Origin of the sequence: Nocardia sp. NPDC101769, assembly GCF_044766925.1 — a bacterium.
GTDB lineage: Bacteria > Actinomycetota > Actinomycetes > Mycobacteriales > Mycobacteriaceae > Nocardia.
In genome coordinates this window covers 1-161,801 of record NZ_JBIWMX010000022.1, presented here as the reverse complement: position 1 = coordinate 161,801, position 161,801 = coordinate 1, and the positions used below count along the sequence as shown (strand labels likewise).

General features: G+C 68.5%; 144 protein-coding genes, 1 tRNA gene and 1 pseudogene. 61 read left to right on the top strand and 85 right to left on the bottom strand.

Features of this window, described 5'->3' with window-relative positions; all coding sequences use genetic code 11:
- The first annotated feature begins 131 nt into the window (after positions 1-131).
- A protein-coding gene (locus tag ACIRRA_RS29880) for an IS3 family transposase (protein ID WP_402774865.1) occupies positions 132-1,276 on the top strand; the annotation gives its coding sequence in 2 pieces (ribosomal slippage) (positions 132-408 and positions 408-1,276; 1,146 coding nt in all).
- Between the two features lie 42 nt (positions 1,277-1,318).
- Here the strand turns inward: ACIRRA_RS29880 and ACIRRA_RS29875 are convergent.
- The 3 genes from ACIRRA_RS29875 to ACIRRA_RS29865 all read right to left on the bottom strand — a co-directional run bounded on the left by ACIRRA_RS29875 (position 1,319) and on the right by ACIRRA_RS29865 (position 3,770).
- The gene (locus ACIRRA_RS29875; RefSeq protein WP_402774862.1) at positions 1,319-1,681 is read right to left on the bottom strand and encodes a hypothetical protein; all 363 of its coding nucleotides are present in this window, start codon (positions 1,679-1,681) and stop codon (positions 1,319-1,321) included.
- 1,070 nt (positions 1,682-2,751) lie between these two features.
- Positions 2,752-2,931 carry a hypothetical protein gene (locus tag ACIRRA_RS29870; RefSeq protein ID WP_402774859.1) on the bottom strand — a complete coding sequence of 60 codons (180 nt, stop codon included), beginning with the start codon at positions 2,929-2,931 and terminating at the stop codon, positions 2,752-2,754.
- 80 nt (positions 2,932-3,011) lie between these two features.
- Positions 3,012-3,770, bottom strand: a complete 759-nt coding sequence (locus ACIRRA_RS29865; protein ID WP_402774856.1) for a hypothetical protein — start codon at positions 3,768-3,770, stop codon at positions 3,012-3,014.
- 1,009 nt (positions 3,771-4,779) lie between these two features.
- Between ACIRRA_RS29865 and ACIRRA_RS29860 the strand changes: the two genes are divergently transcribed.
- Positions 4,780-4,974, top strand: a complete 195-nt coding sequence (locus ACIRRA_RS29860; protein WP_402774853.1) for a hypothetical protein — start codon at positions 4,780-4,782, stop codon at positions 4,972-4,974.
- Between the two features lie 159 nt (positions 4,975-5,133).
- Here the strand turns inward: ACIRRA_RS29860 and ACIRRA_RS29855 are convergent, their stop codons facing one another.
- The 6 genes from ACIRRA_RS29855 to ACIRRA_RS29830 all read right to left on the bottom strand — a co-directional run bounded on the left by ACIRRA_RS29855 (position 5,134) and on the right by ACIRRA_RS29830 (position 11,185).
- A complete protein-coding gene (locus ACIRRA_RS29855) occupies positions 5,134-5,712 on the bottom strand; it encodes an RBBP9/YdeN family alpha/beta hydrolase (protein ID WP_402774851.1) in 579 nt (192 codons plus the stop codon).
- A gap of 44 nt (positions 5,713-5,756) precedes the next feature.
- Positions 5,757-6,581: an SDR family NAD(P)-dependent oxidoreductase gene (locus ACIRRA_RS29850; protein ID WP_402774848.1), complete on the bottom strand. Its 825-nt coding sequence runs from the start codon at positions 6,579-6,581 to the stop codon at positions 5,757-5,759.
- A 64-nt stretch (positions 6,582-6,645) separates the two neighbouring features.
- Positions 6,646-8,205, bottom strand: a complete 1,560-nt coding sequence (locus ACIRRA_RS29845) for a long-chain fatty acid--CoA ligase (RefSeq protein ID WP_402774845.1) — start codon at positions 8,203-8,205, stop codon at positions 6,646-6,648.
- A gap of 48 nt (positions 8,206-8,253) precedes the next feature.
- The gene (locus ACIRRA_RS29840) at positions 8,254-9,603 is read right to left on the bottom strand and encodes an MFS transporter (RefSeq protein ID WP_402774842.1); all 1,350 of its coding nucleotides are present in this window, start codon (positions 9,601-9,603) and stop codon (positions 8,254-8,256) included.
- Between the two features lie 124 nt (positions 9,604-9,727).
- On the bottom strand, positions 9,728-10,777 hold the full coding sequence (locus ACIRRA_RS29835) for a 3-keto-5-aminohexanoate cleavage protein (protein ID WP_402774840.1): 1,050 nt from the start codon (positions 10,775-10,777) through the stop codon (positions 9,728-9,730).
- 33 nt (positions 10,778-10,810) lie between these two features.
- Positions 10,811-11,185 (bottom strand): carboxymuconolactone decarboxylase family protein, encoded by a 375-nt coding sequence (locus tag ACIRRA_RS29830; RefSeq protein WP_402774838.1) that lies wholly within the window; start codon positions 11,183-11,185, stop codon positions 10,811-10,813.
- 171 nt (positions 11,186-11,356) lie between these two features.
- Between ACIRRA_RS29830 and ACIRRA_RS29825 the strand changes: the two genes are divergently transcribed.
- Both ACIRRA_RS29825 and ACIRRA_RS29820 read left to right on the top strand, forming a co-directional pair.
- Positions 11,357-12,370, top strand: a complete 1,014-nt coding sequence (locus ACIRRA_RS29825) for an AraC family transcriptional regulator (protein WP_402774835.1) — start codon at positions 11,357-11,359, stop codon at positions 12,368-12,370.
- A gap of 207 nt (positions 12,371-12,577) precedes the next feature.
- Positions 12,578-12,967, top strand: coding sequence for an alpha/beta hydrolase (locus ACIRRA_RS29820; RefSeq protein WP_402774832.1), 390 nt, complete (start codon positions 12,578-12,580; stop codon positions 12,965-12,967).
- On the opposite strand, the gene dnaB is transcribed toward ACIRRA_RS29820, so the two are convergent.
- The 5 genes from dnaB to rpsF form a co-directional block, all read right to left on the bottom strand.
- On the bottom strand, positions 12,964-15,606 hold the full coding sequence (dnaB, locus tag ACIRRA_RS29815; RefSeq protein ID WP_402774828.1) for a replicative DNA helicase: 2,643 nt from the start codon (positions 15,604-15,606) through the stop codon (positions 12,964-12,966). The two genes, ACIRRA_RS29820 and dnaB, sit on opposite strands and share 4 nt — an antisense overlap.
- Before the next feature lie 627 nt (positions 15,607-16,233).
- Positions 16,234-16,689 (bottom strand): 50S ribosomal protein L9, encoded by a 456-nt coding sequence (gene rplI, locus ACIRRA_RS29810; RefSeq protein WP_354841000.1) that lies wholly within the window; start codon positions 16,687-16,689, stop codon positions 16,234-16,236.
- A gap of 17 nt (positions 16,690-16,706) precedes the next feature.
- Positions 16,707-16,976, bottom strand: coding sequence for a 30S ribosomal protein S18 (rpsR, locus tag ACIRRA_RS29805; RefSeq protein WP_040814320.1), 270 nt, complete (start codon positions 16,974-16,976; stop codon positions 16,707-16,709).
- Positions 16,977-17,040: 64 nt separating this feature from the next.
- Positions 17,041-17,592, bottom strand: coding sequence for a single-stranded DNA-binding protein (locus tag ACIRRA_RS29800; protein WP_356996014.1), 552 nt, complete (start codon positions 17,590-17,592; stop codon positions 17,041-17,043).
- A gap of 134 nt (positions 17,593-17,726) precedes the next feature.
- Positions 17,727-18,017, bottom strand: a complete 291-nt coding sequence (rpsF, locus tag ACIRRA_RS29795; RefSeq protein ID WP_083869414.1) for a 30S ribosomal protein S6 — start codon at positions 18,015-18,017, stop codon at positions 17,727-17,729.
- A 246-nt stretch (positions 18,018-18,263) separates the two neighbouring features.
- Here rpsF and ACIRRA_RS29790 point away from each other — a divergent pair, with 246 nt between their 5' ends.
- Entirely contained in the window at positions 18,264-19,676 is a 1,413-nt protein-coding gene (locus ACIRRA_RS29790) for a glycosyltransferase family 87 protein (RefSeq protein ID WP_402774822.1), read from the top strand.
- Here ACIRRA_RS29790 and ACIRRA_RS29785 read toward each other — a convergent pair.
- Positions 19,578-20,138 carry a CGNR zinc finger domain-containing protein gene (locus ACIRRA_RS29785; protein ID WP_402774819.1) on the bottom strand — a complete coding sequence of 187 codons (561 nt, stop codon included), beginning with the start codon at positions 20,136-20,138 and terminating at the stop codon, positions 19,578-19,580. The two genes, ACIRRA_RS29790 and ACIRRA_RS29785, sit on opposite strands and share 99 nt — an antisense overlap.
- An 84-nt stretch (positions 20,139-20,222) precedes the next feature.
- Here ACIRRA_RS29785 and ACIRRA_RS29780 point away from each other — a divergent pair, with 84 nt between their 5' ends.
- Positions 20,223-21,149, top strand: coding sequence for a DMT family transporter (locus tag ACIRRA_RS29780; RefSeq protein WP_402774816.1), 927 nt, complete (start codon positions 20,223-20,225; stop codon positions 21,147-21,149).
- Positions 21,150-21,251: 102 nt separating this feature from the next.
- Positions 21,252-22,214, top strand: a complete 963-nt coding sequence (locus tag ACIRRA_RS29775; protein WP_402774813.1) for a DUF389 domain-containing protein — start codon at positions 21,252-21,254, stop codon at positions 22,212-22,214.
- Between the two features lie 66 nt (positions 22,215-22,280).
- Here the strand turns inward: ACIRRA_RS29775 and ACIRRA_RS29770 are convergent, their stop codons facing one another.
- Positions 22,281-23,405, bottom strand: coding sequence for a DUF475 domain-containing protein (locus tag ACIRRA_RS29770; RefSeq protein WP_402774810.1), 1,125 nt, complete (start codon positions 23,403-23,405; stop codon positions 22,281-22,283).
- Between the two features lie 138 nt (positions 23,406-23,543).
- Positions 23,544-24,119, bottom strand: a complete 576-nt coding sequence (locus ACIRRA_RS29765) for a TerD family protein (RefSeq protein WP_402774808.1) — start codon at positions 24,117-24,119, stop codon at positions 23,544-23,546.
- Between the two features lie 213 nt (positions 24,120-24,332).
- On the opposite strand from ACIRRA_RS29765, the gene ACIRRA_RS29760 reads away from it, so the two are divergent.
- The 4 genes from ACIRRA_RS29760 to ACIRRA_RS29745 are packed head-to-tail and all read left to right on the top strand — an operon-like array spanning position 24,333 to position 30,059.
- On the top strand, positions 24,333-25,535 hold the full coding sequence (locus ACIRRA_RS29760) for a hypothetical protein (protein ID WP_402774805.1): 1,203 nt from the start codon (positions 24,333-24,335) through the stop codon (positions 25,533-25,535).
- A 40-nt stretch (positions 25,536-25,575) separates the two neighbouring features.
- Positions 25,576-26,787, top strand: coding sequence for an HpcH/HpaI aldolase/citrate lyase family protein (locus ACIRRA_RS29755; RefSeq protein WP_402774903.1), 1,212 nt, complete (start codon positions 25,576-25,578; stop codon positions 26,785-26,787).
- Positions 26,784-29,237, top strand: a complete 2,454-nt coding sequence (locus ACIRRA_RS29750; protein WP_402774802.1) for a phosphoribosyltransferase — start codon at positions 26,784-26,786, stop codon at positions 29,235-29,237. Before ACIRRA_RS29755 ends, ACIRRA_RS29750 begins: the two co-directional genes overlap by 4 nt.
- A gap of 18 nt (positions 29,238-29,255) precedes the next feature.
- Positions 29,256-30,059: an HAD family hydrolase gene (locus tag ACIRRA_RS29745; protein WP_402774901.1), complete on the top strand. Its 804-nt coding sequence runs from the start codon at positions 29,256-29,258 to the stop codon at positions 30,057-30,059.
- Here the strand turns inward: ACIRRA_RS29745 and ACIRRA_RS29740 are convergent, their stop codons facing one another.
- The 5 genes from ACIRRA_RS29740 to ACIRRA_RS29720 form a co-directional block, all read right to left on the bottom strand.
- Positions 30,060-30,818 carry an isocitrate lyase/phosphoenolpyruvate mutase family protein gene (locus ACIRRA_RS29740; RefSeq protein ID WP_402774898.1) on the bottom strand — a complete coding sequence of 253 codons (759 nt, stop codon included), beginning with the start codon at positions 30,816-30,818 and terminating at the stop codon, positions 30,060-30,062.
- A complete protein-coding gene (locus ACIRRA_RS29735; protein ID WP_402774799.1) occupies positions 30,799-31,545 on the bottom strand; it encodes an HPr family phosphocarrier protein in 747 nt (248 codons plus the stop codon). Before ACIRRA_RS29735 ends, ACIRRA_RS29740 begins: the two co-directional genes overlap by 20 nt.
- Positions 31,542-32,159, bottom strand: a complete 618-nt coding sequence (gene dhaL / locus ACIRRA_RS29730) for a dihydroxyacetone kinase subunit DhaL (protein ID WP_402774896.1) — start codon at positions 32,157-32,159, stop codon at positions 31,542-31,544. Before dhaL ends, ACIRRA_RS29735 begins: the two co-directional genes overlap by 4 nt.
- The gene (dhaK, locus tag ACIRRA_RS29725; protein ID WP_402774796.1) at positions 32,159-33,160 is read right to left on the bottom strand and encodes a dihydroxyacetone kinase subunit DhaK; all 1,002 of its coding nucleotides are present in this window, start codon (positions 33,158-33,160) and stop codon (positions 32,159-32,161) included. The genes dhaL and dhaK overlap by 1 nt, the downstream gene beginning before the upstream one ends.
- A gap of 80 nt (positions 33,161-33,240) precedes the next feature.
- The gene (locus tag ACIRRA_RS29720; protein WP_402774793.1) at positions 33,241-33,981 is read right to left on the bottom strand and encodes a hypothetical protein; all 741 of its coding nucleotides are present in this window, start codon (positions 33,979-33,981) and stop codon (positions 33,241-33,243) included.
- A gap of 119 nt (positions 33,982-34,100) precedes the next feature.
- Here ACIRRA_RS29720 and ACIRRA_RS29715 point away from each other — a divergent pair, with 119 nt between their 5' ends.
- On the top strand, positions 34,101-35,639 hold the full coding sequence (locus ACIRRA_RS29715; protein WP_402774791.1) for a TerD family protein: 1,539 nt from the start codon (positions 34,101-34,103) through the stop codon (positions 35,637-35,639).
- Here the strand turns inward: ACIRRA_RS29715 and ACIRRA_RS29710 are convergent.
- The 3 genes from ACIRRA_RS29710 to ACIRRA_RS29700 all read right to left on the bottom strand — a co-directional run bounded on the left by ACIRRA_RS29710 (position 35,636) and on the right by ACIRRA_RS29700 (position 40,732).
- Positions 35,636-37,249 carry a glycosyltransferase family 87 protein gene (locus tag ACIRRA_RS29710; RefSeq protein ID WP_402774894.1) on the bottom strand — a complete coding sequence of 538 codons (1,614 nt, stop codon included), beginning with the start codon at positions 37,247-37,249 and terminating at the stop codon, positions 35,636-35,638. The genes ACIRRA_RS29715 and ACIRRA_RS29710 overlap by 4 nt on opposite strands.
- A gap of 93 nt (positions 37,250-37,342) precedes the next feature.
- Positions 37,343-39,538: a transglycosylase domain-containing protein gene (locus ACIRRA_RS29705; protein WP_402774891.1), complete on the bottom strand. Its 2,196-nt coding sequence runs from the start codon at positions 39,536-39,538 to the stop codon at positions 37,343-37,345.
- A gap of 780 nt (positions 39,539-40,318) precedes the next feature.
- Complete coding sequence (locus ACIRRA_RS29700) at positions 40,319-40,732, bottom strand: DUF5318 domain-containing protein (RefSeq protein WP_402774789.1); 414 nt, start codon at positions 40,730-40,732, stop codon at positions 40,319-40,321.
- 278 nt (positions 40,733-41,010) lie between these two features.
- Between ACIRRA_RS29700 and ACIRRA_RS29695 the strand changes: the two genes are divergently transcribed.
- The gene (locus ACIRRA_RS29695) at positions 41,011-41,568 is read left to right on the top strand and encodes a PadR family transcriptional regulator (protein ID WP_040862623.1); all 558 of its coding nucleotides are present in this window, start codon (positions 41,011-41,013) and stop codon (positions 41,566-41,568) included.
- The gene (locus ACIRRA_RS29690; RefSeq protein ID WP_364609404.1) at positions 41,561-42,658 is read left to right on the top strand and encodes an inositol-3-phosphate synthase; all 1,098 of its coding nucleotides are present in this window, start codon (positions 41,561-41,563) and stop codon (positions 42,656-42,658) included. Before ACIRRA_RS29695 ends, ACIRRA_RS29690 begins: the two co-directional genes overlap by 8 nt.
- A 60-nt stretch (positions 42,659-42,718) precedes the next feature.
- Here ACIRRA_RS29690 and ACIRRA_RS29685 read toward each other — a convergent pair whose 3' ends face one another.
- The 6 genes from ACIRRA_RS29685 to ACIRRA_RS29660 form a co-directional block, all read right to left on the bottom strand.
- Positions 42,719-43,144: a GyrI-like domain-containing protein gene (locus tag ACIRRA_RS29685; RefSeq protein WP_402774786.1), complete on the bottom strand. Its 426-nt coding sequence runs from the start codon at positions 43,142-43,144 to the stop codon at positions 42,719-42,721.
- A 7-nt stretch (positions 43,145-43,151) separates the two neighbouring features.
- A complete protein-coding gene (locus ACIRRA_RS29680; RefSeq protein ID WP_402774887.1) occupies positions 43,152-43,754 on the bottom strand; it encodes a GyrI-like domain-containing protein in 603 nt (200 codons plus the stop codon).
- A 189-nt stretch (positions 43,755-43,943) separates the two neighbouring features.
- On the bottom strand, positions 43,944-46,316 hold the full coding sequence (locus ACIRRA_RS29675; RefSeq protein ID WP_402774783.1) for a transglycosylase domain-containing protein: 2,373 nt from the start codon (positions 46,314-46,316) through the stop codon (positions 43,944-43,946).
- Between the two features lie 136 nt (positions 46,317-46,452).
- A complete protein-coding gene (locus tag ACIRRA_RS29670) occupies positions 46,453-47,352 on the bottom strand; it encodes a carbohydrate ABC transporter permease (protein ID WP_402774780.1) in 900 nt (299 codons plus the stop codon).
- Positions 47,352-48,326, bottom strand: a complete 975-nt coding sequence (locus tag ACIRRA_RS29665) for a sugar ABC transporter permease (RefSeq protein WP_356995997.1) — start codon at positions 48,324-48,326, stop codon at positions 47,352-47,354. The genes ACIRRA_RS29670 and ACIRRA_RS29665 overlap by 1 nt, the downstream gene beginning before the upstream one ends.
- A gap of 124 nt (positions 48,327-48,450) precedes the next feature.
- Entirely contained in the window at positions 48,451-49,755 is a 1,305-nt protein-coding gene (locus tag ACIRRA_RS29660; protein WP_402774776.1) for an ABC transporter substrate-binding protein, read from the bottom strand.
- A gap of 251 nt (positions 49,756-50,006) precedes the next feature.
- Between ACIRRA_RS29660 and ACIRRA_RS29655 the strand changes: the two genes are divergently transcribed.
- On the top strand, positions 50,007-50,846 hold the full coding sequence (locus ACIRRA_RS29655; RefSeq protein WP_402774773.1) for a DUF2786 domain-containing protein: 840 nt from the start codon (positions 50,007-50,009) through the stop codon (positions 50,844-50,846).
- 11 nt (positions 50,847-50,857) lie between these two features.
- Entirely contained in the window at positions 50,858-51,370 is a 513-nt protein-coding gene (locus ACIRRA_RS29650; protein WP_402774770.1) for a TIGR04338 family metallohydrolase, read from the top strand.
- On the opposite strand, the gene ACIRRA_RS29645 is transcribed toward ACIRRA_RS29650, so the two are convergent.
- Positions 51,371-52,354, bottom strand: coding sequence for an o-succinylbenzoate synthase (locus ACIRRA_RS29645; protein WP_402774767.1), 984 nt, complete (start codon positions 52,352-52,354; stop codon positions 51,371-51,373).
- Positions 52,355-53,068: 714 nt separating this feature from the next.
- Between ACIRRA_RS29645 and ACIRRA_RS29640 the strand changes: the two genes are divergently transcribed.
- Positions 53,069-53,590 carry a hypothetical protein gene (locus ACIRRA_RS29640; RefSeq protein WP_402774764.1) on the top strand — a complete coding sequence of 174 codons (522 nt, stop codon included), beginning with the start codon at positions 53,069-53,071 and terminating at the stop codon, positions 53,588-53,590.
- Between the two features lie 387 nt (positions 53,591-53,977).
- Here the strand turns inward: ACIRRA_RS29640 and ACIRRA_RS29635 are convergent, their stop codons facing one another.
- On the bottom strand, positions 53,978-55,147 hold the full coding sequence (locus tag ACIRRA_RS29635; RefSeq protein WP_402774762.1) for a thiolase family protein: 1,170 nt from the start codon (positions 55,145-55,147) through the stop codon (positions 53,978-53,980).
- 123 nt (positions 55,148-55,270) lie between these two features.
- Here ACIRRA_RS29635 and ACIRRA_RS29630 point away from each other — a divergent pair, with 123 nt between their 5' ends.
- A complete protein-coding gene (locus ACIRRA_RS29630) occupies positions 55,271-55,771 on the top strand; it encodes a winged helix-turn-helix transcriptional regulator (protein ID WP_402774759.1) in 501 nt (166 codons plus the stop codon).
- A 10-nt stretch (positions 55,772-55,781) separates the two neighbouring features.
- Here the strand turns inward: ACIRRA_RS29630 and ACIRRA_RS29625 are convergent, their stop codons facing one another.
- Positions 55,782-56,852 carry an ABC transporter ATP-binding protein gene (locus ACIRRA_RS29625; RefSeq protein WP_402774757.1) on the bottom strand — a complete coding sequence of 357 codons (1,071 nt, stop codon included), beginning with the start codon at positions 56,850-56,852 and terminating at the stop codon, positions 55,782-55,784.
- A gap of 118 nt (positions 56,853-56,970) precedes the next feature.
- Here ACIRRA_RS29625 and ACIRRA_RS29620 point away from each other — a divergent pair, with 118 nt between their 5' ends.
- The 3 genes from ACIRRA_RS29620 (at position 56,971) to ACIRRA_RS29610 (ending at position 60,379) form a co-directional block, all read left to right on the top strand.
- Positions 56,971-57,747, top strand: coding sequence for an LLM class F420-dependent oxidoreductase (locus ACIRRA_RS29620; protein WP_402774754.1), 777 nt, complete (start codon positions 56,971-56,973; stop codon positions 57,745-57,747).
- Between the two features lie 83 nt (positions 57,748-57,830).
- On the top strand, positions 57,831-59,657 hold the full coding sequence (locus ACIRRA_RS29615) for an ABC transporter substrate-binding protein/permease (protein WP_402774752.1): 1,827 nt from the start codon (positions 57,831-57,833) through the stop codon (positions 59,655-59,657).
- Positions 59,654-60,379 carry an amino acid ABC transporter ATP-binding protein gene (locus ACIRRA_RS29610; RefSeq protein WP_402774749.1) on the top strand — a complete coding sequence of 242 codons (726 nt, stop codon included), beginning with the start codon at positions 59,654-59,656 and terminating at the stop codon, positions 60,377-60,379. Before ACIRRA_RS29615 ends, ACIRRA_RS29610 begins: the two co-directional genes overlap by 4 nt.
- A 16-nt stretch (positions 60,380-60,395) precedes the next feature.
- Here the strand turns inward: ACIRRA_RS29610 and ACIRRA_RS29605 are convergent, their stop codons facing one another.
- Both ACIRRA_RS29605 and ACIRRA_RS29600 read right to left on the bottom strand, forming a co-directional pair.
- Positions 60,396-61,136 carry a glycoside hydrolase family 25 protein gene (locus tag ACIRRA_RS29605; RefSeq protein ID WP_402774747.1) on the bottom strand — a complete coding sequence of 247 codons (741 nt, stop codon included), beginning with the start codon at positions 61,134-61,136 and terminating at the stop codon, positions 60,396-60,398.
- Between the two features lie 104 nt (positions 61,137-61,240).
- Positions 61,241-62,581 (bottom strand): MGH1-like glycoside hydrolase domain-containing protein, encoded by a 1,341-nt coding sequence (locus ACIRRA_RS29600; protein WP_402774744.1) that lies wholly within the window; start codon positions 62,579-62,581, stop codon positions 61,241-61,243.
- A 153-nt stretch (positions 62,582-62,734) separates the two neighbouring features.
- Here ACIRRA_RS29600 and ACIRRA_RS29595 point away from each other — a divergent pair, with 153 nt between their 5' ends.
- From ACIRRA_RS29595 to ACIRRA_RS29585, 3 genes are all read left to right on the top strand, one after another.
- A complete protein-coding gene (locus ACIRRA_RS29595; protein WP_402774741.1) occupies positions 62,735-63,439 on the top strand; it encodes an SDR family oxidoreductase in 705 nt (234 codons plus the stop codon).
- Positions 63,440-63,575: 136 nt separating this feature from the next.
- Positions 63,576-64,379, top strand: coding sequence for a polysaccharide deacetylase family protein (locus ACIRRA_RS29590; RefSeq protein ID WP_402774739.1), 804 nt, complete (start codon positions 63,576-63,578; stop codon positions 64,377-64,379).
- A gap of 57 nt (positions 64,380-64,436) precedes the next feature.
- Positions 64,437-65,231, top strand: coding sequence for a polysaccharide deacetylase family protein (locus ACIRRA_RS29585; RefSeq protein ID WP_402774736.1), 795 nt, complete (start codon positions 64,437-64,439; stop codon positions 65,229-65,231).
- Between the two features lie 62 nt (positions 65,232-65,293).
- Here the strand turns inward: ACIRRA_RS29585 and leuS are convergent, their stop codons facing one another.
- Entirely contained in the window at positions 65,294-68,167 is a 2,874-nt protein-coding gene (leuS, locus tag ACIRRA_RS29580; RefSeq protein ID WP_402774885.1) for a leucine--tRNA ligase, read from the bottom strand.
- A 170-nt stretch (positions 68,168-68,337) separates the two neighbouring features.
- Here leuS and ACIRRA_RS29575 point away from each other — a divergent pair, with 170 nt between their 5' ends.
- Entirely contained in the window at positions 68,338-68,742 is a 405-nt protein-coding gene (locus tag ACIRRA_RS29575) for an SdpI family protein (protein ID WP_402774734.1), read from the top strand.
- 3 nt (positions 68,743-68,745) lie between these two features.
- On the opposite strand, the gene ACIRRA_RS29570 is transcribed toward ACIRRA_RS29575, so the two are convergent.
- Genes ACIRRA_RS29570 through ACIRRA_RS29550 form a run of 5 tightly spaced genes read right to left on the bottom strand, consistent with a single transcriptional unit; the run spans position 68,746 to position 71,828 of the window.
- Positions 68,746-69,177 carry a GNAT family N-acetyltransferase gene (locus ACIRRA_RS29570; RefSeq protein WP_356995977.1) on the bottom strand — a complete coding sequence of 144 codons (432 nt, stop codon included), beginning with the start codon at positions 69,175-69,177 and terminating at the stop codon, positions 68,746-68,748.
- A 27-nt stretch (positions 69,178-69,204) separates the two neighbouring features.
- On the bottom strand, positions 69,205-69,615 hold the full coding sequence (locus ACIRRA_RS29565; RefSeq protein ID WP_402774731.1) for a hypothetical protein: 411 nt from the start codon (positions 69,613-69,615) through the stop codon (positions 69,205-69,207).
- A 7-nt stretch (positions 69,616-69,622) separates the two neighbouring features.
- On the bottom strand, positions 69,623-69,973 hold the full coding sequence (locus tag ACIRRA_RS29560) for a hypothetical protein (protein ID WP_402774729.1): 351 nt from the start codon (positions 69,971-69,973) through the stop codon (positions 69,623-69,625).
- Positions 69,970-70,878 carry a DUF692 domain-containing protein gene (locus tag ACIRRA_RS29555; RefSeq protein WP_402774726.1) on the bottom strand — a complete coding sequence of 303 codons (909 nt, stop codon included), beginning with the start codon at positions 70,876-70,878 and terminating at the stop codon, positions 69,970-69,972. The genes ACIRRA_RS29560 and ACIRRA_RS29555 overlap by 4 nt, the downstream gene beginning before the upstream one ends.
- Positions 70,875-71,828, bottom strand: coding sequence for a TIGR04222 domain-containing membrane protein (locus tag ACIRRA_RS29550; RefSeq protein WP_402774723.1), 954 nt, complete (start codon positions 71,826-71,828; stop codon positions 70,875-70,877). The genes ACIRRA_RS29555 and ACIRRA_RS29550 overlap by 4 nt, the downstream gene beginning before the upstream one ends.
- Before the next feature lie 104 nt (positions 71,829-71,932).
- Here ACIRRA_RS29550 and ACIRRA_RS29545 point away from each other — a divergent pair, with 104 nt between their 5' ends.
- Positions 71,933-72,901 carry a bile acid:sodium symporter family protein gene (locus ACIRRA_RS29545; protein ID WP_402774720.1) on the top strand — a complete coding sequence of 323 codons (969 nt, stop codon included), beginning with the start codon at positions 71,933-71,935 and terminating at the stop codon, positions 72,899-72,901.
- On the opposite strand, the gene ACIRRA_RS29540 is transcribed toward ACIRRA_RS29545, so the two are convergent.
- Genes ACIRRA_RS29540 through ACIRRA_RS29525 form a run of 4 tightly spaced genes read right to left on the bottom strand, consistent with a single transcriptional unit; the run spans position 72,855 to position 77,489 of the window.
- Positions 72,855-74,054, bottom strand: a complete 1,200-nt coding sequence (locus ACIRRA_RS29540) for an aminotransferase class I/II-fold pyridoxal phosphate-dependent enzyme (RefSeq protein ID WP_402774718.1) — start codon at positions 74,052-74,054, stop codon at positions 72,855-72,857. The genes ACIRRA_RS29545 and ACIRRA_RS29540 overlap by 47 nt on opposite strands.
- The gene (locus ACIRRA_RS29535; RefSeq protein WP_402774882.1) at positions 74,051-75,094 is read right to left on the bottom strand and encodes a 3-oxoacyl-ACP synthase III family protein; all 1,044 of its coding nucleotides are present in this window, start codon (positions 75,092-75,094) and stop codon (positions 74,051-74,053) included. The genes ACIRRA_RS29540 and ACIRRA_RS29535 overlap by 4 nt, the downstream gene beginning before the upstream one ends.
- Before the next feature lie 10 nt (positions 75,095-75,104).
- On the bottom strand, positions 75,105-75,782 hold the full coding sequence (locus ACIRRA_RS29530; RefSeq protein WP_402774716.1) for an SRPBCC family protein: 678 nt from the start codon (positions 75,780-75,782) through the stop codon (positions 75,105-75,107).
- Between the two features lie 3 nt (positions 75,783-75,785).
- On the bottom strand, positions 75,786-77,489 hold the full coding sequence (locus ACIRRA_RS29525; protein WP_402774713.1) for a thiamine pyrophosphate-binding protein: 1,704 nt from the start codon (positions 77,487-77,489) through the stop codon (positions 75,786-75,788).
- 138 nt (positions 77,490-77,627) lie between these two features.
- On the opposite strand from ACIRRA_RS29525, the gene ACIRRA_RS29520 reads away from it, so the two are divergent.
- From ACIRRA_RS29520 to ACIRRA_RS29510, 3 genes are all read left to right on the top strand, one after another.
- The gene (locus ACIRRA_RS29520; RefSeq protein ID WP_402774710.1) at positions 77,628-78,131 is read left to right on the top strand and encodes an EXLDI protein; all 504 of its coding nucleotides are present in this window, start codon (positions 77,628-77,630) and stop codon (positions 78,129-78,131) included.
- A 118-nt stretch (positions 78,132-78,249) separates the two neighbouring features.
- Positions 78,250-79,209 (top strand): ATP-binding cassette domain-containing protein, encoded by a 960-nt coding sequence (locus ACIRRA_RS29515; RefSeq protein WP_402774707.1) that lies wholly within the window; start codon positions 78,250-78,252, stop codon positions 79,207-79,209.
- Complete coding sequence (locus ACIRRA_RS29510; protein ID WP_402774705.1) at positions 79,206-80,030, top strand: ABC transporter permease; 825 nt, start codon at positions 79,206-79,208, stop codon at positions 80,028-80,030. Before ACIRRA_RS29515 ends, ACIRRA_RS29510 begins: the two co-directional genes overlap by 4 nt.
- A gap of 56 nt (positions 80,031-80,086) precedes the next feature.
- On the opposite strand, the gene ACIRRA_RS29505 is transcribed toward ACIRRA_RS29510, so the two are convergent.
- The 3 genes from ACIRRA_RS29505 to ACIRRA_RS29495 form a co-directional block, all read right to left on the bottom strand.
- The gene (locus tag ACIRRA_RS29505; protein ID WP_402774702.1) at positions 80,087-80,803 is read right to left on the bottom strand and encodes a zf-HC2 domain-containing protein; all 717 of its coding nucleotides are present in this window, start codon (positions 80,801-80,803) and stop codon (positions 80,087-80,089) included.
- Positions 80,800-81,306 carry a sigma-70 family RNA polymerase sigma factor gene (locus ACIRRA_RS29500; protein WP_402774699.1) on the bottom strand — a complete coding sequence of 169 codons (507 nt, stop codon included), beginning with the start codon at positions 81,304-81,306 and terminating at the stop codon, positions 80,800-80,802. Before ACIRRA_RS29500 ends, ACIRRA_RS29505 begins: the two co-directional genes overlap by 4 nt.
- A gap of 173 nt (positions 81,307-81,479) precedes the next feature.
- Positions 81,480-82,094, bottom strand: coding sequence for a YqgE/AlgH family protein (locus tag ACIRRA_RS29495; RefSeq protein WP_356995964.1), 615 nt, complete (start codon positions 82,092-82,094; stop codon positions 81,480-81,482).
- 125 nt (positions 82,095-82,219) lie between these two features.
- Between ACIRRA_RS29495 and ACIRRA_RS29490 the strand changes: the two genes are divergently transcribed.
- Positions 82,220-82,981 (top strand): lysophospholipid acyltransferase family protein, encoded by a 762-nt coding sequence (locus ACIRRA_RS29490; protein WP_402774696.1) that lies wholly within the window; start codon positions 82,220-82,222, stop codon positions 82,979-82,981.
- Positions 82,982-83,013: 32 nt separating this feature from the next.
- On the opposite strand, the gene ACIRRA_RS29485 is transcribed toward ACIRRA_RS29490, so the two are convergent.
- Positions 83,014-83,337, bottom strand: a complete 324-nt coding sequence (locus tag ACIRRA_RS29485; RefSeq protein ID WP_402774693.1) for a GNAT family N-acetyltransferase — start codon at positions 83,335-83,337, stop codon at positions 83,014-83,016.
- 98 nt (positions 83,338-83,435) lie between these two features.
- Between ACIRRA_RS29485 and ACIRRA_RS29480 the strand changes: the two genes are divergently transcribed.
- The gene (locus tag ACIRRA_RS29480; RefSeq protein ID WP_402774690.1) at positions 83,436-84,551 is read left to right on the top strand and encodes a glycerate kinase; all 1,116 of its coding nucleotides are present in this window, start codon (positions 83,436-83,438) and stop codon (positions 84,549-84,551) included.
- Here ACIRRA_RS29480 and ACIRRA_RS29475 read toward each other — a convergent pair.
- Entirely contained in the window at positions 84,548-84,904 is a 357-nt protein-coding gene (locus ACIRRA_RS29475) for a winged helix-turn-helix transcriptional regulator (protein ID WP_379384231.1), read from the bottom strand. The two genes, ACIRRA_RS29480 and ACIRRA_RS29475, sit on opposite strands and share 4 nt — an antisense overlap.
- 138 nt (positions 84,905-85,042) lie before the next feature.
- Between ACIRRA_RS29475 and ACIRRA_RS29470 the strand changes: the two genes are divergently transcribed.
- A complete protein-coding gene (locus tag ACIRRA_RS29470) occupies positions 85,043-85,924 on the top strand; it encodes an NAD(P)-dependent oxidoreductase (protein WP_402774686.1) in 882 nt (293 codons plus the stop codon).
- Between the two features lie 279 nt (positions 85,925-86,203).
- Here the strand turns inward: ACIRRA_RS29470 and aroQ are convergent, their stop codons facing one another.
- Together aroQ and ACIRRA_RS29460 are read right to left on the bottom strand one after the other, a co-directional pair.
- The gene (gene aroQ, locus ACIRRA_RS29465) at positions 86,204-86,662 is read right to left on the bottom strand and encodes a type II 3-dehydroquinate dehydratase (RefSeq protein WP_402774683.1); all 459 of its coding nucleotides are present in this window, start codon (positions 86,660-86,662) and stop codon (positions 86,204-86,206) included.
- A gap of 12 nt (positions 86,663-86,674) precedes the next feature.
- Positions 86,675-87,280 (bottom strand): hypothetical protein, encoded by a 606-nt coding sequence (locus ACIRRA_RS29460; RefSeq protein ID WP_402774680.1) that lies wholly within the window; start codon positions 87,278-87,280, stop codon positions 86,675-86,677.
- A 461-nt stretch (positions 87,281-87,741) separates the two neighbouring features.
- On the opposite strand from ACIRRA_RS29460, the gene ACIRRA_RS29455 reads away from it, so the two are divergent.
- The gene (locus tag ACIRRA_RS29455; protein WP_402774677.1) at positions 87,742-89,295 is read left to right on the top strand and encodes an NTF2-like N-terminal transpeptidase domain-containing protein; all 1,554 of its coding nucleotides are present in this window, start codon (positions 87,742-87,744) and stop codon (positions 89,293-89,295) included.
- Between the two features lie 22 nt (positions 89,296-89,317).
- On the opposite strand, the gene ACIRRA_RS29450 is transcribed toward ACIRRA_RS29455, so the two are convergent.
- The 3 genes from ACIRRA_RS29450 to ACIRRA_RS29440 all read right to left on the bottom strand — a co-directional run bounded on the left by ACIRRA_RS29450 (position 89,318) and on the right by ACIRRA_RS29440 (position 92,448).
- Complete coding sequence (locus tag ACIRRA_RS29450) at positions 89,318-89,701, bottom strand: DUF3054 domain-containing protein (protein ID WP_402774675.1); 384 nt, start codon at positions 89,699-89,701, stop codon at positions 89,318-89,320.
- Positions 89,702-89,780: 79 nt separating this feature from the next.
- Positions 89,781-90,926: a YbhN family protein gene (locus ACIRRA_RS29445; protein ID WP_402774672.1), complete on the bottom strand. Its 1,146-nt coding sequence runs from the start codon at positions 90,924-90,926 to the stop codon at positions 89,781-89,783.
- A gap of 4 nt (positions 90,927-90,930) precedes the next feature.
- Positions 90,931-92,448 carry an adenylate/guanylate cyclase domain-containing protein gene (locus ACIRRA_RS29440; RefSeq protein ID WP_402774880.1) on the bottom strand — a complete coding sequence of 506 codons (1,518 nt, stop codon included), beginning with the start codon at positions 92,446-92,448 and terminating at the stop codon, positions 90,931-90,933.
- Between the two features lie 173 nt (positions 92,449-92,621).
- Here ACIRRA_RS29440 and ACIRRA_RS29435 point away from each other — a divergent pair, with 173 nt between their 5' ends.
- From ACIRRA_RS29435 to ACIRRA_RS29415, 5 genes are all read left to right on the top strand, one after another.
- Positions 92,622-93,818 (top strand): AI-2E family transporter, encoded by a 1,197-nt coding sequence (locus tag ACIRRA_RS29435; RefSeq protein WP_402774877.1) that lies wholly within the window; start codon positions 92,622-92,624, stop codon positions 93,816-93,818.
- Positions 93,815-95,005, top strand: a complete 1,191-nt coding sequence (gene macS, locus ACIRRA_RS29430) for a MacS family sensor histidine kinase (RefSeq protein WP_402774874.1) — start codon at positions 93,815-93,817, stop codon at positions 95,003-95,005. Before ACIRRA_RS29435 ends, macS begins: the two co-directional genes overlap by 4 nt.
- 60 nt (positions 95,006-95,065) lie before the next feature.
- Positions 95,066-95,728, top strand: coding sequence for a response regulator (locus tag ACIRRA_RS29425; RefSeq protein ID WP_402774669.1), 663 nt, complete (start codon positions 95,066-95,068; stop codon positions 95,726-95,728).
- Between the two features lie 159 nt (positions 95,729-95,887).
- A complete protein-coding gene (locus ACIRRA_RS29420; RefSeq protein WP_402774871.1) occupies positions 95,888-96,529 on the top strand; it encodes a DUF1707 domain-containing protein in 642 nt (213 codons plus the stop codon).
- 73 nt (positions 96,530-96,602) lie between these two features.
- Entirely contained in the window at positions 96,603-97,418 is an 816-nt protein-coding gene (locus ACIRRA_RS29415) for an alpha/beta fold hydrolase (RefSeq protein WP_402774667.1), read from the top strand.
- A gap of 251 nt (positions 97,419-97,669) precedes the next feature.
- Here ACIRRA_RS29415 and ACIRRA_RS29410 read toward each other — a convergent pair whose 3' ends face one another.
- Genes ACIRRA_RS29410 through ACIRRA_RS29395 form a run of 4 tightly spaced genes read right to left on the bottom strand, consistent with a single transcriptional unit; the run spans position 97,670 to position 104,028 of the window.
- On the bottom strand, positions 97,670-100,996 hold the full coding sequence (locus ACIRRA_RS29410; protein ID WP_402774664.1) for an MMPL family transporter: 3,327 nt from the start codon (positions 100,994-100,996) through the stop codon (positions 97,670-97,672).
- Positions 100,996-101,766, bottom strand: coding sequence for an NYN domain-containing protein (locus ACIRRA_RS29405; RefSeq protein ID WP_402774661.1), 771 nt, complete (start codon positions 101,764-101,766; stop codon positions 100,996-100,998). The genes ACIRRA_RS29410 and ACIRRA_RS29405 overlap by 1 nt, the downstream gene beginning before the upstream one ends.
- Entirely contained in the window at positions 101,763-102,596 is an 834-nt protein-coding gene (gene trmB / locus ACIRRA_RS29400; RefSeq protein WP_402774658.1) for a tRNA (guanosine(46)-N7)-methyltransferase TrmB, read from the bottom strand. The genes ACIRRA_RS29405 and trmB overlap by 4 nt, the downstream gene beginning before the upstream one ends.
- Before the next feature lie 58 nt (positions 102,597-102,654).
- Positions 102,655-104,028 (bottom strand): lipase family protein, encoded by a 1,374-nt coding sequence (locus ACIRRA_RS29395; protein WP_402774655.1) that lies wholly within the window; start codon positions 104,026-104,028, stop codon positions 102,655-102,657.
- 240 nt (positions 104,029-104,268) lie between these two features.
- On the opposite strand from ACIRRA_RS29395, the gene ACIRRA_RS29390 reads away from it, so the two are divergent.
- The 3 genes from ACIRRA_RS29390 to ACIRRA_RS29380 all read left to right on the top strand — a co-directional run bounded on the left by ACIRRA_RS29390 (position 104,269) and on the right by ACIRRA_RS29380 (position 108,694).
- Positions 104,269-104,937 (top strand): hypothetical protein, encoded by a 669-nt coding sequence (locus tag ACIRRA_RS29390; protein WP_402774652.1) that lies wholly within the window; start codon positions 104,269-104,271, stop codon positions 104,935-104,937.
- Positions 104,938-104,982: 45 nt separating this feature from the next.
- Positions 104,983-106,698, top strand: coding sequence for a hypothetical protein (locus ACIRRA_RS29385; RefSeq protein WP_402774649.1), 1,716 nt, complete (start codon positions 104,983-104,985; stop codon positions 106,696-106,698).
- Positions 106,699-106,867: 169 nt separating this feature from the next.
- Complete coding sequence (locus tag ACIRRA_RS29380) at positions 106,868-108,694, top strand: phosphoenolpyruvate carboxykinase (GTP) (RefSeq protein ID WP_402774646.1); 1,827 nt, start codon at positions 106,868-106,870, stop codon at positions 108,692-108,694.
- 215 nt (positions 108,695-108,909) lie between these two features.
- Here the strand turns inward: ACIRRA_RS29380 and ACIRRA_RS29375 are convergent, their stop codons facing one another.
- A complete protein-coding gene (locus ACIRRA_RS29375) occupies positions 108,910-110,340 on the bottom strand; it encodes an aldehyde dehydrogenase (RefSeq protein WP_402774644.1) in 1,431 nt (476 codons plus the stop codon).
- Between the two features lie 240 nt (positions 110,341-110,580).
- On the opposite strand from ACIRRA_RS29375, the gene ACIRRA_RS29370 reads away from it, so the two are divergent.
- Both ACIRRA_RS29370 and ACIRRA_RS29365 read left to right on the top strand, forming a co-directional pair.
- The gene (locus ACIRRA_RS29370) at positions 110,581-110,784 is read left to right on the top strand and encodes a hypothetical protein (RefSeq protein WP_402774641.1); all 204 of its coding nucleotides are present in this window, start codon (positions 110,581-110,583) and stop codon (positions 110,782-110,784) included.
- Between the two features lie 202 nt (positions 110,785-110,986).
- On the top strand, positions 110,987-111,289 hold the full coding sequence (locus ACIRRA_RS29365) for a hypothetical protein (RefSeq protein ID WP_402774638.1): 303 nt from the start codon (positions 110,987-110,989) through the stop codon (positions 111,287-111,289).
- Here ACIRRA_RS29365 and ACIRRA_RS29360 read toward each other — a convergent pair.
- Positions 111,251-112,078 (bottom strand): class I SAM-dependent methyltransferase, encoded by an 828-nt coding sequence (locus tag ACIRRA_RS29360; RefSeq protein ID WP_402774636.1) that lies wholly within the window; start codon positions 112,076-112,078, stop codon positions 111,251-111,253. The genes ACIRRA_RS29365 and ACIRRA_RS29360 overlap by 39 nt on opposite strands.
- 185 nt (positions 112,079-112,263) lie before the next feature.
- Between ACIRRA_RS29360 and ACIRRA_RS29355 the strand changes: the two genes are divergently transcribed.
- Positions 112,264-113,433, top strand: a complete 1,170-nt coding sequence (locus ACIRRA_RS29355; RefSeq protein ID WP_402774633.1) for a glycosyltransferase family 4 protein — start codon at positions 112,264-112,266, stop codon at positions 113,431-113,433.
- An 88-nt stretch (positions 113,434-113,521) separates the two neighbouring features.
- On the opposite strand, the gene ACIRRA_RS29350 is transcribed toward ACIRRA_RS29355, so the two are convergent.
- The 3 genes from ACIRRA_RS29350 to ACIRRA_RS29340 form a co-directional block, all read right to left on the bottom strand.
- Positions 113,522-115,720: a hypothetical protein gene (locus ACIRRA_RS29350; RefSeq protein ID WP_402774630.1), complete on the bottom strand. Its 2,199-nt coding sequence runs from the start codon at positions 115,718-115,720 to the stop codon at positions 113,522-113,524.
- A gap of 9 nt (positions 115,721-115,729) precedes the next feature.
- The gene (locus tag ACIRRA_RS29345) at positions 115,730-117,106 is read right to left on the bottom strand and encodes a polysaccharide biosynthesis protein (protein WP_402774628.1); all 1,377 of its coding nucleotides are present in this window, start codon (positions 117,104-117,106) and stop codon (positions 115,730-115,732) included.
- Positions 117,107-117,277: 171 nt separating this feature from the next.
- Positions 117,278-118,414, bottom strand: coding sequence for a DUF3068 domain-containing protein (locus ACIRRA_RS29340; protein WP_402774625.1), 1,137 nt, complete (start codon positions 118,412-118,414; stop codon positions 117,278-117,280).
- A 200-nt stretch (positions 118,415-118,614) separates the two neighbouring features.
- Between ACIRRA_RS29340 and ACIRRA_RS29335 the strand changes: the two genes are divergently transcribed.
- Positions 118,615-119,766, top strand: coding sequence for an acyltransferase family protein (locus ACIRRA_RS29335; RefSeq protein ID WP_402774622.1), 1,152 nt, complete (start codon positions 118,615-118,617; stop codon positions 119,764-119,766).
- 37 nt (positions 119,767-119,803) lie between these two features.
- Here ACIRRA_RS29335 and ACIRRA_RS29330 read toward each other — a convergent pair whose 3' ends face one another.
- From ACIRRA_RS29330 to ACIRRA_RS29315, 4 genes are all read right to left on the bottom strand, one after another.
- Positions 119,804-124,036 (bottom strand): alpha-(1->3)-arabinofuranosyltransferase family protein, encoded by a 4,233-nt coding sequence (locus ACIRRA_RS29330; RefSeq protein WP_402774619.1) that lies wholly within the window; start codon positions 124,034-124,036, stop codon positions 119,804-119,806.
- 46 nt (positions 124,037-124,082) lie between these two features.
- Positions 124,083-124,253, bottom strand: a complete 171-nt coding sequence (locus ACIRRA_RS29325; protein WP_402774616.1) for a DUF2613 domain-containing protein — start codon at positions 124,251-124,253, stop codon at positions 124,083-124,085.
- A gap of 200 nt (positions 124,254-124,453) precedes the next feature.
- Positions 124,454-125,566, bottom strand: coding sequence for an isochorismate synthase MenF (locus ACIRRA_RS29320; protein ID WP_402774614.1), 1,113 nt, complete (start codon positions 125,564-125,566; stop codon positions 124,454-124,456).
- Positions 125,567-125,734: 168 nt separating this feature from the next.
- Positions 125,735-126,223 (bottom strand): universal stress protein, encoded by a 489-nt coding sequence (locus ACIRRA_RS29315; protein ID WP_402774611.1) that lies wholly within the window; start codon positions 126,221-126,223, stop codon positions 125,735-125,737.
- A gap of 234 nt (positions 126,224-126,457) precedes the next feature.
- On the opposite strand from ACIRRA_RS29315, the gene ACIRRA_RS29310 reads away from it, so the two are divergent.
- Positions 126,458-126,898: a hypothetical protein gene (locus tag ACIRRA_RS29310; protein ID WP_402774609.1), complete on the top strand. Its 441-nt coding sequence runs from the start codon at positions 126,458-126,460 to the stop codon at positions 126,896-126,898.
- The gene (locus tag ACIRRA_RS29305; protein WP_402774606.1) at positions 126,895-128,229 is read left to right on the top strand and encodes an ADP-ribosylglycohydrolase family protein; all 1,335 of its coding nucleotides are present in this window, start codon (positions 126,895-126,897) and stop codon (positions 128,227-128,229) included. The genes ACIRRA_RS29310 and ACIRRA_RS29305 overlap by 4 nt, the downstream gene beginning before the upstream one ends.
- A 138-nt stretch (positions 128,230-128,367) precedes the next feature.
- Here ACIRRA_RS29305 and ACIRRA_RS29300 read toward each other — a convergent pair whose 3' ends face one another.
- On the bottom strand, positions 128,368-129,690 hold the full coding sequence (locus ACIRRA_RS29300) for an acetyl-CoA C-acetyltransferase (protein ID WP_356995929.1): 1,323 nt from the start codon (positions 129,688-129,690) through the stop codon (positions 128,368-128,370).
- A 205-nt stretch (positions 129,691-129,895) separates the two neighbouring features.
- Between ACIRRA_RS29300 and ACIRRA_RS29295 the strand changes: the two genes are divergently transcribed.
- Together ACIRRA_RS29295 and ACIRRA_RS29290 are read left to right on the top strand one after the other, a co-directional pair.
- Positions 129,896-131,254, top strand: coding sequence for a 3-oxoacyl-ACP reductase (locus ACIRRA_RS29295; protein ID WP_402774603.1), 1,359 nt, complete (start codon positions 129,896-129,898; stop codon positions 131,252-131,254).
- The gene (locus ACIRRA_RS29290) at positions 131,251-132,120 is read left to right on the top strand and encodes a MaoC/PaaZ C-terminal domain-containing protein (protein WP_402774601.1); all 870 of its coding nucleotides are present in this window, start codon (positions 131,251-131,253) and stop codon (positions 132,118-132,120) included. The genes ACIRRA_RS29295 and ACIRRA_RS29290 overlap by 4 nt, the downstream gene beginning before the upstream one ends.
- 203 nt (positions 132,121-132,323) lie before the next feature.
- Here the strand turns inward: ACIRRA_RS29290 and ACIRRA_RS29285 are convergent, their stop codons facing one another.
- From ACIRRA_RS29285 to ACIRRA_RS29260, 6 genes are all read right to left on the bottom strand, one after another.
- Positions 132,324-133,928 (bottom strand): FAD-dependent monooxygenase, encoded by a 1,605-nt coding sequence (locus ACIRRA_RS29285; RefSeq protein ID WP_402774598.1) that lies wholly within the window; start codon positions 133,926-133,928, stop codon positions 132,324-132,326.
- 93 nt (positions 133,929-134,021) lie between these two features.
- Complete coding sequence (locus tag ACIRRA_RS29280) at positions 134,022-135,578, bottom strand: DUF5685 family protein (RefSeq protein WP_402774596.1); 1,557 nt, start codon at positions 135,576-135,578, stop codon at positions 134,022-134,024.
- Positions 135,579-135,693: 115 nt separating this feature from the next.
- Entirely contained in the window at positions 135,694-136,302 is a 609-nt protein-coding gene (locus ACIRRA_RS29275) for a TetR/AcrR family transcriptional regulator (protein WP_356995924.1), read from the bottom strand.
- Positions 136,303-136,476: 174 nt separating this feature from the next.
- Positions 136,477-137,649: a glycoside hydrolase family 3 N-terminal domain-containing protein gene (locus ACIRRA_RS29270; RefSeq protein ID WP_402774593.1), complete on the bottom strand. Its 1,173-nt coding sequence runs from the start codon at positions 137,647-137,649 to the stop codon at positions 136,477-136,479.
- A 70-nt stretch (positions 137,650-137,719) separates the two neighbouring features.
- Complete coding sequence (gnd, locus tag ACIRRA_RS29265) at positions 137,720-138,748, bottom strand: phosphogluconate dehydrogenase (NAD(+)-dependent, decarboxylating) (RefSeq protein ID WP_402774591.1); 1,029 nt, start codon at positions 138,746-138,748, stop codon at positions 137,720-137,722.
- 689 nt (positions 138,749-139,437) lie between these two features.
- On the bottom strand, positions 139,438-141,264 hold the full coding sequence (locus tag ACIRRA_RS29260; RefSeq protein WP_402774868.1) for an acyl-CoA dehydrogenase: 1,827 nt from the start codon (positions 141,262-141,264) through the stop codon (positions 139,438-139,440).
- A gap of 298 nt (positions 141,265-141,562) precedes the next feature.
- On the opposite strand from ACIRRA_RS29260, the gene ACIRRA_RS29255 reads away from it, so the two are divergent.
- On the top strand, positions 141,563-142,168 hold the full coding sequence (locus ACIRRA_RS29255; protein ID WP_402774588.1) for an alpha/beta family hydrolase: 606 nt from the start codon (positions 141,563-141,565) through the stop codon (positions 142,166-142,168).
- 13 nt (positions 142,169-142,181) lie between these two features.
- Here ACIRRA_RS29255 and ACIRRA_RS29250 read toward each other — a convergent pair whose 3' ends face one another.
- Complete coding sequence (locus ACIRRA_RS29250; RefSeq protein WP_357011764.1) at positions 142,182-142,754, bottom strand: TetR/AcrR family transcriptional regulator; 573 nt, start codon at positions 142,752-142,754, stop codon at positions 142,182-142,184.
- Positions 142,755-142,830: 76 nt separating this feature from the next.
- On the opposite strand from ACIRRA_RS29250, the gene ACIRRA_RS29245 reads away from it, so the two are divergent.
- Entirely contained in the window at positions 142,831-143,721 is an 891-nt protein-coding gene (locus ACIRRA_RS29245) for an SDR family NAD(P)-dependent oxidoreductase (RefSeq protein ID WP_402774585.1), read from the top strand.
- Between the two features lie 12 nt (positions 143,722-143,733).
- On the opposite strand, the gene ACIRRA_RS29240 is transcribed toward ACIRRA_RS29245, so the two are convergent.
- The 4 genes from ACIRRA_RS29240 to ACIRRA_RS29225 form a co-directional block, all read right to left on the bottom strand.
- Positions 143,734-144,459 (bottom strand): class I SAM-dependent methyltransferase, encoded by a 726-nt coding sequence (locus ACIRRA_RS29240; RefSeq protein ID WP_402774583.1) that lies wholly within the window; start codon positions 144,457-144,459, stop codon positions 143,734-143,736.
- A 112-nt stretch (positions 144,460-144,571) separates the two neighbouring features.
- Positions 144,572-145,678: a DUF4185 domain-containing protein gene (locus ACIRRA_RS29235; RefSeq protein WP_402774581.1), complete on the bottom strand. Its 1,107-nt coding sequence runs from the start codon at positions 145,676-145,678 to the stop codon at positions 144,572-144,574.
- A gap of 156 nt (positions 145,679-145,834) precedes the next feature.
- Positions 145,835-146,593 (bottom strand): crotonase/enoyl-CoA hydratase family protein, encoded by a 759-nt coding sequence (locus tag ACIRRA_RS29230; protein WP_402774578.1) that lies wholly within the window; start codon positions 146,591-146,593, stop codon positions 145,835-145,837.
- A gap of 9 nt (positions 146,594-146,602) precedes the next feature.
- Positions 146,603-147,382: an alpha/beta fold hydrolase gene (locus ACIRRA_RS29225; RefSeq protein ID WP_402774576.1), complete on the bottom strand. Its 780-nt coding sequence runs from the start codon at positions 147,380-147,382 to the stop codon at positions 146,603-146,605.
- 102 nt (positions 147,383-147,484) lie between these two features.
- Here ACIRRA_RS29225 and ACIRRA_RS29220 point away from each other — a divergent pair, with 102 nt between their 5' ends.
- From ACIRRA_RS29220 to ACIRRA_RS29205, 4 genes are all read left to right on the top strand, one after another.
- Positions 147,485-147,709, top strand: coding sequence for a hypothetical protein (locus tag ACIRRA_RS29220; RefSeq protein ID WP_040862373.1), 225 nt, complete (start codon positions 147,485-147,487; stop codon positions 147,707-147,709).
- Positions 147,696-147,992 (top strand): hypothetical protein, encoded by a 297-nt coding sequence (locus tag ACIRRA_RS29215; RefSeq protein ID WP_357011754.1) that lies wholly within the window; start codon positions 147,696-147,698, stop codon positions 147,990-147,992. Before ACIRRA_RS29220 ends, ACIRRA_RS29215 begins: the two co-directional genes overlap by 14 nt.
- Before the next feature lie 50 nt (positions 147,993-148,042).
- Positions 148,043-148,375 carry a hypothetical protein gene (locus tag ACIRRA_RS29210; protein WP_402774572.1) on the top strand — a complete coding sequence of 111 codons (333 nt, stop codon included), beginning with the start codon at positions 148,043-148,045 and terminating at the stop codon, positions 148,373-148,375.
- 138 nt (positions 148,376-148,513) lie between these two features.
- Positions 148,514-148,936 (top strand): hypothetical protein, encoded by a 423-nt coding sequence (locus ACIRRA_RS29205; RefSeq protein WP_402774569.1) that lies wholly within the window; start codon positions 148,514-148,516, stop codon positions 148,934-148,936.
- Positions 148,937-149,010: 74 nt separating this feature from the next.
- On the opposite strand, the gene ACIRRA_RS29200 is transcribed toward ACIRRA_RS29205, so the two are convergent.
- Positions 149,011-149,084, bottom strand: a tRNA-Gly gene (locus ACIRRA_RS29200).
- 301 nt (positions 149,085-149,385) lie between these two features.
- Between ACIRRA_RS29200 and ctaD the strand changes: the two genes are divergently transcribed.
- The 3 genes from ctaD to ACIRRA_RS29185 all read left to right on the top strand — a co-directional run bounded on the left by ctaD (position 149,386) and on the right by ACIRRA_RS29185 (position 153,374).
- A complete protein-coding gene (gene ctaD / locus ACIRRA_RS29195; RefSeq protein ID WP_402774566.1) occupies positions 149,386-151,140 on the top strand; it encodes a cytochrome c oxidase subunit I in 1,755 nt (584 codons plus the stop codon).
- A 60-nt stretch (positions 151,141-151,200) separates the two neighbouring features.
- On the top strand, positions 151,201-151,773 hold the full coding sequence (dcd, locus tag ACIRRA_RS29190; protein WP_379404272.1) for a dCTP deaminase: 573 nt from the start codon (positions 151,201-151,203) through the stop codon (positions 151,771-151,773).
- 155 nt (positions 151,774-151,928) lie between these two features.
- Entirely contained in the window at positions 151,929-153,374 is a 1,446-nt protein-coding gene (locus ACIRRA_RS29185) for an Hsp70 family protein (RefSeq protein WP_402774562.1), read from the top strand.
- A 167-nt stretch (positions 153,375-153,541) separates the two neighbouring features.
- On the opposite strand, the gene ACIRRA_RS29180 is transcribed toward ACIRRA_RS29185, so the two are convergent.
- The gene (locus tag ACIRRA_RS29180; RefSeq protein WP_402774560.1) at positions 153,542-153,991 is read right to left on the bottom strand and encodes a hypothetical protein; all 450 of its coding nucleotides are present in this window, start codon (positions 153,989-153,991) and stop codon (positions 153,542-153,544) included.
- Positions 153,992-154,247: 256 nt separating this feature from the next.
- On the opposite strand from ACIRRA_RS29180, the gene ACIRRA_RS29175 reads away from it, so the two are divergent.
- From ACIRRA_RS29175 to ACIRRA_RS29165, 3 genes and pseudogenes are all read left to right on the top strand, one after another.
- A complete protein-coding gene (locus ACIRRA_RS29175) occupies positions 154,248-155,609 on the top strand; it encodes an XRE family transcriptional regulator (RefSeq protein WP_402774558.1) in 1,362 nt (453 codons plus the stop codon).
- Between the two features lie 188 nt (positions 155,610-155,797).
- Entirely contained in the window at positions 155,798-157,048 is a 1,251-nt protein-coding gene (locus tag ACIRRA_RS29170; protein WP_402774555.1) for a pyridoxal phosphate-dependent aminotransferase, read from the top strand.
- Positions 157,049-157,612: 564 nt separating this feature from the next.
- Positions 157,613-158,914: pseudogene (locus tag ACIRRA_RS29165) on the top strand (YibE/F family protein); the annotation flags it as partial.
- A gap of 558 nt (positions 158,915-159,472) precedes the next feature.
- Here ACIRRA_RS29165 and ACIRRA_RS29160 read toward each other — a convergent pair.
- Positions 159,473-160,234: a copper homeostasis protein CutC gene (locus ACIRRA_RS29160; RefSeq protein ID WP_402774552.1), complete on the bottom strand. Its 762-nt coding sequence runs from the start codon at positions 160,232-160,234 to the stop codon at positions 159,473-159,475.
- 205 nt (positions 160,235-160,439) lie between these two features.
- A partial coding sequence (locus tag ACIRRA_RS29155; protein ID WP_402774549.1) for a (Fe-S)-binding protein occupies positions 160,440-161,801 on the bottom strand: 1,362 nt, incomplete at its 5' end.

Genomic DNA, 161,801 nt, shown 5'->3' with positions numbered 1-161,801 from the left:
GGCACTATTGCGTGACGGACGGCACTTCACTGAGCAGCCTCCGAGGGCTGTCCCGGCGACAGCTGCGGCTTGACATCCTCATTGAGACTCCTGTTTGGCCTGGTGAGGGCCGAGAAGGGACACTGATCGACATGGCAGGACGCAAGCGGCATTCCGCGGAGGACATCGTGCGGAAGCTGCGCCGTGCCGACGAGCTGACCGCCGCCGGGAAGACAGGCGAGGAAGCCGCCGCCGAGATCGGCGTGTCGGCGGCCACGTTGTACAACTGGCGCCGCCAGTACGGCGGCGTTGACACCGACGCGGCCAAGGAGCTCAAAGAGCTGCGTGAGCAGAACGCCCGCCTGAAGCGGCTGCTCGCGGACGCCGAGCTGGAAAAGGACGCGCTGCGGGAGATCGCTCGGGGAAAATTCTGAGCCCAGCGGCCAAGCGCCGCGCCGTGGACATGCTGCGCGAATGCAAGAGCATGTCAGAACGGTTGGCATGCAAGGTTGTTGGGCTGGCGCGGTCAACCTATCGGCGGCTGCCGATCAAGGACACCACGACCGATCCGGATGCCGCTTTGCGGGCCTGGCTGCGCTCGTACGCGGTCAAAAATCCCCGGCACGGATTCCGGCGAGCCTGGGCTGCCCTGCGGTTCGATGAAGGCTCAGGGGCCAACATCAAGAAGGTCCATCGGCTCTGGCGCGAGGAGGGCCTGCAGGTCCGGCAACACCATCCCCGCAAACGGGCCGGGGTTTCCTCGATCCCACCCGTGGAGGCCGATGCCCCGAAAGTGGTGTGGGCGTTGGATTTCCAGTTCGACTCCACCACCGACGGTCGGGCGGTGAAGATCGCCTCGATGATCGACGAACACACCCGCGAATCCCTGTTGCACGTGGTGGAACGCTCGATCACCGCCGAGCGGCTCGTCGCCGAGCTGGAGAAAGTGTTCATCGCGACCGGCGGCCCGCCGAGGGTACTGCGGATGGACAACGGTCCGGAAATGATTTCGGCTGCCCTGCAACGATTTTGCGCGGACCGGGTCGGGATCTCCTACATTCCACCGGGCACGCCCTGGAACAACGGGTTCGTCGAATCATTCAACCGCCGGTTGCGGACCGAGTGCCTCAACCGCAACCACTGGACCAGCCTGCTCGAAGCGCGGGTGGTGATCGGCGATTTCAAGGCCGACCACAATCGGCGGCACCGGCATTCGGCGCTGGGCTACCTGACACCGGCCGAGTATTCTGCGGCCTGCACCCACACCCACCACCCAGTGGCCTGCGGGACCAACTGAACACGGAACGAAATCACCTGGCTCTACTCCCGGATGGTCTCGTCATCGGGGACCGCTCAGACGAGCGAGTGCCCCGAATCCCACCATGTCGATTGATGCGTTGAATACCGGATCCCAGTCATCGAGGCTCGCTTCGTCGGGCAGATCTGTTGTCAGCTGGCCGACGATGTCAGACCTGATACTGGCGTGACCCGAGAACCGCACACCGCCAGCAAGTTGCTTGCCGGGCACGACGTTCACCTTGATCTGAGCGAGCAGATTGGGCACTTCGACAACAGGACGCACGAAACTTGACAGCGTCGGCTCCTCGGCCGATTCGTCTCGGCGGAACCCGAACGGCGCAAGCGCGATACCCACGGCATCGCCGATCAGCGGGCTCAAACGCTCGATCTTCTTGACACCCACCCCGTCGTACTCCTTCGTCACGCTCAAACTCGCAGGCCTCAACCTACAGAAGCTGCACAACATGCCGCCTACTGAGTGCTGGAATGCACTCGCTCATCGGCATGAGCGGATGTTGGAGCACGCGAGATTCCGCTCGCCGGTCGAGGCCACGATCGCCAACCCCCACCCCCCAAGGTAGCCGAGCAAACTGCACTGGCAGAAACGTGCCATCGAGCAAGATCGATTGACAACGAGCAAGATCGACTGGCACAGGACAGCGGGGGTGTGACCGACGCCAGCAAACAGTCGAACGACCTCTGTGGGGTCTCAAAATTCATGGCCAACGCCGAAGCTCCGACCTACAGCTTTGGAAGTTGTCTCACAACATGGCCATTGCGATCTGTCTCAAAAAGATGGCCATTCTTTCAGGCTTGGCAGTAGCGCGCTGATCTGCCGATTGCAGGTGTCGCACATCCGGCCCAAACTGCGCTTCCTGCAGTGGACTTGGACCCCCGAGTTTTCGTCACGTGATGAAAGTGGTGAGGCTCCGTTGGACTCGCGAAACAGTGCCTGCTTGCTGGGCTTGGCCGCAGCATTTCCCGAGGTGTTTCTCTGTCCATTTAAGCCTGCGCACCAGCACTTTTCGGCAGATCCGGTGTGACCGGGCCGGAACGGCAGCTGCGGCAGGGCGGCGGCCAGGGGCTGCTTGTGATCGGCGGCGGTACTGGCGCCGGCGTTCCATGGACGCAACCTGAGACCATCTGCGTAGCCCGCTGAGAGCGATCGAATGTACTTGTCCCCCTTCGAGATCCGGTATATAGCGCTGGTCACGGGGATGACTGGTCATTTATGCGAGACCCGAATTCGTCGGTCCCCCTCGGCAGGGATCAACAGTTTCGACGAGGCCGAGGGGCGGTTTGAGTTCGATGTTCCCGCCGGTGTTCGAGGCGCCGGGCAGGGCGGGAGTGCCCTGGATGCATGCGCTGCGAGCTGCTGAGCGGGACGGCCCTGCTCGACCGCGCAGCTTCCAACCGAATGATGTCAGCGCAGCACCCGCTATCGCTTGTCCTGCTCTCGTGCCGACGATCGTCTCATGGCGGCGTACTCTCCTGGGGCGCCGCTGATCTCGTGATTGTGGGTTCGGCCCGGTGCTGCCCGGCCACGCGGTTGCCGGGCAGCACCAGACCAGGTTGCCCGATGTCCCGGGTCGGCGGCAGCGTGCCGTGGGCCAGGTATTTCGGGCCGCCGGCGTTGGGCATGAGGGTGATCATCCCAACGCCTCGGTCTGTCTTATCGTGACGGGCCGTTCCCGGTGATCGACACGGAGATCCTCGATGCGTGTGAGTGGTTCCTATTTCGCGGGTGCCGCGGGGGCGAGGGGATCTTTGCAAGCGGGGACGTCGGGCGGGCAGGGAGTGAGGATGGTGGAGAAGTATTGGAAGGCGGCGAACAGGGTGATGGGTCCGCCCGCGAAGATGAGGCCGGCCATCGAGCCGACCGCGCCGAGGGTGGCAGCGCCGAGGACACAGCCTGCGATGGTGGCGCCGACGAAGGGCGCCAGCAAGACGATGACCGGGCTGCTCAGCACGGCGCCGGCTGCGCCGCCGACCAGACAGCCGATTCCGCCGCCGAGTACCGCGCCGAGAATGGCGCTCACGCCGGCGCCGATCGTGACTCGCTGGGCGAAGGTGCCGAGGGCTTGTGCGTCGCGCGGGTTGACTGATTCGGCGATCTGCGCGGCTTTGTCGACGGGGATGATCTGGTCGCGGCTGACGGCCTGGACCGGCCGGGGGTTGTCTTTCGACGGCGTCAGGGTGGCTGTGGTGCCGTCGATGTGCGCGTCGATGGGGTGAGCGGTGTTGTCCATCTGGTAGGTGAGCGGGATGGCGGCGACTGGCTGCTCGTTGTGGTCGGTGAGGACCAGTTGGTCGTCGATGATTTTCAGCTTGCCGTCGGTGGTGGTGAGGACGGCGGAACCGCCGTCGCGGTGCACCTCGTAGTGCACAGCGTCTTGTGGTTGGTCGCCGGGTTGGGGTGCGGCATTCGCGGTGGCGGTGGTGATAGCGATGGCTGTTGCCGCGAGGATTGCGGTCGCAGCGGTTTTCCTCATCTTCATGGTGTTCCTCAACTTCATCGGTGAGATCGGCACAGCCCCGTCCGGGACTGTGCTCTCAGGGAGGTGGAGCATCGGGTAGGCCGTTGTCGGCGTAATCCGGTTAAACGGGGGTTTCGAAATCCGGGGCGTGCTGCTACAGAAAACACGCGCGCCTGCCTCGGGCGCAGTGTCGGATAGCGCTGTTGGGGCGCAAGATCTGACCGGCGAAGTCGCGTGTTGCGGCGTGCGATGTCGGCCGGTGTCGAGGGTTTGAAACCGGCGTTGTTGACCACGATGTGCCCGGTGCCGAACCGATCGGCAGCTCGTCTGGCACCCAATCCACCGCGACCCGATCGGAGACGTCGCGGTGCACCATCAGACAGGCCCGGCCCAGCTTGTCGTCCTGGATATTGCACACGATGACTCCTGCGCCGGCGGGCGCCATCGTCTTGCCGGGTCCCTGACCGGTGCCGGTGAGGACGGCGGTCTTGTCGGGCGATGTCATGGTGATCTCCTCACGTATGTTGTGCTGTCGGCATGGTCGCCAGGCACCACGCGGTGTGTGGCTTCAGAGTTGGACGCGGAGTCAGCCGTTCGAGGATCTTGCTGGCCGCGGTAATCGGCAGTGTGATAGTCGTTGGCTAGCGACGTGATGCAGGACACGATAAGGCAGGAAAACGATTCAGATCTTGACAATCCGGGTCGGATTTTTGACTTTCCGGGACAGAAGGTGGCGAGCATGCTGATGGTCCCCGGGCGGCGTCGTGGTCGTCGAGGAGCCTTCCGAACAGCTTGTGGGCGACGGCATCGGAGAGGATGCGGGGTTCAACAGGGGCGTGGGATGGGCGGCGCTTGTTCATGATTCGAGCTCGTCGGTGGTGCTAGGTGCCGGCGTGGTGGCATCGCCGGACGCGATGGTTCCGGCGCCATCTCCAACATGTTCGTGTCGCGTTCGGATCGAAACTCATCCGTATGCCACGCTCAAATCCTCACGCCGCTCGGCGGATTCACAGATCGGCCGGTCATGGTGCACCGCAGCATCATCGACAGCGTCGATCGTGCGGTCGCACACCTCGTCGAACACCACCGCGGCACTTTTCCGGCCTGGCTGGCCTCGGTCCAGGTAGTGGTACCGCCGGTTTCGGACGCCCAGGAAGCCGCCACCGATCAGCTCCTCGAACGCTGCCTGAGCGCACAGGTGGTCGACACCGAAGCATGAAGCCTCGGCGAGGGTACGCGAAACCCGGCTGGCGCCATGACAGTTCGTTCTCGGCCAGGCTGAAGCAGCCAACGCGGACAGCGTGATGTGACGAAGGCTCGCCGTTGTGGCGTTTCCGGTGCCGACAGCTTCGGGTAGGCCGTCTTCGGGGGTGTCCGATTACATGTCGGCGGTGGCGGTGAGTTCGTGGAGTAGTTGTTCGGCCCGAGGCCATGGCCCGTAACCGGCGGCAGGGTCGAGGTGTCCGACGGGGCCGAGGTCGACCAGGCGGCTGCCCCAGGCTTCGGCCAGGCCAGCGACGCGGCGGCGAGCGGCGAGCGGGTCGTTGCTGCTGGCGGCGAGGATGCTCGGGAACGGCAACTGCCGGCGTGGGATCGGGTTCCAACCATGGCGGGTGAACTCGTCGGGGCTCGGGCAGCCGTCCGGCAGCGGGGTTTCGAAGTCCGGTGGTGTGACCAGCAGGGCTGCGTCGATGTCGCGGGTGGGGTGCTGGGCCCAGTGCACGGCGGTGAGCACACCGGCGCTGTGCGCGACCAGCACGACCGGCTGCGGTATCTCCCGCAGGGTGGTCTCCAGTGCGGTAACCCAGGCGTCGCGGTTCAGTCGCGCGTCGCCCGGTGGCCGGCGCACGGTGCGGGTGCCGGGAAGTGTTGCGGCGAGCTGGTTCTGCCAGTGGTCGTCGCCATGATCGCCGAGGCCGGGGACGATCACGACGACCGGTGCGGTGGTGTGCTTCATGGTGCTGCTCCAGGGAACTTGCGGGCTTGCTGGCGGGCGCGGTGTCAGATGACAGCTCCGCCGTTGGGGCTGATGATCTGACCGGTGAGATAGTGGTCGTCGCCGGCGAGGTACACGGCGAGGGAGGCGTACTCCTCGGGGGTGCCCAGGCGGCCGACGGGGATCATCTGGTAGAGGCTGTTCTTCTGTTCGGGGGTGGCGTTATCGAGGTATTCCTGGAACGGCGGGGTCAGCACACCGCCGCAGGCGATGGCGTTGACCAGGATGTTCGCTCCGGCGACGTCGAGCGCGACGGTTTTGGTGAGGCTGGCCACGGCGGCCTTGGCGGCCGAGTAACCGGGGCTGTGCGCGCTGGCGGCGGAGATACCGGCGATGGAGCTGATATTGACGATGCGGCCGTGGCGCTGTGGTTCCATGTAGCGCAGCGCGGCGCGGGTGCAGTAGAACACGCCGTGGACGTTGACATCCCACCATTTGAGCCAGTCCTCGTCGGTGAGGCTGCTGGTGATGCCGAGCGAGCGGCGTCCGATGGGAGTGGTCAGGTAGGCGTAGTGCAGGTTGCGGCGCTCGGTGTCCTCGGGTGAGGACGGCACGATGGCGGCATTGTTGACCAGGATGTGCACTGTGCCGAACCAGTCGGCGGCCTCGGCGAACATCTGGTCCACCGCGACCCGATCGGAGACATCGCAGCGCACAGGCAGACAGGCCCGGCCCAGCGTATGGATCTCCTCGGTGAGATCGGCCAGCTTGTCGTCCTGGATGTCGCAGGCGACGATGTCGGCCCCGGCGCGGGCCAGTGCCAGCGCGATCGCCTTGCCCAATCCCTGGCCGGCACCGGTGATGACGGCGGTCTTGTCGGACAACGTCATGGTGATCTCCTCGGGTGTTGTTGCTGTCGGCACCGCCGCCGGACGCCGCGTGGTGGATGCGGGTTCAGTTGTGGGTGCGGAGTTCGCGTTTGAGGATCTTGCCGGTGGCGGTCATCGGCAGCGTCTGGACGAATTCGATGTGGCGGGGGTATTTGTAGGCGGCCATCTGGTCTTTGGCCCAGGCGATGAGGGCGTCTTCGGTCGGCTCGGCGCCGGGGGCGGGGATGATGTAGGCCTTGATTTCCTCGCCGTGGCTCTCGTGCGGGATGCCGACGACCGCGGCCAGGGACACCGCCTGGTGGGTCATGAGGACTTCTTCGATCTCGCGGGGATAGACGTTGAGGCCGCCGCGCACGATCAGGTCCTTGGCACGATCGACGATGTGGTAGCAGCCGTCGGAGTCGCGGCGGGCCAGATCGCCGGTGCGGAACCAGCCGTCCCGCATGACTTCGGCGGTGGCGTCGGGCCGCTTGTAGTAGCCCTTCATGACGTTGTGGCCGCGTACGGCGATCTCGCCGACGACATGGCTGCCGGTGAGGGTGTTCCAGTCCTCGTCGACCAGCCGGGCCTGCACTCCCCACACCGGTGTCCCGATCGAGCCGGGGCGCGGACCGTGCTCGAGGCTGCCGAACAAGGCCATCGGGGCGGTTTCCGAGAGGCCGTAGCCCTCCATGATGTCGATGCCGAACTGCTGGCGGAATCGGGTGAGGATCTCCACCGGTAATGCGGCGCCGCCGGAGAGGGCCAGCCGCATGTGCCCGGCAATGGCGTCGATGTCGATGGTTCCGGTGTCGCCGAGGGCGTTGAGCAGGCCCCAGTACATGGTGGGAACGCCGGCGAACACGGTGATCTGCTCGGTCCGCATCAGCGCCAGCGCGGCGGCGGCGTCGAAACGAGGGTGTAGTACCAGGGTTGCGGCGACGGAGAATCCGGCGTTCATATTCACTGTCTGACCGAAGGTGTGGAACAGCGGTAGTACCACCAGATGCCGGTCGTGCCGGGTCGGGTGGCTGTCGAACTGCCGGTTCGCGGTGAACGCGTTGAGCAGCATGTTGGCGTGGGTCAGTTCGGCGCCCTTGGGTTTGCCGGTGGTGCCCGAGGTGTAGAGGATCACCGCGGTATCGGTCGCTTCCCGGACTCGGGTGGCGAACTCGGTGGGCTGGGAATCCAATTGCGCTGCCAGGCCGTCGGCGGTGCCGTCGTGGCGGGGGGCGGGGGTGTCGATGCGGAACAGGTGTTGGCATCCGGGTGTCTGGTCGAAGCCGGCCCGGCCGTAGTCGCCGATCGGCAGGTCGGCAGTGCCGTCGTGGCAGAAGTAGGCTTTGGCGTCGGAATCGTCGAGGTGGTAGGCGATTTCGCGGTCCTTGAGCAGGATGTTGAGCGGGACCACGACCGCGCCTGCTTTGAGGATGCCGTAGTAGATGATCGGAAACCACGGCAGGTTGGGACACGACAGCGCGACCTTGTCACCGGGCTCGATGCCACGGGCGACCAGCAGGTTGGCGACCTGGTTGGCTACGGCGTCCACCTGGGCGTAGGTGAGGCGATCACCGGCGGCGACGACCGCGTCGCGATCGGGGTGGTTGCGAGCTGAATCTTCCAGCAGCACAGACAGATTGAGCATGACAGACCTTTGACTGGAGTCGTGGACGGTGACCAGGCGGCCGGACGGTTACGAGTCGGCGGGCTGGACCGGTCGAGCCGATGGCGAGACCGTCTGCGACCGAGCCGGTCCGCGCAGGCCGGCGGGGTGGGCGCGTCTACCGAGGACCGCGACGGCGAGGACGCCGAGGTAGGCCAGTGGCACCAGTCGTAGTGCGGTGGGCAGCCCGTAGTGGTCGGCGAGGACGCCGACGACCAGCGGACCGGCCGCCAAACCGAAAACGTTGTTGAACAACACGGCCGTTCCGAACGCGGTAGCACGCAGACTCGGATGAGTGAGATTGATGACCAACGAGGAGATCGCACCAGTGGAACCGGCGCAGAACAGCGCCCCGATACCGAGCGCGATCCGCTGCGCCGGTCCGATGGGCAGACTGAAAGCGACCATGAGCACGACGAGCGATATCACGCAATACACCGCCACGATGCTCCATAGGCGAGCAGGTTCGGCGCGGGCGACCCGGTCGGCGATCATGCCGCAGCCGATCATGCCGACGCCGATCAACAGCGCATACACCGCAGCGGTGAGACCGGCGCGATCGGGGGCCATCCCGTAGGAGCGGTTGAAGAAGCTGGGCAGCCAGGCCATCAGCACCGCCGACACGAACAGCTGCAGTCCCCCGGCCAGATAGACGCACCACACCGACACCGTGGCGAACAGGCTCGACAACGGCGCCCGCACGCCTGGCGCAGAGTCCTGCTGCGTAGTGGTGTCATCAGCGATGTGATGGCGTTGCAGGGCGCGTTCGGTCACGAGCAGCCGGAACGCCGCCACCAGCAGCAGACCGAAGACCGCCATCGCGACGAAGGTCCAGCGCCATCCGATGTGGCGGGCGATCACCCCGCCCAGTGCGATTCCGAGGACCGAGCCGAAGGAACCACCGGCGAGGAATGCCCCGCTGACCGTGGCCCGCAGCCGCGGGGCGAAGACGCTGACCACCACGGCAGCGCCGACGCTGCCATAGGCGGCCTCACCGACCCCGAGCAGGAAACGAGCGCCCAGCATCTGGCCGAAGTTGCCGGCGCATGCGCACAGCACGGTGGCGACACTCCAGAAGGTCGCCATGATCAACAAGCTGCGCACCCGTCCCCAGCGGTCGGCCAGCAGCGACAGCGGCACCGTGCCCAACGCAACCATCAACGCGACCACGCTGGTGAGCGCGCCCAGCTGCGAATCCGACAGTCCCCATTGCGTTTTCAAGTAAGGGAACACGGCCGGGAGGACCTGCCGGGACATGTAGTCCGACAGCAGCAGCCCGAAGGTCAGAGCGAACACGACCCACGGAAAGATCCGCGAGCGGCGACGTGTGGCATTCGATACACCCGCGGTGGGGTCTGCGGGCGTGGTGTGAAGATCCATGGCGCTTCCTCGAGCCTGGCGGAACTGTGCAGTGACCGGGTAAGCGCGGCCGGTCTACCAGTGAAGGGAAAAGAAGGCAGCGCGCGGCGCACCGCGCTCTACAGCCGCACGCTGCCCGGGGGAATCAGGCGTGGTGGAGGAAGCCGAGCTGGCCCGGCTTGCGGTTGGGCGGGTATCCGATCTTGGCCAGCGCGTCGTCGGTGTCGGTGTAGACCTCGTCGAACAGGTAGATGTCGCGCGCCTCCTTGCAGGAGGCGACATCGCGGCCGAGTTCGTCGGCGATGCGGACCATCTGCTCGACCTGTTCGACCGAGGTGCGTCGCTCGCCCTTGCGGCCCCACAGGTTGTCCTCGATGCCGACTCGGACGTGCTGGCCCAGCGCGATCGCGATGGTGCACATCGGGGTGACATTGCGCATGATCGTTTCGATGGTCAGCACCGCGCCGTCCGGGGTGCGGCGGATGAACTCGAGCAGGTCGGCCGGATGCAGGCCCGCCGCGCCGCCGCCGATGGCAACGTAATTCAGCACCAGCGGGCCGGTGTAGTGGCCCTTGCGGATCAACCGTTCGACGGTCTCGAGCTGATGCACCGAGCCGAGCATGAAATGCGGCTGGATGCCGGCGGCGGTCAGCCGACGCAGATGCTCGAGGTAGAACTCCGGCCCGGCCTCGACCACCATGTCGCGATAGGCCTTCTGCAGCACCGGGTTCTGCAGCGAGGTGCCCGCGACGTCGTCATCGGTCAGCAACTCCATGACGTTCATCTGGCTGGTGTTGATGGCGATGGTGACCTGATCCGGTTTCGGATCCAGCTCGGCCAGCAGGTGGCGGGTGTCGTAATCCAGCCACTTCGCCTGATCGCCGCCCTCCGGCGGAGCGAACGAAATCGAACCGCCGACCTGGAGGATCATCTCCGGCACCGCCTCACGCAGGCGGCCCAGCATCTCGTTGAACAGCTCGAGCCGCTTCGACCCGTGACCGTCGGCTTCACGCACGTGGACGTGCAGCACCTGTGCGCCCGCGTTGTAGCAGTCCACCGCCTTCTGGATCTGCTCGTCCATCGTCACCGGAATGTCGTCGGAATCTCCGGGCAGGAATTCCGGGCCGTACGGCGCTACCTGGATGACCAGTTTCTCCTGGTTCTCCGGTAGTAGCGAATCGTCGAGATAATGCATGATCGGGTCCTTTCAGTTGGTTTCGTTCGGAAATCAGTTGGTTTGTTCGGATCGGTCTTCGCTGCGGTCTCGCGACCGGCGCTCGAATGCTTCGAGCTCCTCGGCCAGGATCGGCGCGCCGATGTTGCAGGCGTGGATGCCGAGCACACTGACCATTTCCAGGACGGTGAGAATCTCCTGGCGAGTAACACCGAGCTCGAGCGCGGCCCGGATGTGCCGGCGTACCCCCGGGGAGTACATGTGGGTGCACGCGGCATCGATGGCGATGCTGAGCAGTTCGACGAACTGCGGGGTGAATACTCCCCGCCGGATCGGAGTGGACCCCATCGTCATGAACTGCTCGGTCCACTCCGGGTCCCACTCATACAGGTTGTCCCACAGCGGATTCCAGGTACCGCTGGCACGCATGTGATCGACGACCGGCGTGGACGGCCTCGGTGGCGAGATAGTCAAAGCAACTCCTGCGGTGCACCGCCGCTCCTTACGGCGTGATGCAGGACACGCTATCGCCGAGAAGGCATAGGAACTTGACTTAAGGGGTCATATGTTTGATTATTTGGGACAGGAGGTATCGCCAGAATGCTGATGGTGCGTAGCGCCGTGTTGGACGGTTATGTGGACCTGGCCCTGTCACTCGGACTCAACCCGCAACCACTCATGCGCACCATCGGGATCGATCCCGCCGCAGTCGCCAATACCGCCGGCTGGGTCTCGGCCGAGGCCATCAACCGGCTACTGGAACTATCGGCCGCCGAAACCACATGCGAAGACTTCGGGCTCAGACTGGCCGCCGCGCGCAGCATAAGAACCCTGGGTCCGCTCGGCCTGGTCGCCCGGGAAGAACCCGATGTCCGCAGCGCGCTCGAAGTCCTGCTGCGCCACGGCAACCTGCACAACGAAGCCCTCCATACCCGCTTGACCGAGGTCAACGGCCTGGCCACGATACGCGTACTCCCAGCACCGGGCGCCACTTTCGGACGGCAGGCGGTCGATCTGTCGGTCGCCGCGACCTGCCGGATCCTGCGCGATCTCCTGCACGAGGACTGGAACCCCGTCACGGTGTGCTTCACTCACCCGGCCCCCGCAGACGTCGACATCTACCATCGGATGCTCGGCGACACCATCGATTTCGGCTGCGAATACGATGGCATCGTCTTCTACGCCCGCGACCTCGACGCCACCAACCCCCTGGCCGACCCGCTCCTGCGCCCCTACACCCGCCAATATCTGCAATCGCTTGCCATCGCGGGCGACACGACAGCCGATCAGGTGCGACTCGTGATCGAATCCTTGCTGCCGACTCGACGGTGCTCGGCAGACCAGGTCGCCCGCAGCCTGGGCATGGACCGCCGCACCCTGCACCGGCATCTCGCCCGAACCGGCGAAACTTTCTCCTCGATCCTGGAGACCGTCCGGATCGAGCTGGCGCAACGATACGTCGCGCGACAAGATCGGACCATGAGCGAAATCGCCGCCGATCTGGGATTCTCCGAACTCAGCGCCTTCTCGCGATGGTTCCACACCCAATTCGGCTGCGCCCCCACCAAGTGGGACACACACGCCGTTCGTGCAGTGAACCAGACGCGACGGTAACCAGAGTCGTTGCGCACGCAGCTACCACGTCCGTCCGTGCTCCCTGCCCTCGCCCATGGCTGATCCCTGCCGTAATCCATTGGACTGCAACAGATTAGAGGCGCATACCGAATGCAGGGTGGTGGTAAAGATGGTGCCACTGGTACATGAAGACTGATCAGGGGCACTTTTTTCAACTCGGGGCGATCTCCGGCCCTGGCATCAGATGTGAGACCGTATCTTGCTCGGCATGACGGGGGCACCGTCTCGACCATCCTCGACGAGGTCGTGCTGGTCGCCCACAGCGCGGGTTTTCTCACCCTCGTGCACTGGGCGCAGCAACCCAGCCGCCCGATTCGCGCCGCAATGCTCGTCACACCACCGAATTTCGAAAACCCGCCCGCAGAGAATCCGCGGATCCGGCAGCTCGCCTGGTCGGCCCGGCGCGCCATGCGCAGGCCACCGCACCCGACGCGGGAGCGTCTCGTTAGGCGGGACGCGACCCCCTGGCGCAGCGGCGGAGTGGAATCTGTCTCAAAATGGTGGCCAATTGGCCATCGAGTGGCCAATCATTTTGAGATTTGGCCACGCATTTTGAGACCCTACACGGGTGGCTAGCCTCGGGCCATATCGACGAAGCGGCTCAAATGCAGCTGGTGCGCAACGGTAATCGTTGCGGTAGGGCCGTTTCGGTGTTTGCCGAGAATGAGATCCGCTTCACCGCCGCGAGGGTCATCGCGTTCGAATGCATCGGGGCGATGCAACAAGATAACCATATCCGCGTCCTGTTCCAGCGAGCCCGATTCGCGAAGGTCGGAGACCATGGGGCGCTTATCGGTTCGCTGTTCCGGACCACGGTTCAGCTGTGAAATCGCGATGACCGGAACTTCGAGTTCCTTGGCCAGCAGTTTGAGGCTTCGCGAGAATTCCGAGACTTCTTGCTGGCGGGATTCGACCTTCTTGCCGGAGGTCATCAGCTGAAGGTAGTCCACCACCACAAGGCGTAGGTCGTGGCGTTGTTTGAGCCGTCGGGCTTTTGCCCGAATTTCCATCATCGTCAGGTTCGGCGAATCATCGACGAACAGTGGCGCTTCGCTGATCTCGCTCATGCGGCGGGCGAGTTTGGTCCAGTCGTCGTCGCTCATGCGGCCCGAACGCATATCGCCCAGTTTGATTTTCGCTTCCGCGGATAGGAGGCGCATGACGATTTCCGTGCGGCTCATTTCCAGGGAGAAGATGACGCTGGCCAGACCATGCTTGATGGAGCAGCTGCGCATGAAATCCATTCCCAGCGTGGAATTGTGGGTGGGGATCATGGAGCGGCCGGCAAGGTACAGATGGTCGGAGTTCGCCACTTCTACGCAGCGGACCGGGACCGATGGGATCGGGCGGACGTCGACGATGAAGCGGGAGCCGCAACGGGCCGTGTCGGTCGCGCCGCGACGCAGCTTGTGCAGCAGCTCTTTCCGGCTCAGCCCGAAGACCTCGTCCTCGGTGGCGAAGGTCAGCGTGTAAGCGGTCGAGGTCGCCTCGGTGCGGCCTCGGACTCGCTTGGTCGACAGTTGGCAGCGGTAGCCGAGGCTCACGATCAGCTCTTCGGTGTCCCGGGCCAGCTGCGGGTTGGTCACCGAGAACTGGACAGACCCGCCATTGGTGACGTTGCCGTCGGTATCGAGCAAGCCGGCCAGCAGGGCCCGTCGTTGTGCCTCGGAAGCGCGTAGGTAGTCGAGGGGGATGTGCTTGTCGCCGAGCACACCGAGGGCGCGCAGGCGAGCCTGCACACTGCCGATCGCATTACGGCAGGACGGGCACAGGCGGAGCCCGATGGACGGGCCGCCACATTGCGGGCAGGTCGGGGCGGGTACCGGATCCGAGACGAAACGAGCCTTGCCGCCGCACGATCGGCCGCACGTGCGGACTTCGCTGGTGAACGGAATGAACTCCGCACCGCAGACAATGCAATCACGCGGCTCGATCGGTGCATCCTCGGGCAGCCGCAGGCTGTATCGCAGCGGCGCGGAATCCGAGTGCGTCGCAAGGATTCCCTCGTTCTCGATCCGATGAATGATCTCGGGATCAGCCGTGGTCAGCTGTGCACACGCAGAACTGCCGTCGCCGAGCCATGCGCCCAGCGTGTACGGGGGTACGAGCAACTCGCGCCCGGGTAATTGCAGTGCCTCGGTGTTCACCACGGAGTGGTTGAGCCGTCGATCCGCGGTCGCGCAGCGCACGGTGGCCGCGATTTCGGCGGTCGTACGGATCTCGGCGAAAGTCTTCTGGTTCCGGTACCGGTTCTGGCCGGTGGCGGCTTGCTGCGCAGACCGGCGCGAGGAGCGGGTCTCGGTGAGCCATTGATGCTGTTCGTCGGCGACTATCACTGTGCCGTCCGAGAATTCGACCTCGTAGCAGGGTCGGCCGGCCATCACCTCGGTGGCGGCCACGATCCGTGTGGCCCGGCCCTGAGCATCGAGCAATTCGTCGCCAACCCGGACCTCACCCATGGTGGTCCAGCCGTCCGGCGTGGGCAGCGGAGTATCGAGAGCAAGTGCCTTTCCGACACCGGGTCGGGCCGCGACGATGATCATCTGGCCTGGGTGGAGGCCGTTGGTGATTTCGTCGAGTTCGGTGAAACCTGTTGGGACGCCGAGGGAGATGCCGCCCCGGGAGGCGATGGAGTCGAGTTCGTCCATCGTGGGCTGGAGGATGTCGGTGAGGGGGGCGAAGTCTTCGCTGGAGCGGCGTTCGGTGACGTCGTAGAGCTCGGCCTGGGCGCGGTCGACGACCTCGGCCACGTCCTGGCCGTCGGCGCCGGCGTAGCCGTACTGGACGATTCGGGTGCCCGCCTCCACCAAGCGGCGCAGGATCGCCTTCTCCGCAACGATTTCGGCGTAGTAGCCGGCATTGGCCGCGGTGGGGACCGTTTGGGTCAGCGTGACGAGATACGGGGCTCCGCCGATGCGCTTGAGCTCGCCTCGGCGGTCGAGGGTGGCCGCCACCGTCACCGGGTCGGCCGGTTCGCCGCGGCCGTAGAGGTCGAGGATGGCGTCGTAGACGGCCGCGTGGGCGGGGCGGTAGAAGTCGCCGGGGCGGATGACCTCCACGACATCGGCGATGGCGTCCTTGGACAGCAGCATGCCGCCCAGGACGGATTGCTCGGCGGCCATGTCGTGGGGTGGCTGACGGCCGAAATCCTCGCCGGGGGCGTCGGGATAGTCGGGCCCGTGATCGTCGTGGCCGCGATCGTCGATGACTGCCATGGGCTCGACCGTCCTCTCTCCTCGCGCCCGGAACGAGTCCATGACCGTTGTACGCCTGCGCACCGACAGGTTCGGTCCACCACGCGGCGCCGCCACGCCGAGTTGTACAGGCGCGGTGGCAAACCCGTGGTGGTGGGCGCTGGATACACGGAGTCGTGTCGTCCGGGCAGTGGTCACGACATCGAATGCGAACCTAGGCGACCGGACGGTGACCCGCCAAACCGAGCTGTGTACACACCTGTGGACAACGTGGGTATTGTTCACCAACTGTTGTGCACCCCCTGTGGAAAACTTGGGGACAACAGTCGATGTGGTCAATCAATGCGCTGGTAGTGGCCGAATTCGCATTGTGTGTAATTGTGGATCAATTCGGTGCGGCGTGTCGCTGGACGGTAACGTCCGGGCGTGTTGGGTGAACGAACGATCTCACGTCTGTGACCTGTCGCACAACGAGAATGGTTGGTTTGCTGGGCAATCCACAACTCGGGCGAACACCGCGAATTCTGCATACCGACACCTCGCCCCGGTACACCTGACACGCAATAAGCAAATATTCGGCAAACAGAAGAATCGAACAAAGAAAATCGGAGGCCGCCCCACAGCTGAGGCGACCTCCGACAAACCGAATTACTCGGCGGCAGTGACCTGCAGGTCGACCTTGGCGATCACATCCGGGTGCAGGTGCACCACGACACCGTGCTTACCGGTGCTCTTGATGTGGGCCTTCGGCAGCTCGATGCTGCGCTTGTCGACGACCGGGCCACCGGCGGCCTTGATGGCCGCGGCGACATCGGCGGCGGTGACCGAACCGAAGAGCTTGCCGGTGCCGGCGGTCTTGACCGCGAGCGACACGCCGGTCAGGCCCTCGATGGCCTGCTTCAGCTCGTTGGCGTGGTCCAGGTCGCGCACGCGGCGGGCATCCTGCGCCCGGCGAATGCCCTCGACCTGCTTCTGCGCGCCACGGGTGGCGACAATCGCCAGGCCGCGCGGCAGCAGGAAGTTGCGGCCGTAGCCGTCCTTGACCTCCACGGTGTCGCCGGGCGCACCGAGGTTGTCGACATCAGCGGTGAGGATGAGCTTCATTGCTGTGTCTTCCTTTCTCAGCGGGCGGTGGACACGTAAGGCAGCAGAGCGACCTCACGCGAGTTCTTCACGGCGACAGCGATATCGCGCTGGTGCTGTACGCAGTTGCCGGTCACCCGGCGAGCGCGGATCTTGCCACGATCGGACACGTACTTGCGCAGCAGCGCGGTGTCCTTGTAGTCGATCTTGGCGCCGGCCGTGTTGTTCTTCTTGCCAGCCTTGTCTTCCTTGCAGAAGGTGCAAGCCTTCTTCTTCAGCACCTTTTCGCGTGCCGGTGCTTTGGCCATGGTCTTTCAACTCCGTAATTTCGGGAACCCAGCCGTCGGGGCGGATTCCGGGGAAAGCCGTTGTCTAGAACGGCGGTTCGTCGTCCATCGCGCCGCCCCCGAAGGAGCCGGCCGCGGGGGCACTGCCCCATGGGTCGTCGCCGGCGCTCTGGCCGCCACGACCCCCACCACTGCCACCACCGGAGAAGCCGCCGCCTTGCTGGCCGCCGCCCTGTCCGCCACCGCCGAAGCCGCCGCCACCACCGCCACGGGTGGTCTTGTTGACTTTCGCGGTCGCGTACCGCAGGGAGGGACCCACCTCGTCGACCTCGAGTTCGACGACCGTGCGCTTCTCACCCTCGCGGGTTTCGTAGGAGCGCTGCTTGAGCCGTCCGCTCACGATCACTCGCGAGCCACGGGTCAGACTCTCGGCCACATTCTCCGCAGCTTCACGCCAGATGTTGCAGCGCAGGAAAAGCGCTTCGCCGTCTTTCCATTCATTGGTATTACGGTCGAACACACGGGGAGTCGACGCGACGGTGAAGTTCGCGACGGCCGCTCCCGCGGGCGTGAATCGAAGCTCGGGGTCAGCCGTCAGATTGCCGATGACGGTGATGACCGTGTCGCCTTGGGCCATGGTTCCTCCTGCTTTCCGGTGCAGTCCGCAATGCGCTCGCCCGTGCACGCCCGATCGTGGGCTCGGTGCACGGTTTGCCAGTCAGCCTAGAGATAGGCACCGACGGTTACGAGCGACGTTGCGGGAGGACTGGACTACTTCTTGTCGAGGCGCAGCACCTTGGTGCGCAGCACCGACTCGTTCAGGCCCAGCTGGCGATCGAGTTCGCTGACGGTCTCGGACTTGGCGGTCAGCGTGACGACCGCGTAGATGCCCTCGGCCTGCTTGGCGATCTCGTAGGCGAGACGACGGCGGCCCCAGATGTCGACGTTGTCGACCTTGCCGCCCTCGGCACCGACAACACCCAACATGTTGTTCAGGTTCGGGCCGACGGTGCGCTCGTCCATTTGCGGATCGAGAATAACCATCACTTCATAATGACGCACGGACCTCATCACCTCCTGTGGACTGTGAACGGCCCACGGACTGTCCGTGGGCAGGAGGGTTCGTTGCGTCAGCAACCCGACAAGGCTACATGAGGGAACGTGGCGCCCCGCGCCGGGGTATCGAGGCTCTCGCTCGCGTGTTCACGCCGGTGGCGGCCGGGCGATAGATAGGCATGGCGTGCGAAATCGGGCCGATCCCGAGCTTGAACACGCGGACACGCCGAAGAGAGACCTATGGTGGTGCGCATGCCGAACCGACCCGTCGCCAGCGCAGCGGTCGCTCGCCGCGAGGCGGGCCGGTCGATGATCGCGGTCACGTCGACGCTGGTGTGCGGGATCACCTTGCTGATCGCGTATGTGAACAAGGCGCGGTGTGCCGGCGGGCCGTTCGAGGAGTCGGGTCGCAGCGCCATTTTCGATGCCATCAAGGACTCGAATGTCTGCTATTCCGATATTCAGTACCTATGGCTGGGCCGTGGCATCGATGAGCATGTCTTTCCGTATATAACCGGCGGCATCACACCCGATGGCCAGTTGACCGGCGGCGCGGTCGAGTATCCGGTGCTGAGCGGTCTGCTCATGTGGATCGGCGGCATCGGCGCGCACACCGATGCGGATTTCCTGCTGCACTCGGCGCTGTTGCTGGCTCCGTTCGCGCTGCTCACCGCATATCTGCTGGCCCGGATGGCGGGTCCGGCGGCGCTGCTGTGGGCGGCCGGTCCGCCCCTGGTGCTCTACGCCTTCCACAATTGGGAACTGCCGGTGGTGGCCACCGCGGTGGCCGCGTTCTATGTGATGACCGTGCTGACGCGATATTCCCTGCGGGACCGGGCGATAGCCGCGGCGGTATTCCTGGCGATCGGCTTCTGTTTCAAGCTGTATCCCGGAATCTTCGTGCTGCCCTTGCTGATCTACGTGCTGCTCGGTGAAAACCCGCTGCGGAAGCGGCGATTCGATGTGCGCGGTGCGCTCATGGTGGCCGGTACCGCTGTCGGCACGGTGGTCGCGATCAATCTGCCGTTCGCGCTGGCGGGTTATGACGGCTGGCGTGCATCGATCACCTTCCAGCAGTTACGTCAGGCCGATATCACCACGAATTCCATCTGGTACTGGGGTTTACGTCCGTTGTTCGCCCAGACCAGCGAGGGCGAGTCGACGTTCCAGGGCGTGGTGTCGGCGGCCTCGCCGCTGCTGGTGCTGGCGTCCTTCGTGCTGGCCTGCTGGCTGGGCTGGCGACGGTATCAGCTGGCGGGGGTGTATCCGTGGATCGGTGTCAGCGGCGCCATGCTCTGTGGATTCCTCTTGTTCCACAAGGTGCATTCGCCGCAGTACACGCTGTGGCTGATCCCGTTCCTGGTGCTGCTGGAGGTGCCGTGGAGTCTGACCGTCACCTACCTGATGGCGGATGCCTGCATCGGGATCGGCGTCTTCCGCTACTTCTATGCTCTGGGTGCCGGCCATGCTGCCGGATTCGAGCAGAACATCGTGCAGATCGGGGTGTGGGGCCGGGCCGCGCTGCTGGTGGTGTTCTTCTTCCTGTTCGTGACGGCGCGGGCGCGGTCAGCCGGCCGGCTCGGTGTTCCGGGCGCGGAACGCCTTGCTCTTGGCCCGGTTTCCGCAGACGGCCATATCGCACCAGCGGCGCGAACCGCCGCGTGAGGTGTCGATATAGAGGCGGGTGCAGGCGTCTCGCCCGCATTCCTTGATGCGGTCCCGGTCGGGGCTGCCGAGCAGTTCGATGGCGGAGCGTGCGACGGCCGCGAGCGCGGAATCGAGTGTCCCGCTGCGGTGCACGCTGCCGTCGGCGCGCAGGGTGAGCTCGGGCGGGCTGTCGTGAGCGTGCCGGTTGACGAGTCGCCGGTCGGCATCGGCGGCGGGTTCGCCGTCGAGGGTGGCCAGCATCAGCCGCCAGGTGGCCTCGCGTAGTTTCACGGCCCGGGTGAGGGCGCCGGTGCAGTCCGGCTCGGTGTCGAGGATGCCTGCCGCCGTTATCCATTCGGCGAGTTCGTCGTCGCTGGTGAGCAGGTCGATGAAGGTGGTGCGTCGTTCCTGAGCCGTACCGATGAAGTTCAGCGCGAGATTGCCGCTGATGAACAGGTGCGGGTCGGCGAAGGTGGACATGTCTTCATGGTAACCCCCTTGACAGGTTATGCAAGGAGGTGTCACGGTATAACCACCTGAACCGGTTAGCGGCGTGGAGGAATCATGGACAACCGGCTTTTCGAAGTGGCGGGCCCGCCGGCCCTCATCCTCATGTGGAGCAGCGCCTTCATCGCCGGCATCATCGGGGTGGGCGCGGCGCCGCCCATGCTGGTGCTGTTCGCCCGCTTCGGCATCGCCGGCCTGCTGCTCATCGCGTATGCCCTACTGGCGCGGGCGGTCTGGCCGCGCGGCAAGGTCCTCGCGCACACGCTGGTGGCGGGCCTGCTCATGCAGATGGTGCAGTTCGGGGCCTTCTACACCGCCATGCACGAGCACGTCACCGCCGCCGTCATCTCCCTGGTGCAGGGTCTGAGCCCGGTGGTGATCGCCGTATTCGCCGGTGGCCTGGGCGAATCCGTGAGCGCCCGGCAGTGGCTGGGCTTCGGGGTCGGCGGTCTGGGTGTGGGCCTGGCGGTGGTCGATCAGTCCAGCTTCTCGCTGGTGGGCCTGCTGCTGTGCGTGGTCGGCCTGCTCGGCCTCAGCCTCGGCACCGTGTACCAGAAGCGCTTCACCCCCGCGATCGATCCGCGGGCCGGCACTGCCCTGCACGTGGCGGTCAGCGCGCCCTTCGCGGGCGCAATGGCCGTGGCGGGCGGCGACTTCCACATCGCGGACCCGGCTCGCTTCGCCGGATCCATGGTCTGGATGGTGCTGGTGAATTCCATGGGTGCGTTCCTGTTGCTGAACACCATGCTGCAGCGCTGGGACACCACCCGTGTCGGCCGCTTCTTCTTCGCCATCCCGGCGGTGACCGCGGTGATGGCCTGGCTGGTCATCGATCAGCCGTTGCGCCCATTGACGGTTGCGGGCCTGGGCGTGGGACTGATCGGCATGGTCCTGGCCTCCCGTCGCGCCGCGCCGAATTCCACCCCGGCCGAGCCCGAGGCTGCCCGCCGACGCTTCTCGCTGCCGCAGCCCGCGCGGGTGTGATCGCCGCGACCGGCCGGGGTGTCATGGCGCGAATTCCATGACACCCCGGCGGTTTCGCGTTTCCGGTACCTGCCCGCCCCCTCCGCGCGGCAGACTGTGCGCATGCTGCACCTGCGGATACTCTCCCCCACCGCCATGACCGGCGAGGTCCTCGAGGTCCTCGAGACCGATGACGCGGTGACCGGGCTGGTCGCCTTCCGTGGTGTGGCGCTGCGCCCGCCCGGCGACCTGATCACCGCGCAGATCGCCCGCGAGGCCGCCAACGACCTGGTGCAGAAGCTGCGCGATCTGCGGGTGCACCAGGAGGGCAGTATCGAGATCGAGCAGGTGGGAACCTGGTTGTCGCGCAGCGGCTTCGAGGCCGAGGTGCGCATGCCGGGCAGCAGTGCCGACGCGGTGGTGTGGGCGGAGGTGGCGCAGCGGGCGTACGACGACACCGAGCTGAACTGGACCTATCTCAGCTTCCTCACGATGGCCACCGTCATCGCCGGCATCGCCATCATCACCGACTCGCAGATCCTGACCGTCGGCGCGATGGTGCTCGGCCCCGAGTTCGGCCCCATCGCCGCGCTCGGGGTCGCGCTGGTGCGTCGGCGTTTCGTACTGCTGGGGCTGGCCCTGCGCACCTTGGTGATCGGTTTCGTGGCGGCCATCGGCATCACCATCCTGCTGGCGCTCGTCGCCCGCGCGCTGGGCTGGCTCACGCTGGCCCAGGTGACCGGTCCCCGTCCGGCCACCGGTTTCATCTACACGCCCGACAAGTGGTCGTTCATCATCGCGGTGGTGGCCGGTGCGGCGGGGGTACTGTCCATCACCTCCGCGAAGTCGGTGGGCCTGGCGGGTGTGTTCATCTCGGTGACCACGGTGCCCGCGGCGGGCAATATCGCCCTCGGCGTGGCTGTCGCCGACGGCGGGACGGTGTGGGGCAGTACGGCGCAGCTGCTGGTGAACATCGCCGGGATGGCGTTCGCGGGCTGGCTGACCCTGGCGTTGCAGCAGCAGCTGTGGTCACGCGTCTCGGTGCGGCGCGCCAAGCACATGTCCGCGCCGCGCCGCATGCTGTGAATCCCTCCTCGTGACCGGAAAGCCCGCCACACGCTCTGGTGTGGCGGGCTTTCCGGTTTCGGTGGATCAGCCGACGGTGGTGGGGTTCGCCAGGCCCGCGGGTTCATCGTCGTCCTCGTCGGACTCGGCCGTCTCACGCCGGTTGCGGGTCACGCTGGTGATGAACGCCGCTCCGATGAAGGCCACGCCGACCAGGCCGCTGATCACCTCGTTGACGTGGACGCCGATGGTGATGAGCAGGATGATCGCCAGCGCGCCGATGGCCCAGAACGCGCCGTGCTCGAGGTACACGTATTCCGAGAGTGTGCCCTTGCGCACCAGGTAGACGGTGATGGATCGGACGAACATGGCGCCGATCAGGCCCAGGCCCAGAGCGATCAGGATCGGGTCGGAGGTGATGGCGAAAGCGCCGATCACGCCGTCGAAGGAGAACGAGGCGTCGAGCACTTCCAGATACAGGAACAGGAAGAACCCCGCCTTGCCGGTCGCCTTGACGATGGCCGAGGGTCCGGCGGCGGTCTGTTCGTCGGCGTGTTCCTCGGCATGGAACAGGGAGCCGAGCCCGTCGACCAGGATGTAGGTCATCACGCCGAGGATGCCGGCCAGTAGCACGGTGGACCGGTCGTCGTCGGCCGCGATGAATTCCGCCGCGATGACAATGGCGCCCAGGCTGAGCACCACCGCGAGCATGTCGAGTTTGCCGAGCTTGACCAGCGGGCGTTCGATCCAGCCCAGCCAGGTGACCTCGCGCTCCTCGAGGATGAAGTCGAAGAACAGCAACAGCAGGAACGCGCCGCCGAAGGCCGCGATCTGCGGGTGCGCGTCGGTGAGCAGCTTCTCGTAGGAGGGGCTGCCGTCGGCGAAGGTGAGCGCTCCGTCGGCGGGCGGGTTCATGGCCAGATCGAAGGTGCGAACCGGGTTGAGGCCCGCGGTGATCCACACGATGGCCAGCGGAAACACCAGGCGCATACCGAAAACCGCGATGACGACGCCGACGGTGAGGAAGATCCGCTGCCAGAACTCGCTCATCCCCTGCAGAACGCTGGCGTTGATCACAGCGTTGTCGAAGGACAGCGAGACCTCGAGGACGCCGAGGATGGCACACAGCAGCAGTGCCGTGGGACCGCCGTATACCAGGGCCGCGAGCAGCGACAGTGCGGTGACGATGATGGACAGGCCGAATATTCGCACCGCAGCTGGCCTTTCGTTGTGCCGGGTTCGGGGACTGGAGCGGGCGGGCACACGAAGAGGGCTCGTGCGACCGAGCCCTCTTCGGGTCGCTACCTATTCGATTCAGACATCGACTTCGATTCAGACATCGACTTCGATTCAGACATTGACGCCGAAGTCGCGAGCGATGCCCGCGAGGCCGGACGCGTAGCCCTGGCCGATCGCGCGGAACTTCCACTCACCATTGTTGCGGTAGAGCTCGCCGAACACCATGGCGGTCTCGGTGGACGCGTCCTCGGAGAGGTCGTAACGGGCCAGCTCGGCGCCGTTCGCGCGGTCCACGACCCGGATGTAGGCATTGCGGACCTGGCCGAAGCTATGGCCGCGCGAGTCGGCGTCGTAGATCGACACCGGGAAGAAGATGGACTCGATGGCCGGCGGGGTGTTCGCCAGGTCGATATTGATGACCTCGTCGTCGCCCTCGCCCTCACCGGTCAGGTTGTCGCCGGTGTGCACGATGGTGCCCTCCGGGGACTGCAGGTTGTTGAAGAACACGAAGTGCTTGTCCGACAGCGCCTTCTTCTCCGCGCCGGTCGCGATGGCGCTGGCGTCCAGGTCGAAGTCGGTGCCGGTGGTGGTCCGGACGTCCCAGCCGAGGCCGACGGCCACCTGGGCCAGGTTCGGAGCCTGCTTGGTCAGTGAAACGTTGCCGCCCTTGGACAAACTGACACCCATTGCGGGAATCCTTCCGTTGTAAAGCGTTTGAAGCGTTTCTTGGCCAACCGTGTGTCCTGCTTGTCGGTTTCGCCGCCTCGACAGTAATGGTTTTCCCAAGTCTTGGGTAGGGAATCGTCAACTCTACCACTCGGAAGCAACTATCAGATGACAGGTTTCCACAACGCGTCGTCGTTGTCGCCCCAACGACCGGGTTCTCCTACCATCGGGGGCGTGGCAGGCCGTCGACGCGGATGGTTCCGGGCACCCCGGAACAACGAATGGGTGCAGCAGGCCCGGCAGGTACTGACGACCGCATTCCTGGATATGGACCAGCGGCAGACCATTGCCGAGGCCGCCGTCGCCGCCTCGGCCGCGCTGTTCCCCGCGCGCGGCATGGCCGCGCGCTGGGAACCGGTGCGCGCCGGCTGCTATGACGCCTCCGGCGCCTACCTCGCCCTCAACGACCGCCTGGAACAGGCCGAACGCGAGGACGGCGGCCCCGTCACCCAGCCCGAGATCGACACCGTCATCCGGAGACTCGCCGACGCCGCGCGCGGGGTCGACGAGTTCTACCGGGGCGATCAGCCCCACCTCGAGCACGCGGTCGCGGTGTACGGCTCGGTGCCGCAACTGGTTTCGCAGGTGCATGCGCGGGCGGCACAGCTGCGGCAGGCCGCCGACGCCTCAGCCCACGCCGCCTACCCCTCGATCCGGCAATGCGCGGCAGCCGTGGATGAGGGGGTGCTCACGCTCGAGGCCGCGGTCGCGACCGGCACCGGCGGCGCCACCCGCGACGCCGCCACCCGGCTCGAGACGCTGAACCGCGACCTGTCCACCGCCCTGGAAGCCGCACCCGGCAAACAGCATTCGGCCACCACCGCCCTCGCCTCCGCCGCCACCCGGCTCGACGCCGCCCGCAACCGCCTGGACCGCATCGCTCCGGCCATGTCGGCGCTGCTGCGGGAATTCGCGGCTGCGTCGTCGAACGATTTGGCCAACAATGAGCGACAAGCCCGGGAGGCCGTCGCGGCCGCCGACGCGGATCTGGCCCGCGCCCGGGCCGCCCTGGCCAATCACAACCCGGAGGATGCGCTCGACCTGACCACCGCCGCCCGCACCCACCTCGCCACCGCCGAGGAGCGCGCCGAGACCGTGACCGATCGGCTCGCCCTGCTGCGCGCGGTCCGCGACCAGCCGGCCGAGCGCGCCAAGGCCGTCCGTTTCACACTGCGCGACGCGCAGATGCTCGCGGTCGACAAAGGCGTGGTCCCGCAATGGGGTTCGGTGCTCGACGCCCAGGCCGAACGCCTGGATCGCGCGAGCGCGGGCCTGACCGGACGTCACCCCGACTACTGGGCCTACGTGTCCGAACTCGACGCCATCTCCGCGTTCGTCGCCGGAGTGGTCGAGCGCATGCGAAATACCGACAGATAGACCGAAAGTCAGCAGGAGGACGACCGCGACGATGACCGCGATGATCACCAGCGATCCGGATGTCGCGCCGGTCTCCCTGCGGAAACGCTTCCCGCTGCGGCATTTCCGGCAGGTGCCGGGCCCGGAGCTGCGGCGGCTGTTCCACCGGCTGCCCGAACCCTTCGGCGGCTCCGTCGACCGCCACCTGCTGGCCATGGCGCTGGGCGCGACCCTGTACGTGCCCGCCACGCGGCCCGATCTGACCGCCACCATCCTGCGCCGCGCCGAACGCGGCGTGTGCTCGATGGTCATCGACCTCGAGGACGCGGTCGCCGACCACGCCGTCGAAGCCGGGAAATGGCAGGCCGCCCGGACCGTCGACGAACTGGCCGACAGCGGCGAGGCCTACCCGCTGCTGTTCGTGCGGGTCCGCGACCCGCACAGCATCGGCGAGATCGCCGACCGGATCGGGCCCGGGGCGGCGGCGCTCACCGGCTTCGTGCTGCCCAAATTCGACAGCTCCTGCGCGGCCGACTATCTGCACGAGCTGGGCCTGGCCGCACAGCGCATGGGCCGCACGGTCTTCGGTATGCCGGTGCTGGAATCCCCCGCCCTGGTGCACCGCGAGACCCGCGACCGTGAACTCCGTCGCATCGGCGCGCTACTCGCCGAGCACCGCGAACGGATTCTCGCGGTGCGGATCGGGGCCACGGACATGTGCTCCACCTTCGGGATTCGCCGCGACCGCGACCTCACCATCTACGACGTGCGCGTGGTCGCCGACGTCATCGCCGACATCGTCAACTACCTGGGTCGCACCGACGGCACCGGCTTCACCATCACCGGACCGGTCTGGGAGTACTTCGCCGACCACGCCCGCATGCTCCGGCCACTGCTGCGCACCTCGCCCTTCCCCGAGGTGGACGCCGTCCCCTTCCGGCAGTCGCTGGACAGCCGCGATATGGACGGGTTGCTGCGGGAGATCACCCTGGATCGCGCAAACGGGATCCAGGGCAAGACCGTCATCCACCCCTCCCACGTGGCCGTCGTGCACGCCCTCTCGATCGTCACCCACGAGGAATACGCCGACGCCGTCGACATCCTGAGCACCGCCGCGGGCGGCGTCGCCGCCTCCGAATACCGCAACAAGATGAACGAAATGCGCCCGCATCGCAGCTGGGCGCATCAGATCATGCTGCGCGCCAATGTCTTCGGCGTCGCCAATCAAGGAGTCTCCTTCGTGGACCTGCTCGTGGCCCTGGTCGAATCGTGACCGTGGACCCCGCTCTGCCGTGGGCCACCCGGCACCTCGGCCTCGCCCTCCGCCACACCGATTCGGCACTGCCGGAACCCGATTGGCGCATCGACACGCTCGTCGAACCCGGCCTGCGTCGCAACCCCCGCCGCGCCCACCTGCTGGTCTCCACCGTGCTGGGGAAGCACCTCCCCACCGACCCGCATCGCGTCCTCGACGCGGGCAACCGCCTCGGTGACCTGGTGCGCGAGCTGCTCACGGGAGATGGTGCGCTGCAGCCGAATCGGCCGGTCACCGCCGCGGTGGTGCTGGGCTTCGCCGAAACCGCGACCGGACTCGGCCACACCGTGGCGGCCCGCCTCGGCGCGCGGTGCTACCTGCACTCCACGCGCCGCGACGTGCCCACCGCCGAGACCCTTGCCGGTTTCGAGGAGGGCCACTCGCACGCCACCTCGCACCTGCTGCAGCCGATGCCCGCCTCGATATTCCACAACGACCTGCCCATGGTGCTGGTCGACGACGAGATCTCCACCGGTGCAACCGCTCTGGACGCCATCCGGGCCCTGCACACGCACACTCCCCGCAGCCACTACATCTTGGCGTCGCTGGTGGACATGCGCACGAAGGCCGACCGCCGCGCCTTCGAAACGGCGGCCGCCGAACTCGGCGCCCGCATCGACACCGTCTGTCTGGCCAGCGGCAGCACCCGCCTGCCGGCGGGCCTGATCGATGCCGTCACCGCGCTGCCCGAGCCCGTACTCAACCCGATCTCCGATCGCACCGGCGCCTGCCTGCGCGTCGAACTGCCCTGGCCGCAGCAGGTTCCCGAGGGCGGCCGCCACGGCTTCCTCGACTCGGATGCCATGCCCTTCGACGCGGCGCTCACCCACGCGGTGGCCGAGCTGACCCATGCTCTCGCGACAATGACCGAGGAGATGGACCCTCGGCGCCCGGTGATCGTCATCGCCCACGAGGAACTCATGTACCTGCCGCTGCGTATCGCCGCGGCCCTGGCAGACAGCGGAATCCCCACCCGATACCAGACCACGACGCGCTCCCCCGCCTACGTCCTGGACGAGGCCGGCTACCCGCTGCGCCGCGGATTCCGTTTCACCGCACCCGAACTCGGCGAGGAGAGTCCGCGCTTCCTCTACAACGCGCGCTGGCCGGGCACCCGGACCGCGGCCGACCCGATCCTGCTCGTCATCATCGACTGCCCTGCGGACACCGAAAACCTCACGGCTGCAGGTGGACTCGTCGACATCCTGACCGCGTCGGGTGCAGACGTGCTGCTGGCCGTGCTCCCCGACGCGGACCCACGTGCCCTCGCTGCCGCCCGCTCGAGCCGCGCGCACGAGCTGCCGGAACCGTTGTGTGGGCCGGAGTTCGGGTCGTATGCGCGGGATGAGGTGGCGTGGTTGTTGACCGATCTGTCCGGGGTGGCGCTGGAAGCCGATGTGGCGGAGCGGGAACGGCGGATTCAGGCCGGGGTGGCGCATTACGCGGAATCGCTGCCGGTGGAGTATCAGCCGGACGCGGTGTATCGGGAGTTGTTCGAGCGGGTGCTGGCGGAGAGTGCCGAGCGGCTGGCGCTGGCGGTTGCGACCGTGTCGGAGTTGGTGATCAGCGAGCGGGGTCGCGACGTGGTGCTGGTGTCGCTGGCTCGGGCGGGGACGCCGGTGGGGGTGCTGATGCGGCGCTGGCTGGGGAGCCGGGGGATCGAGGTTCCGCACTACGCGGTGTCCATCGTGCGCGATCGGGGGATCGACGCGATGGCGCTGAATTATCTTGCACGGCACCATGATCCGGCGCAGATCGTGTTCGTGGACGGATGGACCGGCAAAGGCGCGATCACCCGGGAACTGACCGCCGCGCTGGATGCCCATCATGCGACGGGCGGGGCGCGATTCGACCCCGATCTCGCGGTGCTCGCCGATCCGGGCAGCTGCGTGCGGACGTACGGCACCCGCGACGACTTCCTGATCGCCTCGGCCTGCCTGAATTCCACTGTGTCGGGACTTGTTTCGCGCACGGTGCTCAATGCCGGCCTGATCGGGCCGGGACAGTTCCACGGGGCCAAGTTCTATCGCGAGCTCGCGGGCCAGGATGTGTCCGGTCATCTCCTCGACACTGTCAGCGTCTGTTTCGACCGGGTGCGGACGCTGGTGGACGCGCGGGTACGCGACCTGCGAGCCGCCGACCGGAGCCCGACCTGGGCGGGCTGGGAGTCGGTGGAGCGGGTGCGGGCGGCATACGGGATCTCCAGTGTGAATTTCGTGAAACCCGGTGTGGGAGAGACGTCCCGGGTGTTGTTGCGCCGGGTGCCGTGGCGGGTGCTGGTGCGGGATCCGCACGCGGCGGAACACGCCCATATCCGCCTGCTCGCCGCGGCACGCGGCGTGCCGGTCGAGACGGTGCCGGATTTGGCGTATGCCTGTATGGGCTTGATCAAGGAAGCGAAGGGGTAGCCGGTGCGGCAGCACGGGATGATGGTGGCGACGGATCTGGATCGCACGGTGATCTACACGCGGGCGGCCTTCGGGCACGCGGAACCGGACACGGTGTGTGTGGAACACCATGAGGGACAGCCGCTGTCGTACATGACGGTCGTCGCGGCGCAGCGGCTGAGCACGCTGGCGTCGGCGGCGGCCGTGGTTCCGGTCACCACCCGCACCATCGAGCAGTACCACCGGGTCCGGCTGCCCGGCGGGCCCCTGCCCTACGCGGTCACCAGCAATGGCGGCACCATCCTGCGTAACGGGCTCCCCGACCGGCGCTGGCGTTCCGCATTGGACGCGCGGATGCGCGCCGAATGCGCCACCCTGGTCGAGGTGCGCACCGAATTGCGTGCGCGCGTGGACGAATCCTTCGCGCTGCGCCTGCGCGAGGCCGACGACCTTTTCTGCTACCTGGTGGTGGACCCGCAGCGGGTGCCCGCCGGTTTCCTCGCCGACTGGGACGCCTGGTGCCGCCCGCGCGGCTGGACCGTCTCCCAGCAGGGCCGCAAGATCTACACCATGCCCGCGCCGGTCTGTAAGAGCCGCGCGGTGCAGGAGGTGCGCCGCCGCCTGCTCGACGCCGGCGAACTGCATCCCGAGTCGCGCCTGCTGGCCGCGGGCGACGGTGCGCTCGATGCCGAGATGCTGCGCACCGCCGACGTCGCCATCCGGCCCCGCCACGGCGAACTGGAACAGCGGAACTGGAACCATCCGCGCGTGGCCGTCACCGCCGCGTCTGGCATCCGCGCCGCGGAGGAGATCCTCGACTACTTCCTGCGGGTCCGGTCCTGATCAGCGCCAGGCGGCCAGCAGGGTGTTCGCCGCCTCGGTGAGGGCGCGCTGCAGGAACGGGCCGAAACTGACCCGCGCCACGCCGAGTTCGGCGAAGTAGGCGGGCGAACCCTGATCGGGAAGGCCGATGGCATTCACCGGCAGCGGCAGCTCGGCGGTCAGCGTGCGCTGTACATCCGGCTCGTGCCGGCCCACCGGGTACAGCACGTCCGCGCCCGCCTCGGCGGCCAGTCGCAGCCGGGTGAGCGCGCTCTCCAGCCGCTCCTCCGGGGCGCCGGTGTCGGGGCGCAGGAACACGTCGGTGCGGGCATTGATCACCACGTGCACGCCGGTGGCGTCCGCGGCGGCGCGCAGCTCGGCGACCAGGTCGGCATGCTCCTGCGGGGTGCGCAGCCGCCCGCCCTCGCTGTGCACGGAGTCCTCGAGATTGAAGCCGATCGCGCCCGCCTCGAGCAGGCCCTCGATGATCCGGGAAGGCTTCTCGGCGTAGCCGGACTCCAGGTCGACCGACACCGGAATGTCCACGGTGGCGGTGATCTCCCGCACCCGGCCCAGCACCTCGGCGAAGGTCATGCCCTCCTGGTCGGGCTTGCCCATGGAATCGGCGAGCGGGTGGCTACCGATGGTGAGCGCCCCGAATCCGGCGTCCTGCACCAGCTTCGCGGACCAGGAATCCCAGACCGTCGGCAGGATCACCGGATTGCCGGGCTGGTGCAGGGACAGGAACGTCGTGGCTTTGTCAGCGAGGCTGGTCATGATCTCGATTCTCGGCCACGGCGCGAACTTTGGCGACTGCCCGCGCCGCATCGGGTCCGGTTGCGCTGACTTCCAGCCGCTGGCCGGGGAGCACGCCGAGGGTGAGCACCCGGGCCAGGCTGTCGCCCGGGACCGGGCCGGCGCCGGTGGTGGCATTTCGTAGGGCCACCACCGCCTCGACATCGCGCAGCGCCGAGACCAGCTCGGCGGCCGGGCGGGCGTGCAGGCCGTGCTCGTTCGTCACCTCGATGATCTCGGTGATCGCCGAATCATCCACAGGCCGCACAGCTGTGGATGATCGTGGATCGCCGGCCGGACCTGCGCCGGCGGAGTCGCCGAGCTGCGCGCGTTTGGCGGCCAGGGCGTTTCCGGCCTCCCGCGCGACCGCGTCCAGATCGGCGCCACCACCGGCCGCCGCCAGCGCCGACACCAGGCCCTCGATTAGCGGACCGGCCGAAAGCCGCACGGCGACAGGCGATTCGAGCAGGTCCAGCGCGGTCTCGGCGGACAGCACCGCGCTGCCCAGATCCATCAGAACCACGACGCCGTCCCCGGAATCCGCGGCGGTGATCGCCTCGGCGACGGCGACGGCGTCCGTACCCAGTTCGGTGCCGGACAGTCCCGCCGCGATCCGGACGGCCACACCCTGATCGGGCAGCAGTCCGGCGGCCAGCGCCACCGCCGCCTCGGCCAGCGCCCGGCTGTGCGAGACCACCACCAGGCCGATCATCGCAGCGCCCGTGCGGCCGCCCGGACCAGCAGGGCCGCACTGGTGGCACCCGGATCCTGGTGTCCCGCACTGCGTTCACCCAGATACGAGGCCCGCCCCTTGCGCGCGACCAGCGGCGTGGTGGCGTCCCGCCCGGCCTCCGCGGCGGTCGCCGCGGCCTCGAGAGCCTGCTGCGCCGACCCGTCACCCGCCACCTGCTCGTCGAGGGCGTCCGCCGCGGGTCCCAGCGCGTCCACCATGGTCTTGTCGCCGAGCTCGGCCTTGCCGCGCGCGATCACACCATCCAGCCCGGCCCGGAACGCGCGCGCGAAATCGGCTATATCGGAACCACTTTCGATCGCCGCGGCGAAGCGCAGGAAGAACGTCCCGAACAGGGGACCGCTGGCACCGCCGATGGTGCGGATCAACACCAAGGCGGTCTGCTTGCAGACCTCCCCGGGGCTCCCCGGAGTCGAATCATCCAGCGCCGCAACGGCGGCCGCCATGCCACGCTGCATATTCGTGCCGTGATCGGCGTCGCCTATCGCCGCGTCCAGCGCGGTCAGCTCGGTGGCGTTCTCGTCCACCAGCGCCGCGAAATCGCGCACCCACGCGGCCGCGTCCACCGCCGCCATCAGATTCCCCAGCGCAGCGCCGGAGTCCGCACGGGCGCGTCCCACAGCGCCGTCAGTTCCTCGTCGAGCCTGGTCAGCGTGATCGAGCAGCCCGCCATTTCGAGCGAGGTGATGTACGGGCCGACCAACGAGCGCTCGACGTGGATCCCGTGCCCGCGCAGGATCTGCGACACCTCGTCGAACATCACATACAGCTCGATGAGCGGCGTGCCGCCCATCCCGTTGAGGAAGCACAGCACCCGATCACCCTGCGCGAAGGGCAGATCCGCGAGGATCGGCTCCAGCAGCATCTGCGCCACATCCCGCGCCGGGGCCAGCGGCACCCGCACCCGGCCGGGCTCGCCGTGGATGCCGATGCCGATCTCCATCTCGTACTCGCCCAGCTCGAAGGTCGGATGCCCGACCGCCGGGACCGTGCACGAGGTCAGCGCCATACCCATGCTGCGCGACCGCGCGTTCACCGCCTCCGCGATGCGCGCCACCTCCGCCAGCGGCCGGCCCTGTTCGGCGGCCGCGCCCGCCATCTTCTCCAGGATCACCGTCGCACCCACCCCGCGCCGGCCGGCGGTGTACAGGCTGTCCTGCACGGCCACATCGTCGTTCACCACCACCGACCGCACCTCGGTACCGGTCTCGGCGGCCGCCAGCTCGGCGGCCATCTCGAAGTTCATGACGTCGCCGGTGTAGTTCTTCACGATGTGCAGCACGCCCGCACCGGCGTCCACCGCGGCGGTAGCGGCCTGAATCTGATCGGGCACCGGCGAGGTGAAGATCTCCCCCGGACAGGCCGCGTCCAGCATGCCGAGCCCGACGAATCCGCCGTGCAGCGGCTCATGGCCGGAGCCGCCGCCCGAGACCAGGCCCACCTTGCCCGGAACCGGCGCGCCTCCGCGCACCACGATCCGCTGTTCGACATCAACCCGCAGTTCGGGATGCGCCGCGGCCAATCCGGCCAGCGCGGCAGCCACCACCTCGGCCGGATCATTGATGAGCTTCTTCACCGAATTCTCCCCTCGGAAGGCCGGTTCGGTCCCTGCGAGCCAGACTCGCACCGCCGGTGCGGCTTTGGTGGCGATTCCGGCTAGTGCTGTGGTTCGGAGGGCTCCTCCAGCGTGCGAGCCAGCTCGATATCGGTGACCAACTGCACCATCAAATCCCGCAATTCGCAGTCGGGCAGATGCTCGGCCGCGAACGCGAACGGCTCGGACACGTCCAGCCCGCCCCGGGTGGCGGCCAGGATCACCCACGGAATCCCCACCTCGGCCACCCCGAGCCGCTCCCGGATCAGGTCGGTGGTGTCGTCCACCAGTCCGGCCCGGGCGGCCACTGCGGCCGTCATCTCCTCGTCCAATTCGGCGCGGCGGCGCTCCAGCAGCCCGGCATCGGCGCCCGCCTCCTGCACGGGCGTGGTGCGCACCGACCCGTCCTCGTACACCTGGAAGCCCTCGTTCACACAGATGGTGCCCAACTTCACCTCGGCCTCGGCCAGTTCGGGCAGGCTGCGCAGGCAATCCAGCACCGCGTCCAGGGCCGCCACCAGGCGGTCGCGAATATCGCGGCGGCGCACCAGCTCCCGATCGGCGTCCTCGCGCTCGGACAGCACCTGCTCGACCGCGCGGCCGATCTGAAAGGCCATGGCTGTGGATTCGGGGGCCCAGCCGCCGCTGGGGGCGTACTCGCCACGTTTGGGGGTGATGGTGTCCAGGAAGGCGTTCACGGCATCGAGCAGGTCGCGCAGCTGGTCTCGGGACACGGCGGGATGCCGGAAGGCTCGCAGATACTGTTCGTGCGCTTCCGCGGGATCGACCTCACCGTCGCTCACCCAGCCGATACTGCCACGCCGTCCGGGCATCCCCGGACACCACCGCAACCACGGCCCCGGTCCGTGTCGCCGCGTTCTCGTAGAGTGGCAACGACAGCACCGACAACGAAGGGTCGATCTTGTCCGCAGTTTTGGTGAAGGGCCAGAACGGCCCTCTGAGCGTCCATGATCTGGTGATCAGCGTGCAGGTGGCCGCACCGGCCGACCTGTCCGCACTGCTGGTCACCACCGCGGGCACGGTGCGCTCCGACGCCGATTTCGTGTTCTTCAACCAACCCTCCGGGCCCGGTGTGACCCTGCGGCCGGGCACACCCGGTCAGCCCGCCGTCCTGGCCGTGTCGCTGGACGCGATTCCCGCCGATATCGAACAGCTTCGGGCCGTCATCACCCTCGACGACGCCAACGCCAGCTTCGGCCGGCTGCCCGCTCCGGTCGCGCAGGTGCACGACGTGGCCGGAAACGTGTTGTACGAGTACCGGATCGAGGACCTCAGCACCGAATCCATCGTCATCGCACTGGAGTTGTACCGCCGCCAGGGCGGATGGAAGGCCCGCGCCGTCGGACAGGGTTACGCGGGCGGATTCGCCGCGCTGGTCACCGACCACGGCGTCCAGGTGAACGAGTCCCCGCAATCCGCCGCGCACTCCCCGGCCCCGCCGCCCGCACCCGCCCCGGAGCAATTCGCGCCCGCGCCGCAGCAATTCACTTCCCCGCCACAGCAATTCACGTCCCCGCCACAGCAATTCGCGCCCGCGCCCGAACAATTCGCGCCCGCGCCGAGCGGATACCCGGCCCCCGCGCCCACCGGTAACTACGCGCCGACCGGCGGTTATCCGCCGCCCACACCGGGACAGGGTTATCCACAGCCCGCCGAGCAGTACCCGCCGGTCCCGGGCTTCCCGCCGCCCCCGCAATACGTGCCCACCGGCGGCTACCCGCCGCCGATGGGCACGGGGTATCCGCCTCCGGGACAGTCATATCCGCCGCCGCCCACCTACCAGCAGCCCGTCGGCGGCTATCCCCCGCTCTCCGGCGGTTACCCGCCGCCGGCCCGGGATGACCGCGATCTGCCGGTCGGTCACGCCGTCAGCCTGGTCAAGGGTCAGCGCATCAACCTGCGCAAAGAAGGCGGCAGCGCACTGGATTACGTGAAGATGGGCCTGGGCTGGGATCCGGTCAAGCGCGGCGGCATCTTCGGCAACAAGTCCGTCGACGTGGACCTCGACGCCTCGGTGGTGCTCTTCGCCGATCACAGCCCCGCCGATGTCGTCTACTACGGCAGCCTCAACTCCGAGGACGGGGCCATCCGCCACCAGGGCGACAACCTGACCGGCGAGGGCGAGGGCGACGACGAGGAGATCATGGTCGATCTCTCCCGCATCCCGGCTCACGTCACCACGCTGCTGTTCATCGTGACCTCCTACAAGGGCCACACGTTCGAGCAGATCGCCAACGCCTACTGCCGCCTGGTCGACAGCGCCACCAATGCCGAACTCGCCCGCTTCACCCTCGCGGGCGGCATGTCCTTCACCGGCATGGCAATGGCGAAGGTGTACCGCCCGGCCCCGGGCGCGGACTGGAAGCTCGAGGCCATCGGCGAGGGACTCCAGGCCAAGCACCCCGGCGAGGCGGTGCCGCAGCTGGCCCGCTTCCTCTAGGGCACCGGCGTCGGTTGCCTGGGCCGCAGCAACGGCGGCAACCAGGCATTCAGGGGATCGGGGGCGCGGTCGACGATGCCGCCCCCCGGATCGTCGGCGCCGTCGCGGCGCACCGGATCCTCACCCGGACGGTAGATCTGCCGGATCACCAGGACGCACAACGCGATCACCGCCAGATCGCGCAGCACCACCGTGCCGGTGAACCACTGCTCGGGCAGGCCCTTGTGGTCCTGGCCCAGGTAATAGAACATGCGCGGCACCCAGACCAGGGCGTCGATCGTCATCCACGCCAACAGGATTCGCCGCTGCGGCAGCGCCAGCACCGCCAGCGGCACCAGCCACAGCGAATACTGCGGGCTCCACACCTTGTTGGTCAGCAGGAATGCCGCCACCACCAGGAACACCAACTGCGCCAGGCGCGGCCGGCGCGCCGCGGTCAGGCCGATCCAGCCGATGCCCGCGCAGGCCGCCAGGAACAGCAGCAGCGACACCGCGTTCAGCACAGTGGGCGCCTGCTGCGCGGTCAGTACCCCGTCGAAGCCGGTCCAGCCGGTGAACGAGGTGATCACGTTGTAGACCGAATCCGGGTCGGCGTGCCGTTCGGTATTGAGCCGGAAGAACTCCCACCAGCCGTTCGGATACAGCGCCGCGATGGGGGCGTTCACCGCCAGCCAGGTAATGGCCGCCGCCGCGATGGCCCCGCCCGCCGCGCGCAGCGGCCGGATGCCGCCCCACGCCGCCTCGTCCTCACCGAGGCGTTCGGCGCGGGCGCACAGGATCAGGATCGGCCCCAGCAACAGCAGCGGATACAACTTCGCCGCCCCGCCCAGGCCCAGCAGAATGCCCGCCAGCACCGGCCGCCGCCGCGCCCAGGCCAGCAGCCCGCCCGCCGCGAAAGCCGTTGCCAGCGTGTCGAAATTGGTGAACGCATGCACCAGCACCAGCGGCGACAACGCGATCAGCGCGGCATCCCAGACCCGGCGCCCGGCCGTCAATGCCGTCGCCCAGATGGTCACCAGCCAGGCCAGCGACAGCCCGATGGCCACCACATTGAAGTAGATGACCACCTCGAGCGCCTTGTGTCCCGGCAACGGGGACAGCTTCCACGCCTTGGCGATTCCCATGGACACGTACTGGTACAGCCCCGACAGCACCGGATACTCCATGTACCGGACCTGCGGGCGGCCGTCGGGGAACTCCACCCACTGCTTCTTGTACGGGAAGGCGCCCTCGTTGAGATGCTCGGCCCCGTACAGCGGCACGGTGTCGGAGTAGCACATGGCGATGTACTGGCGGCCGTTGTTCCAATCCAGGCCCATGACGCCGTTGGCGTCGGGCCGCTGCTGGATGCAGCCCGCCTTGCCGAACCAGCTGAACGCCAGGAACAGCACCGCGAACGCCATCAGCACCCGCATAGGGGTCCAGAAACGCACCCGGCCGATCACCGCGTGGTCGCCGACCGGCCCGCCGATCAGATCGCAGAGCTGCGCGGTCAGCGTATCGGTGCGACTGGGCTTGTCCCGGTCGTCGGCCGACCGCAGATCGGCCGCCAGCGGCTCCGGCGACTCGTATACCACCGGCGTATCGCGCTGTGCGCCAGCATCTTCCACTCCAGCTGCCTCCCCCGGCTTCAGCGCGTCACCGGCCGGCGCGCCCGAGGCGCCCGGCCGGTGCACCAGTTCCTGCTCGATCACGGCAGCAGGCTACCGAGTCTGCTGCCGTCCGTTGCCGTTGCCGTTCCCATTGCCGTTTCCATAGCCGCCGTTCGGTGCGGTCGTCGGTGTCGAACCGTCGGCCGGCGCCACCGGCTGACCCGGCAGCGGACCGGTCCCATTGCCATTCCCGTTCCCGTTGCCATTGCCCGGATCCTGCGTCTCCGGCTGAGATTGCCGCTGGTTCTGCGGGTTCGGCGCCAGCCCCGGAACCGGAATCGACCACGGCAGACCCGGAATCGGCATCTGGCTGGTGGTGATCACCGGCGGCGCCACCGGCTGCTCGGTGGTCGAGGGCGCGGTGTACGGTGCCGACCACGACGGCACACCGGCCTGACCGCCGATCACGCCCGGCTTCGGGAAGTTCTCGTTGGGCGTGCCCTTCAGGGCGCCGTCCATCGTGTCCTTCCAGATGTCGGCCGGCAGACCCGAGCCGTAGATCATGCCGCCGCTGGCATTGCGCAGCGCGTCACCCTGGTCGGTACCCACCCAGACCGCGGTCGACAGCGACGGGGTGAAGCCCACCATCCAGGCGTCGCGGTTCTCGTTGCTGCCGTCCTTCTGGTTGGTGCCGGTCTTGGTGGCCGAGAGGCGGCCACCGGCGAGCTGGTGATTGCGCGACCACGCCGCGATGGGCTTCATCGCGTCGGTCACGTTGTCCGCCACCGACGCCGAGACCCGCTGCTCACCCGCGGTCTCACCGCGATCCAGCAGCACGGTGCCATCGGAGGCGACGACCTTCTGCACGAAGTGCGGCGCGTGATACATGCCCGAGGCGGCCAGGGTCGCGTACGCGGAGGCCATGTCCAGCGTGCGCACCCGGTACTGGCCCAGCACGATGCCGTTGTTGGGCGGGCTGCCGTCCGGCTCGACCAGCGTCTTGCCCACGCCCGGAATGGTGTCCGGGATACCGAGCTTGTGCGCCATGTCGGCGATCTTCTGCGGGCCGTTGCCCTGCATGTCCAGCTCCATGCGGTAGAAGCTGGTGTTCAGCGAGCGCTTGAGTGCCTCGGCGATGGTGCACATACCGCACTGCTCGCCCTCGACATTGGTGATCGTGATGCCGTGCACGGTGACCGGCGAGGAGTCGTACAGCGTCGAGAGCGGCTTGCCCATCTCCAGGTTCTCGGCCAGACCGAACACCTTGAACGAAGAGCCCGGCGGCAGACCCTGATTCGCGTAGTCCAGGCCCTGGCCGTCGGAGCCGCCATAGTAGGCGCGCACCGCACCGGTCTTGGGATCCACCGACGACAGCGCGGCGCGCAGCTTGTCGGGTTCGCCGTCCATCACCTTGGTGACCGCGTCCACCGCCGCCTGCTGCGCCTTGGAATCGATGGTCGTGGTGATCTGCAGGCCCTCGGTGTTCAGATCGTGCTCGGTGATGCCGGCGGCCTCGAGCTCCTTGAGCACCTGGGTCTTGATCAGGCCCTCCGGACCGGAGTCCAGCGTCTTGTCGTGCTGGGCCTGCGCTGCCGGAATCACGGTGGGGTACTGCATGTTCGCGCGGTCCGTCGCGGGCAGGTTGCCGCCGTCGACCATGCCGTCGAGCACATACTTCCAGCGTGCCTGCGCCCCTTGCGGATTCTTCTCCGGATCCAGGTTCGACGGTTGCTGAATGGTCGCTGCGAGCACCGCGCCCTCGGCCACCGACAGGTCCTGGACCTTCTTGTCGAAGTACGCCTTGGACGCCGCGTCGATACCGTAGGCGCCGCGGCCGAAGTAGATGGTGTTCAGGTACGCGGCCAGGATCTGGTCCTTGGACCACTGCTTGGCCATCTTGGCCGAGATCACCAGCTCGCGCAGCTTACGGGTCAGCGAGTGCTCGTTACCGACCATCGCGTTCTTCACGTACTGCTGGGTAATCGTCGAACCACCGCCGGCGTCCGTATTGCCGGTGAGCTGACCGACGAACGCGCGGCCGAAGCCTTGGATGGAGAAGCCCGGGTTGGTGTAGAAGGAGCGGTCCTCCGCGGCGATCACGGCATTGCGCACGTGCGGCGGAATCTGGTCGATCGTCACATCGGTGCGGTTGCCCTCCGGCGGAATGACTTTCGCCAGCACCGAACTGCCGTCGTTCATGAAGATGGTGGCTACCTGATTGTTCTTCAGGTCGCCGGGCTGCGGCACGTTCACCGTCGAATACGCGTACAGGAACACCGAACTCGCCAGCCCGAGCACCAGCGCCATGCCGATGTAGACCAGGCGCCGGGCCAGCCGCCAATACGAGGTCTTGCGGGGCGAGCCCTTGCCGCCCTGGCCGCCGCCTCCGCCGGAGCCGCCACCGGGCCGCCGCGGCGGCGGCCCCGAGGGCGTGCCGCTCTGCGCGCGCCGGGCCGCGGGCTGCGCGCCCGACGGCGGACGGGTGCGGTCCTCGGCCGGGCGCGGCCGGGTGCCGGTGCCCGTGCGCACCGCACGATCGTCGATCCGCTGGGTGCGGTCGGAGGTGGCCGCTCGTGAGTTGTGATTCGGAACCGCCTGGCGCGCTCCGGTATTCACCTTCTCGTTCGGGCCGGAATTGACGGAATTGGGAAACTTGCGTGTCGCATCCGGATTGCCGGGACGCTGGGGCGGCGGCCCGGGACGCCGCGGCGGCTGACCGCCCTGCGGCGCGGGTCCGCGCTGCGGCTGCCCGTTGGGGCCGCGCGGCGGCATGCCGCCGGGACCGCCCACGGGTCCGCGCTGCGGGCCACCATTCCCCGGCGCGGGACGCCCCGCGGGCTGGCGTGCGCCAGGCGGCGGTCCTGCCGGTCTCGCTCCACCTCCCTGCGCTTGCGGCGGGTAGCCGCCGGGGCCGGGTTGCGAACCGCCACGGGGGCGGCCGCCGTGCGGTCCGTCGTCATAGGGCGATGTCACAGCCTGGCTCTCCAATAGTTAGTTCGATACGGTCCGGGTGGCTCGATGCGGTCACGTGTGCACCGCGGCGGGCGGGCAGGCTCCTGCCCGCTGTTCAGCAGTCGACGTGGCCTCTCACTCGGCGGCCGTGCGCCGGGCGCCGGTGCGCCGGCGGCCTGTCGGCGCCGGGGCCAGCCCCAGCACATAGGACTGCACCAGATGGTTCCAACTACAGGTCCGGCACACCTCGACCACATGCACCGAGAACTCTTCCCGAGTCTCGGCCAACCGGACCAGTTCCTCCGGCGTGCGGGCGGAGCCCGCCACGGGACCGAGCCCGTCGCCGTAGACCCACGATACGAGAGTCAGCTGCTCTTTCCTGCAGATGGGGCACGTGACCTCGCTCCCCCGCCCGTGGAACTTCGCCGCACGCAATAGGTACGGATTCGCATCGCACACTTCGGCGACGTCCACCCGGCCCGCGTAGACGTCGGCCAGCAGGGACCGGCGCCGGAGCGCATAGTCCACTACCTGCCGCTGTATTCGCACGGGACCCAGAGTACTTGCGGGGCCCCGGAGCCCGCACGCGCTGTTCCGCCTCCCCGGAACTTTTGCGGGCGGCCGGGAGCCGTCGGCACTGGTCACCCGTGCCGGCGGTTGGGTGCCAACCCGATCTCGGGGGTGCCCGGTGAGTTACCTCAATCGGGCGGAGATCAGTCGTCCCGTTCGGATACGCGGCATGGCGGGTGCAAAATATATCGGCGCGATATAGTTTGGAACTGCATCCATCGGTTAGGTCTGAACACAACAGTCAGGAGGTGAAGCCCGTGCTCGAGTTGGCAATCCTCGGGCTGCTCCTCGAATCACCGATGCACGGCTACGAGTTGCGCAAGCGGCTCACCGGTCTGCTGGGCCCGTTCCGGGCCTTCTCCTACGGGTCGCTGTATCCAACCCTGCGGCGCATGCAGTCCGACGGCCTCATCGCGGAGGAGAGTCCGCAGGGCTTGGCAACACGCCGTGCGCGGCGGGTCTACAACCTGACCGACACCGGGCGGGAGCGGTTCGCCGAACTGCTCGCCGACACCGGACCACAGAACTACACCGACGACGGCTTCGGCGTTCATCTGGCCTTCTTCGGCCGCACCCCCGCGGAAGCGCGGATGCGAATCCTGGAGGGGCGGCGGAGGCAGGTCGAGGAGCGCCGAGAAGGACTGCGGGAAGCGATAAAACGCGCCAGCGGGCAACTGGACCGCTATACCCGCCAGCTCCATCAACTAGGTCTCGAATCAAGCGAGCGCGAAGTGCGCTGGCTCAACGAGTTGATTGCTGCGGAGCAATCGACGAAGGCGGCACCACAGAAAGAGGGAAATATCGGCCATGAGTGAGATCAACACCGAAGTTCGGGTGGCCATCGTCGGCGTGGGTAACTGCGCATCTTCCCTGGTTCAGGGCGTGCAGTACTACAAGGACGCGGACGAGAATTCGACCGTTCCCGGGCTCATGCATGTGAAGTTCGGTCCCTACCACGTCCGCGATGTGAAGTTCGTCGCCGCGTTCGATGTCGACGCCAAGAAGGTCGGCTTCGACCTGTCCGACGCGATCTTCGCCAGCGAGAACAACACCATCAAGATCTCCGACGTGCCGCCGTCGGGCATCACCGTGCAGCGCGGTCCGACGCTGGACGGCATCGGCAAGTACTACGCGCAGACCATCGAGCTGTCCGAGGCCGAGCCGGTCGACGTCGTCAAGACGCTGAAGGATGCCAAGGTCGACGTCCTCGTCTCCTACCTCCCGGTCGGTTCTGAAGAGGCCGACAAGTTCTACGCCCAGTGCGCCATCGACGCGGGTGTGGCCTTCGTCAACGCGCTGCCGGTGTTCATCGCCTCCGACCCGGAGTGGGCCCAGAAGTTCGTCGACGCCGGTGTGCCGATCGTCGGTGACGACATCAAGTCCCAGGTCGGCGCGACCATCACCCACCGCGTGATGGCCAAGCTGTTCGAGGACCGCGGCGTCGTGCTGGACCGCACCTACCAGCTCAATGTCGGCGGCAACATGGACTTCAAGAACATGCTCGAGCGCGAGCGGCTGGAGTCGAAGAAGGTCTCCAAGACCCAGGCCGTGACCTCCAACCTCGAGGGCCCGCTCTCGGGCAAGGTGTACGACCGCAACGTGCACATCGGCCCGTCGGACTACGTCGAGTGGCTCGACGACCGCAAGTGGGCCTACGTCCGGCTCGAGGGCCGCGCCTTCGGTGACGTGCCGCTGAACCTGGAGTACAAGCTCGAGGTGTGGGACTCGCCGAACTCGGCCGGCATCATCATCGACGCCGTGCGCGCGGCCAAGATCGCCCGCGACCGCGGCATCGGCGGCCCGGTCCTCCCGGCGTCGGCCTACCTGATGAAGTCCCCGCCGAAGCAGCTCGCCGACGACGTCGCCCGGGCCCAGCTCGAGGCGTTCATCATCGGGGCCGAGTAGGAACCCCGGAACGGGAAGGGCGGCATCGCGAATCGCGATGCCGCCCTTCGTCGTTCGATGTCAGTCGAGGGAGACGTAGACCTCGACCGAGGTGGGGCCGGTGTAGCGCTCGATCTCCGCGGTGTGGGAGCGGGTGATGGTGCCCGCGTTCTCGGCCTTGGCGACCTTGGCCCACGCGGTGCGCAGCAGGTCGTAAGGCTTGTCGGAGACAACGAATTTCGCGTAGCGGCCCGCCGGGATGCGGGTCATCACATCGCCGGTGTCGAGGTCGGCCATGCTCGAAAGCTCGTATCCCAGAACGGCTACCGCGTGGTCGTTCTGGCCGATGTAGGCCGCGACGCGTTCGACGCTCTTCTCGCGGGCCAGGTAGCGGTCCCAGGTGAAGTTGACCAGGTCCAGGTCGCGGGCGGTGACCTCGCGGCCCGCCAGCGGAATGGTCAGCCCGCCGACCAGGAACTCATCGAGGGTGACGATTTCGAAGTCCACAGCTCCCCTACTCCTTCGCGCTCGTATCCAGCGCGACGAAAACCTCCACCGTCCGGTTGTCCGGATAGTGCTCGAAATCCCCGGTGTAGGCGCGCACCAGGGTGCCGGCCGCCTCGAGGTCCCAGACCGTGCGCCAGATCGACACGATGATGTCGCCGAGATTGTCGCCAGTGCGATTGAAGCGGGCGAATTTTCCGGCCGGGATACGGGCGAGTACATCGCCGGGCAATAGGTCGTCCGCCTTGTTGCATTCGTAGCCCACGATATGTGTCAGATACGAACCGATCTCGGGTGCGTGATCCACATAGGCGGTCGCCGGCGGGCCGGGCAGATCGCGTGCCAGATTACGTTTCCAGGCCTCCTCGACCTTCGCGCGGCGCGGCCCTTCGACCGCGAGTGCCGGACTGCGTAGCACCGTTCCGGCTACCAGCGTTTCGTGGCGTTCAACGACATTGAATTCCACCGGCGTCGCCCCTATGTCTCGTGCTGTCTCCGACCCCACCCTGCTCCCAACCCGCATCCTGCCACCGGCATTCGGAGTCGCTGAATCCGGTGGCGGCTTCCACAATATCCGCGGCTGCGCGGCGATGGGTAAGGAGGCGCGAAACATGATCAACGGGAAGCACACGACCTCGTCCCGGTGCCCCGGCGGCGTATGCCAGGGGTGCAATTTATTTCGTGACGGTCGGGGTAACTCGTTCGGGACGTCCGAGATGGGTTCGGCTCTCAACCGCCGACAGGCGTGCCCGATGTCGACGGATGTCAATTGTGCGCTGAAATCTCGGGGAGGCCGGGGAGGCTAGCCCGGGACGGGGACGCTGAGGCCGGGGAAGATTTCCACCTGTTTGGGGGTGGGGGCTGGGGGGATGACGAGGACCGGTTCTTGTGGGGCGGACGGGGTGGGTGGGTTGAGGATGTCGTAATTGCCGTTCCCGGGGGGTGTTCCGGAGGTTGGGTCGGGGGGCTGGTTGGGGATCAGGTTGGCGGTGGGAGTGGGGTTGGGGAATTGGTCGATGGGGGTGCCGTCGAGGGCGGCGTCCATGGCTTGTTTCCACAGGTCGGCGGGCAGGCCGGCGCCGTAGATGGGGGCGCCGCGGGCGGTGCGGATGGGCTGGGACTGTTCGGTTCCCATCCAGACGGCGGTGGAGAGGGTGGGGGTGTAGCCGACCATCCAGGCGTCCTTGTTCTGGCCGGTGTCGCCGAGCTGGGTGGTGCCGGTCTTGGCGGCCGAGGGGCGGCCGCCGGACAGGGCGTGGCCGTTGGAGTAGGCGGCGATGGGGAGCATGGCCTGGGTCACGGTGTCGGCGATCGAGGCCTGGATGCGCTGTTCGGGTCTTTGCGGGTCGGCGCCGCGGTCGAGGAGCACGCGGCCGTCGCCGGTCACGACCTTCTGGACGAAATAGGGGGCGCGGTAGGTGCCGGAGGCGGCGAGGGTGGCGTAGGCCGAGGCCATGTCGATGGGGCGTACCGAGTAGGCGCCCAGCACGATGGCGGGCAGTGGCGGGCCGCCGCCGTCCTCGGTGAGCGTCTTGCCGGGCACGCCCGGGATCTGGTCGGGGATGCCGGCCTGATGCGCTGCGTTCGCAATGGCTTTCGGGCCCTCGAACAGGGACTGGGCCAGCCGGTAGAAGCTGGTGTTGAGGGAGCGCTCGAACGCCTCGCCGAGCGAGCAGATGCCGCAGGACTCGCCGCCCACGTTCTGGATCTTCTCCCCATTGACGGTCAGGGGCGCGCTGTCTAGCCGGTACGACAGCGAAATGCCCTGCTCGAGCGCGGCCAGCACGGCGAAAGTCTTGAAGGCCGAACCGGTTTGCAGCGGGGCCTGCGCGAAATCGAAGCCGATGCCGTCGGGCCCGCCGTAGTAGGCGCGCACCGCCCCCGAGCGCGGGTCGATCGACACCACGGCGGTGCGCAGTTCGCCCGGCTGCCCGCCCAGTACATTGCCGACCGCGTTCAGCGTGGCCTGCTGTGCCTTGGCATCGATGGTCGTGATGATCTGCAGCGCACCGGTATTCAGCTCGTGGTCGCTGATGCCGGAGGCGCGCAGTTCGCGCAGGACCTGCGCGCGGATCAGCCCCTCGGGGCCGCGCGTGTCGTCCACCCGGGCGACCGGGACGATGGCCGGAAACTGGGTGGCGGCGCGGTCATTTCGATTCAGCACACCCATCTCGACCATGCCGTCGAGGACGTATCCCCAGCGGGTGCGCAGCTGGTCGAGGTGGTTCTCCGGGTCCAGGAACGAGGGGGTGCGGATCACCGAGGCCAGGACCGCGCCCTCGGCCAGGGTCAGTTCGGGTGCGGGTTTGCCGAAGTACGCCTCGGCCGCGGCCGAGATGCCGTAGGCGCCGCGACCGTAGTAGATGGTGTTGAGGTAGGCCGCGAGGATGTCGTCCTTGCTCCATTCGCGGGCCATCTTCGCGGAGATGATGAGTTCGCGCGTCTTACGGCTCAGCGTGCGTTCCGAGCTCAGGAAGGCGTTCTTCACATACTGCTGGGTAATGGTGGAGCCGCCGCCCGCGTCGTCGCGGCCGAGCAGGTTGTCGCGGGCCGCGCGCAGGAACGCGGAGGTGGAGAAGCCCGGATTGCGGTAGAAGTTGCGGTCCTCGGCCGACAGCACGGCCTGGCGCACCGGCAGGGGTACGTCGGTCAGCGGCACCAGCATCCGATTGCCTTTCGGCGGAACGACCTTCGCGATCACGGTGGTGCCGTCGGAGCTGAGGATGGTGGCGATCTGGTTGGTCTGCACCGCATTCGGGTCCGGGATCTCGGCGCTCCAGTAGGCGATGCCCAGCAGGGTGGTCGGCATGATCACCAGGACCAGGAACAGTGCCAGCAGCAGCCGCCCGATGCGTTGCCCGCGGGTGCGGCGCGGTTTCGGCGCGGGTTCGGGCTGGTCGGGCCCCCGGGGTGGTTTCGGGCGGCGCCGGGGCCGGCTGTGCGCGTGGTGACGCTGTCGATGCGCGGCCGCTGTGGCCAGCTCGTTCCACCCGGCGGTGTCGGCCGATGACGCCCCGGTGGTGCCGGTCGATGACGCCCCGGTGGTGCCGGTCGATGACGCTCCGGTGGTGCCGGTCGATAGCGCCCCGGCGGTGCCGGTCGATAGCGCCCCGGCGGTGCCGGTCGATAGCGCGGATTTCCCACGCCGCCTGCTGCGGGACGAGCTCACGAGCATCTCCTTCCGGAGCGTCGACAAAGCTTTCGAGGCGGCCGCGACCACCCCGCGCGGCGGGACCAATGCTAATCGACGCGCCCGGACGGACCGGGTACGTGGTTCGGGGACAACGGCCCCGAACCACGTACCCGAGCACTCAGCTCTTGACGCCGCCGGCGGTGAGTCCGGAGATGATGCGGCGCTGGAACAGCAGCACCATGATGACCAGCGGGATGGTGACGATGGTGCCCGCGGCCATGATCGCGGTGTACGGCGGCACCAGCGGATCGTTGCCGGAGAAGCGGGCGATCGCCTTGGTCACGGGTTCGGTCTTGTCGCTGGAGAGCAGCGAGGCCAGCAGGTACTCGTTGACCGCGGCGATGAACGCCAGGATCGCGGTGGTGAACACCGCCGGCGCGGCCAGCGGCAGCATGATCAGCCGGAACGCCTGGAAGCGGGACGCGCCGTCGATGCGGGCGGCCTCCTCCAATTCCCATGGCAGTTCGGCGAAGAACGAGGCCAGGATGTACACCGTCATGGGCAGCACGAACGAGATGTTCGGGATGATCATGGCCTGGTACTGACCGATCCAGCCGATATTGGTGAACAGCTGGAACAGCGGTGTCACCAGCACGACGGCCGGGAACATGGAGGCCGAGAGGACCAGCCCGGACACCAGGTACTTGCCCTTGAAGGTCAGTCGCGCCAGCGCGTAGGCCGCCATCACGCCGAGGATCAGCGCGGCCGCCGTGGTGGCGCTGCCGATGATCACGCTGTTGACCAAGGCCCGGCCGAAGTTGTTGCCGCGGCTGGTGTCGAAGGCGTTGCGGAAGTTCTCGAGGGTGACGTGGGTGGGCCACGGGGTGTTGTCGAAGGTGTAGGCCGGATCGCGCAGGGCGGTGACGACCATCCAGTAGAAGGGGCCGAGCCCCCACACCAGCACGATCAGCGCGCCCACGTACACGCGCCCGGAGGCCAGTCTCCTTGTCCACGAAACCGATTGCCGGATCGGCTTTTTCGGCTCGGCCACGACATCCTTGGTGAATTCGATGCTCATCAGTGCGCCTCCCGCTGCTCTTCCTGGGTGCGAACGGCGTTCGCCCCCAGCACCTTCACCAAGAAGAACGCGACGGTGAAGATGAGCAGGAAGGTGATGACCGACAGTGCGGAGGCGCTGTTGGGCAGCGATTTCGATTCCGTCACCAGCATCGAGACGGTGCGGGTGGCGGCCAGGTTCCGCGTCATGATGGCGGGCAGGTCGTACAGGCGCAGCGCGTCCATCGTGCGGAACAGGATCGCCACCAGCAGAGCGGGTTTCAGCAGCGGCAGCGTGATGTTGACGAAGCGCTGCCAGGCGGACGCGCCGTCGACCCGGGCGGCCTCGTAGACGTCCTCCGGGATCACCTGCAGGCCGGCCAGAATCAGCAACGCCATGAACGGGGTGGTCTTCCACACGTCGGCGATGATCACCGCGAAGCGGGCGGGCCAGGCATCGGCGGTCCACAGGATATGGGTGCCGAGCACCCGGTTCACCACGCCGTTGTACTGGAACATGAACTCCCACAACCGCGCTGTGACCGCGGTCGGGATGGCCCAGGGGATCAGCACGGCGGCGCGCAGTAGCGCGCGGCCCTTGAAGGTCTTGCCCATGATGACCGCCATGCCCAGGCCGATGGTGGTCTCGAGCGCCACCGTGACCACGGTGAACAGCAGCGTGACCCCGACGGCGGCCCAGAACTGGGAGCCGGTGTTGCCGGGCGGGCAGGACACGGTCTCGCCGAGCGAGTTGGTGCACTGCTGCAGCAGCCAGTGGCTGTAGTTGCCGAATCCGGCGCTTCCGCCTTCGACGAACATGCCGGTCGACTTGTCCAGGCCCGCGTCCTTCTGGAAGGACATCCATACTGCCCGGCCCACCGGATACCCGATGACAACCGTCAGTGCGAGCAGCACCGGCGTGACGAACATCCACGCTCGAGCCGAAACCCCGAGGGCTGCCCCGCGGCGTTTCGGTCGTGGCTGTCCGTTTCGCATTGTTTGTTCCGTCAGGTCGGGCGGCGGCGCGACATCGGTCGCTCCCGAAGGACGTGACACCTTTTCTTCTCTCCTACGGGGCTACGCGATGGATCGTGGTGCGCGCATCGGGTGTGAGCGCGGCTCAGGATCCGGCGGTTTCGATGCCCTTCTGCATGGCATCGATCGCGGCGTCGACAGATTCCGTTCCGGTGATCGCAGCATAGGCGTTGTCCTGGATGGCCTTCGACACCGCCGGGTAGAAGGGGGTCACCGGCCGCGGCACCGCGGAGGCGATGGAGTCCTTCAGCGCGGACAGGTACGGCATCTTGGCGATCAGGGCCGGATCGTCGTACACGGAGGCCCGCACCGGCGGCAGCGCGCCGGCGGCCACGATGTGCTGGGCGTCCTCGCTGATCAGGAAGCGCAGGAAGTCCAGCGCGGTCGCCTTGTTCTTGGAGAAGGCGCTGATGGCGGCGTTGTAGCCACCGAGGGTGGACGCGCCGATGCCGTCCTTGCCGGGCAGCGGGGCGACCGCGAACTTGTCCTTGACCGCGGAGGCGTCGGAGCCCGCCTCACCGAAGGAGGACGGCCAGCCGCGCATGAACATGACCTTGCCGGAGACGAAGGCGTTCTGCGACTCCGGCTCCTTGAAGGTGATGACTTCCTTCGGCATGTCGCCGTTCTTGTAGGCGTCGACCAGGGTCTGCAGGCCCTGCTTGGCCTGCGGGCTGTTCACGGTCGGCGTCTTGCCGTCGGAGCCGACGAAGCTGCCGCCGAAGGCGTTGATGACCTCGGCGGCGTTCACGGTCAGGCCCTCGTACTGCGCGAACTGTCCTGCGTAGCAGCCGATTCCGGCGTCCTTGGCCTTCGGGCAGTCGGCCAGCAGCTCGGTCCAGGTCTTGGGCGGCTCGGGCACCAGGTCCTTGCGGTAGAACAGCAGGCCGCCGTTGGTGTTGCGCGGCGCCGCGTACAGGGTGCCGTTGTAGGTCGCCGAGGCCACCGGGGGCGAGAGCAGCGTGGAGGTGTCGATGGCGAAGGAGTCCTTCAGCGGCTGGATCCAGCCCTTGGCGGCGAACTCCGCGGTCCACGGCACGTCGAGTGCGACCACGTCGTAGTCGGATTCCTTGGCGCGCAGGTGCTGCACCAGGTCGTCGTACTGCTGGGAGGCGTCGTTGGACTGCTCCTTGAAGGTCACCTTCTCGTCCGGGTGCGCGGCGTTCCAGCGCTCGATGAGCTGCTTGACGGCGCCGGTCTCGGTGGTGTCCTTGCCCTCGACATAGGTGATCGGCCCACGGCCGGTGAGGTTTTCGGCGGTGGAGTTGCTACCGCCGTTGCTGCTGGAGCAGCCGCTGGCGAATGTCGCCGTCAGCAATGCCGCCGAGGTCACAGCCAGCACGGCACGTGGAACCAGCGTCGATCGTAGGGACGACACCTTCTTCAAAGCCATCGCGGATACTCCAGGGTCGATGAGTGACCAGTGGCACACTCAGCCGGGGGTGCACAAGGCAAGATACATGGTGCCGCCATCGTCCGCCCGAGCTACCTTGTTGATCACCCAATGGTTCGCGGCCGTCTCGATTCTGGACCGCGGCTCGATAGACCTCCGCCTTGGAGCGGGGGAGCGAAGCGGAGGAGCGGAGGAGGGAAGAATCGAGACCTCAGGGCCGCGAACCCCGCCCGGAGCGAAGCGGAGGGCCAATGAACACAGACAAGATGCTCACCCGGATCGGGGGACTGCTGCGGCAGGCCGAATCGACCGACAACGAGCACGAGGCCGAAGCCTTCCTGGCCGCCGCGCAGCGGCTCGCGACCAGCTCGTCGGTGGATCTGGCGGTGGCGCGGGCACATATCGCGAATCGGGAGCGGCGGCCCACGCCGGCGCAGCGGGTGATTCCGATCGGTGAGGCCGGAAAGCGCGGGCTGCGAACCTATGTGCAGTTGTTCGTGGCCGTCGCCGCGGCCAATGATGTGCGCTGCGACGTGGCCCGGTCGTCGACGACGGTGTACGCCTACGGATTCGACACCGATATCGACACCTGCGAGGCGCTCTACACCAGCTTGCTGATCCAGATGGTGCGTGCGTCCGACCAGTACATCAAGTCGGGTGCGTACCGCTCGGCCACCACCGAGAAGGTCGTGATCGAGCGCCGGTACGGCCGCACGTTCCACCGGCCGGTGGAGGTGCCGGTGGCCGCGGTGACCGCGCGCCTGAATTTCCAGATGGCCTTCGCCGCCCGCATCGGCCGCCGCCTCACCGAGGTCAAGGCGGATGTGGAGAGCGAGGCGGTGCGGGCCGACGCCGCCGGATCCGTGCCCACCGGAACGGCGCTCGCCCTGCGCAACAAGGAGCTCGCGCTCACCGACTTCTACACCCGGACCTCCGAGGCGCGCGGTACCTGGCGGGGACCGCAGGCCTCCGCCGGATACTCGGCGGCCGCGCGGCGGGCCGGTGACCGGGCGGGTAAGGCCGCGCGGCTGGGTGATTCGCCGGAGCTGGGCGGCGTGCGAGGGCAGCTGCCCCGCGGCACGGGCGAATAGCGAACGCGCGCATGGCCGTCCGCGATGCGCAGCGGTCCCGGGTGTACGATGCCGAGGGCCTGGTGCGCGGAATGTTCGATCGCGCCGACGAATTCGGGGCGCGGACCGTCGAAGTGCACGGGTCGCATCTCACGCTGCCGATCGAGCGGCGTTTCGCATCGGTGGAATCGGTGCAGGCGTACGTGGATCGGGTGCTCGCGCTGAACTGGGTATGCGCCCGGTGGGACCGGGCGGCGCGGCCGGTCACGGTGCGAGCGCGCGCCGGGGCGAAGGCGGCGCACTACGAGACGGCCGGGTCGGTGCTCGCGGTGCCGCTGCACGCCCATGGAACCGCCTGGGCCCTGCGCGAATTGGTGATCCTGCACGAACTCGCCCACCACCTCGAGCCGGAGCGCACCGAGGCCGCGCCGCACGGGCCCGAATTCTGCGGTCGCTACCTCGAGTTGGCCGACGGCGTCATCGGGCCGGAGGCCGCGCTGCTGCTGCGCACCACCATGTACTCGTGCGGCGTGCGAATTGCCTGATCAGGGCAGGAGTTTCCGGACCCGGGCCAGGCGCTGCCGCCACCAGTCGGTCCGTTCCGGGTCGGGGTGCCGGTAGCGGTCGAGCAGGTCCTGGTCGGGTGCCGGCGCGGTGCGCGGGACGGGCAGGTAGCCGTCCACCGGGCGCTGCGGCTCGGTCACCACATCGCCGGTGAGCAGGGACAGGGTGTCGAGGCCGCAGGCGAAGTCGAGGTGGGGGAGGGCGCCGGCGAGGGCGACCTGGGCGGCCAGGCCGACACTGGTTTCCAGGGCGGAGGACACCAGGCAGGGGAGTCCGGCGGCCGCGGCGACCTCCAGCGCGCGCCGAACCCCGCCCAGCGGGGTGCATTTCAGGACCGCGACGTCGGCCGCACCCGCCACCGCCACCCGCAGCGGGTCCTCGGCGCGGCGAATGGATTCGTCGGCGGCGATGCGCACGTCCACCCGCCTGCGGACGGCGGCCAGCTCCTCGACGGTCCGGCAGGGCTGCTCGACGTACTCCAAACCGCCTGCGGCACGGTCGATCAGGCGGATCCGGTCGACCGCGGTGTCCACATCCCAGACCGCATTGGCGTCCACGCGCACGGCGCCCTCCGGGCCCAGTGCGTCGCGAACCGCCGCCACCCGCTCCAGATCCTCGGCCAGGGAATCCGGATGGTCGGCGACCTTCACCTTGGCGGTGCGGCAGCCCGACCCGGTCACGATCTCCCGCGCTCGTTCCGGGCCGACTGCGGGCACGATGCAGTTCACCGGAATCCGATCCCGGACCGGTTCCGGCCACCCGGCCGCGGCCTGTTCGACCGCCGTGGCCAGCCAGGCCGCCGCCTCGCGGTCCTCGTACTCGGGGAAGGCGCAGAACTCACCCCAGCCGGCGGGACCGGGAATCAGCATGCCCTCGCGAACGGTGATCCCGCGGAACCGGGTTCGCATGGGAATCGCGTAGACCACCGCCGACTCGAAATCCACCGCATCGCCGCTGTCGCTCATCCACCGCACCCTACTCACCGCCTTGGGCCGGTAAGAGGTGGCGGCGCGGCCCGGACCCGGCGACAATGCCGAATGAAGCCGATCCCGGCTCCATAGACCTGCGCCTCGGGGGAGACCGCAAACATGAACCCGCCCAACGAGCCTCGCCGTCCGGCCCGCGACGATCACCCCCCGTCCGATCCCGGCTTCTCCCCGGCTCCGCCGCGCGCGCCAGGCCAACCGCACGCGCCCGCCCCGCCCGGGGGATCCCGGAATCCAGCGGGTCCGGGATCGCCGCAGCGCCCCGGACGTCCGCAACCACCCGCACCGGGCCCGCGGTCCCGGGAACCGATCGATGCTGCGGGACCGACCCTGCCCGGCAGGGGTCGCCAGGGTCCGCCGCCACCGCCGGCTCCACCGCCGCCGCCCGCCGGTGTGCCGCGGCCCGGCGCGATGGATCCGGCCGGACCGACCGTGCCCAAGGGCGGGCGGCAGAGCCCGCCGCCGCCGGTGCCGCCCCGGGCTCCCGGGAATGCCGGTGCCCCGCCGCGGCCGAGCGGACCGGTCGGTTCGCCGCAGGATCCACGTCCGCACCCGGTGCCGGGCGGCGCACCTCGATCAGCCGGTCCCGGCCATCCGGGGCAGGGACCCGTGAGCTCCCCTGGGCCGCAGCAGCATTCCTCTCGCCCGCCGATCGGGAACTATTCGCCGCCGGGCGGAGCGGTCCCGCCGCCCATGGGTACCGAGATGCTGCCGGAGCCGTGGGCTTCGGGTCCGCAGTACGTGGTCGGAGGCGGGTCCGGGCAGGCGCCGGAAGAGGCCGATCGGACCATGCCCGCCACACCGCCCCGGGCGGAGACCGCCGCGGCGGTGCTGCCCGGGGCCGCGCCGGAGCGTAAGCCGCTGCGCCGCAGGGACATTCTGATCTCGGCGGTGCTGTATCTGGCCGGGGTCGCCATGGCCTTCGGCTGGGGTTACGACCTGTTCGCGAAGCTGTTCGACCTGATCCACAATCGCTGCACCGCGAAGAAGGACTTCTCGGTGCAGTGCGTGGTGATCCGGCCGCCCGCATCGGCGCTGTGGGGCCTGCTGATCGGTGGCGGGGGCATGTTCCTGGCCCTGGTCGGCGCGCTGGTGCTGGCCTCGGTGGCGGCCATGACGGGCCGCCGGGGTTGGATCTGGACCGCGATCGCGCTGCCCGTGATTCTCCTCGCGGGCGGTGCGGGCCACATCCTGGTGGCCACCGCCGTCAACTGATCTCCACCGCTGCGGCGGCGTGCCCGGCTTCCTGGAAGGGTGGCCGGGTGGCGGCCGCCGATCACGGCCGCGGATTGCATTGTCACCCTGCTGATCTACATCGCAGCATGTGGTTCGGCCTGGGTGCCGGCGGGTTTCGTGCCCGAGTACCGCGCGCTCGCGGGCCCGGGCGATGACATCCGTTTTCTCTCCCTGGCTTTCGCCGTGGCCTGGCTGGGCATCGGCCTGACCCTGCTGCTGGTGCCGCTGTGGACCCCGCGTGCTGTCCGGCTGCGACAGCGTGCCTGGTCCACAGCCCTGGTGGCCTTTCCGCCGCTGGCCGATTCGTGGGTGCTCGGCCTGCTGGCGGCTGTCGTGGCGGTCTCCTGCCAGGCCGCCCGGATCGGGTCAGAGGCGCTCGTAGATGGTGGCGTTGGCGAGACCGCCTGCCTCACACATGGTTTGCAGGCCGTAGCGGGCGCCGCGCTCGTGCATGGCGTGGACGAGGGTGGTGGCCAGCCGTGCGCCCGAGGCGCCCAGGGGGTGGCCCAGGGCGATGGCGCCGCCGTTCACATTGACCTTCGACAGGTCGGCCCCGGTCTCCTGCGCCCAGGCCAGGACCACCGAGGAGAAGGCCTCGTTCACCTCGAACAGGTCGATGTCGGAGAGTTCGAGCCCGGAGCGCTGTAGGACCTTCCGGGTCGCGGGGATGACAGCGGTGAGCATGAGCAGCGGGTCGTCGCCGGCGACGGAGAAGCTGTGCAGCCGGGCCAGCGGGCGCAGTCCGAGCTGGGCGGCGCGTTCACTGGTCATGATGAGGGTGGCGGCGCTGCCGTCGTTGATCTGACTGGCGTTGGCGGCGGTGATGTTCCAGCCGATCTGCGGGAAGCGGGCGGCCATCTCCTCGCTGTAGAAGGCGGGACGCAACCCGGCCAGCGCCTCCGGCGTGCTGCCGACGCGAATGCCCTCGTCGTGCGAGAGCCCGGCGTAGGGGGCGAGCTGGGCCTCGAACGAGCCGTTCTTGGTTGCGGCGGCGGCCTTCTCGTGGCTTGCGAGGGCGAACTCGTCGAGCTGGGTGCGGCTCAGGTCCCACTTGGCGGCGATGAGTTCGGCGCTGATGCCCTGCGGTACCAGGCCCTCCGGGTAGCGTTCGGCGAAGCCGACACCCGCGATGTCCTCGGCCCCGATCAGGTTGGCGCCCATGGGAACCCGGCTCATGGACTCCACGCCCGCGGCGACCACGATGTCGTAGGCCCCCGCGATCACGCCCTGGGCGGCGAAGTGGATGGCCTGCTGGCTGCTGCCGCACTGCCGGTCCACCGTGGTGGCCGGGACCGATTCGGGATAGCCGGCGGCCAGGGCCGCACGGCGGGTGAGGTTCGAGCCCTGTTCGCCGACCTGGGTTACCACGCCGCCGATCACATCGTCGATCAGGGCCGGATCGATCTCGGTGCGCCGCACCACCTCCCGCAGGCTGTGGGCGAGCAGATCGGCGGGGTGCTCACCGTGCAGGGCGCCGGTGGTCTTGCCCTTGCCGATGGGGGTGCGGACGGCTTCGACGATGACTGCGTCTCTCATGACGTTCCTTCCAGGCGCGCCGCCCCGGTTTCGAGTCCGACAACGGCGTCTGACTTGATCGCTCTAAAGTCAGGGTAGGAGCTGGCCATAGCGAAGGCAAGTCAGCGTTGTATGATGTGTGTCATGTCGGCAGTACTGGAGGGAAAACTCAGCGATCTGGGCTCGTGGAAGCCCGAGGCCTGTTCGATCGCGAAGGCGATGGACATCGTCGGGACCCGCTCGGCGATCCTCGTCCTGCGCGAGTCGTACTACGGCACGACGCGGTTCGACGGCTTCGCGGCGCGGATCGGCATCACCGACGCGGCGGCTTCCAGCGCGCTACGCAAACTGGTCGATGCGGGACTGCTGGAGAAGCGGCCCTACCAGGAAGAGGGCAAGCGCACCCGCAACGAATACGTGCTCACCCCGATGGGTCTGGACCTGCTGCCCGCGGTCGTCGCGCTGTGGCAGTGGGGTGACAAGTATCTGCAGGACGGCACCGCGCCGCTGGAGCGACTCGAGGATTCCACGGGCGAACCCGTGCGCGCGGAACTGCGCAGCGCCTCGGGAAACGAAGTCCCCCTGGAGAATCTGCGTATCCGGTTGAACGACGAATGGCGGCGGAAGAACCGCCGCCATTCGTGAGACCTGCCCGTCAGTGCAGCCGGCGTCCATCCTCGGGGTGGAAGAAGTACGTGTGGTCCGAGTCCGCGACCAGCGCGAGCTTGGTGCCCTTCGCGGGCGGGTTGCGCCAATCCGCGCGCGCCACAATGGTTTCCCCGTCACCGAGGGTGCGGCCGTAGATGTAGGCGTCGGAGCCCAGCTCCTCGACCACATCCACCTCCATGGCGATCCCGGCCTGGTCGCCGACCACGTCGAAGTGCTCGGGCCGGATGCCGACCACCACGCGCTCGCCGGTGGCCGCCGCCACCGAACGCGGCAACGGCAGCGGGCAGCCGCCCAGCGTGACCGAGCCATTGCCGACCGGCAGCGTGAACAGGTTCATGGCGGGCGATCCCATGAAGCCCGCGACGAACAGGTTGGCCGGGTCGCGGTACAGGTCGCGCGGGGAGGCGCACTGCTGCAGCAGCCCGTCCTTGAGCACCGCCACCCGGTCGCCCATGGTCATGGCCTCGACCTGGTCGTGGGTGACGTAGACGGTGGTGGTGCCGAGCCGGCGCTGCAGCTGGGCGATCTGGGTGCGGGTCTGCACGCGCAGCTTGGCGTCCAGGTTGGACAGCGGCTCGTCCATGAGGAAGACCTGCGGCTGGCGCACGATCGCACGGCCCATGGCCACGCGCTGGCGCTGACCGCCGGACAGAGCCTTGGGCTTGCGGTCCAGGTAGGGCTCCAGGTCGAGCAGCTTGGCGGCCTCGAGCACGCGCTGCTGACGCTCTTCCTTGGCGACCTTGGCCATCTTCAGCGCGAAGCCCATGTTCTCGGCGACGCTCATGTGTGGGTAGAGCGCGTAGTTCTGGAACACCATGGCAATATCGCGTTCCTTGGGCTCGGCGTGCGTGACGTCCTTGTCCCCGATCAGGATTCGGCCGTCGCTCACCTCCTCGAGCCCCGCGAGCATGCGCAGCGAGGTGGATTTGCCGCAGCCGGAGGGGCCGACGAGAACCAGGAATTCGCCGTCGGCGATCTCCAGGTTCAAAGCGTCGACGGCGGGATTGGCCGCGCCCGGGTAGAGCCGGGTGGCCTGGTCGAAAGTCACCGTTGCCACGTTTCACACTTCCCTTCACCGGCAGGAACGTGCCGGACGATCCGTAGTAGAGGGGTCGGCCCAGAGCGTAGCGGAGGGGCAGAATGGGGCGCAGTGATCACCGACGGAGGAGCACCTCATGACCCGACCGGTTCGTATCGGAGTTCAGTTGCAGCCCCAGCACGCGCCCAACTACGGATTGATCCGGGACGCGGTGCGGCGGTGTGAGGACATCGGCGTCGACATCGTCTTCAACTGGGACCACTTCTATCCGCTGTCCGGGGACCCGGAGGGCGCGCACTTCGAGTGCTGGACCATGCTGGGCGCGATCGCCGAGCAGACCGAGCGGGTGGAGCTCGGCGCGCTGGTCACCGGCGGTGGCTACCGGAATCCCGATCTGCTGGCCGATATGGCCCGCACCGTGGACCACATCAGCGACGGGCGCCTCATTCTCGGTATCGGCGCGGGCTGGTTCCAGAAGGACTACGACCAGTACGGCTACGAATTCGGCACCGCCGGAAGCCGGCTGGCGCTGCTGAAGGATTCCATGGCCCGCCTCACCGACCGGCTGGCCAAGCTGAATCCGCAGCCGGTGCGCGACATCCCCATCCTGATCGGCGGCGGCGGTGAGAAGAAGACGCTGCGGCTGGTCGCCCAGTACGGCGATATCTGGCACAGCTTCTCCGATATCGACGTGCTGCAGCGCAAGATCGGCATCCTGGGCGAACACTGCGCCGAGGTCGGCACCGACCCCGCCGCCATCGAGAAGTCCGTGGCCTGGCCGGGTCTGGATCAGGTGGAGAGCTACGCGAACGCGGGCGTGACGCTGTTCACGGTGGGCTCGGGCGGGCCGGACTACGACATGAGCCGGATCCAGGAGGCCGTGGCCTGGCGGGATGGCTTCAACCAGCGGTAGGGACGCGCCTGAACTGTGATTCCGCCGAATCAGGCCGAGGCTGACTCTGGCATGGCGGACCACCCCCACTAGGGTGGTCTGCCATGATTTCTTTGCGGCAGCGCCCAGGTCGTCCTCCGCGCTTGCCGGCATTGGCGGGAGTTGTGCTGGTCGGCCTGCTCGGGATCGCGACGCTCGGGGCGGGCAGCGCCGGTGCCGATTATCGCGATCTGTGCTCGCCGCCCGGCCAGGCCGCGACCAGCGCCGCACCGACCAATCTGGCGTCCGAACAGCAGAACGCGGGCGCGGACCGGTTCACCACGGCAACCACCGAGCCGCTGGCCAAGATCGATATCAGCAAGCTGGGCCTGCTCACGCCCGGCAAGCTCAGCGTCGGCACCCTCTCCGACGCGCCGCCGAGCATCTGCGTCAACTCCAAGGGCGTGTTCACCGGCTTCGACAACGAGCTGCTGAAGGCCATCGGCGCCAAGCTCGGCCTGCAGGTGGAGTTCACCGGCACCGAGTTCGCGGGCCTGCTGGCCCAGGTCGCCAACGGCCGCTTCGACATCGGCTCCTCCAGCATCACCACCACCGACGCGCGGCGGCAGCTGGTCGACTTCACCAATGGCTACGACTTCGGCTACTTCTCGCTGGTGGTGCCGAACGGCAGTGCCATCAGGGGATTCGCGGATCTGCGCCGGGGCAGTCGGGTCGGCGTCGTGCAGGGCACCGTGCAGGACGAGTACGTCATCAACGAACTGCACCTGGACCCGGTGAAGTTTCCCGACTACAACACCGCCTACGCGAATCTGAAGACCGGCCAGATCGACGCATGGGTCGCGCCGTCGCAGCAGGCCATCGGCGCCATCAAGCCGGGCGATCCGACCTCGATCGTGCAGAACACCTTCAGTGTCAACAACTTCACCGCCTGGGCGGTGCGCAAGGGCAATCAGCCGCTCACCGACGCGCTCGATGCCGGGCTGGATGCGGTCATCGCCGACGGCACCTACGCCAAGCTGTACGAGGACTGGGTGCCGCGCGAGTTGCCGCCGGGCTGGAAGCCGGGCTCCAAAGCCGTTGCGGCGCCGCAGCTGCCGGACTTCGCCAAGATCGCGGCCGAGAACGCCGGCAACCGGCCCGACAACAGCGCGGTGCAGCCGAAATCCACGCTGCGGCAGCTGAAGGACACCTTCTTCGACTGGTCGCTGTACCGCAAGGCATTCCCCGATCTGATCAAGACCGGTCTGCCCAATACCCTGATCCTGGCGCTGGTCTCGGGCCTGCTGGGCACCGTGCTCGGCATGCTGCTCGCGGTGGCGGGCATCTCCCGCACCCGCTGGTTGCGCTGGCCCGCACGGGTTTACACCGACATCTTCCGCGGCCTGCCGGCCGTGGTGATCATCCTGATCATCGGCCTGGGTGTGGGTCCGGTGGTCAAGAACGTCACCGGCAACAATCCCTACTGGCTGGGCGCGATCGCGCTGGCGCTGCTGGCCGCCGCCTACATCGGTGAGATCTTCCGCTCCGGCATCCAGTCGGTGGAAGCCGGACAGCTGGAGGCCGCCCGCGCCATCGGTTTCGGCTACCGGCACGCCATGACGCTGGTGGTGGTCCCGCAGGGCGTGCGCCGGGTGCTGCCAGCGCTGATGAACCAGTTCATCGCGCTCATCAAGGATTCCTCGCTGATCTACTTCCTGGGCCTGCTGGCCACCCAGCGCGAACTGTTCGCGGTGGGCCGGGATCTCAACGCGCAGACCGGGAATCTGTCGCCGCTGGTGGCGGCCGGCTTGATGTACCTGCTGCTGACCGTGCCGCTCACCCACCTGGTCAACTACATCGACAAGCGCATGCGCGACGGTCGTCCCCAGGGCGGCGGCGATCCCGCCGACCCGGTCGAACAGGCCGTCATCACGGAAGGGCGTGGAGCATGAGTGCCTCCCTCACCGGCACCGGCCTGCGATTGACGCTGGGCCGCAACGAGATTCTGCGCGGCGTGGACGTGCACGTGGACGCCGGCAAGACCACCACGGTGATCGGGCCGTCCGGCTCCGGCAAGTCCACGCTGCTGCGGGTGCTCAACCGGCTGCACGAGCCCGACTCCGGCGACATCCTGCTGAACGGCGCCTCGGTGCTGGGCGAGAACCCGGACCGGCTGCGGCAGCGGATCGGCCTGGTGTTCCAGCACTTCAACCTGTTCCCGCACATGACGGTCGCGGACAATATCGCGCTCGGCCCGCGCAAACTGCACGGCCTGTCCAAGGAGCAGGCGCGCACGCTGGCGGTGCAGCAGTTGGAGGCGGTCGGCCTGGCCGGCAAGGCGGATGTGCGCCCGGCCAACCTGTCCGGCGGTCAGCAGCAGCGGGTGGCCATCGCGCGGGCGCTGGCCATGAAGCCCGACATCATGTTCTTCGACGAGGCCACCTCGGCCCTGGATCCCGAACTGGTCAAGGGCGTGCTCGCGCTCATGTCCGAGCTCGCCGGGGGCGGGATGTCCATGATCGTGGTGACCCACGAGATGAGCTTCGCCCGTTCGGTTTCCGATCAGGTGGTGTTCATGGATCACGGTCAGGTGGTCGAAACCGGCAAGCCCGAGGCGCTTTTCGAGAACGCGGAAACCCCGCGGCTGCGCCAGTTCCTGTCGCAGGTGCTGTGAAGGACTCCCGGAGCGGCTAGCTGCTGCCGCGTCCACTCCCGCTGAAGGGCATATTGGCGTAGCGGGTGAAATCGCCCTGGGCGCCGCTGTAGACATTGAGGTCGACGCCCGCGCCGATGCCGGGGATGGAGCCGGAATCGGTGGTCTGCCAGAAGGACCAGGCGGGCCAGCCGCCGGGGACCTCGGGCTGGTCGTTGCCGCGGTAGTCGGCGATCCACAGCGGATAGGACGTGAACTGGTTGGTATCGGCCATGGCCGTCTGCCAGAAGCGCGGATAGGTGTAGATGATCGGGCGGCGGCCGGTCATGGCCTGCACGGTGTTGAGATAGCGGTGGGTCCAGTCGATGAGGGCGTCGGGCGGCAGCCCGCCGGAGTTCTCGAGATCCAGCACCGGCGGCAGGTCCAGCGGGCCGTTCTGGCCGAGCACCAGCGCCGAGTAGAAGGCGGCCTGCGGCTCGGGCGGCAGGTTGGGGCGCGCGAAATGGTATGTGCCGCGCGCGACTCCGGCCACCCGCATGGACATGCTGTCCTGCACGAAGAACGGGTTCACGTAGCTGAGGCCCTCGGTGGCCTTGAGCATGGCGAACTGGTATCCGGCCGCGCGCACGCCGAACCAGTTGATGCCCCCGCCGCCGGGGTGCTGATACGAGGCCACATCCGGGCCCTGAATATCGGCGGCGGCCACCCCGGCGGAGGTTGCCATCAGGATGCCTGCAGCCGCGACAGTGATCACTTTCTTCAGGCTTCGTCCGGTCATGGCCAAAAAGGCTAGGCCGACCGGCTGCTATAGCCGTGAAAGCAGGGCCGTTATGTGCGCCAATTGTTAGCTGTAGGTCGGTCGGTCCTGCCGCCCGCGGTCGGTCAGCCCAGCCAGTCCAGCACCGACGCGGCGGTCCAGGACTGCTGCATGCTGCCCAGCGGCTCGCCGGTGAAGGGCTCGTAGTACTCCGCGAAACTGCCGTCGCTGGCCTGTCGCAGCCCTTCGGCGCGCAGCATGAACGAGCGTTCCGCCCAGCCGCGGCGGGCGAAGACCCAGGAGAACAGCCAGCTGATCACCGGCCACACCGGGCCGCGCCAGTACTCGCGCGGGCGGAAGTCCTTGGACACCGGGGAGGTCGAGGGCGGCAGCGCGTAGCGCAGATCCGGATGCCCGCACCAGCGCGGGCCCTCGAACAGGCGCAGCAGCCGCCGTTCGGCATCGCGCGGCAGTCCGCCGCTGAGCAGCGGCGCGAAGAGGGCCAGGGTCTCGGTGTCGATCCACTGGTCCGCGCGCACATCGAAGTCGCGCGCCGCGCCGGTGCGGGCATCGGTGGTGGCGACCACGCCCGCGCGGAAGTAGTCGGCCCACTCGTAGAGCTCGCGTACATCCGCGTGCGGCTGCTTGTAGTCCTCGCCGATATTGGCCAGCACATCGCAGGCCAGCGCGAAGATTGCGGTCACGAACACGTCCTCGACCGCGAAGCTCATGGTCGAGGCCAGCTGGTAGTCGTCGTAGCCGGCCCGGCGCATCTGCTCGACCAGCCACAGGTAGCGGTCGTACTCGCGGTCCGAGGGCCGCTGTGTGGGATCGCCCACCACCTGGGTATCGGCGCGCTCGTAGGGCGGCAGGTCCGGACCGGGAATCACGTTCTCGTAGGCGCGATCCCAGCGCGGCGAATTGTCCATGCCGGATTCCCAGCCGTGGTACAGCGTGATCCGGCCGTGCTGCTTGGGGTCACGGGCGTAGGCCAGCCAGCGGTGCCAGCGCATGAGATCGGGCCAGCGCCGGTTCAGGAAGTCCTCGGCGACCGCGCGGGTGCTGCGGCCGTGCCGGCGCGAGTGATCCAGAATCCGTTGCACCGCAATGGCATGCACCGGCGGCTGGGTGATTCCCGAGGTGTCCGGGCCGTCGGGGGCGTCGGCGGCCAGGCGGCGGCATTCCCAGCGCGCCGGTCCGGGGAAGTAGCCGTCCACGCCATTGGCGAAGACGATGTGCGGGATCATCCCGTTGCGCCACTGCGCCGAGAGCAGGGTGTCGAGTTCGAGCGCGGCGCGCTCCACACTGAGCGGGGCCAGCCCGACCGCCACGAAGGCCGCGTCCCAGCTCCACATGTGCGGATACAGCTTGGGCGCGGCGCTGGTCATGGTGCCCAGGTCATTGCCGCGCAGCAGGTAGGCGGCGCGGGCCGCGAGCTGGGTAGGCGTGAATCCCGGGTGTGTCATCGCCCTATTCTGCGCCGCCACCCGCAGGTATGCGCGATGGGCGGGCGGGTCCTGATCGCCAGATTGCACTTCGGTCGCCTTCTTGTGGTCAGCTAGCGGTAGTGTGCCCGACCGGAGCATCGTGGGCCGAGGTCACGCGGTTACGGTCATCGCATGGCGAATTCCGCGAAATCCAGCACCGACCAGCCGACCGCGCTGATCACCGGAGCCAGCCGGGGGCTCGGCGCGGCCATTGCCCGCGAACTGGCGCCCACGCATCGGCTGCTGCTGGGTGCGCGCACGCCCCGGGCCCTGGAACCGATACTGCGTGAACTGCCCGGCAGCGCCGGATGGCCGGTGGATCTCACGGACTACGCCGCGGTAGCGCGCGCTGCAGCGGGCATCGAACGGCTGGATGTACTTGTGCACAATGCCGGAATCGCCGACCTGGGAACGATAGCCGATTCCTCGGTGACGCAGTGGCGGAATACGTTGGAAGCCAACCTGATCGCGGTCGCGGAGTTGACCAGGGTGTTGCTGCCCGCGCTGCGCGCCGCCAACGGCCATGTGGTGCTGATCAATTCGGGAGCCGGGCTGCGGGCCAATCCGGGCTGGGGCGTGTACGCGGCCAGCAAGTTCGGGCTGCGCGCCTTCGGCGACGCGCTGCGCCTGGAGGAGCCCGCACTGCGGGTGACCTCGGTGCATCCCGGGCGCATCGACACCGACATGCAGCGCGAGATCATCGCGGGGGAGCGGCGCGAGTATCAGCCGGGCGAATTCCTCAGGGCCGAAACGGTTGCCCGCGCCGTGCGGCAGGCTGTCGAGACCCCGCGTGACGCGCATCCCACCGAAATCGTGCTGCGCCCCATCCCACACTGAGAGCAGCCTTAAATTCTGTGCTGAATTTCGATCATTTCGCACAGAATTGGTGCTCAGTTCACGGCGCGTAGATATAACAGGTAGGCCCTGCGAGGGAGGCGAGGCGCAGAATACATCTTCGGAGCGAACGACAGAGATGGATAGACGACAGTTGCTCGTGATGCTCGCCGCGGGTACTGCGGCGGTGCTGACCGGCTGCTCCGCGGAGTCCGGCCCCTCCCACAAGGTGACGCCGCGCATCAGCGGACCTGCCGGAACATCGTCGGCGGGACCGACTCCGAAGGCGCTCGCCGCGCCGCCGGTCACGCAGAAATCCCGCATTCCCGCCGGGACGATTACCGGATTGCCCGGCACCGGCAACAATTTGGCACTCACCGTCGACGACGGGGCCGATCCGGATGTGGTCGGGGCGTATATCGAATTCGCCAAGGACACCGGGGCGCGGTTCACCTTCTTCGTCACCGCGAATTACGACTCCTGGACCACGCACCGCGCCGCTTTGCGACCGCTGGTGGAGGCCGGGCAGATCCAGCTGGGCAATCACACCTGGGACCACCCGGATCTCACCAAACTGTCCGCTACCGACGTGGCCTCGCAGCTCACCCGGGCAAAGACGTTCCTGCGCAATACCTTCGGCGTGGACGGGACGCCGTATTTCCGTCCCCCTTACGGCCGCCACAATGCTACGGTCGACAAGGTGGCAGCGGATCTCGGATACACCGTCCCCACCATGTGGTACGGCTCGCTGTCCGACTCCGGTGTCATTACCGAGGACTATCTGATCGAGTGTGCGCGAAAGTATTTCAATGCGCAGGCCATCGTCATCGGACATGCCAATCATCCCGCCGTGACGCACTGCTATGACCGTCTGGCCGAGATCATCCGGGAGCGCAACCTTTCCATGGTGACGCTCAACGATGTGCTTGTCTCGCCGACATAGCCGGTTTTCGCTGGGGGAGCGGAATTTTCAACCGTAGTGAATTGAATGAGGGTCGCAATGGACAGACGACGGCTGCTGACGATGCTGGCGGCGGGTACGGCCGCCACCCTGCTGGGCACGGGCGAATCGCGCGCCGACTTCCCCTTCGACACCGGATCCGCCGGCGGAACTATTCCCCAGCTGCCCGGGATGCCGCAGGTGACACCGGATTTCGGACCCAAAACGCCGATCGGCCCGGGCACCATCACCGCGCTGCCGGGCGACGGAAACCACATGGCGCTCACCATCGATGACGGCGCCAGCTCCGAAACCATCCGCGGCTTCATCGATTTCGCCCGGGATACCGGGGCCCGGCTCACCTTCTTCGTGACCGCCTACTATCCCGGCTGGCTCGACCACCGGGATGTGCTGCGCCCCCTGGTCGACTCGGGGCAGGTCCAGCTCGGCAACCACACCTGGGACCACCCGGACCTGACCAAGCTGTCCGGCGGCGCCATCGCCGACCAGCTCGGGCGCTGCAAGGACTTCCTCTGGAACCAGTACGGCACCGACGGCACGCCCTACTACCGCCCGCCCTACGGCCACCACAACGGCAGCGTCGACGCCGTCGCCGCCGACTGCGGCTACACCGTCCCGACCATGTGGTATGGCACTCTGAACGACACCAATCCGGTGATCAACGACGGCATGGTCCTCGATGCCGCGCGCCAGTGGTTCCGGGCGCAGTCCATCGTCATCGGCCACGCCAACCGGCCGACCGTCACCCACCTCTACGACCAGCTCACCGACATCATCCGGGAACGCAGCCTGCAGCTGGTCACCCTCAACGATGTCCTGATTCCGCCCCGGTAGAACTGTGCCGCAGCTGAATTCGGCCCGGTGCGCGGTGCGCACCGGGCCGAACGCCGGTCAACTCAGGCGACGATGTTCACCAGGCGGCCGGGCACCACGATGATCTTGCGAGGCGTCTTGCCGCCCAGCAGTTCCGCGATCTTCTCGTCCGCCAGCGCGGCGGCTTGGACCGCGGCCTGGTCGGCGTCGGCGGCGACGCTGACGCGGCTGCGGACCTTGCCGTTGACCTGGATCGGGTACTCGACCGAATCCGCCACCAGCAGTGCGGGATCCGCGACCGGGAAGGGGCCGTGGGCCAGGGCCGTGGTGTGGCCCAGACGCTCCCACAGCTCCTCGGCCACGTGCGGGGACATCGGGGCCAGCATCAGGACCAGGGGTTCCACCAGCGCACGGGGCGCGCCGTCGCCGTAGTTCTTGGTCAGGAAGTTGGTCAGCTCGATGAGCTTGGCGCCCGCGGTGTTGTCGCGCAGGTTGGCGTAGTCGTCGTCGACACCGGCGATGGTCTTGTGCAGCAGGCGCAGGGCCTCGGCCGACGGCTCGCCATCGGTGACCTTCACCGCGCCGGTCTCCTCGTCCACCACCAGTCGCCACACCCGCTGCAGGAAGCGGTGCGCGCCCACGACATCCTTGGTGGCCCAGGGCCGCGAGGTGTCCAGCGGGCCCATCGACATCTCGTAGAAGCGGAAGGTGTCGGCGCCGTACAGGTCGCACATCTCGTCGGGGGAGATGGCGTTCTTCAGCGACTTGCCGATCTTGCCGTACTCCTGGAAGACCTCCTCCTCCACGCCGGAGGCATTGGTCCAGAAGAACTTTCCGTCCCGCTCCACGATCTCCGCGGCCGGCACGTAGGCGCCGCGCGCGTCGGTGTAGGCGTAGTCCTGGATGTAGCCCTGGTTGAACAGGCGGCGGTACGGCTCGGAGCCGGACACGTCACCCAGGTCGAAGAGCACCTTCTGCCAGAAGCGCGCGTACAGCAGGTGCAGCACCGCGTGCTCCACGCCGCCGACGTACAGGTCCACGCCGCCCGGATCCTTCGGGCCGTGCTCGGCCGTGCGCGGGCCCAGCCAGTACTGCTCGTTCTCGGGGGCGCAGAAGGTTTCGGTATTGGTCGGGTCGGCGTAGCGCAGCTGGTACCAGGAGCTGCCCGCCCAGTTGGGCATGACATTGGTGTCGCGGCGGTACTTCTTGACGCCGTCGCCCAGGTCCAGTTCGACGTGCACCCAGTCGGTGGCCTTGGCCAGCGGCGGGGACGGCTCGGAGTCGGCGTCGTCCGCGTCGAAGGTGACCGGCGCGAAGTCGTCGATCTCCGGAAGACGCACCGGCAGCATGGATTCCGGCAGCGAGTGCGGCGCGCCGTCCTCGTCGTAGACGATCGGGAACGGCTCGCCCCAGTAGCGCTGACGCGCGAACAGCCAGTCGCGCAGCTTGTACTGGACGGTGCCCCTACCGTGGCCGCTGGCCTCCAGCTCGGCGATCACCCTGGCCTTGGCGGACTCGATGTCCATGCCGTCGATGTAGCCGGAGTTCACCATGACACCGTCACCGGCGTGGGCCGCCTCCGAGACATCACCGCCCGTGACGACCTCGATGATGGGCAGGCCGAAGGAGGTGGCGAACTCCCAGTCGCGCGGGTCGTGGCCGGGGACGGCCATGATCGCGCCGGTGCCGTAGCCGCTCAGCACATAGTCGGCGATGAATATCGGCACGCGTGCGCCGTTGACCGGGTTGGTGGCGTAGGAGCCCAGGAAGACGCCGGTCTTCTCCTTGTTCTCCTGCCGCTCCAGATCCGACTTGGCGGCAATCGACTTCCGGTAGGCCGCAACGGCTTCCGCGGGGGTGTCGGCGTTGCCGAGGGTCCAGCGCGCGTCGGTGCCGGAGGGCCAGGTGGCGGCGGTCAGCTTGTCGACCAGCTCGTGCTCGGGGGCCAGCACCACGTAGGTCGCTCCGAACAGAGTGTCGGGGCGGGTGGTGAAGACCTCGATCAGATCCGCGCCAGCCTCGAACTTGACCTGCGCGCCCCGCGAGCGGCCGATCCAGTTGCGCTGCATGGCCTTCACGTTCTCCGGCCAGTCCAGCCCGTCCAGGTCGTCGACCAGGCGATCGGAGTAGGCGGTGATGCGCATCATCCACTGCCACAGGCGCTTACGGAACACCGGGAAGTTGCCGCGCTCGGAGCGGCCGTCCGCGGTGACCTCCTCGTTGGACAGCACGGTGCCCAGGCCCGGGCACCAGTTGACCATCGAATTCGTCTGGTAGACCAGGCGATGGGAGTCGATGGCGGCATTGCGCTCGGACGGGGACAGCTCGTTCCAGGCGCGGCCCTCGACGGCTTCCCGCTTGCCGGCCTCGAATTCGGCGATCAGCTCCGCGATCGGGCGGGCCTTGCCCAGGCCCGTGTCGTACCAGGCGTTGTAGATGCGCAGGAAGATCCACTGCGTCCACCGGTAGTACTCGGGATCGGTGGTGGCGAAGGTGCGGCGGCGGTCGTGGCCCAGGCCCAGGCGGTCCAGCTGCCGCTGCATGGTGGCGATATTCGCCATGGTGGTGTCGCGCGGGTGCGCGCCGGTCTGCACCGCGTACTGCTCGGCGGGCAGGCCGAAGGCGTCATAACCCAGGGCGTGCAGCACATTCCGGCCGTGCATGCGGTGGTAGCGGGCGAAGACATCGGTGGCGATGTAGCCCAGTGGGTGACCGACGTGCAGGCCCGCTCCCGACGGGTAGGGGAACATGTCCTGGATGAACAGCTTGTCGGCCGGGGTCTCGCCCTGCAGCGGTCCGACCGGGTTGGGCGCGTAGAACGTGCCGCGTTCCTGCCAGTTGCCCTGCCACTTCTGTTCGATGCGGCCGGCGAGATCGGCGTTGTAGCGGTGTGCGGGAACGTCGCCGCCCCCACCCGCGGTCGCGGTGGGTGTTTCGGATGCACGGGTGTCCTGCACGGTCCTGCCTTCTTTGTCCAGCCAATCCCCGATAAGGTCGTTCACCAGGGTAAAACGTCGCCGTCCTGCATCCCAAAAAGGGTCCATGCAGCATCGATCGCTTCTGGGCAGTGCCGCGAACCCGCCGGAGCGAAGCGGAGGCAAATTGGACCCCGTGTAGCGTGAGCCGGGTGTTCGTCGTGGCGCTGATCCTCTTTGTCCTCGCGGCTGTGGCCGTGGTCACGGGCGTGCTCGGATTCACTGGGACGCTGCCGGGCAACCGGTATTTCGGGGTGCACTCCGAGGCCGCGGTGAAGACCGAGGAATCCTTCAAGCTGGCCAACCGGGTGGCCGCGCCGACCTCGGTCGTGGCGGGTCTGCTGCTCGCGGCCGCCGGTGCGGTCGCACTGGTCGCCGGTGGTATCGCGGCCCTGGTCGTGGCCGTGGTGGCTGTGGTCATCGCGGTGTTCACCCTCGGCGCCGGAGCGGCCGCCGCCGAGAAGGCGCTCGCCGCCGCGTTCCCGGAGGAGAAGGTCGGCGGCTGCGGCAGTGCCTGTGGCGCCTGCTCGTTGCGGGACGCCTGCGAGACCGCCTAGGTCTCAGTTCGCGAGCGACCTGCGCATCCAGATGTGCGGAATGCCCGCGTCCATGCCGATCTCGCCGTACGCCTCGTACCCGAGCTTCTCGTAGAAGCCCTGCGCGTGGGTCTGCGAATGGAGTTCGACCGCGCCCAGGCCGCGCTCGCGCACCCGCTCCTCGATGGCGCGCACCAGCGCCACGCCGAGCCCGGTGCCGCGCGTCTCCGCCAGCACCGCCAGCCGCCCGAGCACCCCGACACCGTCCCGTACGATCAGCCGCCCGGCCCCGGCCGGCCTGCCGTCCAGCCGCGCCAGGAAATGGTCGGCCGTCTCGTCGAGCTCGTCGATCTCGATGTCCGCGGGCACGCCCTGCTCGTCCACGAAGACCTTCATGCGCACCGCGTAGGCGTCCGCCAGTTCCTGCTCGGTGCCGACGGTGACGACTTCGATCATGTGCCCAGCTTGCCTCAATGATCCGGATCACTTGCCGAGGGGTTCGCCCGCGCACGCGGGCGGCGGGATGCTGCGAGCGAGCGGGCTCCCCTTCGGATTCACGTACAAGACGGTCAGTTTCACCGGTCGCGGGCCGCTGTTGCGGGCCAGGTGCGCGTGCCCGGGACCGCTCGGTTCCCGGAAGACCCGCCACGGCCGGATGGTGACCGGGGTGCAATCGGCTTTCGGATGATCCAGCGCACCGCCGGTGACCAGTACGAACAGGGTCCCGTCGTGGTAATGCCACCCGGACTGCCCACCGGGCGCGAGGACCGTCTGCCGCAGCACGAAATCCCAGCGCGCCAGCCCGAATCGAAGCAGGATCCGGCTGGCCGTCCGGGTCGCCGGGGCCGGATTAGGCCGATAGCCGTGCCGTGGATCGCGCGTGAGGAAGGCCACCCACGCATCATCGTCCGCGGCGGCCGGGCCACCGTGGCCGCCTGCCGGGTTTCGGCCGCGGATCGGGTAGTCCGAGGTCACGGGCGAAGGCCGCGGCGTCCTCGGTGGTGGTGGTCTTCGGCCGGGTGCGCGCCCAGTCCAGGTAGCGGGCCCGGAAGTCGGGTCCGGCGGCCTGTGCCAGGCGCGGGAAGCGCCGCGCCACCTCCTCGGCCCGCTTGTGCAGCAGGCCGTGCGCGGTGGCGGCGAGATCGTCCGCGTCGAAACCGGGCGGCGGCCGGTCACCGGCGACCAGCGCTCGCACCACGGCCGCCTGCTGCTCGGCGAGTGTCCCCGCCGTCCGGGGCGATTCGATGGTCACGCCGGGATCACCTCCGGGCGCAGGGTAATGGGCGGGCGGCCGGAGGCCGTGGCGATGGCGTTCAGTTCCGCGGTGAGTTCGGTTGCGGGCGGGTAGTTTCCGTCGCGTTCCAGCATGAGGGGGACGGCGTGGCCGGCCGTGAACTCGGCGACCAGGGCCAGCACCTCGGCGGGGACGGGGTGGACATGGGTGTCGATGTAGCGGCCGCCGGACTCGTGGCCGCCCGCGATATGGCAGTACGCCACCCGTTCGGCGGGCAGGCGCAACAGCTCCGTGAGCGGATCACGTGACGTATTGCGGGCATTGGCATAGACATTCGCGATATCGAGCAGGAGGTGGCACCCGGTACGCTCGACAAGCTCCTGGAGGAACTCCGCCTCGGTGTACTCGGCGTGCGGCCATTCGAACAGCGCCGCGATGTTCTCCACCGCCAGCGGCACATCCAGCTGACGGCTCGCGCGGAATATATTGCGCTCCAGGGCATCCAGCGCCTCGCGGGTGCGCGGCACCGGCAGCAGGTGCCCGGCCTCCAGGCCGCCCGCGCGCACGAAGGCGATGTGCTCGCTCACCAGCGGCGCACCCAGCGCCCGCGCGCAGTCGGCGAGATGCGAGACCCGCCGGTCGTCCACCGCTTCCGCACCGCCGAGCGACAGCGAAATACCGTGCGGCACAGCTGGAATGCCCCCGGCCACCAGCGCGGCCAGCTCCTCGGGCACGTCGACGCCGGGCTGGGAGCCGCGACCGCGCCGGAGGATCGTGCCGGCCCGGCCGCCGGAATCCCTGGGCGCCAGCGTTTCCGCGATAACCTCGCAGAATCCGATGCCCTCCAGCACGGCCACCAGACCGCAGATCTCGCGCCGCCAGCCGATGCCCAGCGATCCCTCGGGAAGTGGTGAACCGGTCATCCGCCGCAGCCTCCTCCGCAGCTGCTGCCGCAGCTGCTACTGCTGCCGCAACTACTGCCGCTGCTGCAACTGCTACTGCTACTGCTGCAAGTGCTTCCGCTGTCACTGCTGCTGCAGGAGCTGCCGTCACTACCGCCGCCACCACCGGTCACTACGTTGGCTGCGCCCGCGAGCGCCGGGTCGAGGGTCCACAACACCATCCCGCCATAGAGCGCCACGGCGAGCGCGGCACTGTCGGGTCCGTAGGCGGAATAGGCGGGAGAGTTGGCGGGCCGCAGATGCCGGTTGCCGGCCTGGGCGGCGGCGAGGGCGTCGCGGCCGCGCTGCGTCAGGCGCGGCGGCCGGCCCACCGCGAGGGTGAGGACCGCCAGCACGATCATGGCGAACACCAGGAAGCCGACCGCATGATGGGCGGCCGCGCCCGCGATCAGCCGGACCAGTCCGAGCGCGAGCAACCCGAAGAGTGGAAACCGCGCTGTCCGCAGGGCTTTTCGTTGCTTCTCGCCGAACAGATAGCCGCGCTCGGTGAGGTAGCCGCGCAGCGCCATCGACACCCCGGCGGTTCCGACGAGCATGCCGGGCATGCGCGCCTGCCGGGATCTGTCCAGGTGCGCGTACAGCGCGCGGGAGATCGGATCCAGGTGCTGCTCCTCGGCGGCGGTCAGCGGCCGGACCGGCATGCCGGTGGAGTCGATGATCTGATGGCCGCGCAATTGCGCCAACCCGGCCAGCACCGGACGCCGGTCGTCGACCAGCATGGCGGATTCGCTGGGGCGCAGCGGCCCGGCCGGTGGCCAAGCCGGGTCGACCGCCCGCATCACCGCCGCGCGCCGTGCGTAGGCGAATACGACCGCGGAAAGGCCGGCGAGGACATAGAACAGGAGGAAGGCCGGGCCGGATATCCCCCACGTATTGGTAGCGGCCGCAGCCGCGTCGGTCCGAAGGACCATGGCGATTCCACCTCGGGAGTCGTCGTGACTGTCGATTACCACCAGTATCGCGGCAGCGCGGGTGTTGTGTTATCCCAACGAAGCGAGGTGTTTAGCCTGTTTCGGTGCGATTTCTCAGCAAGTTCTATATAGACGGGTTCATCCTGTCGATCCTTGCGATGGTCGTCCTCGCCAGTATCTTCCCGGCTCGGGGCGAGGCGGCCGAGGTCGTGAGCTGGCTGACGAAGATCGCCATCGGATTCCTGTTCCTGCTCTACGGTGCGCGCCTGGCGCCGCGGGAGGCGATCGCGGGCCTCAAGCACTGGCGACTGCACCTGACCGTGCTGGTCTGCACATTCGTGCTCTTCCCCGTGATCGGCCTGGCCGCCCGGGTGCTGGTGCCGCATGTGCTGACCAGCGATCTCTACACCGGTGTGCTGTTCCTGTGCCTGGTGCCGTCCACGGTGCAGTCCTCGATCGCCTTCACCTCCATCGCCAAAGGCAACGTGGCGGGCGCGATCGTGAGCGCCACGGTGTCGAACCTGCTGGGCGTCTTCCTGACTCCCGCACTCGTGATCCTGCTCATGAACACCACCGGGCAGGCGAGCGTGGACCCGTCCGCGGTGGTGGACATCGTGCTGCAGCTACTGGTGCCGTTCTTCCTGGGCCAGTTGATCCGGCCGAAGGTCAAGGGTTTCCTGGCCCGCTACGCCGAGCCGACCAAGCTGGTGGATCGCGGGTCCATCCTGCTGGTGGTCTACAGCGCCTTCAGCGCGGGCATGGTCGAGGGTATCTGGCATGCCATGTCGCCGTGGCGGATTCTGCTGCTGGCCGTGGTGTGCTGCGCGATTCTGGCCATCGTGCTGGTCGCCACCGGATTCCTCGGCGAGGCGGTGCGATTCGATCGCGCCGACCGGATCGTGGTGGTGTTCTGCGGATCCAAGAAGAGCCTGGCCACCGGGCTGCCCATGGCGACGGTGCTGTTCGCGGGGCATTCGGTGGGACTGGTCGTGTTGCCGCTCATGATGTTCCACCAGATTCAGCTGATCACGTGTGCCGCCCTTGCGCAGCGGTGGGCTCGTAGCGCGCCGTGAGCGAGAGCAGCCGGCTGTCCTCGTGCCGCAGCGAACGGGTGCCCGCCGAGGGCCGGGCGGCCAGCGCGTGTAGCACGGCCCGGTCCGAACCCGGATCGCCCACCGCGATGCGGGCGCTGCCGTCCGGGTAGCGCTTGGCCACGATTCCGGCGCGCGCCAGCGCGGGCGCGATATCGCGGCCGGGCAGGTACAGGAAGTTGGCGCTGCTGCGCGGCACCCGGATGCCGCCGCGCCGCAGTTCGGCGCGCAACAGTTCGCGTTCGGTGGTGATGCGCAGAATCCGTTCGCCCAGTTCGGCTTCCGCGGTATAGGACGCGCGCACCGCGGCCACCGCGGTGGCGGGCACCCCGAAGGGCAGTTGCAGCCGATGCACCCGGTGCACCAGTCCCGCCGCGCCGAACGCGTAGCCGATGCGCAGCCCGGCCAGGCCGTAGGCCTTGGAGAAGGTGCGCAGCACCAGCACATTGGGGTGCCGGTCGATCAGCTCGACGGCGTCGAGAGTGTCATTCGCACCGAGGAATTCGACGTACGCCTCGTCCAGGATCACCGGCACTCGCGGTGGGACGGAATACAGGAACGCCTTCACTTCGCTGGCCGGGAGCACTGTTCCGGTCGGATTGTGCGGTCGGCACACCGCGATCAGCCCGGTGCGCTCGTTCACCGCGCGGGCCATGCCCCACAGGTCCTGGCGGCCGTGGCTGTCCAGCGGCACCGCCACCGGCCGCAGCCCGGTCATGGTCGCCATGATCGGGTAGCCGTCGAAGGTCGGTGTGGCGTAGATGAATTCGGCTCCGGCGCGGGGGAGGGTCTGCATGACCTGCATGGCCACCCCGGTCGCGCCGGAACCCACCACCACCTGGTCGGCCGAGACGCCGAGGTGATCGGCCATCAGCCGCGGCAGCCGCCGGGGCAGGAATTCCGGATACCGGTTCGCCTTGCCGAGGCAGTCGTCGAGCGCGGCGATGACCGAAGGCAGTGGCGGAAACGGGTTTTCGCTCAGGCTGAGGTCGTAGCGGATGGTGTCCGCGCCGTGCGGGTCGACGGTGGCGGAACAGCCCGCCAGCTCGGAACCTCGCAATCCCGTCGGCCAGGACACCGGCGCCACGATCCCCGCCGCGGGCCGCCTGCGCTCCCCCGCACCGGGGCGGGTCATCGAGCCGCGCCCCAGCGGACCGCCGCCGCTCCCGCGAAGTCCCCGGCGTGGGCGAACGCCGCCATCAGCACCACCGAGCCGTTGCGTAGCCGCCCGGCCCGGTTCTCGGCGTCCAGGGTCACGGGAATGCCCGCGGCGAACAGGTTTCCGCAGCTGTCGAAGGTGTCCGGGTGCCGTTCGGGCGGCAGTTCCATCGCCTCGTTCCAGTTGCGCAGGAACAGCCGGTTGGGCTGGTTCGTGACGAAGGTGTCGATATCGCGGGACTTCACCCCGATGCGTTTGCACACCGCGTGCGCCACCTCGGGCACCAGCCGATTGCCGCGCGTCATCACCTTGGCCACCTTGGATTCGGTGAAGGTGACGCAGCCCTGGCCCTCGCCCGGCTCCCAGTACTTGCGTTCGCCATTGGTGCTGAACTCCATGTCGCCCGCGAACTCCGGATAGGTGCGGCACTCGATATCGAGGATCGGCGCGGAGCTGTTCTTGACGAGGAGCCCGACCCCGCAGCCGTCGCCGGGAACGGGAGCCTGCGCGAGCCCGCGGATATCGGGCTGGGTGAACACCGGGCCCGCGCAGTTCTGAGTACAGGCGATGAGCGCGGTGCGCGCGTCGGTCGTCTGCAGGATCATGCGGGCCATCCACATCATGTGGACGAAGGCCGCGCAGCCGCCGTTGTGGATGTCGAACACCCAGCGCGGCTTCATATCCAGCCGTCGCGCCACCTCCGGCCCGGCGCCCAGCACCGGATTGTCGGGCAGCTGGGTATGGGTGAGCAGGATGTCGACATTCGAGATCTCCTGTGCCCCATGGCGTTCGATCAGCGGTGCGACGGCTCGCTCCACCATGTCCACGGCGGTCTCGTCGCGGCCGACGTGATGGCGGCCACTGGGAGCCCGGAACATGACGTTCTTGGCCATCCGGTCCGAGCGGGAGAACTGGGTGAAGTACTCGGTGCCGACCGGGTCGCCGGGCAGATAACCGGAGACATCGACCAGACTGACGGGCGGCGCCATCCGGAGGGCGGGGTCGGTGAAGTCCATGGCGCTCAACTCACTTCTTTCCCGAGGGGTTCCGCATCCAGTCGGGTTTGATGGGCAGGCCGTGCGAGGCGCGGTATTCCGCGATGGCCCTGAGGTTGTCGAGCTCCAATTGGTGCCCGGCGGAGAACATTTCCCAGAAGTCGCCCACCCACACCTTGCGCTTGTCGGGCGCGGTGTCCTTGTAGGGGTTCTTGTCGTAGAACGGGTGGTGGCAGTTCGTCCACAGCACCACCGAACCGGGTTTGTCGAACACCACCTGGGCGTCGATCACCCGCATCAGGTAGATCATCCACAGGTGGTCGCTCTGGTCCCAGGCGCAGTGGTAGTCCACGGTCATGGCGTCGGGATTGGCGACGGTGCGGGTGTAGATCCTGGTGCTGTCGCCCAGCCGGTCGTGCGACACCCACAGCCCGGGCTCCTCGGTCTCGGTGAATCCGCGCAGGCTGTAGGTCCACTCCTCCAGGCACCGGGTGTCGGCGAGGTACTCGTACAGCTCCCGCGGCGGCGCTGCGATGAACCCCTGGACCGGGCAGAAGTCGCCGAAGATCTGGTCGTGCGGATACACCGATCGCAGCATGTCCAGGATGATCGGGGTGGTGGCCTCGCGATCGGAGTTCTCGATGCGCAGCAGGCCGGGTACGTCGGCTTCCGGAATGTCACTGAGGGCGGGCAGGGCGCTGGTGGTCACGGGTTACCTCCCGGGTGGCGTCAGGAACGGTGTGAACGGCGGGATTTCGTCGGGATCGCAGTCGATCGCGACGAACGACGGTCCCGGGCGGTCGGCGCAGTGCCGCAGTGCTGCGGCCAGCTCGGCCCGGTTCTCCGGTGCGTGGGTGCACAGATCCGGGAACATGGCGGCCATCCCCGCGCCCGGATACGCGGGACGAAATCTGTTGAAGCTGTAGCGATCCCCGTAGTACAGCTGCTCGCGCGTGATGCACATGGCGTGTGCGTTGTTGTTGAGAACGATGAAGGTGATCGGCAGCCGGTGTTCGACCGCGGTGTGAATCTCCATGCCGTGCATGAAGAACGCGCCGTCGCCCGCGATGACGTAGGTGCGCCGCTGCCCGCCGTCCGGGCGGCGGTGCCGGGTGAAGGCCGACCCGATCCCGGCCCCGAAGGCATAGCCCATGCCGCCCATGCCGAGCGCCACCGTGAAGCGCCCGTGCCGTGGCAGCCGCAGGTGATGCACCACGGCCGCACCGGTATTGCCGGCGTCGGCGAAAACGTCCGAGCCCGGGGGCAGCGCGTCGTTGATGGTCTCCACCACCTCGCGATAGCGCAGCCCGGGACCGTCGGAGGGCGGCACGGGCAGCGGGGTCAGAGTGGGCTCGCCGGACGGGTACGGCCGCAGCGGGATGATCCGCGCGTCGGTTTCGCCGTCGTGGGAATCCAATTCGCCGATCAGTTCGGCGAGGGTCTTGGCCAGGTCGTTGCTGTGCGCGTGCCCGGCGGGCAGGAACGGCGGCAGCGCGCCGATTCCGGCCAGCGGCACCGCCGCGAGCGCGTCCTCCAGCCCGGCCCGGGCGGTGACCGGCATGCGGGTGCCGATCAGCAGGCACAGCTCCGCGCCGCGCAGGACGTCGAGCAGTTCGGGATTGCCCATGCTGCCCGCGACCCCGCAGTAGCCGGGGTCCGCGTGGTGGTAGACGTCCTTGGCGTCGGGTGCGACCCCGACGGCGGCGTCCACGGCGGCGGCGAAGGCGGCCAGTTCGCCGCGGGCGTCGTCGCGGGCCACCTGGTCCCCGGCGATGATGACGATCTTGCCGACCGCTCGGGCGCGGCGCACGGTGTGCAGCACCCGCCACAGGTTCCCGATGTCGCGGCGGTAGGCGCGCGCGGGCGGCACGAAATCCGGGGCGACCAGGTCGGCCTGCTGAATGTCCTTGGGCAGCAACAGCACCGCGGGCCCGCCCCGGCGGGCGGCGGAGACCGCGCGGGCGAGGTGAGCGGGCAGGTCGGCGGGGGCCTCGACGCGGGCGCAGTAGTGCGAGATCGGCGTGTAGAGCGCGACCGCGTCGAAGGCGCCGGCCTGCCCACTCGTGTCCTGGAACGCGCCCCTGCCCTCCAGGACGGTCGGGGGCTGGCCGATCAGTGCCAGCACCGGCACCCGGGAGGCGAACGATTCGGCCAGCCCGGCGACGAGGTTCACGGCGCCGCCGCCGGAGGTCGCGCACACGACACCGAGGCCGGAGGTCGAACGCGCATACCCGTCGGCCATGGTGGCCGCGCCGAACTCATGCTTGGCCACCACGGCGGTGATCAGATCCCGATGATCGAAAGCCGCGTCGTAGAGGTCTTCGATATTTGCTCCGTCGACGCCGAATATGTGCCCGACGCCCAGCGCCGATACCGCCTTGACCAGCTGGTCAGCGACCCGTGTGCCGCTATGCATGGGCGCGTCCTTTCCGGTGGCAGCCACCGGTGCCCGAGTGCCTTCAACCGGGATACGGATGCGAGTCGTCAGCGGTTCAATCTCCGCGTTTCGCGACAGGTCTTGCAGTGTATGTATACGTCTACGTATAGTTGGTGCATGCCGAACAAGACGATTTACGTATCCGATGATGACCTGAAGCTGTTTCAGCGCGCGCAGGAGCTGGTGGGGGGCAATCTGTCGGGCGCGATCGTGACGGCACTGCGGCGCTTCATCGAGCTCGAGGAGGGCCGGCAACAGGGCTACGACGAGGTGGTCCTGAAGGTGGGCAAGGACGGCACCCGGCAGGTCCGGTTCTCCGGCACCCTGCTCACCCACTGGCACCAGATGGCCAACGAGCGCATCGAGGACATCCGGGTGTACCGCACCCGCAAGGGCGCGTATGCGGTACACAGCCACTTCTCCAACTGGTCGGAGTTCCCGACCGACACCAATTGGCGCCAGTGGCGTCGCTTCCTCGGTCTGGGCGAACAGGATTGGGGCGATTTCACCCTCGAGGTCTACGACACCATCGAGGACCTGCAGGGCAAGATTCCCGATCGCCTCTACGCCCGCGTCGTGGACGCCACCGAGCACTCGCAGGTCGAGGACCTCGATATCTGATCGAAAAACCCGGCAGCACAACCGAATAGCTGAAACCAAAACACTTTGATCGCAAGCCTCGGCGGTCACGGCCTGGATGACGTATGCATTCATGCCTATCCATTGATGAGAGGGAGACATGTACAACGACCCTGCACAGGCGGCCATCGCGGTCACCGGCCTCTGCAAATCCTTCGGCGAGCACATCGTGCTCGACCGCATCGACTTCACCGTCCCGGAGGGCAGCGTCTTCTCGCTGCTCGGCCCCAATGGCGCGGGCAAGACCACCACGGTCGAGATCCTGTCCACCCTGAAACCCGCCGACGGCGGCGAGATCAGTGTCGGCGGTTTCGATCCCGCCACCCAGCCCGACGGCGTGCGCTCGATCATCGGGGTCACCGGCCAGTTCTCGGCCGTGGACGAACTCCTCACCGGCCGCGAGAATCTCATTCTCATGGGCGACCTGCACCACCTGCCGCGCACCGAAAGCCGCAGGCTGGCAGCGGAACTGCTGGCCATCTTCGATCTGGAGGAGGCCGCCGACAAGATCGCCTCGAGCTACTCCGGCGGCATGACCCGCCGCCTGGACCTGGCCATGACCCTGGTCGGCGATCCGCGCATCATCTTCCTCGACGAGCCCACCGTGGGTTTGGATCCGCGCAGCCGCCGCGGCATGTGGGACATCATCCGCGACCTCACCGCGCGGGGCGTCACCATCTTCCTCACCACCCAGTACCTGGAAGAGGCCGACCAGCTGGCCGACCGCATCGCGGTCCTGCACCGGGGGCAACTGGTCGCCCAGGGCACGGCCGATCAGCTCAAGCGCATGGTGCCCGGCGGCTACATCCGCCTGGACTTCGGCGAGCGCGCCGAATTCGAATCCGCCGCACGGCTTTTCGGTGACGCCGCGCAGGTCAACGGTGACCTCACGCTGGCCATTCCGAGCGACGGCGCGGTGCGCTCGGTCCGCGAGGTGATCGACCGCCTCGACGCGGCCCGGGTGGAACCCGCGGGCCTGTCCGTGCACACCCCCGACCTCGACGACGTCTTCCTGGCCCTCACCGGCGGCCACGCTCCGGAGAAGGAGACCTCCAAATGAAGATTGCATCGCGTAGCGATTCCATCAGGGGCGGCGGTGGGGTGACGGTCCGGCCGACTCTGACCATGTCGTTCGCCGACTCGAAGACCATGCTGCGCCGGAACCTGGTGCACGCCAAGCGGTATCCGGGCATGACCTTCTCCTTGATCATCATGCCGGTGTTCCTGCTGCTGCTGTTCAACTACGTGTTCGGCGGTGCGCTGAAATCGGCCACCGGCGGCCGGTACATCGACTACCTGACGCCCGGCATGATGCTCATCATCCCGGCGTACATGGTCGCGGGCGTCGCGGTCGGCATGGCCACCGATATGACCAAGGGCATCATCAATCGCTTTCGCACCATGCACTTCTCGCACGCCTCGGTACTCACCGGGCAGGTGGTCGGCACCCTGATCCAGGGCATGCTGGGCGTGGTCGCCATGACGCTGATGGCCGTGGCCATCGGCTTCCGGCCGCACGCCAACCTGGTGGAATGGCTGGCGGCCTTCGGCCTCATCGGCCTGACCGTCTTCGCGCTGAACTGGCTCGGCGTCGGCTTCGGCCTGATCGCCCAGACCCCGGAGAGCGCGTCCAACATGCCCATGCCGATTCTGTTCCTGCCCTTCCTGGGCAGCGGCCTGGTGCCGACGGACACCATGCCGGCGGGGGTGAAGCAGTTCGCCGAGTACCAGCCCTTCACCCCGATCACCGAGACCCTGCGCGGGCTGCTGATGGGCGGGCCGATCGGGCACAACGGCATCCTGGCCATCGGCTGGTGCGTGGTGATCGGCGTGTTCGGATATTTCTGGTCCACCACGACTTTCCGGCGCAAGACCCGGTAGTCACGACGGTGCCGGACGGCGCGCTCCCACCCGGGGCGCGTCGTTCGCGCGCGTGCTCAGATGCCGGCTGCCAGCAGGACTTTCCCGGACCCGTTGCGAATCTCGACCGTCTTCAACTGCTCCGGCGAGACCGAGGTGGTGCCGTCCGGAGTCAGCGTCTGCCCCGGCTTGACCGTCCACTCGGCGAGCTTGGACTGCACGCCGTCGTTGCGGGTCACCCACAGCGACAGCGTCCACACGTACTCCTCGTCCGAGGACGGGTACTGGCACCACATGTCGACCCGGGTCTGGCCGTTGATCGACATCACCTTGAAGGTGGCCTGGATCGGGGTGTCGGTCTGCGGCTTCAGCGGACCCTGCGCCACCACCTGCTGCACGAAGGTCGGGCCCTCGTGCTGGGCCACGGTGGCGGTCACCGGAATCGCGATGGTCACCGCCGCGGCCGCCGCCGCCACTGCTCCGCCGATCGCTTCCCATCGCCCCCGGCGCCGCCGTTTGGCGGCCCGCGCCGCCAGGGTCGGCAGCAGCCGCTCGGGCGGCGGCGGCACGGTGGAGGGCGGATCGTCTTGCGCCGCAACCGACAACGCGGTCTCGGCATCCACCAGGGCCAGCAGGCCGGGCAGACCGGCCAGTTTCGACACGGCCGCTCGGCAGGACTCGCATCCGGTCAGATGCTCCTCGTACTCGCGGCGGTCGTCCCGGGCGAGAGCGCCGAGCACATACGCGCCGTCCCAGGTGGTGTAGCCAGCGCACGGTTCACGGCCCTCGGTCATCTCGTCACCCCCATCTCCTGCAGCACCAATCGCAATGCCCGCATGCCGTAGTGCATCCGGGACTTGACCGTGCCCTCCGGGATCTCCAGCTCCTCCGCGATCTGATGCGTGGACAGGCCCCGGTAGTAGGCACGGACGATTACGTCGCGGTGATCCATGCTCAGCCGCGCCAGCGCATCCGCCACCAGCCACCCGTCCAGCGTCCGATCCGTCTTGTCCGCTTCGGGTACCTCCGGCGGATGATCGGTGCGGAATTCGCGCCTGCTGCGCGCGCTGCGATGCTCGTCCACGGCCAGGTTACGGGCGACCGTGAAGAGCCAGGCCCGCGCCGAACTGGTGGACTGGTCCAGCACATTGGGCCGCTGCCAGGCGCGCAACAGGGTCTCCTGCACGATGTCCTCGGCCCGGCCCGGATCCCCGACCAGCCCGTAGGTGTACCTCCACAGCGCCGCCGCGTGCTCGTCGTACAGCGCGCGGAGCAAGGCCGCCTGGTCCTCCGGCATCGCGCTAACCCGCCTCTCCGCGCCTTCTGCCGACAGCCGGGTGCCGAACCGGTCGCGCACCGGACCGGCGGTGTGGAGCTGGTGGAGTGGGCGTACCCGGTGAGTTACCCATAGATCACCAGATCAGTCGTCACGTTCCGGAGGGAGTACATACCCATACCGGATTCACGATCCTAGTTGCGTTCCAGTTCGATCGGGTGGGTGGCCAGCAGGGACAGCGGCAGCGGCTGGCGGCGCAGGACGTGGGCCCAGAGGTCGATGCGGCCTGCCAGCGGGTCGGTGGGCAGGGCGGATAGGACGATCCAATCGCCGCGATCCAGTTCACCTTCCAGCTGCCCGAAGGTCCAGCCGGCGTAGCCCGCGAAGACCCGGATGCCCTCCACCAGACCCTCGATGCGGTCCGGATCGGAATCCAGGTCCACCAGGACCACCCGGCCGTCCACCCGGCGTACGCCGGTCAGCCCGGCGATGGACGCACCCACCTTGATGGTGGCCAGGCACAGCGCCGCATCGCGTTTCACCGGGCCCCCGATGTAGAGCGCGCGGGGGCCGGCGGCCAGTTCGGACCAGTTGGGGAGTACGTCGTGCAGGGCGGTGTCGCTGGGCTTGTTGAGGACCACGCCCCAGGTGCCGCCGTCATTGTGTTCGAGGATGTAGACCACCGACCGTCGGAACGACGGCTCGGTCAGATCGGTCGCGGACACCAGCAGGGTCCCTGGTCGAACCACCTGGTCCTCATGCCGGAATTCGCGTCGAGAACGGTCACCGTGTTCCTCTGCGCGTGCCACTCAGCCATCATCGCACTGACACAGACCAATTGCGTTGCATAATTTGCCGCTTACCCATTTGTGCCGCTGCGGGCCGCGAAAATCTTGTCCCGCATACCTTGCGGTTGGTAGCTAGGGTGGGCGCTATGGAACGCCCCGAGGTCGTACTAGAGAACAGCGACGCGGTCTACGACTTCTACCGTGACCACCAGCAGAACCTGTTGAAGGCGCGGGCGGCCTACTGGCTGCTGAGTCGTCGCTATCGCCCCCGGGTGACCTACGCGGCCGGGGCGCGGGACCGGCTGCGGGAGTTCATCTCCCAGCGGCGACCGCTGCTCATCGCGGTGAACCACCTCTCCCAGCTGGATCCGTACACCGTCGCCGCCGCGGCCTGGCGCAGCGCGTTGCGGCCGGTCATCGGGCACACCCGGGTGCTGGCCAAGGACGAGCTGTTCACCGAGACCAAGCTGCGCGAGCGCATCGACATGATGGGCGGCATCCCGGTCTTCCGGGGCAAGGACCACGGCCTGCGCGCGGTGAACGCGGCCGGGCAGCGCATGATCGACATCTGCGCCGAGCGCATGGCGCGCGGTGACGGGGTGGCGGTGTTCCCGGAGGGCACCTGCAACGACGTGGACCCCACCCAGGTGCAGACGGTCGGAACCGGCATCGGGCACATCGCCTTCCGGGCCAGGAAGCTCGGGGCGGAACCGGTGCTGGTGAGCCTGGGTCTGAGTTACGGCCCGCGGCTGGATCCCGCGGTGGAACCCACCAAGGAGGAGGCACGCTCGGCCAGCTTCTACTTCGGCATGCCCGTGGCGGAGCTGCCCACCAAGCCCGCCGAGATCACGCGGGTGGTACGCGAAGAACTGCAGAACGCACTGGACGGCGCGGTCAAGGCGTACTGATCGTCGGTGCCCTCGAGGAGTGCCGACCGCGATCACTGCTGGGGCAGGCCGAGCCTTTCCCTCGACCACTTCGGCACCAAAGCCAGGTACTCGGGCCGGGATTCGACGAAGTGGTGCACCATCGGGCACAGCGGCAGGATCCCGAACCCGTCGTCGCGGGTCTGGTCCAGCGCGCCCTGCACGATCTTGCGCCCGTACCCCAGGCCCTCGAACTGCGGGTAGACCTCGGTGTGCACGAAGGCCCGCTCCTCGGCGGTGTCCTGATAGGCCACGACCCCGGCGAGGTATCCGTCGACGTACAGCTCGAACCGATCCAGTGCGGCGTTCTTGCGGACCTCGATCGACTCACTCGACATGGGTGCGACGTTAGTCGTCCCGTGACGGCTATTTGATCGTTTGACCGAATGGTGGCGTCCGGAGCGTCGCTTCCCACATCGGAGATCAAGATGTAGAGATGACGAACCCATCGCCGCGCCGGGTGCTGCTGGCCCCGGACAAGTTCAAGGGCTCACTGAGCGCCACGCAGGTGGCGGACGCGCTGGCCGGCGGGATCACCCGCGCCGCCCCCGGCGCCGCGGTACAGCGGACACCCATCGCCGACGGCGGGGACGGGACGGTCGACGCCTTCGTTGCGGCGGGTTGGGAGCGGGTGCGGGTCGAGAGCTACGGGCCGACGCTCGCGCCGGTGACCACCTCGTACGCGGTCCGCGGGCGGGTGGCCGTGGTGGAGCTGGCCGCGGTCAGCGGCCTCGCGAAACTCCCCGGCGGGCAGCCCGATCCACTGCACGCCAGCACCTACGGGGTGGGGGGCGTGATCGGGGACGCGCTCGATCGGGGAGCGCGCGACATCGTGCTCGGGCTGGGTGGGAGCGCCTCGACCGACGGCGGGGCGGGCCTGCTGCAGGCGCTCGGACTGCGCATCCTCGACGCCGACGGAAACGAATTGCCCTGCGGTGGAGCGGCACTCGCGCGTGCGGTGCGGGTGGATCGCGATGATCTGCACCCCGGGCTGGCCGATGCGACGGTCACGCTGGCCAGCGATGTGGACAATCCGCTGCTCGGCGCGGATGGCGCGGCCGCGATCTACGCGCCGCAGAAGGGCGCGGATCCCGGGCAGGTCGCCACTCTCGAAGCGGCGCTGAAGAATTGGGCTGCGGTGCTGGGTCCGGAATGGGTCGACAAACCGGGTGCGGGCGCGGCGGGCGGCACGGGCTTCGGGGCGCTGGCGGCGCTGGGCGCGCGGATGCGCTCGGGCATCGAGCTCGTCCTCGACCTGATCGATTTCCGGGCCCAGCTGGCGGACGCGGATCTGGTTGTCACCGGGGAAGGCTCGCTGGATACCCAGAGCCTGTCCGGCAAGGCCCCGATCGGGGTCTGCCGGGCGGCGCGGACGGCGGGCGTACCGGTGGTCGCCGTGGCGGGCCGGGTCCTACTCACCCCGGATCAGGTGCGGGAGGCCGGATTCGCCACCGCCTACGCGCTGTCCGAGCTGGAGCCCGATCCGGCCCGCAGCATGGCGAACGCCGCCGCCCTGCTGGAACGGATCGGGGAGCGGATCGCGGGGTCCTAGGTGGCCGGGGTGAGCGCGCGGCCGGGAATCCGATTCCGATTGCGGTCGCCCCACTCCTCCAGCGGCCGCAGCGCCGCGCTGAGTTCCCAGCCCAGCTCGGTGAGCGAATACTCCACGCGCGGAGGCACTTCCGGGTAGATCTCGCGGTGCACGATGCCACTGGCCTCCAGCTGCCGCAGGTTCTCCGCGAGCACCTTCTCGCTGACACCGGTCAGCAGCCGCCGGATCTGCCCGAACCGCTGCGGTCCCTCGGCCAGCACCCACATCAGGTGCATCTTCCATTTGCCGCCGACCGCCTCGATGGCCACGGACATGCCGCACACCTCGTGATCCGCGTCACCGCCGGTACTCATCGCGCCCTCCTGACCAGATTTCGAACCTTCGGGTAAGCAACCACACGCGCAGGTGCGGTCTTCCCGAGGCTACCGATCCCGGCCACCATCGATTCCGGCGCGCCAGTCCCGAACAGCCGAAATCGAAGGGGATACACCATGTCCGATCTGCGTCGATCCGTCACCGTCATCGGTCTGGGCCCGATGGGGCGGGCCATGGTCGCAGCGTTCCTGAAGGCCGGAGTCGAGGTCACGGTCTGGAACCGCAGTCCGGAGAAGGCCGACGCCATGGTCGAGCTCGGCGCCCGGCGGGCGGCCACGGTCGCCGAGGCGCTCGATGCCAATGCGGTGGCCGTGCTCAGCCTCACCCACTACGCCGCCATGTACGACGTGCTGGGTCCGGCTCCGGATCACCTGCGCGGCAAGGTGATCGCCAATCTCTCGTCGGATTCGCCCGAGCAGGCCCGAAAAGGTGCGGCGTGGTTGCGGCAGCACGGCGCCGAATTCCTTTCCGGCGGTGTGATGTCGGCGGGCGACAATATCGAACACCCGGCGTCCTACATTTTCTACAGCGGCCCGCGTGCGGTCTTCGACGCGCACGCCGAACTGCTGCGCCCGCTGAGCCCGCAGGAGTACCTGGGCTCGGATGACGGCCTGGCGCAGGTCTTCTACCAGGGCCTGCTCACCATCTTCCATCCCTGGCTGCTGGCCTTCGACCAGGCCACGGCCATGATCGCGCGCTCCGGGCACGACATCGCGCAGTTCGTGCCGTTCGCGGTGCGCTCCAGCGCCGCCTTCCCGTACTTCATGGAGCAGTTCTCGGTGGAGAACCAGAACGGCGGCTGGGCCGATGTGGCCGGACTTCGCATGATGGACGCGGGCGCGCAGCACATCATCGACGCCAGTGCGGAGGTCGGCGTGGACGCCGCCCTCTCGCACACGGCGCAGGCGTTCTGGCGCCGGGCCGTCGCCGCCAGCGCGGCGGCGGGCCGGGCGGTGTCGACTTTCGAACTCATGGGAGCGGGTTCCGAGAACGCCTGAGCCGCACGGGAATCAGGCGGTCTCCGAGCCGATGCGAGGGAAGGGCGTGGCGGAGAAGATGATCTCCACCGGCACCTCGAAATACTGCGCGGGCATATCTACTACATTTTGGGGTGGACAAGCTATTTCTCGTGCACGAAAACGGGCCCGGCTCCAAGCGAGCCGGGCCCTATGCGCGAGGCGACAACTGATTTCGTGAGATGCGGGTAACTCGCCGGGTACGTCCAGAATCGGTTCGGCTCCCAACCGCCGGCACGCGTGCCCAACGGTCAACGGCTCTCAGCCGGGCGCCGAAGTCTCGGGGAGGCGGATCAAGAATTCGATCGCGGCCGCGTAACCCTGGACGCCCATCCCCGCGATCACCGCGGTGGCGATGGGAGAGACGTAGGAGTGGTGCCGGAACTCCTCGCGGGCATGCACATTGCTGATGTGCACCTCCACGATCGGCACCTCCGGAATCACCAGCGCGTCGCGCAGCGCCACCGAGGTGTGGGTGAGCCCGCCCGGATTGATGACGATGCCCGCCTCCACCCCGCGCGCGGCGTGGATCCGGTCGATCAGCGCGCCTTCGTGATTGGACTGGAACGCCACGATCTCCCGGTCGAACCGCGCCGCGGTCTTGCGGCACAGTTCCACCACGTCGGCGAGGGTGTCGGACCCGTACACCTCGGGCTGGCGGGTGCCGAGCATGTTCAGGTTCGGGCCGTTGAGCACCAGGATCGGACCGGAAGCAGCCATGCGCCCACTGTATTAGAGGCCGCTCGGTCCCTCCGTGCGCAGGTCGTCGACTTTACGCATGGCCGTGCGTAATTCCGCGAGCCACTCCTCGGCGTGCTTGCCGGCCAGCTTGACCGTCCAGGCCAGCGCGTCGGAGCGGGAGCGGGCCACGCCGGCGTCGACGAGGGTGTCGAGCACCTTGCGCTCGGGCTGGCGCAACCGGGTCATGACCGGAACGGCCAGGTGGGTGAACATGATTCGCTCGCCGTCCACCAGCACGCCCCAGGCGACATTGCGGCCGTAGCGGACCTGGGCCTCCTGGGCGATCTGCATGCGGGCGGGGCGGGTGGTCTCCCGGAAGCGGGCGATGATGCCCTCGCGGGTGGCCTGCGGGACGGCGGCCGGTGCCGCGTCGCCGGCGGGAGCGTCGGCGTCCGGGGCGGGTTCGGCCGGGGGGAGGGGGAGTTCGCCGAGGACGACGATTTCGTCGCGATCGACTTCGAGGGTGGCGGGACCGGTGAACCAGTCGGCTGGCAATCTTCCGGCGAACCAGGCGGGGGCGTCCGAGGCGTCGGGAAGGTCGGCCTGCTGCCAGCCGCCGGTGCGCCCGAAACCGTGTCCACGATGTCCGTGTCTCATGTTGTTCACACTCACTTACTGCAAGGAGTTGTAATGCTGATTACAACGTTACGTCGTTTCAGCGTGAGTGGGTTCTGCTCTGGGAGAACGAGGTGCGGCGGCTTCGCCGAGGCGGGTGTGGAGCGCTGTCACCAGTGAGAACCGAACGGTCTGCCAAGTCTCGAATACGCCAGGGGCTGTAACCGACCGGTGATCATGTAAGTGGTCCCTGCTGACCGATTTCGGCACTATGGTGGTGCTCGATGCAAGTGCGCCTGGTGGGATGGTGAAGCCGCGGGCGTTCGCCGCGCGGTACCGTGGATCTGTTGCTGATGTGGCCAGAGTGAAGAGTGGGCGATATGGATGTGTGGGGATCCCGCCGCTTCCGGGTACGGGGTGCGATCGCACTCGCGGGTGTGGCAGCCGTCGCGATCGCGATGGGGTCATGTGGTTTTCGGGAGCGATCGACGGGTGCGGAGGCGGTGGTCGAACGGTTCACCACGCTGATCGACAAGAAGGACTATGACGGGGCGTCACGGCTGACTTCCTACCCGGCGGGTGCCTCGGCAACGCTCAAGCAAGTCTTCGAGGGGCTCGACCCGGGCAAGCCCGACTACCATGTGACCCAGTTCACCGGACTGAACGGTACGACCGGACTCTTCTCCATGACCGGCGCCTGGAACTTCGGCGACAAGCGGGACTGGAAATACGACCTGCAGGGCACCGTGCGCAAACTCAGTGTGGGCTGGCGCATCTCGTGGGATCCGGCCATGGTCATGCCGCAGCTGGACGCCAAGCGCAGCGCCAAGCTGGTGCGCACCTTCGCCACCCCCTCACCCCGGGTGAACGACATCGTCGGCCAGCCGCTCATGACCGAGCAGACCATCAATGTGGTCCAGCTGGACCCGGCCAAGATCACCGACCCGGTCGCCTCCACCAACGCGCTGGCCGCCGCCATCGCCCCGGTCGCGCCGCTCATCGACGGACCGTCGCTGATGCAGCAGCTCGCGGCCTCGCAGGGTAAACCCTTCGTCGCGGTCAACCTGCGCGACGGCGACTTCAATATCCTCGAGCCGCGCATGGCCCCGATCCCGGGTGTGGTGCTGCTGAAGCAGTCCAAACTCATCTCTGCGGACCGCCGGGTCTGGTCGCCCATGCTCGACGCGCTCACCAAGGTGTGGCAGGACGATCGCGACGCGCACTCCGGCTGGGGTGTGCAATTGTTCGAGCCCGACGGCAGTTTCGTCACCCAGTTGGCCGGCGAGCAGGGCCCGCCCGGACCCGATATTCCGGCGACCATGGATCAGCGCCTGCAGCGCGCCACCGAGGACGCCGTGGTGAGCACCGGCTCGCCCACCTCCATCGTGGCCATCCAGCCCTCCAGCGGGGCCCTGGTCGCGGTGGCGCAGAACAGTCAGGCCAGCGAGCGCGGCAATATCGCCTTCACCGGGCAGTACCCGGTCGGCGGCATGATCGAGCTGTTCAAGAACGTCGCCGCGGTGACCAAACACAAAGCGCCGCAGGATGTCTCGGTCGGTGACGCGGCGGACGCGGCCAGCCTGCTCGGCATCGGCATCGACTTCAAGGTGCCCGGCCTCGACGAGACCACCGGCCGGCTGCCCACCGGCAAGAACGCCGCCGAGAACGTGGGCCGCGGCAATGCCGCCGACTCGCTGCTGGCCAGCCCGTGGGGCATGGCCATCGCGGCGGCCGCCATCGCCAAGGGCCAGGTGCCCAAGCCGATGATCACCATCGGTCAGCCCGCCACCACCGAGGCCGACCTGGCCGCACTGCCCGGCGAGGCCACCGACCGGCTGCGCGGCATGCTGCGTGACGGGGTCGGCGCGCCGGAGATGGCCAGCCTCAACAGGTATCGCGATGTCCAGGCCTTCGGGGCCACCACCGGCAACAACGCCTGGCTCATCGCCACCATGGGAGATCTGGCCTTCGCCATCCACATCGACGATCCGGACAGCGGGGATCTCACCGCGCGGGTGGCGGCGCGCCTGCTGCAGTCGCTGGCCACGCCCGACTGACGAGAGTGCAGTACCTGCAACGTCAACGAGAGCGCAGCACCTGCACGGCGGCGCGCCAGCCGATCAGGAACAGGGCCAGGAAGGTCGCGGCCACCAGGAAGAAGCTGACGGCGAGGCCCTGATCGGATACGGCACGTAGCAGCATGCCGCCGACCAGGGTGCTCAGCCACACGATCACGCCGGTCGGCCACACCGCGCGGCCGTCGAAACGTCGTACCGCGCTCACGCCTTCCCGGCCCGCCGCCAGCGCCAGCGCGATCACCCAGCCCAGCAGCAACCCCGTACCGAACGGCCAGACGGTGCGCAGCAGCCCCGCGCCGATCGCTTCGTCGTGACTGCGCCGCCCGATCGCACAGAACACGACCACGAGGGCGACATCGACGACGAATGGCACGAGTTTCTTCACGCGGCACAGGGTATCGGGCGTCCCGGGAGCGCCTGTGCAGGGACACTCCACTCTGGCCGGTCACGCCGGACGGGATGGGTCAGGCCGACGCCGTGTCCGGATCGGCCGGCGGATTGGGCCGGCGCCGGTCGGTGACCAGCGAATTGCCGCGCTCCTCGAATTCCTTCTCGAGCTCGGCGTCATCGGCCTGCGGCTTGCGGTACAGGAAGAGGAAGACGATCCAGCCGACGATCGCAACCAGGATGAAGCTGATCAGTCGGTAGAGGAACGCCGCCGCCACGGCCTGCGCGGCCGGCAGCCCGGCCGCCGCGGTCAACGAGTAGATGAGGGTGGCGTCCACGTAGACGATGCCGCCCGGCGCCAAAGGAATGGTGCCCACGGCCTTTCCGGCCGCGAAGGCCAGCATGAGCCCGGCCCAGTGCGGATCCGCGCCCACCGCGTAGCAGGCGAAACCCAGGCAGGCCACATCGGCGAGCCGGTGCACGAGCGCCCACACCGCCACCCACGCGCCGTCCCGTTTGCCCAGATCCACCGACTCCAGCTGGGTCAGGATCTCGGCCACCTTCTCCATACCGGCGTCGGCAGGCTTGCGCCGAATCCGATTGACCAGGTGCAGGATTCGCTGCGCCAGCGCCTGCACCCCGCCGGGGTGGCGGGAGACGTAGTTGAAGGTCCAGATCAGCAGGGCGACGGTGCTCAGCGTCAGAATCACCTTGCCGGGGCCGACCCGGTCCCCGGACAGCACCGCGCCGAACAGGCCCAGCAGCGTCAGCCCGGCCGCCGCGATCACGCCCGACATCACCAGCTGCCATGACGCCACGATCGGGCTGGCGCCCCACCGCCGGGTCTGCCGGTAGGTGAAGGCGGCCGAGAACACCTGGCCCGCGGGCAGCGTCAGCGACATACCGGTGGAGCCGTACACCACCGACACCGATTTCCGCTGGCTCACCTCGACGCCGCCGGCGTGCAGCAGCTGTTTCTGGATGCGACCGAAGCCACTCATGGAAAACGCCGCCATGACGATGCAGGCGGCGACCCATCCCCAGTGGATTTCGGTGAGGTTCTTCCAGGATTCGTGCAGGCGCGGATATAGATATATGCCTTCGGAAATCAGCAACGCCGCCAGCGCGGCGCCGAGAACCCATTTGGCCCACCAGAACCTGCCACGGTGCGAGTCATCCGCGGGCGGCGCAGGATCGCCGGCCAGCTCACCATGGGCCGTCACGCCGTCAGCCTAACGAACTCGCCGCCGCCTCGTCTGCTTCAGCCGGGTCGGTGCTTTCCCTCGGCCAGGCCAACCGGGTTTTCCGGCGGCGCCCGCGCAGTTGCACCTCTTCGCCGGTCTGCCAATGCCGCTGCTCGTTCTCATCGGCGAAGAACAGTGCGCTCGACGAGGTCAGGACGCGTTCCGGGCGGTCCTTGGCGAGTTCGGTCAGCCGCGACGCCTCGTTCACCGGATCACCGATCACGGTGTATTCGAAACGATTTGCGCCGCCGATATTCCCGGCCACCGCCAGCCCCGCGGAGACACCGATTCCGATATCCAGCCCGGCCACCTCGCGCAGGGCTTCACGCAGCTCACGGGCCGCGGCGAGCGCCGCGGTCGGCGCGTCGGGGCGGTCCAGCGGAGCGCCGAAGATGGCCAGCGCGGCATCGCCCATGAATTTGTTGATGAGCCCGTGGTTGCGGTCGATGACATCCACCACCACGCGGAAGAACTCGTTGAGCAGACTGACCACTTCGGTCGGCGGGCGTTCCGCCGCGGTCGCGGTGGAACCGACCATATCCACGAACAACACCGCCACGAATCGGGTTTCACCACCGAGTTCCGTACCGTACTCGAGCGCCCGGCGCGCCACGTCCTCACCGACATGCTGACCGAACAATTCCTGCAGTTCCCGGCGTTTGGCGGCCTCACCCATCATTCGGTTGAAGCCAACCTGTAGCAGCCCGATTTCCGAACCGTCGAAAACTTCCACCCGGACATCCCGCGCACCCTCCTGCACGCGGTCGATGGCCTGGCTGAGCTGGCGAATCGGATCGGAAATGGAAGAGCCGGTGAGCATGGAAAGCGCCAGCGCCTGCATGATCACCACACCGCACAACAGCAGAATCGACACCGCCAGCGACTGCGCGGAAAACTGGACGCGAGAAGAAATCTGGGTGACGCACAGCAGCACGATGGCAATCGTCGGCGCGAAGGTGCCCATGCCCCAGGTCATCGCCATCCGGGTGCCGACGCCCGCGGTCAGGGTGTGGTCGAACGCCCCCGTGGTCAGCGCCTCGGCCGCGACCGGCCGCAGGATCCGCTCGCCCAGCATGTAGGTGAAGCCGAAAACGATGGTGGCGGCCATACATTCGGTGACGATCACCGCCGCGGCCAGCTCCGGGGTGCGCACGATGATGACCGAGGCCAGCACGCCACCGCCGATCAGCCACAGCACAAGATGCACGATGGCCTGCCGCAGCGGGGCGTGCAGCGCCGCCATCTGCTCCTGCCGCGACGGCGGCCCGCCGCGCATCTGCCACCGCATGACCGGCCGCAGCATGAGCGCCGACGCGGTCACGCTCAGGAACCCGCCGATCACGAAGACCAGGCCCGGGATCAGCAGCCCGGTCTGCCGGGTCGCACTGGTCCCGCCCTCCGGAACCGGCAGCCCGTATTGAATGAAGGCCCACACCAGGACAGCGCCGAAGGCGTTGGCCGCCAGCATCGAAGCCAAGTACAGCGGCCAGCGGGTATGCATGGTCTGTTTGACCGCTTCCAAGGGCGCTGACACGATCACCAATCTAGCGTTTAGATCGCCGGTACATGCCCGCGGAGGTTTCGGCCGTTAGGCTCGGCCTCGTGAGCGAGGTGCAGGCAGGGTCCAGCAGATCCGGCGAGTCCGGCGGGGTACGTCGGCGCGACACGGAGGCCGTGCACCCCATCGTGCGGCAGACCGCCGAGTGGTGCTGGCGGCTGCTGATCATCTTCGCGGCGGTGCTCGCGGTGGCCTACCTGGCGCGGCGGCTCTCGACGGTCACCATTCCGATTTCCATCGCGCTGCTGGGTGCGGCCCTGATGGCGCCGCTGGTCAATTGGATGCAGCGGTTCGGGGTGCCGCGGGCGATCGGGGTGTTCGTGGCGCTGGTGGGGGCGCTCGGTCTGCTCGCCGGAATCATGACCTTCGTCGTCGAGCAGTTCGTCTCGGGTGTGCCGCAGCTGTCGGACGAGTTCAAGACCTCCGTGCACCAGGTGCAGGACTGGCTGATCAACGGTCCGCTGCATCTGAGCAACGACCAGATCCGCAATGCGGGCGACACCATCGTCAAAACCGTCGAGTCGAACAAGGACGCGCTGACCAACGGGGCGCTCACCACCGCCACGGTCATCGGTGAATTCTTCACCGGCACGTTCCTGACCCTGTTCATCCTCATCTTCTTCCTCTATGGCGGCGACCAGATCTGGGAGTTCGTGACCCGCATCGTCCCGACCCGGCACCGGGCCAAGGTGCGTCAGGCCGGGCGACTGGGCTTCGGCACGCTGACCGGCTTCGTCCGGGCCACCGTCATGGTGGCGGCGGTGGACGCCATCGGTATCGGCGCGGGCCTGGCCATTCTCAATGTGCCGCTGGCGCTTCCGCTGGCCTCGCTGGTCTTCATCGGCGCGTTCATCCCGATCGTGGGTTCGTTCATCGCCGGTTCGGTGGCGGTCTTCATCGCGCTCATGACCAAGGGCATCGTCACCGCGCTCATCGTGCTGGGCATCACGGTGGCGGTCATGCAGCTGGAAGGCCATGTGCTGCAACCGCTGCTGATGGGGCGCGCGGTCCGTATCCATCCGCTGGCCGTGGTGCTCGCCATCGCGGCGGGCGTGGTGCTGGCGGGTCTGGCGGGCGGTCTGCTCGCGGTGCCCTTCGTGGCGGTGCTCAACACCGCCCTGCGCTCGCTGCTGGCCGATTCGCCCGACGAGCTCTACCAGGACCTGCACACCGGCGACCCGAGCAAACCCATGTTCAGTGCCGAACCCGACACCCCCGACCCGGACCGCTACAAGGTGCCGGTACCCGTGGCCGAGGACGACCACCAGACGCACCCGAAGCCCGCGGGCGGCAGTGGGGACGCCGGGGACTGACGGTGACGCGGGGGACCGAGGAGCCCGATCCGGTCTGGGCGGCCACCGCGCCGCTGTGGCGGGCGGTGCAGGCGTTCCGGCTGGTCACCCTGCTGTACGCGGTGGGCCAGCAGATCGCCTCGGTGTCGTACTACGGCAATCAGCGGCTGAGCTGGGCGCTGATCGCCGTGATGGCGGTGTGGTCGGGGATCTCGGCGGTGCTGTTGTCGCAGTGGCGGATCCGGCACGAGCCCCGGGTGCGCAGGGCCGTGGTGGTCGGCGACCATGTGGTGGTCATCGCCCTGATCTTCGCTACCCGGCTGGTCGCGCCGTACGACTGGTATCACCACCATCAGACCCTGCCCACCACGCTCTGGGCCGCCAATGCCGTTGTCTCCGCGGCGATTCTGTGGGGACCGTTCGGCGGTGTCTGCTCGGGTCTGCTCATCTCCGCCGCCGTCATCACCGCGCGGGCGCAATGGGACTTCGACGTGTGGCGCGATGCGACGCTGCCCGTTCTGATCTCGGTGGGTCTCGCGCTGGGCCTGGCCTCCGATACCGCCCACCGCGCACACGCGCAGTTGCAGCGCGCCGTCCGGCTCACCGCCGCAGCCCGGGAACGCGAACGCCTGGCCCGCGAGGTGCACGACGGAGTCCTGCAGGTACTCAGTTATATCAAGCGCCGGGGCAATGAAATCGGCGGCCTGACAGCCGAACTGGCGCAGCGCGCGGGCGAGCAGGAGGTGGCGCTGCGGGTGCTCATCTCCGAACAGGGCGATCGCACCGACGCCGGGGGCGCGGAGGAGGATCTGCGGCCGCTGCTCACCGCCCAGGCCACCCCGTCCGTCTTGGTGTCCACCCCGGGCCATCCGGTGCGGCTGGGCCACCGGTCGGCCCGCGAGGTCGCCGCCGCCGTGGCCGCGGCCCTCGCCAATGTGGTCCAGCACGCCGGTCCGGGCGCGAAAGCGTATGTGCTGCTGGAGGATATCGGCGACGAGCTCGTCGTGAGCGTGCGCGACGACGGCCCCGGCATTCCGCCGGGCCGGCTCGCCGAGGCCGAAGGGCAAGGGCGCATGGGTGTTTCGCGTTCCATCGTCGGACGCATCGCCGCCCTGGGCGGCACGGCGCAGCTGCTGTTCGAGCCGGCGCCCGCGGACGGTGAGGGCGCGGAATGGGAGTTCCGCGTGCCTCTGGAGCCGCGGCACTGAGGGCCCTCGATCGGTGACACCGAGCACCCTCGAACGGCCACAATGGGATCGGAGGTGGACATGACCGACTCGGATGCCGGAATCACGGTGATGGTGGTGGACGACCACCCCATCTGGCGGGACGGGGTCGCCCGCGACCTGGCCGAGGCCGGATTCGACGTGGTCGCCACCGCCGACGGCGTGCGCGCCGCCGGGGCCCGTGCGAGCGCCGTGCAACCGGCGGTCGTGCTCATGGACATGCAGCTCCCCGACGGCAACGGCGCCGACGCCACCGCCGAGGTGCTGCGGGTCTCCCCGCGCACCCGGGTTCTCGTGCTGTCGGCCTCCGCCGAACGCGACGACGTGCTCGACGCCATCAAGGCCGGCGCCACCGGTTACCTGGTCAAGAGCGCCTCGGCCACCGAACTGCTGGACGCCGTCCGCGCCACCGCGGCGGGACAGGCCGTTTTCACCCCGGGTCTGGCCGGTCTGGTGCTGGGTGAGTTCCGCCGGATCGCCAGCACTCCCGCCGAACGCGACGAGCCACACCGCCCCGCCCTCACCGACCGCGAGACCGAGGTGCTGCGCATGGTGGCGAAGGGCTTGTCCGCCAAGCAGATCGCCACCCGGCTCGGGCTCAGTCACCGCACCGTGGAGAACCACGTGCAGTCCACGCTGCGCAAGCTGCAGCTCGGCAATCGCGTCGAGCTGACCCGCTACGCCATCGAGCAGGGCCTCGAGTAGATCGTTGGGAAGGGATTCGAGTAATCGGATCGCCAACAGGGCCTCGAGTAGGGGGCGGTTTCAGGGATTGCCCTGATGCGGTGGCGGCCCCGCGCTGGTTAGCCTCGAAGCATGGGAGGTCCTGAAGCGGTTTCCGCGATCGTGACCGGCAACGCCGTGATCGGCGACCGGGATCTACGGGTATCTGATGTCGAACGCGAACATGTCGGCCGGCTGCTGCAGCGCGCGGTCGGGCTGGGCATGCTGTCGCTGGGGGAATTCACCGAGCGCATGGACACCGCGCTCGCGGCCAAGACCCGCGGCGAACTCAATGCGGTGCTGATCGATCTGCCGGGCGTCCGGCTGGTCGGGCAGCCCGCCAGCGCCGGGCAGCACTTCGTGCAGCCGCCGCCCCGGTACGCGACCGCGCACCGGATGCCACCGGCCGCGCCCTCCAATGTGATTCGCGGACGGCTGTCGAGCGTGGAGCGTAAGGGCGCCTGGCACGTGCCGCCGGCGCTGGCGATCCACAGCATGCTGGGCAGCGTGCGCCTGGACTTCACCCAGGCCGTCATGTCCACCCAGGTGGTGGAGATCCACGTGAACGACACCTGCAGTTCGATCGAGTTGATCGTGCCGGCCGAGGCCACCGTGGACCTCAGCGGCATCGACCTGATCGGCTCCAGCGCCAACACCAAGGTGCGCACCGGCCCGCCCATCGGGCCGCTGCACCTGGTCGTGCACGGCACGCTGCGGTTCAGCTCCGTCACCGCCAAGCACCCGTTCGGCACCAACTGGAAGCGGCTCCTCAACGGGGCGTGACCGTCGGCCCGAGGCCCCGGCGTCGCGGAATCGGGCGCGGCGGCAGGCGGATCCGGGCGGTAGGGTCACGCACATGGTGGATGGCGTCCCGGCCCCGGAGGCAGTGCATCGATCCGGCAGCGGCGAGCCGCTGCTCCTGCTGCACGGTGTCCTGCTCACCTGGCAGTCCTGGGGAGCGGTGCTCGACGAGTTGTCCGCCGGTCATGCCGTGCTCGCCCCCACCCTCCCGGGCCACTGGGGCGGACCCGAGGCCGGCCGGCCCGCCACCGTGTCCGCCCTGGCCGACCACTGCGAACGCCTGCTCGACGAATCCGGTTGGGACACCGCACATATCGCGGGCAATTCGCTGGGCGGCTGGATCGCGCTGGAACTCGCCGCCCGCGGCCGCGCCCGATCCTGCACCGCCATCGCCCCCGCGGGCCTGTGGCGCACGCCTGCCGCCGCCGACTCGCTGCTGCGCAAGTTCCGGGCCTTCGGCCCGCTCATCGGCCTGGGGCCCGACCGCCAGCCGAGCATGCCCTCGCTGCTGCGCAGCCTGCTGCTCCCGCTGCTCGCCGATCGTCCCGCCATGGTGCCGAATCCGCTGGCCAAGGCCATGACCGCGGCCATCACCGAATGCGCCATCGCCGACGACCTGGCCGAAGATCCGGATCTCCCAACGGGTTTCACCCGGCTGAGCGAACTGGACGTGCCGACCACCATCCTGCTGCCCGAGCGTGACCGCGTGCTCCCGCCCCACGTCTACGCCCCGCTGACCTCCACATCCGCCGTCGAGGTGCGTCCCCTGCCCGGCCTGGGCCACGTACCCATGCTCGAGGCCCCGGACCTGATCACCGCCGAGATCCGCGCCACCATCGCCCGCGCCGGGGCCCCCGCCCGCCGCGCCTGACCCGGAGCCGGGGCCGCTCGCATCGATCCGGGTGGCCCGCATCGAATCGGGCGGTAATGGCCCGCCGCGCGGGTGTTTCTACTCATGTGAGCAGCGGGTGTCCTGCTGCTCGTGGTGGGGACCCGCTGCGCACGGGCGTTCGGCGATATGGACTCCGGCGCGCGCTCCGCACAGCGCGGAAAGGTCCGTGTAGAGCGCGAAACACGAAGGCCCGGCCGATGATTCGGCCGGGCCCTGCTGATGTCCGGATATCAGTCGTGGTTCTGGCGGCGGAGCAGTTCGTTGACGCTCACCGTGTGTCCGTCGCTGCCCCGATGCTTGGCGTCCTCGTCCGGGTTCTCGGCGGGCGGGCGACGCCGTGAGGAGCGCAGATCCGACATCCACTGCTCGATGCTGCTGCGGCCGGGGCCGTCCTGCGGCGCATCCTGCGCGGCGTGGTGGGTCGGATGCTGTTCCTCGGCAGCGGTTTCCGCGAGCTGTTCGGTGGGCGCGCTCTGGTCCGGCTCCGGCGGGTGCGGCTGGTACAGCTGCGCCCGGGTGGCCGGATGCGGCGGGATCTTCGGCGTCGAGGGCGGCAGCACTCGTTCCGAACCGACCACCGGTGCGGGCGGCTGTGAATCCGCGGGCGCGGCGGGCGCTCCCGGCTGAGAGATCGACGGCATCGGGTTCACCGGAGCGACTGGCGGGGCCACGGGGGGCGGCGGAGCCGCGAGGCCCCCGTCCTGACCGCGGGCCGCGCTGTCGGCGACCGGCTCGGGCGCACGCTGCGGCAGCCCGCCACCGGCATTCGTGGATCCCCGTGCCGGAGAGGCGAAGTCGCCGATGGGGTGCGGGGCCATCGGGCCGCGGGCCGCGCCCGGACCGGTGGGGTTGGCGCCCAGACCGGTGCGGCCGGAACCGAGATCGGTGGTCGGCGCGTCCTCTGCGGCCGTGCTGATGCGCCGGGGGGCGATCGGCGGGGTGACTTCCGCCGGTGTGGCGGTACCGATTTCGCTGACCGGCGGCGCGGGCGGCTCGGGGGCCGGCTCACCGATGCCGACGGGCTTGGCGAAGGCCGGCGCCGCTGTGGTCGACGGGGTGACGCCGCGGCCGGGACGCATGGCGGCGGACGGGAATCCGGGCGCGCGGCGCTCGGTCTCCGGGGCCGGGGCGGCCGCGGCGCTGTCGGCGGGCGGCGTGGGCTCCGGGAGCTGCGGGGACTCGGTGTGCTGGGCGGGCTGGACGGGCTCGGCTCGCTCGACCTTGTCGATGCGCTGGGTCGGGGCCTCGCTGTCCGCGTCGACGGTGCGCGCCGGGCGCGGCTTGCGCGCCCGCGCCGGGGCGGCCGTGCCGTCGGACAGGATCGGGATCTGCATGGTGACCGGGTCGGTGATCGGGGTGGTCTTCACCAGGTCGACCACCTCGCCGCCGCCGGGTCGCTCATCGTCGAGGATGGGTTCGCCCAGGCCGATCTTCTGCTGGATCTTCTTCATCCACTTGGGTGCCCACCAGCAGTCGTCGCCGAGCAGCTTCATGGTGGCCGGAACCAACAGCATGCGCAGCACGGTCGCATCGATGAACAGCGCCGCCACCATGCCGTAGGCGATGTACTGCATCATCACCAGGTCTGAGAACGCGAACGCGCCCGTGACCACCAGCAGGATGAGGGCGGCGGCGGTGATGAGGCGTCCCGTTTGTGCGGTTCCTGCGCGCACTGCCTCGGTCGTGCTCGCACCTTGGGCGCGCGCTTCGACCATGCGGGACAAGAGGAATACCTCGTAGTCCACGGATAGGCCGTAAATGACCGAGATGATCAGTACCAGGACCGGCGACATGATCGGCTGTGGCGTGAAGTTCAGCAGTCCGGAGCCGTGACCGTCGATGAAGATCCAGGTCAGAATGCCGAGTGTGGAGCCGAGCCCGAGCGCGCTCATGAGCGCGGCCTTGATGGGCAGCACCACCGAGCCGAAGGTGAGGAACATCAGCAGGCCGGTCACGAAGACCACGAGAACGATCATCAGCGGCATGCGATCGACCAGGGTGTCGATGCTGTCCTGCATCATGACCGGGGTGCCGGTCACCATGACCTGGGCATCGTCGGGGACATCCATGGACCGCAGGTCCTCGATGGTGTCCTTGATGTCCGCGCCCTTCTCCACCGGCCGCGAGGTCGTCCACACATTGGAGCCGTTCGGCGGCGTCTGCGGGAGCTGGAAGGTGGTTTTGGGCTGGAGCCCCCTGGCCTGATTTGCCTCGTTGAGGATGGTGCCGATGGACTTCGGATTGTCGGTGATGATGGTCAGCTGGACCGGATCAGCCTTGCGCAGCGGGAAGGTCTCGTCGAAGTGCTGCTGCGCGAGCCGGGTCGGGTTGTCCGGGGGCAGATAGGTTTCGCTGATCCCGCCGAACTGCAGGTTCTTCACCGGGATGATGAGCAGCAGTAGGCCGATGGTGAGTGGAATCGCAACCTTGAGCGGGTGCTTCATCACCCACGCGGTGAGCCGGCCCCAGAAGCCGTGCTCGATCTCGTCGGCGGTCTTGTTCCTCCGGAACCACTTGAGCCCCAGGGCATCCACGCGCGGGCCCAGGATACTGAGCAGAGCGGGCAGCACGGTCAGCGCCGACGTCGCCGCCAGAGCTACGGCCGCGATCGTGCCGTAGGCGACCGATTTCAGGAAGCCCTGCGGGAAGAGCAGCATGCCCGCGGCCGCGCCGATGATCATGGTCGCGGAGAAGGTGACCGTGCGGCCGGCAGTCATGATCGAGCGCCGGACCGCGGCCTTGGTGTCGTAGCCCTCGGCCAGTTCCTCTCGGAAGCGACTAACGATGAACAGGCCGTAGTCGATCGCCAGACCGAGGCCGATCATCGTAACCACGCCGCCGACAAAGGAATTCACCTCGGTGAATTTGGTCAGCGCCATGATCATGCCATTGGCCGCAATGATGGTCAGACCACCAATGATCAGCGGCAGCGCGGCGGCGACGACACCGCCGAAGATGAAGAACAGCAGGATCGCGACGGCCGGAAGCGCGAGCACCTCCATACGCCGCTGGTCGCTGGCCATGGTGTCCTGCAAGGTGCCGGCGACCGGCTGCAGACCCGCAACCTCGACCTTGACGTCCGGAATATAGAAGGCGTCCTTCACCTTCCGGTAGTTCCGCACCATGTCGGTGTCGTTGTCGCCCTTGATGGCGATGGAGGCGAAGGCGTGCTTGCGGTCCTGGCTGGCGGCCTGCGCCAGCTGCTGACCGGTGGTGGTCTTCCAGGGTGAGCCGTTGACCTGACTGATCTCCGGGTACTTCACCGGCAGGTTGTTCAGGTTGTCGATGATCTTCTGATTCCACGCGGGATCATCGATCGTGCCGCCGTCCGGGGCGGTGTACAGCACTACCACGTCGCTGGTGTGATCGCGCCCGTACACCTGGTCCTTCAGGACAGCGGCCTGAGAGGACTGGGAGGTCGGGTCGAACCATCCGCTGGAGCTGAGATGGTCCTCCAGCCCGAATCCGAAGGCTCCGAGCGAGAGCATTGCGGCCACGACGACACCCAGAACGGTGTAGCGCAGCTTGTAGACCAGGTCGCCCCAGCGGGTGAACACTAAGCGACTCCTTGAGCGGGGCGGGAGGTGAGCAGGGCCGACAGCGGCCGGAACGGCTGCAGCCACGCACCCTCGTCGGGCAGCGAGTCGAGGCTGACCCGGGGCAGCGGTTCACGGAACACGCCCGGTATGTCCTCGAGGTCGATGAACTCGAGAATATCCGACGTGACCGCCCAACTCGCGTGCTCGCGGAAACCCAGCACCTGAACTGGCACGCCGGAGCCGGCGATCTCCTCGAGCGGGGCGCGGAACGCCTGCCCGTCGGCGGAGGCCACCATGATCCCGGCCAGACCCGCGCCGCGCCGGCGCAGCTCGATGTGGGAGAGCATGTCGCTGTCCACATCGGAGTCTTCGTCGATCTTGGGTTTGGCGAAGACGGCATAGCCGACATTGCGCAGCGCCTCGACCCAGGGGCGCACCACATCGGCGGTGCCGGGGGCGATATTGGTGAAGACCGTGGCCTCGGGTTCGACCCGGGTGGTGCTACCCACCGACAGTTCCGCGGTGCGTGCCAGCAGCCAGCGGCCCAGCGCGTCGAAGCGCGGGCGATAGGCGGCGGTCGGGCGTCCGCCGAGGATGGCGCCCAGGCCCATGTCGAGGTTCGGAGCATCCCAGACCAGCAGGACGCGGCGCACATCGGTGGCGGTGCCGCCCAGGGCGACCCCGGCATTGCCGTGGAGCCCTGTGGTGCCCGATAATTCGGTCGAATCGCCACCGCGCATCATTCCGGCAACTTCCGACACCCCGTGGGCCATCTCACTGACGCTCATGATTCGATCTTCCCCCAGATGAACTCGGTGATGGCGCTACCCGCGCGGAGTCCTTTGCTTTCGAACTTGGTAATCGGGCGTTCGAAACCAATCGGTGCTTTATTTCGGTAGGCCTCGGGATCCCCTCCGGTCGGCTCGTTCATGCCGATGAGCTGGGGTTCCGCATTTCCGTACAGGCCGATCCACTCGGCGTAGTCCGCATGGTCGGTCGCCACATGCAACACGCCACCCGGAATCAGCCGACTTGCGATGAGTGTGAAGGTTTCCGGCTGCAACAGCCGCCGCTTGTGGTGCCGTGCCTTCGGCCACGGGTCCGGGAAGAACACGCGAACCCCGGTCAGCGATTCGGGAGCAATCATATTTTCCAGGACATCCACGGCATCGCCGCGCAGCAGCCGGAGGTTGTCGATGCCCTCGCGCTCGACGCGCTGCACCAGCTGGGCCAGGCCCGGTTTGTAAACCTCGATGCCGATCAGATTGAACTGCGGCTCGGCCTGCGCCATGGCCGCGGTGGCGGTGCCGGTGCCACAGCCGATCTCGATGATCAGCGGCGCCGAGCGCCCGAACCAGGCGTCGGCGTCCAGCTTTTCGTCGGAGATGTCCTTGCCGATCACCGGCCACACCCGATCCCAGGCGTCCTGGCGCGCGGGGGATACCGCGCCGCGGCGGGCGCGGAAGCTGGTGACCCGGGGGTAGAGGCGGTTGCCCGCTGGCCGATCCGGCTGGCCGATCCCGGCTTCCGAGTGATCGGCGTCACCGTTGGGCTGGGCGGGCCGCGGCCCGGGAACTGGCTCGGCAGTGTGGTTCGCGGCGTCGTTCACGGCGTCCATTGTCCAGTATTGGGTAGTTCGCGCAGCAATCGACCACGGTTGCCGCGACCGCGATCACTCAGGCTGCCAGGCCCGAGACCTCGCCGGACGCCGGTGCGGCGGCCGGGCGCAGGGGCAGTCCGAGGGTGACTCGCATTGCGGTAGTTGCCATTTCCACCATGCTGCGCCAGTGTGCCGGGGACAGCGCGACCGACCAGACGGTCTTGGTTGTGGGTTCGGTAAGAGTCTTCCCGGCCAGCCGATCGGCCAGCCAGTCCAGGCTCATCGGGGTCGCCAGCGGCAGCAGTGAGAAATGCTCGCTGAGGCGATCGCGGACATACCAGACCGCCGCGCCGCCGGCCCGGTACCGCTCGACCTGACCGTCGATGCCCGCCGCGTCGATGACCTGATCGTGCACCGGCTGCACCACCAGCACCGGGCACGCGGGCGCGCGATTGCCCAGGCGCAGCTCGTCGAACATGTCCTCGAGGTCCGGCAGGATCTCCGCCAGCGGCCGCCGCAGATAGTCGTCCATACGGCGGCCCACCAGCAGCGGCAGCACCGCGATCGGGCCCAGGGAACGGGCGCGGTCCAGCAGGCGACGGCCCTCGGGGGTGAAGTCGCGGCGTACCACCTCGGCCAGCGCCGGGTAGACCTGCTGCAGTGCGGCGATCACGATCGCCGGAAAGCCCGCGAACAGGCCGCCGTTCAGGTTCAGGAACACGTGGCGGGGATCACCGACCGGCGCGCCCAGCACCGCCCCGGCGATATTCAGCTCCGGCGCGTACTCGGGAGCCATCTCCACCAGCCACGAACTGGCCATGCCGCCACCGGAATAGCCCCACACGGCCACCCTGGTGTCCGCGCGCAGACCCAGCGGCGCGAAACGCAGTGCGGCGCGGACCCCGTCGAGACCGCGGTAGCCGGGTTCGCGCGCCACGCCGAAATTCCCCTGCGGCCCTTCATGATCGGCGATGCTGACCGCCCACCCGCGGCGCAGCGCGTTCGCGACCAGCAGCCATTCGAGCTGGGTGATGGAGCCGGGGGACAGGGCGCCGCGCCGCAGCGCATAGGACGGGGCGCAGCGGTCCGTCACGGCGTCCATGGCCGTCTGGAAGGCCAGCAGCGGGCGTTCCGCGTCCGGTTCGGCGCCCTCGGGCAGCAGCACGGTGGTGACCGCGACTTCGGGCCGGCCGTGCAGATCCTGGCTGCGATACAGCAGCTGCCAGGCCGTCACGTGTTGCGGCACCAGGCCGAACAGGGCGATGTCGACCGGGCGGCTGCGCAGGATCGTGCCCGCCGCGTGGCGGGCGAACCCGCGTGGCGGATGGAAGAAGGGGTCCCGGCCCGGCGGCAGCGGGCGGCTGCTCGGCTGCCCGGCCGGCGCCGGTCGTACTGTCCCTTGCGGCCCCGGTGTTCCGGATGATCCGATGACGTCCGCATTGACGGTCATCGCCACCTCCCCTCGTCGCGCCCGGCCGTGGACCGAGAGGGATCGCCGCAGCCGTGCATCGGCCCTGATGCCGACAGAATCGCCAGAGTAGGGCAATCCCAGGTGTCTGTGAAGAGCGGTTGCGCCGAATTGTGCGGGCGCACAGAAGGACCCGGATCGGTCTGCTTCCTCACCGCCTGACCTGCGCGTTCGTGATCCGAAATGCCCACGCGCCCAGGGGCTTCCGGTTATGCTGCCCGGGTGCCGGTCGGGCGATCTCCGCGCATCCAGGTGACGGGCCGGGCCCGTGCGGGCAAAACCGCGCTGCGACATGCGTTGTCGCTGCTCACCGCCGAAGAAACCCGGCCGGTCGACCGGCCCGGGCAACCGGACCCCGCATTCGATGCCGATCTCGTCCTCTATGTTCTCCCCGGCCTCGCCGACCACGCCGACCGCCGCCTGCTGGCCACCGTCCACCCGGACCGCACCCTTGTGGTCCTCAACAAGGCCGATGCCATCGGCGCCCGCTGGCCCGACGCCGCCGCGGCGGCCGACGACCTCACCGCCGAATTCGGTCTGCTCGTCTTCCCGGTCGTCGCGTCCCTCGCCGCCCACACCCGCTCGGGCACCCTCACCGACGCCGACCTCCGCACCCTCCACCGCCATCGCGACCGCCCCGACCCGGCCCTCACCCTCTCGCACGACCTCTTCACGGCTCCCGACCTCGCCCCCGACCCGGAATCCCGCCAAGCCCTCCTCGACCGCTGGGACCTCTTCGGCGTCTCCTGCGCCCTCGCAGCTCTCCGCCGCCACCCCACCCTGCCCCCGCAGCTCCTGCTGCAAATCCTCCACTGCGCCAGCGGAATAGACCCCCTCCACCACGAGCTGCACCGCCGCTACGAGGCCGTCGCCGCCGTCTTCGGCGATTGATTCGCCTCGGGCCAAGCCGAATACGCCGCCGGATACGAATCAGCGGTGTTGATCCCCGAACCTCGCCCCGCTGACCCGCCGCCGTTGCACGGGCTCGAACTTCCGCCGTTGCATCGGCCGACCCCGGCCGATCCGGACCGGTCCGCCCGGGGCAGTGCACCCGCCGCCGAACCTCCCGCATCGCCGGTCGAGCTGTCCGCGGCGGTGGAAGCCGTTGTCATGCGCTGGAATCCGCACGGTCTGGCGCTGCTGCGGGCGATTGCCCCGGAGCCGCGCGGCGAAGCCACGGCGATCGCGCTCATCAGTGGCGACTGGTTGCACGCGGCGGCATTGCGGGTCGAGTTGGCTCGGTTCCAGCCGCGTATCGACCTCATCGTCGTCACGGAGGCCGGGGTCGACACCGAGGACGCCGATCCGGCGTCCGCGACCGGCGCCGGACTCGGGTCGCGCCCGCGTCCGGTGGCGCTCGTCGTGCTCGACTCCGGGGCGCTGATCGGCGGCGAGATGCTGGCGCGGGTGCGGGCGCTGCGGGCGGACGGGACGCGGATCGTGTTCGCGCTGGACGGGATTCACGCGCATCGGGAGTGGCGGGAGGTGCGGAAGCTGGATGTGGAGCTGCTGGCGGAGGCCGGTGGCGAGAGCAGGGCGGAGATCGTGCCGGTGTCGGCGCGGATGGCGGCGGTGGCGCGGGCGGCGGAGGATCCGGCGCTGCTGGATCGGTCGGGGGTGGGGTTGTTGCACGCCAGGCTGGTGGCGGCGGCCGGGGCGGGGGCGGTGGGGGATCAGGTGGCGATCGTGCGGGAGCGGGTGGTGGCCGAGACGCGGCGGCGAATCCGGGCGCAGGTCGGGAAGCTGCGGGACGGCGGGGATGTGGCGGGGCTGCGGGAGGAGCGGGCGCGGCTGCTGGCGGTGAGCGACGGCGGGCGGGGTTCGGCCATGACGATTGTGCGGAATCGGCTGCAGTTGGCGCGAGTGGATCTATTGCACGAGGTCGGAGCCAGAATCCGGGCGCTGCACGGAGAGCTGCGGGCCGAAATCGAACGCCTGCCGCGCAGCGCACACGCCGAATTTCCGCGGCATGTGAGCGATTCTGTGGAAAAACTCACACGGGAGATGGATCGCTCGATTCGCTCCCGGATCGCCGAATTGTGCCGTCAGGTCGAAGAATCCGTCTCGGAGGAATGGCATATATCTTTTCCGGCGCCCGCGGAACGGGTGTCGAGGGCGGTTCCCGCGCCGGGCCCGCGGCTGCGGGGCGTGGAGGACCACCTGGTGATCGCGCTCGGCGCCTCGGCGGGCTTCGGACTGGGCCGGCTGGTGGTGGCTCCGCTGGCCCTGCTGCAGGCCTTCGACTTCGCGATCGTGCCGGTCAGTCTGCTCCTCGGTGCCACCGCCGCGGGCTGGGTGGTGCGTGCCCGCCGGCACCTCGCCGATGGCGCTCACCTGCGGCAATGGGTGGCGGACACGCTGGTCGACGCCCGTGCGCAGCTGGAACAGCGGGTAGCCACGGCCCTGGTCGACGCCGAGGAACGGCTCACCGACGAGGTGCTCGGCAGTGCCACCGCGCGGATGGTGGAAACCGATCTGCGGGTCGGTGAATTGGAGGCGCAATTGCGGCAGGCGGCGCAACGGCGCCCCGCTTTACTGCTGGCATGCGACCGTGACCTGGCCACTCTCGAATTCACTCAGCGGCTGGTCGGAGGTTTCGACCCGGTACCGAGTGGACAACCCGATTCCGTACACCCCGATATATGGCGTTAACCTCTATGGCAGGAACCAGGGCATCCGTTGCGTTCTTGTACGCGCGTCCAGCCGGTACGGGCAAGCGGCGAGACCAGCGGGAGCCCTGCCGCAATTGGTGGCACTCGGTGTCGCGAGCCGTGGTCCTCGGCTCGATGACCTCGGGGCCGCCCATCTCAGGAGAGTTTTCATGACCTCAGCGACCATTCCTGGTCTTCACGATGGCACCGCGCCCACCGAGCACAAGGAACTGCTTGCCTGGGTACAGGAGGTCGCAGAACTCACCCAGCCCGACCGCGTGGTCTGGTCGGACGGTTCCGACGAGGAGTGGGACGCTCTCACCACCAAGCTGGTCGAGGCGGGCACCTTCAAGAAGCTGAACGAGAGCAAGAAGCCCAACTCGTTCCTCGCCCTCTCCGACCCCTCCGACGTCGCCCGCGTCGAGTCCCGCACCTACATCTGCTCGAAGACCGAGGCCGACGCCGGTCCGACCAACAACTGGGTCGACCCGGCCGAGATGCGCGCCACCATGACCGAGCTGTACCGCGGCTCCATGAAGGGCCGCACCATGTACGTGGTGCCCTTCTGCATGGGCCCGCTGGGCGCCGAGGACCCGAAGCTGGGCGTCGAGATCACCGACTCCGAGTACGTCGTGGTGTCGATGCGCGTGATGACCCGCGCCGGCAAGGCCGCCCTGGAGAAGCTCGGCGCCGACCGGCCGTTCGTGAAGGCGCTGCACTCGCTGGGCGCTCCGCTGGCCGAGGGCCAGGCCGACGTGCCGTGGCCGTGCAACGACACCAAGTACATCACCCACTTCCCCGAGGACCGCGAAATCTGGTCCTACGGTTCGGGTTACGGCGGCAACGCGCTGCTGGGCAAGAAGTGCTACTCGCTGCGCATCGCCTCGGCCATGGCGCACGACGAGGGCTGGCTGGCCGAGCACATGCTCATCCTCAAGCTGATCTCGCCGGAGAACAAGGCGTACTACGTGGCCGCCGCGTTCCCGTCGGCCTGCGGTAAGACCAACCTCGCCATGATCCAGCCGACCGTTCCGGGCTGGCGCGCCGAGACCCTCGGCGACGACATCGCGTGGATGCGCTTCGGCGAGGACGGGCGACTTTATGCCGTCAACCCGGAGTTCGGCTTCTTCGGCGTCGCGCCCGGCACCAACCACTCCTCCAACCCCAACGCGATGGCCACCATCGACGCGGGCAACACCGTCTACACCAACGTCGCGCTCACCGACGACGGCGACGTGTGGTGGGAGGGTCTGGAGGGCCAGCCCGATCACCTGATCGACTGGAAGGGCAACGACTGGTACGAGCGCGAGTCGGAAACCCTGGCCGCGCACCCGAACTCGCGCTACTGCACCCCGATGTCGCAGTGCCCGACCCTGGCCCCCGAGTGGGACGACCCGCAGGGCGTGCCGATCTCGGCCATCCTCTTCGGCGGCCGCCGCAAGACCACCGTCCCGCTGGTGACCGAGTCCTTCGACTGGCAGCACGGCGTGTTCATGGGCGCCACCCTGTCCTCCGAGCAGACCGCCGCCGCCGAGGGCAAGGTCGGCACCGTGCGCCGCGACCCGATGGCGATGATCCCGTTCATGGGCTACCACGTGGGTGACTACATCGGCCACTGGATCAACCTCGGCAAGAACGCCGACGCCCAGAAGCTGCCGAAGATCTTCTACGTCAACTGGTTCCGCCGCGGCGAGGACGGCCGCTTCCTGTGGCCCGGCTTCGGCGAGAACTCCCGCGTGCTGGAGTGGATCGTCAACCGCATCGAGGGCACGGCGGAGGCCGAGGCCACCCCGATCGGCAATGTCCCCACCGCCGGCAACCTCGACCTCGAGGGCCTGGACGTGAACACCGCCGACGTCGACGAGGCGCTCGCGGTCGACGTCGAGGAGTGGAAGCGGGAGATCCCGCTGATCGAGGAATGGTTCGAGTTCATCGGCGACAAGCTGCCCTCCGGTATCCGCGACGAGTTCGAGGCCCTCAAGCAGCGTCTCGCATAAAGGCATGACGAAAACGGCTCGCCCGCACTGAGAGTGTGGGCGAGCCGTTTTCGTTGGAGATGGGCCGTAGGCCTGGCTGGGACGGGACGACTGATTTCGGGTGGTGAGGGTAACTCGCCGGGTACGCCCGAAATTTTTTCGGCTCCCAGCCGTCCGCACGGATGCGTGTCTGAAAACGGCACCCGAGCCGCCCGCTGAGGGCTCGGGGAGGCGGGTCAGCCCATGGGCATCAATAGAGACTTCTGCTCGCAGTACGCGTCGAGGCCCTCGGGGCCGTTCTCGCGGCCGATGCCGGAGGTCTTGTAGCCGCCGAAGGGGGCGCAGGGGTCGAAGGCGTACCAGTTGATGGCGTAGGTGCCGGTGCGGACCATGGCTGCGATGGCGGCGCCGTGTTCGATGTCGGTGGTCCAGACCGAGCCGGCGAGGCCGTAGTCGCTGTCGTTGGCGATGGCGACGGCCTCCTCCTCGGTGTCGTAGGGGAGGACAGAGAGGACGGGGCCGAAGATCTCCTCGCGGGCGATGGTCATGGCGTTGCTGACGTCGGCGAAGACGGTGGGGCGGACGTACCATCCGGGGAGGTCGGCGGGGCGGTCGCCGCCCAGGATGAGGCGCGCGCCCTCGTCCTGGCCCTTGGCGATGTAGCCCTCGACGCGCTCGCGCTGCTTCTCCGAGATGAGCGGGCCCAGTTGGGCATTGGGGTCGTCGGGCAGTCCGACCGGGAGCAGGCCCACGGAAGCGGTGAGGGCGTCGAGGATTTCGTCGTAGCGGCCGCGCGGGGCGAGGATGCGGGTCTGGGCCACGCAGGCCTGGCCGCTGTTCATCAGGCCCGCGAAGGCGAGCTTGGGCATGTCGGCAATGTCCATGTCGGGCAACAGGATCGCGGCGGACTTGCCGCCCAGTTCCAGCGAGCAGCGCTTGAGTTGGCCGCCCGCGATCGCGGCGATCTTGCGACCGACCGCGGTACTGCCGGTGAAGGTGACCTTGTCCACGCCCGGGTGGGAGACCAGGTATTCGGCGGCGTCGGCCTCGGCGGGCAGCACCGACAGGACGCCCTCGGGCAGGCCGGCCTCGGCGAAGATGTCGGCGAGCAGGTTGGCGGCCAGCGGGGTCAGCGGCGCCGGCTTGAGGACGACGCTGCAGCCGGCCAGCAGGGCGGGCGCGAGCTTGTTGACGGCCAGGAACAGCGGGACATTCCAGGCGATCACGGCGGCGACCACACCGACCGGTTCGCGAGAGACCCGGGTGGTGCCGAACAGGCCGGTGCGAGATTCGGTCCAGGGGAAGGACTTTCCGAGTCCGGCGTAGAAGTCGAGGGTGGCGCGGGCGGGGATGTAGTTGAGGGTGCTCGCGGCCAGGGCGGGCGCGCCCATCTCGGCGGAGAGGGCTGCGGTGAGGTCGCCGGCCTTCTGATCGAGCAGGGCGACGACGCGGGTCAGCAGGGCGGCGCGCTCCTCCGGCGGGGTGGCCGGCCAGGGTCCGCTGTCGAAGGCCCGGCGGGCCGCGGCGACCGCGGCGTCGACATCGGCGCGGGTGACGACGGGCACGCTGCCGACCGTTTCCAGGGTTGCGGGCGAGACGACGGGCAGGGTGTCGGCGCCGGCCGGCGCGGTCCAGCGGCCACCGATGAACAGACTCTGGTACTCCATGAGAACACGTTACAGTTTTGTATTCGGCGCTGCCCCCCACATGTGGGGCAAATGTCCCGCTGAGCGGGATCTTCTTTGAAATTGGACTCCTCGGTTTCTAAGTCGTCCGGTTACCGGCGCGGCGAAACCTGATTCGGATTCAGGGTTGCCAGGTCGTGGCCTATGCTCTGCCCAGTACGCCTTTCTCCACCAATCCGGTCGGTTGCTATTTATTAGCTCTACGAAAGGTAGATCCCCGGCATGGTCGATGTGCGCCTCGACGACTTCCTGCTCGGTGAGCTCTCCGATGTCGACTCGCCGGGTGTCAGCACTCCCATGCAGCGGGCTGCGAGTCAGTTGCAGCGGGTGCTGCCGCCGGGATGGCGCGTCGAGGTGGTGGAGGCGACCTATCCGACGGCCCGGAAGGGGCAACCCGTCCTGCGGCTCCGGCTGCTCGAGGACTGATCTGCTCCGGATGTGCAGGGGCGCAAGCCATTCCGCATCCTTGCGGCAAACTGGCAGCGTGCCCCTAATCGAATTCCGACCTGTTGGTTCGCTTTTCGCCGAACGCACTATTGCATTCGGCAGCCGTAGCGAGCATGCTTTATAGCTACCGTGGATAGCTCGCTCGATTCATGAACCGTTACCGCACAGGGGAGTCCGAGTCATGGCGGTGCAAGTGGTCGGCAGATCGCTGATGACCAGTGATCTCACGCCGCATCAGGCGAAAAGCGTAGGCGCAGGCGGTTGGGTGGTGTCCTTCCTGCCGGGCCGGACCCTGACCACCGAGCAAGCCGCCGCCGCATTACAGGCGGCCGAAGCGGTTGCCACCATGAACGCCCTCGCCTGTCAGGTCGGCCTGACCGTCATGGAGACGGTCGGGCTGGCTACCCAGGAGTCACCGTGGGGCGAACCCGAACCCTGCACCGGCCTACGCCGGATCTGGCGGCGCGGATTCTCCATCCGCTGACCGCGGCCGCTTGGTCGCCACCACGACCAGGTTGCTGACCAGCAGCTCCCGCAGCACCGGGACGTGCACCATCCACCAGGCCCAGCGCGGGTGATAGCGCGGGAACACCGCGAGAATCCCGATGTCGTCCGGAGTTTCGCGCGCCCACCGCACACCCTCGGCCGCCCGTACCGCGAACAGTGACCGCCCGAAGCGGTTCTTCGGCTCCCGCCCGTGCTTGCGCCGATACCGCCGCGCCGCGTACTCCCCGCCCAGGTAATGCCACGGCCCGGTCTCGTGGCCGCCGAACGGCCCGTGCCACACCGTGTACGAAAAGACCATGAGGCCACCGGGTTTGGTGACCCGCAGCATCTCCCCGGCCATCACCCACGGCCGCGGCACGTGCTCGGCCACATTCGAGGAGATGCAGACCTCCACCGCGTCATCGCGGAACGGCAGCGCCATCCCCGACCCGCGCACCGAGCCCGCGACCCGCAAACCGGCCGCGTGCATCTCCGACGGATCCGGCTCCACCGGCAGATAGCGGGCCCCCGCCCGGCCGAACTCGTCCGCGAAATAGCCCGGGCCGCCGCCCACATCCAGCACGACCGTCCCGCGCAGCGACTTCCCGGTCAGATCCCGGTAGAAGTCCGACACCAGATCGGCGGTATCGGCCGCCACCCCACCGTAGAACACGGCCGGATCGGTCTGCTCGAACCGGAAACTGCCCAGCAGCCGTAGCGACCGGCGCAGCGTCGCCCGGCGGGCGAATCGCGGGCGGCGCGGTCTGGGCTGATCGGCTCGGAGCACGGCGGCAAGTTTCGCACAGCCGCGCACCGGCCCGGACACCCGCTCGCAACCTCGCACCCCGGCATGGATTCGCGGCACGCGCAGGTCGGATGACCACTGCTGGCCCGGAACGGGCGGGCGGGCTATATGGTGGAGCCCATTGTCTGCCCGTTCCCGACCGACCTTGACCCCCTGGAGACCCGCCCGTGCGTGAAGTGCTGCTGCTGTGCTGGCGCGACACCGGGCATCCGCAGGGTGGCGGGAGCGAGCGGTATCTGGAGCAGGTCGGGGCGCAGCTGGCCGCGCGCGGCGTCAAGGTGACGCTGCGGACCGCGGGCTATCCGGGTGCGGCCGTGCGGGAGTCGCTCGACGGCATCGAGATCAGCCGGGGCGGTGGGCGGTTCACGGTGTATCCGCGGGCGCTGGCGGCTATCGCGCTGGGCCGGTTCGGGATCGGCCCGCTCAAGGGGTTGCGGCCCGACGCGGTCATCGACACCCAGAACGGCATCCCCTTCTTCGCCCGGGCCGCGACGGCCGCGCCGACCGTGGTGCTCGTGCATCACGGGCATCGCGAGCAGTGGCCGGTGGCCGGGCGGCTGGTCGGGCGAATCGGCTGGTGGATCGAATCGCGGCTGTCGCCGCGGGTGCACCGCGGCAATCAGTATCTGACGGTTTCGCTGCCGTCGGCCGAGGAACTCACCGCGCTCGGCGTGGCCGGTACGCGGATCGCGGTGGTGCGCAATGGCGCCGAACCGATTCCCGCACAGGTGCCTGCCGGAGACGACGCCACCCGTACCGCGCACCCCAGCATCGTGGTGCTCTCGCGGCTGGTGCCGCACAAGCAGATCGAGGACGCCATGGCCGTGGTGGCCGGGCTGCGCGGGCGGATCCCGGGCCTGCACCTCGATGTGATCGGCGACGGCTGGTGGGCCCCCAATCTGCGCGTCCATGCGCGCGAGCTCGGCATCGCCGACGCGGTCACCTTCCACGGCCACGTCGACGAGGACGAGAAGCACCGGCTGCTGGGCCGCGCCTGGGTACACGTGCTGCCCTCGCGCAAGGAGGGCTGGGGGCTGGCGGTCATCGAGGCGGCCCAGCACGGGGTGCCCACGGTCGGCTACCGCAGTTCACGCGGGCTCACCGACTCCATCGTCGACGGCGTGACCGGGCTACTGGTCGACGATCCGGCCCAGCTCGTCGAGGCCGTGGGCGAACTGCTCGGCGATCGGGAGTCCCGGATGGTGCTGGGGGAGAAGGCGCGGGTGCGGGCGCGCGAATTCTCCTGGGAGCAGACCGGGAACGGCGTCTACGAGGTGCTGTCCGCGGTGACGCGCGGCGAGCGGGTGAGCGGTCTGATCGCGCCCGCGCGAGTGTGATTCGCGGGCTTCGCAATTCGGCGAAGACGCGACGCGGTTCTCCTGCGGTTCCTAGCATCGAGGCATGTGGATCATTCTCGTCATTGCGTTAGTCAGCATTGTCGTGATCGGGGTGGGATTCGCGCTCGGCTTCCCGCGGGATTGACCGGCGCATCGCGGAATGGATTGCGGCGGTGAGGAATCCGCCGACCAGCAACGCGGCCCACAGCAGGTGCGCGGCGCCCGACAGGTGGCGGTTCGCGGCCGAGGCGTCGTGGGCGGCGATATCGCCGGGTACCCGGTACAGCTGCATATCCCGGTCGGCGTAGACGGGATTCAACTGCGCCAGAGTGGTTTTCGATGCACCCATCGGTCCGGGCGTGCCGCCCTCGACCAGCACCCAGCCGACCCCCAGTTCGGCCAGCCGGTTCGCGGATCCGCCCTGCAACAGCAGGTTCTCCACCTTCCGGGCCCGCTCGCCCTCACCGGACACCACGCCGCCGCGCACGGGAAGTTCACCGGTTTGCAGCACATCTCGCTTCAGCATTCGCGGAGCCGGATCCAGGACCGGCGCACTCCCCGAATACCGGAACTTCCGGAACATCCCGCCCGGCAGCACCGCGACATCACCCGGCGCGTCGACCTCGGCCGCCACCCGCTGCCATCCGGCCGGATACTGCACCGGCCGCAGCGCGCCCCCGACTCCCCACGCCAGATCCGGCAGCGTGAGCAACAGGATCGCGAGGAAAAGCACCGCGGCTCCACCGGTTCGCGCCCGCGGCGACTCGGCGCGCACACCATCCACAACCATGGCGGAAATCCAGCGCCCCACCACCCGGCATCCGGCGGCCGCGCACAGGGCATACGCGGGAACGGCCAGGGCCACGAACTTCTGGGTATCCCGGAGCAGCCCGGCCCCCGGCACCCTGGTCACCAGAAACTCACCCGCCGACAACCCCCAGCCGGTCGCCCCCAGCGCGGGCAGCACGATCGCCGCCACCGCCAGCCAGACCAACCGCCGCCGCACGACCCGCGCCTCGTCGTGCATCGAGTCCTGAGGAGATCCACCATCCGGCACGCCGCCCGGTGCGGCCGTCCCGTTCGGCCGAACTCCGGTGCGATCCGGTTCGCGGGCCGCTGCGCCCGACCGAGTTTCGACGTCCGCATCGGGCGCGGCGCCCGGTTCGGCCGTGTCGTCCGGCCGCACGTCGGTGCGATCCAGGTGGTGGGCCGCTGCGCCCGAACGGGATTCGGAGTCGGTGCCGGCACCGAGGACCGCGCGTACGCCGGTTGCCACGAGGGCGAGCAGGAGCACCGTTGCGACCAGGGCGAAGAAGGTTGTGCGCGAGCCGGGTACGGCGGTGCTGTTCCAGATGCCGCCCAGACCGGAGAGGCTGCCGAGGGTGCCGAGCCAGGGCTCCGCGCGGGCCGCGAAGGCGGCGATGCCCACCGGATCCGAGGGCTCCGCGCCCGCACCCGACAGTGCCGTCGCCGTCAGCCAGGGGGCCGCCGACAGGATCCACAGTGCCGCCGTGGCAGGCAGATTCCGCTTGCCGACCAGCAGTAGTGCCACCAGCCCCGCGAGTAGCGATCCGGTCGGCGTGAGCCCGGCCGCGGCGAGACACCCCGCCAGCCCGGCCCACGTACCGAGCGCGCCCGCACGTCCGGCGCGCGTGCCGGGCACTCCCGAACGTCCGGCCCATGCGTCGAGCAACGTCGAACGTCCGGGGCGCGAAATCGGCGGCGTGGCAGTGGGCGCAGGTGAGCGCGCGGCCTCCGCGCCGTCCGCGCGTGCGGTGGTGTCGGTCGTGGAACGCGCAGTCGTCCCGGTCGCGGAGCGTGCGCGTAAGCGAGTGGCGAGCAAGGCGATCCAGGGCAGCGCCGCATAGCCGGTCAGCAGGCTCCAATGGCCCTGTAGAAGGCGCTCGGCCACATAGGGACTCCAGATGGCGACGGTCGCCGCCACCAGCTGCGGGCCCAGCGACACGCGGAGCAGGTCACGGGCCAGGCAGGCCGCACCCCAGCCGGCCAGCCACAGCGCAGCCAGCAGAATCGCTTTGACCAGGAGGCCGCCGTCCACCACCGTCGATCCGACGGCGATCAGCGCGTCCTGCGGCACGGCGCGCGGTGCGGCATCGCCGAGTCCCAGCGCGGAATCGGTGAGAAACGACCGGGGAGTACTGACCGCGTCCCGCAGCAGCAGGTATCCGGACCCGAGCAGTGGCCCCAGCACGATCAGCGCCAGTACCAGGCTGTACCCGGCGGGTACCAACCTGGCCCATCCCCGTTCCCGACCCCGCGCACTCACACCGGCACCCTATGTTCCGTTCGACCCGGGATCGGGGACCCGCGTTGGGTTCTCGGTCTCGTCGCGTGCGCCTCGCAGAGCCAGACCGGTGATCACCAGGGTGGTGAGGGCGGCCGTCGCCGTGGCGATGACGATCAGCGACAGCACCGAGTGCGCGCAGGTCAGCATGACCGCGATTCCGATGCCGAGCCCGACCCAGGTGATAGCGGCCGGTGCCGTCCGGTCGGCGGCGATCGCCGACAGCAGGGCCGCCTGCAAGACCGCCAGCAGCGCGCCCTCGAGCGCGAACAACCACAGCAGTCCCTCGATCGGTGCGTAATCGCGGCCCGCGAACAACGAGGCCAGTGGTGCGGCGACCGCCGCCCCGAGGACGGTGACGGCCCCGATCCCCACCAGCACCGCCAGCGCCGACCGCACGGCGCGCACGGAGTGCTGCGGCTGCGCCATCTTCGGGTACAGCACCACGCCGACCGCCTGCGGCAGCCAGAACGCGATCTTCGTGGCAATGGCCCCCAGGGCGTAGCGCCCGGCGTCGTTCTCGTCCAGGATGATTCGCGACACCAGCAGATCCGCCGCCGACAACGCGGTCAAGGCCGCTTGCACCTGCACCGCCCGGAACACCGCCGCCACGCCGAGCCCCCAGACCGCTGTCCGGCGCGGTGCGGCGGATCCGGAATCCGCTTCCGGGAGCGGGACTACGGCCGGAATTCCCTCGGCGACAGTGGGACTCGACCAGGTCGGTGAGTCAGCGGTGTTGCCGTCGCTATCGTTCGCCGGGATCGCATCGACTTCGCGGCCGTGGTCCGTCAGCGCGCGATCGGCGATCCGGCGGGCCGCGAACGCCGCCAAGGTCGCACCGCCCGCGCCGGTCCACAGCGCGGGCGCCGAACCGAAACCGCAGGCCAGCACGATCAGGGCGGGCGTCACCCGGACGATCGCCGCCCCGCCCAGTACGGTGGCCAGCTCCCGGAACCGGCTGCGGCCCTGCAGGATTCCCTGCTCACCCGCGAGCAGCACCAAGGCCGGTGCGGAACAGAGCGCACCCGCGGACGCCGCCGAGCCGACCTTCAGCACCGCGCCGACCACCGGAACCAGCACCAGCGCCACCACCGCGACCAGGCCCGCGCAGCGCGCGGTCAACGCGCGCGCGGCGCTCACCGGCGCGCCCCGCACGATCTCCCGCGCGACCACGTTCTGCAACGCGAGCGCGGGGACGGCGCACAGCATCTGCACCGCCAGCAGGCTCGCGAACGAGCTGTACCCCGACACCCCCAGCCATCGGCTGGCCAGCAGCTGCAGCAGGTATCCCGCCACATTCGCGGTCATCGCCCCCGCCGTCACCAAGGTCAGGTCCTTGACCACGGGCAGACGGCGTACAACTGGCACGCCCGCAATGCTCCCATCCGTCTCGGCCGCCCCGGCCGCGCACCCCTGCGCCTCGGTCCCGCCGCTGTGCCGCCGACACCCATCCGCGCGGGATTCTCAGCAGCGCATCGGGCGGAAACGGAAACGGCCCAGCACCTTCACAGGTGCTGGGCCGCGGTGAACCGGGAGCCGCTAGGGCTTCTTGTTCATGTCGATCTGCTGGGTCGGGGCGTCGAAGTTGCCGGGACCGCCGGACGGGGCCGGGGCGGCGCGGCGGACCGGGGTGCGCCCGTTGCCGTTCTTGCCGAGGAAGCCGAGCAGCAGGCCGACGAGCAGGAACACCAGGCCGAGGACGCCGAGGAGGATCGGCAGGATGCGGCCGTACAGCGACAGCTTGTCGATGTTGTCCTTGGCCACCGAGATCTGCGACTCGATGGTGTTCTCGTCGAACACCAGGGTCGACTTCAGGGCGGTCACCTCGGGCTTGTCACCGCTGCGGGCGTAGAACAGGTGGATCTGCTCCTGGCCCTTGATGACGGTGCCGGTCTGCGGCTCGACCCACAGGTCCCGGATGTTGGTGTAGAAGCGTGCCATGGTGACGTCGCCGTCGCCCTCCACGCCCCACTTCTCGGCGGGCAGGGTCAGCTTGTTGGTCGGAGAGTTGGCGACGGTGGAGAGATCGGTGACCGGAACGGTCATCTGGAAGTGGTAGACCTTCAGATTGTTGATCTCGGTCTCTTCGACGTAGTTGATGTCGAAGGTCTTGCGCACGTTCAGATCGAAGTAAGGGTAGGTCTTCTTGTCCGTGCCGATCGGGAAGCGGTACTGGAGGCCGGTGTGCTGCACCGGGTCCATCACGCTCTCGCCCTTCTTGTCGACCGTCACGGCGATCGCGCCGTTGGGGCCGCCGTCCACCGAATCCACCGGCGCACCTGTCTTGCGGTCCACGGTGACGCGGTCGATGGTCGCGGTCAGCAGGCCGGTGTCGCCCTGCTTGTCGGTGCGGCGCAGGGTCTGACCGGCCTGGATGGTCATTTCCGAAGCGTCCGACGGGTTTTCGACGGTGAGGAAGCGCTGCGAGACGAGCGGGACGTTCTGGTCCACCTTCGCCGAGCCCGTTCCCGAGGTCAGCGACTTGGAATCCAGCACCTCACTGGGGGCGCCGTTCTGCGGATTGGTCGCGACGGTCGTGATCTCCAGGTCCAGCGGGGTCTTCGCCAGCCGACTGACCGTATAGGTGGGGACCATGATCGCGGCGACGAGCAGCATCGCACCGAGCCCCACGAGTACGCAGGCCACCGTCCTTCTGGTACCGGCACTGAGTGCCATGCAGGTTCTCCTCGTCGTCGAACACGTGTTTCCTCCAGTACTGCGGTCGCCGCGCAGCACTCGTGAGCCCAGACACTAACAGTCCGAGCGGTCCCAGAGTGTGGCCGAGGCAGGAAAACTCCCTGAAATAGCCGCCCGCAGAAGTCTCGGGGAGGCGGCCGGACGCTCGGCCGAACTGCGACAGGGCAGACTGGGGCGCGATGACGACCACCCTGAATCCCGAGACGAACCCGATTCCGGAAGAGCCGCCCGCGGCACGTCTGGGTCGCTTCGTTCCGGCACTCGAGGGCATGCGCGCCCTGGCGGCGCTGGGGGTGGTGCTCACTCACGTGGCCTTCCAGACCGGCGCGACCGGGCAGCCGGTGCTGGGGCGGGTGTGGGAGCGATTCGACATGGCGGTCGCGGTGTTCTTCGCGCTGTCGGGATTCCTGCTGTGGCGCCCGCACGCCGCCGCAGCCCGAGGAGAGGGGCGCGCGCCGAGGGCCGGACGGTATCTACTGCATCGCGCGGCCCGCATCCTGCCCGCCTACTGGGTCGTCGTGTGCGTGGTGCTGATCCTGTTGCCCAATGCGGCACACACCGCCGGGTTGCGGGTGTGGCTGTCGAATCTCGTTCTGCTGCAGGTGTTCGTGCCCTTCACCCTGACCGACGGTCTCACCCAGATGTGGAGCCTCTCGGTGGAAGTTGCCTTCTACCTTGTGCTTCCGCTGCTGGCGTTCGCCCTGGTCTGGTTGCGCGGGCACCGCGCGCGGCTGCGGGTGCCGGTGGTGCTCGGCCTGGGATTGCTGTGCCTGGGCTGGAATTTCCTGCCGGTGGCCACACCCGAGGGCATTCACGCCGACAACTGGCTGCCGGGATATCTGCCGTGGTTCGCGGCGGGCATGCTGCTGGCCGAACTCGCCGACCTGCCCGCCCCGCGCTGGCGGCGGGTGGCCGGGAACCAGTGGCTGATGTGGCCGCTCGCGTTCGTGGCCATGCTGCTGGCGGCCACCGATCTGGCGGGTCCGGCCGGTCTCGTGCACGGGCAGCCGTGGCAGTACGTGATGAAGATGGCGCTCGGCGCGGTCATCGGGTTCGCCCTGCTGGCCCCGCTGGTGCTGCGGCCCGATCGGCGGCGCCGGGTGCTGGAGGGCCGGGTCGCCGCGACCCTCGGACGCTGGTCGTACGGCATCTTCATCTGGCATCTGGCCGTGCTGTCGATCATCTTCCCGGTGTTCGGCATCGTGCCGTTCCGCGGGCATTTCGTGGTGGTCTACCTGTTGACCGCGGCCTTCACACTGCCACTGGCGGCCGCCAGCTACGCCCTCGTCGAGGAACCCGTCCGGCAGTGGACGCGCCGCCGCTTCGGTTGAGCGGCAGCACGATTCAGCTGCGCGGCGGCACTCTGATTCAGCGGCGTGGCGGCAGGGCCGCGATCCCCACCGCGATCACCGCGACCAGCGCCGGGAACTGCACCCAGAGCGAACCTCCGGCATAGCCCCCCAGTGAACGCCAGGGCCCGGTCGACAGCGCGGCCGCGGAGATCGCGGTGCCGCCGGCCGCGATCGCCACCAGCGCCCGCGGCAGCACGCGCGGCCGGAGATGGTCGGCCACCAGACCGAACAGGGTGATCACGAGGGCGACCGGTCCGGCGATGAGACCGGCCCCGGTGGCCAGTCCCAGCCCGGCGACGGTGCGGCCGCACCAGGTGCGCGGCGGCGGCCCGTCGTCGCGGACAGGCGAGCGCGCACCCCGGAACGCCAGCACGATCAGCGGAATCAGCAACAGCAGGCCGCCGAAGATGGCCAGGCGGTACCAGCGATCGGTGGGGAATTCGACGGTGATCGGGCCCTTGGTTCCGGGCGGCACCAGCCACGCCTGCTGCCAGCCGTTGATCACCACGGGCTTCAGCGTGGCGCCGTCGGCGGACTTCGCCTGCCATCCGACATTCGTGCTCAGCGGCAGGACCAGAACCTGCGTGCCCGCGCTGCCGTTCGGGTCGGCCACCGGGGCGAGCGGCGGGGTGCGGTCCAGGCGCAGTTCGTCGACGGTGAACAGCTCGGTCGGCGCGACCGCGACATCCACACGGCCGGACGGGAAGTCGAATCCGGTGTCGGCGCCCATCGCACTGTTCGCGCTGTTCCCGTCGGCCGCGCACACGGTGGCGGGCAACGGTGCGCCGGAACGCAATTCGGCGGCGGTGCCGGTCACCGTGGTGTGCAGGGTGCGGCCCGCGGCGGCGATGGTCGGCCCGTGTGCGCAGTCGATGGTGAGGAGCCGGTCGGGATCGGCGGGGGCCGGGTAGTCGGGGCCCAGCACGTTCACCTCGGCCAGACCGGGCGGCTGCTCCTGCGCGAAACCCAGTGCGGTGCGGTCGAGTACACCGTCCCAGGTCTGGATGCTGACCTCGATGCGATCGGTGACGTAGGGGTGCAGGTCCACCCGGCTGGTCGCGCCGGAGTCCGGATTCACGGTCCGCACCTGCGGGCCGTCGCCGAGATTCACCGAGACGGAGGTGGGGTGCGCGGGCAGATCGCCGCGTGACGGTGTCACTTCCAGGCCGGTCACCAGGGCTGGGGCCGGAAGTTCGATGGTGAGTGTGGGTTTGGGGCCCGCCGGATTGCGGACGGTGGTCTCGGGCGCGGTCCAGCTGGTGCGCGGGTCCCCGTCGCTGGCCGCGAGGGCGGAGCCGCGCGGGTCGCCGACATCGGCGCGGCCGCGGGCGATGGGACGGTCCTGATCGGTGAGCAGGGCCTCCAGCGCCGGGCCGGGACGGGTGTGCACGATCAGGTCCGGGGACACGGTGACCGGCTGCGGCACCTGCAGGGTGCGTTCGAACAGGCCCGGCTCCTCGGCGGCCAGGGCCAGGCCCTTGCTGCACCGGACGCGGTCGGGGGAGTCGAAACAGGCGCTGCGGCCGGGGAATTCCTGTCCCAGGTCCCAGCCGCGCACCTGCGCGCCGGCGGGGGCGGGCGGAACTACCGTGCGGTGCCGGATGTCCACGGTCACCGGGTTCTCGCGGTCGGCGTAGTCGTCCAGGCTCAGTTCGCTGATCCCGAATTGGCCACCGGCGCTGCCGTCCTCGGTGTGCACGGCGGTGATCTTGATCCAGTCGGTGCGGCCCGGCGGCAGCGAGATCGGCACCGGCGTACCGGGTTCGGTGATACGGGCCGCCACCGTGCCCTTGGCGGTCTCCACCTCCACCCACTTCACCGGGCTGCCGATAGCGGCCGCGCTGGTGGTCAGCCGCAGCACCGCGGAGCTGATCGGCTTGTCCAGGTCCAGCCGGAGCCATTGGCCGACAGCGTGTTCGGCGCCATTGCTGATCCACGCGGTGGCCGGATCGCCGTCCACCACGGCCGCGGTCGAGCTGCCGGGCGCGGCCCCGCCCAGCTGGGTGGCGTCACCGGCGGAACTGGAGGCGGTGATGGTCGCGCCGGACCATTCGCCCTCCACGAGCTGGGCGCCGGGCACCGGATAGTCCGGCACCAGATTGTGGGTGCGGCGGGCGTCGCCCGGGGCCCGCAGCGCGGAGTTGTGGTTGTCGACCCGCCCGAAGTCGGTCTCCCGGTCCATCGGTGTGTCGGTGATGGTGACCCCGTTCACCGGCAGTCCGGCGGTGGCGGCGTCGGCGGCCAGCACGGTCGGCCCGGCAGGCGCGGCGGGATTGCGGCGCAATCGTTCCACCACCTCGGGACCGCCCTGGATCACCGGGACGCCGTCCAGCGGGACGGTGAACGCCCCCGGGAACGACGTCGGCGCGCCGACGCCGCCGAGCACCTGGGCGGAGGTGCCGGGCACGGTCGCCCCGACGCGATAGATCTCGATCGCCGGGTATTCCGGGCGCAGATCGCCGTCCGCGACCAGGCCCTCCACCCTGCCGGTCTCGACCGGATTCCCGAACTGGACGACCTTCGTCAATCCGGGCGAACCATCGAGCGCGCGGTGGGCCAGCATCGGCCGGGTGGAGCGTGAGGTCTCCGGATCGAGGTCGTTGCGCAACACCAGGATTCCGATGCCCTGCCCGGCCAGCGTCGCCGCCAGCCCCGCCGACGGCCGTCCGTCGGCAATGAGCCGCTGCACCGAATCCATGGCGCGGATCGCGCCGGGCGGGTTGAGCGGCACCGAATCCCGCACCGCCCACGGGGTGCTCGCCAGCGCCTGCAGGGGCTCGTCGCGGGTCAGACCCCATATCTGGCTGCCGAACGGCGCACCCGGCACCACCAGTGCCCGGGTGTCGGAGGCGTTGTGCGCCAGCCAATCCGCGGTCTGCTGCCAGTACGCCGGGACCCGGTCGTAGCTGCCGCGCGGGGCGAGCTTGCCGGTCCAGGCCAGCGAGGTCGACAGGGTCAGCGCCGTCAGTATGAGCGCGGCGACCGCCACCATGCGGTCGCGCTCGGGATGCGCGAAGGCCCTGCGCCACACCGGTATCGGCACCGATGCGGGCAGCGGCACCCGGCTCAGCAGATGCGCGAGTCCCAGCACCAGCGGTAGCCGGATGAGCGGTTCCAGCTTGTGCACATTGCGCAGCGGCGCGCCGCCGGAGTCCAGGAAGACCCGCACCTGCTCCGCGAACGGCCCGCCCAGCTCACCCGCGTAACCCGCGCAGATGCCGACCAATCCGACGATCAGGATCAGGGCGAGCCGCCCGCGATTCGGCATGGACCGCATGGCCAGACCGGCCATGCCCGCCGCGGCCAGCATGCCGGTGGCCAGCACCGCCGCGGGCTGGGTCACCAGCACCGCGCCCGCGATTCGCTCCGGGGAGACGAACGGAGTCCAGCTGTCGGTGCCGCGCAGCACCTCGCCCAGCGAGGCCCACTGCGTCGTCACGCCGGAGGATTCGATGTAGTCCAGGAACGGCGGACTCACCTTGCCCAGCAACAGCAGTGGCACCACCCACCAGAAGGTGCCCAGCACCAGCAGCGGAATCCAGGCGCGGGTGAAGCGCCACCACACTCGATTCGGCTTGTAGGACAACCACCACAGCGCCGCCGGGAGGAACGCCGCCGCCGTGGCCACCGCGTTCACCGAACCCATCAGCGCGAGCGCGAGGGCGCTGCCCGCGGGAGTCGCCATCCCACGCCGCGCGGGGCCCTTCATCGCCACGCCGAGGGCGGCGGGAGCCAGCAGCACCCAGGGCGCGAGCATCATCGGCAGCGTCTCCGAGGAGATCGAGCCGAGTGTCGTGAGCACGCGCGGTGAGAGCGCGAACGCGACCGCCGCGATCACTCGCGAGCCCCGGCTGCCGATGCCGAGGGTCTCGCAGAGCCGGATGATGCCCCAGAATCCCGCGAGCAGCAGCAGCGCCCACCAGATGCGCTGGGTCACCCAGCCGGGCAGGCCGAGCAGATGCCCGAGCGAGAAGAACGCGCCGTGCGGAAAGAAGTAGCCGTAGGCCTGGTTCTGCACCTGCCCCATCGGGGCCTGGCTGCTCCACAGATGGGAGGCGCGGGCGAGAAAGCCCAGCGGATTCTGCGCCAGATCGTATTTCGTATCGGCGACGGTCTGCCCGGGCACCTGCAGGAAGGTCAGCAGGAAGGCGGCGATGACACTGCCGAGCAGCCAGCGACGGCCCAGCGGGGCGGTGTCGGCACAGTCCTGAAGCGTCGTCGGAGACCGGTCCTCGCCCGGACCGGTCACATCGGACTGTGAGGCTTCGGGTTGGCCTGGTTCGGAGGTCGTCCGGTCAGCGCGAGCCGTACTCAACGTTGTTCAATAGCGACGAGGACGCCTCGCCGCTGCGGTCGATTTCGGGCCGCTTGTCCTGCGAAGCCGCCATTGTGATGACCAGGACCGCCGCCAGCCCGACCAGGACCCCACCGACAGCACTCGCTGCACCAGGAACGGCAAACTTCATCGCGGTACTCCCAACATCGGACGCATGCGTAACCGGGCCAACCTAGCAGGTTTCGCCCCCGGGCTCCCCACAACCCCGAGCCTTCGGCGGGCATGTTGTCGTATGCCATGGTGACGACCGATTTCGTGACGGTCGGGGTAACTCGCCGGGGACCTCCGGAATGGGTTCGGCTCCCAACCGTCGGCACGCGTGCTCAACGCTTACGGCTCCCAGCCGTGCGCAGAAGTCTCGGGGAGGCGGGTGAGCGCGCCCAGGAAAGTGCGGAGCTTGACGGTCGTTTCGTGCAGTTCGGTGTGCGGGTCCGAGGCGGCCACGATGCCACCGCCGCCGAAGGCGCGCAGGGAGCGGGCGTCGGCGGCGAGTTCCGCGCAGCGGATCGCGACGAACCAGTCACCGTCACCGGCCGCGTCGCACCAGCCGACCGCGCCGCCGTAGAAGCCGCGGTCGCCCTCGAGGTCGGCGATGGCGTCCAGGGCCAGGGCGGTCGGGGTGCCGCAGACCGCGGGGGTGGGGTGCAGCAGGACCGCGAGGTCCAGGGCGGTGGTGGCCGGATCGCGCAGCACGCCGCGAATGGGGGTGGCCAGGTGCCAGACCTCGGGCGTGGACAGCAGTTCGGGCCCGTCGGGGATGGTCAGCTCGGCGCAGACGGGTGTCAGCAGTTCGCGGATCCAGTCGATGACATAGGCGTGCTCGTCACGATTCTTGGTGCTGGCCAGCAAATCCCGGGCTTGGGCCTCATCTGCCTCCGGATCGGCGAGCCGCGGCAGGGTGCCGGCCAGCGGGTGCAGGGTGACCGCGCGGCCGTGCCGGGAGATCAGCACCTCGGGCGTCGCGCCCAGCAACGTGTCGCCGGGGCGTCCCGCCGCCGACAGGTCGACGGCGTAGACGGCGGCGCGCGGATGCCGGGTCACCAGGTGCGCGGCGATCACCTCGGGCTCCAGCGGGGCCCGCGCCTCGGCCAGCAGCGACCGGGCCGCCACCACCTTGCGCAGCGGCTGCTCCGGATCGCCCAGCTGCTCCACGAGTTTCGCGACGCGCGCGACATGCTCTGCGGCGCTGGGTATTTCGGAGACAACCCGTACCTCGGGCAGGTCCGGCAGGGCGGCCGGGCGCCACGGTCCGGCGGTGTGCGCGGCCTGCTCGGGCGTCACCAGGGCGGCGGGACGGCGTGGATCGAACGGCAGCGCGCCCACGATCAGCTCGGCTGCCCCGGACCGCAGCGCCGCGCCGGCGGCGGCCGCCGAATCGAAGGCGGCGCGGGTGCCAGAGGTGCGTACGACACCATCCGGCGTCGCGAGCAGAAATCCGTCCATGATGGTTCGACCATAGACCCGAGGCCGGGCGGCCCGGGCCGGGGAGCGACTCATCTCTCACCCGGCCGCCGGGCGGGTGCGGGTATTCCGGTGCGGCCCAGCATCTTTCCCGCAATACCCAGCTCCGGCCCGGGGTGCGCGGGCCCCGGCCGTCCGGGTTTCCCGGCGTCAGGCCCGTTTTTCGGCGGGTTCACGGCCCGGCGGCACCATGAGCACCGGGCGATGGCAGTGCTTGAGCACGGCGTCGGCGACGCTCGAATGCATGAGGGCCCGGATGCCGGTGGCCCCGCGGGTGCCCGCCACGATGATGTCGACGTTCAGTTCGTCGGCGGTCTCGACGATGGCGTTCCAGATGGTGGTGGTGCACTCGGCGGTGCGCGCCTCGGCGTTCAGGCCCGCCAGCTTGGCCAGCCGCACGCCTTCGGCATTGATATTCCGGGCGTCCACCAGCGCGACGTCCTCTATTTCGTCGTCGGTCATCCACTCCGGCTGCATCACCCCGGACAGTCCCGACAACCGCGCGGCCTGGCGTACCATCGGCTCCCACGCCGTCAGCACCACGGCTCTGTTCGCGGCCAGGAACCGTCCCGCGTATTCGACGGCCCGCCGGGCATTCTCGGAGCCGTCGTAGGCAATGAGCATCAAATCGCAGGGCATGACGAACCTCCTGGTAGGAACGCCTGGCTGTATCCCCGAGGCTACTCCGGAAACAGACCGTTCAGTGGACTTGGCAATCCTCGTCGCGTCGCAAGTTCTCCACAGTTTGCGAACGATTCACCCAAACCGGTGGTGCGATGCGAGGGACGGGTTTTCACTGAAAACGTCGGCTCTCGCCGACGATCGACATCGCCGTCGTTGGAGCAGGGCCCGAACGAGGGGTGGATTGTGCGGTTGGACGAGCTGACGACCCCGCAGGAGTGGGCGCGTGTGTATCGCTCCCTGTTCGGTCTCCCCCACGTGCATGTGACAACACCGGGTTTCGTGGTCCTACCGCTGGTCGACACCATCGCGGCGCTGAACACCCCGGAACCCTTGGGGGCCTTGATCCTTGACGAAATGGTCAGTCGCGGTGTGGCCGGCCCCGTGCTGGTGCGCGACAAGCCGCCGCGCCGCACCTTCCTGGCGGTCTTCGACGGCTATCCTTCCGACGAGTGCCTCGAGGTGCTCGAGCGCAACAGCGTCGACATCGGCCCGCATCGCAGTAATGTCATCCTGCCCACCGGATTCGGCCGTCACACCCATGAGGGCCGCTGGTGGGCGCGCGTGCCACAGCGCGAAGAATCCCTGCCCCTGCTCTCCGAGGTGGTCGCGGCCACCCAGGCGGTGTTGTGACCATAGAGTCGGCCTTCTTCGGCCACCATGAGGCCGATCCGCGCGCCCTGCTGTACTACGAATGGTGTCAGCGCGCCGAATCCGGTTACGCGGTCGACGATTTCGCGGAGGAAGTGCGCGATCTCACGCATACCGAGCAGGCGATTCCGGGGGCCTGCTGGCGGCTGCTGGATCGGGTGGAGCGGGCGCCGCGACTGCCGGACTGGCCGTACACCGAGTGGGTGGATGCGCCGTGGCGCACGAATCAGGCTGACACCGAAGAGGATTCGGTTCCAGCGTTGGGGGAGCCGGAGCTGCTGGACCGCATCCACGGCGGCTGGCTCGGCCGTTGCACCGGCTGCACGCTGGGCAAACCCCTGGAGAACGGCTTCGTCTGGACACCCGCGCGCATCCGTGGGTATCTGGAGGAGAACGAGGCATATCCGCTGCGCGACTACGTCCCCGCCGCCGACCCGCTGCCGCCCGAGGCCAACGGCCGAAGTTCCTGGCGCACAGCCACTCTCGGCCGTATCGACGGCTGTCCCCGCGACGACGACGTCGACTACCCGATTCTCGGCCTGCACCTGCTGGAGCAGCGCGGGAGGTCGTTCACCCCCGACGACGTCGCGGCCCTGTGGCTCGAGCACCTGCCGTTCCAGCAGACCTACACCGCCGAACGCGTCGCCTACCGCAACCTCATCGACGGTTTCGCCCCGCCCGACACCGCCACCTACCGCAACCCCTACCGCGAGTGGATCGGCGCGCTCATCCGCGCCGACATCCACGGCTACACCCACCCCGGTCAACCCCGCCGCGCGGCCGCCGCGGCGGCCCGCGACGCCTCGATCTCCCATGTGGGCAATGGTTTATGGGCTGCCATGTGGTCGGGTGCGCTGATCGCCGCCGCCTTCACCGCCCCCGGACCCGCCGAAGCGCTGGCCGTCGCCGACTCGGTCATCCCCGCCCGATCCCGCCTGGCCCGGGCTCTGGCCGAGGTCACCGACCACCACCGCGGTGGCATGTCCTGGGACCGGGCCGTGACCGCCATCCACACCCGCCACGCTCACTACAACTGGGTCCACGCCATCGGTAACGCCTGCCTCATCGCCGCCGGATTGCTCTGGGGCGAAGGCGATTTCACCCGCACCATCGCCCTCACGGTCCAGGCCGGCTGGGACACCGACTCCAACGGCGCGACCGCCGGCTCGGTGGTGGGCATCCTCACCGGAGCCGCCGCCATCCCCGCCCACTGGACCGCGCCGTTCCATGACACCGTCCACAGCTCTGTCACCGGCTACGACAGAACCCGCATCTCCGACCTGGCCCGCCGGACGCTGAATCTGGTGAGCTGAAACCGAATTGGGTCGCGGAGGTGGTCCCCGACAGCGGCGAGGGCAGTGCCCGGCCGGGCACCGCCCTCGATACGGAAACGGGGGTTGGGGGCAATGCCCCCATCCTCCAAGGGGTTCAGGGGCGTGGCCCCTGGTGAACTACCGCTCGACGATGGCTACGACGCCCTGGCCGCCCGCGGCGCAGATGGAGACCAGAGCGCGGCCGCCACCCTTCTCGGCCAGCTGCTTGGCGATCTGGGCGATGATGCGGCCGCCGGTCGCGGCGAACGGGTGGCCCGCGGCGAGCGAGGAGCCGTTCACGTTCAGCTTGGAACGGTCGATCGAACCGAGCGCGCCGTCCAGGCCCAGGCGCTCCTTGCAGTACTGGTCCGACTCCCACGCCTGCAGGGTGGCGAGCACCACGGAGGCGAAGGCCTCGTGGATCTCGTAGTAGTCGAAGTCCTGCAGGGTCAGGCCGTTGCGGGCCAGCATGCGCGGCACCGCGTAGGTGGGGGCCATGAGCAGGCCGTCGGGGCCGTGGATGTAGTCCACCGCGGCGACCTCGGAGTCCACCAGGTAGGCCAGCGGCGAGAGGTTGCGGGAGGCCGCCCACTCCTCGGAGCCCAGCAGCACCGCGGACGCGCCGTCGGTGAGCGGGGTGGAATTGCCGGCGGTCATGGTGGCGTCGCCCAGCTTGGTGCCGAAGACCGGCTTCAGGGTGGCCAGCTTCTCGATGGTGGACCCCGGGCGCAGGTTGTCGTCGCGGGTCAGGCCCAGGAACGGGGTGACGAGGTCGTCCATGAAGCCGCGGTCGTAGGCGGCGGCCATGTTCTTGTGCGACAGGTAGGCCAGCTCGTCCTGCGCCTCGCGGGAGATGCCGAATTCCTTGGCGGTGATGGCGGCGTGCTCACCCATGGACAGACCGGTGCGCGGCTCGGCGTTGCGCGGGATCTCGATGCCGACCATCGAGGGACGCAGCCGGCCGACGAGCTTCACGTAGTCGGAGTTCTTCTTGGCGCGGTTGGCGTCGAGCATCCACTCGCGCATGCCCTCGCTCACGCCGATCGGCGCGTCGGAGGTGGTGTCGGTGCCGCCGCCGACGCCGTTCTCGATGCGGCCCAGGGCGATGCCGTCGGCCACGGTGACAATGGACTGCAGGCCGGTGCCGCAGGCCAGCTGCAGGTCGTGGGCCGCGGTGTAGGGCGACAGGGTGGAACCGAGCACGCTCTCGCGGATCATGCCGTGCTCGCCGACGCGCTTGAGGACCGCGCCGCCGACGACCATGCCCAGGCGCTCGCCCTGCAGGCCGAATCGGGCGACCAGGCCGTTCAGGGCCGCGGTGAACATGTCCTGGTTGGAGGCGTGGGCGTACTTGCCGTCGGAACGAGCGAACGGGATGCGGTTACCGCCGAGGATGGCAACCGGGCGGGCCTGCTTGGTGGTCTTGGCCGCGGCCTTCGCCGAACGGGCTTTGGTGGTCACTCGAGTCTCCAGTGTCTCGTCGGTGGGATTTCCGGCACGCGCGATCGCGGTGGATGCGCGCCACTCGGTTTACATTAAACTTACTCTGGAGTAAGTTAATTGTCGACACCGTACCCCGCACATGTGCGCAACACCGCTCCCGAGGCCGGTGCGCAAGGCCCGAGCGGGCGAGGACCACTCACCCACACAAGAGAAGGTAGGAAACGTGGCTGCCAGCAAGAGCAAGGGCGCTCCCAACCTGTACGGATCGTTCGTTCACTCCGCGCCGGGCGCTTTCCTGGCCTCGAAACTGGGCCTGCCGCAGCCGGAGACGCTGCGTCGCTACAAGGCCGGCGAGGCCGCGCTGCCCGGCCCGGTGCTGCTGGGCGGCAAGGGCCGCGTCGCCGACGCCGTGCGGAACCTGCTCAGCGACTACACCTTCGTGGATGCGGTCACCCCGGGCGTGAAGTTCGGCGCGCTGGTGTTCGACGCCACCGGCATCCGCACCATCGAGGAGCTGCAGCAGCTGTTCGAGTTCTTCCAGCCCGCCATGCGCAGCATCGCCGCCTCCGGCCGCGTGCTGGTCATCGGCACCACCCCCGAGCTCACCGAATCGGTCGACGCCCAGATCGCGCAGCGCGCGCTGGAGGGCTTCACCCGCTCGGTCGGCAAGGAGCTGCTGCGCGGCGCCACCAGCAACCTGGTCTACCTGCACCCCGAAGCCGCCACGGCCGCAACGGGTCTGGAGTCCACCCTGCGCTTCGTGCTGTCCGGCAAGTCGGCGTTCGTCGACGGCCAGGTCTTCCGGGTCGGCAAGGACGACTCGACCGCCCCGGCCTCCTGGGACAAGCCCCTGGAGGGCAAGGTCGCCGTGGTCACCGGTGCCGCCCGCGGCATCGGCGCCACCATCGCCGAAGTCTTCGCCCGGGACGGCGCGACCGTGATCGTGGCCGATATCCCGGCCGCCGGCGAGGCGCTGTCGGAGACCGCCAACAAGGTCGGCGCCACCGCGCTCGCCCTCGACGTCACCGCCCCAGACGCCGCCGAGAAGCTGGCCGCCTTCGCCACCGAGCGCTTCGGCGGCATCGACATCGTCGTCCACAACGCCGGCATCACCCGCGACAAGCTGCTCGCCAATATGGACGAGGGCCGCTGGAACTCGGTCATCAACGTGAACCTGGCCGCGCCGCACCGCATCACCGAGGGCCTGGTGGCCGCGGGCGCGCTCCGCACGGGTGGCCGGGTCATCGACGTGTCCTCCATCGCGGGCATCGCCGGCAACCGCGGCCAGACCAACTACGGCGCCTCCAAGGCCGGTGTCATCGGCATGGTGAACGCCGAGGCCCCGAAGCTGGCCGAGCAGGGCATCACCATCAATGCGGTGGCCCCCGGTTTCATCGAGACCGCCATGACCGCCGCCATCCCGCTGGCCACCCGCGAGGGCGGTCGCCTGCTGTCCTCGCTGCTGCAGGGCGGTCAGACCGTGGACGTCGCCGAGACCATCGCCTACTTCGCCTCCCCGGCGTCGAATGCGGTGTCCGGCAATATCGTTCGCGTCTGCGGCCAGGCCCTGATCGGAGCATGATGACGCAGACCATCAACCTCACCGAGGTGCCCAAGAACAGCGGCCTGTTCGTCAAGGCCGCCCTGGGCGCGCTGCCGGTGCCGGGTCTGTCGGCCCGCAAGCCCGCCCTGCCGGACCGCAGTGTCCGGCTCGAGGGCTTCAAGGTCGACCCGGACCAGCTCGCCGCCTACTGCCGGGCCACCGGCCTGCGCTTCGGCGACGCGCTGCCGCTGACCTACCCGTTCGTGCTCAGCTTCCCGCTGGCCATGCAGCTGGTCGTCGCCCGCGACTTCCCGTTCGTGGCCGTGGGCGCGGTGCACGCGGAGAACGTCATCGAGCGCACCCGCGAGATCTCGGTGTCCGAGCCGCTGGACTTCGAGACCCACATCGAGAACCTACGCGAGCACGCCAAGGGACTGCTGGTGGACGCCGTCACCGAGGTCAGTGTGGGCCGGGAGCTGGTGTGGCGTCAGGTCACCACCTTCCTGCACCAGCAGCGCACCTCGCTGTCGGGCGGGCCCAAGCCTGAGCCCAAGCCGGACGAGGTGCCGCCCCCGCCGCTGCGCGCGCTGCGCGTCGATCAGAAGATGATCAACCGCTACGCGGGCGCCTCGGGCGACCACAACCCGATCCACACCTCGGCGATGGGCGCCAAGGCCTTCGGGTTCCCGAAGCCGATCGCGCACGGCATGTGGTCGGCCGCCACGGTGCTCGGCGCGCTCGAGGGCCGGATCCCCGACCGGGTCACCTACGCGGTGAAGTTCGGCAAGCCGATCTTCCTGCCATCCACGGTGAACCTGTACGCGAACCAGGTGTCCGGTGGGTGGGACTTGTCCTTGAAGCACCCGAAGAAGGGCTACCCGCACCTGACCGCTACGCTGCGCTGAAACCTCGTAGCGCGGGTTGCGTCGAAAACCCACGCTGCGAGGGAGTGTCGAGCCTGACACCCGAGGATTCGGCCGGACCGCCGTACGGCGGTCCGCCCGACGGGGGTGAAGAGCCGCACACTGTTTCGTATTTCGGATGTCGCCACGCAGGGGTTTCTACATCCGGCCGAAACAGTGTGCGGCTCTTGTATTTCCGGAGCGAGTCAGGCGATGGCCGAGCGCATCGGCGCATTGCCGGCGTCCACCAGCAGCGCCAGCACATCACCGAGCCAGTCCGGAGTCAGCCCGGAATCGGGACCGGCCGCGATGTGGTGATCCGGCCGGACCAGCAGGGCCTCGCCCGCGGACAGCCCGGCATGCGTCGCGAAGTCGGCGGCGGGCAGGGCGTGCACGGCCAGGTCGATACCGGTGGTGCGCTGCGCCTGCGCGGCGGCCGGGCGCCACGGCCCGGCCGGACCCGCGACCAGCAGGGTGAAACCCGGGCCGCACAGGTCCAGGGTGGAGGTGGTCCACCAGCCGGCGTCGACGCACCAGTGCGGGAGGCGGGTTCCCGTCCGACCCTTCGGAGTCGCGACATGCGAGGCTGCGCCGGACACGGTGAGGACGGCTGTCGAGGCATAGCGGTAGCGGGTCATCACCGTCCCCATATCCAGCCTGCGGGCCAGATCGTCGGCATTGCCGGGGGCTTCGATGCCGTAGCGGGTCCGGAAGTCGGTGCCCAGACGTGACTGTTCGACCGCCACTTCGGCGCGCGGGCGGCGCTCGGCCGCATAGGAATCCAGCAGGGCCGGACCGGCGTTCCCGTGCAGGGCGGCCGCCAGTTTCCAGACCAGATTGTGCGCGTCGGCGACACCCGTATTGCCGCCGTAACCGCCCCAGGGCGCGTGGCGGTGCGCGGCATCGCCGACCAGGAAGACCCGATCGCGACGGTACTCGTCGGCCACGAAAGTGCCGGTGTCCCAGGCGCTGCGGGCCAGGATCCGCACGTCGAGATCGGCTGCGCCGACCATGGCGCGAATGGCCCCGATACACCGAGCGTCCGGCCAGTCGGCGGGCGATTCGGTGGCTGGGTCGTATTCGATGTGGAAGGACCATTCGTCGGTGTTGTTCTTGGACAACACGAGTCCGCGCACCCTCGGGCCGGTGATCTCGCACTGGCTGAAGCCGCGGCCCTCGAGCAGGCCGGTGAGATCGGTGCGGGCGAACACATTCAGGTAGTGGTGGGTCGGCGGCAGCTCCCGGCCGGTGATTCCCAGCGCCCGGCGGATCGGACTCCCCGCACCGTCCGCCGCGATCAGATAGTCGGCCCGCAGCAGCGACCGCGCACCCGAGGCGTCCCGCAGCAGCGCGGCGACACCCGTCCCGTCCTGCTCGAATTCCACCAGCTCCGTACCGAATCGGAGGTCGCCGCCGCGCTCCCGGGCGGCCTGCGCGAGCACCGGTTCGAGCTGCACCTGCGGCAGGAACACGAACTGCGACGGACTCGGATCCGCGGCCGCCATCGCCGCGCCCAGCCCCGAAAGATCCAGCGATTCCGCGGTCCGTACCGACTCGCCGGTCCACGCGCCACCGAACTTCCCCGCCTTCAACGCGCTCGCCGCCGCCTCCAGGATCTTCGCCTCGACCCCGGCCTGCCGGTACATCTCACCGGTGCGGGTGTGCAGCCCCCGCGAACGCGGCAGCGGCGAGGCGGTCGCGCGCCGCTCCACCAGAACATAAGGGACGCCGTGGTATTCGAGGAACAATGCGGCGGACAACCCGACCAGACCGCCGCCGACCACCAGAACCGGAACATGTGCCGTTGTCATGCCCCCTAGCCTGGGCACGACCGCTTGCACGCCCCTTGCACGGCGATCACACGACGCAGCAGGTGCGCTCGCGGCGGACTCGGCTCGGGGCGTTCAGCAGCTGCAATCGCATCCGCAGCAGTCACAGTCGCAGCAGTCGCCGTCGCAGCAGTCGCAATCGCATCCGCCGCAATTGCAGTCGCAGCAGCCGTGGCCGTCGCAGCAGCCGCCACCGCCACCCGCGGCGTGGTGATGGCCGCCGCCGCAGTTGCTACAGCAATCGCAGCAGTCGCAATCGCAGTGATCGATCCACGGCTCCTTGCGATGCCCGCTGCACGGGCCGGTGTGCCACTTGAAACATGCGTACCCGGTGCAGTACTGGGTGCCGATGATCCCCAGACCCTCGAGCAGGCTCGGCCGCTGCATCGGCGGTCCTCCCGGCCCGGGCGGCACCAGCCCCGGCTGTGTTCGATTTGCCCCTCCGCTTCGCTCCGGGGCGGGTTCGCGGCCCCGAAGTCTCGATTCTTCCCTCCTCCGCTCCTCCGCTTCGCTCCCCCGCGCTTGGCCGCGAACCTTTGAGCGCTGTTTCAGCGGGTGCGGTCCTGTTTCCCTCCGCTTCGCTCCGGGCGGGTTCGCGGCCCCGAAGTTCCGATTCTTCGGCGGCTGAAACTGCGGCTCCGAGCCGGGGTACTGCGGTCTGCCGAGCCCGGGATAGTGCGGTCCGGGACCCGGCTGCCAGGGCTGCCCGCCGCGCGGTGACGCCCCGGACGCCGCCGCGGAGTGCGTGCCACAGGTGTGGGTGGTGTAGGTGTGCGCGATGCCCACGGCCCGGCCGAGTTTGCGAACCACGCCTCCCAGCGGGTCGAGCAGGATCCAGCAGACCGTGGCGGCGCGGTCCAGAGCGACGCGGGCGAGGGCCGCGCGCAGGAGTGAATTCGATTCGGCGACAAGGGCGTGCGCCTGTTCCGGGGTGGTTCCGGTGGCCGACAGCGGGTTGAAGTGGCCCTGGGCGTTGTCCGCGTCGAGGTCCTGCAGTGCGTCGGCCAGGTGCGCGATACGGCCGAAATGCCATCCCGCCTCACGTAGCGCGTCGGCATTCTCGGGCCGGTTCGCGAGAATCGCGGTGTGCGCGAACAATTCCGCCGCGCAGAGCTGGGTCGGAGCGGTCAGCTCGTCGAGGGTGCTCTCGGGTGAATTCTCCAGCCGCAGCTGTGATTCGATCGCGGCGATCAGCGGTTCGACATCGAGGCCGAGGGGTTCGGCGGCCGCGCGCGCCCGGGCGTGCCACCGGGTGGAGACGCGGGTGAGCGGGCGGCGCGCCAGGCGGTGGGCATCGCCGTCGTCGACATGGTCGCGAATCTTGGCCCCGCCCAGCAGCAGTGAGGCGGTCGCGGCGAGGCGCACGCCGGGCGCGTCGGCGGCGACCACTTCGGCCCGGCGCATGCCGCGCAACGGGCAGGGGCCCGCGCCGGTGTGGGCGGACGGCTCGGATTGCTGTGCTTCGGTGAGTATTTCGAGGACGATGGCATCGGTATTGGTCGCCGCGCGCGCGAGCTGGCCGTGGCCGTCACGCAAACCCAGGCAGAGACCGCACAAATGGGTCTGCCAGGCCGACGGGGCGATACCGTGGCGCGCCGCACTGTGCGCACAAGGCTCGAGCAAGCCGAACAACGACGATCCCCATCCCCGGCCGAATCGGCCGTCCTGCAACACGATCGCAGCGAACTGTGGCAGGCGAGAGGCGTGGCGGCAAGTCGGCCGGGCGACGGACAGCCCGGGCGTCGGGTCAGACCGGTTCGGTCTTCTTCTTGCTGCCGGACAGACCGCGCCAGGCCAGATCGTCGAGTAGGTTCACGGCCTCGGCCATATCGATCTGCCCGCTCGCGACCCGGTCGGCAATGGCCTCGCCCGCGCCGATCACAGCCACCGACACCACCTCGAAATTGGTGCCCGGTTCGGCGTATTTGGCGCTGGATTCGAGCAACTTGGCGGTGAGTTCGATGACCCGGTCGCGGCTGTTGGCGATCTCGGAGGCGAAGGGCTGCTGGCCCAGCGCCTGCCGGTAGAGGACCTGCCAGGACAGCCGGTTCTGGTCCACGTAGGACAGGAAGGCCTCGAGGCCCGCGCGCAGCTGCTCGTGCGGGGTGAGCTTGGGATTGCCCGCGACCGCGACCGCCTCGATGAACCGCATGCTCTCGCGGTGGATGCAGGCGCGGAAGAGCTCGTCCTTGGACCCGTAGTAGAGGTACAGCATCGGCTTGGAGATCTTCGCCTCGGCCGCGATGGCGTCCATGGAGGTGTCGTGGTACCCCTTGCGCGAGAAGACCTCCACGGCGGCGTCGAGCATCTGCTGCTCGCGCACCGCGCGAGGAAGCCGTTTCGTTCCGCCTGCCATTCACTCTCCTAAAACCGGACAGTCGACGCTCTCGACGAGCGTCGAAGTCCCTATCTTACTCCATGGTAAGTTCCGCGAGCGTGAATTGCCGGTCATTCGCCAATGCCGCGCTCAGCAGCGCTTTCGCGCCGCGGCGCGCCGATCCGCGAGATGTGCTCGAAACCGGAAGTTTGCTCAGCAGTGCGGCGCGGAGCCCTTGAACTTTGCCATGCGCAGCACCGAGGCATCCACCTGGGCTCCCGGTAGGCGGCCGCCGTTGACCGCGTCGACGAGCCGGTCGAGCACCTTCGGCACCGCGTCCGTGGTGATCCACAGCGCATTGTCGGCGCCCGCGATCAGGGCGGCCTCCACCGCGTCCTCGATGCTCATGCGGTTGGCGATGGCCGCCATGCCGCCCAGATCATCGGTGAAGATGACGCCGTCGAAGGGTGCTGCGCCGTAGCCGGTGCCCTGCCGCAGCAGTGCCATGGCCTGCGGGCTGATGCTGGCCGGCACATTCGGGGTGGTGAGCCCGGGTACATCCAGGTGGCCGACCATGACCGCCGCGCCCGAATCCACCAGATTCCGGAACGGCACCAGGTCCTTGTTCTGCAGCTGATCCAGCGGCGGGGTCTGCACCGCGCCGGTGTGCGAGTCGCCCGACCCTGAACCATGGCCCGGGAAGTGCTTCATGACGCTGCCCACGCCGGCGTCCTTGAAGGCCCGGATGAACGCGCCCGCGTACTGCACCACCACGTCCGGGTCGTCGGAGAAGGAGCGATCGCCGATCACCGAGTCGTCGGGCTGGCTGCTGACATCGGTGTCGGGCGCGAAGTCCACGGTCACGCCCAGCGCCTTCAGCTTCTGCGCCCGGTCCAGGCTGAAGGTGTAGAACTCGTCCGGGCTCATGGTCTGCGCGATCACCCGGGCCGAGGGCGCGGCCCCGATCAGGTCCTTGGCGCGCGAGACCCGCCCGCCCTCCTCGTCGATGGTCACCATGAGCGGTGTCCGCGAGGCCTTCTGCACGGCGTCCACCTGGTGCTGGGCCAGCATGGCCTTGTCGGTCCAGCTGCCGATGAAGATGCCGCCGATCTGCTCGGTCTTCACCACGTTCTCGGCGTCGGCCTCACCGGTGACGCCGACGGTGAGCAGCTGCGCCAGCTTCTGCCGCAGGGTGAACTGTGACAGGTAGCCGGCCGCGCAATCCTGCTGCGCCGGAGCCGTGATCGGCGGTGCGGTGGTGGTGCTGCTGCTGCTCGGGGATCCGCTGCTGGTCTGCGCGGATCGGGTGGACGAGTTGTCGCCGCTGGAACAGCCGGACAGCACGAGTGCGGTCACCGCGATGACGATCCCCGGTACAAGGCGCATGCCCCGACCGTAGCCGGAGTCCTTCGATCTCCCGCCATCGACACCGGGTGTGCCACCGCGCGTGGCGTATTCACCCCTGCGGTAGCTCATGGTGACCGCCGAAGGCCTGGCGCATGGCAGAAAGCACCTTGTCGGCGTAGAGCCCCTCGCCGCGGGAGGAAAAGCGCTGGAAGAGGGCCGCGGACAGGACGGGGGCGGGCACGCCCTCGTCGATGGCGGCATCGAGGGTCCAGCGACCCTCGCCCGAATCGGAGACGCGGCCGCCGAAGGAATCGAGGTTCGGGTCGGCGTAGAGCTCGGCGGCGGTGAGGTCGAGCAGCCAGGAGGCGACCACCGAGCCGCGCCGCCACACCTCGGTGACCTCGGGCACGTCGATGTCGTAGCGGTAGTACTCGGGATGCTCGAGCGGGGTGACCTCCGCGGAGTGCTCGCCGTCCTGGTGCTCGCCGACATCGGCCCGGTGCAGGATGTTGAGGCCCTCCGCGTAGGCGGCCATCGCGCCGTACTCGATCCCGTTGTGCACCATCTTCACGAAGTGGCCCGCCCCCGCGGGGCCGCAGTGCAGGTAGCCCTGTTCGGCGGTGGAGGGCGTACCGGTGCGGCCGGGGGTGCGCGGCGCGGCGTCCACGCCGGGCGCGATCGACCTCAGCAGCGGGTCCAGGTGGGCGACGGTGTCGTTCTCGCCGCCGATCATCAGGCAGAAGCCGCGTTCGAGCCCGAACACGCCGCCCGAGGTGCCGATGTCCACGTAGTGGATGTCCTTGGCCCGCAGGGCCTTCGCCCGGGCGATGTCCTCGTGGTAGCGGCTGTTGCCGCCGTCGATGATGATGTCGCCGGGTTCCAGCAGCCCGGCCAGTGTGTCGATGACCGCGCCGGTGGCGCCCGCCGGGATCATGACCCACACCGCGCGCGGGGCGGTGAGCATGGCCACGAACTTGGGGAGTTCGGTGCTGCCCTGGAAACTGTCGCCGAGTTCGGCGGAGAGTTCCTCGATGTGCTCCGGGTGGCGTTCGTAGCCGACGGCGGTATGCCCGTCCCGCACGATCCGGCGCACGATATTCGCGCCCATCCGGCCGAGTCCGATCATTCCGAGCTCCATGAGTGGTCTCCTCGCGTCGTACGGTTCCGATCCGTCTCGATTGTCCCAGCGGCGGGCCGCGAAATTTTTTCCATTCGGGCGGAACGGGTGTGTAACGCCCTCGAATGGGGTGTCGATACAAGGGATGGCTCCGTGCTGTTGCCAGACCCCCGACCCGGCAACCGCACGGAGCTCTCTTTTTGCCCTCCGGTTATCGTTGCAGAAGATTTGCTGAAGGCTGGGCGGAATGGTCATGCGCGGCAGATTCCTGGCAGTCACCACCATCTGAACTCGAAAGCTGCGTGCTGCGCTGGGATCGCCGCCGGTGTGCTGAGGGCCGCGGCGTGGATCGGACACCTCGTCGACCGGTCACTCTCGTCCCGGCATGTCCCGCATGGACAGGGACGCCACCACCCGGGCGCATCGGCAACAGTCGTGAGGCCGGTGCCCGGGAAGTTCAGGGCAACCGTTTCGGCAGCCATTGCGGATAGCGTTCTGAGGCAATCATTTTTCAGTACGACAGACGGGTACTCACATGGACTGGCTGGCTCACTTCATCCTCGGCTTCATCAGCACCATCTCTGCCTCCGCCTCGGGTGAGCACTGGTAAGCCGCCTGCGAACAAACGCCGAAAGCGATGCGGCCCGGAGAATTCCGGGCCGCATCGCTTGGTACTGGGGGTTCGGGGGCGGAGCCCCCGGGGCCCTGCGTCAGAAGGCCGCTTCGTCCAGTTCCATGATGTCGTTGTCCAGGTTGGACAGGACGGTGCGGACCGAGGTCAGCTCCGGCAGCACGTTGCGGGCGAAGAACTGCGCGGTGGCGATCTTGCCCTGGTAGAACGGCTCGTTGGAGCCGTTGTCGAGGGCGTTGATGGCGACCTCGGCCTGGGCCAGCAGCAGCCAGCCGATGATCAGATCGCCGACGGCCAGCAGGAAGCGGACCGAGCCCAGGCCGACCTTGTAGAGCTCCTTCGGGTCCTGCTGGGCGCCCATCAGGTGCCCGGTCAGGGTGGCGGCCATGCCCTGCACGTCCTCGAGGGCGGTGGCGAGCAGCTTGCGCTCGGCCTTCAGGCGGCCGTTGCCACCCTCGCGCTCGATGAACTTCTGCACCTGGCCGGCCACGTGGGCCAGCGCCACGCCGCGGTCGCGGGCGATCTTGCGGAAGAAGAAGTCCTGCGCCTGGATGGCGGTGGTGCCCTCGTACAGCGAGTCGATCTTGGCGTCGCGGATGTACTGCTCGATCGGGTAGTCCTGCAGGAAGCCGGAGCCACCGAAGGTCTGCAGCGAGTCGGTCAGGTACTGGTAGGCCCGCTCGGAGCCGACACCCTTGACGATCGGCAGCAGCAGGTCGTTGACGCGGAACGCGGTGTCCTTGTCGGCGCCCGAGACCAGCTCGGCGATGTCGGCGTTCTGGTGCGCGGCGGTGTACAGGTACACGGCGCGCAGGCCCTCGGCGTACGCCTTCTGCATGGCCAGCGAACGACGCACGTCCGGGTGGTGGGTGATGGTGACGCGCGGGGCGGCCTTGTCGGTCATCTGGGTCAGGTCGGCGCCCTGCACACGGGTCTTGGCGTACTCGAGCGCGTTCAGGTAACCGGTCGACAGGGTGGCGATGGCCTTGGTGCCCACCATCATTCGCGCGTTCTCGATGACGTCGAACATCTGCGCGATGCCGTTGTGGACCTCGCCCACCAGCCAGCCCTTGGCCGGAACGCCGTGGCCGCCGAAGGTGACCTCACAGGTGGCCGAGACCTTGATGCCCATCTTGTGCTCGACATTGGTGACGAACACGCCGTTGCGCTCACCCAGGGTGTCGGTGTCGAAGTCGAAATGGAACTTCGGCACGTAGAACAGCGACAGGCCCTTGGTGCCCGCGCCGGCGCCCTCGGGGCGGGCCAGCACCAGGTGCATGATGTTCTCGAACAGGTCGTCGGAGTCGCCCGAGGTGATGAAGCGCTTGACGCCCTCGATGTGCCAGGAGCCGTCCTCCTGCTGGATCGCCTTGGTGCGGCCGGCGCCGACGTCGGAGCCCGCGTCGGGCTCGGTCAGCACCATGGTGGCGCCCCAGTTGCGGTCGGCGATCTTCTGAGCCCACTTCTTCTGCTCATCGGTGCCGTTGTTGTAGAAGACCTGCGCGAAACCCGCACCGGCGGCGTACATCTGGGCCGGCGGGTTGGCGCCGAGAATCATCTCGCCGAGGGCCCAGCCGATGACGGAGGGGGCGCCGAGGCCACCGAGCTCCTCGCGGACCGGAACCTTGGACCAGCCGCCGTCCTCGAGGGCGCGGTAGGACTTCTTGAAGGAGTCGGGGAGGGTGACCGTGTGGGTCTCCGGGTCGAAGGTCGGCGGGTTGCGGTCACCGTCGACGAACGAATCCGCCAGTGGGCCCTCGGCCAGGCGACGGACCTCGTTCAGCATCTCCTTGACGGTGTCGGCGTCGAGGTCGCCATAGGCGCCCGCGTCGAGCAGCTTCTGGATGCCGAGGAACTCGAAGAGGTTGAACTCGAGGTCGCGAACGTTGCTCTTGTAGTGACCCATGGTCGTACTCACTCTCCATTGAGATGGGTGCGGTTCGGTGTGTGCCGTTCCCGCCCGTTAGGTCTCCACCGGGTAGACACCGTAAAGCAGCGCTACTGGCGGGTAACTTATGCGTCATGTTACCGACCGGTAAGAGGTGCGCCAAGGTCATCACGGCGGAATGTGACTGAAAGCACGCGAGTTGCCGGGACCCGGGGTTGCCGGGCCCATCGCGGCCTGGTTGATCGAGGTCCGGCGGCGGTGAGGGCCGCCGGTGTGCCGCGTGAGCCCGGTCCGTGCCCCTGATTACGGTGCCTATATGCGCATCGAGACGAGTGCCGGACCGGCGGAGGTGGAGATCGAGCGGCGCGGACGGGCGAGGCCGCGGTTCCTGCTGGTGCTCACCCATGGCGCCGGCGGCGGCGTGGATGCGAAAGACATACTGGCCCTATGTGATTCGGCGGTGGGGATGGGCGGCGCGGTGGCGCTGGTGACGCAGCCGTACCGGGTGGCGGGGCGGCGCGCCCCGGGCAAGGCCGACGTTCAGGACGCGGCGTGGCTGGAAATCATTGCGGCACTGCGGAAGAAGGTGCGCGGGGTGCCGCTGGTCCAGGGTGGGCGCAGCAATGGCGCACGGGTGGCGTGCCGGACCGCGCGCGCGGCCGGGGCGCGGGGCGTGGTCGCGCTGTCGTTCCCCCTGCATCCGCCGGGCAAGCCCGAGAAGTCGCGGCGCGAGGAGCTGCTCGCTCCCGGGGATATCGAGGTCGTCGTGGTCAACGGCGCCCGCGACCCGTTCGGCATCCCGGAGGCCGCCGACGCGACCGAGGTGCATGTCATTGCGGGACAGGCGCATTCGTATCGGGCGGGGTTCGAGGAGATCGTCGCCGTGCTCACGCCGTGGCTGGAGCGCTGGTCCGCGAGCTGAACGCCGGGCCGGGTCAGCGCGCTCTGCCCAGGTAGCCGAGAAGATCGTCAACCAGGTCGGCGGGGTCGGCATGGCCCTTGCCGTTCGCGTCGAGGTGGCCCGAGGAGGCGAGGTCGGCGGCGCCGTGGGCCAGGGCACGGACCAGTGCGGCCATCCGTTCGGTGTCCCCGCCGGGCAGGCTGCCTGCGGCCTGCGCCTGCCCGACCAGGGCAATCAGGGCGTTCTGCGCATCGCGGCCGGTTTCGGCGAGCTCGGGCGTCTCGTCGGCCCAACGGCCGAAGACGAGCTTGAAGCGGGCGGGGCGCTCCAGCGCCCAGGCGATATAGCCGTGCAGGACCCCGCGCAGCATCTCGACCGGTTCCGGGCGCTCCTGGACGATGCGGGCGAAATCCACTGCGCGCTCGGACAGTTCGCGGGCGGCAACCGCCGCGAGCAGGGCTTCCTTGTTGGCGAAGTGCTTGTAGGGCGCGTTGTGCGAGACGCCCGCGCCATTGCCGACCTCGCGCAGCGTGACGGCCTCGACCCCGCCGGCGTCGAGCAGGCGGAGTGCGGAATCGAGCAGCACGGTGCGGGTGGACGGTGGCATCGGTCCATCGTAGTCCGCGGTTGACAACGTCAACCAGCGCGCCTAGGTTGACGTTGTCAACCTCTGAGGAGTGGGTATGGACCGGGGAACAACGGCCGTCGTCACGGGCTCGACGAACGGCATCGGAGAAGCGATCGCACGACAGTTGGCGGGCATGGGAGCGGAGGTGGTGCTGGTCGGGCGGGACCGCGGCCGATTGAACGCCGCACAGGAGCGGATCCGGACGGCCGTTCCACGGGCCGTGCTGCGGGGCGAACTCGCCGACCTGTCACTGCTGGCAGACGTGCGGCAGCTCGCGGATCGCCTGCGCGACAGCCGGATCGACATTCTGATCAGCAATGCCGCCGTGGTCGCCGACCTCGGCGACCGCACGCCCGAGGGCCTGCAGCGCACGCTGGTCACCAATCATCTGGCGCCGTACCTGCTGCTGCGCACACTCGGCGAGAACCTCGCCGACACAGGACGATCCGCGCGACTGGTGGTGGTCGGGGCCTCACCGACGGCCTTGCGGCGAGTACCCGCCGACCTGGACGATCTGGGTTTCGAGAATGCGCGGGCACTCGGATTCCCGCCCAGTTTCCGGCCTTTCGTGGCCTACGGGCGCACCAAGAACATGAACGCGATGTTCGTCTACAGCCTCGCCGAGCACCTCGCGGGCACGGGCGTCACCGTGAACGGCGCGCACCCGGGCATCATCCGGCACACCGGGCTGGGCCGGGAATCCGCGCACGGGCTGCTGCGGGTCTTCGCCTGGTCGCAGTGGATCAATCCGATGCTGCCCGGTCCGGATACCGGGGCGGACACACCGGTCTGGCTGGCCACCTCGCCGGACCTGAACGGCATCACCGGGCGATTCTTCGTGCGCCGCAAGGATGTTCGGACCGCCGCGCACACCACCGACCCCGACCGCCGTGCACGGCTGTGGGCTCAGAGCGCGCGGCTCGCCGGAATGGCGGTCCGCAACTAGCGAGGGCTGCCGTCAGAAGAGGTCGAGCGAAGGCGGCTGCGGGGCCTCGAGGGCGAGCGGCTCGTCCCGGGGTTCCGGCGCGGGCCGGGTCGCCACCACCAGGGCGTCGATGGCGTCGCGATCCTCGGTGGGGCGGTGCACGCGGTCGGCGATGCGGATGCGGATATCGGGCTCGGCGGGGGACAGGTCGGCGAGGATATCGGCCGGGGTGAAGGTCCGGGCCGGATCCTGCTCGCCGCCATAGCCTTCCGTCAGATTGAGGGTGTCGTTGCCGATCACCAGCAGGGTGCCCTCGGGGGAGAGCATCTCGGTCGCGCGCAGCAGCAGGGCGCGGCGCTCCGCGGCCGGCAGGTGCAGGAAGGCGAGCAGGATGAGCTCGTAGGGTCCGGTGATGCCGGCGGCGTCCAGCCGCGTGACATTCGCGTGGATCCAATGGATGCGCCCGCGCACCGAGCGCGACAGCCGCGAGGCGACGGTCCGGCCCTTGTCGATGCCGGTCTGGGAGAAGTCGACGGCGTCCACCCGCCAGCCGTGGGTGGCCAGCCACAGCGCGTTCCGGCCCTCACCGCACCCCAGGTCCAGCACCCGCGGCAGCTCCGGCCGCGGCTCGCCGATCCCGCCGCCGACCGGCGCCCGCCGTTCCAGCCCGAAGACCTGTTCGACCACCGTGGCATTCGGAGGTGCGCCCCACACCAATTCGGTATTGGCGTAGTGCTCGTCCCATTCGGCGGCATCCATGGAGACGAGTCTATGAGCTGTGCGCCGAGACGAGTTCGGCCGCGAACGCGGAGGCGTTCGCGGCCGAGAGTCTCATCGGGTTTCAGTAGCGCAGCCCCTCAGAGTTGGTTTTCTACAGCGTGGTGTGCATCAGCAGCACGTTGTACTGGCTGTGGACCGTGGTGAGGAAGTACAGGTCACGCCCGGTCTGGTACGGGAAGATGTACGGGGCGTACGCCGTCGGCAGTTCCCGCGTGTCGATGAGCACCGACGGTGCGCTCCACGGTCCCTCGGGACTCGGCGAGGTGTACATGACCACCGAGTTCCACGGATCCGTGGTGAGCATGACGTACTGGCCCAGGTAGTCGTTCCACTGCACCGACATCTCTGCCATGCCGCCGCCGATCACCGGCTGCGCCGCATTGACGTCCTTCTGCCACTTGCCGCCGTCCCAGTACTCGTACGCGCCCATATCGGTGACCGCCCCCTCGGGGACACGGGCGACATAGGCCGGGTGGTTGCGGCCGGATGCGGTGCCGAACTCGTAGAGGAACCCGTTGCGCTTGACGAAGGCGTTCATCTGGAAGTTCGAGTTGCCACCGTCGTCGGGGCGGCGGGTGGCGGGCAGCTCCATCCAGTTCTCGCCGTTGTCTCCGGACACCGCGAGGCTGGAATAGTTGGTGGTCCACTGGCCCACGTCGTCCCAGCTCTTCACCGACATCAGGCTCATGAACTGGGTGCCGCCGACCGAGATGCCCGCGGTGGGAATGCGGCTGATCTCGATGAACGGGATCTTCGGGCTGGGGATCAGATCCCGTGCCTGGCCGAAGATGTCGCGCACCACCGAGTCGAAGTAGATGCCGTTCGCGGGGTCCTGGGTGTGTGAGCGCAGCAGGATGTTCGAACGCCACGCCCAGGTGCTGCCGACCAGCAGGTTCGGCAGGCCCAGGCCGGCGGTGTCACCGAATGCGGTGAGCATCTCGCCGTTCCCGTCGTCCCACATGATGCCCAGGTCGGTTCCGAGCACGTTGTAGTTCTGGGTGTTGTTGGGGCTGGCCATTCCGGTGACCTGGAAGACCGCCTTGGTGCGGCCTGGCAGCTGCGGCAAACCGTTCGTGCCATTCAGCACCGGAATCGGGTTGATTGCGTTCGGATTGGCTGCGGCCGGCATGGTCACGGTAAGGAGCACGGCCGTGGCACCTGCTATCGCGGAAAGCAGCAGCGGGGCGGTCTTGGTCAATGCGGTGCTTCCTCCGGGTCTCGCCGAATAATGCGCGGACCACACCGTATGTGACGGGCCGCACAATGCGTTCGACTCGCTGGCAAATTGTGAAAATGCTAACAGCGATACCCGAATTTCGGGGCTTGCAAACCGGTTTGTTTGCCGTGAATTGGCTTACTTTCCATTCCTACCACGGTCGAGCGCCTGCTTAAGGATCAGCGGCAGCTGCGTGGCGCGTTCCACGGCCAGGGTCCGGCGCACCGACGCGTGCCAGGATCGGTCGAACAGTTTCTTGGCGCTCGCCACCGCCTGCGGGGAGCGCGCGGCGATGCGGTCGGCCAGTTTCTCGGCGGCCGCGCGCGGGTCGGCGGTGACCTCGGTGACCAGGCCGATGCGCTCGGCGTAGGCGGCGTTCACCGGGTCGGCGGTCATGGTGAGCAGCAGCGCCTGATCCAGGCCGATGAGCCGGGACAGGGTGGCCGCGCCGGTCATGTCCGGGATCAGCCCGTGCTTGGCCTCCATGACCGCGAACTCCGAATCCGGTGTGACGAACCGGAAATCGGCGGCCAGCGCGATCTGCAGGCCGCCGCCGTAGCAGCGCCCGTGCACCACGGCGATCACCGGCTGTGGCAGTCGCCGCCAGGCCCAGCAGGCCTCCTGGAAGGTGTTGGTGCCGCGCCACGGCAGTGGGATGAAGTTGCGCACGACGTCCAGCGGGTTGCCCATGGCTTTGGCGATATCCAGACCGGAACTGAAGCTGGGGCCGTTGCCGGACAGGATGACGGCGCGGATATCGGAGCGCTTCCCGATGATCCCGGCGACCCGGACCAGCTCGTTCAGCATGTCGATGGTCAGGCCGTTGTGCTTGTCGGGCCGGTCCAGGGCCACGTACGCCCGGTCGCCGTCGAAGGTGAGGGAAACGTTGTGGCTCACGGTCTTTCCTTATCCGAGCTGGTCCAGGAGCAGGCGTGTGCAGCCGGCCGGATCGTCGCAGAAGGGCGTGTGGCCGCTGCCGTGCAGGGTGACGTGCCGCGCGCCGGGCAGTTCCGCGCGAGCGCGCCGGGACTGCGTGGCGTACGTGAGCAGAATGTCACGGTTGCCCCAGGCGATGGTGATCGGGATGTCGCCGAAGGCGGCGTGGTCGGGGAGCCGGAAGTCGGTGAAGGAGGCCAGCGCGGCATCGAAGCCCGCCGCGCCGAGCAGGCCCTCGACGGTGTCGACGGCCACCCGGGCGTCGATCGCCCAGGGCTTGCCGAACACCAGACCGAGGAAAGTGGAACGGCCGACGGCGTTTCCGAGCACCGCTGGCACGGCCGGGTGCAGCACCCTGGAGAGCTGTTTGGCGCGGCCCAGCGCCTGCTGGCACCAGACGCGGCCCGCGGTGTCCCAGAAGGCGATGGGGGAGTAGGCGGTGACCGAGCGCGCGAGGCCCCGCGCGGCCAGGTCCAGCACAATGCCGCCGCCCATGGAATTGCCTGCCAGGTGCGGATTCTCGATGCCCTCGGCGGCGAGGAAATCGACCAGGGCATCGGCGAGGGTGGAGACGGTGGTGTGCTCGAGCGGTGCGCTGTCGCCGAATCCGGGCAGGTCCACCGCGATCACGTCGAAGGACTCGGCCAGGGCGCCGATGATCGGCTCCCACGCCTGCCAGCGGCTGCCGACGCCGTGCACGAGCACGAGGGGGTCGCCGCTGCCGGTCCGGTAATGGTTCAACTGCGTCATGCGCGACTCTCCCCTGTCCTGGTCCCTGCGAGTCTCACCCTACAGTCGTTGACGTGTCGCCAACAGGCGGGAAAATTCCCCGCCGACGGTACGATAAAAGGTATGGCAACCCGGAAAGTGACACTGTCGCTGGACGAGGCGGCCTGGTCCTATGCACAGGATGCCGCCGCCCGCGCGGGCATGTCGCCGTCGGCGTGGATATCCCGCGCCGCGCGCCGCGAAGCCGTGCGGCTGGGGTGTGGCCCGGTGCCGGACCCGGTCGAACTCGCCGCGGCCGACGAGGCGGAAAAGCTTGCCGCCGAAAAGGAGCTGCGTGCGCAGGGGTGAACTCTGGGTCTACCACCCGCACGGCACCACCCGAACCCGCACCATCATCCTCATCTCGAGCGACGGCATCAACGAGTCGCCGCGCCCCTGGCTGATCGCCGCCGAGGTCGAGGCCGGGGATCCCCAGGACATCCTGGCCGTGCCCATTCCCGGCCACGGCTGGGTGCACGCCGGCAATCTGGGCCGCATCTATCGTGGCTGGTTGGACCGTCGCATCGCCGAAGTCGACACCGAAACGGCCGAGCGAATCGACACAGCGCTGCGCGCCGCCATGGATCTGTGAGAGGGTGCCTGCGGCAGTTCTCCCGTCGAACCTCGAGAGTAGAGGCACCAGTGCGCATTTCCTTGTTGGCCGCCGTGCTCGTCGCGCTTCCCCTGCTGGCCGCGTGCGGCGGCAGCGGCGACAAGCCCGCCGATGTCACCCAGGCTGATGTGTCCAAATCCCTGCAGGCCGGCGGTCTCGAAGCCAAGTTCGCCGACTGCGCCGCGAAAGTCTTCGTGGACCAGGGTATTTCGCAGGACGGACTGCGTCGCATGATCAAGAACGACGCCAAGTCCGGCAATGTGACGGATATGGAGTCGGCCGGCATGAGCAAGGACGACACGGACAAGGCGCAGGCCGCCGCCACCAAGATCGTCACCGCCTGCATGCAGTCGGCGCAGTAGCGCTGCGGTCGCAGCGGAGCGCGATCGCCAGAGGTCCTGGCGGCCTGCGGTTTTCGATCTCCGCTTGTTAACTCCCGGGTGCCGGTGTGCAATCTCAGAATCGACCGGGATCGGCCCGGCGTCCGGGAGGGATCACAAATGCGGAAATCCGTCGTCGTGGTGGCGCTGCTGGCGCTGCCGTTGCTGTCCGCGTGCAGCAATGACCAGAAATCGGCCAACCCCGCCACCACGACCGCGCCGGCGGTGACGGCCACCTCGGCGGCCGTGACCAGCGTGTCCGGCGCGCCCGCCACCTCGCCCGGGGCGACCTCCAGCCCGGGCGGCAGCGCGCTGACCGCCGACCAGATCTCGAAAGCCTTGCAGGACAAGGGCAAATTCAGTCAGCAGACCGCGGACTGCGTCGCCAATATCTACCTCCAGGAAGGCCTGTCCGACAGCGGCATCCAGAAGATCATCGACAGCGCCAACGGCACCAACCCGGCCAAGGTCAGCCTCGGCACCGAGGATCTGATCAAGGCGGGAAAGGCCACCAGGCGAATCGCCATGGAGTGCGTCAAGTAGTGCTGTGACATATCGGAAAGCCATGCGTGTGACATGCGGAAAGGCCCCCGTCCATCGGACGGGGGCCTTTCACGTGGAGCCGGTGACGGGAATCGAACCCGCAATTCGACCTTGGGAAGGTAGCGTGTTGCCACTACACCACACCGGCGCGGTCCTGCTTGCGCACGCGACTCTATCAGACCACTTCTCTCCCGGTGCAACTTCTCGGAACTCCTCGCAGGTCGCGGGCGGAGTGAGCGCGGGTGTGTCGGGCGCCGGGTCGTTCCCCGTGTCGTGGACGACGCGCCGAAGATCGCGAAGCTCTTTCGCGGAAGCAGCCAGTTCCGCCTACGGGCGGTCGTAGACTGGCCCGCAGGGTCGAAAACCCGTCCACCACAGGAAGTTTGGATGCGCTGAACGCTAGCTGAAGCGTGCGCTCGGTGCTCCTGCTCGGCGGTCGAGGAGGACGTATGACCGCGGTGCCCGCTCGTGAAGTTCCGGAGCTCGAACCCGTGCGGCCATTTCCACGGCGGATGGGACCCCAGGGGTCGTATCTGTGGAAGGCCATCACCACCACCGATCCCAAAATGCTCGGGAACATGTACCTGTTCACGGCCATGGCGTTCTTCCTGGTCGGCGGCCTGATGGCGCTGCTGATGCGGGCCGAGCTGGCGCGGCCGGGCATGCAGTTCCTGACGCCGGAACAGTTCAACCAGCTGTTCACCATGCACGGCACCATCATGCTGCTGTTCTATGCGACGCCCATCGTCTTCGGATTCGCCAATGCGGTGTTGCCACTCCAGATCGGCGCGCCGGATGTCGCCTTCCCACGGTTGAACGCGCTCAGCTACTGGCTGTACCTGTTCGGGGCCACCATGGCCACCGCCGGATTCGTCACGCCGGGCGGCGCGGCGGACTTCGGCTGGACCGCCTATACCCCGCTCAGCCTGGCCGAACACGCACCGGGCGTGGGCGCGGACCTGTGGATCATGGGCGTCGCGGTGTCCGGCGTCGGCACCATCCTGGGCGGGGTCAATATGATCACCACGGTCATCTGCCTGCGCTGCCCCGGCATGACCATGTGGCGGATGCCCATCTTCACCTGGAACATCCTGGTCACGAGTGTGCTTGTGCTGCTGGCGTTTCCGATTCTCACCGCGGCACTCATGGGCCTCGAGGTGGACCGGCGCCTGGGCGGGCACATCTACGACTCGTCCAATGGCGGGGCCATCCTCTACCAGCATCTGTTCTGGTTCTTCGGGCATCCCGAGGTCTACATCGTGGCGTTGCCGTTCTTCGGCATCGTGACCGAGATCTTCCCGGTGTTCAGCCGCAAACCGCTGTTCGGCTACACCACGCTGGTGTACGCGACGCTGGCCATCGGCGCGCTGTCCATCGCGGTGTGGGCACACCACATGTACGCGACGGGATCGGTGCTGCTGCCGTTCTTCTCGTTCATGACCTTCCTCATCGCGGTGCCCACTGGGGTGAAGTTCTTCAACTGGGTCGGCACCATGTGGCGCGGGCAGCTGACCTTCGAGACACCCATGCTGTTCTCGGTCGGCTTCCTGGTCACCTTCCTGTTCGGTGGGCTCTCTGGCGTCATCCTGGCCTCGCCGCCGCTGGACTTCCACGTCTCCGACACGTATTTCGTTGTGGCGCATTTCCATTACGTGCTGTTCGGCACCATCGTGTTCGCCACCTTCGCCGGCATCTATTTCTGGTTCCCCAAGATGACTGGGCGGCTGCTGGACGAACGGCTCGGGAAACTGCATTTCTGGACCACGTTCCTGGGTTTCCACACCACGTTCCTGGTGCAGCACTGGCTGGGTAACCAGGGCATGCCGCGCCGCTATGCGGATTACCTGCCGAGCGACGGATTCACGACGCTCAACACCATTTCCACCATCGGCTCGTTCATCCTCGGATTCTCCATGGTCACGTTCGTGTGGAATGTCTTCAAGAGCTACCGCTACGGCGAAGTGGTGACCGTCGACGACCCGTGGGGTTACGGCAATTCCCTGGAATGGGCCACCACCTGCCCGCCGCCCCGGCACAACTTCTACGAACTGCCGCGTATCCGCTCCGAGCGCCCGGCATTCGAACTGCACTATCCGCACATGGTCCCCCGCATGCGCGCCGAGGCCCACGCCACCTGGGGTCCGCGTAAACCGAAACAGGTCATCGAGGTGTCCACGCCGGAAAACCCGCCGGTAGAGCACTGATAATTCGCGGCCCTGGGGGCCGCGAACCGCCCGGAGCGAAGCGGAGGGCAAAATGGCACAGTGCTGCTTAGTGATCGGGACATCCGCAAGGAAATCGCCAACGGACGTCTCGGGGTCGAGCCGTTCGACGAGAAGCTGGTGCAGCCGTCGAGTATCGATGTGCGGCTGGACAGTCTGTTCCGGGTGTTCAACAACACCCGCTACACGCATATCGACCCGGCGCAGCGGCAGGACGAGCTGACCACCCTGGTGGAACCCGCCGCGGGTGAGCCGTTCGTGCTGCATCCCGGCGAATTCGTGCTCGGCTCCACGCTCGAGGTGTGCTCGCTGCCCGACGATCTGGCCGGCCGGCTGGAGGGCAAGTCCAGTCTGGGCCGCCTGGGCCTGCTGACGCACTCCACCGCGGGTTTCATCGATCCCGGATTCAGCGGGCACATCACGCTGGAACTGTCGAATGTCGCGAACCTGCCGATCACCCTGTGGCCCGGCATGAAAATCGGGCAGCTGTGTCTTATCCGGCTCACGAGTCCGGCCGAGCACCCGTACGGCAGTGCCGCGGCGGGATCGAAATATCAGGGTCAGCGGGGGCCGACGCCGTCGCGGGCCTACCTGAATTTTCCCGTGTCCAAGTGAGTTGCATTACGGGGTAGCGGTTTCGACCCGGCGCTCGGCGTAATTCGGCCGCTGCCTGGACAGTTGGCCGTCGTTCGTGGCGCGAATACGCCGTCCGATGGGCGGGTACAGCGGGTGTACGGATGGCCCGGCACGTCGTAAGGTGGCGACGACGGGTGTGTGTCGACGAGATGGGCAGCGGGATGAGTTCGGTTCTGGGAGTTTCGGTGGGGGCGGGCGCGGTTCGTGTCGCACGTCCGTTCACCGGGGATTCCGCCGAGCAGGCCGCCCGCAATTCCGGCGCCCCCCCGCAGCAGCGATACGCCCGGGCCCGCAGCGGATTCGACGGCCCGCCGGACGCGTTCGACGTGCAGGCGGTGCCGGTCGGGGAACGCCGGGTCGACGAGTTGGTCGCCGATGCCGTCGGGGCGGTGCTCGCCGCGGATTCGCGGATCAGCGCCACCGCCATCGCCTACCGGGACGAGAATCACGCGCGGGCCATCCGGGCCGAGCTGGCGCGGCGGCAGTTCACCAATTACGAGCTGGTGCCCGACGTGGTGGCGGCGCTGGAATTCCTCGAATACTCCGGGGAGCTGCAGGGTTTCGGCACCGTCGCACTCTATGACCTAGGCGCGTCCGGGTTGTCGGTGACGGTCGTCGATACCGGCACCCGGCAGGTCTGCTTCAGCGAACGCACCAGCGATATCAGCGGTGACTATCTCGACGCGCTGATCCGCGAACAGCAGATCGCCTCCGGGCGAATCGCCCATCCGCCGGACCACACCGGGCTCATCGCGCTCGACAAGCTCTGCCGGGAGGCCAAGGAGCAGCTCTCCAGCAGCAGTGCGGTGGCACTGCCCTCCATCGAGGGCCTGGTGTTGCTGTCGCAGGAGAACTTCGAGGCCCTCATCATGCTGGCCGTCGAGTCCTCCGCCCGTATGACGCGCGATGTCATCCTGCGCTCCGAGCAGCCCGTGCAGGCGGTCGCCCTGCTCGGCGGCTGCGCCCAGATTCCGCTGGTGGCAAAGGTTTTGCGACGCTGGCTGGGCGTCCCCGTCATCGTCCCGGCCGCCCCCGACACCGTGGTCACCCGTGGCGCGGCCATGCTGGCCCGCCCGGTGCTGCACCGGCCCGCGCCCGCGCCCTTCCCTGCCGCCCCGCGCGAGGACGCCGGACCCACTCCCCCGGAGCCCAGCCAGTCCTGGCCGGCTCGCCCGGGTTCGGCGGAGAAGTTCGGCCGCCGCCGCGAGGTCAGCCTGGCCGGCGTCGCCGTCGGCGCGCTCGTCGTGGTGGCCGCCATCGGCATCACCCTCGGCTGGGGACCCCAAGTCCTGACCCATGATTCGCAGCGCCAGGACGCCGTCACCAGCTCCGTGCCGGCCAGCACCACCCGCTCCTCCAGCGAACCCGCGATCGCGTCGCCCACCACCACCGCCATCGACGCCACCAACGAGTCGCTGGCCGCACCCCAGCCCCACACCTACCCCACCACCACCACCACCGAGGCCCCCTCCACCACGCCCGGCCCGAACACCATCACGATCATCCCGGGCCTCCCGCCCGTGGTCGTCCCCACGCTCCCCCCACTGTTCCCACCGGCCCCGCCCGCGCAAGCCCGCTGACGGCCCCGGAGCCCCCCATCTCGAAAACCGTTGCGAGCCAGCCTCAACGGCTGTCTCCCTGGGGTTCGGGGGCGAAGTCCCTGAGAGTTTCGAGAGTTGAAAAGAGCCGAGTCCGCCCCGTCGACTGCCAGGAGGGGCGGACTCGGTGGTGCGAGGACCGGCTGCGTTCAGTCCTCGCTTTCCGCTCCCACCGCCAGAGCTGTCGTGATGATCGCCGACAGGGGTGGGAGTTTGGAATCACGTGCGGGTGGCGTCACCCAGTGGCAGCCCTCGCGTGTCCAGCGGCCGAGGCCGGTGGGGAGCATGACTGCGCTGCCGATGGCCGGAATGCCGATATCGAGCCGGTTGAGGGCCGCCATGATCTGTTCGCCGGGCCGCGAATCCGGTTCGGCCAGAAAGCTCCAGCGAATCTGCCGGGCCAGCATGGGTCCGCCGCGGCGCTGCTGTTGCAGTGCGCCGCGCACCATTTCGGCCCGCGCGACCGGTAGGTGCACCACCCCGATCTGCGCGGTGACGGGAAGCATGACGAATCCGCCGCGTTCGCTGACCGGCAGCCCGAACTCGTGCCGGTAGTAGGAAACCCAGTCTTCGACCGTTCTGAGCTTGTCCGCGTTCACGTCCCCGCCTCCTTCCCCCGGTCACCAGGGTCTCGTGCCGGGGGCCGCTGTGAAAACGCCCGCACACCCGCATTCCGCTGCCTTTCCGCCGCCACTATTACCGGTGCGTATAACGCCTGGTACCGAGAAGGTTTCGGATGTGGTCGCGGCCACTCTCCGCTCGTACCCTGGAGTTCGGAGTTCGTTCGGAAGGGATGGCACCGTGGTCCGGCACTGGTCAGGCAAAGAGGCCCGGGCCCTCCGCGATGCCAAACGCATGAGTATCCGGGAGTTCGCCGCCCACCTGGGTGTGCACGAACGACTGGTCTCGAAATGGGAGGCCGGGGGCGATCGGGTGCATCCCCGCCCCATCAATCAGGCCGCCCTCGATACTTCCCTTGCCAGGTCCGACGATGTTGTGCGGGCACGGTTCGCGGCCTTGATCGACCAGCCCTTGATCGACCGCTCCGCCGTTCCCGGTTTCGATGTGCGCCAAGGCGGTTCCGAGCTTTGGAGCGGGATGCCAGCGCAGGCCAGTTATTCCAGCGACGCGGAACTGCTGGCACTCGTCGATACGGGTGCGATGAGGGGCGATGCGTTAGCGGCGATTTCGGAGAGGGATCTGATCATGGCGGCTGCTCACGAAGCAAGCGAGCACGCGGGGAGGGCCGAGGGCACCAATGTGGGTGCGACCCTGCTGGAACAGCTCGATGCGGATGTCACGCGCATCGCCAACGATTACGTACACATGCCGCCGGTGCCGATGATGGTGGAGATGCTGCGGGTGCGGCGTCGGGTGTACCGGTTGCTGGAAGGCCATCAGCGTCCGTCCGATACGGCGCATCTGTACCTTTTGGCGGGTACGTTGTCCGGTCTGCTGGCGAATGCCAGTACGGATCTGGGCTATTTCGACGCGGCCGGTGAACAGGCAAGGGCCGCTTGGGCTTACGCCGAACTGTGCGAGCACGATCCGCTGCGCGCCTGGACCCGCGGCATGCAGGCGCTCATCGAGTACCGGTCCGAGCGGCCGCGTCGCGCGGTCCTGCTGGCCCAGAGTGGCCAGCGCTACGCCGAATCCGCGACCTCGCGGGTGCGGCTGCTGAACATCGAGGCCCGCATCTGGTCGCGGCTGGGCAGCACCGCCGACGCCGAGCGCTGCATCCGCGCCGCCGACGATGCCCGCGACGGCGAATCCAGCGACAACCTCCACGACGATGTCGGCGGCGTGTTCGGGTTCAACCAGCCCAAGAGCCACTACTACGCCGGCGCCACCTACATCCATCTGGGTCGGGCCGAGCCCGCCCTGGACGCCACCAGCCGGGCCATCGACCTGTATGTGAACGGGCCGACCGACAAGCGCTCCTACGGCGCGGAGTCGCTGGCCCGGGTGGACAATGCGGCCGCTCACCTGATCAACGGCAGCCTGGACGGCGCCGCGGCCGCCCTGGAGCCGGTGCTGGAACTGGACGAGGACAAGCGGATCGCGCAGTTGGAGGAACGGCTCAGCGCGGTGCGTCAGCGGCTGGCCGGTCCGGAATTCCGGGACGCCGGCGAAGCGCAGGACCTGGACGAGAGGATCGAGGACTTCTGCAGCTCCACCGCCGCCCGCAGCGTGCTGCCGCCCGATACATCGCGCTGAGGTTGGAGCGAAGCGGAGGGCAACAGGACCGCTCCCTTTGAAACAGCGCCCGAAGGTTCGCGGCCGTCTCGATTCTGGACTGACGGAGCGGGGGAGCGGAGCGGAGGAGCGGAGGAGGGAAGAATCGAGACCTCAGGGCCGCGAACCCTGCCCGGAGCGAAGCGGAGGGCAAATTGGATACTGACGGGGTGAGCCCATCGAGTCACCTTCCGCATCGCTCCCCGCGCGTCCTGGAACAGTCCACCAAACTCCAGAACGTCCTCTACGAGATCCGGGGCCCGGTACACGCACACGCGGCACGGTTGGAGGCCGAGGGGCACCGGATTCTGAAGCTGAACATCGGCAATCCCGCGCCGTTCGGATTCGACGCGCCCGACGTCATCATGCGCGACATGATCGCGGCGCTGCCCTACGCGCAGGGTTACTCGGAGTCCAAGGGCATCCTGCCCGCCCGGCGGGCCATCTTCACCCGCTACGAATTGGTACCCGGCTTCCCGGAATTCGATGTGGACGACGTCTACCTGGGCAACGGCGTCTCCGAGCTGATCACCATCGTCATGCAGGCGCTGCTCGACAATGGCGACGAGGTGCTCATCCCCGCGCCGGACTATCCGCTGTGGACGGCCATGACCTCGCTCGCGGGCGGCACCCCGGTGCACTACCTGTGCGACGAGTCCAATGACTGGCAGCCGGACATCGCCGACATGGAATCCAAGATCACCGACAAGACCAAGGCGATTGTCGTGATCAACCCCAACAACCCCACCGGCGCGGTGTACTCCGCAGAGGTGCTGCAGCAGGTGGTGGACCTGGCCCGCAAGCATCAGCTGCTGCTGCTGGCCGACGAGATCTACGACAAGATCCTCTACGACGGCGCCAAGCATGTTTCGCTGGCGACGCTCGCCCCGGACCTGCTGTGCCTCACCTTCAACGGCCTGTCCAAGGCGTACCGGGTGGCGGGCTACCGCTCGGGCTGGCTGGTCATCACCGGTCCCAAGGATCACGCGGGCGGCTTCCTGGAGGGCATCGACCTGCTGGCCTCCACCCGGCTGTGCCCGAATGTGCCCGCGCAGCATGCCATTCAGGTGGCGCTGGGCGGCCATCAGAGCATCGACGACCTGGTGCTGCCGGGCGGGCGGCTGCTCGAGCAGCGGGATGTGGCCTGGGAGAAGCTCAATACCATTCCGGGCGTTTCGTGCGTGAAGCCCACGGGCGCGCTGTACGCGTTCCCGCGGCTGGACCCGGAAGTCCATGAGATCCACGACGATTCGAAGCTGGTGCTGGATCTGCTGCTGCAGGAGAAGATCCTGATGGTGCAGGGGACCGGGTTCAACTGGCCGCATCACGACCATCTGCGCATCGTCACGCTGCCGTGGGCGCGGGACCTGTCGGTCGCCATCGAACGGTTCGGCAACTTCCTGGCCAGTTACCGGCAGTAGCTTCCGGTCGGAAATATTTGACGGCAAGGTTCATGGGGATTCCCGTGAGCCCTGTTGACCTGCGCTTATATCGCTTTGTCCGGTAGTGGACACGGTCCCCGGGGGTTTGTGGCGCAGGTAGGACCCTGGCTAAAACCGACCGCAGGTACGAGAAAGTTGGGTTTTTAGAGACTTAGCTAGCGCAAAGATCCGTCTTTTGTGTACAGTGGTCCTCGGCACTCAGAGTGCCCGGTCGGACCGCCTACCCCCCCTGGGCCGTCCGGCCCTGGTTAGCCGGCCTACCCCCCCTGGGCCGCTGACCCGGGCGGCGGAGACATCCCCCTGCTCTCCGCCGCCCCCTCCCGCAATCCCGCCTCTCCGGGCCCTCAGTGGATAGCTGAGAGCCGTGGCCGATTTCGTATCCGTGCCTGCGTTGGGAGCCGAGACGATTTGGGGGTGCCCGGTGAGTTGCCCCGAACGTTGCGAAATCAGTTGTCGCCTTTGGGATCGGGAAGAACCTTCGGCCGGCGGTCGGGAGCAGAACCTCTCAGCATGTCAGGAATGGTTTTCGTTTAGGCTCGGCGGGTGAGCGATCACCAGCACTCTCATCATCACCATCACGACCACTCCGGACCCATTGCTATTGGGACGAATGCGGCCCGTGTCGTCGTCGGGCTATTGGCGGTGATCGGGGTGGCGGTGGTTGTTGGGCTGGTTTGGCTTTGGCCTGGTTCTCAGCACGTCGATATTCCGTTGCCCATGCAGAACGGGGGCGGCGGTGCGGTGCACTCCGAGGCGGGGACCGTGGTCAAGCAGGATCTTGGGCCCTGTGGCGATGTGTCGAATGGGAAGGTTTTCACCGTTGAGCCGGAGTTGCTCGCGGCGGCGCAGCGGCAGTGTGCGCGCAGTGTGATCTCGATCGACTCGGGGGCGGACAAGGGGAGTTGGACGGTTTTCGTCAATTCGCCTACGCCGGATCAGCCGAATTTGAGTGTGGGGGACAAGATTCGGATTGTGCCGCAGGCGGCGCCGAAGACGCCGCAGGATCCGGGTGGAGGCACGCTGTACTCGTTCGATGATTTCGCGCGTGGGTTGCCGTTGAGCATCATCGGGATCGTTTTCGCGGTGGTCATCATCGCGGTGGCGCGGTGGCGGGGATTGCGGGCGTTGATCGGGCTCGTCATCGCGTTCGGGGTGTTGGTGATGTTCCTGCTGCCGGCGATGCTGGACGGGAAACCGGCGATACCGGTGGCGTTGGTCGCGGGGGCGGTGATCCTCTACTCCGTGTTGTATCTGGCGCACGGCGTGAATCTGCGCACCAGTTCGGCATTGCTGGGGACGCTGACCTCGATGGTGCTGGCGGCGGTGCTGTCCTGGGTGTCGTTGAAGGTCACCCATCTCACCGGGTTGTCCGAAGAGCAGAACACCAATGTCGCCGCCTATATCCAGCACGTGAGCATTACCGGGCTGCTGTTGGCCGGATTCATCATCGGCTCGCTCGGTGTGCTCAACGATGTCACCATCACGCAGGCCTCGGCTGCCTTCGAGTTGGCGGCGCTGGACCAGAAGGCCAACCGCCGCAGCATTTTCTCCGCGGCCATGCGGGTCGGCCGGGACCATATCGCCAGTACCGTCTACACCCTGGTGCTCGCCTACGCCGGTGGGGCGCTGCCGCTGCTGCTGTTGTTCAGCGTGGCCGGACGACCCATACGGGATGTGCTGACCGGCGACGCGGTGGGGATCGAGATCGCGCGGTCGGCGGTCGGCGGTATCGCGCTGGCCCTGTCGGTGCCGCTGACCACCGCCATCGCGGTGCTGCTGGCCCGGCCGCTGGGCGCCAAGCCGGCCGAGGTGCGCGCGGGTGCGGGCGCCGAGCGGACGCGAAGTGCGGGGGCGCAACGGAATACGCCGCGCCGTCCGGGTGGGGCGCGCACCGCATCCCAGCCCGCGCCGCGTCGTGCCGGTGATCCGCGGACCGGATCTCAGCCGGCCGCGTCACGCACCGGATCTCAGCCGAGCACCGGATCGCAACCGGTGGTGCGCCGAGGTGATGAACAGGCCGCACCGTACAGCGGTGAGCAGCGGGTCGTACCGAGAACCGGTGCACAGCAGCGGGATTCGTGGACCGGTGAACAGCCTGTCGCGCGAACCGGCGTGCAACCCGGTGCATCCGGTGGGAGTGAACCGCCGACGGTGCCGAGAACCGGTGTAGTGCAGCCGAATCCGAATCCGCCGGAGGAGCGGCAGTACACGACCTCGTCGTGGTTCAATCCGAGCGAGCCGTGGTCGGATTCGGGCATCCGGGGCCAAGCCCGGCAGCAGGATCAGGGGTGGCAGCAGGATCAGGGCTTCTCCGATGATCAGGGGTGGCCGCCCGAGCCGCCGCGTGGCGGACGGCACTCCCGGCCCTGATTTCTGGGCGGAGGAGACCGCGAGCGGCAATCGTCAGAGCGTGATCCGCGCCGCCTCGCAGAGTGCCGACACGCCGTCGGCATCCGTGTCGAAATGATCGAAGCCACTGGGCACTCCGAATTCGGCGAAGGAGACCTCGGAGTCGGACTGCGGGCGGCCGGGCACCGGAATGCGCACGGCCGCATGCAGATCGCGGGTTCCGGTCAACTCGATCACCCGGCGGGCATTGTCGGCCCGCAGGCCGCCACACGCCATCACGTCGATGCGGCCATCGGCCAGCGTCACCAGCCGGGCGATCAGAGCCGCGCCGTCGAGCACCGACTCCTGGCGGCCCGAGGTGAGTAATCGGGTGAAGCCCAGCTCCAGCAACTGATCGAAGCCCGCATACGGATCCGCGCACACGTCGAACGCGCGGTGGAAGGTGACCTCCAGCTCGTCCGCGGCGGCCAGCAGCTCGGTATTGGCGGCCGGATCGACATGGCCGTCCTCGTCGAGGACACCGATCACCACCCCGTGCGCACCCGCCGCCCGCACCCGCTCGATATCGGTGCGCATCAGCGCCACCTCGTCGGCCGAATAGCGGAAGTCGCCCGGCCGCGGCCGGATCAGCACGTGCACCTGGGTATGCCCCGCCGCTTCGACCGCCGCCTCGATGAGTGCCGGCCCGGGCGTGAGTCCCCCGACCGTCAGCCCCGCACACAATTCCACCCGTGCGGCTCCCGCCTGTTCGGCGATCCGGACCCCGCCCAGAGACTCCACCCCGATCTCGACCCGCACCGCCCGCGCATCCGTCATACCTTGCAGTATGGCGAACTCCGGCCCGTCATGTTGCCTGAGATTAGCCAACGGGCCGCGAATGGCCCGTGAATTGCCGCCGCAGCGCCCGCTGAATCGGCGCGAACGGGCTGGTAGGCGGCGGGAACGACGAAGGCGGCGCTACCGGATCGGTAGCGCCGCCCTCGTCAATCAGGTTCGGCTGCCCGCTGTTTCGGGCCGGGGCCTAGTTCTTCCGGCCCGGAGCCTTCATGCCCGACTTGAACCCGAGGCCACCCGGCTTGGCGGCCGGCGGCTTGGCCGCGCCATTGCCCTCCGACGTGCCTTTGCCTTCCGAGGTGCCATTGCCTTCCGACGTGCCATTGCTCGCCGTCGCGGCCGGTTCGGCCGGAGCGGCGGGCTCGGCGGCCGGAGCGGCCTCGGCAGGAGTCGAATCCGCCGGAGCCGCAGGCGCTTCCGGCGCCGCAGTGGCGACCGGGGCCTTCGGGCCGGGACGCTTGAGGCCGGACTTCATGGCCAGGCCCTTGGGCGCGATGGACGGCTTGGCCTCGGCGGCCGGGGCCGGAGCCTCGGTGGCAGGTGCGGCAGCTGCGGCCGGGGCGGTGGTCTCCGCCACGGTCTCGGCCGGCGCGGCTTCGGCGGCGGGCTTGGCGCCCGGAGCCTTGGCGGCGCCCTTCATCTGGAGACCCTTGCCGCCGGGGGCCTTGAGGCCGCCCTTCATGGCGAGCCCGCCCGGCTTGGCGGCCGGAGCCGCCGGAGCCTCGGCAGCCGCCTCGACGGGAGTCGCAGCCGCGGAGGCGGATTCGGCGGCGGGAGCCTTCGCGCCCGGCGCCTTCAGGCCGCCCTTCATCTGCAGACCCTTGCCACCGGGAGCCTTGGCCGGGCCCTTCATGGCCAGGCCCTTGGCCGGAGCGGGGGCCGCGGTCGCCTCGGACGCGGCCTCGACCGCAGCCGCCTCGGCCGCAGCCGTCTCGACGGCCGCAGCGGCAGCCTTCGCGCCCGGGGCCTTCAGGCCGCCCTTCATGGCCAGACCCTTGCCGCCGGGGGCCTCGAGGCCGCCCTTCATGGCCAGACCGCCACCGGCCGGGGCGGCCTTCGGGGCTTCGGCCGGGGTCTGCACGACCACGGCCTCGACCGGCTCGGGCACCGAAACCGGTTCGGGCTCTTCGACCTTCGGTGCCTGAACAACCTTCAGGTTCTCGGTCAGGGTCGCGGCCTCGACACGGCTGATCGACTGCAGCATCAGCTGCGCCACATCCACGACCTCGACACCCTGGCCGACCTCACCACCATCCTTACGCGCGGTGACACCATCGGTCAGCATCACCCGGCAGAACGGGCAACCCGTCGCGATCATCGACGGCTCGTTACCGCCGTTCAACGTCTCGAGCGCCTCGTCCACACGATCGATGTTGATGCGCTTACCGAGCTGCTCTTCCATCCACATCCGCGCACCACCCGCACCACAGCACATGGAACGCTCGGCATGACGCGGCATCTCGACCAGCGTCGAACCCGAAGCCTCCATCAGCTCACGCGGCGCGTTGTAGATCTTGTTGTGCCGACCCAGATAACACGGGTCGTGGTA

What these genes read in the sequence shown, in the direction of transcription:
- ACIRRA_RS29270 (WP_402774593.1), bottom strand. Translation starts at nt 137,649, where the DNA reads ATGCGCCTTGTACCGGGGATCGTCATCGCGGTGACCGCACTCGTGCTG.
- ACIRRA_RS29585 (WP_402774736.1), top strand. Translation starts at nt 64,437, where the DNA reads ATGGACAGACGACGGCTGCTGACGATGCTGGCGGCGGGTACGGCCGCC.
- ACIRRA_RS29480 (WP_402774690.1), top strand. Translation starts at nt 83,436, where the DNA reads ATGACGAACCCATCGCCGCGCCGGGTGCTGCTGGCCCCGGACAAGTTC.
- ACIRRA_RS29485 (WP_402774693.1), bottom strand. Translation starts at nt 83,337, where the DNA reads ATGTCGAGTGAGTCGATCGAGGTCCGCAAGAACGCCGCACTGGATCGG.
- ACIRRA_RS29670 (WP_402774780.1), bottom strand. Translation starts at nt 47,352, where the DNA reads ATGAGCATCGAATTCACCAAGGATGTCGTGGCCGAGCCGAAAAAGCCG.
- ACIRRA_RS29615 (WP_402774752.1), top strand. Translation starts at nt 57,831, where the DNA reads ATGATTTCTTTGCGGCAGCGCCCAGGTCGTCCTCCGCGCTTGCCGGCA.
- ACIRRA_RS29780 (WP_402774816.1), top strand. Translation starts at nt 20,223, where the DNA reads ATGGACAACCGGCTTTTCGAAGTGGCGGGCCCGCCGGCCCTCATCCTC.
- ACIRRA_RS29425 (WP_402774669.1), top strand. Translation starts at nt 95,066, where the DNA reads ATGACCGACTCGGATGCCGGAATCACGGTGATGGTGGTGGACGACCAC.
- ACIRRA_RS29340 (WP_402774625.1), bottom strand. Translation starts at nt 118,414, where the DNA reads ATGGCACTCAGTGCCGGTACCAGAAGGACGGTGGCCTGCGTACTCGTG.
- ACIRRA_RS29490 (WP_402774696.1), top strand. Translation starts at nt 82,220, where the DNA reads ATGGAACGCCCCGAGGTCGTACTAGAGAACAGCGACGCGGTCTACGAC.
- ACIRRA_RS29660 (WP_402774776.1), bottom strand. Translation starts at nt 49,755, where the DNA reads ATGGCTTTGAAGAAGGTGTCGTCCCTACGATCGACGCTGGTTCCACGT.
- ACIRRA_RS29540 (WP_402774718.1), bottom strand. Translation starts at nt 74,054, where the DNA reads ATGACCCGCCCCGGTGCGGGGGAGCGCAGGCGGCCCGCGGCGGGGATC.
- ACIRRA_RS29800 (WP_356996014.1), bottom strand. Translation starts at nt 17,592, where the DNA reads ATGGCCCAAGGCGACACGGTCATCACCGTCATCGGCAATCTGACGGCT.
- ACIRRA_RS29440 (WP_402774880.1), bottom strand. Translation starts at nt 92,448, where the DNA reads ATGCATACCCGCTGGCCGCTGTACTTGGCTTCGATGCTGGCGGCCAAC.
- ACIRRA_RS29870 (WP_402774859.1), bottom strand. Translation starts at nt 2,931, where the DNA reads ATGATCACCCTCATGCCCAACGCCGGCGGCCCGAAATACCTGGCCCAC.
- dnaB (WP_402774828.1), bottom strand. Translation starts at nt 15,606, where the DNA reads ATGGCAGTCATCGACGATCGCGGCCACGACGATCACGGGCCCGACTAT.
- ACIRRA_RS29555 (WP_402774726.1), bottom strand. Translation starts at nt 70,878, where the DNA reads ATGACCGGTTCACCACTTCCCGAGGGATCGCTGGGCATCGGCTGGCGG.
- gnd (WP_402774591.1), bottom strand. Translation starts at nt 138,748, where the DNA reads ATGGAGCTCGGAATGATCGGACTCGGCCGGATGGGCGCGAATATCGTG.
- ACIRRA_RS29855 (WP_402774851.1), bottom strand. Translation starts at nt 5,712, where the DNA reads ATGAAGCACACCACCGCACCGGTCGTCGTGATCGTCCCCGGCCTCGGC.
- ACIRRA_RS29375 (WP_402774644.1), bottom strand. Translation starts at nt 110,340, where the DNA reads ATGGAGTACCAGAGTCTGTTCATCGGTGGCCGCTGGACCGCGCCGGCC.
- ACIRRA_RS29460 (WP_402774680.1), bottom strand. Translation starts at nt 87,280, where the DNA reads ATGAGACACGGACATCGTGGACACGGTTTCGGGCGCACCGGCGGCTGG.
- ACIRRA_RS29380 (WP_402774646.1), top strand. Translation starts at nt 106,868, where the DNA reads ATGACCTCAGCGACCATTCCTGGTCTTCACGATGGCACCGCGCCCACC.
- ACIRRA_RS29605 (WP_402774747.1), bottom strand. Translation starts at nt 61,136, where the DNA reads ATGACCGGACGAAGCCTGAAGAAAGTGATCACTGTCGCGGCTGCAGGC.
- ACIRRA_RS29825 (WP_402774835.1), top strand. Translation starts at nt 11,357, where the DNA reads ATGCTGATGGTGCGTAGCGCCGTGTTGGACGGTTATGTGGACCTGGCC.
- ACIRRA_RS29845 (WP_402774845.1), bottom strand. Translation starts at nt 8,205, where the DNA reads ATGCTCAATCTGTCTGTGCTGCTGGAAGATTCAGCTCGCAACCACCCC.
- ACIRRA_RS29370 (WP_402774641.1), top strand. Translation starts at nt 110,581, where the DNA reads ATGGTCGATGTGCGCCTCGACGACTTCCTGCTCGGTGAGCTCTCCGAT.
- ACIRRA_RS29175 (WP_402774558.1), top strand. Translation starts at nt 154,248, where the DNA reads ATGAGTATCCGGGAGTTCGCCGCCCACCTGGGTGTGCACGAACGACTG.
- ACIRRA_RS29745 (WP_402774901.1), top strand. Translation starts at nt 29,256, where the DNA reads ATGATGGTGGCGACGGATCTGGATCGCACGGTGATCTACACGCGGGCG.
- ACIRRA_RS29405 (WP_402774661.1), bottom strand. Translation starts at nt 101,766, where the DNA reads ATGAGCGTCAGTGAGATGGCCCACGGGGTGTCGGAAGTTGCCGGAATG.
- ACIRRA_RS29510 (WP_402774705.1), top strand. Translation starts at nt 79,206, where the DNA reads ATGAAGATTGCATCGCGTAGCGATTCCATCAGGGGCGGCGGTGGGGTG.
- ACIRRA_RS29635 (WP_402774762.1), bottom strand. Translation starts at nt 55,147, where the DNA reads ATGAGAGACGCAGTCATCGTCGAAGCCGTCCGCACCCCCATCGGCAAG.
- ACIRRA_RS29470 (WP_402774686.1), top strand. Translation starts at nt 85,043, where the DNA reads ATGTCCGATCTGCGTCGATCCGTCACCGTCATCGGTCTGGGCCCGATG.
- ACIRRA_RS29240 (WP_402774583.1), bottom strand. Translation starts at nt 144,459, where the DNA reads ATGGATGCCGCCGAATGGGACGAGCACTACGCCAATACCGAATTGGTG.
- ACIRRA_RS29655 (WP_402774773.1), top strand. Translation starts at nt 50,007, where the DNA reads ATGAACACAGACAAGATGCTCACCCGGATCGGGGGACTGCTGCGGCAG.
- ACIRRA_RS29475 (WP_379384231.1), bottom strand. Translation starts at nt 84,904, where the DNA reads ATGAGTACCGGCGGTGACGCGGATCACGAGGTGTGCGGCATGTCCGTG.
- ACIRRA_RS29365 (WP_402774638.1), top strand. Translation starts at nt 110,987, where the DNA reads ATGGCGGTGCAAGTGGTCGGCAGATCGCTGATGACCAGTGATCTCACG.
- ACIRRA_RS29160 (WP_402774552.1), bottom strand. Translation starts at nt 160,234, where the DNA reads ATGACGGATGCGCGGGCGGTGCGGGTCGAGATCGGGGTGGAGTCTCTG.
- trmB (WP_402774658.1), bottom strand. Translation starts at nt 102,596, where the DNA reads ATGGACGCCGTGAACGACGCCGCGAACCACACTGCCGAGCCAGTTCCC.
- ACIRRA_RS29600 (WP_402774744.1), bottom strand. Translation starts at nt 62,581, where the DNA reads ATGACACACCCGGGATTCACGCCTACCCAGCTCGCGGCCCGCGCCGCC.
- ACIRRA_RS29785 (WP_402774819.1), bottom strand. Translation starts at nt 20,138, where the DNA reads ATGTCCACCTTCGCCGACCCGCACCTGTTCATCAGCGGCAATCTCGCG.
- ACIRRA_RS29255 (WP_402774588.1), top strand. Translation starts at nt 141,563, where the DNA reads ATGCGCATCGAGACGAGTGCCGGACCGGCGGAGGTGGAGATCGAGCGG.
- ACIRRA_RS29790 (WP_402774822.1), top strand. Translation starts at nt 18,264, where the DNA reads ATGCCGAACCGACCCGTCGCCAGCGCAGCGGTCGCTCGCCGCGAGGCG.
- ACIRRA_RS29590 (WP_402774739.1), top strand. Translation starts at nt 63,576, where the DNA reads ATGGATAGACGACAGTTGCTCGTGATGCTCGCCGCGGGTACTGCGGCG.
- ACIRRA_RS29865 (WP_402774856.1), bottom strand. Translation starts at nt 3,770, where the DNA reads ATGAGGAAAACCGCTGCGACCGCAATCCTCGCGGCAACAGCCATCGCT.
- ACIRRA_RS29675 (WP_402774783.1), bottom strand. Translation starts at nt 46,316, where the DNA reads ATGCTCGTGAGCTCGTCCCGCAGCAGGCGGCGTGGGAAATCCGCGCTA.
- ACIRRA_RS29520 (WP_402774710.1), top strand. Translation starts at nt 77,628, where the DNA reads ATGCCGAACAAGACGATTTACGTATCCGATGATGACCTGAAGCTGTTT.
- ACIRRA_RS29690 (WP_364609404.1), top strand. Translation starts at nt 41,561, where the DNA reads ATGAGTGAGATCAACACCGAAGTTCGGGTGGCCATCGTCGGCGTGGGT.
- ACIRRA_RS29775 (WP_402774813.1), top strand. Translation starts at nt 21,252, where the DNA reads ATGCTGCACCTGCGGATACTCTCCCCCACCGCCATGACCGGCGAGGTC.
- ACIRRA_RS29640 (WP_402774764.1), top strand. Translation starts at nt 53,069, where the DNA reads ATGGGTACCGAGATGCTGCCGGAGCCGTGGGCTTCGGGTCCGCAGTAC.
- ACIRRA_RS29765 (WP_402774808.1), bottom strand. Translation starts at nt 24,119, where the DNA reads ATGGGTGTCAGTTTGTCCAAGGGCGGCAACGTTTCACTGACCAAGCAG.
- ACIRRA_RS29325 (WP_402774616.1), bottom strand. Translation starts at nt 124,253, where the DNA reads ATGAAGTTTGCCGTTCCTGGTGCAGCGAGTGCTGTCGGTGGGGTCCTG.
- ACIRRA_RS29395 (WP_402774655.1), bottom strand. Translation starts at nt 104,028, where the DNA reads ATGACCGTCAATGCGGACGTCATCGGATCATCCGGAACACCGGGGCCG.
- ACIRRA_RS29225 (WP_402774576.1), bottom strand. Translation starts at nt 147,382, where the DNA reads ATGACGCAGTTGAACCATTACCGGACCGGCAGCGGCGACCCCCTCGTG.
- ACIRRA_RS29610 (WP_402774749.1), top strand. Translation starts at nt 59,654, where the DNA reads ATGAGTGCCTCCCTCACCGGCACCGGCCTGCGATTGACGCTGGGCCGC.
- dhaL (WP_402774896.1), bottom strand. Translation starts at nt 32,159, where the DNA reads ATGGCGGCGGTGGACGCGGCCGCGTGGGTGCGCGATTTCGCGGCGCTG.
- ACIRRA_RS29500 (WP_402774699.1), bottom strand. Translation starts at nt 81,306, where the DNA reads ATGCCGGAGGACCAGGCGGCCTTGCTCCGCGCGCTGTACGACGAGCAC.
- aroQ (WP_402774683.1), bottom strand. Translation starts at nt 86,662, where the DNA reads ATGGCTGCTTCCGGTCCGATCCTGGTGCTCAACGGCCCGAACCTGAAC.
- ACIRRA_RS29830 (WP_402774838.1), bottom strand. Translation starts at nt 11,185, where the DNA reads ATGCGTGCCAGCGGTACCTGGAATCCGCTGTGGGACAACCTGTATGAG.
- ACIRRA_RS29250 (WP_357011764.1), bottom strand. Translation starts at nt 142,754, where the DNA reads ATGCCACCGTCCACCCGCACCGTGCTGCTCGATTCCGCACTCCGCCTG.
- ACIRRA_RS29550 (WP_402774723.1), bottom strand. Translation starts at nt 71,828, where the DNA reads ATGGTCCTTCGGACCGACGCGGCTGCGGCCGCTACCAATACGTGGGGG.
- ACIRRA_RS29285 (WP_402774598.1), bottom strand. Translation starts at nt 133,928, where the DNA reads ATGACAACGGCACATGTTCCGGTTCTGGTGGTCGGCGGCGGTCTGGTC.
- ctaD (WP_402774566.1), top strand. Translation starts at nt 149,386, where the DNA reads ATGACCGCGGTGCCCGCTCGTGAAGTTCCGGAGCTCGAACCCGTGCGG.
- ACIRRA_RS29850 (WP_402774848.1), bottom strand. Translation starts at nt 6,581, where the DNA reads ATGACGTTGTCCGACAAGACCGCCGTCATCACCGGTGCCGGCCAGGGA.
- ACIRRA_RS29860 (WP_402774853.1), top strand. Translation starts at nt 4,780, where the DNA reads ATGGTGCACCGCAGCATCATCGACAGCGTCGATCGTGCGGTCGCACAC.
- ACIRRA_RS29620 (WP_402774754.1), top strand. Translation starts at nt 56,971, where the DNA reads ATGACCCGACCGGTTCGTATCGGAGTTCAGTTGCAGCCCCAGCACGCG.
- ACIRRA_RS29335 (WP_402774622.1), top strand. Translation starts at nt 118,615, where the DNA reads ATGACGACCACCCTGAATCCCGAGACGAACCCGATTCCGGAAGAGCCG.
- ACIRRA_RS29595 (WP_402774741.1), top strand. Translation starts at nt 62,735, where the DNA reads ATGGCGAATTCCGCGAAATCCAGCACCGACCAGCCGACCGCGCTGATC.
- ACIRRA_RS29275 (WP_356995924.1), bottom strand. Translation starts at nt 136,302, where the DNA reads ATGGCAGGCGGAACGAAACGGCTTCCTCGCGCGGTGCGCGAGCAGCAG.
- ACIRRA_RS29630 (WP_402774759.1), top strand. Translation starts at nt 55,271, where the DNA reads ATGTCGGCAGTACTGGAGGGAAAACTCAGCGATCTGGGCTCGTGGAAG.
- ACIRRA_RS29260 (WP_402774868.1), bottom strand. Translation starts at nt 141,264, where the DNA reads ATGGGTCACTACAAGAGCAACGTTCGCGACCTCGAGTTCAACCTCTTC.
- ACIRRA_RS29645 (WP_402774767.1), bottom strand. Translation starts at nt 52,354, where the DNA reads ATGAGCGACAGCGGCGATGCGGTGGATTTCGAGTCGGCGGTGGTCTAC.
- ACIRRA_RS29315 (WP_402774611.1), bottom strand. Translation starts at nt 126,223, where the DNA reads ATGCCCTGCGATTTGATGCTCATTGCCTACGACGGCTCCGAGAATGCC.
- ACIRRA_RS29735 (WP_402774799.1), bottom strand. Translation starts at nt 31,545, where the DNA reads ATGATCGGCCTGGTGGTGGTCTCGCACAGCCGGGCGCTGGCCGAGGCG.
- ACIRRA_RS29415 (WP_402774667.1), top strand. Translation starts at nt 96,603, where the DNA reads ATGGTGGATGGCGTCCCGGCCCCGGAGGCAGTGCATCGATCCGGCAGC.
- ACIRRA_RS29505 (WP_402774702.1), bottom strand. Translation starts at nt 80,803, where the DNA reads ATGACCGAGGGCCGTGAACCGTGCGCTGGCTACACCACCTGGGACGGC.
- ACIRRA_RS29320 (WP_402774614.1), bottom strand. Translation starts at nt 125,566, where the DNA reads ATGGACGGATTTCTGCTCGCGACGCCGGATGGTGTCGTACGCACCTCT.
- ACIRRA_RS29205 (WP_402774569.1), top strand. Translation starts at nt 148,514, where the DNA reads ATGCGGAAATCCGTCGTCGTGGTGGCGCTGCTGGCGCTGCCGTTGCTG.
- ACIRRA_RS29525 (WP_402774713.1), bottom strand. Translation starts at nt 77,489, where the DNA reads ATGCATAGCGGCACACGGGTCGCTGACCAGCTGGTCAAGGCGGTATCG.
- ACIRRA_RS29570 (WP_356995977.1), bottom strand. Translation starts at nt 69,177, where the DNA reads ATGATCGAAGTCGTCACCGTCGGCACCGAGCAGGAACTGGCGGACGCC.
- ACIRRA_RS29650 (WP_402774770.1), top strand. Translation starts at nt 50,858, where the DNA reads ATGGCCGTCCGCGATGCGCAGCGGTCCCGGGTGTACGATGCCGAGGGC.
- rpsR (WP_040814320.1), bottom strand. Translation starts at nt 16,976, where the DNA reads ATGGCCAAAGCACCGGCACGCGAAAAGGTGCTGAAGAAGAAGGCTTGC.
- ACIRRA_RS29245 (WP_402774585.1), top strand. Translation starts at nt 142,831, where the DNA reads ATGGACCGGGGAACAACGGCCGTCGTCACGGGCTCGACGAACGGCATC.
- ACIRRA_RS29290 (WP_402774601.1), top strand. Translation starts at nt 131,251, where the DNA reads ATGATGACGCAGACCATCAACCTCACCGAGGTGCCCAAGAACAGCGGC.
- ACIRRA_RS29535 (WP_402774882.1), bottom strand. Translation starts at nt 75,094, where the DNA reads ATGGACTTCACCGACCCCGCCCTCCGGATGGCGCCGCCCGTCAGTCTG.
- ACIRRA_RS29665 (WP_356995997.1), bottom strand. Translation starts at nt 48,326, where the DNA reads ATGCGAAACGGACAGCCACGACCGAAACGCCGCGGGGCAGCCCTCGGG.
- ACIRRA_RS29705 (WP_402774891.1), bottom strand. Translation starts at nt 39,538, where the DNA reads ATGGCGCTGGTGCTCGGGCTGGCGAGTTCGGTGTTCCTGTACGCGTAT.
- ACIRRA_RS29515 (WP_402774707.1), top strand. Translation starts at nt 78,250, where the DNA reads ATGTACAACGACCCTGCACAGGCGGCCATCGCGGTCACCGGCCTCTGC.
- ACIRRA_RS29220 (WP_040862373.1), top strand. Translation starts at nt 147,485, where the DNA reads ATGGCAACCCGGAAAGTGACACTGTCGCTGGACGAGGCGGCCTGGTCC.
- ACIRRA_RS29680 (WP_402774887.1), bottom strand. Translation starts at nt 43,754, where the DNA reads ATGTTTCGCGCCTCCTTACCCATCGCCGCGCAGCCGCGGATATTGTGG.
- rplI (WP_354841000.1), bottom strand. Translation starts at nt 16,689, where the DNA reads ATGAAGCTCATCCTCACCGCTGATGTCGACAACCTCGGTGCGCCCGGC.
- ACIRRA_RS29755 (WP_402774903.1), top strand. Translation starts at nt 25,576, where the DNA reads ATGATCACCAGCGATCCGGATGTCGCGCCGGTCTCCCTGCGGAAACGC.
- ACIRRA_RS29840 (WP_402774842.1), bottom strand. Translation starts at nt 9,603, where the DNA reads ATGGATCTTCACACCACGCCCGCAGACCCCACCGCGGGTGTATCGAAT.
- ACIRRA_RS29835 (WP_402774840.1), bottom strand. Translation starts at nt 10,777, where the DNA reads ATGCATTATCTCGACGATTCGCTACTACCGGAGAACCAGGAGAAACTG.